We start from the raw sequence: 224,187 nt of genomic DNA, 5'->3' as shown, positions 1-224,187 counted from the left end.
CGAGACGAACCTCTTCGGGGGATGGATGATACTGAAGTCTCGAGACGGTCCTGTGGTAGAGGTCAACTTCCTCAACCATCCTCTCTATGTGTTTCTCACTAGGCTTGAAGCGGTCAAGGCCGAGCTTTCTCCTCACGTAGTCACCCACGAGAACGCTCAGGGCCTGGGCCGTTCCACCAGAGCTTCTTATGGGGCCGGCGTAGTAGAGGGCGAGGTATTCGGAATTGTCGGCCCACGTGTTGCGCTTTATCTTGACGTCGGCTATTCCCTCTATCGGAGCCGAAACTATTCCCTCCGTGAGAATCGCCAAAGCCGTTCTGACGGCCTGCTCCGCGAGCTTCTCCCTACTCCCAAAGTCCCCAAACTTTCCATCTATAATCTCGTCTACTATCTTCAGGGCGGCGATTTCCTTGCCGTGCTCCTTCACGAGCTCCCTAATTCTCTTAGCCACACCCGGTGGGCCCACGAGACTCTCAACGCGGCCCGCCATGTCTGTTGCTTGAGGGACTTCAACGTCGGTGCTCGGATCCTTACCCTGAGCCCTCGCCTTCCTCGCCACCTCATAGGCCTTATCAATCTCGCGCTGGAGCCATTCAAAGTAAGCCTTCATATCCTCCGGCAACTCCATCAACACCACCTGCTGAAGTCAAGAACCTTAACGACCCTTGCGCTTTCCACGTCCACGACGGGAACCTTAGCAGGTGTCGGGACTATGTTCACCATCTTTTGGAACTCAGTCTGCGCCTGCCACGTGGCGGAGTTCACAAGCTGGACACCCCTATAAACAATAGCATCGTAAACATGGACGTGGCCCATATGAACGAGGTCGGGCACCTCCTCTATCACAAGCAGATCCTCCGGGTCAGGGGCTATAGGCACCTTACCGCCAAAGGTCGGCGCGAGATGCCTCATCTTAAGCAGCTCAACCATTGGAAGGGCCGGCTTGTGGTGACTCAGGCCTGGAACGAAGGAGACGACATCCTCTATGCCACGTCCGTGAGCTATCAAAAAATCCCTGCCGTGGAGGTTTATGATGGCCGGGTTGCTTATTATGACGGCGTTCTTCAGCTCGTACAGGGGCTTAGCGTACTCCTTGTAGAACTCCGGCTGAGGGATTGCTGGTCTCGCGGCGTCGTGGTTACCAGGCCCTATAAACATAGTTATGTGCTCAGGCACATTCGCCAAGAGGTTCGCGAGGGCCTCGTACTGGTCGAAGATGTCAGGTATTATTAGGTCGTTGTACTGGCCTGGATATATGCCAACACCATCAACGACGTCTCCAGCTATTATCAGGTATTTTACCCTGCTGACGATTTCCTCCTCTTCCTTGCTCGAGACATAACCGTTGAGCCACTCAAGGAACCTCAAGAAGGCCTTCTCACAGAACTCCCTGCTACCGATGTGAATGTCGCTTATCAGTATAGCATAGACCTTCTCCTCGATCGGAGGCTTCTGCTTCCTGTAGATGGGAACGTCCGGTAGGTAAAAGCGATTGGCGAAGAAGATACCCTTCTTGGAGTAGAAGCCCCTGAAGGCAACCACGGCATCGGGTAGAACCTTGAAGGCATCCCTGTAATCTTCCGAGTCCTTCGGGAGGAAGACCTTGACGGTGCCTGTTGCATCCTCGACCTCGAAGATCAGGCCCCTGTTCGTCTCCTTCTTAGAGTTAACGAGCCCGATTATCGTGACTTCCTCTTCGGCTCGAACGTAGCTTAACTTCCCTATATCCACCACGTCCCTCACGTCGGGGTTCTCTCTCAATATCTTCCGGAGTTTCTTAAGCCTGCTCCTAAAGAGGCTCGCGTAAGCCTCAACTATCACCTCACCCTCCTTTCCGTTGCCGTTCTTCACCTTTGGCGGCCTAAGCTTAACCTTCCTGACGTCAAACTTAACCTCATACTTAGGTTTAATGACCCTACTCCTGAACTCGAAGTCAGGGTTCAGCTCTATCAGGACATCCTCGTATTTTGAGTATTCCCTAGCCTCCTTCTTTATTTCCTCCGGCTCGTAGATCCTCAGAATGTCATAGTCCTCACAGTTTACCCTGTTCTCCTCGGCGTCGGTTCCAGTGGAAACAAAGGACTCCCCCTCAGAAATCTCCCCATTCATGGCTTCTTCATGAACTGAGAGGCCGTTAAATTCCTCTTCTTGAAGGGATTCTCCAGTGGAAATAGATGTCTGGGAGGCGGATGAAGAAGCAGAAATATCCTGCTGAATTTCGGCGGGTTCCATACTAATAACATCGTTTCCGGCTTCTTCGGCTACCCCAACTTTTTCCACAGTCGATTCTGGCTCAGGAGTGCTTTCTTCCTTATCAACCTCTGAGGGACCCACTTCCATTGGAAGGCCCTTCCAAGCTAGGAACTCTCTCGCGATGCCCTCGTCTATTATGAATGTTCCCTTAGACTTAGCGAACTTCACAAGCTCAGCGAGCGTAAAGGACTTACCGTAGTGGCCCACGAGGAGAAAGTAGGCAGGGGGCGTGATTAAGTAGCGGTTCGCCATTAGGGCCCTCACGAACTCGTCCCCCATCACACGAGCCTCCTCTGCTCGCTTTTAAGAGACACAGCCAGAAGGGGCTGGATGGAGTAGTCAAGGCGGAAGACGTTCCTAATCTTGTAGGGGGTTACGTTAAGCCTTATCTCCTTTGTCCTGCCGTAGCGACCCTTGCTGACGACCTTCGCGTTTATTATGCCCAACATATCCAGCTCGTTTATGAGGTCGCTTATGCGCCTTTGGGTGAGCGGTTCGAGATCTATGTACTCGCATAGCTCCCTGTAAACCGAGTAAACCTCACCCGTATTGGCAGGTAGCTCACCATTCTCGTCGAGAAGTACTATGGCATAAAGGAGAACCTTCGATTGGAGTGGAAGGGTCTTTATGACTTCCTCCATGGTGTCCTGCTCTATCTTCTCCTGGGCCTTCCAGACGTGCCTCTCCGTTACCTTGCTTGCCCCTTCCCTCTCTGCTATTTCGCCGGCAACACGGAGCAGATCGAGGGCCCTCCTAGCATCACCGTGCTCCCTCGCGGCGAGGGCGGCACATAGGGGGACAACGCCTTCGCCCAGAACGCCCGGATAGAAAGCCTCCTCGGCTCTTTGCATCAAGATGTCGCGGAGCTGATTGGCATCGTAGGGCGGGAACACAACCTCCTCCTCGCTCAGGCTCGAGAGAACGCGTGGATCGAGATATTCCTTAAACTTCAAGTCGTTGGATATCCCGATGACACTCACCTTAGCCCTCTTGAGCTCTGAGTTTATCCTGGTGAGGCTGTATAGGACCTCGTCGCCACTCTTCTTGATTAATTTATCTATCTCATCCAAGACGATTATTACAAAGCGCTCCTTGGCGTCTATGACCTGCTTAAGCTTCGCGTAGACCTCATCCGTAGGCCAGCCCACGAGCGGGACCTCTATACCGGTCTCGTCCTTGAAGTAGTTTACTATGTTGGCGAGGACACGGTACTGCGTGTCCACAATTTCGCAGTTGATGTAGATAACGTCCACGGGGATGTTGAACTTCCTCGAAATCTTCTTCAATTCCTCGGTCACGAACTTGACGGTTACCGTTTTACCGGTCCCCGTCTTCCCATAGACGAAGATGTTGGAAGGGGTTTCCCCACGGAGGACGGGCACAAGTATCTGGGCAAGGGTCTCAATCTGCTCGTGCCTGTGGGGAAGGTCCTTGGGCGTATAGCTGTGTCTCAGTACCTCCTTATTCTTGAATATCTTCCTTGCCCTAAGCAGTCTCTCGAAGAGCTGGTCAAGGTGGAGCTGCTCACCCTCGTTCATCGTCGTACCTCCACTGGAAATCGTACCCCATAGGTTCACTTCCCAGCATTTCCAGTGGAAACATTGCTCACAGGAGCATAAATTTCGTAGATATTATCACACTTAGTAACGAAGCCTGGCCGATATAATTAACATGTAAGCATTCCTCTTCCACTGGAAGCAGGGGAAGCAGTGGAAAGCAAGGAACCTTTTTCCTCCGAGGTTTTTATGCTTTGTTGAGCAACTCCATGTCAAAGGTTCCACTGGAAATCCCACAGGTTGATGCACATAGATGAGCATTAAGTGTTTGCATTTAGAAAAGCCGGGAAACCTTTCCAGTGGAAGGAAAATGTGCATAAATGTTCATTTAAAGCTGTTCACCAATGGATGTTTTAGAGCATTTGATTAAACATAACAACTTAATAATTTGGCGGAAGTTAAATGGTTTTGAACCCCCCAGAGTTTCATTTCCACTGGAACCGGCCGCCAAACGCCCAAGAGATCTTTATTTTTTGGTGCAAACGCTCCCGTTTTCTATCTGCGAGGGCATATATAAATGTTTCTATGAACAGATTTAAAAAGAAAACGCAGAGAAATTAGACAAGCGTTCATAACATGTCGATAAAAGCTCCCCTTAACTGAAAAATGTTCACGCAACAAATGTAAAGAAAAACTCATAAAATTTTCTATGTTTGTCAAGACGTATTTCCTAGGGGAACCTCTGTATCCCTGTTCCAGTGGAAATGAAACTCTGGGGGGCTTGTCAAATATTTGTAGAAGCGGTAAGAAGATAATCTAAACGAAAGCTGTCTTGAGGATATCAGCACAACCGCAGGTCCTTTCCTCCGGAATCCTCGGAATGGCCCTCTTGAGGAGCCTCTGAACCTTTTCTTCGTTCTCCTTCATGACACGTATGACTTCTTGGGCGTCGACGGGCTTCTCAGCCCAGACGTCGTAGTCCGTGACCGTTGAAACGTTCACGTAGCACATACCAAGCTCCCTAGCGAGGTTGACCTCGGGGATGAGGGTCATCCCTATTATGTCGGCGAACTGGCGGAACATCCTGCTCTCGGCTCTCGTGGAGAAGCGTGGGCCCTCTATGCAAATATAGGTGCCTTTCTCGTGGAGGGGAAGGCTAAGCTCCTTGGCGGCTTCGATGAATATCCTCCTGAGCTCCGGGCAGAAGGGATCGGCCATGCTGACGTGGGCAACGCGCGGCCCATTGTAGAAGGTGTACTCTCTCTTCTTGGTGAAGTCTATGAACTGGTCGGCAATCACTATGTCACCCGGCTTGTACTCTTCCCTAAGGGAGCCGACGGCTGTTATGCCTATTACTCTCTCCACTCCGAGCTCCTTGAGGGCCCATATGTTTGCCCTATAGGGGACTTCGTGGGGTGGGAACTCATGGTGCTTGCCGTGTCTTGGGATGAATGCAACTTCAACTCCCTCTATCTCCCCTATTTCCACTGGAGCTGAGGGTCTGCCGTAGGGAGTGTGCACCTTCACGGTCTCCTTTGGCTCGAAAACTCCATAGACGCCGGAACCTCCGATTATCCCTATCTTAGGCATGGTAATCACCGTGTTAATACCGAAGGCGGGAAATATAAGGGTTGCCTTTCCAGTGGAAATCAAAATTGGGCGAAACCCCTAATAATCTTGCCCCCCATATAATCTTTCGGTGGTAGTATGGTTGAGAAGCCTGTCCAAATAGTCCTCCCCAAGATAGGGAATCCCATCCTAATAGAGGGCTACCCGGGGATAGGCCTTGTAGGCCACATAGCGGCGAACTTCCTCGCGAAGGAGCTTGGAATGGAGATGATAGGCTACATAGAGAGTCCCTTTATACCCCCGATGAGCCTGATACTGGAGGGGAAGCCTAACCCACCCCTACGCTTTTACGGGAAGGACAACTTGATAGTGGCCGTGGCTGATATCTACCTCCCACCGACCCTCGTGAACGAAATTGCGAAGGAGGTCGTGCGCTACCTGAAGGATAGCGGGGCCCAGCGCGTGATATCCTTGGGCGGTATGGGTGTTGGAATGTTCAAGGAGAGGATGGAAGTATGGGGGGTTGGGGGCGGTGAGGAAGAGACCAAAGAGCTGGAAGGCCTCGGCGTTAAGCTTCTCCAGTATGGCTCTATAACCGGGATGAGCGGGAAGCTTCTATGGGAGGCCAGTAGAGCTGGGCTGAAGGCCTACGTCCTGCTCGGTGAGACCTTTGGGGATAGGCCCGACCCAAGGGCCGCAGCCAACGTCATCGAGGTCCTCAAGAAGATGCTCGGTATAGAGGTCTCGACGGAGCCCCTCATTAAGGAGGCTGAGATGATAGAGGAGCAGTTGCGGAGGATGCACGAGGAGATGGAGGCAGCGAGGAAGAAGATGGAGAGGCAGTACGAGAGCATGTACCTGTGAGGTGGGATTATGGAGCTTCCCATCCTAACGGGCATCTCCCGCCGGACCCTTGATGCCCTAATGAGAAACCCCTACAGGACCCTTGAAATTAGGAGCGCCCGCAACTACATCGTTCTTGAAAGCCTGAGGGAAGGAGACCTAGTCTTCCTGACGTATGAGGCCCTCGAGGATGTAACAAGGGGAACCGAGGGGATGATAGCAAGGGTGCTTAAGATAGAGAAGACGCACCAGCGCGTCCTATGGGAGGAAAGCGACGAGAGGGAGGTGAGCGTCTGCAGGGTTCAACTCCGCCTCGTGGGTCTGGGAAAAGTCGTTGAAGTCGAGGAGTCCTTCTCCGGGCTTAGGGTTCGCGTGAGGGAGATGATGCCTCATGAGATGAGCATGGGCTAGAGGAAGTCCAGCGTTTTCTGTCTGCTCTTTCTCTTCTCCTTCCTCTTTGGAGGCTCCATCCTCCTAAACTCCAGTCCCTCTTTCTCCAAGAGTCTCTGGGCTCCGGCGGTTATCGAGGGAGCCACGAGAATCCCCCTAACTATCTTGCCAGGGTTCTCCTCCCTAAGAGCCTCCACGTACCTTTTCAGCTGGCTGACGGCGTGTAGATCCGCCTTCCTTCTCTTCAGCTCTAGGACAACAAGGTTCCCCTCTTTGTCAACGCCAAGCACGTCCACTATTCCGTGTCTCACGGGCTTCTCCCTGAAGAGTGGCTTGAATCCTGGCTCTATGACATCTGGGTTGGAAAATATAAGGGCCGCCATCTCGGCCTCGCTGCCCGAAAGCTTAAGGGCCTCGTAATCTTCGGCGAAGAATGCGGATACCATGTATGTCTCTAGGAGCTCAACTTCCAGAATCTCTCTGGGCTTCCTCCTCACACTGACGATTGTCGGGACATTCCTGAGCTCAAGCCTCACCTTGCTCCCTGGTGGTTGCCAATTCACAGGCTCTCTCTTCTTTTTCTGGTGAATTAAGAAGCTCCCGTCCGGCTTTATCATGATGATCCTGTCCCCTTCCCCTAGCTCGCTCTTGGCCCTTCCCTCGTAATGAACGCGGCACCTCGCAAAGATGATAAGCATTCCCTCGAGCTTCCTGGCGAGGTCAAAAAGCTCAGCGAGCTCCTTTGGTGTTGGCTCCATCCTCACCTCTGCCTTTCTCATGGACTCAGGAACCACCGATACGTTAAAAAGCGTATCCCCTAAAAGGGAAGGGGGTCGATGAATGTTAGATGTCTTACGGGACTTCCTTTGGGAGTACTTTGTGAGGCCCATGTACACGAGAGAAGGCTACAACCCCGTAAACACCCTTGTCTATGCCCTGATTTTTGGCTTCGCCGTCATATACACGTACAGATACATAATAAGGCCTCTGAGAATTAAGGTGGATGAGAGGCTCTTCCTGGCGGTTACGCCAATGGTGGTCTTTGGAGCCACCGTGAGGGCCCTCGTGGATGGGGGTGTTCTGGAGCCCAACCCTTGGATACTCACCCCTGGAATATTCTTCACGGCCTTCTTTCTCATCCTCCCTGCCCTAATTGCCGATGCCAAGCTGGAAACGTATCCAAGGATTACAATCGGGTGGGGCACTCTCCTGGCTCTCTGGGCGAACTACCTCCTTGTAACGAACGCGAGGTGCTGGGAGCCTTACATCCTAACGCTAATCCACACGGCAATCAGCTGGGCCGCCGTCTTTACCCTCTACAGGTTTAGGCCCTTTGAGAAACTCTACTTATACCCCACTCTTGCCCACTACTTCGACATAGCCTCCACCGTCGTAGCGATAGATATTTACGGGTACAGGGAGGTCCACTGGATTGAGAACCACCTCGTGAGGGCTCTCGGCCCCTATGCCTACTATCCTTGGATAACCCTCATCCTCGTGACCGTTTACTACGGCCTCAAATACTTGGTTCCTGATAAAGAGGAGAGGAATTTCTGGTATCTGGCCATATATATTCTTGGCCTTGGACCGGCCATACGCGACCCCGCTCAAATGGTGTTGCAGATAGTCTGTGGATGATGAAACCGGCACTGGCTGATTGGTGATGAACACTCGGTTGTCTGACGCTAAAGTATAAATAGGGGCTCATCGAAGCATCATCAATGCCGGTCTTTTACACTCCCATTAGGGACGTTAAATCCCTATCCCTCCTTGATGAGGTTTCGAGGGTCGCGGGTGAGCTGGAAGAGGGTAGCATGGCTGGCGTGATAACTGCCGATCCTCTCTCTACGGCCCTCCTGAAGTATTCCTCGATGGCAAAAGCCCAGGCTTCCGGCATCCCCGTTTATTATCTCGACGTTATGAATGGCCTCTCCCCATCCCTTCTCGAGCGCTTCGGCGGGGATCCGTCCTCCGTCCTCATGGCCAGGGTGTACTCCTTCCGAGAGCTCCTTGAGGGTGTAGAAATGGTGTCGGATGGCTCCTTTGTCTTCGTTTCCAGCTTTCCGCTCCTCAAGGGGGCCGACAGTGACGGCATGCTTGAGCTGAGGAGGCTCGTTGATTTAAAAGCCCTCTTTCTGGTTCTACTCACCGAGAACACGACCCTGAATGAGCTAGATCTTATGGGAGAAGTCAGGAAAAGCTTTCTCCTACCTGAGATGTTCGAGCAGCTCCTCGTTCTTAGGACGGGCTCCTACAGGGGCCACTACAGGCTGAGGTTCACGGTTCTCAGGACGTATGCTGAGAGGCTTGAGGGTTTAGGGGAGCATGACGTTCCGATAGATTCCACCGTGGCCCTCCTTATGGGGAGAAGCTCCCAAGACCGAGGGAAAGGTGGAGGTAAAGGTAGATGATTGCAAGGATTGTTACGAGAGATAGTGCTAGGTAGTCATTTCTCTGCATCTTTATGTCTCTCAGGAACGTCCTCTTCTTTGATGCACCGAAGCCCCTGCTTTCCATTGCTATGCTGAGCTCGTGGGCAGTCTTTATGGTCAGGGCTATCAGGGGAATTACGATGGCCGCCATCTTCCTCATTCTCTCAAGGAACTTTCCCTTTTCAAGCTCAAGCCCTCTGCTCTTCTGGGCATCCATGATGTTCTGGGTGAGGGCGTAGAGTGTCGGGATGTAGCGGAGGGCCATCGTGGTGGCGAGCCCGAGCTCATAGGGGAGGCCCAGCTTCACGAGGCCGAGTATTAGATCCTTCTGGGTAGTCGTCATAAGAAGACCTAAGGCAAGGAGGGCCATGGAGGCCAGCCTGAAGGTGTAGCCGATGCCAACGAGGACTCCCCTCTTCCACGGGTCTATTATGAAGGGCCATATGGCAAAGGTTAGGAGAAAAAGGGGAAGAAGGGGCTTGAGAACCCTTAGCTGATAGCCGACCTTTATCCCTCCGAGGATGCGGAGCCCTAGAGCGATTGTAAGGAACATCAAGGGAGAAAATACGGGGTGGGTTGTTAGTATGACTATAATTGTTAGGAGAGCAGTTGAGATAACCTTAACCCTCGGATCGAGAGAGTGGAGAGGGGAGTCCTTCTCAACGTACATCGTGTGCATCATGTTATCAGCCTCGCGACGTCATCAACGGTTCTGACGAAGCCAATGCCTGCTTCTTCGGCTATCTTAAGGAGCTCCGGCTTCTCCAGGCCGAGGCTTTCAAGGTCGAGGGAGAAGAATTCGTCGACAGGCCCGTCGAAGGTTACCCTGCCCTCCCTTAAGAGCATCACCCGGTCGGCGAGCTCCAAAACGAGTTCCATGTCGTGGGTAACGAGTATCACGCCATGTCCCTCTTCCACGAGTCCCTTGATGACTTTCACTAGGCCCCTTACAGCCCTCCCATCGAGTCCGGTGGTGGGCTCGTCAAGTACTAGGTACTTTGGCCTCATGGCGAGGATGCATGCTATAGCCAGCCTCTGCTTTTCCCCACCGCTCAGGGAAAAGGGGCTTCTGTCCTCGTAGCCAGACAACCCCACCATTTCGAGTGCCCATTGAACGTTTCTCTCAACTTCATCATCATCGAGCCCAAGGTTCTTTGGTCCAAAGGCTACCTCTCTGTAAACGCTTTCCTCAAAGAACATCGTCTCCGGGTTCTGAAAGACGTAGCCGACGATCCTGCTAAGCTCGGCGACGGTGTGCTCCCTCGTGTCGAGGCCATCCACGATTACCTTCCCCTTCCTCGGCTTCAGAAGGCCGTTTAGGTGCTTCACGAGTGTTGTCTTCCCGCTTCCATTTGGGCCAACTATCGCCATAACTCCTCCATCAAACTTGAAGCTCACGCCCTTTAGGACATCCCTTCCCTCGTAGCCAAACCAGACGTCTTGGACCTCTATCATCACGGTGATGTCCGCACTGGGATTAAAAAGTTTGAGTAAAGAAGGGAAAAGTTTTTATTTGCATAGCTTTTCCCCACAATAGCGGGGCTGATGGCCCAATGGAGACCCCTGTTCTAAAATTGGGGAAGGGGAAGGGGTATGCAAGTGAAAGTTGACCCAGAGGAGATTAGGAGAATCAAGCAGGAGCTCGAGGCCCTGGAGAAGGAGAAGAGAGAGATTGAGATGAAGCTTGAGGAGCTCCAGAAGGAGCTTAACACTTGGGTTCAGAAGAGGGATGAGAAGAACAACGAAGTGAGGCAGCTGAGAGAGAAGGCCAGGGAATACAGGGCGAAGAGGGATGAGATAAACGAGAAGATAAAGGCTCTCAAGAAAAACAGGGAGGAGATAAACGCGAAGCTTGACCTCCTTTACCAGGAGGCCCTGGAGTACAGGACGAAGAGAGATGAGTACAGGCAGCTTAGGAGGCTGAGAATACCAAAGGAGAAGATAGAGGAGAGAATAGAGAAGCTGGAGTGGGAACTTCAGACGAATCCCAACATAACGCCCGAGAGGGAGAAGCAGATAGTTGATCAGATACAGGTGCTGGCGACTGAGCTAGAAATTCTCCAGCAGATTGAGAGATTCAACAACAAGCTTCAGGAGGTCAGGAAGAAGATAGACCAGCTGAAGAAGGCTAGGAGGGCTATAAACCTTGAGATACAGAAGCTGGCTAATCAGAGCCAGCAGTTCCATGAGCAGATGATTAAGACATACCAGAGGGCTGACGAGGTCAAGAAAGAGGCTGACGAGTACCATCAGAAGGTTGTGGAGCTCAGGGAGAAGATAAGGGAGGTAAGGAGGCAGCTTCGCGAGATAGAGAGGAAGATACTTGAGTATGACCAGAGGCACAAGGAGCTCATAGCCTACAAGCTCGTCGCGAGGATGAGGGCCAGGAGAGATGCGAACTTCGAGAAGGCTGTTCAGGCTCTCGAGAAGTTCAAGCGTGGCGAGAAGCTCACACTTGACGAGATACTGCTACTGCAGAGGTATAATTTGGTGTGAAACATGGAAATCATCAAGCACGACGGTCCCGGCAGGTTAGGAGTTATAAGGTTCGAGAAGCGGGCTGTCCAGACTCCCGCTCTCGCCGGCGTCGACTTCACGCTCTCCCCATTCAACTCCTTTTTCTATCCAAAGAATTACTCGGAGTACGACTTCAACCTCGCCCCTTCCATTCCCCTTAGCTACTACACGCCCCGCGAAATTATAGAAAAGGCCCTTCCCCGTCTCGAGTCCATCAATTATTCCGGCTTCAACGCCTTCTACCTTCCCGCCCTCAAGAGAATTGAATACCTCGATCGCCTCCTATCCATCGTCGAGTCCTACGATTTTGAGGCAATCTACCTCGGCAACTCTAAGGTGCTTGTGAGGGATTACAGAATCTTTGTGGAGACCGTGAGGAGGATTAGGGAGAGGTTTCCCAACCTTGTGATAATAGCCGATTTGGAGCCCTTCTTCTATCCACTGGCCGTTTACCTCGGTGTGGATGCTTTCGACACGAGATCTCTCAAGGTTTACACCTTTGAAGGTAAGGGCTTCACACAGTTCTCACCCCTACTATGGGACGAGCCCCAGGATCCCATCGAGTACGCCAAGAACGTTATCCGGCTCGTTCGTATGGCAATAGATGAGGGGAAGCTGAGGTACCTCGTCGAGAACTTCCTGCCGACGCCCGCGAACGCCGGGATCCTTAGGATCGCGGATAGGGAGCATGCCGACTACCTTGAAAGGTACACGCCCGTTCACCTGAACACCGTCCTATTCGTGAGTGATCACTCCATGACAAGGCCTGAGGTCTTCAGGTGGCACGCCCGGGTCAGGGAGAGGTTTGAGCCGCCTGAGAACGTTGAGCTCGTTTTAATACTACCATGCTCGGCAAAGAAGCCCTACTCTCAATCTCGCTCCCACATCCTCTTTAGGAAGGTCATGAGAGAGGTCCTCGGCGACGGCGTCCACAGGGTCCACGAGCTCATAGTGACATCTCCCTATGGCCTCGTCCCAAGGGAGTGGGAGTGGCTCGCCCGCTACGACATCGTGGTCACGGGGCACTGGAGCGAGGAGGAGGTGAAGTGGGCGGCCGAGCTTATTGCCAAAACGCTCGAAAAATACGGGGACGTTCCAATCGTGGCTCATGTGGAGGGGGGTTACAGGAGGGCCGTCGAGCTGGCGGCCGAGCTGAGCGGCAGGGAGATTATATTCACGGAGATTAGGGGTTCCGCGACATCCTCCCGGTCCCTAGAGAGCTTGAAGGAGACCCTCGAAGAGTTTGGTCCCAAGGAAGGAACGAAGGAGGACAGGCGCTACAGGTTCTACGAGAACGTCAGGAAGGTCTTCGACTTCTACTTTGGCCTCGGAGCCGGAAGGGCAGTTCTCCCTGATGGCGCTCAAATAATAGGCTCCAAGATGCTCCGTCTAATCATTGGGAACAAGCAGACGGGTACCTACAAGGATGGCGTCATAAGTGTGACTCCCTTTGGCATGGCTTGCATCTATGGGGCCCTTAAGGCTTACTGGGTGGAGATAGACTTCCAGCTGAGGGGAGACGTCTTCGCGGTAGGCGTCGAGAGGGCGGACGAGCGTATAAGACCGGGTGACTGGGTGGGCGTGGTTCGGGATGGAGAGGTTGTGGCCGTCGGCCGGGCCGTGTTGAGCGGTCCTGAGATGGTGAAGGCCAAGAGAGGGATAGCCGTAAAGGTGAAAAAGAGGGCCTAAAGGGTCGAAACATGAAAGAGGGATTCAATAACCCTTGTTAAAAACTAGGCAGTTATGTGACGAGCTTCTCAAGCTCATCCAGCTCTATTGCCCTCTTTATTTCGAGGGCAATTCTTCTGCCCGTGCTCATGGGCTTTCTCCAGAGGGAGTTGCCATAGGGGTGCCCCATGGCCATGTGAATGTTCGTTCCGCCGCCCGTTCTCGGTGCGACGTCGTAGATGTAGAAGTTTAGGTCCTTGTCTACAGCGGTTTGCAGAGTGAAGGGGCCTATTATGCCCGGTGGGTAGTACTTCTTCGTGGCCTCGACGTACTTCTCAGCCATGTTGAAGACCTTTTCGAGGAGGGACTCGCGGAGGGTCGAAGCGGCGTGACCGCAGACGGTGTATTCGGGCTCAAACTGATGCTCCGGAAGAGTCAGTTGCTGAGCTGCAGGAAGCCTTACGTGGCCGTCTAAACTCGTCTCGAAGCGCCAGTCGATGCCCAAAAGCTCTATCTCTTCGTCGATAGGCGAGTAGAAGAAGTCGAAGTTGAAAACGGGCCCGATTATGTAGCGTTCTATCCTTGCCTTGGCGAGGTCCTCCTCAGTGATGACGCCGAGCCTCTTGAGCTTCTCGGCCTTCTCGCGGAACTCTTTATATGAAGCCGCCGTGAAAAAGCCCCTCTCGAGCCTCTTCTTTGCGTGGGGGAGCTTGACTATAACGAGGCCTACCTCGTCTATCTCCTCAGGCTCGACGGGTTCGGGATATGGAAGGCCGGCCTTATCTAAGAGCCAGTAGTAGCTCTTCTCCTCGCTGCGCTCCTCACTCCTAAGGAGGTTCCGGCTCCCGAAGAGCGGCACGAGGAAGTCTTTCTCAACCCGGTCTATACCGGTGTAAACGACGAAGGAGCGATTAGGAACGAAGATGACGTTCCTCTTCCTGAGCTCCTCCTGGATATCGATTATCTGGGCGAACTTGTCCAGGACTATGACCTCGTCTATGAAGCCCTTCGTGAGACCGTCTCTCGTCCTCCTGAGCTTGAAGTAGTAGGCATAAGTTCTGTGCCTGCCCCTCTGTGCAACCACGAGCGTTGGAAGGCCTTCTTCCTTCGCACCATCGGCTATGTCCAAGGCTGAGTGGCTCCCTATGACACCTATCGTTATCCTCTTAGCATCGTACTTCTCGAGGACGGCTAAAATCTCCTCGCGGCTTATCATCCAGACCACCTCAGCAGGCGAGAGGTTTGAAATCCTTTCCGAGCTCTATCAGAATCCTGACCCTTTTCTCGACGCTTTCCTTTGTCCCAACGTCCCTACGGTAGAAAATTTTGCCCTTCACGTACCCTATCGCGGCCTGTGCTATCCTCTCGGCCTCCTCGAGCGTGTCCGCAATACCGACGACGGCCAGGGCGCGGGAGCCGAGCAAGATGAGATTCTCGTCAACTGAAGCATAGTAGAGCCTTGCTCCCGTCTCGGCTATTGCCTTTTCGTCGAGCTCAATTCTAACACCTTTGACTGGGCTGGTCGGGTAACCCTTTGGGGCAATGTACTTCACGACCGTTGCCTTCCTCTCGAACTCGGCACCCTTAAGGTTCCCGTCCACTATCCCCTCGGCTATCTCGAGAAGGCTGGTCTTCAGCAGGGGTAGAACGTTCATGGCCTCCGGGTCGCCGAAGCGGGCATTGTATTCGATTATCACCGGCCCGTCCCTGCTCAGCATGAACTGGCCGTAGAGAATGCCCTTGTAGGGGGTTCCCTCCTTACGCATGGCCTCAACAGTGGCCTTGAGAGTTTCAAGGGCCCTCTCGTAGTCCTCTCTCGTAACGAAGGGGAGCAGGTGATTTGCACAAGAATAGGAGCCCATTCCACCCGTTATTGGTCCCTCGTCGCCCTCATAGGCGTGGGGATAATCCTGGGCGAGGGGCATTGGAACAACATGCTTCCCGTCCGTGAAAACCTGGAAAGTAAACTCTACTCCATCGGTTCTCTCCTCGATGAGGACCTTCCCATCCTTCCTGATGAGCTCCTCGGCGTAAGCCTTTGCTTCCTCGTTGTCTTTTAACTGATAGCCCACGACTTTGACACCTTTACCTCCGGTTAGGCCGAGGGGCTTAACTACGACGGGCTTCCCGAACTCGTCTATCCAAGCCCTCATCTCACCTATGTCATCAAAGACGCGGAAGAGCTTCCTTCCCGGAATTTTATGTTTCTCCATGAAGGCCCTTGCAAAGGCCTTGTTAGTTTCCAATCGGGCGGCCTCTTTGGTTGGCCCCACGGTAGGGATGCCCGCTTCCTCGAGGGCGTTCACGATGCCTGCCTCAAGTGGTGCCTCAGGACCTATGAAGGCCAGCTCGACACTCAACCTCTCGGCGTACCCCACGACCTTAGGAACGTCTGTTTCCTTGGCGAGGCTGTAGTCCTTTGCAAGCCTTGCGAGGCCGGGGTTCTTGTGCTTTGAGACAACGTAAAGCTCGGCCCCTGCCCTAGCGAGAGCCTCCCCAATGGCATGCTCCCTTCCGCCCCCTCCAACGAGCAGAACCTTCATGAGTTTCACCATTTTCCAGTCAAAATATGGCAGTATTAATGGTTTTCGTTGACATAAAAATGTTCAAACAGGGATGTTGTGGATAAGTTAAAATTTTAAAATATATCTAACCAAAAGCATTTTATACCTCTTCCCTATGATATTATCAATTGGGGGAAGCTTCATGGTTAAATTCGAACAGCTCATTAGGGAGATACCTCATAATGGTGTTCTCTCGATAATCCAAAGAGATCTGGAATCCAATGGAGATCTATACTCGCTTTCATTTCTCAAACATCTTTTAGAGGCTGGGGAAAAGGTATTTGTGCTTCTCTACGAGCCGTTTCACGTGTTTCTTGGGAATGCCAAGATGATGGGCATAGACGTCGAAGGTCATCTTGGGAAAGAACTTGTCATATTCGACGTTTTTGCCAGTGTAAATCATTTGGAAAGGAACATCCCAGGTGTCTACACTCTCTCGGGGTACTTGGATGATGTTGTCTTCGTGACCAAGCTGAAGGAGTTGGGGAGAGAAGTTCTGGAATCTGAGATGCCAGAATCTTTGTGGATATTCACCTACACTACCTCCGGTATGTGCAAGCTCTTTTCGAATCCCCTGCTGACGTACAAAATGATATGGGCGATGAGGGAAGAGCTTCTTACGGGACTTTTGAGGGTGAACACAATAGTGATGTTCTCGCCGATTGAGTGCCCCGATATCGAAGATATGATATACTTTGTCTCGGATGTAATTATAGAAACAATGATCTTAAAGGGGAGAAGAGTCGGGATAATTACCAAGGGACCCTATGAGGGTGAAATCTTTGAGCTCTTTGGAGGTGAGTAAATGATACCGTGGGAAATAGATGGTCTCGATGAAGTTCTTGGTGGGATAAGGAGGTATTCGCTTGTGCTCCTCCACGAGGTGGATCCGAGGTCTCGGGGGAAGGAGCTGATATACCACATAATCAAGAGGAAGCTTGAAGAGGATAATCTCGTGGGGTACTTTAACATATCCTATCCTCTGAATGTCGTGTTCCGGACCATGAGGCGGGTTGGAATTGATGTAGACGGAGCATTAGCAGAGAGGAGACTCGCCATGGTGGACACTTTTGGTAGCTTCTATGGAATAAAGTACAACGTCGAGAGTGTTTGGTATCTTGAGGGTTCTCTTTCCTCAGAGACTTTGGCGGCCAAGTACGCGAGGGTCATAGAGGCTCACAAGAAGGTGTGGGCGGAGAGGGGGATGTTTGAGGGCAGGGAGCTTTTTGGGTTTGCCGTTGATATGACCACATATATAGATCTTTTCAACAGCGAAGAGGAGACCCTCCGCTATCTGGAGGTGTCCGCTGATATTCGGGCTGTCCATAGTGCCTACAGGAAGTATCCGAGGGGGACGAACTTCTGGGTGTGGAGTGGCATGAAAAGTCCTAAGGTCTTCGCCTCCGTTTACAGAAGGGCGGACTACGTCCTCAGGACCAGGAGCTATCTGGCAGAGGATGGTGTGAAGAGGGAGTTGATAGTCCTGAAGACCCCTGAGATGGGGAGCCGCTTGATAAGGTTCGAGTACACCTTCACGAAGGATGGCGTTGAGGCCTGGCGAGTTGATTGACATTTTCGTGTCAGATAATTACCAAAACTTTTTTAATTTCTACATTCTTGCGTCTATCGGTGGTCCAATGAGGGTGCTCGTGGTCATGGGTAGTAAAAGCGATGCTCATATTGCCGAGAAAGTCACGGCCGTTCTGAATGAGTTCGGTGTTCCATACGATGTGGAGATTGCATCGGCCCACAGAAACCCGAAGAAAGTTGAAGAGCTGGCCAAGAAGAATTATGACGTCTTCATAGCCATAGCTGGTCTGAGCGCCGCCCTGCCTGGTGTCATAGCAGCCCACACCACGAAGCCTGTCATAGGAGTTCCGGTCTCGGCTAAGCTCGGTGGCCTTGATGCCCTGCTGAGCATCGCCCAGATGCCTCCTGGTGTACCCGTGGCGGCCGTCGGCATAGACAACGGGAAGAATGCTGCCCTGCTTGCCATCGAAATACTCGCTCTGAAGGACGAGAACCTGAGGAAAAAGCTCGAAGAGTACAGGGAGAGAATGAGAGGCTGAATAGAGTCTGCAATCATTACATGTTTCTTTTACACGTCCAAAAAATAATTTGGAAATTTAAAGTAGGTGCTTCCTCTTCTCGTAATTCTGGTCGTGCCAATCGCTGCTCCTAGTCCTCAGCTCTATCATGTGGGCAACCATCTCGGCCCTCCTCTTGGCCTCCTGGACGTCCTTGTCCCAAGCGAGGACGACGCCAAGCCTCCTTCCGGGATAGGCCTCGGGCTTTCCGAAGAACCTCACGGTGGCGTTCTGGACGCTCAGAGCCTTTGCAAGCCCACGGAAGCGCGGAGAATAGCCGTTAACGTTGGCTTTTATAACGTGCGTTGCCGCGGGCGTGAGCATCGGGAAGAGGCGGTAGCCATCTACCCATTCTCCAGGTATTGGGAGGCCCAGGACGGCTCTGAGGTGGAGGCCGAACTCGGAGAAGCCCGGCGGGTGGGAGGCGAGGGTAACCATGCCAGTGTCGTGGGGCCTTGGCGAAACCTCGTTGGCGTAAACTTTATCCCCTTTCACGAACATCTCTACACCAAATAAACCAAGGCCGCCGAGGACGTCGGTTATGCGCTTGGCTATCTTATAAACTTCCCTTTCCGCTTTCTCGCTTATCTCGACCGGTTGCCAGCTCGCGTGGTAATCGCCGTCAATCTGGTAGTGGCCTACGGGTTTCGGGAAGGTCGTGACGATTTCACCGTTCTCGTCGTAGTGCCTGACCGCCAATTCAGTTATCTCAACGTCGAAGTCTATGTGCTCCTCAACGATTATCTTGTCGGCACTTCCGCGGGCCTTTTTCTTGGCTTCCTCCCAAGCTTTGGGGATGTCCTCTGGTCCCCTAACGAAGTAAGAACCCTTTCCAGAGGAGCTCATTATGGCCTTTGTGTGGCAGGGATAGCCTATCTTCTCGCAGGCCTCATAGAGCTCGTCGAGGGTCGTTGCATAGGCGTACCTCGATGTGGGAACCTTTGCCTCTTTAACGAGGGTCTCCCTAAGCCTTTCGCGGTGCATGGCTATCCAAGTGGCCTTGGCGTTCGGGACGACGAAGTAGCCCTCCTTTTCGAACTCGAACAGTGCGTCGAGGTTTATGGCCTCTATCTCGGGGATTATCGCGTCCGGCTTCTCCCTCTCGACGACGCTCCAGAGAAAGTCAGCTTTACGCATGTTGCCGACGTAGGCCCTATGGGCCACCTGCATCGCTGGGGCGTTGGCATAGCGGTCAACCGCTATAACTTCAACGCCGAGCCTCTGGGCCTCAATCGCTATCTCCTTCCCAAGCTCGCCGCTTCCAAGGAGGAGTATTTTTTGGGCTGAATCTGTGGTAGCAGTTCCGAGCTCATTCCTCAAGCCTATCATGGGGACCCCCCTAAACTTTGACGTTAAAATGTTAAAATTGTCCAGATATTTAAGGTTTTTTAGCCATAAATATGGCAAACATTTTTAAGCAATCCTTCCAACATCCTCCGGTGGTGCTAATGCTCACCTATGCCCAGGCCGGAGTTGATGAAGCCAAGACATCCAGAGCCCTGAAGGCAATTATCGAAGCCGCGACGAGAACCTTTTCCTTCAGAAAAGGAAAGCTCGGCGAGCCCGGGGACATAGGCCACTATGCCGCCCTTCTCGATTTCAGCACCTTTTACCTCGCCATGACGACGGACGGTGTTGGGACGAAGGTGCTCGTCGCTGAGGCCGTCGGCAAGTTCGACACTATAGGCATCGACATGGTAGCCATGAATGTGAACGATTTACTGTGCGTCGGCGCAGAGCCTGTAGCGCTGGTCGATTATCTCGCCGTAAAGGAACCGGATGAGGATGTCTTTGGCCAGATAGCGAAGGGCCTCTATGAGGGGGCAAGGCAGGCTGGGATAGCGATAGTTGGAGGAGAAACGGCCGTTATGCCAGACCTCGTCAACGGCTTCGACCTGGTCGGAATGGGAATCGGCATAGTAGAAAAGGACAAGGTTATCACCGGAGAAAAGATAAGGCCCGGCGACGTCGTCATCGGAATATCCTCCTCTGGAATTCACTCCAATGGTCTTACGCTGGCAAGGAAGCTCTTGATTCCGAAGTATGGCCTCGACTATGAGTATGAAGGAAAGAAGCTCTGGGAACACCTTCTTGAGCCTACGAGGATTTACGTTAAGGCTGTTCTTGAGCTCCTCGAAACGGTCGAGGTCCATGGCCTAGCTCACATAACCGGCGGTGGGTTGCTGAATCTCAGGCGGCTGACGGGCTACGGCTTCAAGCTCAAGATGCCACCAATTGGGGGGATATTCAAACTAATCCACGAGAACGGGGTACCCTTGGGTGAGATGTTCCGTGTCTTCAACATGGGCGTCGGCTTCGTTGTCATAGTTCCCCCGGAGGAGAAGGAGGAGGCCTTGGACATCCTTAACAAGCACTATGAGAGCTTCGAGCTTGGGAGTATTACGAAGGAGCCCGGGATAAGGGTCGTGAACTACGGGATAGTCTTTTAAACGCATCCGTCGAGGAGCCTTCCATGCTCGGCATAATCTTCGACATGGACGGCGTTCTTTACAGGGGGAACACGCCCATCAAGGGCGCGAGGGAGGTAATTGAGTTCCTGAAGGAGACGGGAATCCCCTTTATCTTCCTCACCAACAACTCGACCAGAGACCCCGCCATGTACCGGGAAAAGTTGCTCTCTATGGGCATCGACGTTCCCGAGGAAGTTATAGTCACATCCGGCCTGGCAACGAGGCTCTACATGAAGAGGCATTTTGAACCCGGAAAGATTTTCGTCCTCGGCGGGGAAGGGCTCCACAGGGAAATGGAAAGGCTGGGTTGGGGAATCGTGGGTATCGAGGAGGCAAGAAAAGGTGTCTGGAGACAAGTCCGCTATGTCGTCGTTGGCCTCGATCCTGATTTAACCTACGAGAAGCTCAAGTACGCAACTCTTGCCATACGGAAGGGAGCCACCTTCATAGGAACGAACCCGGACACGACGTATCCGGCTGAGGAAGGCCTCTGCCCCGGAGCTGGCTCGATAATAGCCGCCCTCAGGGCGGCCACTGATAGGGAGCCCTTAATTATCGGGAAGCCCAACGAGCCCGTATACGAGGTTGTAGTGAGCAAGCTCGGAAAGGTTGATGAGATATGGATGGTTGGGGATAGACTCGACACCGACATAGCCTTTGCGAAACGTTTTGGGATGAAGGCTATCATGGTCCTTACAGGCGTGAGTACCATGGAGGATGTTGAAAAAAGCGGAATTGTCCCCGACCTCGTGCTTCCAAGCATTGGAGAACTGCTTGACTATCTGAAGGTGATCCTATGAGGCTTAAAGAACTCATCAGGGAGCTGATAGCCTTGGAACGGGAGCTCTACTCCCTCTACAAGCTGGGGGAGACGTTCGCGACCTATGAGAAACCCTCCTTCATCGAGACCTTCAGGATACTCGCGGAGGAGAGCCTCAGGCACGCGAGGACACTTGAGGACCTCCTTGGGAACGCAGGACCGGGGCCCTACGTTGATGGCACCGCCCTAACGCACCCGAAGAACCGGCCGGAAGACCTCCAAGAGCTCATTGAGGAGGCTCTTCTGACTGAAGAGGGTCTGTATCAGGCCTATTTGAGGCTCTCAAGGGAGCTGGAAGGGGCGTTGGCGGGCATCTTTAGGATGATGGCAGGCGAGGCGCTCAGGCACGGGTACAGGCTGAAGCTCATTTACGAAGCACTTGGATAAAATATCCCGCTTCTCCCTTTATAACCTCCTTCTCCATGCGACGACCAATGAACATTAATTCTTGTCAGGCTGGCAAGGAGGATATGGGTAAGGTATTTGTAGGTCCTCCCATACTATCGAGGTGCTGGACCTATTCCAGCAATCATCTCCTTTTAAAAACACTATGACAGGGGTGTCCATATGGCAGTTGAAAAAGTGATGAAGCGCGATGGCAGGATTGTACCATTCGATGAGAGCCGTATAAGGTGGGCCATACAGAGGGCAATGTGGGAGGTCGGCGTCAGGGACGAGAAGAAGCTCGACGAGGTTGTCAAGGCCGTCGTTAGGAGGGTAAACGAGCTCTACGACGGGAAGATACCCCACATAGAGAACATCCAGGACATAGTCGAGCTGGAGCTAATGAGGGCAGGTCTGTTCAACGTTGCGAAGGCCTACATCCTTTATCGCAAGAAAAAGGCCGAGATTAGGGAGGAGAAGAAGAGGATATTGAATAAGAAGGAGCTCGACGAGATAGACAAGCGCTTCTCCATAAACTCCCTTCGGGTGCTCGCGAGCCGTTATCTTAAGAGGGATGAGGTTGGCAACATAATAGAGAGCCCGAGGGAGCTCTTCGAGCGTGTTGCCGTCCTCACGGTCATCCCCGACCTCCTCTACGACGAGAGGGTCTTCGACAAGAATGGAAACTACCAGCAGGAGCTGAAGAGGGTCGAGTACTACCTCGAGCACTACGAGGAGTTCGACGGTCGGTATTCAATTGGCCGCTTCAAGCTCAACAAGTACCACTTCGAGAGAATGGTGAACCTCTACAGGGAGCTGGCCGAGCAGGGCAAGATGAAGGTCTCCATAGACGAGTTCCTCGCCATGCTCGAGAGGGGCGAGTTCGCTGAGTACGAGAAGGAGGTCGAGGAGTACTTCCGCCTAATGACCAATCAAGTCTTCATGCCCAACACCCCTGCCCTCATAAACTCGGGCAGGCCCCTTGGCATGCTCTCGGCATGCTTCGTCGTTCCAATTGAGGACGACATGGAGAGTATAATGAAGGCGGCGCATGATGTTGCCATGATACAGAAGGCTGGTGGCGGCACTGGAATGAACTTCTCCAAGCTTAGGCCGGAAGGCGATATAGTGGGGACGACCACGGGGGCGGCGAGCGGTCCCGTATCCTTCATGCACCTCATCGATGCCGTCAGCGATGTCATAAAACAGGGTGGCGTGAGAAGAGGTGCCAACATGGGAATCCTCGAGATATGGCACCCCGACATCGAGAAGTTTATTCACGCCAAGGAGAGGAATATAGGCACCAACGTTCTCGCCAACTTCAACATAAGCGTTGGCATTTGGGAGGACTTCTGGGAGGCCCTGAAAGAGGGGAAGAAGTATCCGCTAATCAACCCGAGGACCGGGGAAGTCGTGAGAGAAGTCGACCCCAAGAGCCTCTTCGAGGAGCTCGCCTACATGGCTTGGGCGAAGGCCGACCCGGGAGTTATATTCTTTGATATCATAAACAGGAGAAACGTTCTGGCGGAAGCGAAAGGTGGTCCGATAAGGGCAACCAACCCATGCGGGGAAGAGCCTCTATACGACTACGAATCGTGCAATTTAGCAAGTATAAACCTCGCCAAGTTCGTGAAGTATGACGAGGAAGGAAAGCCCTACTTTGACTGGGATGAATACGCCTATGTAATTCAGAAGGTTGCCAAGTACCTCGACAACTCAATCGACGTCAACAAGTTCCCACTTCCCGAAATCGACTACAACACCAAGCTCACAAGGAGGATAGGCGTGGGAATTATGGGCCTCGCGGATGCCCTCTTTAAGCTTGGCATCCCCTACAACAGCGAAGAAGGATTCAAATTCATGCGCAAGGTCACCGAGTACCTGACCTTCTACGCCTACAAGTACAGCGTTGAGGCGGCTAAAAAGCGCGGAACGTTCCCGCTCTACGAGAAGACGAGATACAAGGATGGAGAGCTTCCGGTAGAGGGGTACTACCATAGGGAGATATGGAACCTGCCCTGGGACGAGCTCGTCGAGGAGATAAAGAAGCATGGTGTGAGAAACGCCATGGTAACTACCTGCCCTCCTACCGGAAGCGTCAGCATGATAGCGGACACGTCAAGCGGAATAGAGCCCGTCTATGCTCTCGTTTACAAGAAGAGCGTGACGGTTGGTGAGTTCTACTACGTTGACCCAGTGTTCGAGGCCGAGCTCAAGAGGAGGGGATTATACAGCGAGGAGCTGCTGAAAAAGATAAGCGACAACTACGGAAGTGTCCAGGGGCTTGAGGAGATCCCGGAGGACATGCAACGCGTCTTCGTAACGGCCATGGACATCCATTGGCTTGACCACATACTGGCCCAGGCTAGCATCCAGATCTGGCTGACCGACTCGGCGAGCAAAACTATAAACATGCCCAATGATGCCACCGTCGAGGACGTTAAGGCGGCATACTTGCTTGCCTACTTCCTCGGATGCAAGGGCGTTACCGTTTACAGGGACGGCTCCCTGAGCGTTCAAGTTTACAGCGTCGAGGGTGAGAAGAAGAGGATGTACAAGGCCAAGCCGAGCGAGTACGCGAGGAAGATACTGATGGAGATCGTGGAGAAGGAGCCCTGGATTAAGAACTTCATAGATGTGGATGCCATACTTAATGGAACCAACGGCAAGAAGACCGAGGTTCCCGCCATCACATTCTCCCTCGGAACCTCCGCAGACAAATCCTCCAAAATTCCAGGGGAAAAGATAGAGGAGCTGCTGGGCGTCGTCTACTGCCCCGTCTGCTACGAAAAAGAAGGAAAGCTCGTGGAGCTCAAGATGGAGAGCGGCTGTGCCACCTGCCCCGTCTGTGGCTGGAGCAAGTGCGTCATAAGTTGAGGAGCCCCTCGAGGGTTCCCTCGTATATTTCTTTGAGCTCCCTTACGTCCTTTCTCACTGCCTCGCTTCCGACCCTTAACTCGAAGATTCTCCCGCCGATCCTGCCCACGACGGCGAAGTCCCTGAAGAGTCCCCTGAGCTTAGGCAAGTTCTCCTCCGGGAACGTCACCACGTAACGCCCATGGCTCTCCGAGAATGCCAGCTCCACGGGGTTAGAAACTTCGGCCTTGATGCCGTCCAAGTGGGCCTCGAGGCCCCCGAACCAGACGGCGAGCTCCGCGAGAGCTACCGCAAGACCTCCTCGGCTGACGTCGTGAACGAAGCTGACGAGCCCCTCCTTAATGGCCTTTAGGATGGCCTCCGCGTTGGTCTTCTCTTCCTCTAGCCTGACCCTTGGCACGATGCCTCCCTCGACCTTGAGGATGCGATAGAGCTCCGAACCTCCCAGCTCCCTCCTTGTCACGCCAACAACTCCAACGAGATGGCCTTTCTCGGGTCCTTTCGGTATGGCCTCCAGCCTTACCTTGCCGAGGCCGGCCACAACGGGGGTAGGCTTTATCGGTTTTCCTGCGATTTCGTTGTAGAAGCTAACGTTCCCACTAACGTACGCCAGATCAAAGGCCTTGGCAGCGTTGGCAAGACCCTTAACAGTCTCGACAAAGCTCCAGTAAACCTCGGGTCTCTCGGGGGAGGCGAAGTTGAGATTGTCAACCAATGCTAAGGGCTTCGCCCCGACGCTCACGAGGTTTCTCACAACTTCGGCAACGAGCCCCATGGCTCCGTGGTAGGGGTTGAGGTAGCTGTGGCTGGGATTCCCGTCGCTCACGAAGGCTAGGCCGTACTCATCGTTTATCTTTAGCACGGCCGCATCGAGGCCCGGCTTTACCACCGTTCTCCCCTGAACCTCGTGGTCGTACTGCTCCCAAACCCAGGCCTTACTAACGACGTTCGGGCTGCTCCAGATGAGGTCAAAGGCATCTTTAAAAGAAATGTCGGGCGTTTCAACGTCCTTCTCGATGCTATACTGCTTCGCCGGCCACTCTATCGTCGGGACGTTCGTCAGCAGGTCTATCGGAAGGTCTGCCACCTTCTCACCGTGCCAATAAACGATGAAGCGGGGCTCCTCGATTACCTCGCCAATCACGGCCCACTCCAGCTCGTACTTCTCGAATATCCTTCCGAGGGTTTCAACGTCCTCGGGCTTAACTGCGAAGAGCATCCTCTCCTGGCTCTCGGAAATCATGACTTCCATGGCGTTCATCGCGGGTTCGCGGAGCGGAACCCTGTCGGCGTAGATTATCGCACCAAAGCCCTTCTTTCCGACCATCTCGGAGGCGGCACATGTCAGACCACCGCCACCCAAGTCCTTCAACGCCTTCACTTTCCCTGTGTAGACCGCCTCAAGCGTGGCCTCGATTAGGAGCTTCTCGGTAAATGGATCGGGAATTTGAACGGCAGAGCGGTCTTCCTCTTCCCCACTGAGCTCCTCGCTCGCGAACGTCACTCCATGTATCCCGTCCCTTCCGGTCCTGTTGCCAACTAGTATGAGCTTGAGGCCTGGCTCATCAACAAAGCTGTGCACCAGATGTTCTGGCCTCGTTATCCCAACGCAGGCGACGTTGACGAGCGTATAACCATCAAGGCTCTCGTCGAACTCCGTTTCTCCCCCAACGGTCGGGACGCCTATTCTGTTGCCGTAGTCGGCTATTCCCTTCACTACGTACTCAAATAGGTAGCGGTTGCGTTCCCTTTCGAGAGGTCCGAACCTTATAGGATCGAGTAGCGCTATTGGCCGAGCGCCCATGCAGAGAACGTCCCTCACTATCCCGCCAACGCCCGTAGCGGCTCCGCCGTAAGGCTCGACCGCGCTTGGATGGTTGTGGCTCTCTATTCCCACGACTATCCATGTCTCGTCATCGAACTTGACTACCCCAGCATCCTCGCCAGGGCCCAAAACCACGTGTTCGTTTTGAGTGGGCAGGAGCTTGAGCCATGGCCTGCTTGACTTGTAGGAGGCATGTTCGCTCCACATAACTTCGAGCATCGCCCACTCAAGTTCGTTTGGCTCCCTGCCGAGTCTTTCACGGATGAACTTTTCCTCGTGGGGGAACATCGTGAACCCTCCATTGGTTGACGAATTAATGTAAAAAAGTTTTGTTCTTAAGGTTTATTTTGACAGAAAAATGGCAAATAAAGAACTATGGGAACTGTTACCTTCCTCGACTGGGGGAGCCATAAGGGTTCGTTGTAGGCCCACTCGATATCCTGAGGTTTGCGGAAGAGCTCTTCAACTTCGAGGCCAGTTTCGATCAGCTCCCTCATCAGGGGGTCTTTGACCTCGGTAGGGTCGCGTGGAAGAAGGATACGCTTAACGTCCTCTTTTCCATTAACGAGTTTTCGGGAGAACCTTCCACAAACTCGACTAATGCCCTATCAGGCTCCCTGTTTCTTTCCAGAGCTCATAGGCCTTCGTTGTTACCACAAAGCCTTCAGGAAAGTTGAAGTACCTCGTCAGGAGAGAAAGGCGGTGCGCTTTGCCACAGATTTCCTCGATTGAGCCTCCTGCAGAGATTGTGCGGACGAACATAAACTCACCTCATATGCGCTTAGATTTTTATCCTCACCAGCCACCTGAGCTTGCCCGCATCTAAGGAAGGCCGAACTTCTATGCGACAGGGTTCTGTTATTCAACAAAAGCAAAATCGCCGAAGGAACTCCAAAAGAGCTTATCGAGAAAGTTCAGACACTCAAAGCGGAGCGGAAAATCATCGCCAAAATTAAAGGAGAAATCAATCTCAGAGATTTTGAGGGGATAGCTCAAAAAATCGAGGTTCAAAGTGATGGGAAGTTTACGTACCTCCAGCTGTACTTCAAAAATGAAGACCTTAAAGACGTGCTTGGCCTTTTATCCCAGTACAACCTTGTTGATATCCAAACATCTCAAGTGACTCTTGAAGAAGCCTTCACATATCTCTGCAGAAAATAAAATAGAAGAAGCTATCTCCTTGCCCACTCCACCATGCTCCTAAAGAGCCTCAGGCCGTCCTCACTTCCCAAAAAGCGGTCGCTCGCCCTTTCCGGATGCGGCATCATCCCAAGGATGTTCCCTTTCTCGTTTGCAACTCCGGCTATGTTTAGCACCGAGCCATTTGGATTAGCTTCCTCTGTCACGTTGCCCTTTTCGTCGCTGTACTGGAAGACTATTCTGACCTTTGATGGGTCGTCCACGTAGTAGTTGCCTTCGGCATGGGCTATGGGCATTCTTATTATCTCTCCGGGCTCGTAGAGAGAAGTGAACGGCGTCTCCACATCGTTAACGCGGAGATGAACCCATTTGCAGAGGAACCTTGGATTTTTGTTGGGCCTCAAGGCTCCGGGCAAAAGGCCTGCCTCCGTTAGGATTTGAAAGCCGTTGCAGATGCCAAGGACGGGTCTGCCGTCCCGGGCGAACTCCTTAACTTCCTCAATTATCTCCTGCCTAGCCGCTATGGCTCCTGCCCTTAGGTAGTCGGCATAGCTGAAGCCTCCGGGTAGGATGACTCCGTCGAAGTCCTTTAGCGATGTCTTGTACCATACCCGCTCCGCTTTTCCTCCGGCCTTTCTTATCGCCCTCTCCGTCTCGAAGTCGCAGTTCGTCCCTGGGAACACGATGACAGCGAACCGCGGCATCATTCAACCCTCTCTATGCTGTATTCCCACGCGTGGATGAGGGGGTTCGCGAGAAGTTTTCTGCACATTTCCTCAACTTCCTTTTCCGGCTCTTCGCTCTCAAGCTCGAACTCGAAACACTTGGGAACCCTGAGGTTTTCCACGGCGTAGCCGAGGTTTCTCAGGGCTTTTCCAATGACCCTCCCTTCAGGATCGTTGAGTCCTTCCTTGAGGCGAACGATGACCCTAACCTTCCACTTCATTGGCCTCACCTTATCATGAAAGTGTAAAAATCTTAGCTTTTTAAGGATTGTTTTAACAGAAATATGTTAAATAAGCTGGAAGTCCGAAGCCGAAAAGCTCTCGGAGAAGATAGTCCCAGTGGCTCGAGGGGCATATAAAAACGTTAAAATCAGGCCTTCCAGCGCGGGTTGTTGATGACTTTGACTTCTCCGTCCTCCTCGATTACTATCTTAGAGAAGCCCTTCTTGGCTATGGTTCCGTAGTCGTGGCCTGCGTCGGCCGGGTATATTGCGAGGAATATGAAGGGCTCCCTCCCAGTATTCACCGTTCTGTGAGCCCAGTAGGGTGGAACGTAAATGATTGTACCGGGCTCCATGGGTATCCAGCGGGCCTCACCCTCAGGGGTCTGGAGGAGCATGCCTCCCCTGCCCTTAAGGGCCACATAGACCTCAGCCCTGTCGGGCTTGGCATGGAAGTGTCCCTTGGTGAAGAAGAACTCCTTGCCGACTTTACCTGGGTAAAGGATGGTGGTCGCAAAGTTAAGGTCGCCCTCCCTCTCCTCCTGCTCGACGGCGTAGACCTCGTAGACCACGGGATTCTCCTTCTCGACGAGCTCCTTCCACGCCTCCTCGTCCACGAAGTATCCCTTCATGTCGCTCAGTCTCCTGACGAGCCTTTTGGAATCTTCTATCACGCCGCTTTCGATGTCTAACTTAAAGCTGGCTGGCTCCTTGTACATCCCCCTCACCTCTCATTCCTTCCTTTCTCCGTCTTTTTCTTCTTTTTGGTCTTCTCTAGCTCTCCTTGCATGTAGCTTGCAAACCCCAAGAGGGAGAGCACGCTTCCGGCTATCATCGTTACGAAGCCTACAACCGAGAGCCAAGAGTAGGGGTATCTCACTCCGACTGCATCCAACCTGTATTTGAGGGAGCCATCTGTTACGAGGGTTGGAGGCTCCGTGATGTTCTTAACTTTCTCCGTCGAGTTGGCGAGCGTTAAGTGCACAAAGTTGTTTGCCCAAGTAACGGTTACGGTTGCCTTCTCCGCCGAGAGGGTTAGGTTGGCTGATGTGAGAACGACAATGGACTTTGGCTCGAGATAGTATGAGCCTGGCTCGAGAACACCACTCTCCGTTGTCTTGACGACCTCTGAGGTCATGGACGCAAAGGCGAGGAGAAGAGAAATGAAAAGAAGCACAAGGCCTGTGGCAATCGTCGGATACCTTAGGGCCTTCCAGAAGCTGACCATTCCACACACCGCTAAATCTTCCCTACAAGGTGGCACTCGACCCAGTGGTTGTGTTCATGTTCCACGAGCTTGGGGTGCTCGACGTCGCAGAGGCCCTTCTTGAAGTAAAGGCACCTCGGGTGGAATCTACAGCCGGGAGGTATGTTAACGGCACTGGGCACCTCACCCTTAATTGGGACTTCCTTGATTATGTCCTTCCTTTCCGGTATAGGCTCCGGAACCGCCGCGAGTAGTGCTCTGGTGTAGGGATGGAGTGGATTGTCTATGACTTCCTTGGCGGGTCCCATCTCCACTATCCTTCCGAGATACATCACTGCAATCCAGTCGGCGAAGTATCTGGCAGTTGAAAGGTCGTGGGTGATGTAGAGGTAAGTAACGCCCATTTTCTCCTTGAGCTCCTTCATAAGCTCGAGGATTTCAGCCCTGATTGAGACATCGAGCATCGAGACGGGCTCATCAGCCACTATGAACGTCGGGTTGAGAATGAGAGCCCTAGCTATGGCTACACGTTGCCTCTGACCACCAGAGAGCATGTGCGGGAATCTGTGGACGTAATCCTCTGGTGGCACGATCTTGACCATCTCGAGGGCTTTGTAAATGAGCTCCTCACGCTCAGCTCTCGTCTCGCCTATGCCGTGGATGAGGAGGGGCTCCTCGAGGACGTCGTATATCCTGAATCTCGGGTTCATGGAGCTGAAGGGGTCCTGGAATATCATCTGAACCTTCCTTCTGTAGGCCTTTATCTCCTCCTTCGTCTTGAGCTCCGTGACGTCTTGGCCCTCGAGGTATATCTTTCCTTCCGTTGGCTCGAGGAGCTTCATGACAAGCTTACCCGTCGTCGTTTTTCCACAGCCGCTCTCACCGACGAGTGCGAAGACCTCTTGCTTGTGAACTTCGAAACTGACACCGTCCACGGCCCTGACGTACTTCTCTGATTCTCCCCTGAGTGAGGCTAGCAGGCCCCTCCTTATGGGGAAGTACTTCTTGAGGTTGACTACCTTCAGTATCGGCTCCGCCATCTTTAACACCTCACAGCAGCCAGCATGCGGCGTGGTGTCCATCACCAATCTCCTTCATCGTTGGCTCCTGCTGCTTGCAAACGTCCATAGCGTAGGGGCACCTGGGGTGGAAGCGGCATCCACTGGGTGGATTGATGAGGTTGGGTGGCTGTCCTGGGATGAACTCGAGCTTCTCGACGTCCTCGTGGAGCCTCGGAATGGCGGCGAGAAGCTTCTGGGTGTAGGGGTGCGCCGGCTCGTAGTATATCTTGTCGCTGGGTCCTATCTCCACGATCTTTCCGGCGTACATTATGGCGACGCGGTCGCTTATCTCTGCAAGGATGCTCAGGTCGTGGGTAATGAATATCATGGAGAGGCCGAGTTTCTTCTTGAGCCTCTTCATGAGGTTGATTATTTGGGCCTGGACGACGACGTCGAGAGCTGTCGTCGGCTCGTCGGCTATGACGATGTCGGGCTCGAGGAGTAGAGCGGTGGCTATTACTACACGCTGCTTCATACCACCGCTCAGCTCGTGGGGATAGCGATAAACTATTTCGGGATCAAGGCCCACTAGCTCGAGGTACTTCATGGCCCTATTAAGAGCCTCTTCCCTTTCCATGCCCTTGTGGTAGATTAGGGGCTCTATCATTTGATAACCAATTGTGTAGACGGGGTTGAGGGCGTTCATTGCACCTTGGAATATCATTGATATCTTCTGCCAGCGTATCTCCTTCCTGAGGACGTCTTCGGGGAGGCCGACTATTTCTCTACCGTCTATCTTTATGCTACCGCTGACTATCTTGCCTGGAGGCTGAGGCATGCCCATGAGTGTGAAGCCTATGGAGGACTTTCCACATCCGCTTTCTCCTGCAAGACCGAGCACTTCACCTTTCTTGAGGTCGAAGCTGACATCGTCTACGGCCTTCACGGGGCCCCTTGAGGTGAAGTAATACATCTTGAGATTCTTAACTTCGAGCACCTTCTTTGCCATCTCACCCACCTCACAGCCTCCTGAGCCTCGGGTTCAGTACCCTATCGAGGGCCGTACCGAGCAGCACGAACGTTAATGCAACCAAAGCTATCGCGAGTCCTGGCGGAATGACCCACCACCAGTATCCGTTTACGGCGGCACCTGCAACCTGAGCATCGTGGAGTATCTGACCCCACGTAACCTGGGTCGGATCGCCGAGACCAAGGAAGCTCAGTGAGGCCTCCGCGAGGACGGCTCCTGGGACGCTGAGGGCCATCTGGGCGAATGCATAGGGCAGTAGCTGTGGCATCATGTGCTTGAATATTATCCTGCCGGTTCCAGCGCCGAGGGCTACTGCGGCCTCAACGTACGTCTGCTCCTTAATTTGGTAAGCCATACTCCTCGCAACTCTCGCTATTCCGACCCATCCGAAGAGCACCAGTAAGAGCACTATCTGCCAAAGGGCTATGTGGCCTCCGAAGTAGGTTCCCAGCAGGATGAGTATCGGGAGGCTCGGGATGGAGGCCATGAACTCCTGGAACCTCATCATTATCTCGTCCGTCCAGCCTCCAAAGTATGCTGCCGTGACGCCATAGAATATTCCGACGAGGACTGTGAGCACGGCCGTTGCAATGCCTATGGTCAGGGACACCCTGGAACCCCAAACTATGCCAGCGAAGAGGTCTCTGCCCTTGTCATCCGTTCCGAGATGGCCATATGTTCTTCCGGTTAGTATGACTTCTGTTCCTGAGAGATCAACGCTGGTCCCCTTGGGGGTCTTTACCTCGATGATTATGTGGTACTCGCCCATGAGTGGTTGAGGTGAATCGAAGATGTCGGGGGTGAGTTGGGCGAAGACTATTCTCAGTGTGTCAAGAGTTGTCATGAGCTGGAACTCCTTATTGGGGTCGAGCTGAATTCCTGTCTCTTGCTTGACCCACTCTATTACATTCTTCCTTACCTCATTATCCCTGGCAATCTGGATGTCGGTGGCACCCTTGATCTTGATTCCTGAGAGCAAGGTCACGGTCTTTCCATCTGGTCTTACGATGTACAAGCTTAGGGAGGGCCTGAGTCTCCTGTTGGTGGAGTTCCCGCTTATATTCCTTATGACGATGTCCTGAGGTGGAATATCATACTTCATATTGTAGGGTATGTCTATCTTTATGATACCGTCCTCCACGCTTGTGTACTTCTGGAGCTCCTCCATTGGTATGATCTCGTGAGGAGCCTCCTTCACACCCGTAAATATCCCTGTCCACGTTGGGGGAACGGTCTTGGGATAATCAATCCATGCGGATTGCCTCCACTTCTCAGGAATGTTAGGTTCCGTGATATAAGGTGCCCCTATAGCAACGAGTATCCAAAATATTAAGAGGGCTATACCGAGCAGCCCAGTCTTCTGTCTCTTAAACTCGAACCAAAAGTTTGAGATGGAGTCCTTTATGTCGACCCACCTCATTTTAACCACCTCACACCCTGGCCGAGGCGCCTACCCTGACTCTTGGGTCGAGGAACCCATAAGATATGTCGGCTATTATTACTCCGGCTAGATATAGGGCAACGTTTATGAACGTCAGTCCCATGACGAGGTTTATTTCGTTGGTTTCGATTGCTATCCAGTAAACTCTGCCCATTCCGGGCCAGTTGAAGACGCTCTCAGTGATTATTGCACCACCTAATGAGGCAAGTAGGGAAAATATCGTCATGGTCACGATTGGCGGGGCCGATGCACGAAGGGCGTGGCCATAAATTACCTTTCTCTCAGGGACGCCCTTGGCCCTTGCCGCCATGATGAAGTCCTCCTGCATGGTTCCGACCATTATGTTCCTGGTGACCCAGGCCCATCCTCCAAAGAGGACGAACACTATTGTAATTATTGGCAAGACTAGCCTCTTTGCGACGTCGAGGACGTGGGCGAGGCCGGTGAGATTCGGATCAGGCATCGAGTTCGCGGGGAACCAGCCAAGCTTGAATGCGAAGATGAGTAACATTATCATTCCGAACCACCACATCGGTATGCTGGTCGTTAGCAATGCCAATATTGAGAGGGCCCTGTCGAAGAAGCTACCAACCTTCTGAGCCGCTTTGACACCGAGTAACAGCCCTATGATTATGACTATTATCTGGGCCGTTGTAAACAGGAGAATCGTTCTTGGAAGGGCCAGGGCTATAATGTTCTTGACGTTCCTCTCGGTTCCGAAGATTGGAATCCTTGTGTTTCCGAAGTCGAGGGTTATCGTCCTCTTGGCATAGTAAAAGACCCTCCACCAGTATGGCTTATCGAGATGGTAGAGCTGCTTGTAGTACTCAATTCTCGCCTGCTTCCAAGCCTCAGGGTCTTCGGGTGCCCTACCTTTTTGGAGCAGGCTTTGATATTCGGCATTTACTTGAGAGATTATCTGGTCAGTCAAGTTCTTCTCAGCGACCTTCACGAAGAGCGCTGCCACCACCAGTGTCACTATTCCAAGAACTATTAGAGCGTTGATAGCTCTTATGAGCAGGTATTTACCCATCCCCATTTTTCATCCTCCCCTGTCGCACATAGGCTTTGAAGCTCAATTTTGAGCATTATCCTTTTCAGGCTTGTAAAACTACTTTAAATATCTTATCCTCGAGAATCGTCGAAACGTTCAGAACAGATTACTATGAAAGACCATCGAAGAAGGAAAATTTTCAAAAACTTGGAAGAAAAGGGAGGAGGTCAACGCCTCCTCCTGAGGAGTAGCGGTATTATGGCAAGCCCGATTAGGGCCGCCGGTCCGCAGATCCCTCCGCCGGTCTCGGTCTCGGTAGCTGTCTGGGTGGCAGTTTCGGTGACGGTCTCTGTAACAGTCTGGGTCTGTGTTTCAGTCTTCGTCGGGGTCTCGGTGGCGGTTTGTGTCTCAGTCTTGGTTGGAGTCTCGGTTGTTGGGGCCTCAGCAAGGTAAGCGCCCTTCAGGACGATGGAGTTTCCGAGGCCGACTGCTGGGTCCATGATCCTGAACTTAATCTTCTTGTTGACGGGGAAGAACTCCCAGGTCTCGGCAGTGAAGACCCTGAAGCTCTCGTAGATTCCGAGGGCAGCTCCTATCTTGTTGAGGTCCCAGTACTTCTCGGTAGAGTCAACCTTGACGCCGTTGTAATCGCTCGTGTAGATGAGAGTTCCAATGTCGTCGGCAGTCCAGTTGAGTATCTCCTGGAGCTTCTCGGGTGTGGTGTAGTACTCAAGCTCAAGCAGGTCAATTGCTGTTTGGATGTCGCCGTCGCCGAGGAACTTGAGAACTTCCTCGACCGTTGCTCTGTAAGTGTTCTCGGGCGTGAACTTCCAGCCAACGAAGCCGGGTCCGAACCAGGCTGTGGTGTAGTACTGGAGTATCCTGCTTATCGAGTACGGGTTGCTACCACTAGCAACCCAACCCTCGGTGTAGTAGCCCCACTCGTAATTAGCCGGATCGGAGAGGTAGACCATCTGGCTGGCCGTCCTTCTGTCAACTATCTTGACCTCTACCTCGAAGCCGGCTTTCTTGAGAATTTCGGCAATGTAGTAAGCCTCGTCCTTCCTCTCGTCCTCCTGCCTGCCGATACCGACTATCTTGACAGGCTCACCCTCGAAGTACCACTTGCCATTCTCCTTTTTAAGGGTGTAACCCATGGCCTTAAGGTCGGCGGCGGCCTTTTGCATGGCCTCATCTATGAGCTGGAGGGCGTACTCTTCATCGCCTTGGGCATCGATTCCGAAGGCGTCCATAACGACTTGGAGCTTCTTGAGGGCGATCTCATCACCGCTGGTCCAGGGGATGTACATCGGACCACCGGAACCCTGGAGGATGTTCTGGACAATGTAGTTCCTGTTGATGAGGTACTCTAGGGCAAACCTGATTTCCCTGATGGCGAACGGGTTGAAGTACTTCTTGTCACCGACGGTTATAAGGTACGGGTTGTCCTTATCATGGACCGGGTTCCAGACCATGTCCCAGAAGCCACCGATGTTCTTGTACATGTCTATCTTGGCCTTGTCCTCCTCGCTGAGCCCGGCGAACTTGAAGGCCGGGAACGAGTACAGCGAGAGGTCATACTCACCGCTGGCGACGCCGAGAATTATGGTCTGCTCGTTCTGGATACCGTAAAGCTCGATGACATCGAAGTCGGGACCGAACTTGTACTCGTCCTCAGCGAACTCTGGGAGGACCCACTTGTCGAACTTAACGTACCTGAGGTAGAGGTTCTCGGGCTTGTAAACGTCGATGATGTAGGGACCGTTGGAGATGTACATGTGGTTGTGCTCCTTAATGAAGTTGATTATGTCGTCATACTCCTTTATCTCGTCCTGCTCGTCGTATATGTAAGGCTTGAGGTAGTCTGGTATGGGCTTCTCCTTCTTGAGCTTCTCGAGCTCCTCTAGAACCCTCTGGGCGTGGGCAGGGGTAAGCATATCAATCTGCTGAACCTCTTCGGTGGCCTCGCTGTAGGAGTAGGCCGGATCGTGGGCGACGACCTCGGCTATCGCGTAAGTGAGCTGCCAGGGATAGCTGGTGTAGGGTGTGAAGTACCACCACTGGTTGGGCTTGTAGGCCGCGAAGGTGTAGGTGTGGTAAAGCTCGACCTCGAAGTAGTTGTCGTCCTCGCTAACGACCCTTATACCGAGAAGCTTAGAGTAGTAGTCACCGCTCCAGTCGGCCTCGGTGGCATCGTAGTACGGGTCGTCCGGGCCATCCTGGGTAATCCACTCGAAGGCCCAGGCGTAGGCGAACATGACATCGGCGACGCTAAGCTTGTGGCCATCGTGGAAGTATATCTTCTGGCACTTGAACCTGACGTAGGTCGGGGCGATCTCGCCGGCGTGCGCTGCCACCCAAGTGTCAGTGGTGGAGTTGAATATCACGGCGTCCTCTGGAACGGGAACGTTCTCCTTGGCCTCAACTATAGTACACCTGTAGGGGTGCGGAACACCGTCGATGCCCCAAACACTGGCACCCTCATCGGTGGCTATACCAGCAGCCCTGACGGAGTAAACGTCGGTGAATCCAGAGGAGCTGGGGTTCCAGACACCCATGAAGAGCGAACCAGTGGCGGAATACATTGCTATCTTGAGGGTCTTCTGCTCCTCTGCCGCCACCGGTTTGGCTATTGGAGTCGCCAGTATGCTAAATGCCATAAATATTGCCAGCACAACGGCCAGACTCCTCTTCATCTCCTAACCACCTGCCGTGTATTTAGTTCAGACAGCGGTGTCGGCCCATAGGGGCCGCGGCATGGATTTATACATAAGAGGCCCTATTTAAGGATTACGAAGGCCCTTTAAATCCCCTGAACTTCTGGCTGGATCCGTGGGTTTTTTATCGTAACTAAGGATAACTAAGGTTTCTATTAGCCATGAGAGCTATTGGAACCTCAGTTTGAATTGGATGATAGCAAAAATTGCTCATATGGGCACTAAAGGATGCGGGAGGTTTGTAGAAACGCAGAAAAAACTTAAGAATCGGGGTTTAGTGTTGGGCATAACAACGATTGCGGCAAACCTTTATATCTTCGTTAGGTTCAAGGAAGGCGGGAGCCAAGATGTTTGACTTAGTCTTCGTTGGCAAGTTTCCTTACAACGGACAAGTTGTGGAAGGCAGCGTTGCAATAGAGGAAGGAAAGATAGTGAGGTTCTCAAAGGGCGAGCTCAAGGGAGAAAAAATCCTACGGCTTGGACGCGGTCAGGTTCTTCTGCCGGGCATGATAGATGTTCATGTCCACCTGAGGGACTTTGAAGAGAGTCATAAGGAGACTGTCAAGAGCGGGACCATGGCGGCAATCCATGGCGGGATAACGACGGTCTTTGACATGCCAAATACGAGGCCGCCTGTGATGGATGAGAGAACGTTTCGGCTCCGGGGGAGGATCTTCAGGAGGAGCTACGCCGACTACGCCCTCGGTTTTCTCCTAGCTGGCAACTGCGAAGAGGCTAAGGCGGTAAAGGCCGATTTTTACAAGGCCTTTATGGGAGCCTCCACGGGTGGAATCTTTTCGGAAGACTTCGAGGCAGATTATTCCTGCGCTCCCGGCCCCCTCCACGTCCATGCTGAGGAAGCATCCCTGATAATTCGGTTTCCTGAGAGGCCTCCAATAGTCGAGGTGGTTGCCATAAGGAAGGCCCTCGATGCGGCGGAAAGGATCAAGAAGAGGCTCCACATCTGCCACGTATCCACCGCGGAGGGCCTGAAAGAGATCCTCAAAAGGGGATTCTCGTGGGTGAGCTTCGAGGTAACCCCCCATCACCTTTTCCTCACGAGGAGGGATTACGAGAGGAATCCTTTCCTCAAGGTTTATCCTCCGCTGAGGGATGAGAAAGATAGGCGCTTCCTCTGGGAGCACATAAAGGACGTTCCAGTCATCGCGAGTGACCATGCCCCTCACACTCCTGAGGACAAAGAGGGAGGGGCCGCGGGGCTCCCGGGCCTTGAGACTGAGCTTGCCTTGCTCCTCGACGCTGTAAACAGGGGGTTGCTGACCCTCTGGGACGTCGTGGAGAAAACTGCCCTTAACCCGGCAAGGCTCTTCTGCCTGAAAACCAAGGGCTTCTCAGAGGGCAAGGACGCTGACATAATAGTCGTGGATTTGAAGAGGGAGTGGGTCGTAAGGGCTGATGACTTCTACACCAAAGCTGGCTGGAGTCCCTACGAGGGTTGGAGGCTAAAGGGAAAGGTTATAATGACGTTTCTCAGGGGAGAACTTGTTATGGAGGAGGACGAGATAATTGGGAGGCCGAGGGGTGAGAGGGTTGCTAAGGAGAATGGTGCTTAGGGAGGTCTTCGAGGTAGCGGATAACGTCAAGGCCTTTCGCTTCGAGGAGAGGCTCGACTTCGTCCCGGGGCAGTTCATAATGCTCTGGCTACCCGGCGTTGGGGAGAAGCCCTTCAGCCTGGCGGATGATGATTTGATAGTCGTCAAGAGGGTCGGCCCATTCACGTCGAGGCTCTTTAAGCTCGAGGAAGGAGATTACGTCTGGATAAGGGGCCCTTATGGGCACGGCTTTGAACCCCTTGGCAATAGGGTAGCTCTCGTCGCTGGCGGCATTGGGATACCACCCCTCTACGCCCTTGCTAAGCACTACCGCGATAAGTTCGGTCAAATAACCCTCATCTACGGGGCAAGGACAAGGGAGGAACTTGCACTGCTCGACGTCGAAGAGTTCGTGGACGAACTTGTTGTTACGACGGACGATGGGAGCGCTGGGAGAAAGGGCTTTCCCACGGATGTTCTGGGGGAGAGGAAGGATGAGTTCGATTACATCTATGCTTGTGGGCCCGAGGTCATGCTTGCCAAGGTCCTTGAGATAATGGAGTACAGGAACGTTCAGGTATCGTCGGAGCGATATATGAAGTGCGGCATAGGGGTCTGCGGGAGCTGTGCCCTCGGTCCCTATCTCGTCTGCAGGGACGGGCCCGTTTTCAGAGGTGAGCACTTGATCGGGACGGAGCTCGGTCGCTTCACGAGGGGTCCAGACGGGAGGATTAGACTACTCGGGTAACAAGGGGAGAGCCTCCCAGAGTTGGGCTGGGCAACTTTTTAACCCCAAAACTAACCCTCTCATGGGTGAGTTCATGATGCGGTATTCATGGGAGGAGTTCGCGAGGATGATGGGTGTAGAGCCCCAGGTCTTGGAGAATAAGGAGGCGAGGCTACTCAAGAAGTTCGTCGATGATTTGACGTATCCCTCTCACTGCAAGTTCTGTCAGGGTCTTGATTTAAGCAATCTGAATCCCGTTCACCACCCGAGCTATGAGTTAACGCCCGCCTGCAATCATGACTGCATATTCTGCTACTCCAACGTGGCCGTCAAGCTCGGAAATGCCCCCAGGCCTGGCTATTACGGTTGGGACAACCCGAAGGCGATAACGGTTTCACAGTACGGTGAGCCTCTGCTCTCGCCAAGGATAGTTGAGGTAAACAAGCTTTTGAGGGAGCGCTTCCCTGACGCAAGGCTCGACCTCCAGACGAACGGCTCCCTCCTTACCGAGAAGCTGTGGCGGAAGCTCGACTTTGACATAGTCATGATAAGCCTCGACGCGGCCAGCAGGGAGAAACACCTGGCAATAACGAGGGCAGACACCTTTGACAGGGTTGTGAACGCCCTGAAGATAGTTGGCAGTGATAAATCGGTCCGCTCCGTTGTGAGAACAATTTTCATGCCGGGCATAAATGACGAGGATATTCCGAAAATAGCGGAATTGGCCGCTTCCCTTGGCGTGGATGAGATGATGCTCCAGCCCCTCACCATCCACGAGCTCAACGTCGAGCGGCTCAGGAAGGCTGGCCTTGACTTTGATAGGGCCGAGAGCATAAAGGAGCTCCTGAAGGCGGCCATGGAGGCGAAGAAGTACATAGACGTGAGGATAAGCGGTTGTCTTCTGGCCCAGCTCAAGCGCATGGATGCATTGACGCTCTTCGGCGTCAGGAGGGTAGCGAGGGAAGTCGCCCCGCTAGTGAAGAGGGAGAGGATGGAGCTGAAATAGTCATAATGATTGGGAGGAGCTTCTTTTGGGCCCTTTGATGTCATCAATTCCAATCCTCAGGAACTCCTTAACTACCTCAACGTCAACGAGGGTGTTTATGCATCCGGCCCGGAGGAGCGGAACGGCCTGGATAGGTATTTTGAGATGGGAGAGCTTTTCTCCTGCCTCGGCGAGCTCGGGCCAGCAAGCTATTCCGAGGGCGGCTTTTATTTCGCCCTTCGGGACCTTGTTCTTCAGTATCTTTTTGACTAAACTCCCACCGGGCACTATGTAGAACTGTGTGTAGCCAAGACTCTCTCCGTACTCGATTATCTCGCCGATAGGACAGCTGCCGCACTTCTTACACTTCCATCCGTACTCTGTGAACTCCGCTTTGCAGTTCCTGACGTTTCTAAGGCACTGGGGGATGAATACCGCTCTCTTTTCTGGGGGAACCTTTGCGAAGTCCTCTCGAAAGGCCTTATTCTTGAGCTCAACGTATATCTGATCAGCCAGCTCCTCGTTTTCACTTATAAGGGAAAGAGCGGCCCTAATAGCGTTCCTGGTGCTTAGATCTGTCCCTAGGGAAAGCAACTTAGCAATCGTGTTCTCTATCTTCATGCTTCAACGGAAGTTTGCCTGGTATAAAACACTTCTCGGAGAGGATGATTTTTAAACCCTCACGGTATCCCTTCCTCATGCTCACTTGCTCCCTCTGCATCAACGACGAGAGGGTCGCGAGGATAGATATCGTGGACGGGAAGCCGCTCTGCAGGGAGTGTCAGGTTTTCCTTAAGCATCCCGTTGACAGGGAAAAAGTTAGGGCAGAGCTGGAGGAGCTCATGAAGGACGTGGACAGGGCGATAGTGGCTTACTCAGGGGGTAAGGATAGCACAGTTGCCCTTTACCTAGCCAGAGAAGTTTATGACGTCGATGTCGAGGCCGTTATAGTGGATCATGGCTTTATGGCCTTAGAAGCTATAGAGAACGCCCGCCGTGTCGCCGAGCACCTTGGTGTCCCCTTCACACTGATAAGAAGGGATTACTCGGACATATTCCGCGATGCTCTCCTCAAGGGTAACTCGCCCTGCAGACGTTGCTCCCGGAGGACCATGGAGACCCTAAGGAAATACGCCATCAGAAAGGGTTATCGTTACATAATAACGGGCCACGAGCTCCCTTTTGGCCATCACCCATACAGGCTCATGAGCGGTGGCGTTGTCCAGGTGCGGTTACTGGCCATGATGATGGAGGAGGAGAGGCTTAGAATCCTCGAGAGGCTCCCCTTCAAGCTTCCCGAACTGCCGGGCTACACGACAAACTGCCTCATACTTGGGCCGGCCCTTGAGCGCTACTGGGAAAAGCACGGCCACTCCTTTGAACACGGACGTATAGCGGCCCTCGTTCGCCATGGGCTCATAAGCAGGGAGAGAGCCCTTGAAAAAGTTAAGAGGCCAGAGGTTCCAGAATGGCAGAAAAAGATAGTTTATGAGCGTTTAGGCCTCGAGGAGCTCCCTTAGCTTTTCCTTGGCTACCTCAAGAACGTCTTCTGGGTCAGCCTCTACCCTGCCTTTGGCGAGGTTGTCAGTTCCCCCTCCCTTTCCACCCAGCTCATCTATAACCCTCTGAAGGAGCTCCTTCATCGAAACGGGGACCTCCTCGTTCCTTACGAAGAGCACGTACTTCTCACTGGCCAGAAGGAGCACGGTTCCCGGGTTCTTGCTCACGAAGTCCACGGCGAAGGCTTGGGCGTTCTTCATGTCCCACTTTTCGACGAGGGTCACGATGTTGTAGTGTCCAACCTCTTGAGCTCTTCCCAGCAGGGCCTCTCCTTTCCATCTCCACAGCTCGTGCCTCAGTTCGTCTATCCTATCTTCCAGTCCCTTCATGGTTTCCCGAAGCTCTTTGACGCGCTCTCTCAGGGGTGGATTCTTATTGGGCATACCCTCGAGGCTTTCCCAGTAGTCCCTGAGAAGCTCGTTGAGCTTCCTTATAGCCCTGCCGCCGCAGACGAACTCGATGCGCCAGAGGTTCTTCCCCTTCTTGTAAAACCGAAGCACCTTTATCAGCCCTACCTCTCTCGTGCTCCTCACGTGGGTACCGCCGCAAGGAGTTACGTCAACGTCCCCTATACGGACTATCCTTATCTTGCCTTTGACCTTCGTCACGTGCTTCCTGAGGATAGCCACGATATCGTCTGGGAGGTACTTGTACTCCTCGATGGTGACTGGGATGTCCTTGATAATGAGTCTGCTGGCCTCGAGCTCGGCCTTCTCAATCATCTCCCAGTTCAGGGGGCCGTTCACCTCTATCTTATTGTGGCTCTCGAATATCTGGAAGCCCGTTGTGTCGAGGTCGTAGAGCTTTTTTAGAACCGCCGACAAGATGTGCTGGCCTGTGTGTTGCCTCATGTTCTCGTATCTCCACTCCCAGTCGAGTCGCATCCTCACGATATCGCCCTCTTTCGGCTTCCTTCCCTCGAGCCTTCCGACGTGCCAAATGTCTTCTCCCTCTTCGATGGTATTCTCAACGGTTAACCTGAAGCCGTCACCCTCGATAATACCCCTATCGCCGGGTTGGCCGCCTCCTTCAGGATAGAATATCGTTTTGTCGAGCCTAACCCAGGTCTTCCCAGTCTTCTCCCTCACGCCTAGAACCCTTGCCTCGGTCTCCCGAAGGTATGGGTCCTCGTAGTAGAGCCTCTTGGTCATAGAGTTTCACCTCTCATCTGCTTGCGAGAATACTCGCTTACCATGAAGCGGAGAAGAGATGCGAGCTCCCTATTATATTTGTCTTGCATATCCGAGAACTTCCGAAGGGCGAGTGCTATGCCCTTCATCCTTTTAATGTTGTTCACGATCTCCTCCTGCTCCTTTGAGATGCTGCTAAGAATGTTACTTATCTCAACTATAACCCCTATATCCCTGCTGAGCATCTCCGTCCCCTCTTTAATCCTGTCTATGACATCCAGGGCATCCCTAAGGGTTTCTAACTGCCCCATGACTTTTGCATTGAACTCCTTTATCTCCTTGGCTAGGTTCATCGTCTGGACGGCCATTCTCCTAATCTCGTCGGCAACGACGGCGAAGCCTCTGCCAGACTCTCCAGCTCTTGCAGCTTCTATTGAGGCGTTGAGGGCAACGAGGTTTGTCTGCTTAGCCACACCTGCTATTGAATCGCTTATTCTTGATATGTATTCGAGGTTCTCTACGAGAGTATTGAACTCGCGGGCGAAGAGCTCGAACCTCTGAAAGAAGGGAAGGAACTCTCTCTGAAAACGCTCGAGCTCTTTCATGACTTGGGATAACTTAGCGATATTCTCGATTATCACTGCGTTGTTTTCACTGAACTTGCCACTGATTTCCTCCGCGAGTTCGTCGATTATTTTGCTGGCCTCCCTACTGGAGGTCTTTATTCTTAGGGACTGGGCCAGTGCGTTCGATGCCTTTTCGATGCTTCTCACATCCATCCCTTTCACCTCAGAGCAGATCTACTCCAACCTTCAGATTTTCAAGGAAGTCGAAGAACCTGGGTATGTACTTCCTGGGAATTATGGCTCCGTGCTGGGGTAGTATCGCCTCTATGTCAAGGTGCCTGACCTTGCTGAGCCAAGCCTTTATGGCCTTGTTACTTGCCATAAGCCTCTCATGAATAGGCCGCATGGCCTGTATGTGTCTCTCCATGTTTTCGACGACGAGATAAGACTCCTCTGGAAACGCTATTCCTATGTCCCCCGAGAACAAGAACTTACTCCTGCGGTCATATATTGTGAAATGACCGGGGCTGTGGAGGAAGTGGGCGGGTATGAACTCGAGCGTCGTTGCACCGAACTTCATGCTCTCCCCGTCGTCGGATAACTCATGGACTATTCCCCTTATGTTCTCAAAACCAAAGTGCGGGAGAAAGCGCGTCCAGAGCCAGTGGATTATTATCTTGGCGTTGCTGACTTCCCTCCAGAGAGGGATGCTTCCGGCGACGTCAGGATCCTGGTGGCACATATAAACGTACTCGATATCTTGAGGATCAACGTACTTGGAGGCATTGGCGAGAACCTTGGAGAAGATTTTGTATCCTCCCGGATCTATGATAATGCCCTTCCCATTACTCACAATTAAGTAGGTGTTGACGTCGACGTCTTCGCCTCCTTCTTGGGTCCCAAGGTAAACAACCATGTGCTCATCGTCCTTATACAGAACATGGTCCTTTCTCGGATCGAGATCGGGCCCTATAAAGTACTCACCCAATCTCACCACCAAAAAAATTTAGGAAACGGGGATATTTAAGCAATGTGCCTACATAAAAACCTACACAATCATTCGGATCTCGCCTCTATGAGGGCCTTAACTCTCTTCAGCCTGAAGAAGTTCTCCCTCTCCATCTCATCGAGGTGCTGCTCGATGAATTTTATGGTGTTCTTCATCCTTGGGATGATTATGTACTCAAGGGCGTTGACCCTGCGCTTCGTCTTTTCTATCTCCTTCCCGAGTCTCTTGAGGGCCTCCTCAACCTCGGCCAGTTTTATAGCCAGCTCTAAGACCTCTTCGAACTTTTCGGCGGCTGCGTCCACGCTCGCGGTGCTTGCCACGAGGGGATAACCCCTCTCGCTCGGCTTTCTCCGGAGCTTGGGGACCTCTATCAGGGGAACTCTAACACCCATGACGTTCCTCGTCTTTACCTCTATCTCCTCGTTCTTCTTGACCCCCAAGGCTATCTCTCGGAGCCTGAGCGTGCCCACTTCTAATTGGGCCTTTCTGAGAACCTCGAAGGCTGCAGCCATCTTCTGGTTTAGCTCTCTCCTCAGGGCCAGGGCCTCGTCGTAGACTGTGAAGAACTCCATTATGAGGGCATCCTGCTTCTCCTTGAGGAGCTTGTGGCCCCTCTCAGCTAACTTAACGCGTCTCTTGAGCTTGAGAAGCTCCATGCGGGTCGGCTTGACCTTTAGCATCTCCGGCATGCCGCTCACCTAAGAAAAAAATCATTGAGAGGAGCGCTTGCGGTACTTGGGGTGATACTTGAGTATCTGCTCCCTCTTGACCCTCTTGAGTTCGCTCTCCGGGAGTATCGCGAGGAGCTCCCAGCCGAGGTCGAGGGTCTCCTCTATGCTCCTATCCTCGTCATAGCTCTGAGCGATGAATTCGCGCTCAAATCTGTCGGCGAACTCTAAGTACTTCTTGTCTGTCTCGCTCAAAGCTTCCTCACCCACAACTGCCACGAGGTCCCTCAGCGAGCGTCCCTCAGCGTAAGCTGCATAGAGCTGCTGGGCGAGCTGCGGATGGTCGTCTCTCGTCCTACCCTTGCCGATACCGTCCTTCATCAGACGGCTGAGGCTCGGAAGGACATCGATGGGTGGATAGATTCCCTTCCTGTGGAGCTCCCTGCTGAGGACTATCTGGCCCTCGGTGATGTATCCAGTCAGATCGGGGATTGGGTGAGTTATGTCGTCATCGGGCATCGTGAGGATAGGCATCTGGGTTATGCTTCCCTTCTTGCCCCTGACCCTTCCGGCGCGCTCGTATATGGTGGCGAGGTCAGTGTACATGTAGCCCGGATAGCCTCTCCTTCCAGGAACCTCTTCCCTCGCCGCGGAAATCTCTCTTAAAGCTTCACAGTAGTTGGTCATGTCGGTAAGGATCACGAGCACGTGCATATCGTAGTCGAATGCCAAGTATTCAGCTACCGTCAAGGCTATGCGGGGAGTAATGATGCGCTCGATTGCCGGATCGTCGGCGAGGTTGAGGAAGAGCACGGCCCTCTCTATTGCTCCTGTCTCCTCGAAGCTCTTCTTGAAGAAGTTGGCCTCCTCATAGGTTATTCCCATGGCCGCGAAGACGACGGCAAAGCTCTCCTCCTCACCGAGGACCTTCGCCTGCCTGGCTATTTGCGCTGCCAGCTTGTTGTGCGGTAAACCTGAACCGCTGAAGATGGGCAGCTTCTGGCCCCTAACCAAGGTGTTCATTCCGTCTATGGCAGAAATGCCAGTCTGGATGAAATCCCTTGGGTAGGCCCTCGCGACCGGGTTGAGGGGGGCACCGTGGACATCGCGCCTGTCCTCAGGAATTATCTCGGGGCCGCCGTCTATGGGCTTGCCGATGCCGTTGAATATCCTTCCAAGCATGTCCATGCTCACGGGGACTTTGAGAGTCTCACCTGTAAAGCGGACACGGGTTGTCTTTATGTCTAGGTCTCTTGTTCCTTCAAAGACCTGGACTATCGCGAGGTTCTCCCTTGCATCGAGCACCTGCCCCTTCCTTTTCTCCCCGGTCTCGGTCTCGACCTCAACGACCTCTCCATAAGCCACTCCCTTAACTCCCTCAACTATCATCAGAGGTCCGTAGATCTTGCTTATCGTGGAGTACTCCTTACCAGCCATCGCCATCACCCATACCTGCTGAAGAGCTCTTCAAACTGCTCGTTTGTCTTATCAATGAGGGCGGCTATCTTCTCCACGTTGGGCTCGAACTTCATTCTGCCTATCTCTTCTCTCACGGGAAGCTTTGCGATTTCCTCGATAGGAATGCCCCTGTCTATGGCCTGCATGGTCTTCTCGTAGAAGTTGAGGAGAACCCTCATCATGGTAACCTGCTTCTTGGGTGGGCAGTAAGTATCAACTTCATCGAATGCATCCTGCTGGAGGTAGTCCTCACGGAGCATCCTGGCGACAAGGAGTATCGCCCTCTCCCTCTCCGGAAGTGCATCTGGCCCAACTATCCTGACTATCTCCTGAAGCTCTGCCTCCTTCTGGAGAAGGGCCATGGCCCAATCCCTCATCGATTTCCACTCGGGATCGACGTTCTGGTGCCACCAGTCTTTTATCGAGTCAACGTACAGGGAGTAGCTCGTGAGCCAGTTGATTGCGGGGAAGTGCCTCCTTCTCGCTAAATCGGCATCGAGGGCCCAGAAGACCTTCACAACTCTCAGCGTGTTCTGGACGACGGGCTCGCTGAAATCACCACCGGGTGGAGAGACGGCACCTATAACGGAGACGCTTCCGACACGGTAGTCACTTCCGAGCGTTACAACTCTGCCCGCCCTTTCATAGAACTCGGCTATCTTGCTGGCCAGATAAGCTGGATAACCTTCCTCACCGGGCATCTCTTCGAGACGGCCGGAGATCTCCCTCAGAGCCTCCGCCCACCTGCTCGTTGAATCTGCCATGAGAGCGACATCGTAGCCCATGTCCCTGAAGTATTCCGCTATGGTTATTCCCGTGTAAATCGAAGCCTCCCTTGCCGCTACCGGCATGTTGGATGTGTTCGCTATGAGAACCGTTCTCTCCATGAGCGGCTTCCCTGTCTTCGGGTCCTTGAGTTTCGGGAATTCCTCGAGAACATCTGTCATCTCGTTTCCGCGCTCACCGCAGCCTATGTAAACCACAACCTGAGCGTCGCTCCACTTAGCTAACTGGTGCTGTGTGACGGTCTTTCCTGAACCGAAGGGACCGGGAATTGCCGCTGTTCCGCCCTTGGCCTGGGGGAAGAAAGTGTCAATGACCCTCTGGCCCGTTATTAGGGGCACTTCGGGCGGTAGCTTCTCTTTGTAGGGCCTCTTCACACGGACGGGCCACCTCTGGTACATCTTGAGCTCCTTGATCTCGCCGCTCGGCGTCTTGACCTTCGCTATGACCTCCTCGACCGTGTACTCACCCTCCTCGGCTATCTCGATTATCTCGCCCTCGATTCCTGGGGGAACCATTATCTTGTGAACTATGAGGCTCGTCTCGGGAACCTCACCGATGATGTCGCCACCGACAACTTTATCGCCGACCTTGACCTTAGGCGTAAAGTGCCACTTTTTATCCCTTGGAAGGGCGGGGGCCGTGAGGCCCCTTCCTATGAAGTCGCCGCTGAGCTCCCTGAGGGCCTCAAGAGGTCTTTGTATTCCGTCGTATATCGAGGTTAGCAGGCCGGGGCCGAGCTCAACGCTAAGCGAGGTTCCAGTGCCTTCGACGGGCTCCCCTGGTCTGATACCAGCCGTTTCCTCGTATACCTGTATGACGGCCTTGTCCCCCTCGAGCCTGATGATTTCCCCTATAAGGCCCAGCTCACCGACCTTAACGACCTCGTACATCTTAGCCCCCTTCATATCATCGGCAACCACGAGGGGGCCAGTAACTCTAATTATCCTACCCTTGGCTGGCACGGGATTCACCTCCTTATCTCAACCCCAATTGCCCTCCTAACGATTTCCTTAAGGACTTCCTCGCCCCTTACGGGGCCAAACTTATCAGGAATCTGAAGGATTATCGGGAATTTGACGTCGGGAACGCCAACCTTTTCGGCCAGCCTCTCCGTTATCAGGATAATGCCAACGTCCTCCCTCTCTATAAGCTCCTTGAGCTTGTTCCTCGCCCTCTCTATCGAGAGGGGGGCCTCATCAAAGGCGTAAACCTCGTGAGCACCCGCTAGCCTGAAGCCTAGGGCAGTATCTTGGTCACCGATAACCACGATCTTCATGCCACCTCACCTACGAGCTCCCTAATCTTCTCCGGAGGTACGCCGTCCTCTATGAGCTTTGCGATGGCTTTGAGCTTCCTGACCTCCGCTTCTCTCTCCAGCAGATATGCAAGGGCAACGGCCACGCTGAGGGGGTAGAATTGGCTTAGCTCCCTCATCCTCCTCTTGATGAACCTTAATAGTGCCTTCTCGACGGCGCCTATGTCTCCCTTCTCGATGGCCTCCCTGGTTTCCTTAACGACTTCTGAGTACCTCGTTTCCTCCAGCTCTCCGAGGGCCATGGCGGCGTCCTCAGTATTCGCTAGGGCTTCAAGCGTCTTTTCCCCCAGGTATCCCCCTGGAATTAGGTTTCTCCTTATATATTCAGCCGACAGACTGGCGGTTTTCGCCCTTAGTATTGTTGAGATGTTCTTAGCATCTATCGTCAGACGCACGAACTCCTCTAAAATTAACTTCTCCTCACCCTTCCTTGAGAGGGCGTATTTAAGGAGACGACCGTAGTAGATGCGGTAGAGCTCCGTCTCGAACTCCTGGAGGTCTATCTCTTTTAGGAGGAGCCTGCGAAGAGGCTCCTCATAGTCGGTTCCCTCCAGTATTACGAGCATCTCCTCCATGGTCTTGGCCTCTGCCATAGCTCTGACCTTGTCCAAGAGAAGACCAGCGGGCACCACGTAGTCGATGGCGGGCTCCCCTACCATTTTAGCCTTCACAACGTTGGCCACGTTCCTGATGTCCCACTCCTGGAAGAGCAATTCGAAGAATCCCTTGACCCTCTTAGGCATTATCTTTATGAATAGGGCTTGGAGGTCGGCGAGGTTAAGCTCAAGGGCCCTTTCAATATCCTCTGCACCTTTCTCCTCCAGACCGCTGAGCCTCTCTCTGTAGTCCGTGTCCTCAAGGTTAACGACGAAGTTCGAGAGCGTCCTGCTCTCGGCGAGCTCGCTTATCCTTTGGTCGCTGAGGAGTCGGGCCTCCATAGCCCTTATCCTTGCATTGGGGTAGGAGTAGGGGGTGTACTTCCAGATCATCTGGCCCGTCTTGTAGGCCACCCAGGTGAAGACAACCGCGATGGTGGTGTTAAGGAGCGTAGTTATCGTCGAGGCGTCCATCCGTATCACCCGAAGAGTATCCTGGCTATGGTGGCCCTGAGCTCCCCTATCATCCTCTCCATCCTGGCCTCGAACGTGTTGTCAACCCTGACGCTTCCATCCTGGTTCTCGACGACGACGCCTCCTATGGTCTCTATCTTCTCTCCTAGTTCCAAGCTTACCTCCCTGCCAAGGCTTTCCCTGAGGAAGGCCTTAATCTCATCTATGTTTTCGGCTATGAGTTTGAGGGTCTCCTCGTTCGAGCTGACCCGCACCTTCTCCTCTCCAAGCTCCTCTATAGAGGCCTTCAGGAGGCCCTTTATCGTCTCAAGGTACTCGGCTTTGGGGAGGTTAGCCAGCCTGTCTCTTATAGCATTCAGAGCCTCCTCTATGAGCTCCTCCTGGAGGGCGAGCCTTTTCCTCCTGACTTCAAGCTTCGCGTTGGCTATTACCCTCTGCTTCTCCATCTCCCCCTGTGTCTGGGCCTTCCTCAGTATCCACTCGGCCCTGTCTTCGGCCCTCTTCCTGGCCTCTTCTCTGATCTTCGCGGCCTCTTTCTCTGCTTCTTCGAGCACATACTTAATTTTCTGCTCGGCCTCCCTGTTTATCTCGTTGATTATCAGCTTGGCCCCGTTCATCGTCCTTCCTCCTAAAGAAAAGATTGGTGGGTCAGCGGATGCTCATTATCAGGACTATGGCTCCGACGAGACCGAAGATGGCCATCGTCTCGGCCATGGCCGCAAAGATTATGTTCTGGGTAAAGGTCTTGGGGTTCTTGCTGACGGCTCCGATACCGGCACTGGCTATAATCCCCTGCGGGATGGCCGAGAGGCCCGTTAAACCTACGGTGAGGCCAGCACCAAAGAGGATGGCGCTCTTGATGATGTTCTCGGTGGTTGCCTCGGCGAACTTAAAGCCACCCCCTATGATCCCGGCGGTCAGGGCTATGAGGAACAGGGTGATGAGTCCGTAGATGCTCTGGGTCATTGGCAGACCCTCAAGTATCAGCGCGTTCCTGAAGTTCTTCTCGTCTTCGGCAACGGCGCCTGCTGCAGCAGCACCCGCTATTCCGACTCCAAAGGAGGAAGCGGCTCCAGCTATTCCAGCACCAAGGGCCATTCCGAGGGCCACATAAACTATCGGCTCCATATTACCACCTCCGTTAGCTTTCCAGCTCCAACTCCGAGACTTCTCTCCTCGAGGCGAAGGGCTCGAACCTCTTCCCTTCGCCCGAGTAGAAGGTTCCGAAAAACTCAACGTAGTGTAGGCGAAGAGCGTGAACGAAGGCTCCCAGGGCGTTTATCGCCGTCGAGAATATGTGGCCTCCCACGAACACTATAAGCCCCAGGAGAATGCCAAGGGGCACAGGTCCAATCTTGAAGGGCCATATCATGCCTACCATAATGTTGACGACCAAGGCTATGCCCGCGGTGGCGAGGGCAAGGGCCATGAGCCTTGCGTAACTGAGCCAGTTACCGATGAAGCCGAAGAAGTCGGAGATTAGCAGGAGCGCCGCCAGGCCGCCATTGCTCACAATCTCGCCGACGACGAAGAGTATTATGCCCAACCCAAAGATGGCCTTGATAATGACCTCTGGCACCGGCGTCTTCAGGGAGAGGGCGTAGAGGACGATGGCCACTATGATGAGCATCCAAGGCAGCTGCTCGAGTATCGCGCCTTTCTTGTCCCCGTTCCTGAGCTTGACGAGGAAGCCGAGGGTATAACCTGTGAAGAGGTGGGCTAGACCTATCGCTAGGGCTATTATGAGTACTGTAAGGGCCTCGCTCATTGTGTCGAGAAGTTTGGGGACGTTAATGCCCGCCATCTCGAGGGCGTTTCCGAAGTAACTGCCAAAGGCCATGCCGAGGACCATGGTGAAGATGGAGCTCCAGAGCATTATCTTCGAGAACTTCCAGACGCCGTCCCTGAGCTTGGAATGACCTTTTATGAGCAGGGCTGAGATTATAGCTATTATGAGGCCATACATGAAGTCCGTGAGCATGAAGCCGAAGAAGAGGGAATAGGTGAAGGCGAGTATCGGGGTGGGATCGAGTTCGTTGTATTTTGGCACGCCGTACATTTCCGTGAGCATCTCGAAGGGCTTAAAGATATCGGGATTCTTGAGCTTTATCGGAACGTCGTCTAACTCTTCTTGACTTGGCTCCCTGACGTTTACGTAGGCCTTGCCCTCCGTAATCTTCTTTATGCCCTCCAGCAGCTCATCAACATCCCTCTTGGGGACCCATCCGACGAGTGCGAACGTCATATCAGTTCTCGCTAGGTGGTCGAGGAAGTTGCCCTTATCCCTCTCGTTGTCCATGAGCTCCTTGTAGAAGACTAGGTCGTCAAAGTACTTCTCGGCGAGCTTCCGGGCTTCCTTTTTTGCTTCCTCGAGCTCCCTCTCTTTCTCCTTTAACTTCTCTTTGAGCTTCCTTATCAGCTCTCTCGGCTTCCCAGTGCCCTCTGGAATCTCAAGCCTCTCGAAGGAGTGCTTAGCCAGTATAGGTATGGCCTTATCCGCATCCTTCTTGAGGAATGCTATGATGAGGAGGACACTAGGTCCAAGGGATCTTTCAACGTGAACGAACCGGCCTTCCAGAGCCTTCTTGAGATCTTCAATTAGTGAAGGGTACCTTTCCGCCTCCACGAGACCGACTTCTATCTCCAGCATTCTTCTGGGCCTCAGGTACTCGACATCTATGTCAAGGGCTGAAAGTGTCTCAAGGGTCGCGATATCCTCCTTTATGGCCGCTATCTCGTTGTTTATGGCACTTATCCTTCCTTCAATGCCCTTTATCTCGAGCTCAACCTTCGAGAGAAAAGCCTCCACGTCTTTCACGAGGGCCTCTATCCCCCTATAGCGGTATTTCCTTCTACGCTTTTCGGGAGGGAAGAAGAACTCCTTGAGGCCTCCCTTCTTCCCGGGCAGGTGGGTTCTGAGGGTATCTACGAGCCTTGATAGGCCTATGCTGTAGGAGGTGGCCTTCCGGTAGAATTCGTTGGGAGCGTCCCTCTGGACACCCTCAACCTTGACCTCCCTGAGCTCCACGACGCCCTTCTCATGAAGGTAAGTTAGGAGGGCATCCTTGTATCGGTTGAGGCTTATGAGCTCTATCTTGACCATCTCTTCGGGCCTGAACATTTCAGACCCCTCTGATGAGCTTTACGCCCTCTTCGACGGCCTTCTCAAGGTTCTCAGTGGCCCTTATCTTGAGCTCCTCCAACTCTCTCTCCCCTTCCTCCTTAATCTTCCGTGCTTCCTCCTCCCCTTCTCTCCTCTTGGCCTCGATGATTTCGGAAGCCTTCTTCTCGGCCTCCTTGAGTATCTCCTCCTCTATCTTCTTAGCTTCCCCTCTCGCCTCCCTGACGATGGCCTTTGCTCTCTCCTTAGCTTCCTCAATCCTCCTCTCAGCTTCCTTCTCCGCCTCGACTATGGCCTTGATGACATCTTCCATCATGACCATCCCCTTTTATGAGGATGAAATGGGACGTCGGGGTCTAACAACGAGGGTTTATAACCTTTTGCTCATTCCTCCTCTCCTTTCTTTGCCTCGAACACCCTCTTCACTTCTTGGAGGGCGCTGTTCTTGGCGAACACGACAACCGTTCCCCTATTTGGAATCCTTGTATCACCAGAAGGTATCGTCAGGGAATCCTTCTCGTCATAAACGGCTACTATAAGAGAATCCTTGGGAAGTCCAAGTTCCTTAATGGGCTTCCCAGCGACGGCACACTCTTCTGTTATCTGAAACTGAACTATCTCGGCCCCTTCCTTCGGGAAAAGGACCCTGTCAAAGCCAGGGGTCACGATGGTTCTGAATATATATTTGGCCGCTGTCTCTTCTGGGCTAATGACTATGTCGAAGTACCTCTTCAGGTCCTCGACCTCCTCGAAGACTTTTTTGTTTCTCGGGTCGCTTATGCGAAGTATCGTGGTTATCTTGGGATTGATATGCTTGGCGAGGATGCAGGCGAGAATGTTAGCGTCGTCCCTGCCTGTGAGAGCGGCAAAAACGTCCGCCTGCTTAACATTAGCTTCCTCCAGCGTCTTCTGGTCCGTGGCGTCTCCCTCTATCACGAGCCCCGCAATAACTGCCGAAATTTCTCTCGCCCTCTCTTTGTTTGCCTCGATTATCGTGACGTCGTGCCCGCCGTTCTCCAGCATTCTGGCAACTAGCGTTCCGACCCTACCTGCTCCCATGATTATGACGAACATTCCTTCACCTCCTCTCTCCTATGAGAACTTTAGCCATCTCGCCGTAGGCCGGCCTCGTTATTAGAATACCTATGAGGACGCCGAGTATCGTCGTGAAGGCGAAGCCTCTGAGTCCTCCAACGAAGAACTTGAAGAGGAAGCTCATTGCCACAATGGTGGTCGTTGCCGAGGCTAAGATTATGAAGAAGGCCCTTCCCATCCTCTTCAGGACACCACTCCTCTTCACTATCCTCTTTCTCTCCTCTCCACCGAGGAGCTCGTCCGTTATGACTATCTGTTGGTCGACACCCGTTCCTATGGCCGCTATTATTCCCGCTATGCTGGGGAGGTCGAGATTCCAACGGATTAGGGCGGCGACTCCCAGGATTATTAGAACTTCGCTAAAGCTGGTGAACATAACGGGGAGGGCTATCCTAAGCCTGCGGTAGTGGAGGTAAACTATCAGGCCGACAACGAGAAGGGCCGCAACGCCTGCCACTAGGACTTGCCTCTTAAAGCCCTCACCGAGCCTTGGCGATACGTAGTCAATTCTCTCAATTGAAAGTTTCACCGGGAGGGAACCGCTCCTGAGGACGACGGCAACTATCTGGGCGTCGTTCCTGGCTTTAACGTCCGTCTGGCTCCCTCCTATTGATATCATGACCTCGGTGCTTGGTTGTCCAGTCGCGAGGCCGGCCGATACCCTATAGGGGCCGTAGAGCCTGAGAACGCTCCTTATGAAATCGGCGGTGTCTTGGTTGGAGGAGGGAGTTCTGAGCTCTACATTGACGCCAAGCTCCTTGAGCTGGTTGTATAGCTCTCTATCTACGCCCATCAAGATGACCTTTCTCTTACCCTTAGCGAGCTCCGCTATATTTTCGGCGCTCTGGTTCTCGTAAACAACGATGTCTATGTTGAAGGCCTTCTTTATTCTCTCCGGGAGCGTCATGTCTCCGGCCATCGTGAAAGTATCCGAGGTCATGACGTTGTAAATGTCCTTGGAGACCACGATGGTGGAGTTTACTGGCGGATCGAGGAACATATCCACCGGGTACCCGGCCTTCCCCTTGGCAAGCTCGGCGAACTTCTCGGCAGCCTCACGGGAAAGTCGGAAGGGGACGACCCACGCCCCTTCTCGGGGATCGTAGTTTACACTTCCCACGCTAAGGATGTCCTTACCGGTCGCGAACACGACCCCCTCGAACTCCGCATAGAAGACACCCTGCCTTTCTATCGTCTCGAGAAGCTGGTTAGCTTCCTCTTCCGTCACGTTGGCGACCTTCACTAGGACGAACTGATTCCCCCACGGTTCTATAGTTATGTCCTTAACACCGAGGGCATTCAGTCTCTGCTCGAGGGCTATCCTTACCTGCTCCATGGTGTCGGGGTCAACAGGTTGCTCAAGCCTGACGGTGATCGATATACCGCCGCTTATATCAAGGCCGAAGGTCAGCCCTCTCGCGGCGAGGGAAGCTATGGAACCTATAAGCACGATTATGAGGAGCAGGATCCTGGGATTCAGAAAGAAGCGCTTCCATTTCATTTTCTACCCCCCTTCTTGGCAATATACCACCTCAAAACGCCGGCGTTCAGTATCCACGTGTTCATAAAGTCGGCGAGCAGGCCGAATATAAGGACGGAGGCTATGTCGTCTATAACCTGTGCGGTAGAGAAGAGCCAGAGAGATATGAGCGCGCCAAGCGTGGTTGTGCTCATCGTGAACCCGGTTTTCAGGGAGGAGTAGTAGGCATCCTCTATGGTGTCTTCCTTCCTCTTTAATAGACGGGTCGTGAGGAGGATGTTGCTATCAACGGAGTAGCCTATGAGCATGAGGAGGGCAGCTATCGTTGCCTGGCTGAGCTCTATGCCGAATATGTCCATGAGAGCTATTGCGATAACCATGTCAGAGAGGGCCGAGAAGACGACTGTCAGGGAAGGCACGGGCACGCGGAAGAAGAGGAACACAACGACCGCCATTGCGATGAAGGCGTAGGTTATGGCCTTTATTCCCTGTTCCTTAACCATCTGACCGAAGGTTGGTCCTATAACCACGGTCTGCGGCTCGACGGTAGGAAAGAGCTCCTTTAGAACTGCCCTCACGGCATCGACGTCAGCGCCTGCTGGGATGTAAACCCTTATTCCCGTTTCACCCGTTATCCCCGTGAATCTCTCAACTTTCACGTCAATGCCCGTCTTATCTTTGAGGGTATTGGCAAGCTCATCGGGGTTTGCGTTCACTCCCTGGAGTGTTATGACGGAACCTCCTTTCAGCTCGATGCCCTCTTTCACTATGCTTCCGGTGATCGCGTAGTTCGCGGCCAACACAAGAAGGGCAAGAGCGAAGACGATGAGAGGGTAGAGAATCATCTTCTTCAGTTCCATTTTAACGAGCTTCCTCAGTTTCCCTTTTATCATCCCGTCCACCTCTGCTCCCCAAATGGGGAAACCATGTTAAATGATTTTTGGTTGAAAAAATTCGTCAGAACGCTAAAAATTCGGTGGCAAAACTTAAAAATCACGTTGTCCCCGAACCACCGGGGTCCTATGATAGCGCTCGGAATAGAGGGCACTGCCCATACTTTGGGCCTTGGTATAGTGACTGAAGAAAAGGTTCTTGCAAACGTATTCGATACATTAACAACTGAAAGGGGTGGCATTCATCCGAAGGAGGCCGCCGAGCATCACGCGAGGCTAATGAAATCTCTTCTGAGGAAAGCTCTCGAAGAAGCTGGCGTCACGATGGAAGACATCGATGTGATAGCCTTCTCCCAGGGACCAGGCCTAGGGCCCGCCCTGCGGGTGGTGGCAACTGCCGCAAGGGCCTTGGCCATAAGATATAACAAGCCGATAGTCGGCGTGAACCATTGCATAGCTCACGTCGAGATAACGAAGATGTTCGGCGTTAAGGATCCGGTTGGCCTATACGTAAGCGGTGGGAACACTCAAGTTCTTGCCCTGGAGGGAGGTCGCTACCGCGTTTTTGGCGAGACGCTCGACATAGGCATCGGCAACGCTCTTGACGTCTTCGCAAGAGAGCTTGGCCTGGGATTTCCGGGAGGGCCGAAGATAGAGAAGCTGGCCCGGAAAGGCGAGCGCTACATAGAGCTTCCCTACGCCGTCAAGGGCATGGATTTGAGCTTCTCCGGTCTGCTGACTGAGGCCATAAGGAAGTTCAAGAGCGGGAAGTATAGGGTTGAGGATCTGGCATACTCCTTCCAGGAGACGGCCTTCGCCGCTCTCGTCGAGGTCACGGAGAGGGCAGTGGCCCACACGGAGAAGGAGGAGGTAGTTCTTGTTGGCGGCGTTGCCGCAAACAACCGCCTAAGAGAGATGCTCCAGATAATGGCCGAGGATCGCGGCGTGGACTTCTTCGTCCCACCCTACGACCTCTGCAGGGACAACGGGGCTATGATAGCTTACACGGGGCTTAGGATGTTTAAGGCTGGAGTTATGTTCAGGCTGGAGGACACGGTCGTCAAGCAGAAGTTCAGGACGGACGAGGTCGAGGTTGTATGGTGAGCGTGGTGGCTTTGGTGTATAGGCTGGTTCTCTTTTTGGCTTTCCTTTCGATGGCCGTTTTCACGTTTTTCAGATATAGAAGAGCACCGGGTGAGTTCAAGAAGCTTTTCCTAGCCGGCTTGGCGATGTTCGTGATTGGGGCCATCGTTCGGGCAATCGATATAGCGGTTCTTTTTATTTCGGTTCCCCATTACACCACAATCCACATTGTGGGCCATGTAGTCTTCACGGTGGGTATAGTTTTGACGTTCGTTAAGTTCCTGCTCAGGATGGAGGGATTCTTCTATCCCGTGGGACCAGAGCGAGAGTTTTCTAAGGCAGCCTATCTCGGGAAAACACCTCAGGATGCTTTAAGGCTCTTCAATGATTCCACCAAAATCCTCGCAATAACACGCTCTCCTGACCTCTACGAGGGTCTTGATGGCGTCAAAATCGTGTGGGTAACGGGGGCTGGAGAGAAGGGCATTCCTCCCACGGCCCTTCACGTCCTCGGCGACCTCGCGATTAGGTTTGCCACGGAGAACGAGAACGCCGCCGTTATTGTTGACTGCGTAGAGTATCTTATCCTCTACAACGGCTTCAATGCCGTCTTCAAGTTCCTCGTTAATCTCAAGGACAACCTTCTTCTCCGCGGGGCGAAGCTCGTGATAGTGGTGAATCCCGAGACGCTAGGCAAGAGGGAGCTGGCACTTCTTAGGAAGGAGTTTGAGGATATCAATGGGGGGCTCCCTGCCTGAGCGTTAGGACTCCTCCTATCAGCGTCGGTATCCAGAAGGAGATCAGCCTGTCGAGAATTGTGGCAGAGACGGCAATGCTCTTCTCAATTCCCAAGGCTAAAAATAGTGCCGAGAGGACTGCCTCGTTAACTCCAAGCCCGCCCGGTATCACGCTCATCATGGCTATCGCCATGGCGGCCATCTGAACGAGGAGGACGTAGGCGAGAGGAACCTCATACCCTATGCTGAGGAACACGAAGTATGTCCTTAGGACGGAGGCACTCCAAAGCGTGAAAGACCAGAGGAGGCTGATAATGAGTCCTCCTTTATCCTTCCCTAGCTCCCGAAGGGTTCTCTTGAACTCCGAGATGGCCCTCCTAAGCTTCCCCTCTATCACGTCATCAGCCTCGGAAAGCTTCGCCGGAGATATTCTCTTCACGAGCCTTGCGATGAACATTAGGAGCCTGACGGCGGCCCCCTCATGGACGGAAAAGGCAAGTGTCAGGCTGAGGGCAATGATTATGAGGACTATTGACACTATCAGCACCGTAAGAAGGAGCCCGATTCTTAGCTTGAGAGCGTAGTTAAAGGCTAAAAACATGAAGACGACGACAGGTATAACGTCGAGGACCCTGTCGGCCATCACGGTCGCGAAGACTTGGGGGTAGCTCCCGTTCGACCTCTTCGAGATGAAGTATGCCTTCGCGGGTTCTCCTCCCGTCCTTGCACCTGGCGTCAGATTATTCACGAAGATGCCTATCATGACGCCCTCTAGAACCCTTAGGAAGTCAACGTGAACGCCGGCTCTCCTTAAGAACGTCCTCCATCTCACGGCCCAAGCCAGAAGAGCTATCGCCTGCATTCCTGCGGCCAGAAGGAAGTAGGAGGGCTGGGCACCTTTGAGGATATCCATGGTCTCCCCTATTCCCGCCCACCAGAGGAGGCCCAGGAGAATTGCCAGGCCAAGGATTAGGGTCACTTTCCTCTTCATTCCCTCACCTTCCTGAGCTTGGCTATGAAGAAGCCCTGCGTCCTGTGCCTGTTGGGATAGAAGCGCTGGACCTTATCGAGGCCTATCCCTGGGGCCCCTATGAATATCGACTGCTCCTCGAGCTTTAGGCCTTTCTTGAGCATGAACTTTACGTTGCCCTCGTTCTCCTCATAGCTGAGGGTGCATGTAGAGTAAACTAGAACACCGCCCTTCCTGAGGCTCTTTATGGCCGCCCAGATGAAGGCTCGCTGGTAGCGGGCGGTGGCCTCTATATCCTTTGGGGTCCGCGTCTCCCAGAGCTTTGGCCTAACGCCCAAGGCTGTGCACGGCGCGTCGAGGAGTATTTTATCGGCCTTCTCCCCAAGCTCCGGAAGGTTCCTGGCATCCATGTGGATTAGTCTAACATTCTTCACGCCGAGCCTCTTCAGGTTATCCTTCATCTTCTTCAGCCTGTTCTCCGATTTGTCTATCGCTATTATCTCGCCCCTGTTCTGGAGTAGCTGGGCTATGTGGCTCGTCTTACCACCGGGAGCGGCCGCCATGTCAATGATTAAGTCCTCCTCGCTCGGCTCAAGGATCCTCGCAGTTATCATGGAGGGGAGGCTTTGGGGGTAAAAATACCCTTTCTCGAAGCTCTCCAGCTCGCTGAGGCTTGGAAGCTTGAACTTTGGAAGGGTTACCTCCACCGCGAGGCCCCTCGTCGCCATAACCATCTCCCTGTAATCCATCCTCGCTATTCCAATACCAACGAGAAGGCCTCTCGGATCCCTTATCTGAACCTCGTCTCCTTCTTTTATTCCTTTATCTGCCTTTAAAACGCCAGGAGCGTAGAGCATGGCTCCCTGATAGACGCTCTCCGCCGCGTATTTATTCACTACCACCGTCGGGAGCTCCGGATCATAGTCATCGGGGAAGTTGGGACCCTCCCTCTCGAAGTATAGGCCCTCTGGCAGGTAGGGGCTCCTCTTTGGGCTTAGCCCTTCCCTCTTTAGCTCCTCCATGAGCTTTTCCCTGCTAATCTTGAGGGTGTTCACCCGGATGTAGTAGTGTTCGACAGGTTCTCTTAGAGCTCTCATGATCTCGTCTGCTTCGGCTCCGAAAAGCCCACGATAGTATCGCTGTAACTCCTCCGGGAAGGCCTCGAGGTACATGCCATCACCCGAGCAGGTCGTGCCTCTTTGCGAGTTCTATGAACTTTTTCAGTTCTTCCTTAAGCTCTCTCTCGTCGAGGCTTACATCGACCTCGAAGTTGAAGACTTCTTCGTTGGTCCTCATCATGTCCTCGAAAACCTCTTCTGGATCCTTCGGTCTCTCGTGGTTATAGAAGTCCTCTAGGAAGTTCTCGGCCCCGTAGATGAAGGCCCTCCTGAAGGATCTCACGAAGTCCCGGACGAACTCCTTGGAAATGGCCTCTCTCTCGAAGGCGAAGACGAAGTAGAATCCCTGGATGGTTGCCCCGACCTCTCCATAGGGCTTCAGGGCGAAGGCCGGATGGGGGTACTTCATCTCCCTCCATTCACCGTCTATATAGATGTAGGCGTTGAACACCTCTTCCACATCCTCCACCGTAAACCCGGTCAGCTCTTCCTTTAGTTCTTCTCTGAGCCTGAAGATTCCCTCCCACATCCTATTAAGGAGTTTGTGAACCTCCCTTAGGTTTGTCCCCATCCTCGCCCCCCTTGGCCCCTGAGGATTAAGGCCTTAAAGGGCTTTGGGGCACTAGGTTTTTAAGCTGGGTTCACTCATCCTACCCCCGGTGAGGTGATTGGCAACTGTCATCATGATACTCGGACTAATCATCGGCTTCTGGGCGATTGTATACCTCCTCTACGCTCTCGGGGGTCGGGAGTGGGAGAGCATCGAGGTTGCCCCATTTCAGCTCATCTGGAGGACGAGGCGCTTCTTGGACTTTATAGATAGAGTGGGAACATCCCACGCTCGCTTCTGGAAGGCTTATGGGACTCTGGGCGTTGTCGTCGGCTTCGTGGGCATGATATACGTCTTCTACACCCTGCTGACGCTGGCCATAAAGATCCTGAGGCCCAAGGCTGAGGCAATGCCTGGTGTCGTTCCCGTAATCCCGGGCGTCACGATTCCCTTGTGGTATGGCCTCATAGCGCTGGCCGTTGTGATGGTTGTCCACGAGCTAAGCCATGGCTTTGTGGCGAGGGCTGAAGGACTACGGCTTAAGTCGGTCGGTTTCATTCTGCTCTTCGTGATTCCGGGAGCCTTCGTTGAACCTGATGAGGAGGCCCTTAACAAGGCTCCCCTCGGGAGCAAGCTTCGCGTTTACGCAGCCGGTTCGATGGCAAATATCCTTGTCGCCTTCCTCGCGGCTTTGCTTATGAACGCCGTGGCCCTCGCCTTCATCCCCACTGGCGTCGAGGTCCAGGGAGTTGTGGCGTCTTCACCGGCCGACGGCGTCCTTCAAAAGGGGGACGTCATCGTGGCGATAAACGGTCACTCGATGGAACGAATAGAGGAGTTCTTCGAGTTCATGAACTCGACGAGGCCCGGTCAAACCCTCGAGCTGACGGTTCTAAGGAATGGGGAGCGGCTCGATTTGCGGATAACCTTGGGGGAGCACCCCGAGAAGCCTGGAAAAGGGTATATAGGGATATACCCTGCCCAGCATGTGCGGTCGAAGATAGGGTTCGACAGTATTCTCATAGCTCTGTTCTCGGCTTTCTACTGGATATACCTCCTTAACTTTGGCATAGGCCTAATGAACCTCTTCCCAATTATCCCGCTCGACGGCGGTAGGATGGTTGATGATATCCTTAAGGCCCTCCTGCCGCGCACCGTAGCGAGACTCCTCAGGTATTCGATAATGGCCGTTGGCGTGCTTCTGCTTGCCATAAATCTTATTCCCGCACTGAGGGGGTTGCTGGGATGATTCAGGTGGCGATAGCGGGTTCGAGTGATGAGAAACTCCTTCCAGAGGCCGAGAGAAAGGCGAGAGCCTTTGCAAGGGCCCTGCCAACAGATGTCGTTCTGTTGACGGGTGGCAGAGGAGGGATAATGAAGGTTGTGAGCGAGGAGTTCTCGAAGAGAGGAGGCACAGTTGTCGGGATACTCCCCTTCAGGGATAAAGGGAATGAGTTCAACGCCATTCGGGTGAGGACGGGAATGGATCCTGTTGAGAGGAGCGCCGTTCTCGTGAACTCGGCAGATGTCCTTGTGGTGTTGGGTGGTGGCGTTGGTACGATGATAGAGGCTCTTATGGCCTACAACCTTGGCGTTCCTGTCGTAGTTCTCACGGGGACAGGGTACAGGAGCGACCTCTTGGCGAGGCTTGCGTCTGACGGTTACTTCGACCACAAGAGGAATGTGAGGGTTTACGTGACCGATGACCCGGAAGAGGCCGTTGAGCTGGCCTTGAGAATGGCCCATATGAAAACTGGCTAGAAGTCGGGGGTGGTGGGATGAAGCTCGTATCCTTCGACGTCTGGAATACACTTCTCGACCTCAATGCAATGTTGGAAGAGTTCTCCTTCGAGCTAGCTAAGGTAGCAGGTAAATGCGTCGTTGATGTCGTTGAGGCCGTTATGGAGGCTAGAAATAGGATAAAAGTCCTGAGGGCTCGGGAAGGGGGCAATCCAAAGAGGACATTGGAGGAGAGCCAGGAGATTCTCGCGGAGCTCCTCGGGGTAGACGTCGAGCTAGTAAAAAGGGCCGCGGCTAGGGCCGTGCTGAGCGTTGAAAGTATCGTCCTGTCGGGTGCTAGGGAGGCGCTGGAGGGCGTCAAGGGGAGAGGCCTCAAGGTTGTCGTGCTCGGGAACGTCATGTTCTGGCCTGGCTCCTACACGCGCCTCTTGTTGGAGCGCTTCGGCCTGATGGAGTTCATAGATAGGACTTTCTTTGCGGACGAGGTTTCTGCTTACAAGCCGATGGTTGAGATGTTCGAGAAGCCGCTGAAGGCATTTAACGTGAAACCTAGGGAGGCCATCCATATAGGGGACACGTATGCCGAGGACTTTGAAGGAGCTTTGAAGGCGGGCATGTGGGCCGTCTGGATAAATCCAGAGGCCAAAAAGGTAAGGAGGATTCACGAGAGGGGTTTTGAAGTATCGAGTGTGGAAGGCATTCTGGAAGTGCTGGAGATAATTTCAAAGTGATGCTTTCCTTTTCAGCCAAGCATCTAAGCCTGCCTGCCTCGTCTTCTGGTAGCGCAAATCCTCCTTTCGGTACCCAAATGCCTCGAGAATTCTCAGGACAGCTGGGAGAACCTGGTTCTCTATGTAGTATTCTGCATCGTACTTGTGCCTGCTTGGATCAAACTCCTCCGCGGGGATTGCCCTCCTACTTATTGGTCCATCCCCCCTCAGGACGAGGTAACCTATGACCATGCCGGGCCTTACCTTTATGCCTCTGGCTGCGAGTCTCTTTGCCACGGCAACGTGCGGGCCCACTGCCTTGTAATCTTTCAGGTCGCGGGTTATCTGCTCGTAGATAACCAGCTTTTCCGGGGGAACTTCGTACTTGCTAAGCTTTTCTGTAACCTCTTTAACGATTTTCACGGCCTTTTCTAGGTTACCTTCCTTCAGTATTGCCTCAAGAACCCTCGCTTGAGTTTCTTTCGCTATCTCGCTCCAATCCCTCCTAACTATTTCCAAACCCCTCGTTATTATTTTTCCTTCTTCATCTATCAGGGCGTACTTCTTCTTCGTAACAAAGAATCCCCTCTTGTAGAAGCCCTCGTATTCGAGCTCCAATAGGCCTGGGAGCCTGGCGTTTATGTACTTCACAAATTCTAAGGCTCTCTCCTTTATCTTGTCCCATTCCCTGCTTCCCGGTATTGTGGCGTAGAGCCCGTCGGTGTCTATGTAGAGGACTTTAAAGCCCCTCTTCTCAAGCTCTCTACTAACCAGCTCGATGTACTCTCTCCCCCATGCGGTAACGCTCTCGGCGCACTCCTTGCAGTACCACCTGGCCTTCGCATAACCATAATAGCCATAATAGCTGTTGTGGGCGTAGAGGAGCCCAAAGCCGGCCAGGAAGTTCTCATCACCTTCAACACTCAGGTCGTAGACGTAGCCATCATAGCGTTCCCTTTTAACATCAACAACTCTGTCAAGAACTATGTCCCCATCAAGAAGCCACTCTATTCTCTTGGCCCTCTCTTCGTCAAGCTTCCCGCTCTCAACCAGCTCCCTGAACTTTTCATGGCTCATATTTTTCTGGAAGACCTTTCCGAAGGTTTCTTTGAGTATTTCCTTGGGGATAACGTGAGAATAGTAGGCGTTCTTTTTCTTCCGATATTCTACAAACGGCAGTTCCTCGTTCACGTAGACCCTGTAAACCCCACTATCGTGGCGGATCTTTATGGCGGAGACGCCAAGCGAGTTGAGGAGCAGGACGAGGCCATTTACCAAAAGCTCGCTCTTAGTGGAGAGCCGAACCCTCTTGCCCAAGTGAACGTCGCCGTCGCCGATAAAGTAGCCCTCAAGGAAGGCCCAGCGTACGTTTTTGGGGGAGGTGAAAATAACATCCGGGACTCTTTTGTTCTCGGCCAAAACACCGCAGAGTCCCTTGAATATTACGTAAGCCATCTTCCTCGGAATCTCAACGTAGTTCTTTCCACGCCTCGTCCTTCCAAAGAATTTCGATGCCAGCCTTTCTATGTCATCGAGAACGCTCCCGTCTTCGTTGTAAAGCTTAACCGAGTAGCTCCATCCGTTCTTCTTGTTTCTCTGCTTTCTGGCATAACCCTCGCTCACGTAATAGCCGAGGAGCTTCGCAAAGTCCCTGTTAACATCTATGAACGGTCTCATCCTGAACCCGTTTCTGGTTCCAATCAGCCACTCCTTAAGCTCCTCCTCGGGCATCGTGTGGATAACGTCGCGGATGGCGTTGAAATCAACTATGTATTCCCTCCTGTTGCCGTTGTAGCGAACCGTTTGGACGAGCTTTTCATACAGTTTCTTGTAACTTTCGAGTCCCTCTTCATCAATGACCTCGTAGCCGATTTTCCTAAGCTTCACGTAGCCAAGCCTTTCAAGGTGCTCCAGGTAGCGTCTGGCTGTCCTTAGCCTTTTTTCTTCCCCAAAAATCCAGCGGAGGGTTCTCAGCATTCCCTTGAAGAAGTTCTTTCTGCCTTTCACAGGAATCGTCATGACGATGTCCTTTGTTTCCTCTTCCGGAAGTTCAAGGAGCAGTTCAACTATGTTTAGCCGTTCTTTCCTTTCGGGGAGGTTTACTCTCTTCGGCACCGCCAGAAGATCCCCGGGTTTAACTTCTCCACCGGTTATCTCCACGAGTTCACCGTTCCTGTACGCGAAAAGGCTGTGACCTCCTGTTACCCGTATCCTCCTCCCTGAGCTGAGTACTACTTCGTAAACGTCCCCGGAATAGCTGTGCCTAATCACCGCCTTTACGGGCATCGTGCGTGCTTTCTTTGACACTCTGTCAAAGGATAAGGCTTTGATTCCCTCAACTTCAAGAACTTCTGTGTCGCCGTTCCTATTCACCAACTCCGAATTGGTCTCCATTAGTGAATCAACAAATTCCCCTATGCGAACCAGTTTGAGTTTACCGTTTTCGAGTATGGGGATAAATTCATCTGGAAGCAGGCTGTTGGCGAGTATCTTGATGGCCCGCTGCCTGTAATCGAGGAGCTTCCTCTCTATTGGGTCTATCGTGGCTTTCATCTTGCGCTTAATCTTCTGCCTTTCATCCAGCAGTTGTCCAAGGAGGCTGGGTATGAAACCAGGGAAGTCCTTACAGAAGCGGTGCCCAACCTTAGGGGCAACATCGTAGCTATTGCATCCCTCCTTGTTCAGTGTGTCCGGAGATATGTTGTGGGTTATTATGATGGATGGATATAGACTCCTAAAATCCAGGTAAATTATCCCCTCCCACAACCCCTTTTCTGGCTCCTTCACATAGCCACCTTCGTAGCTCTCCCTCAGCCTCCTCTCGTATTCCCTCTCATCCGGCCTGTTTGGTGCCAGCTCGTTCCTTTCATACGCTTTTCTCAGGAGGAACCACTCGACGAGGTTGCCTGTCGAGGAGCGGGAGACATCCCAGACAGGCTGACCTACGAGCCTTGCCAGCTGGGCCTCCATAGGGAAGAACTCCCTCCCGAGCTCGTAGGTTACCTTGGCATCTTCCATGGAGTATTTGGCGACCCTTTCTAAGCCTTTACAGTTTTCCCATGCCCTCGCTATCTCATTGGGATAGACTTTCTCCTTAGGCCTTCCAAAGACCGCCTCGTAAACGGCCTCGAGTGTGTAAGTTGGTAGATTTATCGTTCTCCTGATGACGGGATATATGTCGAAGTGTATCCTCCCCTTCACCTCAACGGCGAACCCGTCTCCCATCCTCTGCATCTTGGGCTCGCTACCGTCCCTGCCGATTGGAAGCTTCATCCCGAGCTTTTCTGCTCTCTTCAGGAGGTAGGGAAAGTCAAAGTTATCGCCATTGTACGTTATAATGACGTCGGGGTCCTTTTCCCTTATCACGCGGAGGAACCTCTTTATCATCTCCCTCTCGCTCGAGACGACCTCGACGTAGGGAAGGTCAACCCCCTTCCAAGTTATCACCTTGGCACCTTTCTCGTCCGCGTAACTGATCATTATTATCGGGCCGCTCCCGAACTCGTCCCCCTCGTGATAGAGTGTCTCGATGTCGAAGGCCAAAAGCTTCAGCTCTTCGTTTCCTTCCATCGGTATGAGCCCTTTGTCGATGAGGTAGCGCTTGGCGAAAGGTATGTCGTACTCAAAGATGTCGATAACGGCAGGATGCTCCCTTATCTTCTCCCTTATCGCCGGAACGTCCTGAGGATGCTCGAAGTAAAGCTTCCAGACCTCGATGGGGCGGCCGAGGAACTTCTTCCTTACCTTCTCGGCTTCCACGACCCTCACGACTTTTCCGTGCCTCTCCGCCGTGATTTTTTTGATATCCTCTATGGCGGAGTCGTCCCTCAGAAGGGCGTAGATGTAGGGCCTAAAAGAGCGGTCGTATTCTACCTTGAACTCGCCGTTTTCCTTCTTGAAAATCCTCACAACGGGTTTTCCGTTTTCGGTTATGTAGTCAGCGTCAAGTATCATGGGGACTCCCCCTTTACCTAATGCCCCTTCCTAAATTAACCTTTGCCCGCTCCCAACCTTTATATATCCGGCCATTGGAAAAAGGCGGGGAGGTGTTGAATTGATAGAGATAACTTTCCTCGGTGGTGGGGGAGGCAGGTTCGTTACGATAACGCAAGCGAGGGCGACGGGAGGTTTCTTCATCAGGACCAGCAAGAACATATACGTGGATCCCGGGCCCGGGGCTCTCGTGAGGGCTTGGCGCTATAAGATAGATCCCAGAAAAATAGACGTGCTGTTCATATCCCACAGGCACACGGACCACTGCAACGACGCTGAGGTTATGGTTGAGGGCATGACAATGGGGGTGACGAAGAAGAGGGGTGTCCTGATAGGGTCGAGGAGCGTAGTCTACGGGGACGAGGACCATACACCTGCCGTGAGCAAATACCATCTTGACGCTCTCGAAGAGGTTCACGCCCCCAACCCCGGCGATAGGTTTCGTATCGGCGAGGATGAGATGATAATAACGCCCTCCATCCATAGTGATCCAACGACGATCGGCTTTCGCCTGAAGACCCGGTTCGGTGACGTATCCTACATCCCGGATACCCAGTACTTCGACGAGCTCAAGAAGTGGCACTCGGGCGCTAGGGTTCTTATAGCTGCCGTCACGAGGCCGAGGGACATGAGGATTCCATACCACCTCTGCACCGAGGATATAGTTTACATGCTCAAGGACATGAAGGAGAAGCCCGAGATCCTACTCATGACCCACGCTGGCATGAAGATGCATTTCGCTAACCCCTACAAGGAGGCAAAATTCATAGAGACAGTTACTGGCGTGAAGACCTACGTTGCTAAGGAGGGCTTCCGGGTAACCATAGGAAAGGAGATAACCGTAAGGACGCTCAGGCCTGCCCGCTTCGTTTAAGCCCTTAGAACGTCCATTATGAGAACTTTGGCCATATCCTCCGTAAGGGCTCCCGCCCTTAGCTCCCTCAAAATCCTCTGGATGCCGAATCTCTTCAGTATTGGGGCTCTCTTCGTGGCCGATCTCCAGAGTGGGCATCCGAAGCCGAGTGCGTACTTCCGCCCGAGGATCTTTATTGCCTCAGCCTTCGTGAGGGTCAAGAACGCTGGGAGGTTCAGAACGATAATGGAGCCTTTTTCGTAGATGGAGGCACTCCCGAAGCTCAACAGGTCTCCGCTGGCCACTATCTTTATGCCGTTATCCAGCGCGTAACTCTCGACGGCTTTCATGACCATTGAATGGCACCTTCCGCATATGGGGGCCCTCTTCTCTATAAGCCTCTTCATCTCCTCCATGTAGCCCGGAACATCAACAAGAATTGCTCCTTCCATCGTTGCCTTCAAAACTACCGGCTCCCTGAGCTGAGGAAGCCTTGCCATAACGGGGATTACCTCAAAACCAGCCCACCTCAGTATTTTTAGAGTAGCGGTACTGTCGCTTCCACCGGAGTAGGCTACAACGATCTTTTCGCCCACTTTATCTATCTCGAATTCCCTGCCTTCAAGCCTAAAGACAACGAGATCCCTAAGCCTCTGATAGGCTCTCTCTCCTATGGTCTTTCTAACCCTTTCCAGAGCTCTGAGGCTCGCTTTGAGTCTGAACCTCCTGACAAAGTCATCTTTTGGAATTGGTCTTAGCATGTTAGTGCCTCTGTTCTGTGCGTTAAATACTTTCTCTGGCCAAACCATTATTAACTCCTAGGTTCAAACTAGTTAGGGTGGAAGCATGGTTAGTTCGCACTTTAAGGAAATCCTCATGAGACTTGGTCTCCCTGAAGATAGGATAGAGGTCCTTGAGGCTAAGGGGGGAATAACTGAGGAGGAGTTCGATGGCATAAGGTACCTCCGCTTTAAAGATTCTGCGCGGGGCCTTAGGCGGGGGACGGTGGTATTCGACGAGGCCAACGTCATCCTCGGGTTCCCACATATCAAGAGGGTAGTAAGCCTAAGGGCTGGCGTGATGAGGATATTCAAGAGAACGCCCTTTTATGTGGAGGAGAAGGTGGATGGTTATAACGTTCGTGTCGCCTTAGTTAGCGATAGAGTTCTTGCGATAACGAGGGGCGGCTTTGTCTGCCCCTTCACGACGGAGAGGATATTGGACTTCGTGCCAGAGGAGTTTTTCAAAGATTATCCACACCTCGTCCTCGTCGGTGAGATGGCTGGGCCCGAGAGCCCCTACCTCGTCGAGGGGCCGCCCTACGTTGAGGAGGATATCAGATTCTTCCTTTTTGACATCCAGGAGAAGGGAACAGGCAAAAGCTTGCCAGTCCAGGAGCGGCTAAAGCTTGCGGAGGAGTACGGCATCCCTCACGTCAAGGTTTTTGGCCTCTACACGGTCGATAGGATAGAGGATCTCTACGACCTCATCGAGAGGCTGAGTAGGGAAGGAAGGGAAGGGGTTGTGATGAAGAGCCCCGACATGAAGAGGGTCGTCAAGTACGTAACGCCCTTTGCCAATGTGAATGACGTGAAGATAGGAGCGAAGGTCTTCTTCGAGCTTCCCCCCGGCTATTTCATGAGCAGAATAATGAGGCTCGCCTTCTACGTGGCCGAGAGGAGGATTAAAGGGGAGAGGTTTGAGGAACTAGCGAGGAATTTGGGAAAGGCCCTTCTCGAACCTTTCGTAGAGTCGATATGGGACGTTGAGCAGGGCGATGAGATAGCCGAGGTTTTCAGGATCAGGGTTAAGAGGATAGAGACTGCTTATAAGATGGTCACCCACTTCGAAAGGCTCGGCCTGAACATAAAGATAGAGGACATAGAAGAAGTTGGGGGAATGTGGAGGATCACCTTCAAGAGGGCCTATGACGAGGCCACGAGAGAGATAAGGGAGTTGATAGGCGGGAGGGCCTTTGTCGACTGAGGTGGGGAAGATGAATCCCCGAGATGTCGCCCTAACTCTCGTTAGAGAAGCAATAAGGGCCGCTGATCCTTACCTAGCCGTAAAGAGGGCTTTGCGTATCGAGGATGGGAAGATAATCGTCCAGGGAAAGGTTTTCGGGGTTAGGGGCAGGATTTACGTTCTCGCCTTCGGAAAGGCGGCCTGCGAGATGGCGAGGGCTGTGGAGGATGTCCTTGGTGAGGGAATAGCGAGTGGCATTGCCGTAACAAAATATGGGTACGGGCGGCCTCTGCGGAGGATCAAGGTCATCGAGGCGGGGCATCCGATACCGGACGAGAACTCCATTCGGGGAGCCGAGGAGGGCTTGAGGCTAGTTGAGCGCGTTGGGTCAAAGGACATCCTCTTGGTGTTGATATCCGGAGGTGGCTCAGCTCTCTTCGAGCTCCCTGAGGACGGCATAACGCTTGAAGACATCAAGAAAACGAACGACCTTCTCCTCAAGAGCGGGGCGAGGATACACGAGATAAATACCGTCAGGAAGCACATATCGAAGGTAAAGGGAGGCAAGCTTGCAAAGCGGGTTAAAGGAACCCTGGTGGCCCTGATAATTTCTGACGTTGTTGGGGACGACCTCGAGGCCATAGCCTCTGGCCCCACGGTGAAGGATCCAACAACCTTCGAAGACGCTCACAGGGTCCTAAGGCTCTACGGCCTCTGGGCCAAGGTGCCCGAGAGCGTGAAGGCACACATAGAGAGGGGGCTGAGGGGAGAGGCCGAGGAGACCCTGAAGGAAGACCTTCCAAATGTCCATAACTTCCTCATAGCAAGCAACTCAATTGCCTGCGAGGCCGTCGCGGCTAAAGCCAGGGAGCTGGGCTTCAACCCTTACATTCTCACAACGACGATGGAGGGAGAGGCCAAGGACGCGGGCCTTATTTTGGGGGCCATAGTCCAGAGGGCCTATTGGGAGGAAGACCCCTTCAGAAAGCCCGCCGTCCTGATAGCGGGTGGCGAGACAACTGTCACGATAACTGGAGATGCTGGAATGGGTGGCCCCAACCAGGAGCTCGCCTTGAGCATAGCCCGGAAAATCGCGGGGCTGAAGGGCGTTGTAGTCGTTGCCTTCGACACCGACGGGACGGATGGCCCAACGGACGCGGCTGGTGGCATTGTGGACTGGGAGACGCTCAAGCGGCTGGAGGCGGTAGGCCTTCGGATTGAGGAAGTTCTAGCGAAACACAACGCATACAGAGCCCTTAAGGTCGTTGGAGCCCTGCTCTTCACGGGGCCCACGGGAACGAACGTGAACTCGATGGTCATAGCTGTCATCTGGAGAATTGGAAAAAGTTCACATTGATACAAGGCCGTACTTTAGAAGCTTGTTAACTATCTTTCTGCCTTCGGACGTCAGGTCGACGACCTTCCTTATCATGATGATTTTTAGCAACCCTTTGTCTATCATGCGGTCATAGATCTCTTCTATCTCCTTCTCGCTGACGCCCAAGAACTGGTGCAGTTCGAGAGGATTAATGCCAGAGTACAGGGCCACAAGTATCTGCTTCTCTGTATCGTCGAGGGCTTCAAGCTCCTTTAGCTCCCTCTCTATAACTTCCTGGAATTCAGCCTTTAGTGTTGGAAACTCATCGGAAATTTTCATAATGAACTCCAGGTAGTTTGGCACATAGGTTAGCAGGTACCTTAGCACGAAGAGTTGTGTCTGCTTGTCAGGAATGTAGAGGTAAGACGTTACGCTCTGATCGATGTAGAAGTGTCTTATCTTCCATGCCCTAACTTTCTTGCCGTTCATTTCAACCTCCTCTATCTCTATGTCCTCTATGTCTGAGAATATTGACACGGGCTTTTTTTCTTCTGTGATTACAATTATGCTCCTTTCCTTGCGCTGGGTGCGGGCGGATTTGACGGTCACAACCCTCAACCATCCCTGCTGCCACGTGGACTCCATATTTATAGCACCACCCACTATTCTCGCCACCTGAACCATTGCGGGCTTTCCATTTATGAGGGTCTCAAAAACCTTATGGGTGAATTCCTTGAACTTCTTTTCGTCGTAAATAAGTAGATTTTCCTCTATCGTTAAGATTAGCAAAACTTCACCACGGGTCGGGAAATAAAATTTCATACCAAAGTGGTCTTTCTCTGGGTTAAGCTTCATGTCATCGGGGATTTGAACGGCTATGTCTGTAAGCGCTGAGAAGGGAAAGGTATCCTCTCCAACGACCTCACCCATCTTAATATATTTTAGAACGAGCCTATCGCTTTCAAGTTGAGCTATCGCATCCCTCCAGCTGGCCTTACTCAGGGTCCTCCACGAGGTCTGTATCGCGGCTTTCACCCTGACCTCTGCTATAGGCATCGCTGTTCCCCCTTGAAAACCCTTTAGAGGGCTTCAAGTTCTTGAATTCTCTTTTCAAGGTTCTCGACTTTCTTCCTGAGCTTCTCAACTTCTTGACTGAGTTTAATCTCAAGAGGCGTTACGGCTGGGTTCTCACCCCTACTCTTTATAAGCTCATCGAGTATCGAAAGAGCGCTGTTTATGCTGGACGTCATCCTTATGAGAGCCTCATCGGGGGAGAGTCTAATAGGTTCCTTATCCTTGCTCCTGAGCTCTATGGGCAGCTTTGTCCTTGCAACGTAAGCTATGGCCTGGTTGAGCTTCTCCTTATCACTCTGGGAGGGGAAGCGGGCGAGCCATAGCCTCTTAAATTCATCGAGCTCTCCAAGTATCTTCATGAGGAAGGCATTGTACTCTTCCTCCGTTATAAACCCTAAAGCATACCCTCTGGCTACATCGAGGAGCATTAGTAGCCTCTCTTTCTTCCTCTTGGCCTCGTCGAGGACGTTCTGTACCTTCTCATCGATTACCTGCCTGAGCTTCTTTATGATTTCCTCCTCATTGATTCCTCCGAGCTCCTTTTTCTGGTTTATCTCTCCTTTTGTGGAGCCTTTAGGCTCCTCTCTCCTCTTAATGGGCTGAGGTTCCGGTGCCTTCGTCGCCATGAAGGTTTCTAGCTCCCTTACGTACCTTCCCATAGCGTTTGATGCTATCCACGCTGAAATAATTGCCCCAGCTATTACCGCAACCACGACCACCAGCATTGTAATTATGTCCATTCTTCTCACCTCCGTAAAAAGAAGTTAAGGGGTCACACACGGAACCTGCTAATGATATTCCGGAGATTCTCCACCAAGCTCTTGAGGTCGTTGGTAGCCCTCTGGAGCTCTTCTATGGCGGCGGTCTGCTCCTCCATGGCCGAGCTGACCTCTTCGGCACTCGCCGTCGTCTGCTCCGCGGAGGCGGCCAGATTCTCAAGGGCCTTAAGAGCGTTCTCGACTTCCTCTTGCGTCTTGACTATCTGGGACTTAACTTCACCCATCCTCATGCTTGTCTCCTGAAGGAGCTCTGCTATATTGCCAAGATAGCTGATTGTGTCCCTGAGTGTCTCTGAAGACTCTCCAATGACGCTAACGCCGGTTTTCGTGGCATTAACGGCCTGTCTGATCTCATCTGTTATCTTGTCTATGATGCTCTTTATGTTGTCTGCAGCTTGTTTGCTCTCCTCGGCGAGCTTCCTAATCTCCTGCGCAACCACCGCGAAGCCCCTGCCGGCCTCACCAGCTCTGGCGGCCTCTATGGCGGCGTTTAATGCCAAAAGATTTGTCTGCTCGGCTATGTTTGTGATTACGTTTGTAATTTCCTCTATGTTCCTGCTCATCTCGGCGACCTTGCTAACGGTTTCCTCAATCCTGGCCATCATATTCTGAATATCGGCTATCCTCTTGAGGGCCTCATCACCCTTCTGGCTGCCTTCGTTGGCTATGCTAACAACTTCATTGACAGCCCCCTCGAACTCGTCCATGGCACGGACACTCTCCTCGCTGACCTGGGCCACCATCCTCATGCCCTCGGTTATCTCGTTGATGGTTTCCTGCTGCCTCTGGGCCTCGGTGCTGACTTGCTGGATTGCCTCGTTCACCTGGTTGATAGCCTCCGTGACGTCCTTGGATATCTGGGCGAGAACTGTGGCTTTCTTGTCGAGTTCGTTCGTCATATCAATAAGAGACCCTATGGTCTCCTTGAGCTTCCGGGTTACCGACTTTAGGTCATCTATTATATCCTTAAGCTCTCCCTTTGCCTCGACGTTTAGGCCGTTGGTGAGGTCCCCTTGGGCAAGGCGTTCGAGCTTCTGGCTTATGGCATTCAAGGTACCGACAACGTCCTTAGACACGGCCTCGAAAGCCTTTATAAGGGCTCCAATCTCGTCGTTTTCAAGGTACCTTATCCTCCTAACGTATTCGGTGACCTCCCTTAGCCTGCCTTCAGCAAGGGCCTGTGCAGCCTTCTTGAGATTCTCAAGCGGGGCGAGGAGTGAGTTCGTCAGCCTGTACATCACGACCATAACGGCACCGGCGACTATAACTGATATAAGGAGGCCCTGATACACCATCTTGGCAGTCTCGCTCCTAACGGCTTCTTTTGCAGTGACGAGAGGTTCGGCAACATCATCTACTGGCACGATAGCTAGGACTATCCAGCCAGTCGTTTCCATTCTTTTGTATCCTCCAATTTCCTTTGCTCCCTCGAACGTGTAGACTACATAACCCTTGTCCTTGTCTTTCTTGAGCTCGGCCGCAAGGTCCTTGAGCTCTGGAACCTCGAAGATGTTCAATTTATTCACGAGCTCCTCCTTTGGGTGTATTAAAACGAGACCGTCCTGGTTTATCACGACAAGATAGCCGGTCTTACCAAGCTCAATTTGCTCGATATCCTGTATGAGCGTTGAAACGAACACGTCAATACCAATGACGCCCTTGAACTCACCGTTCACGTAAACAGGCTCTGAATAAGTTATTACCCACTTGCCCGTAGAAGCGTCCTGATAAGGCTCGGTATACACCGGCCCATTCTTCTCCTTCGCCGCTATGTACCAGGGTCTAACCCTCGGGTCGTAGCCCTCGGGCAAGGGCTCGTCTGGATATATAAACATATTGCCTTCCTCATCGCCGAAGTATATGAAGGCCACGTTCTCGTCCAGTGCCTTGATTTTCGCGAACCTCTCTAGAAGGAACGCCTTCATTTTTTCCTTGTCCAAGTCAAGGCCTCGTTCATAGGCTTCTTGAACGGCGTCCAGGGCCGTCTTTCCATAGTTTGCTATATGCTTAAAGTAGTTGTCGAGCATTTTCGCCCCAAGTTCCGCAGCGCTCATAGCCATATATCCCCCCACCTCTATGGCTGGAGCTTCCAAGCGCTCCTGCAGAAGGCCCTGCATCTTTTTTAGAGAGTAGAGTGTGGTCCCTGCTAATGTTGCCGTTGAAATTACGACCGCCAGCAATATCATCAACACGACCTTCCGTCTGAACTCCATAGGCCTCCCCCCTAATACACGACTTCGGTAACTCGTCCGCCTGAAACCTTTCTCATTTTAACCTTCCCAGTAGCTAAATCAAGATATATTGTTCTACCACCTTTTCCTCCCGTGTCCTCTGCCACCAGGCGTATTCCCAGTTTTTTTAGCTCCCTTTTTGCAACCTCCACGTTCCTCATGCCTATTTGTAGTTCTCGACTCTTGATGTTCTCGAACATGTGAGCTCCCCCGAAAAGCTTCGCTTCAAGCCGACTCTTGGATGCTCCAAGTTTCAGCACGTCCCTAAGTAGGAGCTGGAGTCCCGTGTCAACGTACTTCGCTGGGTTTCCCCTGCCCCCATATCTAGCGGCCTCTGGGAGGAGTGCATGGAGCAATCCACCAACTTTCGTAACCCTATCATACAAAGTTATGCCCACACAGCTCCCTAATCCATAGGTGCTAATTATCCCCTCTCGCTTTCCCACGGCGTAGTCTCCAATGCCAACCTTGATTTCCTTAGCCATATAGCTCGCCTCACTCAGTAACCTGGCTCTCGAGGCGTTTGACTATCTTTGTGAAGGATTCAGGCGTTGGAACGATGTAGAAGTAACTTTCTACACCAACATCCTCTTTGCGAAATCTTGACTTGAATATTATGACGCTTTCCACATTTCTGAGACTAGGCTTGCTGAGCTCCTTCTCTATATCATAGAGAGACTCGGCTGGCTTTGGTGGGCTCAAGGATACCTGTTCGCCTATGAGATTAGCTAGGATGTCCGTGTAAACCGATATCAGGATGTTGCCAACCTCCATGATTGCCGATTTGGCCATTTCGTCGAGTTCCTGCACTGAGCCTGGCTCCATGCCCAGGAGGACCGCTGAGAGGTTAAGGGCACTGGTCTTTGGGAACTGTAGTATTGTCAGGCCTGAGAGCCCCTCGGTTATGTCGAACATCACCGTAAAGCTGTTGGAGACGCCTTTTTTGGCAAGCATCTTGAGGAACTCGACCCTCGGTACTATCTCGACTTCAGGGGCTTCCATGTCTATTGGTCCACCTATCATTTGAGAGAGAGCTGTTAGAGCGTGGGAGACCGCTATATTGGACGCTTCCTTGAATATGTCTTTGTACCATTCTGACTTCTTCATGCCAATCCCCCCAATAATTTTTCAAGTATTTTCCTCATGTCATCTGGTTTTGGAAATATTATGAAATGTTCCTCGAACTCAACGCCACTTATCGTTATTTCAGTCTCAAGGACTATCGTATAGTCGCAGTATTGGCCAATATCAGCAAGGGCAAAATCGAGGATAGCGGGAAGGAAGTCAATGGCAATATTCGGGGGGCTCTGTTCTATGGTTATGCCCAGAAACTCGCTCAGAGCATTGGCAAAGGCCGATATCAAAATGTTTGCAACCTCCATAAAGGATGACTTTACCATGTCATCAATTTCTTGCGTTGTCCCTGGTGGATTGCCCATAAGGACATCGAACATCCTGAGGACATCATCAAAATCGGCTATGAAGAAAGCATGACCGCTGAAGTCTTTTCCCAGCTCGATGTAAACTGTCACCTTGACATCTTCCCCAATGACCTCTGGTACGTGCTTTATCTCGACTATCTTGAGATTTGGAACGGTGATATTGACTTCCTTGCCCGTCATCTGACTCAAAGCGGTGGCGGCATGGGAGGCTCCTATGTTAAAGGTCTCGAGGAGGGCACTCTTTGCGAACTCATCTAGGTTTTTGATGTAGTCTTCATAGTTTTCAGCCATGGTATCCACCTCCAAGGAGGCCTCCAATGTCAATTATCAGAACGACACTTCCGTCTCCAAGTATAGTGGCTCCTGCGAATCCCCTGATGTTGGAGAGGAACTTGCCGAGGCTCTTGATGACTATGTCCCTCTTGTGGAGCAATTCGTCAACGCCTATGGCAACTTTCTGGGCTCCATAATCCACTATTATGGCTGGGAAGCTCTTGGCCTTTGGTATAGGTAGGCCGAAGAGCTCATGGAGCATAATGACAGGTATTATCTCGCCCCTGAGTACTATGACCTCCTTTCCGCCTATCGTCTTCAGTATCTTAGGGTCGATCTCAATGGTCTCAAGGATGTTGTTGATAGGTATAGCGTAGATTTCGTTGGCGACCCTGATGAGAAGAGCCTGGATGATTGCCATGCTTATGGGGAGCTTGAGAATGAATGTCGTGCCCTTCCCTACCTCAGTGTACACGGATATAGAACCGTTCATTGACTTGACGACGTCCTTAACGACGTCCATTCCAACGCCTCTTCCCGAAACGTCCGTAATCTTCTCAGCCGTGCTGAAGCCGGGTAGGAATATTAAGTTGATTGCCTCCTCATCGCTCAGGCTGGCGGCCTCCTCGGGGGTTATTAGGCCCCTCTCTATGGCCTTCCTCTTAACCTTCTCGGGATCTATACCCCTACCATCATCTCTCACAATTATCTCGACGTGGTTTCTCTCCCTTCTAGCTATCAACTCAACTCTTCCGGCTCTCGGCTTGCCGAGCCTCTCCCTCTCCTCAGGTGGCTCTATTCCATGGTCTATGGCGTTCCTCAGGAGGTGGACGAGAGCGTCTCCAAGCTTCTCCAGAATGGTCCTATCAACTTCTATCTCACCACCTTCCATAACGAACTCGACTTCCTTACCCATCTTCCTCGCGAGCTCGCGGACCATTCTCGGGAACTTGTTGAAGACCTCGGCGATAGGCGTGAGGCGCATCTCCATAATTTCGTCTTGGAGCTCTGTGAGAAGCCTTGATAGAGTTGAGAGCGTCTCGATAAGTTCCCTATCTCCAAGGCGCTCAGCTATTTGCTCGAGACGGCCTTTGTTTATTACAAGCTCTCCTACGAGGTTCATCAGCTTATCGAGGTGGGATACATCTATCTTTATCATCCTGGAGACCTTTACCTTAGGAGTCTCTATTGGGGAGGGCTTTTTCGGGGGTTCTGGAGCTTTAAGCTTCTCTTCTTTTTTCTCTTTCGATTTCTTTTCAGTAATTTCCTCTGGGGTTATAAGTATGTTCACAATATCTGGGTGCTTGCTTATGACGCTTTTTATCTCCTCTTCACCCTTGTCAGTTCTAAGGACAACCTCAAAATAAGTGTCATCTATGAGTTTGCCCTCCTCTATTTCCTGAATGCTCGGCTTTGTCTCGACAATCTCACCTATTTCTCTGAGATCCTGAAGTACAAGGAAACCTCTAGGTCCCTTAAGTGGTGCATCCTTTTGGAATTGGACTTTTATCCGGTAATATCTTTGGAGGGTCCCTTCGAGCTTTTCCTCTTCAGAGATGCGCTCCTCAATGATTTCAACTTTTTCGACCTCGGGATGCCGCCTAACTAACTTTTCAATTTCCTCCTTGCTGGCCTCCGTGACTACCTTGAACTCCACAACATCTTGGTTTGCGTTACCATCCTCTATGATTTTTCTATCCGGGTTCGTCCACACGACTTCTCCTATTTCCTCAAGGTCCGAAAGGATGAGAAATGCTCTTACACCCCTCAGCTGAGCGTCCTTGCCGAAGTAGACCTTTATGTGAAACGTCTTTCCGCCTTCTACAGCTGGAGCAGTGGCTTTTTCCTTGGTTTCCTCTTTCTCTTCTTTCTTTTCCTCGACTGCTGGTTTTTCCTCCTTCTTGGATTTGCCCTCGCCCATAAGCTCGTCTGCCCTGGCGAAGAGTTCTGAGACGTCAATGTCTCCTTCGCTCTGAGTCTCTTCTATGTTATCCACCATAGCCTCTATGGCGTCGAGGAACTCCAAGACGAGGTCAACGACCTCAGGTGTCGGCTCGACGAGGCCGTTTCTTATGGCGTCAAATAGGTTCTCCATCTTATGGGCGGTCTCGCTAAGCTTCATGAAGCCCATCGTGGCCGCGGTGCCCTTGAGGGTGTGGGCATCCCTGAATATCTGGTTTATTACCTCCATTTTCTCTTCTTCACTACCTCCCTCCTTCACGAGCTTCTCCAAGGTAAGTATTGCGTTGCTGAGGCTGTCTATTCTCTCTCTCGCATCCGCAAGGAATTCATCGAGATATTGAGAAAGGTCTTCCACCGCCTCCACCCCCTCGCCACACCTTCTCGACTGCCGTGACCACGGTCTCTGGGATTTTATCTAGAGGAACAATATAGTCAACCATACCGGTCTCTATCGCGGCCTTGGGCATCCCGAAGATTATAGAGGTTTCTTTGTCCTGTGCTATCGTTATCCCACCTTTCTTCTTGATGGCAACTATTCCCTGGGCTCCGTCGCGCCCCATACCCGTCATCACTACCCCCACGGTCTTCCTACCAAAAACATTGGCCGCGGATATCATCATAGGATCTGCCGCTGGTCTGACGCCGTGTATCTTAGGCTTCTTATTGAGAGTTATAACAGGCTTACCATTCCTCAGGGTCACTTCCATGTGGTAATCGCCGGGGGCCACATAGGCCTTTCCTTCCTCCACAACGTCCCCCTCTTCGGCCTCCTTGACATCTATTTTGGAGACATTATCGAGCCTCTTGGCGAAGGAGCGGGTGAAGCCGGGCGGCATGTGCTGGACGAGAAGGATACCAGCCTTTAGATTCTCGGGGAACTTGGGGAATATCTTGAGAAGTGATTGGGGGCCACCAGTTGAAGCCGCTATGGCTACTGCGACCCTAGCTGGAACTGAGGGTTTCATTCTCTTGGCCTTCTGGACGCGAAGAAGCCTAACTCGCTTTAGCTCAAGAAACCTCCTTGGAACGCGGGCGGCCTCCTTTATCTTGGCGATTATTTCATCTTTCATTTCTTTCATGTTTATTGAGATTGAGGAGGAGGGCTTGGGAATGAAGTCTATGGCCCCATATTCAAGGGCCTTAATCGTGGCCTCAGCTCCCTCCTGTGTTAGGGCGCTTATCATTATGACGGGGGTTGGATATTTGTTCATGATGACCCTCAAGGCATCGAGGCCGTTCATTCTGGGCATTTCTACGTCAAGTGTTATGACGTCTGGTCGGTGTTGTCTAACCATTTCTATAGCCTCTATGCCATCTCGGGCCTCGCAGCAGACCTCCAGCTCAGGATCGGAGTTTATTATATCTCGAAGGATTTTTCTCATGAAGGCTGAATCATCAACCACGAGGACCCTAATTTTCCGCTGCCCTAGGGGCATTAGGGCCACCACCGAATAAAATTTTAATTTAAGAGGAGAGAACCCTGTTGACTTCCTCAATGACTTTGGGTGCCTGGAAAGGCTTGACTATATAGCCTTTGGCGCCGCTTTTTAGAGCCTCCATAACTTTGGCCTCTTGTCCGACTGCAGTTATCATGATTATCTTGGCGTTTGGGTCTATTTTCATGATCTCCTTGACAGCCGTTATGCCGTCCATCTCTGGCATGACTATGTCCATCGTCACAAGGTCTGGCTTAAGTTGTTTGTATTTTTCAACTGCTTCCTTTCCATTGCTGGCTTCTCCAACCACCTGGTGGCCGGCCTGGGTCAGTATCTTCTTTAGGAGCATTCTCATAAAAGCTGCATCATCAACCACCAATATTCTTGCCATACCCCTTCACCTCCAGGTTCTTTTTATATATCCTTGCGACAAGGTCATAAAGTTTGAATAGATGAGCGGACTTGCCCAGTATCGTTTCGGTTTTGCCCAAGATTAGGTAGCCATGGTCTTCGAGAGATTCATAGAGCTTCATAAATATCTCCTCCTGGGCTTCTCGGTTCATGTATATCAGCACATTGCGAATAAATATCACATCGAAACCAACTGGATATTTGGAGCTGAGGAGGTTAAACCAGCGGAAGTTTACGAGTTTTCGAATCTCAGGTTTGATTCTATATCTCTCATTGACTTTGACGAAGTACTTGGGAATCATGTGCTTGGGAACCTGCTTTTCGACGGCGTCCTCAGGATATTCTCCCCTCATGGCAACATGCAGGGCTTCTCTATCTATGTCCGTAGCCAATATTGAAACCCTGAAACCATCAAGGTTAGGGCCTAGGACTTCGTAAAAACTCATTGCAATGGAATAAGGTTCTTGACCGGTTGAGCAAGCGGCGCTCCACACCTTTATGCTGCTTTGATGATGCTTCCTTTTAAAATCCACTAATTCGGGAATTACTTTCTTTTGAAATGTTTTCCATACTATGGGATCCCTGAAGAACTCCGTTACGTTTATGGCAATCGTGAGTAGCAATTCTTCAAACTCCTCTTTGCTTTTCTTCAATAGCTGGTAGTATTCCACGTAGCTAGCTATGCCGAGCTTTCTCATTCTGGCCCTTATTCTTCTACGTAAGTAGGAATCCTTATATGCGTCCATCTTGGCACCTAAACGTTTGAATATTTCGGCCTTGATGAGCTGGAAAGCTTTTTCCTCCTCCATTGGACCTCCCTCTTTAGTTAGGTCTTTGGTTAGGGTATATCTAATAATTTAATCCGAACTCTTGTCCATTATACAATAATTGCTAATCTTCAATAAAAATATTTTGTATGTAGCTGATTGTGTAGGTGCCTTTGTAGGTTTTTACATCTTAAAATGAGCACATGCGTTTTATGTAGAGGGGTATTTTGGCTAACGAAAACTTTTTAATCCTGAATGAGTTTAACATAATAACACGAAAATTAAATTAAACTTTGTCCAATCACGCACCCGATTATCTTGGCAAGAATCTGGGGGAGGGGTCAACGTTGAAGAAAAACGTGTGGACAATTGCATCCCCCATACTTGCAGCTTTTCTAGCTCAATATTCTCTTCTGCTAGGTGTCGCTTGTGGAGTGGCAATTCTAATTCCTCTCTTAAGAAAAGGAGAGACTAAAAGGGCTAGTCTATACAACATAGTCATGAAATATATTCGCGAGCTCGTCGAGGGGAAAAGTCCCGAGGTTCCAGTTGATTTGCCACTCATAGATAGAGGAATTCTCGAAAGACTTTCAAGGATGATAGAAAGAGTTGGAAAAGATACTAAAACGCCTGTACCTGCGTCCTCTGGGATTAGGAATAGTGTTGAAGAAGTTAGAGCTCATTTGGAGGAAGGTAAAAAACTTGTAGAGAGTATTGAGGCGGATTTCGAAAGTATTAACATTGAGGAACTTAAAAACGCCGACAACCTCATTAATCTCTTAGAGAGGGAGAAGAGCAAGGTCGCTGAACTCAATGATTACATTCAGACTCTTTCTGCAGGTATAGAAGAAATGAATGTTCAGGCACAACAATTGGCTGAATTTGCTCTAGAATCTGCCTCAGTGGCAGAAAAGGGACGGGAGATCTCGGACAATGCTGCTTTAAAAGTGTCCAGAATTAGCGAGGTCAGTAAGGGCATGGAAGATGCCATTAATATCTTGGCAGAATATTCAAAAAGGATTGATGAAATAGTCGATGTTATCACTACAATAGCGGGTCAGACTAACCTTCTTGCTTTGAATGCCGCTATAGAGGCTGCTAGGGCAGGAGAAGCTGGTAAAGGATTTGCAGTTGTAGCTGAAAACATAAGAGAACTTGCAGATCGCTCGAGGGCGTCCGCAGAGCAAATTGGGAATCTTATTAGGGATATGCAGGAAAACATAAATAAAGTTATAGATTCCATACGGGAGAACACTAATGCTACCCAAGAGGTCAGGGAGGCAATACAGGAACTCATAGCAGCGTTTGACGATATAGCAAGGAGAGCAAATGAAACAGCTACAATGGTTAAGGAGCTTTCAGAGGGTATAGAAGATCAGGCCAACTCCGTTCAAATGCTCGTGGAAAATATTGACTCAATTTCCCAAAATATGTCAGAAACTATAGAGTTTGCCATGGATCTTGTTGAGAAGGTCCGTGGGGCTATATCTCTTGCCGAGACCATTAGGGATAAAATCTCCCGGACTGAGGTAATACTAAACCGGGTGCTCGAATATCTTGGTAAAGTTTCGTGAGGTGATGGTGTATGACAGAGGTTCAGGTTGTCGCCTTTAGGTTGGGAAATGAGGAATTCTGCCTTGAAATATCCAAAGTCAGGGAAATAAAGGACATGATGCCAATAACAAGGGTGCCAAATGCTCCGGACTTTGTCGAGGGTGTCATAAACCTTAGAGGTCAGATAACAACCGTTGTAAATCTGAAGAAGCTGCTGGGGTATTATGATGAGGGTGATCTTGAGAACAAGAAAATAATAATTGCCGAAGTTAATGGAGAAATAGTGGGAGTTATCGTGGATGCCGTTTCGGACGTATTAACCCTCACGGAGGACCAGATAGAACAGCCCCCCAAGACGTTGGCTTCCAAGGTGGACATGAGGTTTATTAAAGGCATAGCAAAAATAAACAACGGCGAGAGGCTTCTTATAATGCTTGATCTCGACAAGCTGCTTGGAGAGAGCATTTGATGCTAATCTTTTTTAATTCCTTACGTCACATTTAAATATATTCGAGCTGAATTTCAGAGAGATGTCCCTCGAGGTAATTTCAATAATCTTGGCCATCGTTGTTGGTGTTGTCTTGGCCTACTATGTCCATACAATCGTTAACAAAGTTACTGGAAGATATTTCGAATTAAGAGACTTAGTTGAGGAATATAGGAAGGATGTTGGGAAGGTTAGAGAATGGGTTCAGGAGGAGCTCAGAAAGTTTGAGAAAAGGCTGAGTAAGGAGGAAAGAAAAGAGAAAGACGCCCTTGAGGATGTGTTCTCATGGAAACTTAAGGGGCTTCAGGACAAATTGTCATCCCTTGACAAGGAACTTAAGGAACTAAGGGGTAAATTACTTGGGCTTGAAAACGTCGTCCCAAAGATAAGTGAGCTTGATAAGAGGATTAACGAACTTAATTCGGTCTTTGAAGATGTTAAAAAGGAAGTCAAGGAAGAGCTAAAGCAGGAAGTACTATCTGAGCTTGAAGAGGAAATTGAAAAGCTCGAGACCGTGATAGAGAGGCGGAAGGATGAAGAACTTCGGGAGTTCCTGGATCTCCTGACGATTGCGATAGACCTGCCTCCCGAGAAGATTCGGGATGGCCTCTACCAAGCAAAGAGGGGGCTCCTCTCCCTTAGGGATATTGGGAAGGTCTATGTGCTGACCGGAAAAGGCCGGGAAGAGTTTGAAAAGCTGAGGGAAAACCTTGTGTCCCTGCTCAAAGACCTCAGAAAGCTCGCCGTTATAGCGGCGCCCAAAGAGGAGATATACTCTTCTTTGACCTCTGTAATAGTTGGTGTCAAGAGATTAAAGCTTCCAATGGAGGAGGGTGGGAAGGAACTCGGACCTGAAAAGAGCTTCATCAAGATTCACCGCACCCTTTACGAGCTGGTGGGAATTCTTGACCGCGTAGGAGAAGCTATAGAACAGCCGGTGCCTGTGACGCCCATAGAGAAGGAGTTCTACGAGAAGCTGAGGCTTCAGTTTGAGGAACTAAAGAGACTTGAGAAGCAGGTGCAGGAGCTCATTGCAAGCGTGGGCGTCAAGGTCGAGGAAGAGGAGGAGAAGGACAGAGATCTGAAGGAGATAGAGTCTATCCTGAGGGACCTCGGGGTTTAGGGATCATGCCTCATTTGATAGTGCTTCTGGTCATGTCTGATGGTGGTAACCTGCCCGATGAACCACCGCAATTCACGGCTGGGAGGAGTCAGCTGCCTTCAGCATCGGGTTAGATTTAAAAAGAATTGTTCTTGAAACTGGGCTGGGGAAAGGCCTTGCTGACGGAGGTGCTTATGTTCATTGTGGGCCTTCTCTTGCTCATCAAGGGAAGTGACATCTTCGTTGAGGCTGCCACGAGAGTTGCGAAGAACTTCGGCGTCAGCGAGTTCGTGATAGCCCTTGTCCTAGCCAGCATCGCTACGACGCTTCCTGAGGTTACGGTCTCGGCTGTGTCATCGTATCAAGGAAACACCGATGTGGCCCTTGGAAACGCCATAGGAAGTGCCCTCGCCAACATCGCTCTTATATTGGCTATATCTGCCCTTATAATGCCTCTTAAGGTGGATAAAATAGCTGGAGAAAACTCACTGATAATGCTCATAGTTACTCTCTACGTCTGGTTCCTCATGCGGGATGGTGTAATAAGCCGGTTCGATGGGCTTTCCTTAGTTCTCATGTACGCTGCCTTCCTGTACTACCTCTACAGAAAGCATGTAAGGCTGGAGGATGTTAGTGCGGGGAGAAGCGGCGATTTTAAAAAGGATGTTCTCGTGCTCTTACTTTCTGGCGTTATGGTAATCGCCGGAGCGAAGCTCGTCGTTAAGGGTGCGGTCACGATTGCAATTGCCTTGGGCGTTCCCGAGGTCGTCATAGGAGTGACACTCGTGTCCATTGGAACGTCCCTTCCAGAATTCGCCAACTCCCTTATGGCGACCCTGAAGAAGGTGCCAAACGTAAGCGTCGGAAACATTGTGGGGGCAAATATCCTTGACATGCTCATGGTTATTGGTGTTGCCTCTATCATAAGGCCGTTACCTGTTCATGAGAGTATATTCTCTGTGGTTATGCCTTTTACGCTCGTCGTTATGGCTCTCTTGACATTCTCTCTCTTCAAGAATCACCAGGTTAGCAGGAAGACTGCCGTTGTCCTCCTCGCGATATATGTCTACTTCCTCTGGCTTTGGATCGAGGGAAAGGTGTATATACCCGGGGGATAAAGAAGGTAGGGATGAAGCTTGTTCCCAGCGTGGCCTATCTAAGGATTCAGAGGCAGGCTTACATAGGCTATTCCATGGCACTCGCCGGATGGCTGGGTGAAGCTCTATTAGAAAAAGGATTTCCCAAGCCCCGCTTCGTAAGGAGAGCTCTTGCTAAGCTAGGTTTCTCCTTTTCTGGAGAGAATTCCGATGACTCCACAGTAACGCTCTTCTACACGAAGGGGAGCGTTGCCCTAACTGCCAGCTGGAACGTTGAGAGGGAGGCTCTCTTCCTCCAGCTGTTTCCCCTTAGGTCTCGCCTATCGAGGGGCGTGACCGTGAGGGTAGAGCACATTGAGTTTTACGAACAGGATGTCGTGAGCATAGAGCCCGCCCAGAAGCTCCCCCCGGGCATCAGGAGCATCGGGATAAACCCCTTAATCTTGGAAGAAGGCGTTCCGGTGAGTCTCCCCTACTGGGGAATGCTCCATGAGGATTGGGAAGAGGATTTAAAGATACTCGTGATGCTGGATGGTGTTTTTGAGAGGCTGAGAGGGGAAGAGTATAAGTGTCCAGTGTGTTTTGCGCCCCTTAGGAGCGCCGGAGACTACCTTGTCTGCGACAGGTGTGGCTTCGTGTATACATCGGAGACATCCTTCGAGACGACGCTGGAAGTTATCCCTTTGGAGGAGTCCGTTTTTTCACTCTGAGCTTCACGCCGTCAACGTCGACAACGATGACCTCATCCCCGACGCTTAGAGGATCGTCGCTGAGAGCTATCCACTTATCTCCCTCAAGCTCTACTAGGTAGTGGTCTTCTGCAACCTTAACGACCAGCCCAACTTTTCCCCTGAGCTCGAAGGTATACTTCTTTTTCCCTATATCCAAGGTTTCCCTCTTAATGAGCCTCGCGAAGGCGAGGTAACCCACGACGGCAGCAATCAATGAGACAACGAAGGCGGTATAGAAATGCACGTTGAAGATCATGAGAAGGCCCAATACGGCGAAGGCTATTCCTATGGGGGTTATGAATGCCGAGATTACCATGTCGAGAACGATTATCAGGAGGCCCAAAATTAGAAGAAGGTATGGAAGACCATCCATGTTCTCACCCTTCAGGCTTTACTCCATTAGGTCTTTAAGCTTTTGTAAGTCCTCATTGCTTGAACTTTTGTCCCCTTCGGTTGTCTTTTCCCCCTTCAGAGGCTCGGTGTTCTTGACCTTCTGGAGGATTCTTAGCAGGCCTATTAAAGCCTCGGTGTCATAGGGCACTATGAGGTTACCGTATTTGGCCAACTCGGGCAGCTTCTCGATGTACTGAAGCGTGAGGTACTTCTCGTCCGCTTCTTTCAGGGCTTCGAGGACCTTCCTTATGGCTTTGGCCTGACCCTCGGCGATGAGTATCTGCCTCTGCTTTTCACCCTCGGCCCTAAGGATAGCCGCCTGCCTTTCACCCTCCGCCTCCTTGATGGCAGCTTCCTTCTTACCCTCCGCGAGAAGTATCATTGCCCTCTTTTCTCTTTCAGCCGTCATCTGCTTGGCCATGGCTTCCTGTATATCCTTCGGCGGGTCTATGCGCTGTATCTCAACGCGGGTAATCTTGACGCCCCAGCGGTCTGTTATCTTGTCGAGCTCTTCTCTCAAGCGGGCATTGATTATGTCCCTGCCGCTGAGCGTTTCATCAAGCTCCATCTCGCCGATTATGGCCCTCAGGTTAGTTTGGGCCAGCTTGACTATCGCTATCAGAAAGTCGCTGACGTTGTAAACGGCCTTGATTGGGTCGATTACTTGGTAGTAGACGACGGCATCAACGGTAACAACGACGTTGTCCTTACAGATAACCTCCTGGGGTGGAACATCGACAACGTGCTCGCGCATGTCCACTACCTTGACGCGTTCCATGAAAGGGATGATAAAATGGATGCCTGGCTCGAGAATCCTGTTGAACTTTCCTAACCTCTCGACGAGGCCTTTCTGGTATGGCCGAATTACCTTAACACTCAGGAGGAGCATCAACAGGAGAAACAGTCCCAAGATTACAAGGGCAAGACCTCCACCGCCGAGCATAGCTTCACCTCGCCCCGATTCTGACGAGCTTGTATTTAAGATTTTCTATAGACTATGGTGTTCGGGAATATTGACAAATGGTAATTTATTCGTGGCCTTAAACCTTTTTAAACCCTTTTCTAGCATTATCTCTTGGATGTAGCCCCGTGGTGTAGCGGCCAAGCATGCGGGACTTTGGATCCCGCGACCCGGGTTCGAATCCCGGCGGGGCTACCATAGAGCCCTGCAATTTCTCTAAACACTGCTCCCATAGCCCTACCGAACAATTCCATGAAGAACTCAAGCCCATTGGCTGGAAACTTCTCTTCTGGCGCTTCTTCATAATGGGTCGCGAGACCATTTTTGTGTCCCGTGACCCATCTCTCAGGTTCTAAGTTCGAACCATTTTTTCGTCTTTGCATGGCCGCCACCACGGAAAGTTTTCAGCCTGTTAATGTGTTCTTTGATATTAATAAGTCTTTTTCATGCCCTGATTAAAAAGGATCTAAGAGTTGTAGATGATTCGATTTTCAAGGGGATCACATGACCTGAAGTCTTTTGTTACCACTCCTTAATGAAGATTGCAAATCTCTCTGATTCAACCAATTCAAGCAATTCTTTCCTGAGAGATTCTACAAACTCAAAGAACTTATCCTTGTCAAATTCTTCAACAATGAGGACAGCGTCTTTTTCAACTTCTGGCTTGAGCACATTCAAGTAATCTTCTCGCTTGAGCTCTTCAAGGGTCTTCAAGAGGTTCTCACGTGCATTGTTGCTCATGCTGAGGTAATTCTTCACCTTCATTATTATTTGCTTCTCATATTTTTTTAATTTTCAGCCCCTTAACCTGATGGAGCTTGTAAAGGTCATACAAATCACGCAGTTTGAATTCCCTCCTTGTTAGAATAGCCCTCACTTTCTCAATCAAAATTTCCTTATCCTGATATGCTGAAACCCTAATGGGATAATAATTCCCGAGAAACTCAATGTATTTCTCATAATCATCAACTCCCAATTCCACCTTTTTCCATGATAGAAGAGTGTGAGCTTTTGCTGTTTTGGGTTTAAATGCAAACTTTTCAGCATAGTTGAACTCCAGTTTTATCTTCTCTCCTGCGGGAGAATAGGCAATTATTTCTCTAAACCAGCCGGGCCCTATCAAAAAGCTAAAGTAGCGGTGATTGTTAAAGTCACTGTGATCTCTGTAATAAAACTCCAATCCCAAGTCTCTTGCAATGCAATTCAGTGTTTCGGCAATTTTTCCCGTCTCTTCACTTAGGAATTTCTTGAGTTTACTCCTTGACATCTCTTGGAGTTCTTCACTGTTTCTGTAGGCAAAATCTAAATCCCTGCTAAAGCGGTAATAGCCCAGATGGCACTTAACCAAGCATGTCCCACCTTTGAAAACATAGTTCTCTCTAAAATAAGGGTCTTTTTCAAGCTCTTTGAGGATGGTGTGAATGATGTAGTCCCACTCAACCAACTCTACGTTTTTAATACCAACCTTCTTGGAAACAAAATTGGCAAATCCCTTCCTCTCGCTCTCCCTAATTTTGAAGAGAAGTTCGTTATTCAACATCACCAACCACCTTTGCAATGGACTCTGGATATTTCTCCAAATACTTCTTCAACTTCTTCCAGTCTGCACTATCTTTGTATTCTCTCCAGATTCTTAAAGCCAGTTCTTTTGAAATTGTCCCATAGTTTCCAAAGTAGAGGAAATCTAAAAGTATTTTTTCTAAATCAGAAATTTTCATATCGCCTTTTTCCACTATTCCAAAGTCAAATAGCTTTCTTTTGGTTTTGATTATTCTGACCGGAGTTCCATTTACGCGGATGATTTTTGTCCTTGCAATCTTGTCGTTGATTATGAAAATTGTAGTGTAGTGCTCGTGAGTTAATCCATTTAGAACCAATGCTGTGAAGAGGCCAAAGTACCAGTTTTTCGTTACTTTGTTCATTCCCAATGAAAGGAGTTTGTAAATTGTGGGAGAGCTCTTAAAAGAGAACTCAACTGGCGTTTTAACATAATAGAGCCCCCTTAGAATTCTTATGATGTAGCCATACTGAATGAGGTAGTTTACAAGGTAATCTACATCATCTACTTTCAAATAAGTGGAAAGCTTTTCCAGATCTTCTTTTGTAATGACTTTGCCCCCAAATTCAGCCAGGAGTATTTGAGTAATTGGTCTCATGATATTTATTTTGAATAACAACCAATAAAAAGTTAGTGGTTGTTATTCAAATTCTGTGGAAGTGAACCCCCTATCACGGGTGATGGAGCATCACTTGACAGGATTTTTTACAGATGAAGAAATACAAACGTCATGTAAGATTAATACACAAGAAATTATCTGTTAGCGATTATCTTTTTCTTGATTTTTTGTAGCTTTTGAGTTTTCTCTGCCAATTTCCTCTTTGGCCTCTCTCAAGAAGTTTTGAGGAGAATCAGGGATGATATTGAATAGCTCGGATAAGATAAGGATGGTTTTCTTTTCTTCCATTTTTGTCTTTTGGTATTCTCTTTCTAAAGGCAGGAAATATCCCGTAGTCAATGTTTAGACTTAGTTCACCAACCTTTAGCTTTCCCTCATCTGAATATGTCTCTCTCCAAGAAGTCAAGGAATTCCCCTGCTTCATCTCCAGTAAGTTCTTCTCTTTGAATCTCATCTTCTGTCACTGTTTCAATTTCGATTTCGGACTTTAACGGAATGTAAAGAAGATAGACCTGGGAGTCCGCAGGGGTTCACCCCTACCTTTTCTTCTTATTTGAGACCGTCTTTGCTTTAGCAAGTCTCTGCTTTACCAGCTCCACGACAACTTTGTAAACCTCCAGTTGCTCTTCCTCAGTTAAGCCAAGAACCTCAAAGATGACTTTATCCAAGCTAACGTCGTCTGGATTGATGTTGCTTAAGTCACGGTTAGGCTTTGGAAGACCGAGCTCTTCGAAGATAGATTTGATTTCATAATCTTTTAGTTTTTCAAATATTTGCTGTAGCTGTTTTGTGAATACAACCAAAGCTTTAAACCTGTCCTAGACCCATGACCTAGGTCACTTGGCTTCGAGATTTGAAATTCGTCTTTTCTCTATTATGGTCGCCATCTCATGGTGTTGTATCCCAAAATTATTTCGCTAGACTTATTAGTCATAAAAGCATGAAGTTAGATTCAGAGAAGGTTAAGCTGATAATAATACTGTACAGGACAACAAAATTCAGCACTAAAACAATCAGCAAACTACTGAAAATCTCCAGAAGAAGAGTCCAGCGAATAATCAAACACTATAAGGAAACTGGAAAACCCCCAGAACTGAAAAAACCCGGCAGAAAACCAAAACCAATCCCAGAAGACATCAAAATACTAATCCTGAAAGCCCACCAGAAATCAAAATATCAGGGCCCAGTGCACTTAGAAAAATGGATTGAAGAACAATACGGGGTACACGTCCCGCACAACACGATTTACAAAGTTCTAAAGGAGGCAGGCCTCGTGGCTGAGAGAAAACGCAGGAAAAAACCTCGGAGGTTCGAGGCAGAATACTCTAACCAGCTCTGGCAGATGGACTGGAAGGTTTTAAATTGGAGAGGCGAGCGGAAATACCTTCTAACAATCATGGATGATGCTTCCAGAATGGTTTTGGCTTATGGTTTGTTTGATGAGATGACTGGGGAGAATACTGTTAAGTTGTTGGCGGAGGCTATTGCTGAGTTTGGTTTGCCGGAGGCTGTTTTGACGGATAATGGTGCTCAGTTTGTTGCTCGGAAGGGTGGGCGGAGTAAGTTTCAGAGGTTTTTGGCTGCTTTAGGGGTCAGGCATATTAGAGCTTCTGTGCGGCATCCTCAGACTTTGGGGAAGGTTGAGAGGTTTCACAGGACTGTTGAGGAGAAGGCTGTGTTGTTTGATGATTTTGGGGAGTTTATCTGGTGGTATAACTGGAGTAAGCCGCATAGGGGATTGAATTATGGTTTTCCTAGTAGGGTTTATCTGGAGAAGGTTCCTGTTGGTTTGAAGCTGTGGTGGTTGTTTCGGGGGGTGGGTGCTGAATGATGCCTGCGAAAAAATTTCAGGATACAACATTTTGAGAGTTTCCTAAAAAAGGTTTAAACATTAAGGACTCTCAAATACCGGAAATTTTAAAGCCTGAAAACTAGGCTCGGATGTGACGACTTAGATATTGAGCAAAGGTTTATCAATCAGAATAAATAACCTTAGTTCTGGTGTAAGCTTATGGTGCGAATTATTCCCTCACATGAAATTCTGGATACAATTGTTGGGCATGTAAAGCAGGCAGAAAACGAAATTTTGATAAGCTCAGCATGGATTACTCCCCAAGGAATTCAGGCAGTTCTGAACAGTGCAAAAGAAGGGATTAAGCTGAAAGTCCTTCTGAGAGTAAACGAGCCAAGGGATTTGCAGATTACAGAAAGTGAAGTTTTTAAGCTGTTAAAATCTTACAAAGGCAAACTTGACATCTCAATGGCTTTCCACAGCAACCTGCATGCCAAATTCATAGTCATTGATGAAAAATACGCCATTGTAGGCTCGGCAAATATAACACATAGCGGGCTCTCTCCCAGCGAGGGTAACGTTGAAACTGCCGTGCTCGTCGAAGAGAGGGAAGAAGTTCAGAAGCTCAGGGAGTACTTTTACAAAATTTGGAACGCTGAAGTTGCCCACGGCAGAATTTTCATCCCCGATGATGACATAGTGGGATTTATTTCAAACCCGAGCCGTTCAGACTCAATTGAGATTCTCCTGATTGATGACCCAAAAGTCTTCGAAGGGAGCTTTCTTGTCTTCCACAGTGAAGGCAGAAAATACCTAGCGAGGGTTAACAAAATCCTAGGCTGGAATATGGGGTTCTTCCTCAATCCCTTTACGCAGGAAAAAGGAAGCATTCTATTTCCCTCACCAAACGAGTTCAAGTTCATCTTCGATGGTCAAAAAGTTAAAGAATGGCAGATGGCAGCTTTAATCGCATATCTAAATCAGAAGGATAGCAATGTGTGCATCGCAACGGCAAAAATCCTCGGATATCTCGATGGAAAAAATCTGAAGCCGTCTTTGATGCCACCTAAAGTTGGCATTCCGGTGAGAAAGGCAAAGAGAGAAGATTTGCACGGGCTGCTACTGAAGGGTGAAAAGAACATTTATATCGGCGTCTTTGCTAGCAGCGATATCGAAGCTTACATCAATCTGGATGAGATCAGGTCAAAGCACCTGGCAATTTTGGGAACCACCGGCTCTGGAAAAAGCTACTTCGCAAAGAAGTTCATTACAAGGGCAAGTGAACACCTAAACAGCATCTACGTCTTAGACCCCCACGGGGAGTATGCAAAAGATTTCATGAATTTCGGCTTCGAGGATTTCGAAGAAGTCGTCATCCCAAACACCGTGCTCTTCTTCAGCCCGGATAAGGTTGAGGACTTTCTTAAGGACTACGGATTCATAATAAACAAGAGAACCAATGAGGGTAGAGCACTTGCTGCGGCCATATCAAAATGGACAAAAAGTGCAGGCTTGGGTGGGGTCAGCAAGGGACTTTTTAATGCAATTGGGAACATTGGAATCGAGGACTTCCTCAGGGAAGAGTTTGGGGATGATGCTCTTAACAATCAGGGAGAGGTTCTTGAAAAGATTAACTCAGCAATCAACAATTCTACGAAGAAGGTTGTGGTCTTCAACCTGCGGAACATTGACAGTCCAGAGGTCAGAACTGAAATCGCCGGCTATATCCTCAGGAAGCTCTTTATCAAGGCAAAGAACTCGGGAGACTTCAACAGCCTCGTTGTTCTTGAGGAGGCTCACAATTTTGCCCCGGAAAGAGGATACGGCGAGGCTTCAGCAGGTAAGAGCAATCTCGCAAAGGTTTATGCCCAAAAAATTGCATCAGAGGGGAGAAAATTTGGACTTGGCTTGGTGGTCATCAGCCAGAGGCCAGCTCAGGTTTCCAAGTACGTGTTATCCCAGATGAACACTCAAGTGTTGTTCAGGATCGTGAATAAGAGTGATCTTGATGCAATTACAAGCTCAATAGAATCTGCATCAAGAGACATAATTGAAAAGCTCTCAGACCTAAAAACAGGCTACGCCTTCATAACAGGCGTCAGCATTCCGGTTTCTGCAATTGTGGAAGTTAAGTGAGCGTCTTCTATTTTTGTTCTGTTTATTATTTGTTCCAAATTGAATAACAGGTACAATGGAGTTTATGATGTATCAACATTAAACTCAGTTCTGAGTTGATATCTGAGTTTAATACAGAAAAATATTTAAACTTTAAACAACTCAGTAAATATGGGAGATATGTGATGACAATCCCAAAGAACATAACCCGGGATCATGTGTTAGAAGCGATTGAGGAAATTGATAGAAATGGCATCCCAAAGAATAGGAAGTCCAGGGTCTGGTTTTTGGTTTACAACGGAAACAGATATCCAGTAAAGTATGTGGTAGAGCTCGCCAACAAATACGCTAACGGGGAACTTCTACCTTCCTCAGAGTTCACAAGCCACGAAGCAGCGAGATATTTGGAAAAACTTGGGCTTGTGGTAGAATACAGAGAGAAACACATCTCTGATGGAAAAAACCATAAGTATTCCCCACTTGGAGAATATTTATCAAAAATCGCTAAAGACACTGTAGTTCTGAGGTTTAGAGACATAGAATACATCATTGGGAAAGAACTCCCACCTGCGGCAAGGACATACAAGGCTTGGTGGGCTAACGACAAAAAGCATCCTCAAGCAGTGCATGGATGGTTAAAAGCAGGATGGAGGGTTAAACATGTTGATCTTAGAGATGAAATAGTATGGTTTGAAAAAATCCAGAAAAATAAGAGATTTCCTCCGGACGAATTTGACGAAAAAATGTACAGCGTCTTCGAGAAGTTTGCTACACTCATAGAGGAAAGGCTGAAAGCCATAGTTGAAGGACGCTCTGAGCTTGAGGAAATTTACCAAGAAAGCGAGGATACAATTAGATACATGATGTTCCATGTATTGACGACTGTTGGAGGAATAAATCCTCTCGATGTTTATCTTGAATATCCCCATCCAGAAGTTCCCAACAGGAAGTATGCAAAGCTCGACACGTTTGTAGCTGCTAAAGAGAACAGACCAGCCTTAGCATTCGAGATGAAATTCCAAAAAAAGATTGGTAATAATGCCATGCCCAAACCGGACAATGCTGGAGCTGTGTTCGCCGACATCCTCAAACTTGCCCTCTTTAGAAAAGAGCAGGGCAATATCAAGAGATACCTGGTCTACGTTGCTGATGAACACATGGTTAGCTATCTCATCAATCCTGCTCGTGGATACGAACCATTCATCAGCTTAAAGGAAAACACTGGATTCAAAGTTACCCGAGAGTACTTGATTAGAAAGCCCGTAACCTTCGTTAGGCAATTAAAGAGAATAATCAAAAAAGAAGACTTTCCAGAGCCTACAGTAATCTGCAGATTTAGAAGAGACCTAAAACTAGGAAACAAAGAGATGGCAATTAGGATTTACGAAGTAGTGCCGTGAGGTGTAAAATATGTGTGAGCTTTTTGGCGTTAACGCGAACAAAAAGGTAGATGTCAACTTTACATGGCAGGGCTTTGTAAGGAAAGGCAAGCTTAATCCGCACGGCTGGGGCGTTGGATGGTATCTAACAGCTGCCAACGGAAAAAGGGCCGCTTCACTGGTAAAGCAACCTATTCCAGCCTACAAAAGCAGAATTGCCCCAAAGCTTAACATAAAGAGCCAAGTCATCATAAGCCACGTTAGATACGCCACAAGTGAAATCAACTATCTGAACACTCATCCCTTCGTGAGGAGAATTTGGAGCGTTAGGCAGTACGATGAGTGGATTTTCGCCCACAATGGAGTGCTTGACGGTGTTGATAGACTGCCTAAGCGTTTCAAGCCCTTAGGAACAACTGATTCAGAAGCAGCATTCTGCTACATAATGGAGAACTTGGAGGGAATAGGAACAATAAGAGAACTCTTCACCAAACTCTACCAGCTTTTGAACGAGCTCAGCGATTATGGAACGTTAAACGTTCTGATAAGCAACGGGAGATACCTCTTTGCATATCACCATCACCCACGGAATAAGATGTGGTTGCTGAAGCGCCATCCGCCGCACAAATCTCATGCAAGGCTCTTTGACGAGGACTTTGAAGTTTCAATTGGAGATGTAAAAGCCGAGGATGAGTATGCATACCTTGTGGCAACAAAAAAGCTCACAGACGAAAACTGGGAAAAGCTTGAGAAAAAGAAGCTTTACATCTTCAGGGACGGTGCTTTACTGCTTAAGATTGGTAGGAAAATCGAGCCAATGCTCGACAGCGAAGCCATAGAAGTCCTCAGAGCAGTTTTGAACGGAGAGAGCGTTGAGGTCAACGAGACAGTCAAGCGACTTGTGGACTTAAGACTCCTGAAAATAACCGAGAATGGAGTTGCAATAAACAATCACAGAGAAGCAATAGTCAAACTGATTGTGAGGGAGGAAAGATGATAATAGCAGTTTACGGCACCTTGAGGAAAGGCAAACCGTTGCACGACTATTTAAGGGAGAGTAAATTCCTTGGTGAGGACTGGATTGAGGGTTACGACCTTTACGTTGACGTCCTTCCTTACGCCGTTAAGGGTGAAGGGAGACTGAAGGTTGAAGTCTATGAAGTTGATGAAGAAACATTCGAGAGGATTAACCGCATGGAAGTGAATGCTGGCTACAAGCCAGTTGAAGTGGATACAAAGTTTGGCAGGGCGATTCTTTGGGAATGGGCACATGAGCCGAGTGGGAAGAAGATGGAAAGCGGGGATTTTGATGATGTCGAATTTGAAGGGTGGTGAATGTGCTCCGCTCAAGACTTGAGGGCGGTCTCTGGGGAGTCCTTGTTGGAGATGCTTTCGGCTTAACCTTCCAGTTCACCAGCAGGCTTGCGATGGAATTGAATTATCCAAAACCCAAGGAAATTCCAATGCTTGATGGCTTGTGGAGCGATGACTCCTCTTTAACTCTGGCAACTGCCCAAGCACTGACAGAAGGCTACAGCATTGAGAGGATTGCAGAGAACTTTCTCCGCTGGTATTATGACGGCGAATTCACACCGAGAGGTTATACATTTGACCAAGGAAACACAACATCGAGAGCAATAGAGCGCATTGCCAATGGGGTTCCGCCGCTTGAGGCTGGCGGCAGGGGAGAGTGGGATAACGGCAACGGCTCGCTGATGAGAATCCTGCCAGCAACGTATTATGCTTACTTCAAGCTCAACTCTTTGGAGGAAAGGCTTAAGCTTATTGTTTCCATGATTACTCATGCTCATCCCAGAGCACTCATCGGCTGTAGCATTTACTCCTTGACCGTGTGGAACATTCTTGATGGAATGGACAAGCTTGAAGCTTATCATAAAGCAATAGAGACAGCGGAAAAGTACTACTCAAGGGAATCATTTGCCAAGGAGCTCGCTCACTATGAGAGAATCTTGAGCGGGAGAATTCACGAAGTAGAGCAGAGTGAGATCAGGGGAAGTGGTTATGTCGTCCATACTCTTGAGGCAAGCCTCTGGGCTTTCCTGAGGAACGAGAGCTTTGCCGATGCAATAAAGGAAGTGGTTTCCCTTGGGGAGGATGCTGACACTACTGGGGCTGTTACTGGCGGCTTGGCTGGGACGTATTATGGAATTGACGCTATTCCAGGGGAGTGGCTTGAGAGGATCGAAGCGAGAGATTACGCTGGAGGGATAATCAACGCCTTCATTGACAGCCTTCTTGGGCGGCAGAAATGATCATGGAGCTAATCAAGATAATAGGTGGCTTTTTGCTTTGGGTTGTGCTCTTGCTTTTCCTTTTACTACTTGGGAGATCCTTTTGGTATGCCCTGTTGGAAATAGCGGCTGAAGTTTGTAACTTATCACAAAGGAATAAAAAGAAATGAGGGGGGTTTGGCATGAAAAGCCCGCTGTTGAGGCTTTATGAGGAGAGGAAGGATATTATTGAAGATCTTCTCAGAAAACTCAGGATATCTGAAGAATGTGAAGACGGAGGTAGCTTTGCCTCCGTGAGAAGACTTCCCATGCTCACCACGGTTATTTATTACCTTCAAAATTGTGCGGGATATGAGGAAGGAGTGTCTCTGGAGGAAATAAAGGCGTTCCTTTACTGCATGTTCCTTGCTGAAAGTGATGAGTATGAGAAAGTCGTTAAAGCAATAACTTGGTGTCCCATTGAGCAGACTCTGAACGAACTCACCGGATGGAAAATTGAAAAGACCGGAGAGGGGAAATACATAGCAAAATCCGAGCAGATTATTGGAAAAGATGGAAAGCCTCCCTACTGGGATGTCTTGGAGCTACCATGCAAACTGGCGGAAAAAATCTGCAATGACATACTCAATCCACCGGATGAGTGGGTAAGGGAACTGTTATCTCTTTCTTCTGACTTTCTTTCCAAAAGTTTAGATATGGATGCATATCTTAGAAGGCTTAAGTTTGACCTCCTTTCTCAAAGAGAAACCGATAAACAAAAAGAGTTGAATTGCAAAAAGAACAGACATCCCAAAGATGTTAGAAAGCTCGTGAGACCAGAAGGCATAACAGTTCAAGAATTTTTTGGGGACGGGTTTTCGGAAGAATCTCTGGAAGACCTTGAGAAAGCGTACGAGGAAGCTTGGGAAAGAGAAAAGCTCCTTTATGTTGATGGCTACATAAAGCTACTCGTCAGCATTGCTGAGTATTATCTAGAGAAGTCGAAAAAGAAAGATAAGAAAACTAAAAGGAAGAGTAAGGAAAACAAGCGGGACGAACTCGTAAGGCTTTTGGAAGAGATCTTTATCATTGCCGAAGGTGGTTATGAGAAGATTGCGGCAGAGTACTACATTAAGGCTGCTAGCATTGCAACTGGAGTCTCGTTGATTTATCATCCTCAGCAAGATTGTCCCGAGGAGGCTGAAAGATACTTAAGGTTAGCTGTTGAGCTTGAGGAAAAAGCCATAGGGCTTGGCGTTGTACCAGAATACCATGCAATAACGCTGAATAACCTGGGAACCCATTATTATGAAACTCACCGCCCTGAGAAAGCTCTAATGGTGCTTAAGAGGGCGTTAGAGTATGCGAAGACTCCAGATGAAAAGGGACTCGTCCTGCACAATCTGGCTTTGACTTATGCTGAATTGGGGATGAAGAAAGAAGCAGTTGACTGCATGGTGAAGTCAATCTGTATTCACTATTCAACGCAACATGATTTTGGCGATGCTTCTTTTTATGATGACGACATTAATAGAATAATTGAGATGACTGGAGATCCTAATACGGACATTTATGCTTTGAAGATTGCACTTGACGTGGTTAGTGGGAATTTAACCACCGAGGAGGCTAAGAAACTGCTTGGGCAGATTGACCGTGATGAGTGGCCGCTAACCGATACTCTACTCTCAATACTAAACGGAGAAGAGTGCATACTGTCCAGTGAGATAGTAGAGTGTGTAAAGCTCCTGCAAGACGTTGCAAAAATAGTTGGAAATGAAAATGCTCTAAAATTGCGGAAGTCCTATCCAAAAGAAGCTAAGGAAGATTTGAGAAAGTTAAAAGAATACGTTAAAATAAAGTGCGGAGATGTCCCACATCTAACTGGGAAAAGAATTGAGACCTGTGATTTCGAATCCTACATTAAAGCCAACTATGGGAGTGAAGAGTGTTACTATTTAATCCAAAGCGCTAAGGCACTTGCATTTTCATGGTTTACAAAGAGGAGGAACTGGAGATGGAGGATCAAGGGCATTGTTTGGATTAACGAAAAGCCGCACATACTGCTTGGGAAAGTTAAAAAGCAAAAGCTCTGGTATGCCCTCTACAACATAGACATGCCTGAGCCAAAAATCTTCAATTTGCCAGTATCAGCTGACTTCACTGGAGATTTATGGGGGCTGTGGGCGGAAAGGTTGAATGAAGTTCTCGCAGAATATGGAAGAGAACACGATGCTAAAATTGAGGAGATTGAGATATTGGAGGGGGTAGGATGAAGCTATTTGAGAAGGAGTTTTGGGATGAGAGGAGAAAACATAGGGAGAATATTATGGAGTATTTGAATGCATTCATAGAAAACCCAACCAAAGAGAACCTCAAAAGTCTGATAGGTGAGATATGGGCCCTTAGGTTTACGTACAGGAACTTTGACTGGTACATTGAGGACAGAGTTCTCAAATACGTGACGCTGGAAGAGCTCGCCAAGGACTTCAAGATGCTGGTGGATGAGTCTCTCCCAATTGGAGAGAGGCTGAAAAAGAAGATTCCCGGGTTTGGGGCTGGAGCCATCTCGGAGATACTCTTTGCCCGGAATCCCAACAAATACCCAGTTTACAATCGAAAGTTCTTGGAAGGGGCTCAAAAACTTGGCTACCGTGTCGAGCATGTGAAGCAGATAATAAGACTAAGCAAGGGCACGCTTGAGGACCTTGTTACAATCAATGAAAGAATTGCTTCCGACTTTTCAGAATTGTGGAGGGATATTGAGGGTAAATTAGGCATCAAGATTCCAAAGTTCGACTTTACGGATGGATTGCTGTGGAATGTGGCCACCGGAGAAGTAACTCCTAGAGAATTAGTCAAGTGGAGGAAAAGCAGTTCTGAGATAAATGCCGAGTTTGCCAATGAAATATCCAAGGCACTGATTATGGGGCTGAGAATGGTGGAAAACTTAATAGCTCAAGGAGAGGACGAGGGAAAAGCAATTGAAAAGGCTTCAGCTTATGTCGCTGGCATGCTAATGGCGTTCGGAATTAGGGAGAACGGGGATACAATTGTTGAGCTGTTGGAGAGACTTAGCAAACTCGCTGAGAAAAGCGCCAAAGTGATTAAAAGCATCTAAGGTGGCTCCAATGGATGCTGAGGAGTATTTTAGAGTTTTCCAGAAGATTTTTGACAAACTGAGGGAAGAGAGTAAGGACAATAAAAAGTTTGAGGAGTACCTAGAGGAGTTTAATGAATATGCCGGAAGATACAAGAGGATGACTGATGAAGAGATGTATTCTACTCTTGTTCAAATTGTCTTCTTTGCTGGAATGAATGCCAAGACTGTGGGGGGAGAAAATGCCAACGATACTGAAGTATCTTGGGGACTTTAGGACGGTGGCAAGGTATGGGGAAGATGATGTAAGGAGAATGCTAAGTGACAGAAACATGATTAGACATAGGAGAAAGATAGAAGCGTGCATTCACAATGCAAGAGAGTTTGAGAGGATAATTCAGAAATATGGATCATTTGCCAATTACTTGGATTCATTTGGCGTTAGCTTCGATGACTATGAGGGTGTTAAGAAGAAGATAAGACCCGCACTCATTAAGAGATTCAAGGGAATTGGGAAGGTAACAGTTTATCACTACTTGACGGATTTGGGATTTGAAGTAATGAAGCCCGATAGAACAATCTTAAGGCTCTTCTACCGCTTGGGATGGCTTAAATCCCCAGAACCAACAGACGAGAACATAGATAAAACCATCAGAATTTGCAGAGAAATTGCTGAGAAGCTTAACATGTGGATAAGAGTTGTTGACATAATGCTGGTGGCATTTTGTCAGGAAAACGGGAATAGAGACCTCGGTATCGAGAGGGGAATATGCACAAAGACACCAAAGTGTGATCAATGCAGGCTGGGAGAATATTGTGAGTATTATCAAAAGATACAAAGTACAAAGGAGGAGTTAATGAATGGATCTCCGTGAGTTTTTAGAGAAAGTTGGAGATAAATTTCTAGAAAGAGCCAAAGAGAAACATCTAAGTATTTCAAAGACCCAAGTAAAAGAGATAAGAGAAGGAAAGAGGGACATCTACAGAAAATTATATCTGCCCCCAGATCTTTCAAAGACTGTGAAAGGTTACATTCATTTTGAATGGCTCATTCCAAAAAGAAAAGTTGAGAAAATCCTTGTTCAAGTTGCACTTCATTTGGAATATCCTAAAAATAGAAATCAGAATCTTTTTGAATTCTTAAGACAACGTGTAGACTTTAAAAAGCTGGCACAGGATGCGAAAGGAAGTCTTAAAACAACCCAAAGAACTTGGAAATGGATCACGATTTTTCGAGAATATGACGAATTAAATGAAGATGCCATTGAATGGGCCGTTGATACAATGGTGCTTCTCTATGAAACGCTTTTGCCATACCTAAAAGAGTTCTTGGAGGCGGAGATGATGCCAATTGTTGATAAAACGGCGCTTAAAGAAGTGTTAAGAGAATTAAAAGCCAGATACGAAAGTGAGTGGTTAAACAACAGAAAGAAACTACTCGAGATTTTGGAAGACATAAAAACGATACTTCTGAAAGAAAGAGACGTAACGCCTGATGAAGCCGAGAAAATAAAAAATAGGATCATGAACTTACCTCCAGAACTCAAGCTGTTTGATACCAGTGCCACAGCCGACTACTCTGATTTTCTTAATCACAGGTTATTTAAAAAGCTAATAAAAACAGCTGCTGATGTCAATGAGAACAATTTCGAAGAAAAAATTGATGAAATTGCCAAAATTCTCAGAGAAATAAAGGACGACGATACGCTTGGAGGTTTTGGCATTTCAAAAGCCACCAGTTGGATGAGTATTGTAAATTGGAAATTCTTCATGCCAACATGGCATAAACAGAGAGAAGACTCACCATTCAATGCTCCATTTTCCGAGAGCTTGAGGAAGAGGATTAAACTAAGGCGATTTTGGGGAGGACACTGGGATATTGAAGGATTTGTAGAGTTCCTTAAAGCTACAAATGAAGTTAGAAAAGAACTTGGGATTGAAGATATGATTGAGATAGCCTATTATCTAAGCAAATACCAAAACAGAAAAACTGGAGAAAGTTCTCTCCCAGAGAATATCAAACAACTAATGGATAGATTGCTAGAAAGAAAGGGCCAAATCATCCTCTACGGTCCGCCAGGAACCGGAAAAACGTGGATGGCAAAGGAATATGTCAAGGACAAAACGGATGAAGATAAACCCAAAAATAGGTGGGACTTTGTAACCTTTCATCAGTCTTACAGCTATGAGGAGTTCGTTGAGGGCTTTAGGCCAGTCAGCCAAGGGGAGAATATTGCCTATGTGGTTGAAGATGGAATTTTCAAGAAGATGGCTCTTAGGGCTATTGTTGAGGCTCTCAAAAAGCACAAAGAATCATTTGAAGACTTTTGCCGATGAACTTGACAAACTTTCCAATTACCTAAAACAAGACGCTGTAAGAGATTACAGAAGATACCATGAGCTCAAGAAAAAGTTATGGAAAAAACTCCTATCGCTGTCCAAAGAAGACAGAAAAAACATCTTCAAGGATGCTCCCAAGTTCTACCTTATCATTGACAAAATTAACCGTGGTAATATCAGTAAAATCTTTGGCGAGCTGATAACTCTCCTCGAAAATGACAAACGCATAGGAGAAGAACACGAAATAATTGTAACTCTCCCATATTCAGGAGAACCCTTTGCAGTCCCGCCGAACCTCTACATCATAGGAACAATGAATACTGCAGACAGAAGCATTGCGCTGCTTGACGTTGCACTGAGGAGGAGATTTGCGTTTCTTGAGATTGAACCCAGACCAGAAAAACTAAAAGATAAGAGCATTGAGGGAATAAACCTGAAAGAGCTACTTGAAAAGCTGAATCTCAAAATCGAGGCAATCAAGGACAGAGACCACAGGATAGGCCACAGCTACTTCTTGAAGGTGGAAAAGTTGGAAGACTTGCACTTTGTATGGTACTACGAGATAATACCCCTCCTAATGGAGTACTTCTACAACGACTGGGAAGCTTTAGCCTGGATTTTAGGAGACGGATTCATTGAAAACAAGCTTGAAAAAGAAAACAAGAAACTAAAATTCGAAGCGCCAAAAATAGAGATAGGAAAGCATGTTGAACCAAACACTCCCTATGGAATCAAATTCTATGACATAGACAAAGAAAAAGAGGACTTCAAAGAGGCCCTAAAGTGGATAATCGAGTCTGTCAAAGAATAACGAAGTGAGAATCAGCAAGCGGGACAAGGTTAATCTGGGGGAGTTCTATGCCTTCTCTCAAAATTTTGACACTTTATGAGCACAAGGAGATGAGATACAGCGAAATAACTAATAATCTGGGAATACCCGAGGATAAACTAAAAGAAAGTCTTCGCAAGCTCAACAGAACTTTTGCCCGAAATCTACCCAAATCAAGCTCCAACGACAGTCCAGAAGAAAAAGACTTAGACGAAAATAGGGGGTTCTTAATACTCTACAGCAATAGCGTAAAGGCAAGGCACTATGTTGGTTTTGCCAGAGCTGGGAACTTTGTTGTCCAAGTTCTCCCCAAAGTCTTCGAACCTTCTGAAAATGAAGAGAAGAATGCCGATACTAATGATGCTCTCTTGGCATTCCTCCGCATGCTTAATGTTGCTTACGGTTTAAAAATAAGGGAAGTCGAACTCGCCCAGCTTAGAGAGAAGAGAACTCCAGAAAGCCTCCTTGAGATATTTATCTATCTTTTTGCCAGCACTCTATGGAGTGAGGTTCAGAGAGGATATCACAAGGAGTACATTGAAATCCAAAATGAAGAAAGATTTCTTAAAGGCAAACTTTTGATGAGTAAAGAACTGAGAAAGCTTCCCCACCAGAGGCACACCTTCAGCCTTGAGATGCATGAGTTTAGCGAAGACAACCTGCTCAACCAGATTTTCTATGCGGCAGTTCGAACTTCACTTGCTCGAACTACGTGGAGAGTCAACAAGAAGCTACTCGGCGAGCTGATGATGATTTTTGATGAAGTCAGCTTTAAGGAAATAACTAAGACAGACTTAGAAAGAGTTCACTTCACCCGTTTGAATGAGCGCTTCAAGAGAGCGTTTACTCTTGCTAAAATCGTGCTTTCCACACTTGGTGGCATTCAAGGAGAAGAGGCATCTGGATTCTTCATTGACATGAATGACCTTTTTGAGCGATTCATGCTGTGGGTGCTGAAGAGAAGTCTCTGGGAGTATGAGGTTGAATATCAGAAGGAATTAAAACTTCTCAAGAATGGGAACATATTATCAAGAAAACAGTACCCCGACTTCATTATTAATAGGAACGGCACTCCTGTAGCAGTATTAGATGCCAAATACAAATCCTTGGGGACTAGCGAAGGCAAGCTTCAAGTTAGTCCAGATTCGCTGAGGCAGGTTTACGTTTATGCTAAGATTCTTGAGGAAAAATATGGGGTTAGTGGTATTCCTGTCGTGCTCATATTCCCAAAGAGCAATGCATACAACTCAAGCATTAAGACAGAGGACAATGAAGCCACAGTTGGTGGTGCTACGTTTTTTGATGGCAGGAGGCTCTTAGTTTTAGTGTATGACATGGAAACTCTCAAAGAGGGGCTTAAAATTGACGAGAAATTTAGGAAATCACTTTGTAACCTTTTGGGTCCACGAAGTAACTTGGATGCAAGCGAGAAATAACATCTCAAATTGGAGACAGTTCGAGAGGTCTTTCAAGCAACTTGAAAAGGAGCTTTCTGAGGGCTCCATTTAGAGCAATTTGTAACATCAGAGTTTAAAGACAATACACGTATTTTGACCACAATAATTTTCCTTAAAAACATGAAATTTTATTCATGTGTAAAAAAGAAGGCACGAGAGTGCTTTTTTATTTCTAATCCCAATCCAAAAAACAGCATAAAACTGCGGAATTGATTAATTAAGGTTGTGTTGCTCTTAGCTAAATCAGTTCTCAAAGTAGAAGGGAATATTTTTTCGAATAATGCTGGAAAATGGTGTGTTGGTTATGTGCTGATATTTAGTGTGGCGCTAAAAACCTTTTGTATGTGTGGTTTAAAAATAAAAATCAGAGGCATAGAGCATCACGTTATTTCAATTATTGTTACGTCATCTAATAAATTAAGAGCTTTGAAAAGCTCAAACTTGAATTCTTCTACACCTTGCTCGAAAGATCTTAGGTCAGTTTTATGCTCAGTGTGTGTTTTGATCGCGTGAAGAACTGCAAGTTTTTCTTTGATAAGTGCTGTTTCTGCAGCTTTTTCGATAAGCTGTTTAAGCTCCTCTCTCACTTTTCTATCCTGTAATATCATGTCCCTAATCTCAGCATAAGCTGAGAGCTTGCCGAAATAGTAAGCTGTTTCCACTTCAAATCTCCTCTTTTCATAACCTCTTGAGGAACCCGCCTTTTTTATGAAGTCCAATGCTTTCTTTTTACTTTCTTGACTTTTCAACTCAATGTATGCTAGAAGTCCTTCCATAAGAACCCCCTCCAAGAAAAATGAAGGCATAAATAGGCACTGTTTGAAAGTTGATGTAGTGCGTATTAAATTTGTTGATTTAATGAGATTTCAGCTAAATTTATTCTCCTTTTGGATATTTTGTCAGATCAGAGGGATGTCTGGATGACGACGTCGTTTGAGTATTTCCTCGTCTTTGAATTCGATACTGTTTCGCAACGGCTTAGGGTTAAGGGCTGCACGCGAGAAGAGTTAAGAGATATTGTGAAGAGGAGAAAGTTAAAGAGAGTCGATGATGAATTCGCTGGAGTAATAATTCAGTTCTTTGAAATGCTACTGATTGAGAGAAAATTCAGAGATAAGGCGCATTTGTTATTTTTAACTAGTGAGCATAGAAGGGATTGGATAGAAGTCTACTCCACAGATGTTAGACAGCTTGTTGCAGTCAAGCTCTTTTCAAGTGCTGATCTTCTCTGATTTTCTTTAATTTTTTCACTGAATCGTTGCATTTAATCTTTACTTTTTCTATTCCATCATTGGAAGTGGTTGTTTATTTGTGAGTGTGTTTGTCATTTGTGATTGAATTATTGTGTTGACTGTTCTCGATGTAGCTACGTTTTAATGAGAAATTCTCCATACCAAACCCTTGTTTTAAAGTTTCAAGATAAGTTAACCCAGTAAAAGCTGAAATCATCCTTAAGCTCTTTGTTTATTGAATAGACCTTTCGTCAGAGTTTCGGTTGAATGAGGATATTTTAGACATTGTTTTTCATTTTAAAGGAAGAATCACCATTTGGCACGAGTTTGGTAATAAATGCTTGGAGAATTAGGAATTTAGAGCTTTTGGCACTTTTGGTCCACATAATAAAAATAAATAATAAATAAACAATTCTGAAATTCTAAATATTTGTTACTTATTATTATGTTTACTTAAACAATATTTAGGATTTTTATTTTTTGTTTGTATTTATTTATTAGTTAGTTATTAATTGGGGAGAGAAGCGTGCCAAGGCTTGCCAAAGCGTACCAAACAGTGTCGAGATTTTCTTTTGCCAAAAATAGTAATGACAACAGGATAAATTGACAATAGAGTTTTGAATGGCGTTGGTTTTAATCAACACGTGAAAAGCTAAATTTAATTTCTTTTTGTGCTACGTCGCAGTGGTGGTGTGAGATGTGGCATCAGCTGGACTCAAGTCTAAAATTTTAGAGTATCTTGCCCAAGTAGACGTTGCCACTAGGAATGAAATTATGAAAGCTACCAATAAGAGTGGTAAGAGGCTAACAATGGCACTTGAAGAATTAGTTAAAGAAGGAGCTGTAGAGTTAGTTTCTGAAAATCCCCGGACATACAGGATAGTGCGTGCTAATGTTGTTACAGTTGATTTAAATGACATCAAAAGTTATTATGATTTAAAGTTTGAGATATTCAAGAAGTTGAGAAGTTTTGGCTGGCGGATTTCAACGCATGAAATCGTGGCAATTGCACTAATGTATGCAAGATTTACAAAATTTCGGATTTTGATTTTTGGTAGTCAGGGAGTTGGAAAAACATCTTTGATTCATGCAATCTTTGGCAAGATTGGTGAGCCTATTGTAGTTCAAGATTTGCATTTAAAAAATCTCTATGAAGTTGTGAGGAGTGTTAAAGAGAAGACTAAGGTTATTGAACAGCAATATCGTCATAATTGGGGAAGGGAAACGTTGGAGAGGTTTGATAATTACAAAATCGTTCCAATCTCGCGAATTGCTCCTTCGGATTTACTGTTCAGGTTTGTTCCAATTAGGATAACACAGCCACGAAGACCGGGAAAAGGGTTGTTCAAACCTGTGAGGTTTGAGTTTACAAATGTTCCTATCATAAGGGATATTCCGGATGATGTGTTTTTGAGGCTTGAGGAAGCGTTAAAACACGTTAGGTACTTTACAATTGACCCTACTTGGGTTGGGGAGAAAGTTGTGAAGTTAAAAATGGATGAGGTAGTTAATTACACGGATAACGTGAGTGCTGAATTTTATCGCATTAACGCTAGGTATGACGCCAAAATGGAAAATGACTTTGAACTTGTCAATTGGAAAGTCCTACATGAATATGATTCATTGTATTTGGACATGGCATCAAATCTTCAGCTCCTGCTTAATGCCCTTGAAGTATTGAAATTTAATTATTCATGGCTCAGGGATGAAGAAAAAGCCGTGGAACAAACAATCGACTTCTTAAAAGATGTATTTAACACGTTCACAATAATGAAAGAAGCATAGGCTTAAGTTTTCCTTTAATTCTTTGTTTGATTTTTGGATCTCTGCTTCATGATTCATCACGGAGTTCTGGAATTGATACTCAATTTTTGGAATAAAAACTAAAAAGAGGAGAGGAAAAGTTTATCTTAGGAATCGTAGATTACCGAAGACTTTATCATAGATTTCTTGTATTTCTTCAATTGTGTGATGCGAGTAATGCAGTGCATTGATATCATATCTAATTGAATGACCCAACTGGGCTATCTGATGTAGTCCTCTAGCAACTCCTGAACCTCGTACGTGAAAAAGACGACCCTTGACTGTCTGGTTTTGGTCTGGTGCGTGTTAAGGCGAATCCGCCTGTTTTCAATGTCAATCTCCTTCAGGGGAATCCTTTCGAGTTCGCTGACTCTCATTCCACTCACTGCCATTAGGAGCATTGCTGTGATAAACTGATCTCTTTTCCAGTCCTCAAAACGGTTGCTAATGTGGAGGGAATCAACGAGCTGAATGAGGCTCTTGATGTCATCCACGGTGACGATGGTCAGGTCCACGTTAAGCTCTGTTGGTGCCTTGAGTGATTCTGCCAAGTCTATCCCTGCGATTCTGAAGAGCTTTTTGAGGTATGTGATATTTTTGCGGTAAAAGGAGGGGGAGTATGACTGTCGTATCAGGGTTAGGTATTCTTTCAGGTCTTTCATTGTGAAAATGTATCTTCCGTTGTTCTCTTTCGTGGCTTCCTTCAGGAACATTGTGATAATGTACTCAACGCTCCGTTTGTGGGAGTGGGTGACCCCCTTTGCTTCGAACTCTAGGAAGAGCCTGTTGATGTCTTCCTCTGTGATGACATAGTACTGGTTTGGATTCTGAACCTGAAGAAGGCTTCTGTAGTAGTCTTGTTTACCACTACTGTGGAAAACATGTCCTATGGCTGGAAATGCCTGTTGGGGCATTTTCATGGCTTCTTCTGAAATAAGCCCTGTAAGACCTTCATTTGGCGAATAAAGGCTTTTCCGACGGGCTTTGGATCCCGCGACTCGGGTTCGAATCCCGGCGGGGCTACCAAACCTTTTTTCTCATTTTCTCAGCAATGGAAAGGGCTTTCCCTTCCTCTATCTCCCTCTTCAGCCTCCTTGCTTCTTCCTCGACCTCCCTCATCTTGAACACTCTCGCTATCCTTTCCACGGCCTCCAGCTTCCTTATGAGGCCATCGAGCCACGTGAATACGTCGCCCGGGTAAGTTATCAGGCCGTAGACCTTTCTGAAGTGCTCCGCTATTTCCGTGGGTCCTTTACCGTTCCTCCTCAGGTCGATTATTAAGTTGCTCACGCGCTCCATCGCATGCTCCGTGCAGTCCTCTTCCTCGCAGATAAAGAACTCTTGATAGATCGTGAAGAGCCTTTCGGCCGCATTCGGACTGAGCTCCGGAATCACTCTATCCAGCTCCTCAAGGATGGAAGCAAAGCTGCTTGAGAAGATGTTCGAGCTTATCCTACCCCTAACGGCCGACTCTATCTCCCTCTGGAGCGTTCCGCTCAGATACAGATTCTCGAATGGGAGGAGTTTGACTGCAATCCAGCGGACAGGTTTCTTTCCAAGGCTGTCCCTTATGAAGGCCGCCTCTCTGGGTAAGAGGAAGCTCATACTAACAACCCTTCCGTAGGGCGTTACCTCGACAATGTTGCCCTTCAGCTTCACGAACCCGAACTCCTCCAGCTTTTCAAGCACTTTCGCGGCGCTCTGATTGGCACCGAGACACATCCCCTGAACTTCCTCGATTACATCTAGCCTGCTGAAAACGCAGGAATGTGCCAGGACGTTGTCTTGCTCCAGCTCGTCGCTCCAATCGACCTCCACGGGCTCCACACTGGAGGTAAGGAGCTTGAATGCCACCTCGTCTTCGGTTCTCTCCATTTGAGCTGAATACTTCCTCCCCGGCTCGATAATTAGATAGACCTTGCCCTTCTCGTGGTAGAGGGGTCTTCCCGCTCGTCCAAGCATCTGATGGAATTCTCTAACCGTTAACCACTTGTTGCCCATTGCGAGGCTCTCGAAGATAACTTGGCTCGCGGGAAAGTCGACGCCTGCTCCAAGGGCGGCCGTGGTAACAACTACGTCCAGCATCTGGGCCTGGAACTCCATCTCAGTAATCTTCCTTTGCTTGTAGGGTAGGCCGGAGTGGTAGGGCTTTGCCTTGAGGCCCCTTCCCGTAAGGTAAGCGGCCAGTTCGTGGCATCTTCTCCTCGAAAAGGTGAAGACTATCGTCTGCCCCTTGAAACCTTTCTCGCTCCTCCTCATGGCCTCTGCCCTGCAGAGGTTGGCTATGTGTCTCCACTTCTCCCCCTCGTTGCGCGCAATGATAACGTGCCTCTCCAAGGTTACCGGCCTTTCATCGTAAAGAACGAGCTTCATCCCGAGCCTCTTTGCAAGCTCGCCGGGGTTCCCCACGGTGGCACTCAGTCCTATGAACTGGGCCTTCGGATACAGCCTTCTAAGTCTCGCTATAAGGCCATCCAAGCGAGGTCCCCTTTCCTCGTCGTCGAGGGTGTGTATCTCGTCTATGACTACCGTTCCGACGTTTCCCAACTTTCGGCCAGCTCTCAGTAGGTAGTCTATGCCCTCGTAGGTTCCCACGATTATTTCGGCGTCTATTCCAGTATCCACGACGACGGGCTCTTCCCTGACCTTTAGACGGCTCATACCAACCCTTATGGCCACGCGGAGGCCCAGCTTTGAGTATCTCCGCTTAAAGTCCTCGTATTTCTGATTGGCTAGGGCGACGAGGGGGACGAGGAAGAGCATCTTCTTGCCCTGCATGGCCTTGGGGATACCGGCAAGCTCTCCGATGAGTGTTTTACCGCTCGCTGTGGCGGAAACTACTAAAAGGTTCTCCCCCCCGAGGAGCCCGTTCTTGACTGCTAATACTTGAACTGGCAGGAGTTCTCTGACTCCTTCCGTCCTGAGAACATCTTTGAACTCCTTGGGGATGGGCAGCTCGTCTACCATCATCTTCCTGACCTCTATGTGCTTGGCCTCAAGCTCATCCCACTTGGTAATCTCTGGATGCTTCGCTGGGTCGAAGCGGGGGTCGAAGGCGTAGAGGACCTTATCTAGGTCCCTGAAGCGCTCCAGAAGCTTCTTAGCCTGATTGAACATCGCGATACTGTTGAACCTGAAGCGGAGCTCCTTCTTAAGCTCCTCCTCAGCACAGCGCTCGCAGATGTACTCTCCCCTGTATTTTATCCGGTTGCCCTCCGTGAGGACGGTTATCCTACCCTCAATGAGGCAGAGACGGCAGAGCTCGGCCTTCTCGACACGCTTGTTCTGGAGCCTTCTCTTGAAGTAGTCCTCCCACTCATCGGCGTTCACAAGGACTATCCTAGCCTGCCTGAGGGCCTTCTCGATTTCCTTCGGGTTCCTGTACTGGCTTCCTTCAAGAACCTTGAAGAGCCTGCCGTCCCTCATGATCAGGCGATAAATTTGGTCAGCCTTCAAATTCTTCATCTGGGAGAGCTTGTCAGGCTCCCTTTCAATTACAAAAGCTTCCAGCTCCCCCTTTTTCCTTCCAGGCCTTATAACGAACAGCATAGAATCACCTCACGGGCACTCCGGCCTCCTTGAAACTTTCCAGGACGACGGAGACTCTAATCCTCCTTGCGAGGTTCTTCAGGTGTTTCAAGTTCAGCTCCCTCAGGAAGGAGTTAAGGGCCTCAACATCCTTGAAGGTGGCCCGTATGAGAATGTGGAATTCGCCCGTCTTTTTATAAACGTCAAGTACATTCTCCATCTTTACAAGTCCACGTATCCTTTCCTCAAGATCTTGAGCTTCGGGGTTCACGAGCTCCACCTCTATTAGCGCCGTGAGGAATTCTCCGAGGAATGCCGAATCTATCACGGCGGAGTACCCCTTTATGGCGCCGAGCTTCTCAAGCTTTTCCACCCTGTTCTTCACGGCGGCTGGCGTTAGGTTAACTTTTTTCCCCAAGTCGGTTAGGGTTATCCTCCCATTCTTCCTTAGCTCCCTCAAGATGATCTCGTCAACTTCATCTATACCGGGCATCCTTTTTCCCGCTTCCCTAATATATCCTGGTATTTAGAACGTTTGCGATAAGCCAATAAAGGTTTGCCGAGGATATGAGAGTGGTGATGACTATGTACATCGGGCACGTGAACGATGTTGAGGAGAAGGATGTGCAGGTGGCGAAGGAAACGACCATAAGGTGGCTCATAACGCCCAAGCTTGGGGCCAAGAACTTCGTCATGAGGTACTTTGTGATTAAGAGGAGGGGTGAGATACCCCTTCATCAGCACGATTGGGAGCACGAGATATTCATAGTGAAGGGGGAGGGCTACCTAACGAAGGACGGGAAGAACTGGTTCAAGGTGGTTCCGGGCAGCTTCATCTATATCCCACCGAACGAGCCCCACGGCTACAAGAATGAGGACTCCGAAACATTTGAGTTCATATGCCTCATCCCAGCCAAGAAAGAAGCCGTTCCCGAAGATGAGTGGGCCGAGTAGAAAACTTTATTACTTACTTTTCCCTTATTCTTCTGAACTTTGAACTTCATAGGTGGGAAAGTATGAGGGGGGAGCTGGGGAATACTTATGAGAAGTTCGAGGCCCTGCTACGTTCGATAGGTCTCAAGAAGAACGAGATTAGGATATACCGGCTCCTCCTTGAAAAGGGCAGGGCCATGAGGATAAGAGAAATCCAAAAGGAGCTCGGTATCAGCGAGAGGTCCGTCAGGGAGCATGTCCTCAACCTCTACAGGAAGGGGCTTCTTAAGAGGGAGCTAATTCAGATGGGGTGGCTCGGCTACGCCTACACCGCAGTCTCCCCTGGCGAAATCCTCCAGAAGATAAAGGAAAGTCTAATGAAGAGGATAGAGGAACTGGAAAAGGAGTTTAAGAAGGGTTAAATCTCCCTTACGAAGCCCACTTCCTCGAGTATTCTCAGGGCCCTTTCGAGCTTCTCCCGATCAACTTTCCCGTACTCCTCCTCGAGCGCCCTGAAGGCTTTCTCCTTCGGTAGCATCTCCCCCAGCATGAGAAGCTCGTGGAGGTGAACCGTAAAGGTTCTGTCCTCGAATAACTCCTCGAGCACCTTTCCCTTTTTCTCGTCGATTTCCTTTACCCTCCGGGCGCTGATAATTCCCTTCTCCCTCCATTCGAGCCATGGCTCCGGCTCGAATGTATTGCCGATCTCGAGGCCGAGGAGCCTCGAGTCCCTCGCTAAACCATTCATAACGAGTCTCCCTGCCTCTTCAAGCTTCCTCTCCATGGATATCTCGCCAAGCACCTTCATAGCGTAGCCTCTTGCGAAGCGCTCGAGCTCCCCCTTCCCCGCCCTCGCCACTGCTAAGGCTGTCGCTAAGGCTGCCCTCCCGATTACGGTCATGACTTCGAGGCTCAGCTTCTCGGGGCTGTCCGCGGAAGAGTGATAGAAGCGGTCCGGCCACGTTATTGGCATCGTTCCCGGGACGCCGAAGAAGTTGAAAACGTCGTGGTCGCTCCCCATCTCGTAAGGGTATGCCTTGAGGCGAAAGCGAGGCAGAGGATTACCTGAGAAGCTCTTCCCTTCAACGTTGACCTTGGCGAGGAAGTGCTCGAGAATGCCTGAAACGAGCGAGAACCTTGAGAGCGGGTTCCTCACGAGCATTACCGTCGAGCCGGCCCTGTCGTCGCTTCCAGCGACCATGTCGAGGTTGATGTTGGCGTATATCTCCTCCAGCTCGGCCCTTGAGATGAAGGCCTGCGTTCCGTGATACTCGGGGACCCAGAGGAACGCGAAGCCGACTCTGCTCTTCACGTTCTTGAGGAGCCTCGCGATTTCTATGAGCATGGCGCTCCCGGAAGCGTTGTCGTTGGCACCCGGCTTAGGATGACAGATATGGGCTGAGAACAGCAAGTACGGGGGCTCACCGATCCTCGCATAGACGATTGGCAGGGTGGCTTTATCCCTAACCTCCGTCTCGACCCTGACCTTTACCTGAACGCCGCCCTTTTTTGCCTTGGTTATTAAGTCCTCGGCGACCTTTTCGGGCACGGCAACGGCCGGTATCTTGGCCCACTTAAGGTCTTCCCGTGTCAGGAATAGGCCCACGTATGGGAACGCCTCACCCGTTCCCTTTCTGTAAGCTATAAACGCCTTTGCGCCGGCCTCATTGGCCCTCTTGTAGGCCTCCCTCCATTTCTCGCCGACGAGGACTACCTTCCCTTCGGCCTTTTCCCAGTCCTCCTCCCTGAGTATTGGCAGTAGCTCTCCCTCAGCCTCGCCGGGCGGAGAATGGGCCATCACCAGGAGGGGACTGTCTTTAGTGGTAAGCTTCTTCTCCCCATACTCGACATAACCCTCAATCAACTCCCAGGCTATGGGGGAGCGGAGCGTTAGGTGGAGCCTTTTACCATCGTACCCGTCCCTTATGAGCTCCGCCTCGATACCTTCCTCCTCGAGCCTTGAGAGGACGTATTCGGCGGCTTTAACGATGTCCTCCGAGCCCTGTATCCTGTGGAACCTGGATATTGCCACTATGTCCTCGAAGACCCTCTCTGACCTGAAGGCTTCGGCCTCCCTGAGGAACGCATCCATAGGGCTCACCGATTAGAGATGAACCTCAGCGCTTAAATGGTTACCCCCATGTTACATGTCTGTTCACCACGAACCTCACGAGGAAAGACAAGATAATGCCCACGAGGTTCGCCAGAAGGTAATGGATTCCCAAGAACAGCAGGACCCAGTAAACGACGAACTGGACGAGCGCTCCGCTCAGGGCCGCGAGGTGGAATTTTGCAAGCCTACCTATGAGGGGGCCCCTCCGGAGGTCTCTGAAAGTCCAGAGGTCATTCCATGTGAAGTTGTTGAGGATTGCGAGCTCTGTGGCTGGAACAACGGCTATGGATTTTGGGAGGCCTAGTTGAACGAAGAGCCAGAGAAAGCCCTCGTTTACAAGAATACCTGAGGCCCCCACGAGGGAAAACTTGACGAGCCTGTCGATTTCCCCCTCCCACCTCATAAGCCTGTAAACGTGACGGAGGTAATTTAACATCGTTTTTCCCCTCAGCTTGCTCTTTCCCGCTCTTCTAAGGCCGAAGGAAAATGGTATTTCGGCGACCTTGGAGTAGTGCCCCTTGACGAGGAGCTCCATCAGGATTTTGAAGCCGACAGGGTTCAACTCAACACCTTCAATTACTTCCCGTCTGAGGGCGAAGAAGCCACTGACCGGATCCTTAATCCCCCTTATCTTCGGGAGGGCAACCCTGCCTATCATTATGGCCCCCTTCGATATAAGCCGCCTGTAGAGGGGCCAGCTCTCGACCTTACCCCCCTTCACGTACCGGCTGGCTATGGCGATGTCCGCCCCTCTTTCGATGGCCTCAACGAGGAGGGGGATTACTTCGGGGGGGTGCTGGAGGTCGGCGTCCATCACCACGAGGATTTCGCCGCGCGCCTCCTTAAAGCCCCTTATAACGGCCGAAGAGAGGCCCCTCTCGCGGGTTCTCCTCACGACCCTGACGGGATATATGAGGGAGAGCTCTTCGGCCAGCTCCCAAGTTCGATCGGGGGAGTCGTCATCGACGACTATTATCTCATACTCCCTGTCCGCCAGAGCTTTATCTATGCGAGAGAAGAGCTCTTCTAGGTTGTCGCGCTCGTTGTAGGTAGGCACGATGATTGAAATCATGAGGGGGCCTCCAAAAATGGAAAGGTTAGGATCAATGCTTCCTCACGACGAAGAGGGCGTGATCCTTCTCGTAGGGTTCGAGGTTTAGCCTCTCAACGACCTCGAAGTACTCACCAAGCTCCCTTTCGACCTCCCTGAAGACTTCCTCGGGCTCCTTGGTGACGTCTATGCTCCTGCTCTTCACGGCTATCATGCCGTAGCCTCCCCTCTTTAGAAAGGCCTCGGCGTTGTCGATAAGTATCTTGGCCTGCGTGGGCTGTGCCACGTCCTCGAAGATGACGTCTACCTTCGTTACAAGAGCCCTATATTCCTCAGGCTTCGTGGCGTCGCCAAGGATTGGGATTATGTTCCTCCGCTCCTCGACTATGGGCACAAGCTCCCTAAGAACCCTCGGTGAGAACTCGATTCCAAATATCTTACCTTCCCAGCCCACTATATCGCTGACGTGTGAAGCTGTAGTTCCACTCGCTATGCCCAGATAGAGAACGCTCCTGCCGGGCCTTATCGGGAAGTTTCTCAGACCGTTCATTATCGCGGCCCCGAGCTTGGAGCGGTGTGGGTTCCATATCCTGTACTCCTCGCCCTCCCACTTGATTATTCTCTCTCCGTAAACCCTCTGGCCGGGGACGAGGTTCTTCGTGGCTATCTTCTCGCTTCCATCATCATCGATGACCGTGTAGACCCCGGAAAACTTGTGCTTCTTAATTTCCACCATGTCTTTCACCTCCTACCCCTCTTCTCCTTGCCCTTCTTTTTCTTCTTTTCCTTCTTCTTTTTCTTCTTGAACCTCCTTGGCTCGGCTTTCCTCTTGGGCGGCCTTGGATACTTCTCCTTAATCTCCCTAATCCTGGCCTCAAGCTCCTTCTTGAGCTCCTCGGCTATGTATTCGCCGGAGAAATAGTCGACTCTGGCGGCGATTGCGAGCTTTCCTGCCAAAGCTCTGGCAATCTTACCCCTCTGCCACCAAGGCGAGCGGTTTATCGCTGGGTACTGGTAGATGACACCGTGCTTTGGCGGCTTCGCTCCTGTCCTCAGGTGTCTGAAGAGGGCTTTTTCTGCTCCAAGCACCTGGATGGTGGAGGACGGCATCATGGCGAGCTCCTTCAGCCCTCCGGCGAGGCTTATTAGCCTAGCTGCAAGCTTTGCACCGACGAGGGCCTTGAGGTTCGGCGCTACATCGTCCATCGCCCTGTCTATGTAATCCTCTATCTCCTTCCTGAGCTTGTAAAGCCTGTCTATCTCCTCGGCGAAGTGCTGGATAACTCTTATATCCGTCTCGTCCATCCAGGCACCCATCGTTTTCTCCTTAGCTTCAAGTATCTTCCTAATCTTATCCTCGCTCAGACCGAGCTCCTCAAGCTTCTCCTCGCTAACGTTGTCCCTGTGCCCAACGGCCTTAACGAAGGCCACATACTGTGGGTGCCTTGGAAGTATTTCATCGAGCTCCGGGAAGTGGAGGCTGTACCACTCCCTGAGCCTCGACACGAGCAGGTTTATGACCTTGTCAAGGTCGTCCAGAGCCTCTATGGCTTGGATTACCATCTTGTCCCTTGCGCCGCTTTGCTCCTGTATCCTGAGCCTTGTCAGAGCCACGCCAACTCTGTAGTAGGTGTCAAACCAGTCCTCACCGAGGAACTCCTCAGGGTTCGAGCGGAGCCTTTCGCCCGCGAGGTTTGGGAACTCACTGCTCGCGTTGTAGCCGAGCTCCTTCGCTTTCCTGCTGAGCTCTGAATGCTCAAAGATAAACTCGTCGTAGCCCTTCTTCCTTAGCTCCTGAAGGAGGGCTTTCAGGTCCTCGGTTAGCTCCCCGGTTAGAAGCTTGTCAAGGACCTTCTCCGGGCTCTCTGTGAAGAATCTCTTGGCGATGAGCTTGCCGTCCTCGTCGAAGGCGTAGATGCCTCGAACGTTCTCGGCTATAAACGCTTTCATAACGACCACCTGCTTCCTTATCGAAGAGATGGTATAAAAGCGTTGACCTCATCGTAGAAAAGTTTAGCGGCGGCGGGCGCGCCCAAGGGTGGGAACCCTCCACCGCCCCCCTCCACCGGGGCCTCCCTCATCCCCGCACCCCCGCGAGCGTGCACCGTGGCCCCTACCGCTGCTCCCTTCCGGGCCTGGCGGGGTTCAGGGCCCAAAGGGGGTTAGCGTGGCCCTTCAGCCACGCCTCCCCCACCGGGCACCCCGCGGGACGAGGACTCATCGTTTGGCCCCGGCTTCCGAGGGCGGCTTCGGGAACCGCCCCTCGGGCTTCGGCCCCGGCATATCGGCGGTTTCCGGTTACAGGGGACGCCGAACCCCCCGGCCTAGCCCGCCGCCAAAAGGTTCCTTAGTGGTCCCGATATATAAAGGTTTGGTCCGTCGCTGTTTTTCCAATTTTTGACCGAAAATTTTATAAGAATAGTCTTCCCCAATACCTCCCGCGTAAAATCAGATAAAACTGTCGCCGCTGTGGCTAAAATCAGTGGGGCCCTTGGCCCCGTTTGACATGACTGTGATAAAGGGCTTTTCTGCGTTGTGAGCCCAATTGCATAGTCTACTGAATCTTGCAGGAAAAACAGGGGTGCGGGCCACGAAGCTTATAACCTCATGTCTTCCAAATTTTCTGGGCTATGATGACTGAATCCAATGCTGACCCTCCGGGGATGATTGCCCCCAGAGTGGCTGAGCTAAATATTCAGGACTTCGATGGTGTTGTGGGCCAGGTCTATTATCAATAGCTTGTTAATGAGTGGCTCGCCATGGCCCGTTATTAGCTTGACGACCTCGGCGGCCTGTATGCTTCCAACGACGCCCGCGGTGGCTCCTAGAATTGGGAAGGTTCTTTTCCCCGAAACCCTCGGAAATATTTCCCTTAGCCTCCTTGTTTTCCCCGGGATTATCGTCGTCACCTGACCGTAGAGTCCTTCAACGGCCCCGTGAACCAAGGGAATGCCCTTCCTGTGGACGAAGTCGTCGAGAAGGTATCTCGTTTCGAAGTTGTCGAGGCAATCCACGACGATGTCAACATCCTTGAGAACCTCGTCGATGTTTTCTCCAGTCAAGCGGCCTACGAAGGTGTCTACCTTAACATCAGAATTAAACCGCTCCAGCTTCCACTTAGCCGAGAGTGCCTTTGGCCTTTTCCCCACATCCTCCTCCCAGTGGAGTATCTGCCTGTTGAGGTTGCTGAGCTCGGGCATCTGCTCGTCCACGAGGAGTAGCCTTCCCACGCCGGCCGCGGTCAAATAGTAAGCGACGGGACTTCCTAGCCCCCCCACGCCTACAACGGCAACCTTGGCCTTCTTCAGTCTCTCCTGACCTTCGACGCCGAATATCCTTATCTGCCTGTCGTACCTTTCAAGTTCACTCTCGCTCAGCATTTTCGATCTCCTCTATTGCTCTCTTAATATCATCGTAGGCTTCTTCGAGGGACTCGGGGATTACCTTTGTGTCCGCAATGACTGGCATGAAGTTTGTATCCCCGTTCCACCTCGGGACGATGTGCAGGTGGATGTGGCCGTCTATGCCCGCTCCTGCAACCCTGCCTATATTAAATCCAAGGTTGAAGCCGTCTGGTCTCATGACCTTCTTTATGGCCTTTATCATGAGCTGGGCCAGCTTCATGATCTCTAGCAGTTCTTCATCCGTCAGCTCCTCGAGGTTCCCCACGTGCCTATAGGGGGCCACCATGACGTGGCCTGGGTTGTAAGGGTAGTTGTTCATTATGACAAAGGCGTGCTTCCCCCTATACAGAATTAACCGCTCCCTGTCCCTGTTCTCCTTTGGAAAGTCGCAGAATATGCACCCTTCGTGCTTTGGGGCCCTGATGTATTCAATTCGCCACGGCGCCCACAGTATCTTCATCCGCCCACCCCAATGGAGGCTCGCAAGGATCTTAAAAAAGCTTGGTCCCGCAAACCTTTTAAATGCTCCCCTCAACCGGGAGGTGGAGGGACGGCTGGCCTGGGCTGGCCGTCACCAGGAGGTGGTTGCATGGCGAGGATGCACGCGAGGAAGAGGGGTAGGAGTGGTTCCAAGAGACCCCCAAGGACGGCCCCGCCCATATGGCTCGAGTATACCGTCGAGGAAATTGAGAACCTCGTCGTCAAGCTCAGGAAAGAGGGCTACAGCACGGCGATGATAGGGACGATACTCAGGGACCAGTACGGCATCCCGAGCGTCAAGCTCTTCAAGGACCCGGACAACCCCAACAGGAACCTTACCATAACGAGGATCCTCGAGAAGCACGGCCTCGCCCCCGAAATACCCGAGGATCTCATGTTCCTCATCAAGAGGGCCGTCAACCTGAGGAAGCACTTGGAGCAGCACCCCAAGGATTTACACTCTATGCGCGGTCTCCAGCTCATCGAGAGCAAGATAAGGAGGCTCGTCAAGTACTACCGCAGGAAGGGCAAGCTTCCGAAGGACTGGCGCTACGACCCGGAGCAGGCCAAGCTCCTCGTTCGCTGATTCTCTCCTTCTTATTAAGGTGGTAGGATGGACAAGAATGCCTTTTTGGAGAGGGCCCGGGAGGGTGCCGAGCTAATAAAGATGCATGTGGAGCTAGAACACACCATCAGGATTATCTCCCACCGCGATGCCGATGGGATAACCGCGGGGGCTATCCTCGCGAAGGCCGTCGCGAGGGAGGGCGGCAAGTTCCACCTCAGCATAATCAAACAGGTAAGTGAGGAGCTCATAAGGGAGCTGAGGGAGGAAGACTACAGGATATACGTCTTCAGCGACCTTGGGAGCGGTTCCCTGAACCTCATAAGAGAGCATCTCGGGGACAGGACAGTGATCATAGCGGACCATCACCCCCCTGAGGACGGGGAACTGCCCGATGGACACGTCCTCGTAAACCCTGTCCCCTTCGGGGCCAACAGTGTCCGCGATCTAAGCGGTTCGGGTGTCGCCTACTTTATAGCGAGAGAAATAAACCGGAAAAACAGAGATCTCAGCTACTTGGCTCTTGTGGGGGCTGTTGGAGACATGCAGGAGAACGACGGCGTGTTTCATGGCATGAACCTCGATATAATCGAGGACGGGAAGGCTCTTAGTATAGTCGAAGTGAGGAAGGAATTGAGGCTTTTTGGGAGAGAAAGCCGGCCTCTCTATCAGATGCTAGCCTACGCTACGAATCCGGAGCTCCCGGAGATAACGGGCGACGAGAGAAAAGCCATAGAGTGGCTCAGGAGCAAGGGCTTTGATCCCGACGTAAAGTACTGGCAACTGCGCGAGGAGGAGAAGAAGAGGCTCCACGACCTCCTTGTCATTCACTTACTCAAGCATGGGGCCACGAAGGAGGACGTTGACAGGCTGATAGGCGATGTCGTTCTGATAACAATATATCCCGAAGGAGACCCAAGGCATGAGGCCCGTGAATTTGCAACACTCCTGAACGCGACTGGCAGGCTCAACGCCGGGACGCTCGGCGTCGCCGTCTGCTTCGGGGATGAGAACGCCTTCAAGAGGGCCCTCAAGCTCGTTGAGGACTACAAGAGGGAGCAGATAGAGGCTAGGAAGTACCTGATACAGAACTGGGAGTCCCTCCTCTGGGAAGGCGAGCACGTCTATGTCCTCTACGCTGGCAAGGCCATAAAGGATACTCTCGTCGGGATAGCCGCCAGCATGGCCATAAACGCTGGTCTCGCCGACCCGGAGAAGCCGGTAATAGTTTTAGCGGACAGCGAGGAGAATGAAGAACTCATGAAGGGCTCAGCCAGGACGACGGAGAGGGCCTTAGCGAAGGGATATCACTTAGGGGAAGCCCTTAGGAAGGCCGCTGAGATCCTTGGTGGGGAAGGGGGAGGCCACGCCATAGCGGCGGGTATAAGGTTTCCCAAGGATAAGCTTGAGGAGTTTCAAGAGCTCATAGACAGGCTACTTGGAGAGCAGGTGGGGGCTCATGGAGATAAGGGCCGAGGTTGAGTTGGTCTGGGAGTACGGCGATGCTGAAAGGGCGAGGGCGATAGCGAGGGCCATCGATGTTGATAACGCATCCCTTCCGGAGGGATTAAGGAAAAATTTAAATTTGAAGACGCGTTCCGAAGGGGGGAGGGTAATAACAAAGGTTAAATACCGCGGGGAGATTGAGACCCTCATAGCGGCTTTAGACGATTTGGTGTTCGCGATCAAGGTTGCGGAGGAGGTGTTGTAATGGCGAAGCCTAGGAGGAAGGCTGGTGCCACGAGAGATAAGTGGAAGCTCAAGCAGTGGTACATAATCTACGCCCCTGACTTCTTCGGGGGGCAAGAGATAGGGCTCACGCCAGCCGACGATCCCGAGAAGGTCATAGGTAGGGTCGTCGAGGTGACCCTTAAGGATCTCACGGGAGACTTCACCAAGGGCCACGTCAAGCTGTACTTCCAGGTCTACGACGTCAAGGGCCAGAACGCCTACACCAAGTTCAAGGGCCACAAGCTCGCTAGGAGCTACATAAGGAGCCTCGTTAGGAGGAGGACCACGAGGATAGACGGCATATTCAACATCACAACTAAAGACGGCTACAAGCTCCGTGTTATGGGTATGGCAATAGCCATGCGCCGCATCCAGACCAGCCAGGAGAGGGCCATCAGGAAGATAATGCAGGAAATTATCTACAGAAAGGCTGAGGAGCTTAACTTCAAGGACTTCATCCTCGAGGCCGTGACTGGCAAGATGGCCGAGGAGATAGCCAGGGAAGCTAAGAAGATATACCCGCTCAAGAGGGCCGAGATAAGGAAAATAAAGGTCTTGGCAGAGCCCGAAGCCGCTTGAGCCCTCTTTTTAAATTAATTCAAACTTCACGACGTCGCTGACGAATGTCACGTCTATTCTTTCTGCTTCCTTTAGCTCATTCATTATCTCCTCAACGCGCTCTTCTGCGCCCTTCAGCTCTTTGGGGACGAGCACGTGGATTATGAGGCTGTGGGCTCCTATCCCCTTCTCGATGATTTTAACCTCTTCCCTAGCCTGGAGCCTCTCGATTATGGTATTAATGTCTGTGCCGGGCCGGAGGGACACGGCTAGGATGACGTAGGCATAGCCGAGCTTCTCAAAGTTGGGAATCACGGTAAACTTCTTTATGACGCCGAGCCTTTTGAGCTTCTCCATCCTTCTCGCGACCCTTTGCCGGGTCGTGCTGAGGAGCTCCGCAAGCTCCTTATATGTGAGGCGGGAGTTCTGGGAGAGAACCTTAACGAGTTGGAGGTCCATCTTATCAAGCTTCCTCATCTAACCACCCTTCTTCCTAAAAGAATTGAGCTTATAAAAATCTTTCGAAAGATATCCAACATCACGGGCTAAAGCTAAGGTTGGAGATCTCTTGTTGAATATTTTCTGATGCTTTCCATCAGGGCGTCCTCTAGGTCTATCCCATAGTAGTTGGCTATGCATGCGAGGGCGAAGAGAACGTCACCAACCTCTTCCCTCAGTTTTTCCTCGCTTGGCTCTCCCTTAACACCCTCCATGGCGAGTATCTCGTCAGCTAGCTCACCTACCTCCTCCATCAGGGCTGCCAGCATCTGGGAAGGCGTCCAGTAGCCGCCCATCTTCTTCACGAGAGCATCAACGTCCCTCTGGAGCTCCATGTCCGAACTCCTCCGCGAGCATTTCAATGAACTCCTTTAACCTTTCTTCGTTCGTCCTGTAGAACCTCAGCTTGCCTTCCCTCCTCTCATGGAGTAGATCGAGCTCCTTCAGTATCCTTATGTGGTGGCTAACGAGGGTTTGGTCGACACCAAGGGCTTCAGAGATAAGACACACGCACATCCACCTGTCCCTTAGTATTTTAAGAATTCCATAGCGGATTGGATTCGCCATAATTTTGAGGAACCTCTGGAGCTCACCCCTTGGCTCTAGCTCCAGTTCCTCGTCGAGATCGAAGATCTGGCACTTCTCGAGGCATCCCATTACGGTCTTTCTCTGCCTTTCGTTAAGTCTCTCGATGAGTTCCCTGAGCTTCACCTCCGCTCACCGATGACCACCTTGTGCAGAAACCCCTAATAAACTTTTCATCTGAAAGCCTATAAAGGGGGCCCTTCTAAGTACTGAGGGGATTCGCGATGAGGGTTGTGGACCACATAGAGTTCACGGCAAGGCACGGCCCTTGGCTCGTGGGTGAGAGGCTCGAGGAAATGGAAGAAGAGAAAATCGCCAAGTTTCTGGCGAGGATTTCAAACACGGTAAACAATAAACTTCCCGATTACCTCACGGTTGTCATTGACGTCGAGGGTGTAAGGGCTCTTTTGGGAGAGGGGGAGCTCTGGGAGGTACTCAAGCACTTGCGTTCCCCTGGCACCTCTAGGAAGCTAAACGCTCTCATAAGGGAGGAGGACAAGAAGCTCAGGAAGATCCTAGGGGATGTCGCCAAGGCACTCCTCGTCCGCCTCTCCCTTGCGAACCTCGCTCCCGTGGATTATCCCGTGGAGCCGATATCCGAGGTAAGGGTGAAGCTCCCCTACGAGGAGGAGCACGTGAACTTCACGGCGAAGCATGACCGGTGGATAGTCGTCAAGAGGCTGATGATAGATGAGAAGACCTCTCAGCTCGATGTCGCACGGCTCCTCGCAAGCATAAACGAAACCGCCGTCTCGAAAATTCCCGTTTATGCCCGCATAGACGTGAAGGGCATAAAGAACTATTTCTCCACGTTCAAGAAGGTTAGGAAGGAGGAAGATATAAAAGCCTTGGCCGAGAGCCTAGAGGCGTTTCCGGCTGAGGAGTTCGCCCCGAAGGAGTTTAAGGGGTTCGCCGCAAGGCACGCTTTGGGCGTTGCCCTCTCCAAGCTTGGTCTGCCCCTTGACGTCCCGGCGAAGGTCCTTGAAAAGTATCTGGAGAAGTCGGGATGATGAAGCCGAGGACACCTGAGCGGTGATGACTCTTCGCTTCGCTGACCGGGGGTGAATCCTGTGGAAATCCTTTCCACCCTCGTCTTCTTCGCTTACGCACCTGCCCTCGCCCTTCTCTGGTATTTCTACCACGAGGATCGCCTAGAACCGGAGCCCAAAAGGTACGTTATAGGAACGTTCTTGCTTGGAGGCACCATATCCGTTCTTGTCGCCCTTGTCTTGGAAAGCATCCTCGTTCCGCGCTGGTTCTCCCTTCCAACTGTCCTTCCGGCCACGGTTCTCTACATGGCCCTCGTAGCAGGCTTCGTCGAGGAGCCGGCGAAGGCCCTCGCTATAAGGTGGCCCTATCGGGCCGGACAGATGGACGGGATAATGGACGGCGTCGTCTACGGCGTTGCCGCTGGACTCGGCTTTGCCGCAACCGAGAATCTCCTCTACGGGCTCGGTTATGGTCCCGGGACGACTATTGGCAGGGCCTTCTTAACGCCCATAGCCCATGCCACGTGGAGCGCCCTTGTGGGCGTTGGGTACGGCCTTAAGGCCGAAGGGAAAATCAGATCAACTCTTCCCTACTATACCCTCGCCATATTCCTCCACTTCCTCTGGGACTACTACGCCTTCCTGAGCCTTGCGGTACCTGCCTACTATATCCTCGTTATATTCCTCCTCCTCGTTAACTTTGCACTCATCAGGTACCTCGTGATCCTTGGCCAAAGGGAGGACTTGGAGAAGGCTTGGTGGTACTGGTTCGTGGGGGGCAGGTGGTATGACTGAGCTCAAGGCGCTCGTGGAGGAGGCCCTCTTCGACGTAAGGCCCTACGTGGAGTACTACAACAGGCTCAGGGAGCTCGTTCTCGGTTTGCTAAGTGAGGTGAATGGTGTTGAAGCCCTAATCGCAAGGCTCGAGGAGGAGGCCAGCAGAGTAAAGGAGCCCTTCAGAACCGATATCAGAATACTAACGATGAAGTTGAGAGGCCTCGGCCAAGGCTGATGTCATCACCGGTCGGCCGGTTGATCCGTCGTCATCGGCCAAAGGTTAATTAACCCCTTTCCTCAAATCTTTTTTTGGGCCGATGATGGCAACAGGGTAGCTGCCGAGCAGATGAGGAAGCCGTTCCAGACTGAGGCTCTTAAAGTTTTTAAGTCAAAATTCCTCATATTCACTGAGGGTGGTATACGTGGAGCCTTATCAAAGCATCGGGATCAGGAGAAGGCTAAGGCGCTTCTTCCGCAGGGATGGAAGGGCCCTGATATTTGCCATGGACCACGGTTTCGAGCACGGGCCAACTGATTTCGAGCCGGTCTGGGAGCACGTGAACCCAAGGGTGATCATCAGGAAGGTTGTGCGCGCTGGAGTGGACGGCGTCATGATGCTCCCCGGCATAGCCAGGATCGCCGGCGATGCCGTTAAGCCTACCGCTGGGCTCATGATAAAGCTCACGAGCAAGACCAACCTGAGGCCAAAGGAGGAGCAGCTCCTCCAGAGCCAGCTTGCCTTAGTCGAGGACGCCATTAAGCTCGGCGCTGACGCGATAGCGGCCACCGTTTACTGGGGTTCCCCACAGGAAGATGTCATGATGCGTCAGTTTGCCGAGATAGCAAGCTACGCTCACGACCTCGGCTTTCCAGTGGTTCAGTTCGCTTACCCAAGGGGCCCCTACATCAACGAGAAGTATGGGAAGAAAGAGGACTATCGCGTCGTCATGTATGGGGCCAGAGCCGCCGCCGAAAGTGGTGCTGACATGATAAAGACCTACTGGACGGGCTCTAAGGAAACGTTCGCCAAGGTAGTCGATGCTGCTGCGGGTGTTCCCGTTCTTCTGAGTGGCGGAGCCAAGGCTGAGAATCCCCTGGACTTCCTCAAGGTAGTCTGGGAGGTTATCGAGGCCGGAGGAGCTGGAGCCGTCGTCGGCAGGAACATTTTCCAGAGGAAGAACCCGGAGCCCATGATAAGGGCCCTCATAAGGGTCATTCACCGCAACGAGGACCCAGAGGAGGCCGCGAAGGCCGAGGGGCTCCTTTGATGAATCTTTATAAATCCTTTTTCGGGATCAGCTTTGGTGGTGCCATGGAGCCCCTCTACACGTTTAGAACATTCGACATGGAGCTCCCCCTCGTGAATCCCGAAGAGGCGGACTACATAATCCTTGGCCTTCCCTTCGACGGAACGACGAGCTATAAACCGGGGGCGAGGTTTGGCCCTCTTCTCATAAGGCAGGCGACTCTGAACCTTGAGAGCTACGTTCTCGACTACGATGTTGATGTCGCTCAACTTCGAATTGCCGACGTTGGTGACCTGGTTGTGATGGCTGGTGATGTAGAGGGAACCCTTGAGAGGGCTGCAAGGACGGTGGAGGAGCTAAGGGAGATAAACGGGAGTGCACTCCCAATCTTCTTAGGCGGGGAGCACTCCATGACCTACGCCCCCGTTAGGGTTCTCAGGCCCCGAAGCTACGTTGTCTTCGATGCCCATCTCGACCTCAGGAACGAATACGAGGGGAGCCTTTTCAACCACGCCTGCGTGGCTAGGAGGATAAGGGAGCTCGGCGTCGAGGTCGCCATCTTCGGCGTCAGGAGCGGGACGAAGGAGGAGATCGAGTTCGCGAGGGAGAATAACGTTGAGTGGGTGCATGCGAGGGATTACAGTTTCGACGCCTTCGTTGACCTGGTGTTATCCTTGCCGGAGCCGATATATGTTTCAGTTGACATAGACGTTTTCGACGCTCCCTTGGTTCCCGAGACGGGGACGCCAGAGGCCGGTGGTCTTCGCTTCTGGGATGTCGTGGAGGCTCTCGAATGGCTCACGGAGAGGAAGAGTATCGTTGGTTTTGATATAATGGAGGTAGCGGGGACCGAGATAGGCAACGTGACTGCCTTAACGGCCGCTAAGTTGCTTTTCTACTTTCTGGCAATGACCGCGAGGTGAAAGCCCTTGCTTTTCCTCGCCACCTGCCCGCCGGGGAGGGAGGGCGACGCGGCCCTCGAGCTGGAATGGGCCCTGAACGCCAAGGTCAGGAGAATGAGGTGGAGGGGAGTTCTGATGGGGGAGACGTCCCTTCCGCGGGAGGAGGCCATTGAGAGGATTAAGGGCTTCGAGACCTTCGCCCTCCAAAGCTTTATTCCAATAGACAAGTTTGTAAGCTTTGACGAGCTTGAGGATAGGATTAGGGAGATAAAACTGCCCCCAGGGAAGAGCTTTGCCGTTAGGGTTAAGGTGAGGGGGGCAAAAATTGGGGAGAAGTTTCTCGAGAGGAGGCTCGGAGGCATAATTAAGGCGGCAAATGGCAATCCTGTAAACCTTGAGAGACCGGATATAATTGTTATGATAAACGTCCTGGAGAAAAGAGTCGGGATATCGGTTTTAAGACCCGAGGAAATTATTAGGAAGGAAGCTAGGGATTAAAGCTCAAGGCATGCTTTTCTGTAAATGGGATCAGCTATGACGTATAGGTTCCCCTTTTTTGATACAAGGTAAAGCTTCTTCAGCACGGAAAGAAAGTTGTGAAGGCCGGACTTCGAGGCACCAAGCTTTAAAAGCTCACTCCATTTTGCTCCAAAGGCCATTGCTCTTAAGGCTTTCCTTGCCCATTCCGGCCTGCTCCTTAGCAAGTTCTCAAGTTCTCCCCTCGCTACCTTAACTCCTTCCCCTATGGCATCTTCGAGGGCCTCTCTGTGCCTCATTCCGGTGCACCTCCTTAGTCCGTAGAAGCTCAGCCATCCCGGCAGAGTTCCAAGTTCTTCAACAACTTCCGAAATTTCCTTTGTCGTGTATTCCACCCTACACTCGCTTAGTCCACTTTCAATGAAGTTTATTGCTGTTTGAATATCCCACGGACCTATTTCGACCTTTATTGGGCTCCTCCCATACAGTGGATTTTTTGGATCTGGGTTCAGTAGTGAATCCATCAATCCAATTGCGGAGCCGGTAAATATGAACTCTACATCCCTCTTTGTGTTCCTGACTATAGAGAGAACGTTTAAGAACTTGTTAACTCCCTGCTTCACGTCTTGGATTTCATCAAATATAACAACACTCTTTTTTAATCCCAAGAGAATTTCCTCAAGGAGTAAGGAGGGCTTTTCAATTTCCCTCTCGACTTCTATGGGACCAAGTTTAATTCGCTTAATCCCCATCAGCTTGGAACCCCCAAGTGCGTTGAGTATTCGAACGGTTGCATCCCTTAGGCTCTCGGCCCCTTTAAAGTTCACGTATACAACTTTTTTGCCAGTTATGTTGGCTGAAACAATAGCTAAGCTTGTTTTCCCTGCCATTCTTGGCCCTAAAATTGCTACCCAAGCATTGTTCTTGAGAGCCTTGGTTATTGCTTCGAGCTCCTCCTCCCTATCGTACAGCTCCTCCCTCCTGTGGCAGGGTCCTTGGAGGAACAATGGGTTCACCCGGTGAACTGGTTCACCCCGTGAACTTATAACTTTGGCGGTACAAGATATATCGTTTTATCCTCTCCTATGCCATCCATTAGCCCGCGGTGTCTCCTCACGCAGCTCTCGCATCTTCCGCAGTGTATTGGCTTTCCGTCCTCTGTGAAGCCTTGCGGCATGTAGCAGGAGTTTGAGTACTCGTATTTCGCGTTTAGCTCCTTTAGGAGCTTCGCTATGCCCCTCTTGTCGAGGTTTATGAGGGGAGCCACGACCCTTACGGGGTTCATGGTCGCGTATTTGAGGGCCTCGTTCACTCGAGCCACGAACTCGGGTGTGTTGTCCGAGAAAGTCTGCCCTTCCTCGGCGTTGAAGCCTACGATTATATCCCCGCCACCCAGAGCGTCGAGAAAGGATGCCGCCACGCTTATCAGCACTAGGTTCCTCGCCGGCACCCAGACGCTTTTTGCGGTCTCTCTCGCCCTTTCGATGTCCTCCAGCTCCTTCACCGTGACCTTCGGCGTCTCGCCCCCCACAAGGCTCGTTCCCTTGAGCTTCGAGAATTCCTCGAGGAAGTCGAGCCTTACTATTTTCAGCGGAACGTTAAGTTCCTTGGAGAAGAACTCAGCTACTCTGTTCGTTGCTTTCTCCTCGTTGCTCCCGTAGTTGGCGGTGAGCATTATAACTTCCTCGTAATGCCTCTTCGCCCAGTAGAGGCAGGCTGTGGAATCAAGGCCGCCACTGAAGAGCACGACCGCTCTCTTCATCTTCTCACCCCTCTACAATAAGAGAGGAGAACTTTTAACCTTCTCGGCTCGAAACCTTTATATCTGTCAAATCACGAGCACTGGTGGTGGTGTCATGAATATCCGCCGCTTCATCCCGCTAATCTTGACCGTGGCTCTCCTCGGGGTGCTTCTAAATTCCCTCGCGGTTCACTACAGGGGTGGCGAGATATATGAGGCCGCGAACGAAGCAATGAACCTCCTCGTGAAGGGCTTCAATGTCACGATAGAATTCACGACGCCAGACGAGAGAATCCTCCGGGGGGAGCTCTTTGCCGTCAGGGGTTCCACGATAGTCGTCATAATAAATGGCACCGATTATACCCTCGGGGGACCAGAGGCCACGAAGGAGGACTTCAGGGCGAAGGAGATAAGGGTAATTGCCAGGGGAAAGGTATACGTTTACGAGGTTCCACCCACGGAGGGCGAGGCGGAGGAGGCCTTCTCCCGTTATCTAACGGAGGCCTACTCTGAGAGGTTTTCGGGTCTCATCTACATCGAAGGTAACGTAACATCGATCGAGCTCGGCCGCCTCAAGTATATGGCCGACTACAAGAGCTACGGCTCCCTGACGATTCTCCAGCTTGGGGAAGGTGGGGCGGTGATATCCACCAACATGGTTCCCATACGCTTCCTGATGAAGGGTCTCGCCGGTCACAGGGTCTACTTTTACGGAATTCTTTACGTGAACTCCGAGGAGAGAACGCTCCCCCTTAAGCTTATTGAGGTGAGGACGAGGTGAGGCTCCATCACCTGATTCCAATAATCCTTATGATTTTCGTGGCCTTGGGTATGGCCCGACCCAAGACGATTCTCGTGGTTACAATCTTCTCTCTCTCCATGATCTATGGCTTCCACGTCGGCGGGAGGATAAGATGGAGTGAGAGGCCCCTCCCGGTCAGAGAGGATTACATAGTGAGCGCCTTCTGGCTTTCTCTTTTAATAGTTCTTCTCCAGCTTCTAATGCTCCGTCAGGTCCCTCTCCTGGATCCCTCAATCAGGACTCAGCTGAATCCAAGGCTTACGGCCCTCACGTACTTTCTTGGAATGCCTTTGAGCGTGTACCTGTTCCTCAGGGGTAGAAGGTATGCCCTTCTATATCCCTTCGTCGTTTCCCTCTACGCTTATCGGACGCCGGTCTTGGTTTCCCTGATTGCCCTTGGAGCGGCCTATTACGAGGAGAAGGGCCTGGATAGGAGGACGTTGCTCGTGGGTGTCCTGGCAGCCCTCTTATTCCTCCTCCTGAACTCCTTCCGGAACATTGGGCTTGGCGACCTCCTAACGAGAGTAGTGGCCACGACGTCCGTTCTCGACGTCATAGTTTGGCGTTGTTCTCCCTTCGGCTTCTACCACGGTGTCCTGCAGTGGGCCGGTGTGAGGTCATACTTCCTCGGGGGGTATTCCCCCAGGATGCTCATATCAAAGTACCTTCTCATCAGGGACGTCACGACAACGGCGACCCTTATCGGTGGCATCTACCTTGACTTTGGGCTTCTCGGTGCTCTCGAGCTCTTCCTCCTCGGTTTCTACTACGAGGTTTTGGGTAGGGCCAAGGATTATTTCACGAGGGCCATCTACTACTCCACCCTCGCCTACGGCATAGTTGGTGTCGAGACGGGGATACTCGATCTACCCGTTTACGCCCTGTTCCTCCTTGGCTCCTGCCTAATACTCAGGGGTCTTATAACCGTGGACGTGAAGGTGAAGCGCCTTGGATAGGGCCTACATCCTCTGGGCGGTGATGGTAGCATACATCAGTCTCGCCATCATCTCTAAGCTCCACTTTGACCAGCTACCTCCACCTAAGCCCTGTCCTCTCCTCTACGCCCTTGCCTTCACGTTCTCCATGTTCCTGGGTTACCATTTCGCCGGAAGAAAGGTTCCCGCCTGGGTTTTTGTAATACCAGTTCTCGGAATTGCCTTGCTCGTGGGGCCCCTTGGCTTTCTCCCTGCGGTATCCTTTCTGGGTGCCGTTGTCTGGCTTAAAAAGAACCCTGAATGGTTTACAGGGAGGACCGAGTTAATGTGGAAGATCCTGGTGGTTTCGGCTCTTCTCCTACCCCTTCCTGTAGCTCTTATGGGAGCCATTCCCCTCCTCGATCCAGCTACTAGGTACTCGCTCTTGAAGCTTCCATACTTAGCCTCCGCGTATCTTTTGGTCTTTGCCCTCTCCTACAAGCCCGACTCCAGGATTCTAATTCTCGGTCTCCTCATCGCCCTCGTCTCAACCTTCAGAAGCTCCGCCCTTCTACTTCTCGCGGCCTATGTGTTGAGGAAGGGGAAGGTTGAGGGCAGGGTTCTTGGGGTGGCCCTCTTTCTTTTGCTCATCATATTCCTCGTGAGGCACGTAATAAACGTTATGACCTACGGCATCTGGCGATTTTCTCTGTTCGAGGAGCTCCTCTACAGGATTGGCTTTACTTACTCCGTCTACGAGCGACTCTTCGAACTAGGGATGCCCATCGGTAGGCTTGAGCTCCTCCCTTCTATCAACCCAAGACTGCTCGTCGGCAGCTTTTTTGGGAAAGCGAGGGAGTACACGTACACGATATTTGGCCAGCCCGTCTACGACTTCGGCATTTTCGGCCTTCTGGAGAGCTTTTTCCTTGGCTTTGCCCTTGGAAGGGCCGTGAAGAATCCTGTTACTGGCGTCTCATCCCTCTCAATTCTCCTCGTCTCTGTGGAGAGCGGCCTCGACGCCTTTAAGGTTCCCGCCATATTCGCTCTCGCAATCTTGTCCGAGGTGAGTCGAGAATGTGGAGGGAGAAGCTGATACCGGCCTTCCTATTCCTCGTAACATTCACGGCCGGTCTGCTGACGTTCCCGCCCTGGAAGACCCTCACTTACGACGAGGCCCTCTACATAGACATCGCCCGGAGTATAGCCGAGGGAAGGGGCTTCACATACCAGGGCGTTTACATGATGTACCGCCCTCCCCTTTACCCCTACACCCTCTCCCTTATACTCTATTTCCTTCCCTACGGCCACCACCTGGCTGTGGCTAGGCTAGTTTCACTGCTTTTCCACTCCCTGACGGCAGTCCTCGTTTATTTCCTGGCCAGTGCCTTACTTGGGGATAAGTGGAAAGCCGTCACCGCCTCCCTCTTCTACATCTTTAATCCGCTCGCCTTCACGATGGCCACTAGAGCCCTCGTCCACGCAGAGTTCACATTCTTCTACACCCTTTCCCTCTACATGCTCTTCACGGCCGGCGATTGGAGGAGAACCGTTCTGGCGTTCTTCTTCGCTGCTCTAGCTGTCCTGACAAGATACACGGGCCTGACGATCGTGGGCGTAATCTTCACTTACCTATACCTCACGGAGCACTGGACTTGGGTTAGGAGAAGGGAAATTTGGCTTGGTCTCGCGGTTTTCCTCCTCACGCTTTTCCCCTGGCTCTATCTTGGCCACCTCCACTACGGCGGCTTCTTGAGACCCTTCGAGGTTGCCTCAAGAGTTGTCACAATGGATAAGCCAATTTCAGCCTCGGACTTCCTAAGAATGCTTATCAAAGACATCGGCTTCGTTCTGCCACTTCTCTCGGCAGTGGGATTCGTGACACTGAAAAAGGATAGGATTGGATGGTTCTTAATCTCTTGGCTTACCGTTGGACTTTTTGGTATACTTACGGTGATCCACAAGGAGACCCGCTTTGTGACTTTTCTTTCTCCGGCTTTCGCCGTCCTAACATCCCTTGGCGTTGCCTTTCTCATCGATGTTGCAAGGAGGTTCGTGGGCATCCCGAGGAAGTTCCTAGTCTTTCTGCTCCTCTCGGGTATTCTCTTGGTTCCGGTGGTTTACTCTGCCCTTAGCCTGAAGGACGAGTGGGACTCAGCTTGGTTGCCCGAGAATGAGGTCCTGTCATGCGCCGTGGCCTACAAGGCCGAAAAGATACTTGTGTCTCCCCGCCTATACACCCTCGCCGGCTACTACTTCCCGGACGCTGATGTGAAGATGCTGCTTTCTCCTGATGACGTTCAAGGGGCAGAATACGATTTAATAATTGCGAAGGGAATCCCTGTACCTGAGGGGTACTCAAGGGCTCCCTGTCCGGGGCCATACATGGTCTTCCTCAAGAGATCAATGAGCACATCAAGGCCCTAGGTCGGTTGTGAACATTGGAGGACTAAGCTATTCACGTTAATTTTAAATAAGGTCCTTCCATACCACTCCCGGTTATTTTCAGTTGGAGGTGGGAACGATGGCGTACAGGTTCATAAAGTGGTTTGAGGAGCTAAGCAAGAAAGATGTGCCTCTTGTTGGTGGAAAGGGTGCGAACCTTGGCGAAATGACTAGGGCCGGAATTCCGGTTCCGCCCGGCTTCTGTGTCACCGCTGAGGCCTACAAGTACTTCGTGGAGAACACTCTCGTTGAGGACGGGAGAACGCTTCAGGAGTGGATTATGGACGTAATCAGCAAGACAAACGTCGATGACTCAAAGCAGCTCCAGGAGAACACCGCCAAGATAAGGGAGAAGATAATCTCCATGCCTATGCCCGAGGAGATAGCCGAGGAGATAAGGAGGGCCTACAAGGAGCTCAGTCAGAGGTTCGGACAGGAGGAGGTTTACGTCGCCGTTCGCTCTTCTGCCACTGCTGAGGACCTTCCGGAAGCGAGTTTCGCAGGTCAGCAGGAGACCTACCTTGACGTCCTCGGTGCCGACGATGTTATAGACAAGGTTAAGAGGTGCTGGGCCAGCCTCTGGACAGCTAGAGCCACCTTCTACAGGGCCAAGCAGGGCTTCGACCACAGCAAGGTCTACCTCAGCGCCGTCGTCCAGAAGATGGTCAACAGCGAGAAGAGCGGTGTCATGTTCACCGCCAACCCGGTTACCAACGACAGGAACGAGATAATGATAAACGCCAGCTGGGGCCTTGGTGAGGCAGTCGTCAGCGGTGCCGTCACCCCCGACGAGTACATCGTCGAGAAGGGCACCTGGAAGATTAAGGAGAAGGTCATAGCCAAGAAGGAGGTCATGGTAGTTAGGAACCCGGAGACTGGTAAGGGAACGGTTATGGTCAAGGTCGCCGAGCACCTTGGTCCTGAGTGGGTCGAGAAGCAAGTCCTCACCGACGAGCAGATAATTGAAGTTGCTAAGATGGGCCAGAAAATTGAGGAGCACTACGGCTGGCCTCAGGACATCGAGTGGGCCTACGACAAGGACGACGGCAAGCTCTACATCGTCCAGAGCAGGCCGATAACCACCCTTAAGGAGGAAGCCAAGGCCTCCGAGGAGGCTGAGGTCGAGGAGGCTGAGGTCATCCTTAAGGGCCTTGGAGCATCCCCGGGTATCGGCGCCGGCAGGGTTGTGGTTATCTTCGATGCCAGCGAGATCGACAAGGTCAAGGAGGGCGACATTCTCGTCACCACCATGACCAACCCGGACATGGTTCCAGCGATGAAGAGGGCTGCGGCGATAATCACCGACGAAGGTGGAAGGACCAGCCACGCCGCCATAGTTAGTAGGGAGCTCGGCATTCCGTGTGTCGTCGGTACCAAGGTCGCCACCAAGGTCCTCAAGACTGGTGATTACGTCACCGTTGACGGTGCCAGGGGTCTCGTCTACAAGGGCATAGTCAAGAGCCTCGTCAAGAAGAAGGAAGAGGAGAAGGCTGCCGGCGGTCAGGTCGTCGTCAGCGCTCCGATAATAACCGGAACTCAGGTCAAGGTCAACGTTTCCATGCCTGAAGTGGCAGAGAGGGCTGCAGCAACCGGTGCTGATGGTGTCGGCCTGCTTCGTGCTGAGCACATGATACTCAGCATTGGACAGCACCCGGTCAAGTTCATCAAGGAGGGCAAGGAGGAAGAACTCGTGGAGAAGCTCGCCGAGGGCATCGAGAAGGTTGCGGCAGCATTCTATCCGAGGCCGGTCTGGTACAGGACCCTTGACGCTCCGACCAACGAGTTCAAGGAGATGCCTGGCGGAGAGGACGAGCCCGACGAGAGGAACCCGATGCTAGGATGGAGGGGCATAAGGAGAGGTCTTGACCAGCCCGAGCTCCTCAGGGCTGAGTTCAAGGCCATAAAGAAGGTCGTCGAGAAGGGCTACAATAACATCGGCGTCATGCTTCCGCTCGTCAGCCACCCCGAGCAGATAAGGGAGGCCAAGAGGATAGCCAGGGAGGTCGGCCTTGAGCCGCACAAAGACGTCGCTTGGGGCGTCATGATAGAGGTTCCCGCGGCGGCAATAATCATTGAGGATCTTATCAAGGAGGGCATCGATTTCATCAGCTTCGGAACCAACGACCTTACCCAGTACACCCTCGCCATCGATAGGGACAACGAGCGCGTCGCCAAGCTCTACGACGAGACCCACCCAGCTGTGCTTAAGCTCATCAGGCATGTCATCAAGGTCTGCAAGAGGTACGGTGTCGAGACCAGCATCTGCGGTCAGGCTGGAAGCGACCCGAAGATGGCCAGGATACTCGTCAGGCTAGGTATCGACAGCATCAGCGCCAACCCGGATGCAGTGCAGCTCATCAGGCAGGTCGTCGCACAGGAAGAGAGGAAGCTCATGCTCGAGGCAGCAAGGAGGCAGCTCTACTTTGAGGAGGAAGAAGAGGAGGAGCTCCTCTGATCTCCTTTAAAATTTTGATTTTACGTGGTGGCAAACGTTTCTCTGAAAATCCTCTCTATTTCCCCCTTTGCACTTTCAGTGGGGCCGTTTACAATAACTTTCCCATTAGAGATCATTATAATCCAGTCTGCAAGGGGAACTAAAGGTTCCCACATGTGGCTCACGATTATGAAGTTCACACCAACTTCTTTGAACTCCCTAATCACCTTGATGACCCCTTTAACGTTTTTAAAATCTAAGCCCGAAAATGGTTCGTCTAATATTACCAACTTTGGATTTCCAATGAAGGCTTGAGATATCGCCAAGAGCTTTCTCATTCCTGAGGAGTACTTGTCGATTCTAAGATCTAGGAAATCGATGCCAAAGATATCTGCAACCCTATCAACGTCTTCGTCTCCGCTTCCTTTCTCCCTGGAAAATAATGAAAGCCATTCCCTACCAGTCACAAAGCTGGGAAATGCTGGCGGATCGTGCGAGAATCCAATTACTCTCTTTATCCTCTTGCTTTTCCATGGATCCTCCCCAAAAACCCTTATCTTTCCCTTGGTAGGTCTGTATATTCCAACTATAAGCTTCAAGAATTAAGCTTCAAGAATGTTGATTTCCCTCCACCGTTCGGACCGACTATTAGGGTTATACCTTCGTCAATCTTAACCGAGACGTTGTCTAAGGCACATATGGGGCCAAACTTTTTGGTTAGGTTCTCCGCGACTATCATGTTCTCTTCCCCCACAGCAAGAGACCAAACAATACTAAGCCTGATAATATACCTACAGCATACATTCCCCTTTGAACAGCATGAGAAGGAGCGTTTTTTCTAAGCCTCACAACGCAGGTTGTGCCCATTTGTGGATTTTCGGAATAAAGTATATAATCTCCCTCATGGGGAAACTGAAATCGAAGGGCAAGTTTTCCAGAGAACTCCTCATAGAAGACAGCTTTCCTGCTAAATCTATCCATCATTACTACGTCTCCTTCTCCCACGCACTTGATCTCAGCGAGAGAAGACGTTGGCACGAATATGCTTATGAAATATACCTCATCTCCTAATCTTGAAGTTAGTGGGGAAGGTTGCGTTCCCTCTATTTTGTCGGAGTACCTTGCATAGCCCAGCTCCATGATTCCAGGAAGAAGAAGGAAGAATACTGCTAAGACCTTTAAAAATCTCACCTGACATCCTTCCATTCAGAAATTCCCATTGAGAGTATTATCAATGCTAGTGGAACTATCACACCCCAGGTTATCATTTTAAAGTTTAGTGCTTCTTTAAAATTACCTATAATGAAGAGGAGGGGCGGAACTTCTGAGATGGAAATAAAGAACGGAAGGAAAAACAAGGATAAAGATATTATTATTGTTATCAGTATGTTTGGGCTTATCAAAGAAACTAGAGACACAAGGGACGTTAAATACAAGATCATATATAGGCTCAACAGAATCCTGTACACCACCATCTTAGAAAAGAGGATATCCGGGATATATTCGATCAGTGAGAGGCTTGCTATTATAGATACTGAAAAGAATGGAATGAAAGTTAAAGTTAGGGAATAAAGGAGCAACACCAGATACTTTATCCCGAATATCTCCCACTTCTTATATGGGAGGGAGTATATCGAATTAGCGTAACCCACATCTCTGTCCATCCTAAATATGACCGATCCGAGAAGCGAGATGAATAAACCCGATATTATCCAGAAGCTTCCGTTGCTCAACAGTCCGGAGATTACTCTAATTATGTGGGCCCCCAGGATAGAGGGAAAAGATGTTAGGGACTGGGAGTGTAGGATCGTGTAGCTTGCCGTTAGGTGAAGATAAGCCGAGTGAAGTATGAAAGTATTGAGGATCATTCCAGCCAGCAATATCATTAGGCGGGTTGGTTCATTGAGCTCCCATTCTTTTAATGTCATATTTTGTTCCTCCTAATGAGCCAACCTGTTATGAGAATCAGCAGGAGAACTAAGTAAATGTAGGCAAGTTTTGATCTATCTTCAGCGAAAGCTACAGGCTTTATCTCTCCCAAGTTTGCATTCGTGTCCAATAGAACCAGCCCTCCTCCAACTTGGACATCCTTCCGTTTCCACTCCTCTTTGCTGATCTCATGCCCCTTTATATCAAAACCAAATAAAGTTGGAAACCCAGCGGCTTTAGCATCTGGGAAGTGAGGTGCGAAGAAACTCAGCAACAAACCCGAAGACCCATCGTACATCATGACGTCCTTTTCCACTATCTTTCCGGTGGGCTTCTCTATAACTCCAATCGTTGTCCTTACAGTGACGATGGGAGGCTTGAACGTTTTATAGTACGTTATTAATGAAGAGTTTGACGTTGTAATTCTCTCTATCTTTATTTCTCTACCCTTGCTGTCAAGGCATAAAGCTAATAGTGAATGTTACCGTAGAATTTCCAAATGCTCCTATTTCGAAAAGTTTTCCAGAATAGTTGTAGAGTAAAATCAATGTAGCGTCACCAAATCCGGGTGAAGTGGCATTTACAGGTTTTGTTTGATATGTGACGTATTTCATGTAGACTCCGGGCTCGATCCAATATGGTGCTCCAAGCGAGAGGCCTGCAGAACATTGCAAAATTAAAATTAAGAAAGGTAATAGCTTTCTCATATTCCTCCACTCCTAATAATCATTATCCGACAACAGCTCTAGCCTTCCATCACCTGCCCACTCCGTTTCCGTAAGATATGGTTTCCGCCCAGTCAAAACCGGAATTTTACATACAGTTATGAATACGGATTCTAAGGCGCCTGGCACATCACCCCCGTTATGGATCGAATCCATGAGCTGAAGGAATGGATAGCAAGGTGGGCCTATGAATTTACCACTAACATTATGCGTATATCCTGGCCCATACCTGATCTGGGGTTATATACAGGGCATCCTGATCTGTATCCATTTCCCAGAAGTAGCACTGAGAAATTGTCTCGTCCTTGGTGGGTTCTACTACTTCAATATTATTGGATGCTAATGCACTGTTGTTAAAGATTACCTGCACAACTAAAAATAATGATATTACGGATATCATTTCCTTTTTCACTTCATCTCACTTAGTAATTATTAGAACAATAAAATCTTATAAGTTTTACTGTATTTAGTGCGGGTTTTTTATAAAAGAGTATGATATTAAAAGAGAAAGAGATTAAAGGCATCCTGGATATAAAGGCTCCATAGACCGGTGGATGAAATGATAGTGGCAATAATAGACGGCTACACAGATGAGCCAGCCGGTCTTGGCGTTCCTCCTTACCTCGGCATCTATCTGAGATACGCCTACGGGGCCGTAAAGAAGGCGCAGAAGGACGCGAGCATCTTCTACCTGACGATAGACGACCTTAGGGCAACCTTCGAGGGAGAAGACGGCATAAGGACGAAGAACAAGACACCAAACTTCCCGAAAGTCCGTGATATCCTTGATAAGGCAGACCTGATAGTCTACATCGGCGGCCTACACACGCCCGGCAAATACCTCTCCGCGGTTCCGGGGAGCGTTGAGGAGGTTTCCCGCTTCCTGAGGCCCTACAAGGCCGTCAAGGTTCTGGGCGGCCCCGCCTTCATGGGATCCGCCAGGATGGGCGGCGTGAAGATAACGTCAAGGGAGCTGAGACTCGCCGAGGAAGTCTTTGACCACGTCGTCTATGGCGACCTCGAGGCTTTCCTCTTCGATCTACTGAGCGGTAAAGAGCTAGATCCCTTCCGCTTCAGAACGTATGAAGAGCTTCGCGACTACGCCCTCTTAGGGGCCGAGGTCGTGAGGCAGTTCCCCGGATATCCGGCCTTTGTGATAGCCGAAATAGAGGCGCAGAGAGGTTGTCCAAAGGCCATGGGAATTGGGGGCTGTTCGTTCTGCACGGAACCAGTTCGCTATCCCGTCGTTGAGAACAGGCCTCCTGAGGATGTCGCCGCTGAGGTAGGAACTCTCTACGCCCTCGGAGTAAGGCACTTCCGCGTCGGAAGGCAGAGTTGTATTTTCTCATATGGGGCGAGGCCGAACGGCAGGGTTCCGATACCAAATCCCGAGGCCGTGGAGAGGCTCTTTCGGGCCATTCGGCAAAAAGCTCCCCATGTGAAGACGCTCCACGTTGACAATGCTAACCCGGCGGTCATAGCCAACTACCCGGAGGAAAGCAGGAGGATAGCGAAGACCCTGATTGAATACGGCACGCCTGGCAACGTTGTGGCCTTTGGCCTTGAGAGCGCCGACCCGAAGGTTGCCAAGCTCAACAACCTGAACGCGACCCCCGAGGAGACCTATGAGGCTGTGAAGCTCCTTAATGAAGTTGGTGCCAGGAGGGGTCCTAATGGCATGCCCTGGTTGTTGCCTGGCATAAATATAATCTTCGGCTTGCCCGGTGAGACGAAGAGGAGCTATGAACTGACCTTCCAGTTCCTTAAGAGGCTACTCGATGATGGCCTACTCGTGAGAAGGATAAACATAAGGCAGGTAGTCGTCTTCCCGGGAACTCCTATCTGGCATATGCGTGACAAGGTGAAGACGGAGAAGCACAGGCACCTGATAAAGCATTACCGCTACAAGATAAGGCACGAGATAGACCTGCCCATGCTGAAGCGCATAGTTCCTGTCGGGACGATTCTGAGGGATGTCAGGATGGAGGTTCACGAGAACGGGCTCACCCTTGGCAGGCAGTTCGGTAGCTACCCCCTCATCGTCGGGGTCCCCAAGCCTCTCAAGCTGGACCGCTACTACGACGTTATGATAGTTGACCACGGGCTTAGGAGCGTTACGGGGATTCCCGTGCCCATCAACGTCAACAGGGAGCCTTCCAGGGTTTTGGAGTGGCTGCCCGGTATAGGGAGGAAGAGAGCCGCCAAGATAATAGCCAAGAGACCCTTCAGGAGCGAGGAAGAGTTTCTCAGGCTCGTGCCAGAGGAGCTTCGGGAGGTTTACAAAGGCAGGGTGAGCATTGATTAACATAGAAGCGTCAATTTCGTCTTGGGTACCCGCTGACTTTTTAAAGGTTCTAACCAACGTAGCCCAAGGGGGTGTTGGCATGGACAAGGTCTATCTGACCTGGTGGCAGGTTGATAGGGCTATATTCGCCCTTGCCGAGAAGCTCCGGGAATATAGGCCGGACGTCATAGTGGGGGTTGCGAGAGGCGGCCTGATACCAGCCGTGAGGCTCAGCCACATCCTCAACGACGTGCCCCTTAAGGTCATCGACGTGAAGTTCTATAAGGGCATAGACGAGAGGGCCGAGAAGCCCGTCATAACAATCCCGATTCATGGTGATCTGAAGGGGAAGAAGGTCGTGATAGTTGACGATGTGAGCGACACCGGAAAGACCCTTGAAGTTGTCATCGATGAGGTCAAAAAGCTGGGGGCCAAGGATGTAAAGGTCGCCTGCTTGGCCATGAAGCCTTGGACGAGCGTCGTTCCAGACTATTACGTTTTTAGAACTGATAAATGGATAGTCTTCCCCTGGGAGGAGTTCCCGGTCGTGGTGAGGGAGTGAGGTTTTCTTCTTCTACACTTATCGTATCCCCTGTTGCATCGTCATGCAACTCCATTACCCGACCTTCTTTTGGCTCGTTCTAAGAGGAAAATCACAGTTAGAATAAATTAATACTCGAAAAAAAGGAAGAAATCTTACTTATAATAAACGGAAAAACTTATAAGGAGAAGTTGCACAGTGTTGAGTGCAGACAACTTAAGGAGGTGAACCACGTGAAGTGGAAGCCGCTGTTCGCAGTCCTGCTGGGACTGCTTGTCGTATGGACAACATTCAAACTGGATGCAACGGACATTGTTTACAGCAAACCTTCGATCCAGACATTACTTACGTTCCAAAATAGATATAACGGTACAAGCACATGTACAAATTTTGATCCGGATATTGCCCTCTATGAGATAAATATGACAGTTCAAAAAATCACGTTAGATATTAACCAAAAAGAAAATCTATTACGTAGACTCTCCAAGGAAGTAAGAACTACAAGGGATTTCCAACTATTGAAGGAGATAGTTGAGCTTCATAGGGAGATCGAAGTGTTAAAAAGCAAAAGGGCATTTTATCAAAGAAAAGGACAGAGCATACGATTATATAAGCAATATCTAAACGGTGAGTATATGGGACTAACAAGTGAGGAGTTGAAGGGATACAAAGACAAGATACCCAACCCCGAAGACGTAAAAACTCCCAAAGACGTCGTAACAAAGCTTTCTATTATGGGTGAGATGACTTTTGATAAAATAGTACTAATTGATAATGAGATAAATGAGATACTCGAAAACACCACCAATTCAAAAAATGCTACGGAAGAGGTTGTCAATAGAATCTTTTTACTGATAAACAATCAGTCAATATTGTGGAACCAACTCAGGGAATATGCAGCATTAAGAGATGATTTACAAACTAAATCTTTGCTATCAAATAGCAACAGCTTAGCTATTAGCGGCGCGGGTAATCATAATTGTCAGTTAAAGAGCAATGGAAAGATAAATTGCAGAGAAATCCAGAGAGGTTATTATGAGGATTTTGAATGTTGTCTGAGCTTTTATAGGATCCTATCCCCACTTAAAAGCTACCAAACTTACACCTTTGTTGGCCTCACACCAGTTGCCGTGTGGGTTGGAATGTACAGTTCAGAGTTCCCAAATGTGGACTATCACATTGGAGACTGGTGCACCTACACATTTCCCCCAGATAACAGAGAATCGACAATCAGGGATATCTATTGGGAGACCGCTCGAGAGATAGGCAGAAACTGGGGACTCAACGTAAAATCTATCCAGATAAAGTTCTTCTACTCAGCAAGGGTATACCGCCAAGAAACAAGGAAATATGAAGAAACAAACTTAATCTTCCAGTATGATTGCTATTTCAGCGGAGAGAGCGTTAGATGCCTACCCTCCCCAGCGTACAGAAAATCCCTATTCGCAGACCCTCAGAGCCCACCATATAGATACACTACTAAGATAGTCACTAATCCTTACTGGCTGGTATGCAAGTCTGGAGGAAATTGCAATGGATACGGTTGCCAATACGCAAAGTGGGCAAACGCACACTGTGGAGGATGCTTCGCGCCAGATAAATCCGCCAGCCAATATTTTGCAAAGTCCTGAGGGGTGAGATAAAGTGAAAAGATGGATTTCATTTTTTATTCTCTCCCTATTGTTATCCCCTGTGTATTTAAAAGACACACTCTCCCAGAACTGGGAGTTCAGTGATGCAGTTATCTCGAACGATGGGCTCTATGCCTTGACCAACGAGAGTGCCATAATAAAACTGGACAACCACGGCAATAAAGTGTGGGAAGCTAAAATCCCAGCGGATATTACACTTAAACACCTTATCCCTACAAAGGATGGCGTTCTTCTCGCAGGTGAGATTCTGGTCAGGCTCGATGGGAATGGAAATCTGTTGTGGGCAAAGAACGTCAGTACAGACGTTGTGACTGTTTTACCCGATGGAGAAGTTGCCTTCGCAAATAAAAACATTCTCGGGCTCTTAAGCCAGGATGGAAATCCCCTCTGGGCCCGCAGGTTAGTTTTGAAAACCAATGAAACCTCTCCTGGGAGGGGAATAGATCTAACAGCCGTTGTCCCACTCCACAACGCCATCTTATTAATCGGAATTGCAACCATTCCAAACGATCCCAAGTCCCACCTTCTTATCGGGGCAGTCTCGTTAAACGGGACTCTCCTCTGGGCAAAAGTTTTTGATACAGGCTACTACGACCGCCCGGACGTTGGGGCGAGCTTTGAAAAAAGCGGCCTTGTGGCTGGTGTTTACGGTGGCGGGAGCGATGCACCGTGGATCTCTGAGTACTTTGTCCTAAAGGTCTCCCCGGACGGTGAAGTTGAGTGGTTTAACTCCTACTACTGCCCCCACAAGGAAGAGTGGGATGACTTCTGGAGCATGAAGGTTCTCGGAATGGCTTGCAATGGCACCTGTGCCGTTGGAACAACGACCGGAACTTTCATAATTAACGCCAGTGGGGACATTGAGCGGTACTCCAACGTTACCGGAAAGTCCCTAAGAATCTCAAATGACTCCATACTCGTGCTCTCCAATGGGACTTTAATCATGGTTAATCCTCGCAATGGAAGTGAGGGGAAATGTTACACGGCGAAAGTCGAGTTTAGGGAAATGCCGATCAATTTGACTATTGCGAAGGCAGAACTCAAAGTTTCCGATGTTATGGTCGAGCCAGTCATCAAGAGGTATGCAGCTGATGATAACACCGAACCAGGTATGGAGGGCAAAAGGGGAGATGACAGACTCAACGTTGCTCTCCCTGCAGTAATACTCGCCGGGATTGCGTTGGTCATAGGGATCCTCCTAAGGAACTCCAGATGATAGGTAAATTCGTTCTTTATGCCAGAATTGCATTTCCATGCAACTCCCTTACTCGGACTTCTTTTGGCTCGTTCTAAGAGGAAAATCACAGTTAGAATAAACTTATACTCGAAAAAAAGGAAGAAATCTTACTTAAAGTAAACGGAAAAACTTATAAGGCAAAGTTGCACATTATTGAGTGCAGACAACTTAAGGAGGTGAACCATTTGAAGTGGAAGCCATTGTTCGCAGTCCTGCTGGGACTGCTGATGGTTGGAGTGACCGCAGGAAGCGCGGCAGCGATGTCAAGTTCCGCCCACGCAAAGGTAGTAGTTATGAAAGAGTTCCCGACTAGACTCTTAGTGAATACTCCTACAAGACAGGTCTTTATTTTTGGAGACATACTTATTGACTACAAAACCAATGGCAATGAAGCAACGATACTAATCAAGAACACAAGTATAGATAAAAATAGTAGATGTTATTTATATGACCTCCACCAAGATTGATAACTCATACATATTGACAGTCAGAGATTCCTCAGGAGCCAATTACTCCATAAGGACTCCCATAAACATGATAGCCCCTGGATTGAGAACACAACAGTTGATATCAAAGCCATTAATAAATAAAGAGCCTTCCATTACCATAGCTTATAATACACAGCAACACTACTGGTGGGATGGAGTATACTTTGTCAAAGGCTACATGATACGATACCCACATCCAGATTACGAGTACTATGGGATAGAACCATGGGACACTGTTTCAATCAAAGGCAATAAGCTTACACACCTGCACTTCTCCAATGCAAAATCAGCATTCATCCTTCAGGTTGGGCCTACTGCATTAGGAGCCGCCATAGGTGCTTACTTCGCCAATGTGCCGGGAGCTATTGTTGGAGCTATAGTGGGCTTGGCAGGGGGATAGCATTCGGACACTACCTTTTAGATGAATATGGTTGCTTGTGGGTATGGTTCGCTTGGAAATGGGAATATCACTGGCGCTGGGTACCCCCGGGATATGTGTACGAACCCGTTCTAAAATACCTCAGAATAGCCAGCTACACACTTAAAAATGATTATCATTTACCGAATCCTTGAGGTGAAAAGCATGAAGCGCTGGACTTTCGTGCTTCCATTCATTTACTTCCTCTTCCTTTTTGCACTGGCATTCATGGACTTTCCACAACAAATCAACCGCCAATGGATGTGGGTTCAAATTGGTGGACTAATTTTCATGATCGTGCTTGGGGGATACCTCGATGGGAGCATTCCAAAGGGGGAAGTGACAGCAATCGGGGCATTCACGCTCTTGTGGCTTGCCTTAGCCTTCATCATTAACATCAGGTGGGAGTATTTCACGCTCCTCGGCCTCATCATAGAGCTGGCTTTGGTGGTTCTCATCGAAAAATCCTTTTGACGTCATGAAGAAACGTTGAGTCGAAACTCCTTTAACTCCCACATCTAATTTTTCTCGGTGGTGGTATGAGGGCCTTCATAGCCATAGACGTGGCTGACAACGTCAGGTCCGCCATAGTCAGAGCCCAGGAGTTCATTGGCACAAAGGATGCCAAGATAAAGTTCGTCGAGCCCGAGAACCTCCACATAACACTCAAGTTCCTCGGAGAAATAACGGAGGAGCAGGCTGAGGAGATAAAGGCCATTCTCAGTAGGATAGCGGCCAAGTTCAAGAAGCATGAGGTCAGGGTGAGGGGGATTGGAGTCTTTCCGAACCCTAACTACGTTCGCGTAATCTGGGCGGGTGTGGAGAACGATGAGCAGATTAGAGCTATGGCGAGGGAGATAGATGAGGCCTTAGCCAAGCTCGGCTTCAAGAGGGACAAGGAATTCGTGGCCCACGTGACGATAGGTAGGGTGAAGTTCGTCAAGGACAAGCTTGGCCTCGCCGAGAAGCTCAGGGCCCTGGCTAATGAGGACTTCGGGACCTTCAGGGTGGAGGCGATAGAGCTGAAGAAGAGCACCCTCACGCCGAAGGGTCCCATATATGAAACACTCGCGAGGTTCGAGCTGGCTGAGTAATCTCAGGGCAGGAAACATGCCTCGAGTATTTGGTCGGGAATCCTAATAGAACACATTCCTACCTTTCCTGATCTTTTCGAGAAAGGAGGAATCACCGAGTGCTTTCAGAAGCCTTGCTAAGACGCACCCCAGAAAGAAGTTAACTTCATGGGGCAGAAGTTATATGATTGCTTTCGAAACATCTTTAAGCTCTTTGGAAGACGAGAGCCCATGGATGTTCATGAAGTCATCGAAAGGGTTCTCGCGAGGGTTAAGCCAGGAGAAGGGGAAAGGAAGTTAGTCGATTCCATAACGCGCGAACTTATCAAGATCGCTGAGGAGGAGATTGAGGAGTTTGGCTTGGACGTGAGGCCCGTCCTCGTTGGCTCCATTGCGAAGGATACCTACCTGTCTGGGGACCATGACGTTGATCTCTTCCTGGCCTTTCCCATCGATGTCCCTCTCAAAGAAGTCAGGGAAGAGGGTTTCCGGCTCGCAAGGATGATAGGTGAGAGGCTGGAAGGGTATGAAATCGGCTACGCGGAACACCCTTACGTCAGGGCCCGATACAGGGGCTTCCACGTTGACATCGTTCCCTGTTACGATGTGAAGGACTGGAGGGAGGTTAGAACGGCAGTTGACAGGTCAATCCTTCATACACGGTGGGTCATCGAGAACCTTGGGGGAAGGAATGACGAGGTGCGGCTCCTCAAGAGGTTCTTCAAAGGGTTAAGGGCATACGGGAGCGAGGCCTACGTCAGGGGATTCTCTGGTTACCTGGCCGAGATCCTGGTTATTCATTACGGCTCCTTCTTGGACGTCTTGGAAAAAGCTGATCTGATGCTGAAGCAGAAAATAATAGATCCCGCCCGCTGGCTTAGGAGGGAGCCTGAGATTGCGATGAAAACGGTTGGGAGGGAGATTAAGGAGGATAATCCTCTTATTGTGCTTGATCCGGTTGATCCGAGAAGGAACGTGGCTGCAAATTTGAGCTGGGAGAGATTCGCGCTCTTTTACTTCGGTGCCATGAGGTTCCTCAAGAGTCCCTCTGAAGAATTCTTCTTCCCCAGGACGGCAGTAGGCGATTACAGGGCTGAGCTCAGAAGGAAGGGGACACACCTCGTGACGCTTCTCTTTGATCCTCCGGGGCTCGTGGATGACGTTCTCCTTCCCCAAATTGAGAAGAGCGCCCGTGGTATCGCCCGGGCCCTTGAGCTTGAAGGATTCACGGTCCTTGGCTTCGACTACGGGGGGGACTACATATTCATCGAAGTCGGTGAGCTCAGCAGACCGGCCGTTAGAGTGAAGAGAGGGCCCCACTTTTTCACGGAGATGGGCCGTCGCTTCTACGAGAAGAATGAAAGGACGTGGGTGGAGGGAAAAGACCTGATTGCCGAGAAACCCCAAGAGCCATATATTGTGGACGTGATAGAGGAAATACTGGAGAGGGGGAACGTCGCTCTGGGCAAGAACGTTCGGGAGGCCATAAGGAGGGCAGACATCCTCGTAGACTTCGTTCCACGCCGCCTTGAGGAATCCGCATACCTGTTCCTCTCAAGGGAACAGTTCAGAGTCTAACCCATAACGTTTATTAAGAAGCGCGAAGATTTCCTATGGGGGGAAGATGTTGAACAGCATCATGGAAGTAATGCTGTCATTTTACCCTGGTGAAACGGTCCTCGTGGAGTATACCTCGGATTCATCCCCTGAACTGCTGTTCTATATACTCCTGAAGTCGGGCAAGGAGGTTCTAGTTGACGACATAGCCGACACCTTCCCAGAGTTCTACGAAAGACTTGTGGCCATGGGCGTTGATCCCGAGGACATCCGGGGAGTCAAAACAATCAAGATCGGAGGTGTCAGGGAATATGGCGACGTTCTTGGCAGGGTGGACCTAGACAAGTACGCTCTAGACTTCAGGTATTACTCTTACGTGTTCTCCAAGATTAAAGGGGATTTCTTCCTGAACCCTGTTCTCGGCATGCACAAATTGCTTAGTCTCACCACCAAAGAGGAGGCAATGAGAATCGTAAAGAACATAACATCCTTCGTTGGGAACAGGAGGAGGATAGCTTACTACTTCATAAACGTAGATTCCTTAGAGGCCAATCAGCAGGAAATAGTGGCTCTTCTCAGGGAGGTGTCAACTTCGATCGTTAGGTGGGCGAGGAGAAAGAACCTCACCCTTGAGGTTGTAAAGTCCGCCAACGTGGGATTAGAGGGTATATCCATAGAGATCACTCCTCTGGAGATTCTGGGAGCTCCAAGGCGAGCTTCTCAACCGTGAAGCTTTCCCTCTCGAAGTCTGCAATCACGTAGTAGAGGGTTCCGTTTTCCGCGGGGTCGAGGGGAAGGAAGGTGTACAGCTCGGCTGTGGAGGATACGAGGGCGAAGAGGTCGGCGCCGTAGAACTCCAGGACTCTCATGTAGTTCTTCTCGCTTTCTTCCTCCCAGTGCTCCTCTCTCATGTAGGCCGTCCCGAAGACCTTTACATCCCCCTCTGGCGTCACGAAGACACCCCCCGTGTTCAGGGAAGTTATGACGGTGGGCTTGAGGAGAGCCATCCTCTCGAGGATGGAGTCCTTTTCAGTGTCCCTGAGGAAGAGAGAGAGGTAGAGGCCGGCGACGAATGAGTCTGAGACATCTTTGAATTCCTCCTTCGGAAGCCTAAGTCCTTCGAGGATTAGGTCCTTTCTCAGGTCGCCGTTGTGCATGAAGAAGAGCTGGTAGCCGTGAGGGCTTGGGTAAGAAAAGGGCTGAACGTTGAACAGCTTCTTGTTCCCCTGACTTGCGGCTCTCGCGTGGAGAAGGAGGACAGAAAAACCTTTCAGGGAGTCTTTCAGCTTGTAAGCTTTGTCATCCTCAAATATAGGCTTCGTCGAGCGGTAGTGCGTGAGACTCTCCTTCGTAAGTAGAACGTATCCCCATCCGTCCTTATGCTGGTTTCCCTTCCCTCTCGCGGCCTTGTATGGGTCGTTTTCGGCCGCCTTTATTGTTGCTTCGACGAGGGGCCTCATCCTGAACCCCTCGCCGACGGCAATGAGGATCCTACACACGAGATACCACCAAGCTTTTTATCTCCCCACCCGTTAAAAGGGTTGGGGCTGCAGGCATGCTGGAGCTCCTCAAGGATGTCGTGATGCGAATCGAGGGACACTTGGATCTGTACCTTCGAAACGAAGAGGCCGTTAAGCAGCACCTCATACTCCCTGTTCTTAGGGCCCTCGGTTGGAACGTGGAGGATCCTGGAGAAGTGCGACCTGAGGAAAGGACATCGGAAGGCAGGGCGGACTATGCTCTCATCAAGGGGGGCAGGGTCGTAGCCTTTTTGGAGGCGAAGAACCTCAGCGTGAACGTCCTTAAGGAGGACGTCCTCCTTCAGCTCGGAAAATACTGCTTTAACATGGGCGTCAGATACGGTATCGCGAGCAACGGGGCCGTCTGGATTGCCTTCAAGTCCTTTGAAGAGGGGAGGAGCTTAAAGGATAGAATACTCTTCGTCGTCGATCTGAGAGAGGAACCTCTTGAGAGGGCTACCTTGAGGCTTTCGCTCCTGTCCAAGGGCAGGATAGAAAGACTTGAAGAGCTCTCAAGGGCTCTTAGGGCCATTGAGGAAGGGACGATGCAGCTTAAGGGGGCCGGCATTGAGGATGAGAAAATAGTCGACTACTTGCTCTCTTTGTCCCTCAGTGGAAGAGCGGTTCCCGTTGACTTATTGACGGGCAGCGAGAGGCCGAAGGGTGTTTACGTGTTCGAGGGTACGTGGAAGTTCATCCCTCTCGAGGAGAGGAGCGTGAAAGGAGTGCTTCTGGCAGTCCTCAGGTTTCTCGCCTCATCGGTTTCTGAGGGCAAGGAGAAGAGAGCCCTCCAGAAGGCGTATGAAGAGCTTAGGGTTAGACCTCTTGACGTGGAAAAGGTGCGCTTCCTTCTTAGGGGTATCGAAGAGGAGAAGGGAATAAGGATAAGGGTGCTTCTATGATCACTTCCACGGCAGATCCCCCTTGAGCTTCCACATTCCGAGGAGTTTTCTGCTCCCCCAGGTGGCCTGTATTTCGAAGACGACGATCATGTCCTCATAGACGTCTATTAGGTTGAAGCTGTTTCCGAAGGGGTTCCTGTGGAGCTCCCAGCTTACGCTTCCCGCGTTGATGATGGGTGTTCTCTCAACCCTCACGGCGTGGGCATTTCCACCATGTCCCGTAAGGACGAGCTCTGTCTCATCATCCGTCACTATCTTCAGGACGTTGCCTGCATCTTCCAGGAAGCCCAGCTCCCTGCTCCTTGGTATGGGAACTATGTTATGGTGCATAACGACGACCCTAAACTTCTCCGAAAAATCCTGAAGGAAATTCTTGAGTATTTTCTGCCCAATCCTTCCAACGACTCCTATCGGGGTCTCGTACTGGGCGCTGAGAATTGGTATGAAGACGAAGTCTCCGACTTCCACGGGCTCTGGCTCCCCGAAGTGTTCCCTGAAGAGGTCGTAGCCAAGGTATGTTATGTCGTTGTGGCCGGGGACGAAGAGCTTTTCCGCATGAACTTTCTCGTAGAATTCAACCGCCATGTCATAGTAGCGTTCTATTCCCTTCTCAACGATGTCCCCACAGTGGATGACGATGTCGGGCCTGTACTTCTCGTTTATAGCCCTTATCGCGTTCTCTAGGATTTTCCTCCTGAAGTATACCCTGTCGGAGACATTGCTCTCGGCGATCTGAACCATCCTGAGTAGCCTCCTACCTTTCGGCACGAATATCTTGGGCTTAATCGGCTTGTACTCCCTTCTGACCTCCTCGCCCGTGACCCTCCTTATGACGACTTTCACGCGCCCGTCTCCGTTGATTTTTATTATGTTGTAGCTGTTCACGTCCCCTTTCCTCGTCTTTCGGCAGGATGTGCAGCCTGCATTGGCTATAACGAGGTCTTCGATTCTGTAGACGTTGGGGACGTGCTTATGGCCGCAAAGATACAGGTTCACGTCGTGGCTGAGGAGGAGGTCGAGAACATCGCCGGCGTTGAAGAGGACGTTTCTCTCCCTACCCGTGTCCGGAAGGGGGACGAGGTGGTGGTGTGCGGCCGCTATCTTTATCCTCTTGTGGCTGTACTCCTCGAGCTTTGCTTTGAGCCATCTGAATTTATAGCCACCAATCCTCCCGTCGCTGAGGTCAGGTATCGTGGAATCCACCCAAATTACGACTCCATACTCCCACTCGTAAACCCCGAAGAGCGGCCCGATGTATCTCTCGAATAGCTCATAGCCCACGTTCCTCGCGTCGTGATTGCCCGGTACGACGACCAAGGGCTTTTCTATCTTCTTTAGGAGGTAGCTTGCGTGCTCGTATTCTTCGCGCAGGCCGTTATTTGTTACATCGCCCGTGTGAATGACAAGGTCGAATGGTCTCGTGTTTATCTCGTTGACTATGAGGTCGTAGGCGTAGGCCTTGAAGGCGCTCTCGTTCGTGATATGGGTGTCGCTTATATGGGCTATCAGCATGAGTCATCACTCCGTTGATATCGCCGTTTCCAGCTTTCTCCTGCTGGCCTCAAGGAGGTCGCTCAGTGTAAATATGCCGACTATCTTGCCCTCCTCCTCCACGAGGATGTGCTTTATCCTGTACTGGGCCATGACCTTGAGGACCTCGCCGAGAGGTGTGCTTGAGTTCACCGTTATGAGGTCTTTCGTCATTATCTCACTAACGGGCGTGTCGTAGGGCAGGCCCGGGACGATGACCCTCCTTATGACGTCGCTCTTTGTGAAGAAGCCGACCACGTTTCCATCATCGTCAACGACGACGAGGGAGCCCACATCGAACTCCATCATTATCTTGGATGCCTCTTGAACGCTGGTCGTCGGTTTCACACCTATCAGCTTCTTGGTCATGTAAACCTTTACGGGAGCGCGCATGTCCATATTCTCACCACAGTGTATAGGGTGGAAAGGTATATTTACCTTGACCTCTTGAATTAGTGGGGGGATTTGCATGACGAGGAAGCTCTACTACGAGGATGCTTACCTTAAGGAGGCGGAGGCGAGGGTTCTTGAGGTTAAAGATAGGGCCCTCCTCCTTGACCAAACGATATTCTACCCCACAGGCGGTGGCCAGCCTCATGACAGAGGGACGATAAACGGTGTTGAAGTCCTCGACGTCTACAAGGACGGCGAAGATGTCTGGCACGTGGTTGCGGAGCCGGAGAAGTTTAAGGTTGGAGATGAGGTCGAGCTAAAGCTCGACTGGGATTACCGTTACAGGCTCATGAGGATACACACGGCAATGCACCTGCTTGAGCACGTCCTTAACGAAATTCTTGGGGAGGGCAACTGGGAGCTTGTTGGGAGCGGTATGAGCGCTGAAAAGGGTCGCTACGACGTAGCCTATCCCGAGAACCTGAACAAATTCAAGGAGCAAATAATCGAGCTCTTCAACCGCTACGTGGACGAGGGAGGCGAGGTCAAGATATGGTGGGAAGGGGAAACGCGATACACGCAGATAAGGGACTTCGAGGTAATTCCATGCGGCGGGACCCACGTGAGGGACATTAAAGAAGTGGGGCACATAAAGAAGCTCAAGCGATCCAGCATAGGGAGGGGCAAGCAGAGGCTCGAGATTTGGCTTGAGGATTGAGCACTTCTCACCTTCCGCTGCTATTTTACTTTCTATTCAGAATTTCCTCCAGGATACTGGCTAAAATCTCGTCTACCCAGTCCATCATGGCTCTGACAAAGGCCCACATAAGCCACAGCATAGCCAGCCACACGAGGAGGCCCATGAGCACGTCTATCATACTATCAGGTTCCACTTGGGGGCAGGAACCGGAAGCCTGGCAGCCCAGAGAGAATCAAAGCTCTTCCAACAATCCTGTCTCGCTGTCGTACTCCAGCTCGACTCCAAAGACCCCAAAGACATCGTAAAGGTCATCGCTGTGGTGCAAGTGCTCTTTCAAAGTCCATATCGGCACGTTGACGGTGTGTTCAATCACGTAAACTGCCGCTTTAAGGCGCTCCTCGTGGCTCATCTCCTCCCACCTGCTCGCGTAGTCTATGGCCTCATCAAGGAATGGCCTCGGAACGGCGGGCAGGGTTATGAAAGCGTCCCTCGTCGAGAGGTACTTTTCAGCCAGGGACCAGCGGGTAACGTCCCTCAGCTTCACCAGCGGCGGCCTGCCGTTGATAGCTCTCTCATACCGACCCCATATCTCTTCGTAAAACCTGTCGTTGATTCTTAACAAATCCAGCTCGCTCCCGATTTGCTCAAGCTCCCCCAGGAGGTTTAGGCTCGCGTTGAAAGCTGCCCTGTCGTAGGGGAGGTACGCCCTCTTTCCTTCAGGCTCGAAGATGTAAACCCTGCCCTTTTTCAGGCCCCTCCGGTTCACCCTGCCGAAGCGCTGGACAAGTGCATCGATCGGCGCGGCCTCCGTGTACATCACATCGTAGTCTATGTCGAGGGAAACCTCCACCACCTGAGTCGCCACTAGGATGCCTTTCTCGATTTTCTCCACCAGTCTCATCTTTTTCCTCTTGTCCTCGTTGATGAAGCGGGAGTGGAAAAGGTAAACGTCTTTTCTCCTTCTCCTCAGCTCCCCGTAGATTCTCACAGCGCGCGAGACCGTATTTGCAACGACCAGAACCCTTCCATTCTCACGTGCTATCTCGTCTATCGCGTTCATCAGAGGTTCGTTTCTTACCCTGACTTCAACCCTCTTCCTCAGTCTGTATCTGCTCTCGACGCTTTTCGGGGAGATAAGAGGCTTCAATCCTCTCTTTTCAAGCTCTTCCGCGAGGAGGTTCGGCAGGGTCGCGGACATGACGGTTACCCTCGTGTTGAGGTGCTTTATCGCGTGCTCAATGGCGTTGAGTATGAGGGATAGGGTGTAGGGCGTGTATGCGTGGATTTCGTCTATTATCCAGTGGGCGTTTCTCAGTGCAAACTCCCTGACCGGAAAGCGCGGGTAGTTGAGGAACGCCAGAAGAACCTGGTCAACCGTTGAGATGAATATTGGCTTCATCGCGTATCTGTGGATTAACTTCTTGTCGAGCTCTCCCCTGTGGTAGAGGCTCAGGAAAAGCATGCTGTGGGAGAACGAAACTTTGTCCCTTCCAAACATCGCCTCGAAGCGCGTTCTCATGGCCTCGGTCGTGGTTATCGTGGGGAGGGAATAGACCACCTTTGAAACGCTGTCTGGCGTTGCTAAGAGGCTTGTCTCGGTTTTCCCGTCACCGGTGGGCAGCCTGAAGTAGCCGCCGCCCTTTCCGATGACCGCCCTCTGGTAGGGCCTCAGCTCGTGGCCCCTTCTCCTTAGGTATTCAATAACCCTCTGGTGAACGCTGTGTCCGGAATCCAGATGGTACGACTCCGCCCCGAGGCCCGCACTGTCCAGCCAGTCGGCGAGCCTTAGAACGCCGTTGAAGAGGGTGTACAGGTTTCTGAGCTCAACAGGGTCAAGCCCATGGTCGTAGATTAAATCCTCGTAAAAAATTGCCTCCCGAAGGTTCCTAACGGTCTCTGCTGGGCTGGATATAACTTTCCCGTCCACCATTAGCTTTTCGTTTTCCTCTATCTCCCTCTGGTAGAGCCCCTCGTGAAGGTCGCTGTGGTGGGTGAGTATCGAGAGCAGCGCAATCGTCCTGTAGGGCTCGTCGCAGTCGAGGAAGAGAGACGCAACCTCAATGCCAAGGTACGCGTGGGGAGGTGCCCTCTTTCTCTTCCCTTCCAGCTTGGCCTGGAACCTGTCGTCGAGCTTGCCAACGTCGTGGAGGAAGGCGTGCCTGAGAATGCAATCATCGAGGGATTTGTCGTGGGGTATCCTCTTCAGAAGCTTCTCCGCTTCTCTTCGGACGCCGAGGGAGTGCTCGTATAAGCTCTTCCCAGGTTTGGCCATCCTCGTTTTCATTAGCGCAATCAGCTCCTCCCAGTCCATTGCCTACACCCAGCAGAAGTCCCTGTACGCACAGCGCCGGCAGTAGGGCTTTTTCTCTGCCGGAGGTGGTCTTTCAAGGGATATAATCCTTTCGATGTCTTTCAGGGCGTCTTCGAGTACCGTGATGTCCTCCTCAGTTAGGGTTATTTTCTCGCGCCGGCCCTCGCGGGGGTATGAAATCACCCCATCAGCTTCCACCCCAGCTTTGCGGAGGATGTAGAGGTAGTACTTCAGCTGCCATCTGGCCGGCTCCTCAAGCTTGGAGCTCTTTTTGATTTCAATCACCAACAGTTTGCCGCGCCTCCTCACAGCATCGAGCCTGATGTCGCCGAGAAATATTTCCTTCCAGTCCCGCTCGTGGCTCTCCCTGTGGATCAGCCGCCCTATAAGCATGTCCTCGTTCTCAAAGTCGAAGTTAATCCCCCTTGAGAAGAACCAGAGTTCCCTTTTGCAGGTGAAGTAGTACTGAACCATAACGCCGGTTGTCCTCAAATTATCTCCCCCGCAGGGTTCTTGTCGGTCCCGATTACGTGGAGGGTGAAGTTCCCAGTTGGGAGTTCATAGATTAGGACCGAGTCTCCGTCGCCAATTAGCCCCTCCAGCGTCCGCTTTATCTCGTAGAGCTGGGCCCTGCTCACTTCCCCCTCAAAGACGCTGTTCTGGCGCCAGTGGAGGTGAGTCCTGAGAAAGCGGTGAACCTTCGCGACGCGCTTTACGTCAACGTCGTAAACTACAATGATGTACATCACCACCACGCCCGTAGGGGCCTGTAGGTGGAGTCCCCGAGGATGTGCCTGACGAGGGAGTATCCTTCGAGCCTCATCAGGTATCGAACTGAAACGTTCCTCCTGAACCTCGGGTGGAGGACCTTCCGGGTAAGCTCGGAGTTAAGCTCGGAAATGAATACCCTAAGCCCTTCATCGTTCAGCATGACGCCAACGTCCCTGTCAAAGTGCTCTTTTCGAATCCGTTTTTTGTTAACGAGCCTTAAAATGACCCTGAAAACGGTTATCGGCTTGAAGATATCGGCTAAATCGAGGGCTAGGGAGTAGCGCCTCTCAAGGGGTTCGTGGAGGAAGCTTATTGCCGGGTGGAGATAGGTCTTCCTTATCTCTGATAGAGCGACCGTGTAGAGAACAGAGTTGCCGAGGCTTATGAGCGCGTTAATCTCGTCCTTCGGCGGTCTTCTCGTTCGCTCGTTGAACTCGAAGTGCTTGAGCAGGGAGGCGAATATGCCGTAGAACTCCTTCCAGAGCCCGCTCTCAGTGCCCATGAGCTCCGCCGGGCTTTCACCCTCGACCTGAACTTCCCTGATGTGGCTGTAATCGGCCTCGTAGGACTTAAGAAGGGCCACCATCGAGGCCCTTATCCCCTCAAGGAACTGCCTCGCTATGTAGAGCCTCTTTTCAGGGTCGAGGTGGTGCTCTGCCTGTTTTATGACCACCGTCCCGCTTATTTGGCCTTCAACCGGTATGTATGAGCCCCTGTAGTAGCCGTACTTGTTGTAGAAATGCACGGGAACGTTCTTCTCGGAGAGGATCTTTATGGCCCCGCTCGTCAGGGAGACTGGCTTAAAACAGTGTATCTCACTGGTGGAGTTGATGGGTATTGCCCTCTTCAGGTTCTCGTTCTCGAAGAACAGCGTGTTGCCCCTCCTCTCAAGGACCCCCATCTGGGTGATGTAGTAAGCCTTCTTCACACGCTCAACCCTCCGAGAGTATGGTGAGGAAAGACGATTACGTTCTACGGAAACTGATGGTTCAACATCGGCAACGTTGACGGGAACAGGAGCCCCTTTCCACACGATTCCGTTCTACGGAAACGGGTCGGTGGAATGAGGCAAGGAAGATCGTCAGTTTCTTCACCTTTCCACACGATTCCGTTCTACGGAAACAACCTTTCTTTCCATCGACCCAATTTCGACGCTAAAGCTTTCCACACGATTCCGTTCTACGGAAACACGCCCATCTGAGGCCTCACGCGCCTCACGCAGTGCTTTAGCTTTCCACACGATTCCGTTCTACGGAAACTTCTGCTCTAATCCACGCGCAGTGGGATGAGAAAACCCTTTCCACACGATTCCGTTCTACGGAAACCGGTCATAACACTGTCGATTTTCATCGTGAGCATGTCTTTCCACACGATTCCGTTCTACGGAAACAAGACCGTGTGGGGGGCTGCAATCCGCTCTGGTAGAGCCTCGATGTAGACCTTTCCACACGATTCCGTTCTACGGAAACGGGGCGCAATTTTCGATACAGCGCCTCCACGCCCCTTGCTTTCCACACGATTCCGTTCTACGGAAACAGTTGTATTTAGTTCGTATAGAGAATTCAGGAAGAATTTCTTTCCACACGATTCCGTTCTACGGAAACAAAGAACTTTGAGATTGAAGTAGTGTTAGGGGGAGTGGTAACTTTCCACACGATTCCGTTCTACGGAAACACGTCCAAGCTTGTGTTTGTGACGTTCACGTTGATCGACGACTTTCCACACGATTCCGTTCTACGGAAACAGGATGATAGGGGGAGAAAAGTCATTGAAAAAGTGATACTTTCCACACGATTCCGTTCTACGGAAACACTTCACAGCAATCACCTCCCTTCATCCAAAATACCTACTTTCTTTCCACACGATTCCGTTCTACGGAAACCCTTGGCGTGTTCCCTTTGTTCTTCAGGTAATGGTATCTCGGAGCTGGTATTTAAAGTTTTTTCTCGGAACCGGTAGCACTGCACTTCATTTATAAAGATGGCCCTAAAATTTTAGGGCGTTTAGATAGCTGATGTCGTTCTTATCTACCCAATCAATTCTTGAAGGGCAAAAATAAGCTGTCGAAACCAGTTGCATTGGATTTATGAAGTCATAATGCCGTGTTTCTGGGTTTGATTGATTTTCGTCTATTCTTAGGGGTTTAATCTCCTCCATGCTGTCTCTTTTTCCACATCAGAGTGCGCTCATTTCTTATTTACTTCTGGTTAGGTAGCGAGACCAACCCGAAATTCGAATCTTGGCTGAAACGCTAAACTGGCTGAAGAGCATAAAATTTCTTAAAAAGCCCGAAATAGTACTCCAACGGGAAAACTGGGGGAGACCAAAAATCAAAAGCAGAAATTAAAATACAAAAACGGGTTCTCCATCGAATAGTAGCACGTCCACCTCGTTAGCCAGTTCCACGTAGCCCCCTGCGAACGCTACCACCCGCCTGTAAACTGCCCTCCTTCCCTTTCCGCGGTAAGTAAAGTTAACCGGCATCCTGTACTCCCTCGGCGTCAGGTTGTTTTTCCTGAGGACCATGAACCTCGCGCCCCTGGCGTACTCATCCCCCGGAATAAGGCTTCTCAGCGTTGATTCTTTGCCCTCCTCGGCACTGACGATCCTGGCGTACTCCCTCTTTGCTGGGTAGAACAGGCTCTCGCTGTCTCCCATGTATGGGGTGAAGACCGGATCAAGGAGTGCCTCGTATGCCCGTTCTATTATATTCTCGTCCCCGGCGAAGAAGAGCCTGTAGTGTGGCTTGTGGTAGAGCACCTTGGTTATTGGGTATAGCGGTGAGCCGGGGTTTTTGAATATTGCCGCCGTCTCCTCGACCCTCGCCCCGGGGTCTTCGATGATGACGCCGTAGCGGAGTTCTCCGAGCAGCTTTTTGAAGCCTTCCTCGGATAGCCCCATGGCCCCAGCGAGAAGTCCTATGGCGGTCGTCCTCGGCGGGAACGGATAGCTGTCGAGGAGAAGGGAGTTGTATGGTATCCTGAAGTGAGCCTGGAGGGGTCTGGCCTCGATGACGAGGCCCAGCAACTCACTCACCGAGTTTAAGTTCTTTAAGCCTTTTTCTGAGCTCCTTCATGCTTAGGACTTCGACGTTCTCCATGTCCTTAAAAGCCTCCCTTAGCTCTTCGACGTTGGCGAACCTGCTCTCGAAGAGGCCTATGTAGAGCTTTTCGATATTGTCCTTGAAGGTCTCGACGGTCTCTTTCAGCCTATCAATGTCGAGAATCAGCTTCCCATCAACGTAGCCCGGCTTAACCGAAAGGGCGTCCCCTATAACGGGTATCTTGCGCCTCAGCAGGGCCACCACCATGACCTCCGGGTAAACCTTGGTGAAGAAGTTGCTGAGCTTTGCACCGCCGTGGTAGTTCATTATGGCCTCAAGGATTGCCCTCAGCCTCCTCTCTCGCTCCTCCTTCGGTAGGACGTAGAATGTAACTTCCCTCCCGGTGACGTCCTTTTCCTTTATGGCCTCAAGGCCGTCGAGCTTTGGAACTTCAAGGCCCTCCTTGAAGACGCCGAGCCTGTCAAGCTCGATGAAGAAATTGCCCCTCATGACGTTGGTGGTTATCTCGGTCTCGTAGATGTTGTGGTTGTCTCCAGATGGATCGTAGCGGACTCCAAAGTCCCTGTCCTCCTGATACGGGAAGAGGGATATCATGCCGTTCGTCCTTACAACGGCCGTCCTCCTAAGGGTGGCGTTCTTTCCGTCGACTTTCTTGGCTATCATGTAGCCGAATAGGTCGTCATCTATGTATTTATGGGGCTCACCGAGCGATACGATGACCTTCTGGCCCCTTTCACTCTTAGGAACGACCTGGCTCAGCTCCCAGCCGAGCTCCTTCAGGAGCTGCCTCAGGTGGTACTTGACGCTTTGGCCAGAGACCCTGACGTATTCCCTCCCGTCAACCGGGTCGCGTACCTTTTTGAGGACGGCTATAACCCCCTCCGTCCCGTTCGAGTTCAGGTTTGCACCCTCGACCTTGGTGAGGGTAACCACCTCGATGGCCCTCATTCGGACACCCCCTTCTCTTTTTCGTAGAGCGCGTTCAGCATGCCGTTCAGGAGAACGGCCTTAACGACCTTCCACTCTCTCTTGTTCTCGTAAATTGGCCTCAGGTCGAGGCTTATCTCAAGCTTTGCCTGCAGCTCGACCAGCTTGTTCAGGAACTCCTCAAAGCCCCTCGCCCGGAAGAGCTCCCACTGGTAGCGCTCAAGGTTCGTCCCCTTCATGGCCTTCCCAAGGGCATAGCCAAGGCCGTTTATCCCCTTGAAGGTCTCAACGTCCATAACATCACCCCCGAATACCTCCAAAAAGCTGAGCGCCCAGGCGTGGTAGTAAAACGGTAAAGGAAGTTTCGCCTTTACACGCTCCATAAATATGCGGTTCAAAAGAACGAAATCGAATCTCCCGCCGAGAAGTTTCCCTATGAACTCCTCCCTTTCAAGGAAGTTCTTCGAGCGATCTTTTTTGTTCCTCGGGATTTCCAGGTTCTCGTAGAAAAGGTAAACCGCCGAGTCCCTCTGCCCAAGGTGCCTCCTGCCCCACCGGGTTTCTTTTCCATGTTCTTGAACTCTCTTCAGAAAGTCCATGAGCCTTTCGAGCGTTGTCCCCTCTATGATTCTCTCCCTGTAGAACTGGCCCGACCCGTAAATTAGGTACGCCCTGACAGTTCTTCCAGACTCTAGGGCATCCCGGAACATTCCCCTGTTCCTCAGGTGCTTCACGAACTCGTGGAGAACCGCGAAGAAGGCCTCGTTCGGATGGTACCTGCTCAGGGTAAGGTTGACCCGGAGGGAGTAGCTCTTCTTCCCGTTCTTTTCTTTCACCTCCACCGAGAATCTCTCGAGCCAGAAGCTCCTCTTGAAGGTGTTCTTGAACCTCCTGAGCTCCCGCTCCGGCCCGTCGAAGAAGAACTTCAGGGTCCCATCTTTCATCGGGACGACGTATAGGTAGGCCATTGCGGAGTACAGCTTAAAGGCGTGCTCCATACAGAAGGTCAGCCTGTTGCCCTCGTTGACTATCGAGTCAACTTTCCTCTCAAAGGGGAATATGAATGCCTTGTTGAGGACGACCCTGGTTTCCTTCCCGCAGATGGAGCAGGTTCCCTTTTTGTCAGGTATCAAGGAGGGCAAAAGCTCCCTGGTCTTTCCGGACAGTTCGAAGCCGAACTTTCTCAGGATCGCTATTGCCTCCCCTTCTGAGCCCACGCCCACCCCGCACGCCATCTCATCTACCGGCCAGAGGTAGGTCTTCCGTATCGTCTCCTCGGTTATCTCATCAACGCCCTCCTCCTTCAAGAAGAGTTCCCCATTCCTGAGATAGGCGTCGAGCACCTTAACCACCCAGAGAACTGCTGACTATCTCTCTTATTCTCGGCAGGATTTCGTTAGAATACCTCAAAAACGTGTGTTCCTTGGCGGTCTTTTTGATGTCTTTCTTATCCCATTCTTTCATGCACACCTCTACGGAATTGGCTTCAAGTCCTGCATGAGCCAATACATTGCGCGGTTTAATCTGGACGTTTGCCTCAGAGAATCCGAGGAAGTCCTTCAAGGACATCCACCCTGGAAATGTTCCCGCCGTGGCATATTTTATGGCCATGTCCTCAATTTTGCCCAGCTCAACGTTTACCCTCTCTAATGTACTCCCCCAGAACAGCTTCTTTGAGATGGTGTAAAGTTTGGCTATGGAACAGGGGACATCTATTTTTGCGCTTTTCGTGACCTTCACCTCAAAGAGTAGCTTCATTAGCACACCGAAACCTGCATCATATGATAGCTTCCTGGTAACCGAGTTCCCGTCTATCTCTATCCATGACTCCCAGGTTTCGAGGAGCTCCCCTATTATTCCCTCAATCTCAGACTCATCGGGGAATGTCTCAGCGAAAAGGAGGGGCATTCCGAAGAACAGGGATCCAATCCATGCGTCCAGACTTTTTTTGGATGCTTTAATCTGCTTCAGCGAGTTAAGGCTGGTTTTGAGCTTCACAAATTCCTTCCAGGACATGCTGTAAGGTTTTAGATAATGCTTATCCCCTGGCAACGGTTCAGATAGGGGCTCTGGAGAGATGTGTGTCTTCTCAATAACGTTTATCGTCAGCTCCCTTGTAATCCCTGGAACGTATGGATCAGAATTGTAGGCTGTAAACTTCACCTCATTAGTTATTGCCGCAATTCCGAGCAGGTCTTTAAGCACCCTGTAAGTGAGAAGCGTTATGTAATTCAGCCCGTGCGTCGAGTCAAAGTGAACCTCAAGGTTCTCGTTTGGGGGGACTATCTGGGCGAGGCTGTGGAGGAGGTAGTAGTAGGCGTCCATAGCATTTCCCCTGAATGTTCCATGGACAAATTGGCCTATTCCCGGCGCTATTATTAGGTCCACCTCCCTTCCTGCCTCAATCCTGTCAAGGAAGTCCATTACCCTGCTCCTCACGTCCTCCCGGAGAGCTTCAAGGGATGAGAAATCCTTCCCGAGGGTGTCTGAGAGAATTATAACCGTCCAGTCCGGTTTTATGGCCTTCTGCAGGATCGGAAGCGTTGAGGGGCCGACCGATGTTTCCTCCCCGAAGCGGTACTTGGTTTCTTTCCACCTCTCAAAGTCACCCCAGGAAACCACGAGCAGTTTCATTGGAGCACCACCCATCCCATAGGCAGTCCATCAGCGAGACGTCTCGTCTTGGGGAAATAGCTTGAAAGCTTCCCGCTCTGCGGGTTCCTGCCGAGGCCGAGTTTTCTCCTAACGCCCTCCCATTTCCCCTCTTTCCTCAACAGAATGCCCACCGTTGTTGCCAGCCAGCCACTGCCCCATCCCAGCCTTAGGAGGTGGCCGTCATGGCTTTTGAGCGAGGAGTAAAAGGACTTGACATTTGTTTCATATTTTCCGAACCTGCTGAGCTCCGTAAGCTCGGTTTTAATGACCTCATCGTAGAACTCATTCACGGCTTTCCAGAGGAAGTCCTCGAAGACCTCCCACGGCTTTCCGTAGTTCTCAAGGCACTCCCACAGGAGGCCGTTGAAATGCCCGGAGTTCAGCCTCAGAACCTTGGCCTCAATTTTCATCTCTATTTCGGTGGCGGTTCCCGGCTCAAGGGCCTCCACCCAGATTGGTATTGGCTGGGGATTTCCGATGACGTCAACGCGGTAAACCGCGAGGTGCCTCCTTCCTACTGGCTGACTGTCCCGAACGATGAGCGCCCTAAGGGGGTCCCTCTTTGGCTCATACCTCACGCCGGAGCGCCTGTCCGGTTCCATGCCGAAGACTATGGCCTCAAGGAGGTCGTCGGCGCGCTTCCTATCAAAGTTGTACCTCTTCCCCCTCTGTTTTGCGGCCTCTTCTTTTTGTAGCTCATTTAAGAGATACTCGACGTAGAACTCAACCACGTGATTGCTCCATCCTATTTTTTCCGCGAGCTTTCTATCAAATCTGGAAACAAGGTTCATCGCGGTTGCCGAGTCTCCACACTCCTTCAGAACCTTGTAGAGCACCGCAGTCCTCAGGGCGCCCTTAACGCTCGAACCCGGGACGTAAGGCCTTTCGTTCAGCTTTATGAACTCCCTTATCTGCATGCTCTCCTTTCCGGGGGTTCCGTGAGTTCTAAGGGTGTAGCGGGCGTAGTCCTTTGGGTTTAGGTTTAGTTCATCTATGTAGCCCTTCCAGACGTAACGGTCGCCCGGCGGATTCTTAAGTAAGTGCAGGATTTCTTCGAGGCTAATGCCAAGGTTCTGGAGGTCGTCGATGAGTTTATCTATATCGAGGACGTAAACTCTATCCTGCTCGGGATATATGTCAACCGGCGTGAGCTGGTTACCGTTGCCTATGTGCAGGGGAGATAGAACCCTGAGCATCATTTCAGACCCTCCATGTCGGGGAGAAGTGTGGGGACGGGAAATGTCAGACCGTAGATGTGAACCCTAAATGACAAACCAAGGTCAAGCTCTTCGAACCTGCCGGGGTCGTTTTTAACTACCGAGCCCTCCTCGATGAACGTCATCTTTGGCTTTCTCCTTTCAAAGCTCCAGCCGCCTTTTCTAAAAATCCTCCAGAGAACCGGTTTTTTTGTTGGCAGGGCGTTGGAAAGCGTAACTTCGTACTCACTGTCAGGAGCGTCTATTTTAAGCTTGGAAAACTCTGGCTCAAAGAGGCCGAAGCCCCAGGTTGACTTCCCGCCGATGCCGGTATCCCCCAAAAGCCGTACCGCCGGCTCTATGTAGTCCCTGAAAACATCGTCCGGCCCGGAGTAGAGGAAGTAGAGCCCTGCACCCTCTCTGAACCTTACCTCGTCCCAGAAGTAGAGGGCGGAATCGTTCGTCACCCTGTCGAGAACCACTCTCGGGATGCTCACCTTTTCGTAGACGTTCATCTCAGGGGCCTCAAATGGTTCCAGGCGAAGGGCCCTTTCGAAGTTTCTCACGTCTAAATATTTGGCTCGTCTTATCCTCTTGGCCTCCCCGTATTCTTTTCCAAAGTCCACCAGTTCAACGCTGAGGGGCTTTGGGAGGTAGAATGTATCGTTGAAATAGGGAAAGGCCGAGCTTATCCTTGCCCCCCCTTTGAAGGCATCAACGAGCTTCTCGACGGCCTTGTTGTCATAGAGCACGGCCACCGCGCTGGCAATCGCTCCGAACAGCGTGTCTGCCTTTGGAATCTCAGTCAACGGCCCCTTTGGTCTCAGCAGGATTGCCCTGAACTCCATCACCGGGCCCCCAGCTTGCTCTCCACCTCCGAGAAGAGGCCGTCGAACTCACCCAGTATCTCTCCGGGGGATTTGTTCTCTGCTTTTATAGAGATTACGTGGTTTTTGTCGCCGGTTTTGTAGTATTCGGCACTCCTGAACTCAAACCCTTCAAAGATGAACCTCACCTTTCCGTAGCCCCTTGAGCCAGAACCGCCGAGGTAGCTGTCCTCAAGGAGCGCCATCGCGGTGAGGAGGTTCTTAACGTCGTCCTTCCACTGATTAAGGTCTTCGACGTTGTAGATTATTTCAAACTCGAACTCGGCTCCAGCGACGACGCGCTCATTTGTCCTCGGGTTGGCTTGTGAGGTAACACGGTCTATTCCAACCTCAATCTTGGCTTCCGTTAAAGGTTCACCTGCCCTCCATTTATCCTGCCATTCTTTAGTCAGGAACGCATCCCTGACTATGACCCTCGACGGGAAGTTGCTATCGTTTCCGCTCGCTCCGAAGAGCCTGCAGACTGGACAGTTAAGGGCGGTGTTGTAGTCCGGGCAGACGTGTATCCATCCCCTGTTAATCCTCTTGTTGAAGAACTTTCCGCAGTTTTCTTGGTTTTGGGGCCTACAGCTTCCGGGGGAGTAATTCGAAAGGGAAGGGTACTTTGCCTTCAGGTTATTGAGCTGGGAATTTACAAGCACCTCAAAGAGCGCCCTGAGGCGACCTTTGAGGGAAGAGCCCGGAATGTAAGGCAGTCCCGTGTGGGGATCCTTTATGACCGGGTTGTCTATTCCTCCAATCTCAGAAATTTCTCGTTGGGCTCCTATGTGGAGGCCAGTCACCGCCCTAATCTTACCCCGGAGGACGAGCTTTCCATAAAACCGTCTGTCCATCACTCTCTACCCCCGAAAAACCTGTGATATGCAACAACGGCCTGAAGGAAGTCATAAAACTTCTCAAACCCCTCCCTAGTCGGGTTCTCCATGAGAACCTCGAGCATTGGGTCCAGAACACTGTGGAACGCCTCAAGAGGATCCTTAGATCGTCCGGTCGCCTTTCCAACGGTGTAGGCAAGGAGATAGCGCATTTTAACGATGTCGTTCTTTATGTCCAAGTCCCCCCTCTTTACCTTCAGTTCGGTGGTTCTCGCCATCTCAAGGGTCTTCCTGACCTGGTTGGTCTTCAATCCCTGGGCAACGAGGTAGGCCGCAACCGTCACGGCATTTGCGAGCCTTTTGTCCGGGCTCCATTGTATAAAGTTCTTTGCGTCGTTGACAACCCCAGTGAAATACGGCTGTATATCGTTTCTATCAAGTTGCTTGGCTTCGAGAGCTTTTTTTATTCCTATAACATCGGGAGCTCCACCAAAGAGTGAAGACGCATCAACTCGGGAAAAGCTTCCGCTTCCCCGGTAGTTCCTGCTCTGTTCCCTATATCCATAATTTCTCCCGTAACCCACATCCTTCACCTCCTAACCGCCATGAGTATAACCTTCAGAACGCCATCAACCCAGTAAACTGGCTGGGGCTCACCTTTTTCAACGGCCTCAGCGCTTATCCCGACGAGCTTGGGGAAATAATCCGAAATGTCGTGCCTGCCAAGTAGATAAGCGATGAGATACGCCCAGCGGACGTCGTTTGGGTTCCTCACGTAGAGATCCCTGAGCTGGAGAAGGGTCATCAGCAGGCCTTTCTTTGAGTCGAATGGCTTTTTCAGCCTTCCGTTTCCGGCGTAAATCCTTTTGGCGTACTCCTTCCATAGCTCCATGTACTGCTCCCAGCCATAGGAGAGCCTGTGCCTTTTGTCAGGACGGTTTCTGTCGATCACGAAGACCCTGTTTCTCCCCTCCTCCTTCGCCACTTCAAGCCTCTCGCTGACGGTTTCGGCCATGCGATATATCGGGGTCTTGGGGTTGAAGTAGCCGAGTCCAACGGAAAGGGTAAGGCCATCGCCGGTGTACGCCATGAATGTCTCCCTGATCCTGAAGGCAAGCTCAAAGACCTGATCCCATGCCCCGACGATGAAGAAGTCGTCCCCGCCGGCGTAAACAACGACGATGTCAGGTTTTTCCGGCCAGTCCCTGAGGGAAGGCAACCTGCTGATGTCGATGGCATAGCCGGTCTTTCCTTCGATTATCAGCTTCAGGTATCCCTTGAAGAAGTAGTCCACGAAGCGTGAGGCCGTCGCGAGCTTTGAGGGGCTGTCCATCTTCCCAAAGAACTCCCCGAGCTTATCAACGTCGCCCTTTAAAACACCGAGCCTTTTTGTTCCTATTGAGGCTTTAGCCAGCTCCTCAAAAGTAGCAACGCCGATCTTTCCGGGCTTGTAGTAGTCCGCCACGAAGTAAGGGACGAATATTATGTCATCGGGCAGTTCTTCCGGCGGTTTCAGGGTGTTCTTGAGAAGGAGGAACTCCCCCCTCGCGGTGCCACCGTAGTAGGGTATGAAGTGCCTGAAGGGGCCGTGGGTGATCGCCTCTTCCTCGCGGGCGACCCTATCAAGAACGAAGCCCCTGATTTTTGGCAGTTTTTCGCCAAGCTCCGCAAGCTCCTTGCACGTTCTACAGACTTTAACTTCGGGGTCTTCGCTTAGTTTGAACCGCTCCAGCTCTTCAGGGGAAACTTCTCTTCTGCAGACGGCACACTCTTCAAGTTTTCCGGATTTTCTGGCCTCAAAGACTTCGTCCAATTCTCCAAAGCGCCTCAGCTTTCTGAGCGTGAGCTTTTTCTTCAGCCTTTTTCTGGCCTCCGCAAAGAGGTTTTCCCCCTTTTTCCTGCCGAGTTCCTCTCCTGTTATAGGCTCCCACTCAATGGCTAGGTACAGCCTGCCCTCAAACTCCTCCCAGAGCCATTCGGCGACACTTTTTCTGATTTTCTCGAGCTCTTCAACAGCCTCAGGCGTGTTCTGGGCTATGATAAGGAAGTGGCCGCCGGCGTTGAAGATGACGTTGGCCCTCGTGAGGCCGAGTCTTGAGAGTATTTCAAGGACGACATCCCAGCCTATTAGTTCAAGGTAAGCGCTCCTCGCGCGGAGGTACTTGAGGGTGCCCTTACCTGTTACGCCGTATATGAAGTCTTGTATGCCCGAGAAGTCCCCCTCAATGAGGAGGAAGCGCTTCTCCCTTCTGCACACCCCAGCCTTCACGTCCTCTGCTCCGCACCCGGCCCTGAACATGGCCAGCGCTATGGCCGAGGTCATCCTCATGTGGTCGTAGAGGGAAATAACGTTCCCCTCGCTCGTAACGGAGCTGACAAAGGTCAGGTGCCTTTCCAGAACTGGGAGGAGCATGTCCACCTTTAGAGGGGTCCGGGAAAGCTCGGCCCATAACTTCTTTACGAGATCGGAGTATGTACTGCCCTTTATGGAAGGAACATCTCTGGGGACTGGAAGCTCGTTTCCAAAGTCCAGTTCCTTCCATAAATATGCTTTTTCCCTGTTGAATACCGAGTATAGGGGCCTCGATGGTTGTGGCGTCCCTTCTTCCCTCTCCGCTGAAGAGAGGTTATCCGCTTCGTATACTATCCACAGGGCGTTGAGTATGTCCTCTACACCGAGGCCAAATCGCCGGGGATTCAGCTTCTCTATTCTGGCCCTTATGGTGGCCTCGTTCATCTTGTCCCTGTGATGGAATTCCGAGAAGAGTGACAGGAGCTCGAATTCTTTCCTTCCGGTGTTCTTTGCCAGATCTCTGAGAAACTCCGCCCCCTGCTTGGAGTGGTCTCCTGAATACATATTTGCCCTCTGCACGGGCTTTCCAATGTCGTGGAGCAGACCACCCAATGTTACAAGGTCATCGAGCCTCAATAAATCACCTCCTGATGGGATTAATGAACCCAAAACCAAGGCTGTTCTTCTCCCCCAGGCCGGCATCCATTATGAACCTGTAAAACTTCCGTTCTTCTGCCTTTATTCTCTCTTTTTCAAGAAGCTCCCAGTTGGAACCTATAACGACAAAGGATGTCCCATTCTTGACCACCTTTACATAGACATCCAACTTACCGTTTCGCCTGACTTTTGGTATTAGCCTGTCGAAGATTGGCCCTTCAAATACAAATGGTTCGCCATAGAAGGCCTCATACTTTTTTATGGCGTTCTCCTTTAATCTCCATAAGAAAAAGCCCAAGTCTCGGTGGTAATGTAGCTTAAAGTACTCTCCTCTATCCTTGTCCTTGTAAAGGACTATGGGGGAGCCGGTTTGAAACCTGTTTCTAAGCTTGAGAGAGAACTTCTTGACATCCAGAACCTCGAACTCGTACTGGCCAATGTGTATCCAATCTCTGGCCCTGATGCTCTCGTGGAGAGTGTTGATGAATTCCTTGTCTGGTGAGGATATCAGTAGAGAGAGCCTCCCCTTTGAATCCACGAAGAAGTCTGAAAACGTGAAAAATTTGAATTTTGGCTCGTCATGCCTCTTTTCATAGGGGGAACCCTTTAGCATGTTGTATATGAACCCTTGAACGGCATGTTTATTAACCTGTTTGACTCTCCCGTTTTTACTCAGTAGGGAGAGTTTCAACCTCATCTATATCACCAATCTGGCTTTATTAATTTACTAAGAAAGAAATAAAAGCTTTACTGTCGAATTCGGGATGAGTAAAAACTTTAGCTAATTATCTAATAGGGCAAGAGGGCCTGTATGAACCTTAAATCAATCCATATAACCTTAGCATCACTGTTCGCAGCATTAACTGCGGTCGGTGCTCAAGTTCTCTGTTCTTCTCTTCGGACTCCTCCTCGCTCAAGCTAGGCTTCCTTGCGATTTCCCTCTACGTTTTCATGGGTGCCTTGGGGCTCCCCGTTTTCGCGAACTTCTCGGGTGGCATCTCCCATGTCCTCGGGCCAACGGGCGGCTACATCCTAGCCTTTCCAGTCGCGGCCCTTATAGCAGGTATCTTCTATGAGAAAAGCCTACCATGGAGGTTTCTTGGGACCATCATCGGGCTCGCCGTCATATACCTTCTCGGCTGGCTGAGGCTGGGCCTCTTTTTCGGAGATTTCGGAAAGGCCTTTGCCGTCGGCGTGGTTCCATTCATCCTCCTTGACATCGTAAAAGCTGCCGTCGCGGTCGCCATTGCCCAAGCTATTAGAAGACGTGCAGGGCACTCGCTTTAAAACTAACCTACACCTCCCCCCTTCCTTCAAGCCAGGTTCTATAAGGGAGGAGCGGGTTATCAGGCTCTTCCATTCCAACAATCCTCGCTTGGAAGACGTTCCTCATAGGGCTCCTCAGGGGTTCCCGGGCCAGAACTATTTCTTCGGAGCGCCGAGCTCCTTCCTTCACTGCTTCATCTTCCCGGCAACCCTTTGTTGCTCGCTTGCCCAAATCACTAACCCTTCTGACGGCCATGACGCTTCCGCTGGCCTCGTTAAATGCTTTCGATGATCAGCATTAAGTCTCGGAAAGGTTATAATACCCAGCGGTGATTATTTTGGGGGATTGGCATGAGGCTCGTGCTCATAGACGGGGAGCACTATCCTGACGTCATCCGCTGGGCCCTCGAGAAAGTGGGGGCTTGCTGTGCCGTCTTCGTTGGTGGTATGGAAAAGATAGGGGGCATAGAGGATATTGAGAGGGTCTTGGGTATTCCTGTTTATCACGATAGGGATTATCTGCGGGCCATAGAAAGGGCGGTCAGGGAGAACGGCGTGACCGAGGTGATAGACCTTAGCGACGACCCCGTCCTAACACCCGAGGATAGATTCAGAATAGCCTCGCTTCTTCTCCGGATGGGCGTTGTTTATAAGGGGGCTGACTTCGAGTTCAGGCCCAAGGAATGGAAGAGGCTTGACATTCCCTCCCTAGCTGTAATAGGAACAGGTAAGAGGGTTGGGAAGACGGCCGTGAGCGGTTTTATCGCGAGGACACTGAAGGAGCTCTATAGGGTAGTCGTTGTCACTATGGGGCGCGGTGGCCCCGAAAAGCCAGAACTTATAAGGGGGGACGAGATGAAAATAACACCCGAGTTCTTGCTTGAAGTGGCTGAAAAAGGGAGGCATGCGGCCTCTGATCACTTCGAGGACGCTCTTATGGCCGGCGTCCCGACCGTTGGATGCAGGAGGTGCGGTGGAGGACTGGCCGGCTTCTCCTTCCTTGACATCGTTGAGGAGGGAATAAGAGTAGCTAAAACCCTAAATCCCCAGCTTATAATCCTTGAGGGATCGGGGGGGACGTTTCCAAACGTCATGGCCGACGCTTTTATCGTCGTCGTGAGCGCCCTTCAGGGCGTCGAGAGTGTGAAGAGCTACTTTGGTCCCTTCAGAATAAGTCTTGCTGACCTTGTCGTTATCACGATAGCCGATGCTGTTCCCAAGGAGAAGTTGGAGGAGCTCAAGGGGGTCATTGGTCGTATAAACCCGCAAGCGGACGTTCATCTTACCCGCTTCACTCCCAGACTCATCGGCAAAGTGGAGGGGAGGGCGGTCGTCATCACAACGTCTCCAAGGGCCGCGGAGAGAGTCGCCAAAGAGTTGGGGGAGCGAGGAATAGAGATCGTCGGATGGAGCGGAAGCCTCGCCAACAGGGCCCAGCTGAGGAAGGAGATGATGGATTTCCCACAGTATGAGACCGTAATAGTTGAGCTTAAGGCGGCGGCCGTTGACGTCGTCGTAAGGGAGGTCTTGAGGGCTGGAAAGAAGGTTGTGTTCCTTGATAACGAACCTGTGAACATGGACGGCAAGGATCTTGCTGGGGCTGTAAGGGAGCTTGCACGGAGGGTTGTGGGATGATCAGAGTAGTTGACGAAAGGGGCAAGATCTCGCTACCCTTCTCACGTGGCATCCTAACGAGATCAATAACCTCCGCTGGCGTCGACGTTGATATAGCCTACTCCATAGCCATTGAGGTCCAGAGGGAGCTTGAGGGTAAAGGAAAAACAATCGTCACGAAGGACGAGATTAGGGAGCTTACTTATAGGAAGCTCCTTGAGAAAGGGTTCAAGAGGGAGGCAAGGCGCTACCTCTTCTGGAGGAAGTTTAGGAAGATGAAGATACCGATAATAATCCTTCTCGGGGGGCCTACGGGCGTCGGCAAATCGACGATAGCTACAGAGCTTGCCTTCCGCCTCGGTATAAGGAGCGTTATAGGAACAGACTCCATAAGGGAGGTCCTTAGAAAGGTCATAACTCCTGAGCTCCTTCCGGCGATTCACACATCCACATTTTTGGCGTGGAGAGAAGTTAAAATGGTTCCGGAGGGAATTTCTCCGGTAATATATGGCTTCGAAGCCCAAGTAAGCGCCGTTTCCGTAGGAATAAATGCCATCATCGAGAGGGCCAGGAATGAAGGGCTTAACGCAATAATAGAGGGAATCCACGTCGTGCCAGGTTTCGTGAACATGGAGCACGACATGACCTTCACCTACATGATAGTGGCAGGGAGCAGGGAGGAGCTTGAGGCGAGGTTCTACGAGAGGACCCGCTACAGTCGGAGGTCAGCTGAATACTACGTCTCCCACCTTGACGAGATAATGGAAATACAGGATTACTTAATCAGGAAGGCCAGGGAGCATAACATCCCTGTCGTGGAGAACGTGGAGCTGGAGAGAACTATAGGGATCATAATGGCCGACCTAATGGAGAGAATAACGGAAACGCTGAAAAAGAGGGGAGAGAGTTATCTCCTCGACCTGTAGAGCAGAACGGGAATTAAAGCTAGGCCTACGAAAAACACAGGCCCACAGATGCCTCCTTCCGTCTCCTCAGTCTTCGTCTCTGTCGGCAGCTTGAACTTGATGTATTCCTTGGTTAGATTCTCCATCATCTTCTCGATGTCCTCCCTTGGGGTTCCATAGCGGACATGGAGGCTGAGGGATATGAGGATCTTGTTCCCTTCTTTGTCGACCGTCATCTTGACGAAGTTTCCCTTGAGCTCCCTGCTGATGGGCTTCGGAACCTCAAGAATTTCCGCGCCCTCTGGTAAGTTTATCTCGATGGTTACCGTCTGATTTATCTCATTTCCTACCCTAACGAAGGCAGAACTCTCTAAGCCGAAGGTGGGATCAACCTCAAAGACATACTCTCCGTTCTTCTCCTTGACGAAGCCTTTTGTTATGTAGTTCTCCTCTATGACGAGAGGACCCTCAGAATCGAGGCCTAATATCCGAGCCCGTGCCTCATAGACGGTTACTCCCTGCTTTATCAAAGCATCTGTTCCCGTTTTTACTATGGAATCCGTTACGTTGGCGACACCTCTCATCAGTATTTGTAGCTTCATTGAGTTCACATATTCCTGCGGGGCTATGTAGCTGGTCTTTATCGTGACGTTCTCCCTTCCATCGGGGAGAACGTCTATTCTGACGTGTCTGCTGAGGGTGTAGGTGAGATACTTCTCAACGCCTCTCTCAGAGGTGCGGTACCTTACGAAATAGCCGGTATAGTTCCCGAAGAGCCTTTCTAGACCCTCCCCCGTGAGTCCCTCCTTCACGAAAATCTCGGAGGTTACAATAACCGTATTGCCATCAACCCTACCTTCCACCGAAAAGGTGCTCCCATTGAACTTGGCCGAATACTCCTGGGGATATTCGAGCACTTGGGCATCCTTTGGAAGCTCTATAATGAAGGTGACCCGGCATTTGTGGGTGTAAGGGATCTTGATGTCGCCCGTTAGCGCCCCATATCCCCTTGTGGGGTCCACCATTAGCTCCCAGTAGTCACTATAAGAGAAGTATCTGGCAAAGTCTTCAGCGAACCCGTTCACGATGACCGTCATGTTCTTGGGGGTGAAGCTGGTGACGTTTACTGTGACGTTCTTCAAATGGATTCCCAGCTGGTAGAACCACCGCATTATTGCGGCCTTTTGGGTCTCTCCATAAAGCTTCATGGCCCGCTCGATGCTTCCGTTGGCCTTGCCGAGGATCTCATCATATGTCTTAGCTATCTGCTCTTCAGAGCCGAACCAGAAAGTTATTACTGTCAAGTTGGCTGAGCCATCTGCTCCAACCTTAGCCTTCACTATGTACTCGTCCTCGTAGAAACCCCCCGCGGCAACAAGGGGCCGGAGTAGCAGGAGCACAAACAGTAGGGTTGCTACTTTTCTCATGCGGTTTACCTCCCCGCTTCCATAGGACCACCTGATATTTAACACTACCGCTGGGCGAACCTTATGGATAGATCACCGTAGACGACCTTGACAACCTCTCCCGAGGGCTTTCTCACTATCAGCCGCCCAAACTCATCAATGTCCTCGGCTATACCCTCGATATCCTCCCCGACTACGATGACTGGAACGCCCAGTATCATACGAGATTTTGCCTTTTCCACGATGGAGGCGGGCCTCTCCTTAAGAAGGGAGTATGCCTCGTCGAGCCTCGCGATAAGGGTCCTGAAGACATCGACGAGCGGGACGTTACTTCCCAGAACATCCTTCATAGATATCGCCCCTTCTGGAACGGGATTGTTGACGTTGAGGCCTATTCCGAGTACCACAGTTCCTGCCTTTCCCTCCGCAAGTATCCCGGCGATTTTCCTACCCTCCACGAGGACGTCATTTGGCCACTTGACTTTTCCGGGTATTCCGAACTTCTCGAGGGTCTCAACCACCGCCACCGCTCCCATGAAGACGACCTTTGGCAAGTCCTCCAAAACAAGTGGGGGCCTCAATATGACGCTCATCCATACCCCTCCCTCGGGAGATTCCCACCGCCTTCCAATTCTCCCACGTCCTCTGGTCTGTCTGTCGGCCACGATAACAGTTCCTTCATCCTCGTGGAGCGCGAGGAGCTTTGCTAGGTCATTCGTGGATTCGACCTCTCTCAGGTAGATAACCTTTCTCCCCACGATGGACGTCTGGAGGCTTAGCATAATTTTCACCCTTCTTATCTCCACCGCAAGGTTTATAAATTCCTTCACGCCCCATTAACTTCGAGTGGGGCGGTAGCTCAGCCTGGGAGAGCACCGGACTGAAGATCCGGGTGTCGGGGGTTCAAATCCCCCCCGCCCCACCACGTTTTGTGCGGTGGTAGTCTAGCCTGGTCTAGGACGCCGGCCTTCCGAGCCGGCGACCCGGGTTCAAATCCCGGCCACCGCACCACAATCTGTTTTTGAAGCCTTGAAAGAGCATCTTCTTGAGAAACAATTGCTGCGAGAATCATATTAACCACCTGCGACAAGTTGTAACCTCTTTTGCGAACTTCCCCGACCAAACCCCTATACAAGTAAAGATGATACCGTTTCTTCTGCCAGTAATCGGCTGAATCTCGGTTGAGAGCCTTGTTATTATTTTGTGCCTGTTGTCCCAAAATGACCCACCATTGGAAATATGGCCGGTGAAGTTTATATGACTGTTCATGAGGATTACCTCAGAATTGCTCTCCATTTTTCTATCATTGCGCCGAGCTTGAGAGCGAATTCATCACTTAAGATGTAAGAACCGTCTTTGCCCCTCTTGAGCATGCCGAGACTTATCATCTTCCTTAATGTCCTGTAATACCTCATGCGTTCTGAGCTGTCTTTGATTATTTCTTTATATTCATCAGGATATATACGCTCATTCTTTTTGATGTAATCTACAATGCGCCTTGCCATGTCGCCGTTCTCTCCAAATACAAGATCAAGGATGTTTGTTTCATAAACTTCAACCATATCCCTCGGAATTCTCACAACAACATATGGAGGGTATTTCAATCTGCGAGGCATATTCACATCACCCCGATACTCATTCCCGCAGTATTGATTTTTGATTTGTAGGGCCCTGCAGGAACATGCAAATTTATGCTCAAACTTGTGTGAATATTTTGGTGCTCATGCCGAATACCCTTGTTTGTATGAGGAAGATGTTGAGAGAAAAATGATAATAACATTAGGGTGTTATTATTCATGGTTCTTTTCCCTCCAAGAAGTTAACATTGGGATCACCTCAATAGGATTGATAGGTCAGTTTTCAGGTCTTCGAGGGTCTTCGAGACTATGGTATCATCGAGGTTTATGATGGCGTATGTGTCTTTTGCTGAGCCATTATGCCTCTCTTCCAGCCGAGCCTCCACCCTGAGGACGTTGAACATGACGAAGTACTTCCCAACCTGGACGAAGTAGTAGATGGGAATCTCCATCCTCTTGGCCAAGGCTCTAAGCCTTATGAACTGCTTGCCATTAACTTCAAGCTCCTTGTTCAGCCAGGCTTCCTCGGCCGTGAACCAACTCTTGAACTTCAACTCAAAAGCCGCCAGCGGCTCATCAGACTCCTTATCAAAAATTATCGAGTCCAGGTCATAGAGGGCAAACCTGTCCGGGAACAACTGTTCGATGAGACTACTGAAGAGGTACTTGTTCTCGGCACTTTTGACCTCCCTCTTCATGTAATCAAAGAAGGGCTTGTAAATGGAGGGCCCATAGCGGGCCGCCTGACGAACCATCGAAGCACGAGAAGCCATCAAGCCCGCACCTCCTCGCAGAAATAATGCCAATTTATCTTGTAGTAGATCCAGACCTCGTCCACCCGAACCTTCCTGTTGAGGTCCTCCTCCGAGTACTTCCCCTCCCTGAACCCACTCCTCGTGAACCTCTTAACCCTCCCATCCCTCAATGCAACCGAGACAACCCAAGTACTCTTATACTTGAACAGATCCTTGATAGTTGTAATATCACCAGGCCTAGGCCTCCTCCTCGGCATTAAATCACCCCCTCAAAATCCCAAACTTCCTCAACAACCCCTTTACTGTTAGTAATGCCCCCAAGTAGCCATCCCAATAGAAATACTCCTCCATATCCTGTTTTATGAGAAAATACTCCCTTTTCCTTCTAGCTTCTAGTATCTCCCTTTCAAGCTCCCTTCTCAAAACTTCCAATTCCCTTGCCTCAGCCTCCCTAGCCTTCCTAACCTCCGACGCCACAAACTCCCAAAACTCCCTACTAACCTCCGAACTCATACAACCACCCCTACTTTTGTTGTCCGAAAGGAGTCCACGTCAGGAGCGAGCCTCCTAACGCGCCAAGCAAGAATACCAACATCCAACTTCTTCTCAACAACAAGCCCAAGCTCTTCAGAAACGAGATACTTCCCCTCATCCCTGAACCAACGCCTAAGGAAAACCTCAGCCTTCTTCTTGAGGGTTTCACCCATTTCAGACCAGCCAAGCATCCTAAAGAAATCGATGAGCTTGAGCTCACTATGAACATCAAGAATCCTCCAAGCCTCCTCCCTAAGATCAAGAGCCTCACGCTCGCGCTTAGAAATGCCACCATACTTAGCTAACTCATCCTGAAGCCTCTGAACAAGTTTCTGAAGTTCCTCAATTCTCTTCTTCAGCTCCTCATTTTCTCTCCTGAGGTTCTCTAATTCTATAGCCTTGACAACTTCACCCTTATAGGCGCGCCAAAGCATCGTGAAAACTTTACCATAACTAAGCTTCCCCCTGAACTCATCTATCTCCTCTTTTATTTCAGCTTCAATGGTCACTGAAAATGTGCGTGGGTTCTTGTATTCTGGCTTTCTTGCCATAGGTCCTCACCGAGATTCCCTTTTGACCAAATCATCCACTTTTTCCAAGAGCCAAGCGAGAAAATCACCGCGAGTCAGTCCGAGCTCCTTTCTCATATGTTCGAACTTTTCAGCTACCTCAGGTGCAACTGAAATCGTTAGTAGTGCAGGCCCATACTCATACTTTCTTGGCCTTGGCATTTTAACCACCTAACAATATGTTCGTCATAACGATTTTGTTGTTATTTATTTAAAAACTTTTCGTGCATAAAAATATACATCCAGCTTTGGCTAATGTATCTAGAACAGCCAACCTATGATGCTGAGCAATAATACTAAAATACTATTATTTATTGCCGGATAAATTGTTAGTTAAACAATTTATCCAAGCAATTAGAGAGTAGTATTCTGTATATTCTCGGCCACAAGCTGATGTGTATTTATAAATGCAAATCCTGTGAAAAAATTCTGAACATTACACTGCGACAGAGTAATGTTCATGATTTTCTGTTAGAAAACTGGTTTATAAATAAAGCACTGCCATAGAGTAAGTATCAGGAAAATAGACTGCTTTAATCGCTTGGATAAATTGTTTAACTAACAATTTATCCGGCAATAAATAACATATTATATGCACCTTTAGCAACCATAGCAAGAAGTCTTTTTTCGTCTTCATCCGAGATGATTCTATAGTCGTTGGCTCTTAATGCTCTCATAATTTTGAGTCCTCTCTCACCTACAACATCTTCAATCCTAATAAAGCCGATTAGGAGGACCTCCACAAAGTCTCCATCTGATATATCCAATTCCTTCCTAAGTCCAAGGGGAATTGTCAATACTCCCCTAACCGTGAGCTGAGCTATGAACCATCCTCTCCCTTTGATTTGTCCGTTTTCTATTTTTCTGATGATTAGTTCAACGATGTCATGCTGATCTATTCCGAAATAATCTCTTTCGTTCTTTGGTATGGCTATTCTACCATTCCTATACACTTGTGCATGGAATTTCGCTAGTGGTTCGATGATTTGCTGGTTTTCTGGCATGCTGTTGCCTCCTTTGTAATTAATGCGTTTTAAGTATATTGGGGTTTCGGTTAAAAATGTGTTGTTGTGGGGGATAATGTTAATAAAGTTTGGAGTAAAGGAATTTTTGCATTATAGAAAAAAGTGGAGGTTGTCTGTATGGCTCGGACGTCTACATTTCTTATTGTTTTGTTGTTGGTTTCGTTGGTTGCTAATGCGGCGCTTTTAGGTGCTTTCATGGGCATGAACTGACCTCCTCCCCGTCAATGGCGAGGGGTTAACTCGTTGGAACCCTCGCCCTTTAGGGCGGGGAGGAGGTCAGATTAATACACTCTTAGCAGCCATGATTAAGGTGTATTTTAAGGATGTTTATGGTGATGCTAGGAAAGTGTTTGAAGGATCACCTGAAGAAATGCTTTCATGGCTTGAGAAAGATACAAGTCGTTGAAGTTGTCGTGAGTAGTAAGCTTCATTAAGTTTTTTGCATTATTTTATAGTGAGGGATGGGTATGAGTGCTAAAAGTCGTGAGGATGAGGTCGTTGCTGCTATTATCGGTGGGGGAATCTTGGGTGCTATCATTGCTGGTGCGCCGGGAGCACTTATTGGGGCAATTCTTGGAGCGTTAATTGCATCTTCTGATGAGGGTAAGAAGAAAACACGGAGTAGGTCTAGGTGATTTTTGTGAAGTTGGATTTTGTTACATTTTCAGCGTTGTTAACGGTTGTTCTAATATTCTATCACAAACAAAGAAATAAGGTCGGATTAAAAGATATTCATTTGAGGACGTTCATAATGTATTTTATTAATGCGAATGCTTTTGTTGCTAGTTTGATACTGCTTATATATGGTGCCTTTGGTTGGCCTGCAAATGCGCTTGAAGTATTAGGTAGATGGCCTCTTTTCTTTGCCGGTGGTGCCTTGTTTAAGGTAACTTATGATGCAATTCGTTCTGAGCTTGAAAATATTCAAAATGAACAATAAATTAAGGCAGGTCGTTGATGATGCAGAGTTTCTTTATCTCAACTGCAACGTCTTCGAGGAGTTTGCGTCCGTACTCGGTTCCCATGAGCTCCCATGCTTCGCCCAATTTCTTTTGAATCTCCTTCAAAATCTCCTGATTTAGCTCTTTCTTTTTCTTTAATCCCCATGTGCTATTTTTCTTCTCTTTCTTACTCTCTCCAATTTCCTCAACTTCTCTGAACTCTTGGCTTGCAATCTGCTTCAAGAGCTCCTCTGGATTGCTGCTCTGATCCATGAGTTCCACCTTCTCACTCTCCTATTATGCTTTTCAGCTCACGCTTGACTGGATTCTCATCAAACTCCATCTCCGTTCCTCCAAATCTTTCCTCAGTCTTTTTACCTTGCTGCTCTTTTTCTTTCCAGTACACTTTGACTCTTGGGTTAATCTGGAGTGCTAATTCAACTTCTTTCTTGCTCAACCTCAGTAGTTCAAAGTATTTTTCTTTGTACTTATCACGCTCGGCTTTTACTGCTTCGTAGGCTTCCCAACCTGCTGTAATTGCTGGATGGACGACCATAGGGATGGCTTCTTGGATTCCTGTTCCTCTGTATTCTGTAACAGATTGACAGTAAACGGTGATTGCTTCGTTGTTGAATTGCACTATTTTTTTGTGGGCTTTCAAAATTTTGTGTGGTGGTTGTTTGCCGAAGATTCTTGCTAAGCTCCACCAAATGTGGTCTAACCAGCTTGGTTGTCTTTCTTGGTAGTAAATCCAGTATTCGTCATAGTTTATCATATAGCTTTCTGGATAACCGAGGATTATGCTGCCTTCTTCCGGCGTTACGGCGATTAGGAGTTTTTGATAAGTTGGCTTGATTTGGCTCATTCTTTGTGCTAAGATTCTTTGCTGTCTTATTCTTTCTTCAACTCTTTTCTCAATCTCTTCTTCGAGGTCGAATTCTTTAAGGCTCATGAAGTAGCTTGCGGCTTCTTCATCGCTCATTACAATTCCTCCAGCTTCTCGCTTTGTTTTCTTCTTTTTCCTAAATCTGTCAAATATTCCCATCTCCACCACCTCAAAAGCTTTGATTTGGGCGAAAATACATTTTAACCGTAAATTCTCTATCAAAAGAGAACCAGCCTCTTCCTTTCTTCTTTCTGCGTTTTACAAACTCTTCAAAGCTGTCGTGTTCGATTGGAATGTTTAGTTTGTCTCCGTCCATGATAGCGACTCTTAGAATGTCAAGGTCTTTTGGGCTTGCGAGGGCTCCGATGACTGCTATGTGTGTCGCTCCCATTATTAGTGACATTGGGAGTTTGTAGAGGTATTGCGTGCCTGCAACAACGTTGACGCTTAGGCTTCTTCCTTTTCTGTATAGTTCTTCCATTGCCAGCCATGCAAGGTTGTGTCTGGATGCTTCGCCAGCTGTTCCGATTAAGTCCTGTATTTCGTCGAAGAAGATCCAGATGTCGACTCTCCTCTTGCCTGCTATTACCTTAAGCTTTTTCCAGAGTAGATAAACTATCAACCTCTGCTCTTCTAAGTCTAAATCTGAGTTATCTGAGAAATCGATGACGTTGATTTTATCAGTTGTGAGGTATTCGGTGAATGGCTTGTGTTCCTGTCCGGTTTTTGTTAAGTTGCCTTTGAGGTAGAGTGGATCGGCTTTTATTTCTTCTAAGATTGATTGTAGGCTTTCGAGTGTGCTTTCTCTTACTGGTTCTTGGGTTTTGGCGAGGTGCAGGATTCTGTCTGGATCATGGATTTTGTAAACTTTCCAGTATTTTCTGAGTATTCTTCCATAGGCTGTGCCTTTTGGGATGTCGAATTTCTTTGCGAGCATTTCAAAGCTGATGTCTTTGAGGTGGATTTTTCCTTCTACAACTTCCGTTTTCGGCCCATTGTCGAGCTTTATTGCGTAGATGTTTCTTGTTGGTCTGAAGACTATTCTCCGCACTGGATAACTTCTTGGTTTTAGCCCGTGCCAGGTGAATATGTTGACAGGATAAGGTTTTATTGAGACGAGTGTGTCCATGAGGATGTAGTTGGGCAATCCCATTGCAAAGTCGCCTGGAAAGCCGAGCATGTGTTTGAGTTGTGGGTGTTGTTCTTGTAGTTTGAAGTATTGGGCGAGGAATTGGTGCCGTCTCTCTGCTTCTTCTTTGCCGAGTTCTTCGATTCTTTTCCTCCAAAACTGTTTTAGTCTCTGATATTTTGAGTAATCATATTTTCTTTCGAAGATGATTATCATGACGTCTTTTCCTTGATTGTGGTAGTATTCCCATAGTGCTTCGGCAAGGGCTTTCATTGTTGAGGTTTTGCCGTAGCCTGTTCTGCCGAGCATGAAGATGTGGTTTGCTTCTCCAACTTTCAGAGGGATGTAAAGCTTCTCTTTCTTGTTTGTGTTCATGAGCCTGCCAAGATATGGTCCACTGCTCGGATCGAAATAAGGAATATCAACGGCTTGAGTTGTGGGTTGTTTTATTGATACTGCCATTTAACTCAATCCTCCTTTTTCTTTCCAGATTTTCTTTATTTTAAACAAAAAACTATACCTCTCCGTAAAAGATTAACTCAGCTTCCTTTATTTTCCTTTATCACCTCTCAGCTTCCTTTTACAATTGGGGGTCATAATGGGTACTCCCAACTCTTTTTCCCACGGTACAGCAAGAAGCCAGCAAGCCCTACAATTAGTCCTGCAAAAATGAGTGTTTTGATGATGATGGAACCGATCAAGCGCTCTTTCTTTGCTTTCTCGATGTAGCTTTTCTCTGATTTTTGCGCCTGCTCTTCAAGAAGCTTTGTGATCAGAGTTCTGTACTCATTATTCTGCTGCTCTAAGAATTGTGCTTTGGCTTTTAACTGGTTAATGAGGTTTGTCTGGTTTGCTATTTGGGCTTTCAGCTCTCTGTTCTCTTTCGTCAAGTTGTTTATTCGGGCTTGAAGCTTTGAAACATCTTGGGCTTTTGCTTCCTTAAGCTGCTTTTCTAAATCAGAAACCCTCCTCTTCAGCTGCTTGTTCTCGTTCTCTAAGTTTTCAACCTGCTTTTTTAGTTGTTCATTCTCTTGCTTCAGCTTTGCATTCTCTTCTTTGAGCCTGCTAATTTCTGCAGAGTAATCTTTGACTGCATTGAAGCTTATTGTGAATGGTTCATCACTTGAGATGCTCAGAATGGCGTAATCATTGAATTCACTAACGCTGATTTCAAGCCCTTCAAAAGTTTTAGAGCTTCCGGCGTAAATCAGCCCTAATAACTGTCCATCTTTGTAAATTACTGCTGCCGTCCTGTTGTCAGCTTTATTTTTGTCAATCTGGATTGTTAGGTCATTAACATAAATTTGATCGCCAACATTCAGCTTTCCAGTCCAGGAGTATGTTGCAGACGCCAATGTTCCTAATAATATTATAATGAATATTGGGGAGAGAAAGCGCTTCATGTCACGGTCACCTCTAAGGGCTCTGTGGATTCAAGCTTGATGTGGGCGACGTAGTAACTCGTTCCTGTAAAGACTCCGTAACCGTAGAAGTGAATGCTGTCGAGGGTAATGTTTGCCGGCTCATAGTAAAGCTCAGTCTTGTTTGTTTCTAAGTTAATGATCCAGAAGGCAAATTTTGACTTGGAAACATCGTAATCAGGCTTGATAAGCCATTTTCCGTTGACTGTGACTGTTTTGCCGACTAAAACGTCATCCTCCCAAGTGTACAGTTTTGTTTCGTTTGTGGTGTTTGAAATCGTGAGGTTGCTAACCTCTTCAGTTAAGTTTTCAAGTTTGCTCAGGTTGATTATTATCAAGGAGCCTTCTTTTCTGATACATCCAGATGAAGCTACAACTAATCCGATGAGAAGCAATAACACAAAAATTCGCCTTATTTTTACCACCTCCTAATTAGTGTTAGAATGCCGGCAAGAACCATGTAAACGAGTGCTGAAAAGCCTCCCACTACCATTGCAACCATTAAGTCAAGGAAATCGCCAACAAAGCCAATCACCATAAATCTTGCAAGCAGCCAGTACGCTATTGTCACGATTATGAATATCTTGAATGCATTCTTCAAAATCCTCATTTTCTCACCTCAATCCAGCAATCCCTTAATCTTCACCAAACCCTGCTTTCTTTCGACATAGGCCAAGCCTGCAAAGAATTTTGAGGAGCCTTTCTTGATGTAGAGCTCAAAAACCCAATACAGCTTGCCATTTTCTTCTTTCTCGCTCATGCTTTTGATTTCGGGCTCGATTCTCATGTCATACTTCTTGAGCTTGAGATTGTATTCTGCAAGGTAGTTGTTCAGGATGTTCAGGGCTTCCTCTGCCGTGATCGGGTAGTCCTCAACATAGTTTCCTTCAAAGCGTACAATGTGCCCGTCAGCAAACTTCATTGTATTGTTCACAACGATGAAGCCTTCGGTAGGATAGCCAAGCTCGTATAAGCGTTTTTGAAGCTCGTTCTCGGCGAATGTCGAATAGCCGTAATAGAGCAAAAAAACTATGCTGACTATCGCGAAGAGGCGGAGAATCACTTTGGAAAATGAAGGAGAGGGGCGGTGGGCGTACATTTCAGCCCACCTCAGCCGCTCACAGTCTTAGTCTCGTTCGCGTAGAGCTGTATTGTGCCGTTTGCCGGCACTCTGGCCATGTTGCCGCTGATGTCGTAGACCTCGGCATAGACGTCGAGGTATGGGTAGATGGTGTCGGTGGTGTTGCTGTCGACGGTGAGCGTGTAGGTGTACGGGCTGACGGTGAGGGTGACGTTGCTGAAGGTCACGTTTGTCAGGTTGCCGTCTGCAGTGATTGCATAGAATAGGATCACTTTGTCTATGGCATCGTTGTCGCTGGCGTTGATGAGGATTGTTGCATTACCTGTCGTTGCATTATACTCGATTGTTAGCGTTGCAGTCGGAGCAACGGTATCGGTGACGGTTACACTCTCATAGCCGGTTGATGGGTATCTGAAGACCTTTGTGGTGCCGTCTTCAACGTATTGAATCTCAATGTAGTAATAGAGGACATCTCCAAACTTTGTATCAACTGTGTACTCGTACGTGCCGTTCACGTCGGTTAAGGAGACTGCAGTGTAGCTTGCATTTGCAGGATCGGCAACGTTAAGGGCGTAGTAGAGCTTGACGCTTGTGATGTTGAATTTGTCAGCATTTGCTATGCTGAAGCTGATTTTTACATCCCCAACATCGAGGACTGTTGCAACAAGGTTTGAAATTCCGAGGGTGTAGGTTTCTGTTGCTGTTGTTTCGTTGCTGTTGAGGCTGTTGTTTAGGTCTACGAATCCACCGACGCTGAAGCCGCTGTATGCCCAATATGCTATAACTCCAAACAAGACTATCAAACCAAACGTTACCAACTGCCTTTCCTTCTTTCTCATCCAACAACACCTCCGAGTTTGTCAGCAAGGGTTGAGATTTTATCCAGGAGAGCGGAAATGTCAAGCTTATCTAAAAACGAAAGGGTGTTCAACACGGCATTTGCAATATTTTCTGGAAGGTAACCAGCTTTTGCGAGATAGTATGCGCCAATAATTGCGATTATCAGAAATAATGCTGTTTTAAGCAGGTCTTTGAGTATCATTAGTGCGAGGATTCCAAACACTGCAAGCACGAGTATTCCCGTTGCATCCATTATCTCCTCCCCCCTCTCAGTGCTAATGCACCCAAAATGGCGGCAACTGAAAAGCTCACAACGCCTTTCACGAGTTCATAGATTGTTGCAGATGGATCGCTGGTCATTGCGAGCATTGCTATGCTGCCGATTGTGAGGAATGCTGCTGCATCCCAAACTCCCCAATCATCCAAATCTGCAATCCTGTAAACTGAAAGCCCGATGAGGGCTGAAGGGATGAATAAAGCCCAAAATCCGCTTAAGCCTAAAAGCTGACCTACTGAAGTTACTGTATCCTGCCAATAGAAAATGCAAAGGAGGTAAGCGATGAGAGACACTGCAACTCTGCCGAGCATTGCTGATCACCTCACGAAAGCAGTAGCATGGTTAGTTTTGCAATGGGTAGGCTGAACGCTACGCCAAGGTATTGTCCACTTGTTGCAATTGTTGCGGCGAGCCAGAGGAAGAATATCAGTTCGTCATCGCCGGTTTCTGGTGCTACAATGTATAGTGCGTAGGTTGCTGCAGCTAAGAGCACGCCCGTGTTGTAGGCTCCAACTGTCATTGTGATTGTGCCTGTCATGAAGTAAAGCACTGCCACGAAACCTATTCCTGCGATTATGAGGCTCATTAAAACCTTATTCAGCCCGAATTTTGATCCATAAGCAAAGCCGAGGAATTCGTAGTCCATCTTGTCAGAAAGCTTGTCAAGAATCTCAATGGCTATGATGACGTAGATTGGAGTTTTAGCAATAGCTTCAACATACTGACTTACTGTAATGTTCTGTCCGGTAGCCCATCTAAGGAGGAAACCTCCTAATCCGGCAACTAATACAAGCTTAATGAGGTAGTTTACATTATTCAGCTTCTTTGGAGCGTTCATTAGCCAATCACCCCTGGCAGAATTGTTATGAATTTTCCAGCAGTTACAAAAGTCTCAGCCAACCAGAGCCAGAGGAGCCATTCACTTGTGCCAGTGTTTGGCAGTAACGTTATCAAAGCCACAACTCCAGCCACGAGTACTGAAGCTGCCGATGCTGTTGCAATGTTTCCAGTAATGAGCCATAGGAATGCGAAGAAGAACACTCCCGTTGCTAGTATAGCGTAGATTAAGCCGAGCATGCGGTTGTTTGGTTTCTTTATTATTTTGTCATATAGTTTTCCACTATCAAGGCCATAGTCGAAGAACATTGCGAGTATTATAGCAGTCACTGGAATGCTGGCGAATGCCTCATTGAACTCTTGTGCTGTTACATTGTGCTTGCCGGCATACCATGCTATTAGAGCCATTATGCCCGTCACTACCAGCCGAAAACTCCATTTTGAAAAGGTTGGGCCGGCTTTCACCGGCCCATCTTTCTTATCACCCATCTTACCACCTCATAAGCTAATTCCAAACATTGGGCCAATCCACCAAACAAACACAATTCCAGCGACTATGAGGGCGCCTACTCCACCAAACAGTTGCTTGGAGATGTATATTGCGGCTATTGAAGCGAGTATCTTGAGTAAGAATGGTAGTACTTGCTTTATGTCGCTCCAATCTGTTGGGAATGAGAGCCATGAGAAGCCTTTTATTTCCTTGACGTTTTGCTCTATCTTAGAAGCATCTTCAACAAGAGATTGCGCTTGCCCTTCTTGTCCATAATAAGCGAGCTCTGCAGCCCTAACATAATAATCTCCAATTACTTCCTCTTCTTTCACAATCTCAGCATACTTAAGAACATCTTGGGAGTTGTCAGTGTTCTTGAGCTTCTCGGCATATTTTATAGCTTCTTTGTAGTGATAAATTGCCTTAGAAGCGTATTCAACAACTAAATCTTTGTTCTCAGCTTCACCTTTTTCTTTCCAAGACTGTGCAACCTCTATCTTGCTTTGTAGTGAGCTAATCAAGCTGTCTGCGATAGCCTTGAGTCTTTGAGCTTCTTCCAATGTTATTGAATTATCTCCAACAAGATTTCCAATCTCTTCGATGTATTGATCCATTGTAACTTTTCTTGTTGGATCAACTGGTGCAATTGCTGGCTCCATGAGTATCCAAACTGGAATTTGGGCCCCATCGTCTCTCTGAATCCATGCCTTAACAACGATAAATGCTCTATATGAGATTGTGCTATCGTCAGCATGGTATGTTACTGAACCTTGCAGAAGTTTTCCAGCTGATAAATCTCCCAAATGAGCAACCCCTTCAAGTGGAAGAGCTGCCGCAAGTTCCCAATGACCGTCTTTCGTAATTCTGTAAACTACGATTCTTGCCTCGTCAGTTATTGCCGGATTAAGCCCTCCAAAGTAGCCAGGATTACCTTGGATGTATACTTTGTATGGTGCGGTTGCGCTTAGTATGTGGAGAGGTGAGCTCCAAAGTCTTGCAACCAAATTTGAAGAAGCTCCTGCTGCCTTCATTTGGAATGCTGTAAATTCACTTGCCTCTGGAGAGTCTTGGTAGTAAATCGGCAAGCTTCCAGCAAATCCCGAAATTACATAAGTTCCTCCTCCAATGTGTCTGTAAGCGCTCAGACTTGTAAATACAGCATGGATAGGCTCATTGTGGTCAAAGATCCAATTTCCACTTCCATCTTGGTAGTATATTTTCCTGTATCCTGAAACTTCCGCAACAATCTCAAATTTTTCTGGTGTTGCGTTAAATATGTCCTTGACTAATTTCTCATCTGCAAGACCATTAAGCACGTCGTTTATGTACCCTACATAGGGATCAGGCCCTTTGAGAATAGTTGGAAAGCTCCACACAAAGCTCGTTGGTGGATCTAAGCACTCTTCATCCTCTCCAAAAGTCCACGTTCTCGTCCAATAGATGTTTCCATTTTCATCCTTTGCGTAAATTTTTACACTTGTTAAGCATATGGGATCCTTAACTTCTGAATTCCCTCTTGGCCTTAGTTCGAGCTCTATTGGGAAGGCACTAAAGCCGTAGATTTTTTCGGGCCCTTTAAGCACTATGTCTGCAAATTCTCCGCTGTCTCCACTGGCTTGGAAGTCATAATTAATTATACTACTCTGGAGCTTTGAGATGAGGATTTGCAAATCCTGCAATGCAGCCATATCAGCCTCTCTTGTTAAATTGCTGACGAGGGAATTCTTGATGTAATAGTCACTTGTGAAGTTGGCTAATGTTACGTTCTTTCCTGTATCGAGAAGTCCAGAGAAGTCTGTTTCACTTGTGCTTAGCCCAAGCCATTGACCAAGCTTTGTGTTTGCTATTTTCTCCTTAATTTTCTGCTCTAAGTATGACCCTCCTATGAATCCAATTACTCCGCCTGCTAATGCTCCAATTGCTGCTCCCACGGGCCCTCCAACCATTGCACCTATTGAGGCACCCACCTTCGCTCCAGCTAAGGCTCCACCAACACCACCGAGAAGGTTATTCTTCAGGGTATCAAAGAAATTCACAACTGCTTCCCAATTCGGCTTAGGCCATTCCCAAGCTGCAACCGGTTCAGCGTAAATGCTGATGAGGAGCATGAGCATGATTGCAATTCCCGCAACTTTCCTCTTCCTCTTCTCGTCTTTCACAATATCTTCATCTTCTTTCGGCCTGAAAAGTGAAAAGAAGAGCCCCATCCGCTCACCTCCTCCTCAGCACAAACACCAGTAGCAAGCCTAGGAGGACGTAAGCCCACGTGGAGGTGCTAGAGCCGCCACCGAAGAGCGTGAGTCCTCCAGAATCACTTATTATGACGGCAACCTTATCGCTGAAGACTACAGCATCCCCTTGGAGAACTTGGACGTTCAATTCATACGCATCATAGGTAAGCTCGGAAGGCACTGCAAATGCAATGCTGACGTCTTTCTCAGTAAGCGGAGCAACTGAAATGCTCTGGTTAATATCCTTCGGCAGGAAGCCACCGCTGACGACAATCGTGTAGTACTGCACGCTGGAGCTCGGGTTCTTGAAGTGGAGCGTGATGACTCCCTCGCCGCCCTCAGAGACGGTAAGGGTCTTGGTAACGAGGGTGATGGCAGGATTCACCTGGACGGAATAGACTGCTGTCTGGCCATTGAACTGGAGTTCGAGCGTGTAGGAGCCCTCGCTCGGGACGTTGATGCTGAAAGTGTGCGCCTCGTACGGGCTGAAAGCGTAGCTGTCAGACCAGACTTCATTCCCGCTTGAATCTTTGAGTACAGCCGTGATTAGGTAGCTCTGCCCACTGCTCTCACTGATTCTCAGCTCGTTCGTGCCCACCTGCCACTCGTTTGGCATCTGGACGCTGAACGGGAGCGGCTCGACGGTGTAGGTTACCTGTTTCGTCGTCGTGTAGGTCTGGCTCATTATCGCGTCGTTGCTCGTGAGCGTAATTGTGAACCCGTGAGTGCCGACCGCGCCGGCCTTGAACTTGATGCTGACCTGGACAGGTGAGGTGATGTCGCCGAGGTAGTACTTCCCGCCCTCGGGAGAGATGAGAGAGCCGTCTTTTCTGACTTCTATGATGTCAGAGAGGCCCGAAATCGAGAGATAAGTGTTGTAGGTCGCGGAAGTGTCGATGGGGAAGAGGGTGAAGGTGAGCGTGTAAATCGTGTTCTCATAGACTTGAATATCGCTTGGGAAGTTCAGGAACTTGAACGCTGTTGAAGAAGGATACATTTCAACGCTAACGCTCATATCGCTCTGAACGTCAATTGTCAAAGTAGTGCTCCAATATCCGCTTTTCTCAAAAGTCAAAGTATGAGTGCCCTTCGTTAGTTCAAGCGTCCCGCCGTCGTCAATTGTGCCGAGGACATTAGAGCCTTCTTTCACCGTTACCCCGCTCAGGGGCTGGCCAGTTAGAGCGTCCTTAACGCTGAAAGTAACAAGAAATGCAGGCGGAGACACGCTAAAAGCCCCTTCGAAGTCCGGCCCCGTATCTCCATCAATCGCATTACTCCACGAAGTCTTAGAATAAGAACCGTCAAAAATAACATACAAATACGCCCACCTGCTTATCCCATACATTATCGAAGCTCCTACTTTCGCCTCGTGGGCACCTTCCAGAACACCAGTTTTCAACACATAGGCATTATTATTATATTTTACACCATCAAACACTGCATAAGACGCCGCATTTTCCCCATTATTCTGTGTTGCTAATAGAATAGTCGTCGTTCCAGTTGAATTAAAGCCCAACGTCTTAAAAATCACTCCATCGTGCCCGCTGATACCATACATATAAATTACATTCCATGTTTTTGTTAGCTCGGGATTATCTGACGATAATACACCGTTCTGGTATATCCCTAAGTCATTAACAACTCCCGCATTGTAAAGGTCAGCTATGACTTGAGACGCATACTCTTCAAAAAGCGGCTTATATGTCGTTACTGAACCACCAAGGTTCGGAGACGCTGGCATGAATATTCTGAGAATGTCCTCTTTCGTATTAGCTGAAAACTCAAGCACTAAAGCAGAGCTGCTAACCTCCGCAACGACTGTTATCTGTCGTGCAAATGCCGAACAGTTAACCAACGACGTTACGTCTTTAGTGTAAAATCCAGTATTATTATCAAACGTCCACGTGCTATCCAAAGCGTTTACATTGAAAGAATGTTCAATAGTGTAATAAATAACATAAGTCCCCCCAGCCTTTACCGTGCCCGTCCCTACTGTTAGAGTGCCAAAAAGCAACAATAAACTAAATAAAACGCTTAACGCCCTTCTCATCTCCCTTACCCTCCCACACTGTAGTCAATTCCAATTCCACCAATCAAGCTCAAGAGGAGTGCAAGATTCTGAACGTTGTTCTTCAGAGCGTCAAAGAGCGCAGAAAAGCTTCCAGCCTGCTGTGCTAATGAGATCAAGAACGTGCACAGCAAGATGTCGTAAATTAGCACTCGCCAGCCCGCCGAAAGTGGTCTTATGTAAACAACGTTTTTGTTCCCCTTGTTTGTCAAGAGCCAGTGCATTGTGATTCCAGCCAAAGCCCCAAAGAATGCTGCCTCCTTTGTTATCATCCCCCATGCAGTTTTTGCAAAAAAGCCAGCTATCAGAACAAAAATCAGCAGTTGAATTGCTGAGTTTGTGTTCATGCAACCGCCACCTGCCTTGCCCTCCTCAAATCCTCAAGAACCTGCTTCAATTCTCTTTCAACCCGAATCTTTTCCTCAAGAATCCTGTGATACTCCTGCTCAAGCCTTGCCTTCCTCTTCCGCAACTTCCTAAGCCTCTTTTCGAGCTTTTCCACAGAATTCATACTATCGCCCCCGGGACCCAAGACAACCTAAAACAGAGAGTATGCATCTGATATTTAAGAATATTAGAAAAGGGCTGAGGAATGCTTAGATAGAGATTAAATAAAAAATGCAGAATTTATCCGATGATTTTCTTGTAGAGCTCTCTAATTGCCATCCTAACCACCGCCGACTGGTTGTTCACTCCAGTCTCCTTTGCAAGCCTCTTAATCATCCTTAGTGTTTCCTTATCGATGCTAACAGACCAAACAAAAGCACCAGAACCATTTAGCTTTTCCCGGGCCATCCTCCACTCACCTCCTTAAAGTCTTTTCATATTTATTCATCCACTTTCTCCTCTCCAACCACCAGCTAAGCTCGAAATAAAACAAAGAACCCATCACGAGCGCAAGAACAAAACCAAAAAACACGAAGACAATCCTAAGCAAAAACTCCATTGCTAACCCTCCAACACCTTCTTCAACTCATCAACCACCCGAGAATAAGCCTCGTCTGCCTCTAATTCCAAATCCAGATAGTGTTTCTCCAGAATCGCTCTTGGTACTCTACTTTGGATGTAATTTATTACGTGATCCTTTATACCTTGCATTGAGAGAAACGTTGCATGCCATTTTCTTATTGTCGAAGCATTCACTCTTCCATATTCCAAGCGTTTCCTAATTGTTGCCTCCTTAATTTTGACTGGCTTAATTTCATTGACAAGCTCGGCAGGCATATAAATGTAAAGAGATGCCTTTGTCCCGTGCCTTTCCATAAGAGCATATTTTGCAATATTGGGATAGTTTGGCAAGATGTAGAGTCTCCTCTCATCAAACTGAGTTAGCATCTTGTGAACAGTTCTCAGCCTTGCTCCACTGAACACGAGAATTTTGAAGAAAAGCCGAGTAACTTCATCAGAATGTCTCTTGTGATACTCCCAAGCCTCCAATAGCTCCTCAGTTGATATCCTAACTTCACTTTCCTTTGTCGGCTTAATCGGTATTGATTCCTTCAGTTCTTCGGCAAAAACTGGATCAATTATTTTCTGCTTCTTCAAGAACTGCACAAACTTTCTGAGTGCCTTACATAGATGACGCTTATAATTCTCCTTGGTAAGGGCACTCTCAAGTTCCTCGACTGAATGTGGGCTATACTTGTCAAAGAACTTTTTCAGAGCTCTGGTATATTCTGCAGCCGTTTCTTCAGAAAGTTTTCCAGCCTTTACTTGTCCAGAGAGCCACTCCAAAAACTGCTCTTCAAGAGAGACCCACAATCCAGCGAAATCCCCCGCCTTCCGAGCCGGCGACCCGGGTTCAAATCCCGGCCACCGCACCAAAATTAATTATTCCTCCTCTATCAGCTCTCCCTCTTCCCCCTTCTCGTTTGAGAGCTCTCTCAGGCGGTCTATTCCAGAACCGACCGCTATTAAAATGTCTCCCTCTCTGATAACTTCATCCCTGGAGGGGTTATATATGTACTTCCCGTCTCGCTTTATCGCTATGAGCCTAACACCAACCTTTGTTGGAAGCTTGAGTTGCTTGAGACTCTTTCCAATGAGAATCGACCCCTTGTTGACTTTCACGCGCCCTATCTCTTCCTCGACGTCGTGCATTATTTTCCTGATTATCGGATGGGGTTCGACATTCCTGAGAACGATGTCTGCTATCTCGTAGGCGGAGTCGCCTATCTGCTCATTTATGGTGGCCATTTCTATGATGCTCAGCAGGCTCTCGGGATCATCAACGTTTTTGGCGGCCTTTAGGGCAAGCTTCTTAACTCTCAGCGTGAGCTCGTCCATTTTTTCCTCCAGCAGGTAGACTTCATCGGCTATGTCATCGCTGTTGTACATGACGGAGGAGAAGGCGAGGTCAACCATCAGGGACGAGATATTCTTCATCTCTATAAGGCACTCCCTTATCTCCTCAAGTTTTTTCATTTCCGACCACCCTTATGACGCCCCTCGCTATCTCCCGGAGGTGCTCCACGGAGGTGTGGGTTCCCTTCCCTATGAGGACGTCGTTCGCCCTTATCCTGAAATCCTTATCGGGCCCGAATATCCACCTTCTGCCTCTTTTGACGGCTATTATCCAGACTCCTGTGTTCGTTGCCAGTTTAAGCTCTCCTAGCGTTCTTCCGACGAGCACGGAGTCGGGGCTCACGACGATCTTACCTATAATCTCCTCGCTCTCCATTATGGCCTCCTTTATGACGGGGTGGAGTTCAAGGCCTTCCAAGACCATCTTCGCAAGATCGCCTGCCGCATTCGAGATGTCCTCTATGGCGTTCGCCATCTGGAGTATCGCAGTCACCTGTTCGGCCTCTCTAACGTTCCTTGCCGCGAGGACGGCGTGGGTCGTGAGGTGATAGTTGAGGAGATCCATCCTCTCCTCGAGGTCAAGAACCTCTTCAGCTATCTCCTTATCGCCGAATAGAATAGAGGCGTATGCGAGGTCAACCATAAGCTCCGCGATGTTCTTCATCTCGATGAAGATTTCCCTGACGCTTTTTGGCTGATATTCGAATTCCTCGTGTTCCTCCATTTCCCCGCCCCCACCCGTTCTACCTCACCCTTAGTTTCTTTTAAGGTTTTCTTCACGGGATTAAACCATCGAGCGGGCCACTAGAATGATGAAGAGGGTTGAAAAGACATCGGCAAGGGTCGTTATCGCAGGAACGGTTGCGTTGTCGGGGTCTAGGCCGAGGCGTTCGAACCAGAGTGCCATGAAGTATGCCATCCACATTACTCCAAAGACGAGGAGGGGATAAAATATAAGGAATTTACTTACGAGTCCGACGGTCTCTTTTAGGGCGCTCCTGACAACACCGATTGCGATCACGTTGGCGAGGAGTCCGATGAGCCCTGCTAGGAGTGTGTATACACTTATCTCCAGGAGAACATCTCGGTTGAAGAGCCCCTCTATCTCCCCTAAGTGTAGCCTAGTGGACGTTTTCGCTCCGATGATAGAGCCGAAGTTTCCTGTGGCTGCCAGGATTGGGATATACATCACGCTGAAAATTACAGTGGCGCCAATTACATCGCTGTAGGACTGGAGGAGGCTTCCGGTGATGCTTGAAACTAGCGCGAGTATGGCAACGACACCCATGACTTCAAAGAACGTTCTTATGTCATCCCTACCTATCCGAGAGTGCCTCCACAGGAGAAGCACAAGGGCAAGCCCCGCTAGGAACAACCCTCCAAAAAATCCCGTGGAGCGCTCGTAAAGGATCATGAACGCGACAAGGAGCGGGACAGTCACGAGGTCTCCAATGGTCGTGACGAGTGGCGCGGCGACCGCGTCCGGGTCGGCCCCCTTCCTGAAAGGAATCAGGGTGGCGAGCGCCGTTGAATAGCCTATGATTAAGCTGGCGAATATTGTGGAGGCGGAAACTATGAGGAACACGGCCACGGCGACGTTTGCGTTCCCCACCTTTAAAACGCCGACGAGCCAGAGGATGGTAACTGGGAGTAGCGAGAGTAGCAGGGATATGAGGATGTTTTTGGTCACGTTTTCGTCCCTCAGCGTTGGCGTCATCTCGCCGAGGTGGAGCATTGTCGCGAACCTTGAGGCGAGAGCCCCAAAGATGTTGCCCCTCAGACCCATGAGCCCGGGAAGGATCACGAGGATTATCGGATATTCGAGCCTAATCTTCTCATAGAATTTGCCTAGGAATGCGCCGGCAAAGAAGTCGAGGAAGAGGCAGAGTAGCAGCGCGGGCAGCGATACCACTACGGCTTCCCTTAGCACTTCTTTCACTTCCCTTGTGGCCCCAGCACCGCATACTGCCATCGCCCTCACCTCGCATTTCTGTCACCTCCTTGTCGTCCCTGTCGTTTCTGCAAACTAGGGGGGCCGGATAGGGATATAAAAAAGTTTCGGTAGCTCGATGATAGATAAGGAGCGTTGAAAAACCTTGGAAGAAGAAAAGGAAAGAAGCCTAGGCCTTTTCAAGCTGGAAAGGACTTACATAGTCGCCGAACTTCTCCCTAGTCTTGAGGAGCCTATTCTTCTCCGCCTCAAGTTGTTCGAAGAGCTCCTCCGGAACGTTGCCAACGTCCTTATAAATCTTCTCTATGCGGTCTATCTTCGCCAAGAGCTCGGGAATCCTAAGCTTGAACTGCTTCTCGTAGTCTTCCTTGGGGTAGTCCTTTTTGAGAACCTCTCTGAAAAGCCTAACCAAGTCCTCGTACTTCGGTATGTAGCCTATTGGCGTTTCAATTGCATCTACGTCGCCGTGAACTCTCAGCTCCATCCACTTAAGCCACACTGCCTTGTCGAGCTTCTCGTTCAACCATTGGCCGTTCTCGCGGAGGAAGTAGTTCACGGCAAATATCTTGGGCCTCTTCTTTAGCTTCCGGCCGAACTCGAGGTAGTTCCTGAGGTAGTCTCCTATGTGGACGCTCAGGAAGTCGAGGATGGACATCGGGTTGAAAGCGCGAACACCTTCCTTGCCGAGCGTTGCCGCTGTGGTTTCGCTCTCAAGGGCGGCGCCCATCGTTATGACGCCGTGCTCCCAGTCGAAGGCTTCCCTGACGGGCGGCCATGTGTCCGGGTCGCGGCCGCCGAATATCATACCCCCGACTTCCACGCCGCACGGACTCTCTAAGGCCTCTCTGTCGAGGTTCGGGAAGGCCTCCAGCCGGACGGTAAAGCGGGCGTTCTTGTGGCTTGGCGGAATCTCCCTGCCCTCGGCGTCCTTCTTACCCCTCCACCACTTGCCGCTGTGGTTCTCGCCCTCCTCCGGAATTGGAATGCCCATGCCGTTCCAGTAAGGCTTTCCGTCCTTGATGAGGACGTTGGAGAAAATTATCTCGACCGGCGAGTGCAGAACCTGCCAGATTATTGGGTCATCCTTCTCGTTTATGCCCTCTATTATCCCGAAGACGCCTATCTCCACGTTGACGGCCCTGGCAACGCCGTCGAGGTTCTTTATGAAGACGAGGTCATCACCCACTATGTTCTCCCAGGGAAGCATTGCAGTTGATGTCTTGCCGCACATGCTGGGGTAGGCACCGGTGAAGTATGTCTTCCTGCCGCTGGGCCCGTTGATTCTCATTAAAAACATATGCTCGCTGAGCCATCCTTCCCTAACTGCCCTTTGGATGGTCAGGCGGAAGGCGAGCTTCTTGAGGCCTATCGTATTGCCCCCGTACTGAGTGTTGGCCGAATAGACGGCCTCGTCCACGAGGTCGATGTATATCCTTCTCTTGTCGAGATTCTTGCTCGTCTTTCTATCATCGAGCTCGCCGGCAGAGTGAACGAACTTAAGGAAGTTGGCCGTAGGACCTAGCCTTCTGAACTCCTCATATCCCTTTCTATAAAGCAGGAACTCGGAGTGAGCAACGTAGGCTGAGTCCGTTAGCTGGACGGCCGGAATCGTGAAGACGGAGTTCTTGGGCCCAAGGACGAAGAAGCATATGAAAAGTTCCTTGCCCCTCATTATGCCGCGCATTATCTCCCTAATCTCCCTGAGGCCCTCCTCCCTGTCCATCGTGTTAAGGAATGGGAGCTTAACGCCCTTCGGAACGAGCAGCTTCGTATTTGCCTTATCCCTCGCCTGGTCGTAGTAGTTGTCGTAGTGGACGGTGTGTCCGGGAGTTTCGAGCATGCGTTCTTCGCCATTGTATAGGGCCTTCCACTTGACGTAGAACTCGTCCTCGGGGCTGTCCGTGCAGACGAACACTTTGCTCGGCTCCAGCCAGGCTATCCAATCGGCGAGAAACCTGTGGAGCTCGGGATTGTTTATGGCTTTAACTTTCTCGAACTGCTCCCTATCGAGCTTTTTCTCGAGGAACTCAAGGGGGTTTGACTCCATAGCAACCACCGGCCCACATCTTTGACGAACCCTCTTCGACGGACGGGTTATTAACCTTTGGCATTTGATTACCCACAAGTGTTCCAAAAGGTTTAAATTTGATGATCACAAGCTTCCGTCAGGTGGGTGTAATGCTGACGAAGGAGGATGTTCTCAGGGCAATTGGAGAGCTTGTCGGGGAGGATGCCTTGGAAAGCGTGGAAGTTGAGGATGGGACCGTGAGGATAAGGTTCAAGGAGAAGGTTGACGATGCGACGCTCCTCAAGATTTACACCCGGATAAAGGAGCTGGAGGGCGTCAGGCAGGTCGAGATAGGGTTTGCCAGGGAGGAGAAGGTGGACGAGAACGTGGAGCTCACGAGGGAGATGATCCTTGAGAAGCTCAAGGAGGTTATAGACCCCGAGATAGGTCTGGACGTCGTGAACCTTGGCCTGATATATGAGCTGGATATAAGGCCCGACAGAACCATTTACGTGAAGATGACGATGACAACCCCTGGCTGCCCGCTCACCGTGTGGATTCTCAGGGCCGTTGAGGAGAAGATCCTGGAGATACCGGGCGTTAGGGACGCGGAGATAGAGTTAACTTTCGACCCGCCATGGACGCCTGACCGGATGAGCGAGGAGGCCAAGAAGAGACTCGGGATTTATTGACTTCTTATTTTCGTCATCTTCTCATCATATTCTGTTCTTACCTCCGTAGCACCCCATCGGAGGCACTTCCCACACGATTGCGTTCTACGGAAACGAAAATAGTTGAACTAGTTGCTTTAAGGTATTCGGCTTTCCACACGATTACGTTCTACGGAAACAGAGATACTAGAGAACCCAGAGAGATACTTTGTCTTCGTCTTTCCACACGATTACGTTCTACGGAAACTCAACGGGCGGGGGTGACCCGGGCCCAGGACGCCCTCATCCTTTCCACACGATTACGTTCTACGGAAACTATCAAAGACGAAGTTCGTGCAGAAGATTTTCAACTCGAACTTTCCACACGATTACGTTCTACGGAAACATGAAGATTTTAGAAATCATTGCAATGAGATACTCCGTCTTTCCACACGATTACGTTCTACGGAAACCTCTTCCAGGCGGTGTCTATGGTGGCGTCGGCGAGCCCTTTCCACTTTCCACACGACTACGTTCTACGGAAACTTTTACCTTTTTAACGTGGATTTCTATTCTTCCGAATTCTTTCCACACGACTACGTTCTACGGAAACAGGAGGAATTCGTTGGGGAATATCCAGATGGGTATAGTGCTTTCCACACGACTACGTTCTACGGAAACGTATTTAGAAGCACGCTAGAGAGGCTGGTGCGAGAAGGCTTTCCACACGACTACGTTCTACGGAAACGCCCGAACATTGTTCAAAAAAGCAGGAGGGTTAGAGAAGCTTTCCACACGACTACGTTCTACGGAAACTGGACTTTTGATGAGAACGGCAAGCCTGAACAAGTGCCTCTTTCCACACGACTACGTTCTACGGAAACCCCAATTGACTTGACTGGCGATAACACTCTATCAATCTTTCCACACGACTACGTTCTACGGAAACAAGAGCTTTACCAGCAGTTAGAACAAGTGAAATCCACTTTCCACACGACTACGTTCTACGGAAACCTCTCATCCTTCCACACCTCCGCACCATTCTCATTATACTACTTTCCACACGACTACGTTCTACGGAAACGGGAGCGACAGCGATACGAACACACTCATTGATGACATTCTTTCCACACGACTACGTTCTACGGAAACACGCGGAGCTCGTTTTTGAGGAAGCGGAGCGCTGGGGCACTTTCCACACGACTACGTTCTACGGAAACCTCCAGAGGAGCAAAAATTCAGCAGAAGCAAAAGAACTTTCCACACGACTACGTTCTACGGAAACAAAAGCAACCTTGTTTTTGTTTTAAGAACAAAACCTTTCCACACGACTACGTTCTACGGAAACCAAGGGTGTGAAGGCAGCTGGTACTGCTAAGTGGCAGTCCTTTCCACACGACTACGTTCTACGGAAACCCTCGGGCCAAATCTCAGCTCAGTCTCAGCTCAGCCGGCCAAATCTCTTTCCACACGACTACGTTCTACGGAAACGCAGTAGAATTCTACGCGTACCCAGAGGAGGGGTACGCTTTCCACACGACTACGTTCTACGGAAACACGTGGAAATAAACGGCGTGAACATCGCAAACATATTATCTTTCCACACGACTACGTTCTACGGAAACTGCAATAGTAAAAAGACGAAAGGGGTTCACAAAAATCTTCTTTCCACACGACTACGTTCTACGGAAACGTTGGCTGAATATTTTCGGTGATTTGCGTGGTTGACTGACTTTCCACACGACTACGTTCTACGGAAACCCTGGGTTTATTTTTCTTGTTCTTCAAATAGTAGCTTTTCGGATTGTGTATTTAAGGTTTTTCCTCGGAATTGGTGGCACTGCACTTCGCTTATAAATCTGGCCCGAAAATGAAAAAGCTCGCATGAACCTGAATTTCATTAATAATCCTATTAGAGTGCCAAATTTTGGATTTTTGGAAATCGAAAACCAATTGGTCAAAAATAAGCCCGAGCCCGCAATCAAAACCAAAAACAAAGGCTTAATTAACCGCGCGAACCCCTCGAACTCCAGTACCTGCTCCTCACACTCCCCAAGCGAGCACGAGCTCCTCCCACTTCCAAACGAACACACCTGACAAGAGATTACTACTGAAATGGTAAACCGAAAGAGGAAACAACTTTGGGCAGTTCTTTTCTGTGATGACCCATTGAAAGTGAGTCAATGGCAAAAATAAGGAAGAACGTGGGAGAGACTTGAAAATCGAAGCAAATCTGTCAGTTACCTGCTGGGCGGTAACACGGGGTCCGGTCGCCCCTTTGGTTTCTCGATTCCACTACGAAAAGTTTATATTCGCAGGAGCTCATGTAAACCCGGTGATGTGCCATGGCGTGGAAGGTTAAGGTTGATCAGGACGCCTGCATTGGTGATGCCATCTGTGCCAGCCTCTGCCCGGACGTCTTCGAGATGAACGACGAGGGTAAGGCTCAGGTAAAGGTTGAGGTTATCGAGGACGAGAGCCTTTACAACTGCGCTAAGGAGGCTGCTGAGGCCTGTCCCGTCAGTGCTATTACGATTGAGGAGGCTTGAGCTCTTTTCTTCATTCTATTTCAAGCCCAAACTTCTCGGCCTGTTCCAGCACGTAGGCCCTTATCTCTCTTGCCTTCGGGAGCTCTCCTACTATCTCCCCCTTCTCTATGAGTGGCCTTAGAAGTGGCTCCACCTTTGCGCCGCACACGGGACAGCGTTCGAACTTCTTATCGGCTGGAACCTTATGATAGTGGCCGTTCTCGCACCTATAGACCTGCTTTCTCCCGCTCAGCTTTCCCCTCTTCGTGATTGGCTTACCTTCAACCTCGACTATGTCTAAGGAGAAGTCAATCGGCTTCGCGGATGCTATGGCCCCACCAACGCCAAAGGCGTCCGCAACGTCGGCTATCTCCCTTATTTTCTCCTCGTCGAGGCCCCCACTGACAAAGATTTTCACATGCCTGTAACCCCTGAGGTCGAGTTCCCAGCGAACCTCCTCGATTATCCTTCTGAAGTTCCCCCTCCTGGAGCTCGGCGTGTCCAGTCTCACTGCGTTCAGCCTTTCGCCAAGGGCCTCAGCCGCCATGATAGCTTCAGTCTTCTCGTCGTAGAAGGTATCCACGAGAGCCACCCTCGGAACCTCGGGCTCGATGACCTCGTCGAAGAATTTCCAGGCCTTAACTTGGTCACCCACCGTTATTATGAGGGCATGGGGCATTGTTCCAACGGGCTTTTCTCCAAGCATCTCCGCTCCGAGGACGCCAGAAACACCGTCGCAACCTCCAATGAAAGCGGCCCTATCTATCATAGGCGCAATGGCGGGATGCATGTGCCTTATGCCGAAGGAATAGACGGGCTTGAAGTTCGCCGCTATCTTAATCCTCAGGGCGGCGGTGGCTATGCCGCTCGCTTGACTCAACATTCCGAGAAGAGCCGTCTCGTATATCCCGAAGTCCTCGTAGTAGCCCTCTATCTGGAGAACGGGCTCGTAGGGATGGAATATCGTCCCCTCAGGCATGGCGTAGACGTTAACTGGCAGGCCTTCCAAGAGCTTAGCGACCTCCTCGATTCCCGCCAAAACTCCCCACTTCCAGCCCTTTGGAAGACTTGTTGTCGTGACCTCGGCGAAAACTTTCTTGTGTATTCCTTTTTCTTCGAGTATCTTCTTTGTCCTTATGAAGTATACATCTGTTGTTTTGCCCTTTTTAATTTCTTCTTCAGAGGCAATATAAAAGCTTCTCACTTTCCTCACCAACTGTGAAGTTAGCTGGCAGGATTTAAAGGGTTATCAGTTGGAAACATTTATATTAAAGTTGGGGTTCAAGTTAGGAATATGATGGACTTGGAACCTCTCTCCCAGCTTATCTCCCTTAAGGGAAAGAAGGCATTATTAACTGGGGCCGCATCTGGTATAGGGAAGGCAACGGCAATAAGGTTTGCTGAAGCCGGTGCTGATCTGGAGCTGGTCGACATAAACGAAAAGGGGCTTGAGGAAACGAAAAGGCTTGCGGAAACCTTTGGAGTTAAAGTTAACACTTATGTTGTTGATTTAGCAAAGAAGGGTGAGATAGATGACCTATGGAATAATCTTAAGGACGATCCACCGGACATATTGGTAAACAATGCTGGAGTTTATTGGTTCAGGAAATTCACCGAGGTTGATGAAGCCTTATACAGGAGGGTTTTGGAGATAAATCTTAACTCCGTGTTTTGGATGTGCCAACACTTCATAAAACTTAGAAAGGAAAGAGGTGGGGTTATAATAAACGTTAGCTCCATAGAAGCTTTTTTACCCTTTGCTCCAGGACTAGTTCACTATGACGTTGCAAAGCTGGGAGTAGTGGCATTAACGAGGGCAATAGCCAGAGAGTATGGAAGGAAGATTAGGGCGAACGTTGTAGTTCCTGGAGGAATAGAGACTGAAGGTGTTAAGAAGCTAAAGAGAGAAGCTGTCATGAAGCTCGACATGGAGAAGATATCAATATCATTTAACTTTAGGGCTCGGCTTCCTATGGGCAGGTTTGGAAATCCTGATGAGGTTGCTCGGGTAATCCTCTTCCTTGCAAGCGATTTGTCAAGCTACGTTAACGGTGCAATAATTCCCGTTGACGGTGGCTTCCTTTCGACTTAGCTTAGGGATATAACTCCTTCCCCAAAACTTTCATTATCGTAGATTATGGATACTCTTATCCCCCTACTAATATTTTCTGCATATACATCAGCTTTGAAGCTCCCAACTTGAATGGAGCCTAGTTTTGTCTTATTGCTTATGTCTCCGGCTTTAATTCTGAAGGTAAATGTTGTTTCATCGGTGTAGCCTTTTATAGTTAGGTTCCCAATGTAGGACTTGCCATTCCATAAAATTTTTACTTCATGACGCTTCTCACCCGAGATTATGTAATTCCTTTCCTTTTCAATCTTAGTTCCATCGATGTACACGCTTATATTTTCTGGAATCTCAGAAAACTTGAGGAGATACCTTCCTATTTTAATACTAGCTTTCTTGCTTACTCCTGACTCAAGATTCACCATAACGTTCACCCTGTTTATTCTTAAGTTAAAGAATGTGCTACTCACCATAGGTTCTATCTTTATGGGAACCAGAATGTTCATCTCAATCTCGCTTGTATTCACAACTACCCAAACTTTATCTAGCCTGGTCGTTGTTAGTTTTTCCGGGCCTTGAGTGTAACTTTTAGTTTCTCCACCATTTAGACAACCGAGAGCTAGACTAGCTCCAGCAATGATAATTACCAAAAATACCATAGCCTTAAAATTTTTCATATCATTTCACCATAGTCACATGTTTATTATTCCTAATAAACATTTCCAAGATAAATTCTTTAAACGGTCCTTTCTGAGTTGAGCTGAGAGGTGCGAGAATGGGAGAGTTTGAAAGCGCATTGAGAGAGATAGTCAACGCCCTGCTTCAGGGTAAGGTGAGGGATAGGGAGGAGCTCAACAGGTTAAAGGTTGAGGTTTCACGCAGGTATCATCTTCCAAGGTTGCCTAAGAACTCGGAAATATGGAGAGCCCTTCCAGATAACGTTAGGGAGAAGTTTAGGGAGTTACTTAAGAAAAAGCCAACGAGAACGATAAGCGGGGTTGCTGTAGTTGCCATGATGACAAAGCCGTTCCCCTGCCCCCATGGAAGGTGCATTTATTGTCCAGGGGGACCTAGCGTTGGTTCCCCCCAAAGTTATACTGGGAAGGAACCTTCCGCCTTAAGAGCCTCACAGTACGGGTATCATCCGTACATCATAATGATGGCTCGGCTAAAGCAACTCTATGACATAGGTCATCCCGTGGATAAGGTGGAGGTAATAATTCAGGGAGGCACATTCCTGGCCGTCGACTTGGATTACCAGGAGTGGTTCATAAAGGAGGCGTTCAAGGCCATGAACGACTTTCCTTACTTCCGGGACATCGAGAACCTTGAGGAGAAGCTGGTGAGGCTGATAATCGAAGGGGATGCCTCCGTTCTTGAGGAAGATCCGGCTTTCAGGAGGGCCTGGGGGAGGACGCATAGAAGGCGGTACTATTACCTTGAGGACGAGCAGAGGAAGAACGAGAGGGCCAAAGTCAGGATGGTGGGTTTAACAATCGAAACTCGACCAGACTGGGCCTTTGAGAAGCAGATCGACAGGATGTTGGCCCTTGGTACTACAAGGGTGGAGCTGGGTGTTCAGACGGTCTTTAACTTCATCTACGAGCGGGTTAGAAGGGGGCACACAGTCGAGGACGTCGTGAGGGCCACGCAGCTGCTTAAGGACGCGGGCCTCAAGGTGAATTACCATATAATGCCGGGCCTTCCGGGGAGCAACTTCGAGCGCGATCTGAGGGCCTTCCGCATGATCTTTGAGGATGAGAGATTCAGGCCCGACATGCTGAAGATATATCCGACCCTCGTCACGGCAGATGCCCCCCTCTACGCTTGGTATAAGGCGGGCAAGTACAGACCCTACACGACCGAAGAAGCCGTAGAGCTCCTCGTGGAGGTTTACAAAATCCTGCCCAAGTGGGTTCGTGTTATGAGAATCCAGAGGGATATCCCCTCTAACCTAATAGTCGCGGGCGTCAAGCACTCAAACCTTGGCCAGCTCGTCTTCAACGAGCTTATCAAGAGGGGCATAAGGCCGAGGGAAATAAGGTTCAGGGAAGTTGGCCATCAGATGCAGAAGTTTGGTATTCAGCCTGATCCCGATCACATAGAGCTCCTCCGCGAAGACTACGAGGCAAGCGAGGGCCAGGAAATCTTCCTCAGCTTTGAGGACACGAAGAACGACATTCTCATAGGCTTTCTACGTCTTAGAATACCGAGCGAGAAGGCCCACCGTAGAGAGATTAACTGCTGCCCCTCGGCCATAGTAAGAGAGCTCCACATTTACGGCCCGCTCGTTCCGATAGGGGAGAAGCCGAAGTACGAGTGGCAGCATCGTGGCTATGGTCGGGAGCTCTTGGCCGAGGCGGAGAGGACAGCGAGGGAGGAGTTCGACGTCAAGAAGATGCTCGTCATAAGTGGCGTGGGCGTCAGGGAATATTACAGGAAGTTCGGCTACCGGAAGGACGGGCCTTATGTCAGCAAGAGGCTCGACAGAGGGTATGCAAACTTTGGAAAAAGCGAGGAGTTCGACGCTCATTTAAACACGTGAGGTGATAGTGTGCGCTTCAAACCTCGTCCCTTCAAAAAGCCCATTCGCTTCAAGTGCCTCTTCTGCCTCGACTGCTGCAGGGGGAGGCACGTCTACTTGACGCTGGCCGATATAGGGAGGATATCGAAGGCCGGCCACGACTTGCAAGACTTCGTCACGCTTTCGGTAGAGGGCGGGAAGGTTAGGTTCGTTCTTTCGGTGAGGGAATGGGATTTAGGCTGCATCTTTCATAATCCTGAAACGGGGAGGTGCACCATCCATCCAGTCAGGCCTCTCATATGCCGTATCTACCCATTTATGGTCTCAAGGAAGCCCATCGGGGTCGAGGGAGAGGAGCCGGTAGAGCTTGGGGATGCAAAGCTGTGGCTTTACTACGACGCCAATTGTCCTGGCGTAAATGCGGAGGGGGCAGGGCTCGTGATAACGCCGGAGGAAGTTGCAGAGTTGGGCCTGAGGTTCGAGAAGGAGTTTAAGAAGACTGACCTTGACGGCTTCATCGAGCTTCTCAAGGCCCTTGATTAGCACAAACGTTAAATTGCGTGCGGACATAGCTGTGTTTGGTGATCCCATGGAGCTGGATGAGGCGATAACTAAGAGGACGTCCGTGAGGTTTTATGAGGACAGGGAAGTCGATGATGAAATTCTTGAAGAGCTGATAAGGGCGGCCATAAGAGCTCCGACCGCGAGCGGCTTGGAAAACTGGCTATTTGTGGCCTACAAGAGCAGGGATGTCAGGGAAAAGGTTTACGAACTCATAAAGCAGGGCCACATTGAGTACTTCAGGAAAAGGGGTCTTCCAGAAGAGAAGATGCAGAAGCTTCAGAAGAGGTTTGAGGAGGGCATGTATAGGGCTCCTCTGTATCTCGGTGTCTTCGTGAACAAGAACGTCAAGGCCCTTCAGGATGAGAGGTATAGTCACCTCGAATTATACTGGGCCCTCGAGAGCGCGGCAATGGCCATCGAGAACCTTATGCTGAAGGCTGTCGAGCTTGGACTGGGAACCTGCTACATAGGGGTTGCTTGCTTCGAGCACATTGAGGAGGAACTCAGGAAAATGGCTGGCCTCGGAGATGAATACTGCCTAGTAGGCCTCATAAGCCTCGGATATCCTAAGGGAGATGTGAAGCCCAGGGGGAGGAAGAAGGACGTCAGAGAGGTTCTGAAAATCGTCTGAGGGCTACCACCTCTCTACCAGGTAGGGCTTCTCCCTCAAGAATACCCTAGCCCTTTCCCTGACAAGTTTTTCAGCTTCCATCGTGCTCATCTCCATTGTCCTGATGACGAAGTCCGCCGTTTTGGCAAAGTATAGCGGTATCAGGGGCTCGGCGTTCTTCAGCAGGCCCCTCTTATAGGCCACCGCCCCGTCGTAGAGGACTCTTGCCCATAACTCGTCCGGGAACTCAAAGGTTTCCAGGGCCTTCTTGACGCATTCAAAGGTCTCCTTGGCCAGGACTTCCCTGAGCGTCTCCTCCTCCTTGGCGAAGAGCTCCCTGGCCCTTTCCTTGAGGAGGTCGAGGGAGACCTTCACAGGTTCCGGCTCGCCCTCAACGGGTTCTCCCCACGTCTCCACAGGCCTTATCTCTTTTACTGGCCTCCAGATATCCTCGTAGCGCCTCATGAGCATGAACAACGTCCCAACAACTTGGTTGAACATGGGGCCGAGGGATGCGGCCGGATCCTTGGGGTTGTGTATCTTCATGCCAAGGCTTACCTGAACGAGCTTGAGTTTCCTTGCTATCGCCGTCGTCGTTAGAAATATGTCGACGCCGAACCTCGCGACGTCCGTTTTCCAGAGGGCCTCGTCTTCAAGGTAAACGTCGATGGCCCTCGCACTCACGCCGAAGTCTCCACCTATGGGTTGCCTCACGTCCAAGCCATAAAGGGAAGCGGTCATTGGGTAAGCTATGTTGTTGGTTATCGTTCCGTCCCATTTATGCCTTATGTAGAGGGGCGCCACGAAGTCGTAGCCCTCCTCAACGGGCTTGGCAAACCTGTAAATCCACTCGGGTGTTATGCTCCTAAGATCGCTGTCGACGAAGACAACCGCATCTGCATCCCTGGCCCTGGCGAACTCCATTATCTCCTTCATCGCGCTACCCTTCCCTGGGATAGGCCATTTATAGACGAAGCTGTAAACTTCGATACCCTCAGGCACCTCTGTCCTCATGACAACATCTCTCGTTCCGTCCGCGCTCCCCCCGTCGGCGTTCACTATTATTCCGCCACCAAAGTACTTCTTCAGGCCCTCTGCGGCCTGCTTCACGACGAACCCTATCGTGTCAGCGTTGTTATAGCTCGGGATACCAACCACGACCTTCATTTTCCATCCCCCAGTCTATGGTTCGCGTTAGGTTTTTTAAGGTTTAGTAACTAAAATATCAACAGGGGTGGGGCCGGTGGTGGAGAGGCTCAAGGTCGGCGTCGTGGGATGCGGCAACATATTCAACCTGGCCCATAAGCCGGCCCTGAAGGCGATCAGGAGCATTAAGGTAGTGGCGGTCATGGACGTAAGTGAGGAAGCCGCCAGGAAAGCGGCTAAGGATCTCAACGCTAAAGCTTACACGAATCTCGACGAGTTCTTGAGTCTTGACCTCGACGTTGTTGAAGTGCTAACCCCCACATACACGCATGCCGAGATAGCGATAGAGGCACTCAAAGCTGGAAAGCACGTAATAGTGGAGAAGCCGATTGCCCTGACGACGGAAGAAGCCAAGGAAATGATAAAGACGGCGGAAAAAGAGGGCTTGAAGCTCTTCGTTGGCCACGTGAGGAGATTCGACAAGCGGTGGATTCAGATAAAGGAGGTTATCAAGAGCAGGAACATCCTGCCGATGCAGATAAGGAAGACGGAGGTTCAGCACCTGCCGTTCCCGGCCGATTACTGGTATTGGGATGAAAGCAAAAGTGGAGGCGTAGCCCTTGATCTCGGCGTTCACGTGACAGACTTCCTAAGATGGTTCTTCGAGGGCGAGCCCGTAGAGGTGTTTGCCATTGGCAAAGCCATAAGGGGGGAGGCAAGGGTTAACGGCACGTATGATCACGTCGTCATGTTCATAAAGTTCGAGGGCGGTAGAACAGGCATAGCCGAGGTTAGCTGGAGCTATCCCTATCCGGCCAAGTATGGCGTCTTCTACCACCACCTGGACATAATAGGCAAGAACGGCCGTATCCGCTACACGCCGCTCGACACGCCCGTCGTTGGAGTTGTCAAGAGCACTTTTGAGATGCCGCGCTTCTCTCCGATGCTGTCCACGTTCCCCGAAGCCTTTGAGGCCGAGCTTAGGCACTTCTTCGAGTGCATCCTCCATGACCGCGAGCCAGTGGTCACGGCGCAGGATGCTCTCATAGCCCTCTACATAGCCGAGAAGGCTAAGGAGAGCATGAGGAAGGGAGAGCCCGTTGAGTTGGAGGTGGGAGCATGGTGAAGTTCGGCATTATAAGCTATGCACACCCACATGCTCTTCGCTATGCGGCCACGATTAAGGCGAGCAGGAGAGCTAAGCTGGTTGCGATATCGGGGGATGGGGCCAACGCCAACGTAGCGAGGATGGAGGCGAGGAAGTACGGGGCGAGGTTCTACAAGAACTATGAAGATCTCCTGAGGGACGAGGATGTCGAGGCCGTTTACATAGCGATCGAGACTTACAGACACAAGGAGGTTGCCATAAGGGCCGCAGAGGAGGGCAAGCATATACTCCTCGAGAAGCCCATAGCCTTAACCCTCGAGGACGGGCGCGAGATAGTGAAAGCGGCCGAGAAGGCAGGTGTCAAGCTCATGGTGCCCTTCAACCCCCGCTTCACGGTGCCGCTCAGGAAGGCCAAGGAGATGGTGGACACGGGAGAGATAGGCGAGCTGGAGTACATTTACACAATTTCCGAGTACGTTAGGCCCCCGATGTTCTTGGAAGGTATCGACACGAGCTGGTTCATCGACGAGAGGAAGTCGGGCGGAGGCGGCTTCATGGATACTGCCCCTCATGGCATAGACTCCCTCTTCTGGCTGACTAACAGCGAGCCCGTGAAGGTCTTCGCGGACATAGGAGCCAAGATATGGGGGTTCCCGGTGGACGACATAGGAACTGCCCTGATAGAGTTTAAGAACGGTGTTGTGGCCCTCCTGACGGCGGGCTGGGCTAATCCGAAAGGCTACCCCTACGGCCTCGAGATAAAGTACTACATTGTGGGTAGCGAGGGCTTCTTGGACGTGAGGACGGCCTATCCCGACTTCACAGTCTATCAGGACAAAACCGAGAAGATATACTGGGAGAGGCCCGACGTGAGCGGCATAGTTGAGTCCTTCGTTGATGCCATAATCCGCGACGAGAAGCCCCCCATAACGGGAGAGGACGCTCTGAAGAACTTGGCCGTCGTTCTCGCTGCTTATGAGTCCTCTAGAACTGGAAGGGCCGTCAAGGTTGAGCTTTGATATTCCAAAATTTTTTTGAAAAGAAGCGGCTTAGATTATCTTGGAGACGAGGTCCCAGATTGCCTTTTCAGGGTCTTTCGCCTTGGTAACACCGCTGGCCAGAAGAACTCCAACGGTTCCCAGCTCCAGAGCCCTCTTGACGTCCTCACCTGTGGTTATTCCAGCCCCGCAGAGCACCTTGACTTTAGGGTTCACCCTCTTCACGAGCTCGACCGTATCGGTGATAACTTCCGGCTTGGCCTTGCTGACCGGAATGCCGGTGCCTATAAGCTCAGGCGGTTCAACTGCCACGTAGTCCGGATCGAGCGCTGCAACAGCCGCTGAAACGGCCGGGTTGTTGGAGCAGACAATCGTTATTAGGCCAACTTCCTCTGCCCTCCTTATAGCCGCCTCGAGGTCCGCCAAAATCATCCTGTTCTCCGAGTGGTTGAGGAGCGTTCCCGCAGCCCCGGCCTCTTTGACAGCCTCTGGGAGGACGTGGCCAGTGTGGCTGCCGGGCTTAATCGGATCTATGTGCTGGGCAAAGACTGGAATTTCGACGCTCTCCGCTATCATCCTGAGGTCGGCCAGTTGCGGGGCTACCACGATTGTTATCCCAGTCTCCTTGTGGACCCTCTCGGCGGCCTTGGCTATCTCAAGGGCCCTCTTTCCAGTGGCCTCGATATAAGTCTTAAAGTTAATCACGATAATCGGCTCCTTTAGGCTCATGGACACCACCTAGGGTGTTTATACTCTGTTCTTTAAAGCGGTTTCTATAATTTTCATCACCTCCCACAGGTCAGTGGCTATGTAATCGGCCCCAAGACTATCTCTCAGGGCTATGCTCAAGTCCGCCTCCTTGAACATGGGGACATCATTGTGCCAGTCTCCGACTGCCACGGTTAGCTCGGGCCTCAGCTTTTCCTTCAAGGCCATCATTATCCTCCCCTTTTCGTGGAAGTTTACCCTTATGATTACCTCTCCCGTTATCCTGCCCTTCTCATCGAAGACCAGCTCGTTGGCAAAGATGTAATCCGCCCCAAGCATCTCCCCTATGCGGCGGGCGAGGCACATGAGACCCCCGCTAATTATTGCAGTTTTAAACCCGCTCTCCCTCAGGAACTCGAAGAGCTCCCTCGCTCCCGGCTTCGGCTCAACGTTCTTGAAGAGCTCAATGATTTCTTCTTTCGTATGGCCCCTCCATAGAGAGGCATCAAGCCTAGCCCACTCCTCGTAGCTAATCTTTCCAGAGAAGAAAAGCTCCATGTTTCGCTTAGCCTTTTCGCATGTTCCGAACTTCTCGTGCAAGGCCTCCCAGCTTGTTATATCCACAAGGGTGCCCTCGAGGTCGAAGGCCGCGAGCCTCACTCCTCCCACCCGTGTTCCCCTATCAGAGGCACGAATGCAACTCCTCCGTGGCTCTTGACTTCAACGCTCCCGTCCTCCCTCTTCACAACCTCGAGGAGGTCCTGCCAGAGGTGGTATGGACCTACGGGGATTATGAGCTTTCCACCAGGCTTCAGCTGTTCCACGAGGGGCTTAGGGATTTCCGGTGCCCCCGCCGTAACGATTATTCTGTCATATGGGGCCCTCGGTGGAAACCCCTTGCTTCCGTCCCCGAGTATCACGTGGACGTTTTTCACGCCCGCTCTCTCGAGGTTCTTGCGGGCGAATTCCACGAGCTCTGGAATCCTCTCGATGGTGTAGACATGTGTATCCACGATGGCCGCTATCAGGGCCGCGTTCCACCCGCTCCCGGTCCCGATTTCGAGCACCTTTAGTTTTGGCCTGAGGTCTGCCAGCTCCAGCATTATGGCGACCATGTGGGGAGCGCTTATCGTTTGGCCTGCAGGAATAGGAAGGGGCTCGTCCACGTGGGCCCACTTCCTGTACTTCTCGGGCACGAAGAGATAGCGGGGGTACTTGAGGAAGGCTCTCCTAACGACCTCGCTCCTTATTATCCCTTGTCTCACGAGACTCTCGACGGTCCTTTCCCACTTCTTTCTTAACTCCTCCATCTCCACCTACCACCCTCCCTTACTTCGCGTACTGAGCGTAGTGGCCAAGCGCCCTGAGGAGCTCGTCGAAGCCCTCCATCGTGACCAGCGAAAGGAGTATCGGCTCTTGTTCAAGCCTTTTTCTCACGATGAGTCTGAGCTCCTCAGCCTTCTCCCTTGGCACGAGGTCTATCTTGTTTATCACGACGATTATGGGCTTCTCGTACCGGAACTTCAGCAGGTAGTGGAGCTTCTCCATTCCCCTGTGAAGACCCTTTGTGGCGTCTATCATGTGGATTACGATATCCGCCCCTTGGATTTCTTCCAGGAGGGCTTTGAACTTCTCCTCGCTGAGCACTTTCCCTCTCAGCTCCATCTCGGGATCAAATAGGCCCGCCGTGTCTATTAGGAGGAGCTCATCGACGCCACCAATCGGATTTTTCATTGTCTTAGGTATCTTCACCTTTCCAAAGGCCCTCTTTATGATTCCCTTCGTCGTCCCGGGAACCTCTGAGACCTCCGAAATCTTCTCACCCAGGAGGGCGTTCATGAGCGTTGACTTGCCCACGTTCTCGGCCCCAATAATCGCAACCTTTATCATCCTCTCACCCGATATTGGTGTTAGGTCTTTGGATATAAAGGGATTGGGCCGGTGGAGTCCATGAAGAGGGTCAAGCTTGGTCATCATTATTATTATATCGTCACATCTGAGGACCTAAGGGCGGGCGGCTTCAGGGGAAAGAACGTGGTTCTTGAAGGGGAGGTCGAGGACAAGCCCATCGTGGAGTTCCTCCCGATGGAGCTTCCCAGCTACAGGACGACCTTTAGGCTTGGGGGTTTTAGGGTAGAGTTTTCAGGCACTCCCTTCATCAGGATGGGTGAGAGGGTGAAAGTTTACGGTCGCTTCGTCGGGGACGCTATAATTGCGAAAGCCATAGAGACGGAAGGGGCCATATACGTGACGGAGGAGTGAGCATGCTGGACTTGATAATAGAGGTGGGAAGGCTGAAGACGTTGCCAAGAACAGGATGGCTTCTTAGAGGAGTTTCAAACCCGGAGAGCATAGCGGAGCACTCGTTCAGGGTGACCTTTGTAACAATGTTGCTCGCGGACGAGCTGAAGAGGAGGGGTATCCCCGTGGACGTCGAGAGGGCCCTTAAGATAGCCATAATCCATGATGTCGCCGAGGCCAGACTGACGGACATCCCCCTGACGGCTCAGGCCTACTTCGATAAGGATGTTGCCGAGAGGAGGGCCTTCCGTGAAATGTTGCCTGACTATTTGGAGCTCTTCGAGGACTACGCCGAAGGCAGGACGCTCGAGGGTAGGCTTGTAAAGTTCGCCGACAAACTGGAAATGCTCGTCCAGACTTACGAATACGAGCGGGCTGGCCACCGGAACCTGAATGAGTTCTGGAGGGCCCTCGACCACCTGAGAAGAAGCGAATTTTATAGGTACTTCAGGGATTTGGTTGAGGAACTTGCGAGGAGGAGGAAGGTGTGAAGGAGCTCCTTGCATTCCCCCTGACGGTTCTTATAACCCCCTACATCGCCCACCTGATGGGGAAAGCGGGGATAGTTGGTAGGGACATCCACAAGCCCGGGAAACCTGAGGTTCCCGAGATGGGCGGTTTGGCCATGCTCCTATCCGTTGGTATCGCCGGGCTCATTGCGGGAGTTGAAGAGCTTTCCCTGATAATCTATCTACTCTTTGGACTCATCGGCGTTCTTGACGACCTTACAGCCCTCAGACAGTCACACAAAGTGGCCCTCTCCCTCTTTGCCTCTCTGCCTCTCCTCCTCCGACCCCCCAGCGAGGTCCTGCACTTCCCTGGCCTGGAGGTTCAGCTCGGCCCCTTGATGGGTCTCGTCGCGGTACTCTACGTCACGGCCTCTGCCAACTTAGTAAACATGCTGGCGGGCTTCAACGGGCTTGAGGCGGGCACCTCGGCAATAATGTTCGCGGCCCTGGCCTTGATAACTGGCGGAGCTGCCCGCTCTCTTGCTCTTCTTGGTCTTTCAACATCTCTTGGCTTCCTGCTCTGGAACCGCTACCCTGCAAGGGTGTTCCCTGGAGATACAGGCACTCTCTCCCTCGGAGCCCTCTTTGGGCTGGTCGCCGTCCTCGGTGGTGCTGAGTTTTGGGGGGCAGTCCTCCTTATACCTCACGCCCTTGACTTCCTCCTTAAGCTGAGGGTTAAATTTTCTGGAAAGAAGATGGGTGGGGCGAGAATCAGGCCGGATGGCACTCTGGAGGCTCCTCCATACTTATCTTTCCTTGGCTTCTTAATGAGAACCTTTAGGCTCACGGAGCCCCGACTGGTGGCCCTCGTGTGGCTTATAGAAGGACTCATAGCAATCATAGTCATTCTATTAGCTTGACCATGCCAAAGCCAAATCGAGTCTTCTCTCCAAAGCCGTTGTCGTAGGCGAACTCAGCAATTTCTCGAGAGCCTATATAGCGGAAGACCATGAGAGATCCCCTGACATAGGAGCCGCCTACCATGAGTCTCGTAGGTTTGAACCTTATGGTCTCGATTTTGAAGTCCTTGTCCTCGGGCATATGACCATTTATTTCCGTGTAGCGAAGGAGCATGGTTTTTCGGAGCTTGTCTATAAAGAGCTCATCGTGGGGATAAAGGTCCCAGTGTTTGAGCCTGCCCTCATCGAACTTGACCGTCCTCACAACTATGGGGCTGAGTGTCGAGAATGTGTTCTCCTTCCCTATCTTGGGCATCTTCAGAACCCGAACCTTGCTGACGAGGAAAGTAATGTTTCCTACATGAATCTCGGGACTCTTCTCGACGGCTTCAGCAATGGCCCTTATGATGTCTTCGTTCGAAGATGATATATATAGGGAAACATCGTCGGAAAGTATCTCGATACCCCTATCCGGGATCACCCTCCTATTTCGCACGATGATGCGAGAAAACGTCCACAAGTCTCTGGAGGAGCTCATAAGCTCGGCAACGTCCGGTTCTATCGTCCTAACCTTTTCCACAAGCTGAAAATAAACCTCGTAATTATAATTAAAGGGTAGCACTGCCTGCTCCTTTAGCGGCAGTAGCTTTATCTCTATTCGCATACAGTCCCCTCCTGATTTGTAACTTTTATGTAAAATTCCGAAGTTAAAGAATAAAAATGTTTCGAAATCAGTCAATGAAGGAGAAAGGAATTGGTATGGCGGACGCGATGAATATAACGGTAACAATAATTGCTAGGATCTTCCTTCCTAGCGTCAGAGGGGAAACCTCGTCGAGAGCACCAGGGTTTCCGACCCTTCCCATGAAGAGGATGAGTAGGCCCCAGAGAAGCCATCCCGGCCAGAAGTAACTGAGGAAGAGCGTGCCGATGGCTATGGCATATGTTAGTCCCCTGTGGGCCTTTTCGGGAAGGAAAGCCCTAGCTATGTGGCCTCCGTCGAGCTGAGCTGCCGGAATTAAGTTCAGGAAAGTTACAAATATCCCCACCCATCCGGCTATGGCAACGGGGTGAAGTATCAAGCCATACCCCTGAGGTACATCGAGAGTAGCTTTCATCAGGAGCATGAAGAGGATGCTGTTTCCGAAGATAATCGTTCCCTTTTCAGACGTTATTGCCTCGACGGGAACTTGGAGGGAGAGCTTCAAACCTATCAGGGTTACTGGGATGGCCACGAGGAGCCCGGCTATCGGCCCGCTGGCCCCGAGGTCAACTGCCGCGTTCCGCGTCGGGATTGGGGATTTAACCCTTATCACTGCACCCAGCGTTCCTATGAAGGATGGGAAGGGAATGAAGTAGGGAAACGTGGATTTGACACCGTGGAGGGCAGAAGCTATCTTATGCCCCATTTCGTGCGTTCCAAGAATGGCCATTATGCTGATGGAGAAGGCAAGGGCATTTAGGTAGACGTTTTCGATTCCTGGAAGCCCGAACTCACGGAGAGCTGCAACATAGTTTAAGGATAGTGCATAGCCGGCGAAGAACGTGCTAGCTAGGGTGAGGAGGAATAGGAGCACCCCGATGATGGGATTTTCCTTGCCACCAATTTCTTGGGCCGGGAAAACATATAGGACGACCTTACCATCCCTTTTCTTGAGAGCGGCCCAGTAACCGAGCCCTTCGAGTTCTCGCAGAACCTTCTCGAAGTTATCCTCCTTTATCGCAAGCACCTCAAAGGCGTAAACATTGTTCTGGCTCTCCAGTAACCCGCCGAGCTCATAGAATTCCCCGAGCTTTGTCTCAAGCGTCTCGGCAGGGCCTTCTTCTACCTCCACCTCGAAGCCGACTAGTATCATGTCGCCGCCGCATTTGGGGCATGCTCCTGGAAGCATGGGGTCGCTTCTTTCCAGAACTTCCCTGTGCCCACAGTTGATGCACTCGTAGATGCCCTTAGTCAACTACCTCCACCTCTCCAGATTCACCATCTACGCGAAGCCTCATCCCGCTCCTGAGCTTCGACACGTCTATTCCGGCCACCAGCGGGATGCCGGCTATTATGGCACCGACGGTCACTATAGTTTCAGCCTCCTCGACTATTATAGCTTTTGGTGCTTTCCCGTTCTTGGCCAGGGCGTAGAGAACGTAAGAACCTACAGTCGAACCTTTTCCTCTGGGAAAAACGAGAATCTTCCCTGCCACGCTCTCGCCCCTTATGTCGCTCTCAACATCTGTGATTATTCCAGTTTCCGGATCAACGCCCCCGAGGAATGAGAGGGGCTTCCTTGAGACTAGGGCAGTTCCTTCAGCCTTTCCCTTAACTATTCCCTTACCCCTTAGCTTCATCTACGGCGCCTCCATCATTAGCTTTTCCATATCATCGAGCCGGACCTTGAGGCCGAAGGAGCTGAAGTAGAAGGCAGCCTTACCGCTGTTGGTGGCTATGCCGGAATACCAGTCCCGAATAGGGGATACAACAAGGCAGACATCCGTTAGCAATCTGCCATTGTAGCGCTCTATCACCTCGGTGTAGCCGAGGGCGTCCGCGAGAGCCTTCACGGCTCTACTAGTAGTTATGAAGAGGGGGATTCTGAGGGGCTTTCCCCGCATTTTGAGCAACTCCGCTACCTCCTTAATCTCCATAAGTGATGCATGTGGACAGCCAATGAGTATTGCGTCTATCTCTCTCCACTCGGTGTCGAACCTCTCCCTGATATCCTCAAGCTCTTCCCTTCCTACCTGGATTCTCTCGACCTTATCCCTTATGGCTGTTTTCCATTCCGGTGTCTCGCCTTCGACGTGATAGAGGGCTATGGAGCCAGTGGCGGCCATGCTCGCCCCCAATTCTTTTAGCTGGTCCAATCGCTCGGGCTTTAGATTTCTGAAGTAGGGAACGTCACTTTCCAGCGTTTTCCCAAGATGATAGCCGAGAAGGGAGTAGTCTAGGAAGCTTTTCAGCTCCGTTTCGACCTCGACGACGACGGTTGCCTTCCTGTTTTCGTTGATGTGAAGACCATAGTTCGGTGTCTTGCCAACTATCGCGGCTGCGAGGCTCGATGGCCCGCCCTCCCTGTTAGTTCTCGCACCTATGATGGAGTTCGCAAAGCTAACAGCAGAGCTCTCGCTCCAGGCGAGGTGGTCGCCGAACTTCGGGAGGTTGGCCCCGTAGTAGGGGGTACACGTCGCGGTTACATCAACTCCCATTCGCCGGTAAAGCTTGATGATTTCAGCTTGTCTATCCATGAACTCTTCATCGCCGATTCCCGCCGGATTGAGGGTCGTGTAAACGCTGACTTTTGCCCCTGCCTCGACAAAATCCCTAAGGAACTCGATTCCGGCCTCGCCGATGTTCTTATAACTCACGCCAGCAATTTGGGCGCTCTTTATAGGTATCAACCTGTCGGCCCCGTAAACATCCCCCAGGGCCACAAGTATTTCCATCGCCTTCTGAACGGCGTAGCCGTACTCGCCGGCGAGCGCGAGTTCCTCTTCTTTTGTCAGATACATGGGATCACCGAGGATTTTAGGGTGGGGGAGTTTAAAAGCTATCCCGGTCTCAACAACCACTCCCCCTAAAGGGCGAGGCTTGCAAAAGAGAAAAATCGGTAGATGGCCTCAGAGGAATGATTCTTGAGCAGAGCGTAAGATTTATAAACCGAAGCGGTGAAGTATTTACTGGGCCAGGCAGCGGGGTGGGGCAGCTAGGAGTGCCCGCCGGGCTCATAACCCGGAGGTCGGAGGTTCAAATCCTCCCCCCGCTACCATACTTTTATAAGGACCTTTGTAAGCAGGTAATTTCTTAGCCCTTTGTGTTTTCTTCGAATTGTGAAGCCCATTCAGGAAGAATATAACTAAACCCTCGGGTCTAAGCTCGTTTAAACACCTCGGCGAATCTCTTCAAACCCTTGGATATTTGGGAATGACTGAGCCCCTTTCCCTCAGCTTAATGAATTCTTCCCTTGAGATCTTGAGAAAATGCTACCTCTCCAGGGGATAGTTGGGTGCCTCGTTCGTTATTATTATATCGTGTGGGTGACTTTCCCTCAGTCCGGCGCCCGTTATTATAACAAACTCGCCCTTCTCCTTGAGCTCCTTTATGTTCCTCGCACCAACGTAACCCATCCCTGCCTTTAATCCTCCAATGAGCTGGTAGAGGACTTCGCTCACGGTTCCCCTGTATGGAACCACGCCCTCAACTCCTTCGGGCACGAACTTCCTCGTCTTCATGTGACTGCCCTGATAGTACCTCTCTGCGCTACCCTTCATCATCGCTCCGAGCGAACCCATCCCGCGGTACTGCTTGTACTTCCGGCCGTTTATTATGACCTCCTTGCCGGGAGCCTCCTTCGTGCCTGCGAGCAGGTTGCCGAGCATTACCGCATCCGCTCCCGCCGCTATGGCCTTCACTATGTCGCCGGAATACTTTATTCCTCCGTCAGCTATAACGTACAGCCCGTATTCCTGGGCCCTATCTGCCACGAGGGCTATGGCGGTTATCTGGGGCACGCCTACCCCAGCCACGACCCTTGTCGTGCATATGCTTCCTGGCCCGATTCCAACCTTCACTGCATCGGCGAAGGTGAGATCATCCACGGCCTTCGGGTTCGCTATGTTGCCCACTATTAGGTCTGCCCCTATCTTTTGTCTGATTTCCTTCATGGCCCTTATCGCCCTCAGGTTGTGAGCGTGGGCCGTGTCGACTACGATGATATCCGCACCGGCCCTGTCCAGCTCCACAGCCCTTCTTATGTCAAAGGGGCCGACGGCGGCCGCGACGAGGAGCTCCCCATTCTCGTTCCTGACGGCGTTCTTGTACTTCTTCCTCGCTACGAGGTCGCTCATCGTTATGAGACCGACGAGCTTGCCCTCCCTATCGACCACGGGCAGTCTGTCTATCCTGTTCTCCACCATTATCCGGAGTGCCTCCTCGACCTCGACGCTCTCCGGCACCGTTATGACGTCCCGGGTCATCAGCTCTTTAACGAGCTTCCCATCTCTCGACGCGATGTCCTTCTTGCTGACTATACCCACGACCATGCCATCGTCGTCAACGACGGGCAGTCCATCTATGTCATTCTTCTCCATTAGAAAAAGGGCATATTCAACGGTCTCCTCGGGCTTAATCGTTATTATGTCCTCGATTATGAAGCGCTCGGCCCTTTTGACCTTTTTCACCTGCTCAACTTGCTCCTCGATGCTCATGTTCCTGTGGATGACGCCGAGACCTCCTTCCCTTGCCATAGCGACGGCCATCTCCCACTCCGTCACGGTGTCCATAGCGGCGCTTAGAATTGGTATGTTGAGCCGCACGTTAGGAGTTATCTGGGTAGAAACGTCCACATCCTTTGGCTCAACCTCCGTGGCCTGGGGCACCAGAAGGACATCGTCAAAAGTATACCCCCTTATCGCCTTTTCAAGCTTCTCGGCGAACTTTCCCATGCCTTAGCCCTCCGTTCCCTTTTTCACTACCTCTCCGGCTCGTATAAAAAGGTTGTCCCTAATGCCGGAAAGATTTAAATATTCATCTCTACCCAATATTGAGTAAGAGGTGGCAGAAATGATACACATATTGGAAGCCTACTTTAAGAATTTCCCGGCCAGGAGGAAGGTTGTGGAGTTCTTATGGGAGGCAGGCCTATCCGTAAAGAATGGAAAAGTTTATGTGAGAGACGTTGAGGTCCCAATAAGTGGAATAGCTAAAGCAACGGGTGTGAACAGGAAGATAGTTTATCATACCATAGAGTACATCGAGTCGAAGCCTGCTCTCAAGATACTCTTCGAGAACATAAGCCCAACCTCGACTCTTATCTCAGTCGCCCCCCTAATGGGTTGGGAGGTTCTTGAGCTGACTATTCAGAAGGGCTCCTATGAGAGGGCCATAGCAAAGCTATTCTCCCTTCTCGCGGAGCACGGCATAAGGGTCGTTGAGATATCCGGCAGGAATCCCTACGAGAGTGATAGCAAAGTTTATGTCGTTATAGATGGAATCCTTCCTTTCGACATCTTTACGGCTCTTAGGGCAGAGACCACCCTCGAGAAGATAGTCATCCACACACCGGAGAAAAATAGGGAGAAGATGATATGTCCCAAGTGTGAGGTCAAATACTGCCCCAGAAAGCTACCTCTCGCAGTCACCCAACAACCTTGAACCCCTTCTCCCCCTTGGGTTCCTCCCATTCTATCTCCACCCGCGTGACCCTGGCGAGGGGTGGCCCTTGGTGGGCCCAGCCTATGAGGGCCTCGACTCTCTCTTCCTCTCCTTCTAGTACCGCCTCGACGCTGCCGTCCGGCAGGTTTCTGACCCATCCGTTGACGCCAAGCTTCTTCGCCTCTCTCTGCATGCTCCATCTGAATCCGACGCCCTGGACTCTCCCGTAAATCCTTAGATGAGCCCTTACTATTCCCATGGCCTTCCCCACTCTTTCTTTATCTCGCTGGAATTTAATCCTTTCCTCATTCAGTTGTGAGGTTAATTCATATTCCAAGACACAGAAAAATTTTTATACTACTATATCTCATTTTGCCCGTATCGACTGGAGGTGATAGCATGCTCTGGAGCTTCAGGCTCGAGCTCAAGCAGAGTCTAAGAACAAAGAAGTTCTGGATAATAGTCCTTATCATGATGGTTCTGTATTTGCCGGTGCTCTATGGAATAAAGGCTTCTGGAGAGTTCTTTGGTAAAGGTTACACGGAGGAGTACTTGGTAAGCAGTCTTATTAATGCTGTTAAGGGCATGGTAGGCTTTTTTGTTTCTATACTCGCACTACTCCTTGGTGCAACTGCAATAAACTCCGAAGTCGAGAAGGGGACAATAAGAATTGCCATAAGCAAGCCCATAACTCGGGCCGGCTACATTCTCGGCAAGATTTTAGCTAACACGGTGATCTTGGCACTTGCAATATTGCTCTCATCCCTCGTAGCGGTTTTTGGGATAAAGTACCTTGGCATTGACTTAACGACATCCCTCCTTAGAGACACAATTTTAATGAACCTGGTGCTCCTCCTTGCAATGATCCAGCTACTTGCTCTAGGTTACCTGCTTTCGACTATGATAAAGTCCTCCTCCGGGGCTATGGGGGCGGCTCTTGTCTTGTTCTTTTTACTGGCTCTCATCTCACCGGCCCTCGTTGAATATAAGGCTTATATAGATGCAGAGAAGGTCGTGGAGAAGAAGCTTGGGCCTATTGAGGTGCCCCAGCTTAACGGTAACATAACGGAAGAGGAGTGGACAGCCTACGAAGAGAAGATGAAGTTACTTGAAGCCGAACGTCAGAGACTCTCGAGGGAGTACAAGACGGAGTTCCTTTTCTTCAACCCTAATGCCCAGCTCAACATAATTTTTGGCAACCTTTCAAAGCTTGAACACGTTGTGGTTAGGAACGTCACGTATTATAAGGCTACTGAGCTCGGCACCCCAGACTACTCGAGCGGCCCCGTGAAGGTAGAAGTTAACGTCACAAAGGGGGAAGGGTACTGCAGCGGCGGTTCTACGTCCGCTGGGAGAGAGTTCACCGAACAAACCTTCACGGGTTCTGAGTATTACGTGGCCGTGATAAAAGAGGAATGCACAATCACATACTCTTATCAGGGTGTTGCATACTCAGTCTCGAGGAACATTCTCAATTTGGGAATACTTGCGGCGATGACCTTTGTGTATCTCGGCCTAGCAGTCTTCAGGTTTGGGAAGATTGACCTGAGGTGATATCAATGGCGATCCTAAAGATTGAGGGGTTAGTCAAGAGGTATGGGAGCGTTAAAGCTCTAGACGGCCTGAACTTAGAGCTCAGGGAAGGCAAGATCTACGGATTCCTTGGACCCAATGGAGCTGGGAAGACCACAACGATATTAAGCGTTCTGGGCCTGATACGTCCACAAGAAGGCATGATTGAACTGTTTAGTACCGAGGTTTTTAGCAGAGGTAAGTTCAGGGAGAGGTCTCTTATTGAAGCCAAGAAGAGAATTGGTTACATGCCCGAGCATGCGACTCTTTGGGAATTCCTAACACCGTTCCAGACTCTTGAGTTGATTGGCGAGGCCTTTGGGCTCCCAAAGGCCGAGAGGGAGAAAAGGATTGAAGAACTCTTGAAGCTTGTGGACCTCTGGAATGTGAGGAACAAAAAGGTCGGCAAGTTCTCAAAGGGCATGAGGCAGAGGCTTCTTCTTGCTCAAGCCTTGATAAACGATCCAGACCTTCTGATCCTTGATGAGCCAATGACAGGCCTTGATCCGGCGGGAATCGCCGAGTTCAAGGAGATAATAAGGGAGCAGAGGAAAGCCGGCAAGACGGTGTTCTTTTCCTCGCACATACTGGCCCACGTGGAGGAGATTTGCGACACGGTCGGCGTCATAGTAAAGGGCAGGCTGATTCGGGAAGATGCCCTTAACAACATAAAGAGGGAGTTCCTGAGGGAGGCCGGATACATCATAATGTTAGAAACGAACAAGCCCGTCAGCTTCGAGAGCGTCGAATGGAAGGTTGAAGAGGTCGGACCGAACAGGTACAGGATTATTGCACCCGAAGACGTCAGGGAGGCAGTTCATGACCTTGTGGTATCACAGGGTGCCAAGATTCTGATGATGCAGGTAAGGGAGCCTAGCCTGGAGGAGATATTCCTTAAGATGGTGAGGCCTACCTAAGCCTCCTGAGTTCCACTTTCCTGTTCTCTATGAGAGCGTAATAACCCCGGAAGAGGGGGCCGGGATTTACTGCCACGGTTTCCCCGATGACGTCCACTCCTCTTCCCTCGTGGATGTGGCCACAGACTACGAGGGGTGGCCTTCTTTCTTCTATGAACTTCCTGAGGGCTTGACTTCCAACGTGAAGGCCTGAGACCGTTCTGTCGAGGGAGGTGCCGTGAGGAGGTGCGTGCGTTAAGATGATGTCCCCTGCCCTGTAGTTCTTCTCCAAGCCCCTCTTTATTTCCTCTTCCGTAAACTCCCAGACCGTCGAGAAGGGCGTTATGTTTGAGCCGCCAAACCCTACAACTCCTTTTCCATTGATCTCAATCCTTCTATTGTGGACGCTTATTCCCAGCTCTTCAAGGGCTTCGGAAACGTCCCTCCCATCGCAGTTACCCATCACGGCGAGAACAGGCCTTCCAAGGTCTAAGAGCGGCTCCAGGATTTTCTTGGCCTCCACACCGTTCCCGAAGTGTGTTACGTCACCTGCGATTAGGATCATCTCGAAGTCAAGGCCACTCAACTCGTCGGCAAGCTTCTTGACCATGCTGGCGTTACCGTGGATGTCCGTGACGGCGACAATCATGACCCCCACCCGGAACTCCTCTGTTGTCGGTGTTTTAGAGGATTTTGTTTAAAAAGTGAAAGTTCTTTCATAAATATTGGTGGGAACATGGACTGGCGCAGCGAGCTCAAGGTAAATGGCTTCCTCCAGTTCGGTGACTTCATCATAGAGTTGGTCTACGTGGATTGCCCCTGCGATACCATTCCTCCCATCCTCGCCGTTTACGACGCCAAGACGGGGGAGTGGTACAGGGTTGATGAGACACCACCTACCATAAACAACTACACGGAGGCTTGGACATGGGCCGTGGATGTTCTGGAGAGGTTCATTGAAGGTGAACAGCCCAAGCTGGTGGGTCTTGATGGCCCCGCCCCGGAGGACGTCATCGAGAGGTTCTTGAAGGCCCTGCGGAACTTACCAAAAGGATGATCGTTTTCGCAAATTAATGGCGAACTTTTTAACTGAAATCTGCCAAAAACTTTATAAACCGCGATGAACTTCACTTTGGCAAGGGAAATATGGTTCTGGACGATAAGTTTGATGTCGTGATAATAGGAGCTGGTCCCGCCGGTCTCTTCGCGGCCTATGAGCTCGTCGAGAGGAGCAACTTGAAGGTTCTCATAATTGATGAAGGCGGTGATGTCGAGCAGAGGATCTGCCCAATGTACGAGCTCGGCTACTGCGTCGGCTGTAAGCCCTGCCACATAATGAGCGGTGTCGGTGGTGCTGGCGGCTTAAGCGACGGGACGATAAACCTCCGCCCCGACATCGGCGGTGACCTGACGGAGCTGACGAATGACGAGAATTATTCTTGGCAGCTCGTCTGGGAGGTTGACCAGATACTCCTCAAGCACGGGGCCCCAAGGAAGCTCTATAAGGGTAATCCCGACCAGATACGCTACTGGGAGCGCAGGGCCGCTCAAGCAGGCGTGAAGTTCATCCCTATAATCCAGAGGCACATAGGGAGCGACCACACCCCAGAGGTTATAAAGAGCATCAAGGAGCACTTGGAGTCCAAGGGCGTCAAGTTCTTCCTCTGGACGAGGGCCCTGGAGTTCAACAGGGGATGGGTGAAGGTTAGAAGGGGAAAGGATATCTTCACGATAGAAACCCGCTACATAATCGTGGCCCCGGGTAGGGGAGGTGCGGACTGGTTCCATGACGTCGCCAGGAAGATAGGCCTTAGGGCGAGACATGGGCCGATAGATGTGGGTGTGAGGGTGGAGGTTCCGGCCATAGTCA

The 224,187-nt window shown here is 50.4% G+C and carries 240 protein-coding genes, 4 tRNA genes, 2 other RNA genes and 2 CRISPR repeat arrays (2 of these 248 only partly in view); of the genes, 99 read left to right on the top strand and 147 right to left on the bottom strand.

Translation table 11 applies throughout. The annotated features are described in order from the left end of the window. The 4 genes from PYCH_RS07925 to PYCH_RS07910 form a co-directional block, all read right to left on the bottom strand. Positions 1-628 carry the beginning of a DNA polymerase II large subunit gene (locus tag PYCH_RS07925; RefSeq protein WP_013906341.1) on the bottom strand. 3,149 nt of this gene lie to the left of the window's left edge, so only the first 628 of its 3,777 coding nucleotides appear in the window; the start codon lies at positions 626-628; the stop codon falls past the left edge of the window. Continuing rightward, on the bottom strand, positions 628-2,532 hold the full coding sequence (locus PYCH_RS07920; protein WP_013906340.1) for a DNA-directed DNA polymerase II small subunit: 1,905 nt from the start codon (positions 2,530-2,532) through the stop codon (positions 628-630). The genes PYCH_RS07925 and PYCH_RS07920 overlap by 1 nt, the downstream gene beginning before the upstream one ends. After that, on the bottom strand, positions 2,532-3,791 hold the full coding sequence (locus PYCH_RS07915) for an ORC1-type DNA replication protein (protein WP_013906339.1): 1,260 nt from the start codon (positions 3,789-3,791) through the stop codon (positions 2,532-2,534). Before PYCH_RS07915 ends, PYCH_RS07920 begins: the two co-directional genes overlap by 1 nt. A 774-nt stretch (positions 3,792-4,565) precedes the next feature. After that, positions 4,566-5,339, bottom strand: a complete 774-nt coding sequence (locus PYCH_RS07910; protein ID WP_048058278.1) for an S-methyl-5'-thioadenosine phosphorylase — start codon at positions 5,337-5,339, stop codon at positions 4,566-4,568. Between the two features lie 117 nt (positions 5,340-5,456). Here PYCH_RS07910 and PYCH_RS07905 point away from each other — a divergent pair, with 117 nt between their 5' ends. After that, positions 5,457-6,182 carry a proteasome assembly chaperone family protein gene (locus PYCH_RS07905; protein WP_013906337.1) on the top strand — a complete coding sequence of 242 codons (726 nt, stop codon included), beginning with the start codon at positions 5,457-5,459 and terminating at the stop codon, positions 6,180-6,182. A 9-nt stretch (positions 6,183-6,191) separates the two neighbouring features. Beyond that, a complete protein-coding gene (locus PYCH_RS07900) occupies positions 6,192-6,572 on the top strand; it encodes a DUF473 domain-containing protein (protein ID WP_013906336.1) in 381 nt (126 codons plus the stop codon). Here PYCH_RS07900 and nucS read toward each other — a convergent pair. Then, positions 6,569-7,330 carry an endonuclease NucS gene (gene nucS, locus PYCH_RS07895; RefSeq protein WP_013906335.1) on the bottom strand — a complete coding sequence of 254 codons (762 nt, stop codon included), beginning with the start codon at positions 7,328-7,330 and terminating at the stop codon, positions 6,569-6,571. The two genes, PYCH_RS07900 and nucS, sit on opposite strands and share 4 nt — an antisense overlap. Positions 7,331-7,391: 61 nt before the next feature. Between nucS and PYCH_RS07890 the strand changes: the two genes are divergently transcribed. From PYCH_RS07890 to PYCH_RS07885, 3 genes are all read left to right on the top strand, one after another. After that, positions 7,392-8,189, top strand: a complete 798-nt coding sequence (locus PYCH_RS07890) for a DUF63 family protein (protein ID WP_013906334.1) — start codon at positions 7,392-7,394, stop codon at positions 8,187-8,189. Next, an RNA gene (locus PYCH_RS09675) (C/D box small nucleolar RNA) lies at positions 8,182-8,237 on the top strand. Before PYCH_RS07890 ends, PYCH_RS09675 begins: the two co-directional genes overlap by 8 nt. A 35-nt stretch (positions 8,238-8,272) precedes the next feature. Then, positions 8,273-8,962 carry a hypothetical protein gene (locus tag PYCH_RS07885; RefSeq protein WP_048058277.1) on the top strand — a complete coding sequence of 230 codons (690 nt, stop codon included), beginning with the start codon at positions 8,273-8,275 and terminating at the stop codon, positions 8,960-8,962. Here the strand turns inward: PYCH_RS07885 and PYCH_RS07880 are convergent. Both PYCH_RS07880 and PYCH_RS07875 read right to left on the bottom strand, forming a co-directional pair. Beyond that, entirely contained in the window at positions 8,910-9,665 is a 756-nt protein-coding gene (locus PYCH_RS07880) for an energy-coupling factor transporter transmembrane component T family protein (protein ID WP_048058276.1), read from the bottom strand. The two genes, PYCH_RS07885 and PYCH_RS07880, sit on opposite strands and share 53 nt — an antisense overlap. After that, positions 9,662-10,438, bottom strand: coding sequence for an energy-coupling factor ABC transporter ATP-binding protein (locus PYCH_RS07875; protein ID WP_013906332.1), 777 nt, complete (start codon positions 10,436-10,438; stop codon positions 9,662-9,664). The genes PYCH_RS07880 and PYCH_RS07875 overlap by 4 nt, the downstream gene beginning before the upstream one ends. A gap of 138 nt (positions 10,439-10,576) precedes the next feature. On the opposite strand from PYCH_RS07875, the gene PYCH_RS07870 reads away from it, so the two are divergent. Both PYCH_RS07870 and arcS read left to right on the top strand, forming a co-directional pair. After that, the gene (locus tag PYCH_RS07870) at positions 10,577-11,479 is read left to right on the top strand and encodes a coiled-coil protein (RefSeq protein WP_048058275.1); all 903 of its coding nucleotides are present in this window, start codon (positions 10,577-10,579) and stop codon (positions 11,477-11,479) included. A 3-nt stretch (positions 11,480-11,482) separates the two neighbouring features. Further along, the gene (gene arcS, locus PYCH_RS07865) at positions 11,483-13,189 is read left to right on the top strand and encodes an archaeosine synthase subunit alpha (protein ID WP_013906330.1); all 1,707 of its coding nucleotides are present in this window, start codon (positions 11,483-11,485) and stop codon (positions 13,187-13,189) included. A gap of 52 nt (positions 13,190-13,241) precedes the next feature. Here arcS and PYCH_RS07860 read toward each other — a convergent pair whose 3' ends face one another. Both PYCH_RS07860 and purD read right to left on the bottom strand, forming a co-directional pair. After that, the gene (locus tag PYCH_RS07860) at positions 13,242-14,384 is read right to left on the bottom strand and encodes a formate--phosphoribosylaminoimidazolecarboxamide ligase family protein (protein WP_013906329.1); all 1,143 of its coding nucleotides are present in this window, start codon (positions 14,382-14,384) and stop codon (positions 13,242-13,244) included. Between the two features lie 10 nt (positions 14,385-14,394). Beyond that, on the bottom strand, positions 14,395-15,711 hold the full coding sequence (gene purD, locus PYCH_RS07855; protein ID WP_013906328.1) for a phosphoribosylamine--glycine ligase: 1,317 nt from the start codon (positions 15,709-15,711) through the stop codon (positions 14,395-14,397). 163 nt (positions 15,712-15,874) lie between these two features. Between purD and PYCH_RS07850 the strand changes: the two genes are divergently transcribed. The 3 genes from PYCH_RS07850 (at position 15,875) to purE (ending at position 17,801) form a co-directional block, all read left to right on the top strand. Further along, on the top strand, positions 15,875-16,537 hold the full coding sequence (locus tag PYCH_RS07850) for a hypothetical protein (protein WP_013906327.1): 663 nt from the start codon (positions 15,875-15,877) through the stop codon (positions 16,535-16,537). Further along, positions 16,538-17,302 (top strand): hypothetical protein, encoded by a 765-nt coding sequence (locus PYCH_RS07845; protein WP_013906326.1) that lies wholly within the window; start codon positions 16,538-16,540, stop codon positions 17,300-17,302. Positions 17,303-17,369: 67 nt separating this feature from the next. Then, positions 17,370-17,801, top strand: a complete 432-nt coding sequence (purE, locus tag PYCH_RS07840; RefSeq protein WP_013906325.1) for a 5-(carboxyamino)imidazole ribonucleotide mutase — start codon at positions 17,370-17,372, stop codon at positions 17,799-17,801. A gap of 57 nt (positions 17,802-17,858) precedes the next feature. On the opposite strand, the gene purT is transcribed toward purE, so the two are convergent. After that, positions 17,859-19,148 carry a phosphoribosylglycinamide formyltransferase 2 gene (purT, locus tag PYCH_RS07835; RefSeq protein ID WP_013906324.1) on the bottom strand — a complete coding sequence of 430 codons (1,290 nt, stop codon included), beginning with the start codon at positions 19,146-19,148 and terminating at the stop codon, positions 17,859-17,861. Positions 19,149-19,267: 119 nt separating this feature from the next. Here purT and purM point away from each other — a divergent pair, with 119 nt between their 5' ends. The 4 genes from purM (at position 19,268) to PYCH_RS07815 (ending at position 24,371) form a co-directional block, all read left to right on the top strand. Beyond that, the gene (gene purM, locus PYCH_RS07830) at positions 19,268-20,269 is read left to right on the top strand and encodes a phosphoribosylformylglycinamidine cyclo-ligase (protein WP_013906323.1); all 1,002 of its coding nucleotides are present in this window, start codon (positions 19,268-19,270) and stop codon (positions 20,267-20,269) included. A 23-nt stretch (positions 20,270-20,292) separates the two neighbouring features. Continuing rightward, positions 20,293-21,090, top strand: a complete 798-nt coding sequence (locus PYCH_RS07825; protein ID WP_013906322.1) for an HAD-IIA family hydrolase — start codon at positions 20,293-20,295, stop codon at positions 21,088-21,090. Then, positions 21,087-21,497: a ferritin family protein gene (locus PYCH_RS07820; protein WP_013906321.1), complete on the top strand. Its 411-nt coding sequence runs from the start codon at positions 21,087-21,089 to the stop codon at positions 21,495-21,497. The genes PYCH_RS07825 and PYCH_RS07820 overlap by 4 nt, the downstream gene beginning before the upstream one ends. A 180-nt stretch (positions 21,498-21,677) precedes the next feature. Next, positions 21,678-24,371, top strand: coding sequence for an adenosylcobalamin-dependent ribonucleoside-diphosphate reductase (locus PYCH_RS07815; RefSeq protein WP_013906320.1), 2,694 nt, complete (start codon positions 21,678-21,680; stop codon positions 24,369-24,371). On the opposite strand, the gene purL is transcribed toward PYCH_RS07815, so the two are convergent. The 12 genes from purL to PYCH_RS07765 form a co-directional block, all read right to left on the bottom strand. Continuing rightward, on the bottom strand, positions 24,361-26,484 hold the full coding sequence (gene purL, locus PYCH_RS07810; RefSeq protein WP_013906319.1) for a phosphoribosylformylglycinamidine synthase subunit PurL: 2,124 nt from the start codon (positions 26,482-26,484) through the stop codon (positions 24,361-24,363). The two genes, PYCH_RS07815 and purL, sit on opposite strands and share 11 nt — an antisense overlap. Before the next feature lie 47 nt (positions 26,485-26,531). Beyond that, positions 26,532-26,693, bottom strand: coding sequence for a PEP/pyruvate-binding domain-containing protein (locus PYCH_RS10200; protein ID WP_013906318.1), 162 nt, complete (start codon positions 26,691-26,693; stop codon positions 26,532-26,534). A gap of 100 nt (positions 26,694-26,793) precedes the next feature. Then, positions 26,794-26,958 (bottom strand): phosphoenolpyruvate synthetase-like protein, encoded by a 165-nt coding sequence (locus PYCH_RS09980; RefSeq protein WP_013906317.1) that lies wholly within the window; start codon positions 26,956-26,958, stop codon positions 26,794-26,796. A 410-nt stretch (positions 26,959-27,368) separates the two neighbouring features. Further along, positions 27,369-28,040, bottom strand: a complete 672-nt coding sequence (gene purQ / locus PYCH_RS07805) for a phosphoribosylformylglycinamidine synthase I (protein WP_048058406.1) — start codon at positions 28,038-28,040, stop codon at positions 27,369-27,371. Then, positions 28,040-28,282: a phosphoribosylformylglycinamidine synthase subunit PurS gene (gene purS, locus PYCH_RS07800; RefSeq protein ID WP_013906315.1), complete on the bottom strand. Its 243-nt coding sequence runs from the start codon at positions 28,280-28,282 to the stop codon at positions 28,040-28,042. The genes purQ and purS overlap by 1 nt, the downstream gene beginning before the upstream one ends. A gap of 149 nt (positions 28,283-28,431) precedes the next feature. Beyond that, a complete protein-coding gene (gene pgiA, locus PYCH_RS07795) occupies positions 28,432-29,001 on the bottom strand; it encodes a glucose-6-phosphate isomerase (protein ID WP_013906314.1) in 570 nt (189 codons plus the stop codon). A gap of 5 nt (positions 29,002-29,006) precedes the next feature. Beyond that, positions 29,007-29,510, bottom strand: a complete 504-nt coding sequence (locus tag PYCH_RS07790; protein ID WP_013906313.1) for a hypothetical protein — start codon at positions 29,508-29,510, stop codon at positions 29,007-29,009. 11 nt (positions 29,511-29,521) lie between these two features. Next, positions 29,522-30,529: an ABC transporter ATP-binding protein gene (locus tag PYCH_RS07785; protein WP_013906312.1), complete on the bottom strand. Its 1,008-nt coding sequence runs from the start codon at positions 30,527-30,529 to the stop codon at positions 29,522-29,524. A 10-nt stretch (positions 30,530-30,539) separates the two neighbouring features. After that, positions 30,540-31,499, bottom strand: coding sequence for an ABC transporter ATP-binding protein (locus PYCH_RS07780; protein ID WP_013906311.1), 960 nt, complete (start codon positions 31,497-31,499; stop codon positions 30,540-30,542). A gap of 10 nt (positions 31,500-31,509) precedes the next feature. Further along, positions 31,510-32,940 carry an ABC transporter permease gene (locus PYCH_RS07775; protein ID WP_013906310.1) on the bottom strand — a complete coding sequence of 477 codons (1,431 nt, stop codon included), beginning with the start codon at positions 32,938-32,940 and terminating at the stop codon, positions 31,510-31,512. 10 nt (positions 32,941-32,950) lie between these two features. Further along, positions 32,951-34,000: an ABC transporter permease gene (locus PYCH_RS07770; RefSeq protein WP_013906309.1), complete on the bottom strand. Its 1,050-nt coding sequence runs from the start codon at positions 33,998-34,000 to the stop codon at positions 32,951-32,953. Between the two features lie 182 nt (positions 34,001-34,182). Further along, positions 34,183-36,651 (bottom strand): ABC transporter substrate-binding protein, encoded by a 2,469-nt coding sequence (locus PYCH_RS07765; protein ID WP_013906308.1) that lies wholly within the window; start codon positions 36,649-36,651, stop codon positions 34,183-34,185. A gap of 368 nt (positions 36,652-37,019) precedes the next feature. Between PYCH_RS07765 and PYCH_RS07760 the strand changes: the two genes are divergently transcribed. The 3 genes from PYCH_RS07760 to PYCH_RS07750 all read left to right on the top strand — a co-directional run bounded on the left by PYCH_RS07760 (position 37,020) and on the right by PYCH_RS07750 (position 39,958). Next, positions 37,020-38,246 (top strand): dihydroorotase, encoded by a 1,227-nt coding sequence (locus PYCH_RS07760; protein ID WP_013906306.1) that lies wholly within the window; start codon positions 37,020-37,022, stop codon positions 38,244-38,246. Then, on the top strand, positions 38,224-38,973 hold the full coding sequence (locus tag PYCH_RS07755; protein WP_048058274.1) for a dihydroorotate dehydrogenase electron transfer subunit: 750 nt from the start codon (positions 38,224-38,226) through the stop codon (positions 38,971-38,973). The genes PYCH_RS07760 and PYCH_RS07755 overlap by 23 nt, the downstream gene beginning before the upstream one ends. 73 nt (positions 38,974-39,046) lie before the next feature. Next, positions 39,047-39,958, top strand: a complete 912-nt coding sequence (locus tag PYCH_RS07750) for a radical SAM protein (protein ID WP_013906304.1) — start codon at positions 39,047-39,049, stop codon at positions 39,956-39,958. On the opposite strand, the gene PYCH_RS07745 is transcribed toward PYCH_RS07750, so the two are convergent. Then, complete coding sequence (locus PYCH_RS07745) at positions 39,959-40,558, bottom strand: DUF116 domain-containing protein (protein ID WP_013906303.1); 600 nt, start codon at positions 40,556-40,558, stop codon at positions 39,959-39,961. Positions 40,559-40,635: 77 nt separating this feature from the next. Here PYCH_RS07745 and PYCH_RS07740 point away from each other — a divergent pair, with 77 nt between their 5' ends. Then, positions 40,636-41,457 (top strand): DUF7411 family protein, encoded by an 822-nt coding sequence (locus PYCH_RS07740; protein WP_048058273.1) that lies wholly within the window; start codon positions 40,636-40,638, stop codon positions 41,455-41,457. Here PYCH_RS07740 and PYCH_RS07735 read toward each other — a convergent pair. The 15 genes from PYCH_RS07735 to PYCH_RS07665 form a co-directional block, all read right to left on the bottom strand. Beyond that, positions 41,434-42,648 carry an alanyl-tRNA editing protein gene (locus tag PYCH_RS07735; protein ID WP_013906301.1) on the bottom strand — a complete coding sequence of 405 codons (1,215 nt, stop codon included), beginning with the start codon at positions 42,646-42,648 and terminating at the stop codon, positions 41,434-41,436. The two genes, PYCH_RS07740 and PYCH_RS07735, sit on opposite strands and share 24 nt — an antisense overlap. Then, a complete protein-coding gene (locus PYCH_RS07730; protein ID WP_013906300.1) occupies positions 42,645-43,406 on the bottom strand; it encodes a methyl-accepting chemotaxis protein in 762 nt (253 codons plus the stop codon). The genes PYCH_RS07735 and PYCH_RS07730 overlap by 4 nt, the downstream gene beginning before the upstream one ends. Before the next feature lie 10 nt (positions 43,407-43,416). Then, positions 43,417-44,181, bottom strand: a complete 765-nt coding sequence (locus tag PYCH_RS07725; protein WP_013906299.1) for an oxygen-binding di-iron domain-containing protein — start codon at positions 44,179-44,181, stop codon at positions 43,417-43,419. A gap of 68 nt (positions 44,182-44,249) precedes the next feature. Beyond that, positions 44,250-44,891 carry a V-type ATP synthase subunit D gene (locus tag PYCH_RS07720; protein WP_013906298.1) on the bottom strand — a complete coding sequence of 214 codons (642 nt, stop codon included), beginning with the start codon at positions 44,889-44,891 and terminating at the stop codon, positions 44,250-44,252. Between the two features lie 21 nt (positions 44,892-44,912). Then, positions 44,913-46,313 (bottom strand): ATP synthase subunit B, encoded by a 1,401-nt coding sequence (locus PYCH_RS07715; RefSeq protein ID WP_193383884.1) that lies wholly within the window; start codon positions 46,311-46,313, stop codon positions 44,913-44,915. After that, the gene (locus PYCH_RS07710; RefSeq protein WP_048058405.1) at positions 46,313-48,019 is read right to left on the bottom strand and encodes an ATP synthase subunit A; all 1,707 of its coding nucleotides are present in this window, start codon (positions 48,017-48,019) and stop codon (positions 46,313-46,315) included. The genes PYCH_RS07715 and PYCH_RS07710 overlap by 1 nt, the downstream gene beginning before the upstream one ends. A gap of 62 nt (positions 48,020-48,081) precedes the next feature. After that, positions 48,082-48,390: a V-type ATP synthase subunit F gene (locus PYCH_RS07705; protein WP_013906295.1), complete on the bottom strand. Its 309-nt coding sequence runs from the start codon at positions 48,388-48,390 to the stop codon at positions 48,082-48,084. Beyond that, entirely contained in the window at positions 48,387-49,499 is a 1,113-nt protein-coding gene (locus PYCH_RS07700; RefSeq protein ID WP_013906294.1) for a V-type ATP synthase subunit C, read from the bottom strand. The genes PYCH_RS07705 and PYCH_RS07700 overlap by 4 nt, the downstream gene beginning before the upstream one ends. 5 nt (positions 49,500-49,504) lie before the next feature. Beyond that, entirely contained in the window at positions 49,505-50,116 is a 612-nt protein-coding gene (locus PYCH_RS07695) for a V-type ATP synthase subunit E (RefSeq protein WP_013906293.1), read from the bottom strand. Between the two features lie 31 nt (positions 50,117-50,147). Next, complete coding sequence (locus PYCH_RS07690; protein WP_013906292.1) at positions 50,148-50,627, bottom strand: V-type ATP synthase subunit K; 480 nt, start codon at positions 50,625-50,627, stop codon at positions 50,148-50,150. Positions 50,628-50,640: 13 nt separating this feature from the next. Continuing rightward, positions 50,641-52,620 carry a V-type ATP synthase subunit I gene (locus PYCH_RS07685; RefSeq protein WP_013906291.1) on the bottom strand — a complete coding sequence of 660 codons (1,980 nt, stop codon included), beginning with the start codon at positions 52,618-52,620 and terminating at the stop codon, positions 50,641-50,643. 1 nt (position 52,621) lies between these two features. Then, positions 52,622-52,933, bottom strand: a complete 312-nt coding sequence (locus tag PYCH_RS07680; RefSeq protein WP_013906290.1) for a V-type ATP synthase subunit H — start codon at positions 52,931-52,933, stop codon at positions 52,622-52,624. 71 nt (positions 52,934-53,004) lie between these two features. Next, positions 53,005-53,694: a potassium channel family protein gene (locus tag PYCH_RS07675; RefSeq protein WP_013906289.1), complete on the bottom strand. Its 690-nt coding sequence runs from the start codon at positions 53,692-53,694 to the stop codon at positions 53,005-53,007. A 4-nt stretch (positions 53,695-53,698) separates the two neighbouring features. Continuing rightward, complete coding sequence (locus PYCH_RS07670) at positions 53,699-55,216, bottom strand: preprotein translocase subunit SecD (protein WP_013906288.1); 1,518 nt, start codon at positions 55,214-55,216, stop codon at positions 53,699-53,701. Continuing rightward, the gene (locus PYCH_RS07665; RefSeq protein WP_013906287.1) at positions 55,213-56,088 is read right to left on the bottom strand and encodes a protein translocase subunit SecF; all 876 of its coding nucleotides are present in this window, start codon (positions 56,086-56,088) and stop codon (positions 55,213-55,215) included. The genes PYCH_RS07670 and PYCH_RS07665 overlap by 4 nt, the downstream gene beginning before the upstream one ends. Positions 56,089-56,217: 129 nt before the next feature. Between PYCH_RS07665 and PYCH_RS07660 the strand changes: the two genes are divergently transcribed. After that, positions 56,218-57,192, top strand: coding sequence for a bifunctional N(6)-L-threonylcarbamoyladenine synthase/serine/threonine protein kinase (locus tag PYCH_RS07660; RefSeq protein ID WP_013906286.1), 975 nt, complete (start codon positions 56,218-56,220; stop codon positions 57,190-57,192). A gap of 14 nt (positions 57,193-57,206) precedes the next feature. Beyond that, entirely contained in the window at positions 57,207-57,929 is a 723-nt protein-coding gene (locus PYCH_RS07655) for a DUF835 domain-containing protein (protein WP_013906285.1), read from the top strand. On the opposite strand, the gene PYCH_RS07650 is transcribed toward PYCH_RS07655, so the two are convergent. From PYCH_RS07650 to PYCH_RS07640, 3 genes are read right to left on the bottom strand one after another with little or no spacing between them, the layout of a single operon-like run. After that, positions 57,907-58,899 carry a flippase-like domain-containing protein gene (locus PYCH_RS07650; protein ID WP_013906284.1) on the bottom strand — a complete coding sequence of 331 codons (993 nt, stop codon included), beginning with the start codon at positions 58,897-58,899 and terminating at the stop codon, positions 57,907-57,909. The two genes, PYCH_RS07655 and PYCH_RS07650, sit on opposite strands and share 23 nt — an antisense overlap. Then, complete coding sequence (locus PYCH_RS07645; RefSeq protein ID WP_013906283.1) at positions 58,896-60,050, bottom strand: RsmB/NOP family class I SAM-dependent RNA methyltransferase; 1,155 nt, start codon at positions 60,048-60,050, stop codon at positions 58,896-58,898. Before PYCH_RS07645 ends, PYCH_RS07650 begins: the two co-directional genes overlap by 4 nt. 4 nt (positions 60,051-60,054) lie before the next feature. Next, positions 60,055-60,567 carry a DUF3201 domain-containing protein gene (locus PYCH_RS07640; protein ID WP_013906282.1) on the bottom strand — a complete coding sequence of 171 codons (513 nt, stop codon included), beginning with the start codon at positions 60,565-60,567 and terminating at the stop codon, positions 60,055-60,057. 112 nt (positions 60,568-60,679) lie between these two features. Between PYCH_RS07640 and PYCH_RS07635 the strand changes: the two genes are divergently transcribed. From PYCH_RS07635 to PYCH_RS07625, 3 genes are read left to right on the top strand one after another with little or no spacing between them, the layout of a single operon-like run. After that, positions 60,680-61,795 carry a site-2 protease family protein gene (locus PYCH_RS07635; protein WP_013906281.1) on the top strand — a complete coding sequence of 372 codons (1,116 nt, stop codon included), beginning with the start codon at positions 60,680-60,682 and terminating at the stop codon, positions 61,793-61,795. After that, complete coding sequence (locus tag PYCH_RS07630; RefSeq protein ID WP_013906280.1) at positions 61,792-62,307, top strand: TIGR00725 family protein; 516 nt, start codon at positions 61,792-61,794, stop codon at positions 62,305-62,307. The genes PYCH_RS07635 and PYCH_RS07630 overlap by 4 nt, the downstream gene beginning before the upstream one ends. Positions 62,308-62,324: 17 nt before the next feature. Beyond that, the gene (locus PYCH_RS07625) at positions 62,325-63,017 is read left to right on the top strand and encodes an HAD family hydrolase (RefSeq protein WP_013906279.1); all 693 of its coding nucleotides are present in this window, start codon (positions 62,325-62,327) and stop codon (positions 63,015-63,017) included. Here the strand turns inward: PYCH_RS07625 and PYCH_RS07620 are convergent. Continuing rightward, complete coding sequence (locus PYCH_RS07620; RefSeq protein ID WP_013906278.1) at positions 63,009-66,950, bottom strand: DNA polymerase domain-containing protein; 3,942 nt, start codon at positions 66,948-66,950, stop codon at positions 63,009-63,011. The genes PYCH_RS07625 and PYCH_RS07620 overlap by 9 nt on opposite strands. Positions 66,951-67,050: 100 nt before the next feature. Between PYCH_RS07620 and PYCH_RS07615 the strand changes: the two genes are divergently transcribed. Beyond that, positions 67,051-67,863, top strand: coding sequence for an MBL fold metallo-hydrolase (locus tag PYCH_RS07615; protein ID WP_013906277.1), 813 nt, complete (start codon positions 67,051-67,053; stop codon positions 67,861-67,863). On the opposite strand, the gene PYCH_RS07610 is transcribed toward PYCH_RS07615, so the two are convergent. Then, entirely contained in the window at positions 67,860-68,603 is a 744-nt protein-coding gene (locus tag PYCH_RS07610; protein ID WP_048058403.1) for an ATPase, read from the bottom strand. The two genes, PYCH_RS07615 and PYCH_RS07610, sit on opposite strands and share 4 nt — an antisense overlap. Positions 68,604-68,688: 85 nt before the next feature. Here PYCH_RS07610 and PYCH_RS07605 point away from each other — a divergent pair, with 85 nt between their 5' ends. Both PYCH_RS07605 and PYCH_RS07600 read left to right on the top strand, forming a co-directional pair. Beyond that, positions 68,689-69,828: an RNA ligase gene (locus PYCH_RS07605; RefSeq protein WP_013906275.1), complete on the top strand. Its 1,140-nt coding sequence runs from the start codon at positions 68,689-68,691 to the stop codon at positions 69,826-69,828. Between the two features lie 10 nt (positions 69,829-69,838). Further along, complete coding sequence (locus tag PYCH_RS07600; protein WP_013906274.1) at positions 69,839-71,164, top strand: glycerate kinase type-2 family protein; 1,326 nt, start codon at positions 69,839-69,841, stop codon at positions 71,162-71,164. Here PYCH_RS07600 and PYCH_RS07595 read toward each other — a convergent pair. The 10 genes from PYCH_RS07595 to PYCH_RS07550 are packed head-to-tail and all read right to left on the bottom strand — an operon-like array spanning position 71,156 to position 81,542. Beyond that, entirely contained in the window at positions 71,156-72,181 is a 1,026-nt protein-coding gene (locus PYCH_RS07595) for a CheF family chemotaxis protein (RefSeq protein ID WP_013906273.1), read from the bottom strand. The two genes, PYCH_RS07600 and PYCH_RS07595, sit on opposite strands and share 9 nt — an antisense overlap. Before the next feature lie 23 nt (positions 72,182-72,204). Further along, positions 72,205-72,939, bottom strand: a complete 735-nt coding sequence (locus PYCH_RS07590; protein ID WP_013906272.1) for a hypothetical protein — start codon at positions 72,937-72,939, stop codon at positions 72,205-72,207. 32 nt (positions 72,940-72,971) lie between these two features. Continuing rightward, complete coding sequence (locus PYCH_RS07585) at positions 72,972-75,191, bottom strand: methyl-accepting chemotaxis protein (RefSeq protein ID WP_013906271.1); 2,220 nt, start codon at positions 75,189-75,191, stop codon at positions 72,972-72,974. Between the two features lie 11 nt (positions 75,192-75,202). Next, positions 75,203-75,694, bottom strand: coding sequence for a chemotaxis protein CheD (locus PYCH_RS07580; protein WP_013906270.1), 492 nt, complete (start codon positions 75,692-75,694; stop codon positions 75,203-75,205). A 10-nt stretch (positions 75,695-75,704) separates the two neighbouring features. Continuing rightward, entirely contained in the window at positions 75,705-76,316 is a 612-nt protein-coding gene (locus PYCH_RS07575; protein WP_013906269.1) for a chemotaxis protein CheC, read from the bottom strand. Further along, positions 76,313-76,942, bottom strand: coding sequence for a chemotaxis protein CheC (locus PYCH_RS07570; protein ID WP_013906268.1), 630 nt, complete (start codon positions 76,940-76,942; stop codon positions 76,313-76,315). Before PYCH_RS07570 ends, PYCH_RS07575 begins: the two co-directional genes overlap by 4 nt. Then, entirely contained in the window at positions 76,935-79,241 is a 2,307-nt protein-coding gene (locus tag PYCH_RS07565) for a chemotaxis protein CheA (protein ID WP_013906267.1), read from the bottom strand. Before PYCH_RS07565 ends, PYCH_RS07570 begins: the two co-directional genes overlap by 8 nt. Next, entirely contained in the window at positions 79,213-80,322 is a 1,110-nt protein-coding gene (locus PYCH_RS07560) for a protein-glutamate methylesterase/protein-glutamine glutaminase (protein WP_013906266.1), read from the bottom strand. The genes PYCH_RS07565 and PYCH_RS07560 overlap by 29 nt, the downstream gene beginning before the upstream one ends. Before the next feature lie 28 nt (positions 80,323-80,350). Further along, positions 80,351-80,713 carry a response regulator gene (locus tag PYCH_RS07555; protein ID WP_013906265.1) on the bottom strand — a complete coding sequence of 121 codons (363 nt, stop codon included), beginning with the start codon at positions 80,711-80,713 and terminating at the stop codon, positions 80,351-80,353. Beyond that, positions 80,691-81,542, bottom strand: coding sequence for a CheR family methyltransferase (locus tag PYCH_RS07550; protein ID WP_013906264.1), 852 nt, complete (start codon positions 81,540-81,542; stop codon positions 80,691-80,693). Before PYCH_RS07550 ends, PYCH_RS07555 begins: the two co-directional genes overlap by 23 nt. A 305-nt stretch (positions 81,543-81,847) precedes the next feature. Here PYCH_RS07550 and PYCH_RS07545 point away from each other — a divergent pair, with 305 nt between their 5' ends. The 5 genes from PYCH_RS07545 to PYCH_RS07525 all read left to right on the top strand — a co-directional run bounded on the left by PYCH_RS07545 (position 81,848) and on the right by PYCH_RS07525 (position 86,450). Then, positions 81,848-83,074 (top strand): methyl-accepting chemotaxis protein, encoded by a 1,227-nt coding sequence (locus PYCH_RS07545; RefSeq protein ID WP_013906263.1) that lies wholly within the window; start codon positions 81,848-81,850, stop codon positions 83,072-83,074. Between the two features lie 11 nt (positions 83,075-83,085). Beyond that, a complete protein-coding gene (locus PYCH_RS07540) occupies positions 83,086-83,523 on the top strand; it encodes a chemotaxis protein CheW (protein WP_013906262.1) in 438 nt (145 codons plus the stop codon). Between the two features lie 61 nt (positions 83,524-83,584). Then, positions 83,585-84,664: a hypothetical protein gene (locus PYCH_RS07535; protein WP_013906261.1), complete on the top strand. Its 1,080-nt coding sequence runs from the start codon at positions 83,585-83,587 to the stop codon at positions 84,662-84,664. 173 nt (positions 84,665-84,837) lie between these two features. After that, positions 84,838-85,761 carry a sodium:calcium antiporter gene (locus PYCH_RS07530; protein ID WP_013906260.1) on the top strand — a complete coding sequence of 308 codons (924 nt, stop codon included), beginning with the start codon at positions 84,838-84,840 and terminating at the stop codon, positions 85,759-85,761. 11 nt (positions 85,762-85,772) lie between these two features. Continuing rightward, the gene (locus tag PYCH_RS07525; protein WP_013906259.1) at positions 85,773-86,450 is read left to right on the top strand and encodes a hypothetical protein; all 678 of its coding nucleotides are present in this window, start codon (positions 85,773-85,775) and stop codon (positions 86,448-86,450) included. On the opposite strand, the gene PYCH_RS07520 is transcribed toward PYCH_RS07525, so the two are convergent. Both PYCH_RS07520 and PYCH_RS07515 read right to left on the bottom strand, forming a co-directional pair. After that, positions 86,416-86,844 (bottom strand): NfeD family protein, encoded by a 429-nt coding sequence (locus PYCH_RS07520; RefSeq protein ID WP_013906258.1) that lies wholly within the window; start codon positions 86,842-86,844, stop codon positions 86,416-86,418. The two genes, PYCH_RS07525 and PYCH_RS07520, sit on opposite strands and share 35 nt — an antisense overlap. An 18-nt stretch (positions 86,845-86,862) precedes the next feature. Further along, a complete protein-coding gene (locus PYCH_RS07515; RefSeq protein WP_013906257.1) occupies positions 86,863-87,807 on the bottom strand; it encodes an SPFH domain-containing protein in 945 nt (314 codons plus the stop codon). A gap of 140 nt (positions 87,808-87,947) precedes the next feature. Here PYCH_RS07515 and PYCH_RS07510 point away from each other — a divergent pair. Next, positions 87,948-88,023, top strand: a tRNA-Gln gene (locus tag PYCH_RS07510). Positions 88,024-88,347: 324 nt separating this feature from the next. On the opposite strand, the gene PYCH_RS10195 is transcribed toward PYCH_RS07510, so the two are convergent. The 5 genes from PYCH_RS10195 to PYCH_RS07490 all read right to left on the bottom strand — a co-directional run bounded on the left by PYCH_RS10195 (position 88,348) and on the right by PYCH_RS07490 (position 90,805). Further along, positions 88,348-88,590, bottom strand: a complete 243-nt coding sequence (locus tag PYCH_RS10195) for a hypothetical protein (protein WP_013906256.1) — start codon at positions 88,588-88,590, stop codon at positions 88,348-88,350. Between the two features lie 13 nt (positions 88,591-88,603). After that, positions 88,604-89,365 (bottom strand): nucleotidyl transferase AbiEii/AbiGii toxin family protein, encoded by a 762-nt coding sequence (locus PYCH_RS07505; protein ID WP_013906255.1) that lies wholly within the window; start codon positions 89,363-89,365, stop codon positions 88,604-88,606. Then, positions 89,355-89,981, bottom strand: a complete 627-nt coding sequence (locus PYCH_RS07500; RefSeq protein ID WP_013906254.1) for a type IV toxin-antitoxin system AbiEi family antitoxin domain-containing protein — start codon at positions 89,979-89,981, stop codon at positions 89,355-89,357. The genes PYCH_RS07505 and PYCH_RS07500 overlap by 11 nt, the downstream gene beginning before the upstream one ends. 253 nt (positions 89,982-90,234) lie before the next feature. After that, a complete protein-coding gene (locus tag PYCH_RS09860; RefSeq protein ID WP_148236219.1) occupies positions 90,235-90,456 on the bottom strand; it encodes a hypothetical protein in 222 nt (73 codons plus the stop codon). An 82-nt stretch (positions 90,457-90,538) separates the two neighbouring features. Further along, positions 90,539-90,805, bottom strand: a complete 267-nt coding sequence (locus tag PYCH_RS07490; RefSeq protein WP_013906252.1) for a hypothetical protein — start codon at positions 90,803-90,805, stop codon at positions 90,539-90,541. A gap of 137 nt (positions 90,806-90,942) precedes the next feature. Between PYCH_RS07490 and PYCH_RS07485 the strand changes: the two genes are divergently transcribed. The 13 genes from PYCH_RS07485 (at position 90,943) to PYCH_RS07425 (ending at position 105,221) form a co-directional block, all read left to right on the top strand. Next, entirely contained in the window at positions 90,943-91,833 is an 891-nt protein-coding gene (locus PYCH_RS07485; protein ID WP_013906251.1) for an IS481 family transposase, read from the top strand. Positions 91,834-92,013: 180 nt separating this feature from the next. After that, positions 92,014-93,930, top strand: a complete 1,917-nt coding sequence (locus PYCH_RS07480) for a helicase HerA domain-containing protein (protein ID WP_013906250.1) — start codon at positions 92,014-92,016, stop codon at positions 93,928-93,930. 164 nt (positions 93,931-94,094) lie between these two features. Next, positions 94,095-95,309, top strand: a complete 1,215-nt coding sequence (locus tag PYCH_RS07475; RefSeq protein ID WP_013906249.1) for a DUF7662 domain-containing protein — start codon at positions 94,095-94,097, stop codon at positions 95,307-95,309. Between the two features lie 10 nt (positions 95,310-95,319). After that, positions 95,320-96,285 carry a class II glutamine amidotransferase gene (locus PYCH_RS07470; protein ID WP_013906248.1) on the top strand — a complete coding sequence of 322 codons (966 nt, stop codon included), beginning with the start codon at positions 95,320-95,322 and terminating at the stop codon, positions 96,283-96,285. After that, positions 96,282-96,623 (top strand): gamma-glutamylcyclotransferase family protein, encoded by a 342-nt coding sequence (locus tag PYCH_RS07465; protein WP_013906247.1) that lies wholly within the window; start codon positions 96,282-96,284, stop codon positions 96,621-96,623. Before PYCH_RS07470 ends, PYCH_RS07465 begins: the two co-directional genes overlap by 4 nt. 2 nt (positions 96,624-96,625) lie before the next feature. Beyond that, positions 96,626-97,561, top strand: a complete 936-nt coding sequence (locus tag PYCH_RS07460) for an ADP-ribosylglycohydrolase family protein (RefSeq protein ID WP_013906246.1) — start codon at positions 96,626-96,628, stop codon at positions 97,559-97,561. Between the two features lie 161 nt (positions 97,562-97,722). Further along, the gene (locus PYCH_RS07455) at positions 97,723-99,792 is read left to right on the top strand and encodes a tetratricopeptide repeat protein (protein ID WP_013906244.1); all 2,070 of its coding nucleotides are present in this window, start codon (positions 97,723-97,725) and stop codon (positions 99,790-99,792) included. Beyond that, the gene (locus PYCH_RS07450) at positions 99,789-100,637 is read left to right on the top strand and encodes a hypothetical protein (RefSeq protein ID WP_013906243.1); all 849 of its coding nucleotides are present in this window, start codon (positions 99,789-99,791) and stop codon (positions 100,635-100,637) included. Before PYCH_RS07455 ends, PYCH_RS07450 begins: the two co-directional genes overlap by 4 nt. A 10-nt stretch (positions 100,638-100,647) precedes the next feature. Beyond that, positions 100,648-100,893, top strand: coding sequence for a hypothetical protein (locus tag PYCH_RS07445; protein ID WP_013906242.1), 246 nt, complete (start codon positions 100,648-100,650; stop codon positions 100,891-100,893). After that, positions 100,859-101,491, top strand: a complete 633-nt coding sequence (locus PYCH_RS09510) for a DNA-3-methyladenine glycosylase I (RefSeq protein ID WP_013906241.1) — start codon at positions 100,859-100,861, stop codon at positions 101,489-101,491. Before PYCH_RS07445 ends, PYCH_RS09510 begins: the two co-directional genes overlap by 35 nt. Next, positions 101,478-102,953, top strand: a complete 1,476-nt coding sequence (locus tag PYCH_RS10190) for an AAA family ATPase (RefSeq protein ID WP_048058271.1) — start codon at positions 101,478-101,480, stop codon at positions 102,951-102,953. Before PYCH_RS09510 ends, PYCH_RS10190 begins: the two co-directional genes overlap by 14 nt. Beyond that, complete coding sequence (locus PYCH_RS10045; RefSeq protein WP_237698658.1) at positions 102,904-103,767, top strand: AAA family ATPase; 864 nt, start codon at positions 102,904-102,906, stop codon at positions 103,765-103,767. The genes PYCH_RS10190 and PYCH_RS10045 overlap by 50 nt, the downstream gene beginning before the upstream one ends. 89 nt (positions 103,768-103,856) lie before the next feature. Next, entirely contained in the window at positions 103,857-105,221 is a 1,365-nt protein-coding gene (locus tag PYCH_RS07425) for an McrC family protein (RefSeq protein WP_158306792.1), read from the top strand. Between the two features lie 401 nt (positions 105,222-105,622). On the opposite strand, the gene PYCH_RS07420 is transcribed toward PYCH_RS07425, so the two are convergent. Further along, positions 105,623-106,018: a hypothetical protein gene (locus tag PYCH_RS07420; protein ID WP_013906239.1), complete on the bottom strand. Its 396-nt coding sequence runs from the start codon at positions 106,016-106,018 to the stop codon at positions 105,623-105,625. Between the two features lie 144 nt (positions 106,019-106,162). On the opposite strand from PYCH_RS07420, the gene PYCH_RS07415 reads away from it, so the two are divergent. Together PYCH_RS07415 and PYCH_RS07410 are read left to right on the top strand one after the other, a co-directional pair. Beyond that, positions 106,163-106,474: a hypothetical protein gene (locus PYCH_RS07415; RefSeq protein ID WP_013906238.1), complete on the top strand. Its 312-nt coding sequence runs from the start codon at positions 106,163-106,165 to the stop codon at positions 106,472-106,474. Between the two features lie 699 nt (positions 106,475-107,173). Next, positions 107,174-108,259: a hypothetical protein gene (locus PYCH_RS07410; RefSeq protein ID WP_013906236.1), complete on the top strand. Its 1,086-nt coding sequence runs from the start codon at positions 107,174-107,176 to the stop codon at positions 108,257-108,259. Positions 108,260-108,498: 239 nt separating this feature from the next. Here the strand turns inward: PYCH_RS07410 and PYCH_RS07405 are convergent, their stop codons facing one another. The 3 genes from PYCH_RS07405 to PYCH_RS07395 form a co-directional block, all read right to left on the bottom strand. Beyond that, on the bottom strand, positions 108,499-109,197 hold the full coding sequence (locus tag PYCH_RS07405) for a tyrosine-type recombinase/integrase (RefSeq protein WP_048058270.1): 699 nt from the start codon (positions 109,195-109,197) through the stop codon (positions 108,499-108,501). A gap of 100 nt (positions 109,198-109,297) precedes the next feature. Then, the gene (locus PYCH_RS07400) at positions 109,298-111,826 is read right to left on the bottom strand and encodes a DUF5814 domain-containing protein (protein ID WP_013906234.1); all 2,529 of its coding nucleotides are present in this window, start codon (positions 111,824-111,826) and stop codon (positions 109,298-109,300) included. A 4-nt stretch (positions 111,827-111,830) separates the two neighbouring features. After that, positions 111,831-112,298 (bottom strand): Lrp/AsnC family transcriptional regulator, encoded by a 468-nt coding sequence (locus tag PYCH_RS07395; protein ID WP_013906233.1) that lies wholly within the window; start codon positions 112,296-112,298, stop codon positions 111,831-111,833. A gap of 92 nt (positions 112,299-112,390) precedes the next feature. Here PYCH_RS07395 and PYCH_RS07390 point away from each other — a divergent pair, with 92 nt between their 5' ends. Both PYCH_RS07390 and PYCH_RS07385 read left to right on the top strand, forming a co-directional pair. Further along, a complete protein-coding gene (locus tag PYCH_RS07390; RefSeq protein WP_013906232.1) occupies positions 112,391-112,759 on the top strand; it encodes a cupin domain-containing protein in 369 nt (122 codons plus the stop codon). A 62-nt stretch (positions 112,760-112,821) separates the two neighbouring features. Then, positions 112,822-113,160, top strand: coding sequence for a transcriptional regulator (locus tag PYCH_RS07385; protein WP_013906231.1), 339 nt, complete (start codon positions 112,822-112,824; stop codon positions 113,158-113,160). Here the strand turns inward: PYCH_RS07385 and PYCH_RS07380 are convergent. From PYCH_RS07380 to PYCH_RS07350, 7 genes are all read right to left on the bottom strand, one after another. Beyond that, positions 113,157-114,830: a DUF4910 domain-containing protein gene (locus PYCH_RS07380; protein WP_013906230.1), complete on the bottom strand. Its 1,674-nt coding sequence runs from the start codon at positions 114,828-114,830 to the stop codon at positions 113,157-113,159. The two genes, PYCH_RS07385 and PYCH_RS07380, sit on opposite strands and share 4 nt — an antisense overlap. Before the next feature lie 40 nt (positions 114,831-114,870). Further along, on the bottom strand, positions 114,871-115,923 hold the full coding sequence (locus PYCH_RS07375; protein WP_013906229.1) for a glycosyltransferase: 1,053 nt from the start codon (positions 115,921-115,923) through the stop codon (positions 114,871-114,873). 31 nt (positions 115,924-115,954) lie between these two features. Continuing rightward, positions 115,955-116,635: a fibrillarin-like rRNA/tRNA 2'-O-methyltransferase gene (locus tag PYCH_RS07370; RefSeq protein WP_048058400.1), complete on the bottom strand. Its 681-nt coding sequence runs from the start codon at positions 116,633-116,635 to the stop codon at positions 115,955-115,957. 8 nt (positions 116,636-116,643) lie between these two features. After that, positions 116,644-117,852 (bottom strand): NOP5/NOP56-like protein, encoded by a 1,209-nt coding sequence (locus tag PYCH_RS07365; protein WP_013906227.1) that lies wholly within the window; start codon positions 117,850-117,852, stop codon positions 116,644-116,646. Between the two features lie 70 nt (positions 117,853-117,922). Beyond that, an RNA gene (ffs, locus tag PYCH_RS09665) (signal recognition particle sRNA) lies at positions 117,923-118,237 on the bottom strand. Positions 118,238-118,589: 352 nt separating this feature from the next. Continuing rightward, the gene (locus tag PYCH_RS07355) at positions 118,590-119,282 is read right to left on the bottom strand and encodes a ThiF family adenylyltransferase (RefSeq protein ID WP_013906225.1); all 693 of its coding nucleotides are present in this window, start codon (positions 119,280-119,282) and stop codon (positions 118,590-118,592) included. After that, complete coding sequence (locus PYCH_RS07350; RefSeq protein ID WP_013906224.1) at positions 119,266-119,766, bottom strand: HIT family protein; 501 nt, start codon at positions 119,764-119,766, stop codon at positions 119,266-119,268. The genes PYCH_RS07355 and PYCH_RS07350 overlap by 17 nt, the downstream gene beginning before the upstream one ends. 129 nt (positions 119,767-119,895) lie before the next feature. Between PYCH_RS07350 and PYCH_RS07345 the strand changes: the two genes are divergently transcribed. From PYCH_RS07345 to PYCH_RS07330, 4 genes are read left to right on the top strand one after another with little or no spacing between them, the layout of a single operon-like run. After that, complete coding sequence (locus PYCH_RS07345) at positions 119,896-120,372, top strand: 30S ribosomal protein S15 (RefSeq protein WP_013906223.1); 477 nt, start codon at positions 119,896-119,898, stop codon at positions 120,370-120,372. 27 nt (positions 120,373-120,399) lie between these two features. Then, a complete protein-coding gene (locus PYCH_RS07340; RefSeq protein ID WP_013906222.1) occupies positions 120,400-121,833 on the top strand; it encodes a single-stranded-DNA-specific exonuclease RecJ in 1,434 nt (477 codons plus the stop codon). After that, positions 121,811-122,062 carry a KEOPS complex subunit Pcc1 gene (locus tag PYCH_RS07335; protein WP_013906221.1) on the top strand — a complete coding sequence of 84 codons (252 nt, stop codon included), beginning with the start codon at positions 121,811-121,813 and terminating at the stop codon, positions 122,060-122,062. The genes PYCH_RS07340 and PYCH_RS07335 overlap by 23 nt, the downstream gene beginning before the upstream one ends. Continuing rightward, positions 122,062-122,661: a 30S ribosomal protein S3ae gene (locus PYCH_RS07330; protein WP_013906220.1), complete on the top strand. Its 600-nt coding sequence runs from the start codon at positions 122,062-122,064 to the stop codon at positions 122,659-122,661. Before PYCH_RS07335 ends, PYCH_RS07330 begins: the two co-directional genes overlap by 1 nt. A 9-nt stretch (positions 122,662-122,670) precedes the next feature. Here the strand turns inward: PYCH_RS07330 and PYCH_RS07325 are convergent, their stop codons facing one another. The 3 genes from PYCH_RS07325 to PYCH_RS07315 all read right to left on the bottom strand — a co-directional run bounded on the left by PYCH_RS07325 (position 122,671) and on the right by PYCH_RS07315 (position 123,849). After that, on the bottom strand, positions 122,671-123,117 hold the full coding sequence (locus PYCH_RS07325) for an Lrp/AsnC family transcriptional regulator (RefSeq protein WP_013906219.1): 447 nt from the start codon (positions 123,115-123,117) through the stop codon (positions 122,671-122,673). 74 nt (positions 123,118-123,191) lie between these two features. Continuing rightward, positions 123,192-123,473 (bottom strand): nucleotide pyrophosphohydrolase, encoded by a 282-nt coding sequence (locus tag PYCH_RS07320; protein WP_013906218.1) that lies wholly within the window; start codon positions 123,471-123,473, stop codon positions 123,192-123,194. Then, entirely contained in the window at positions 123,451-123,849 is a 399-nt protein-coding gene (locus PYCH_RS07315; RefSeq protein WP_013906217.1) for an ArsR/SmtB family transcription factor, read from the bottom strand. The genes PYCH_RS07320 and PYCH_RS07315 overlap by 23 nt, the downstream gene beginning before the upstream one ends. 98 nt (positions 123,850-123,947) lie before the next feature. Between PYCH_RS07315 and PYCH_RS07310 the strand changes: the two genes are divergently transcribed. From PYCH_RS07310 to PYCH_RS07285, 6 genes are all read left to right on the top strand, one after another. Next, positions 123,948-124,733: a DUF2666 family protein gene (locus tag PYCH_RS07310; RefSeq protein WP_013906216.1), complete on the top strand. Its 786-nt coding sequence runs from the start codon at positions 123,948-123,950 to the stop codon at positions 124,731-124,733. Positions 124,734-124,793: 60 nt separating this feature from the next. Continuing rightward, positions 124,794-125,507 (top strand): PrsW family intramembrane metalloprotease, encoded by a 714-nt coding sequence (locus PYCH_RS07305; RefSeq protein ID WP_013906215.1) that lies wholly within the window; start codon positions 124,794-124,796, stop codon positions 125,505-125,507. Further along, complete coding sequence (locus tag PYCH_RS07300; RefSeq protein ID WP_013906214.1) at positions 125,500-125,724, top strand: hypothetical protein; 225 nt, start codon at positions 125,500-125,502, stop codon at positions 125,722-125,724. Before PYCH_RS07305 ends, PYCH_RS07300 begins: the two co-directional genes overlap by 8 nt. Before the next feature lie 187 nt (positions 125,725-125,911). Next, the gene (fba, locus tag PYCH_RS07295) at positions 125,912-126,757 is read left to right on the top strand and encodes a class I fructose-bisphosphate aldolase (protein ID WP_013906213.1); all 846 of its coding nucleotides are present in this window, start codon (positions 125,912-125,914) and stop codon (positions 126,755-126,757) included. Between the two features lie 44 nt (positions 126,758-126,801). Then, complete coding sequence (gene speB / locus PYCH_RS07290) at positions 126,802-127,659, top strand: agmatinase (protein WP_048058268.1); 858 nt, start codon at positions 126,802-126,804, stop codon at positions 127,657-127,659. A gap of 6 nt (positions 127,660-127,665) precedes the next feature. Continuing rightward, the gene (locus PYCH_RS07285; RefSeq protein WP_013906211.1) at positions 127,666-128,136 is read left to right on the top strand and encodes a THUMP domain-containing protein; all 471 of its coding nucleotides are present in this window, start codon (positions 127,666-127,668) and stop codon (positions 128,134-128,136) included. Here the strand turns inward: PYCH_RS07285 and PYCH_RS07280 are convergent. Both PYCH_RS07280 and queC read right to left on the bottom strand, forming a co-directional pair. Then, complete coding sequence (locus PYCH_RS07280; protein WP_048058267.1) at positions 128,133-129,131, bottom strand: AAA family ATPase; 999 nt, start codon at positions 129,129-129,131, stop codon at positions 128,133-128,135. The two genes, PYCH_RS07285 and PYCH_RS07280, sit on opposite strands and share 4 nt — an antisense overlap. A 26-nt stretch (positions 129,132-129,157) precedes the next feature. Next, positions 129,158-129,877, bottom strand: a complete 720-nt coding sequence (queC, locus tag PYCH_RS07275; RefSeq protein WP_013906209.1) for a 7-cyano-7-deazaguanine synthase QueC — start codon at positions 129,875-129,877, stop codon at positions 129,158-129,160. Positions 129,878-129,971: 94 nt separating this feature from the next. Here queC and PYCH_RS07270 point away from each other — a divergent pair, with 94 nt between their 5' ends. The 5 genes from PYCH_RS07270 (at position 129,972) to ppsA (ending at position 136,472) form a co-directional block, all read left to right on the top strand. Further along, positions 129,972-130,637, top strand: a complete 666-nt coding sequence (locus PYCH_RS07270) for a hypothetical protein (protein ID WP_013906208.1) — start codon at positions 129,972-129,974, stop codon at positions 130,635-130,637. Next, on the top strand, positions 130,634-131,614 hold the full coding sequence (locus PYCH_RS07265; protein WP_013906207.1) for a hypothetical protein: 981 nt from the start codon (positions 130,634-130,636) through the stop codon (positions 131,612-131,614). Before PYCH_RS07270 ends, PYCH_RS07265 begins: the two co-directional genes overlap by 4 nt. After that, positions 131,607-132,668, top strand: a complete 1,062-nt coding sequence (locus tag PYCH_RS07260; protein WP_013906206.1) for a hypothetical protein — start codon at positions 131,607-131,609, stop codon at positions 132,666-132,668. Before PYCH_RS07265 ends, PYCH_RS07260 begins: the two co-directional genes overlap by 8 nt. Then, the gene (locus PYCH_RS07255) at positions 132,650-133,999 is read left to right on the top strand and encodes an ArnT family glycosyltransferase (RefSeq protein ID WP_013906205.1); all 1,350 of its coding nucleotides are present in this window, start codon (positions 132,650-132,652) and stop codon (positions 133,997-133,999) included. The genes PYCH_RS07260 and PYCH_RS07255 overlap by 19 nt, the downstream gene beginning before the upstream one ends. A 97-nt stretch (positions 134,000-134,096) precedes the next feature. Further along, positions 134,097-136,472, top strand: coding sequence for a phosphoenolpyruvate synthase (gene ppsA / locus PYCH_RS07250; RefSeq protein ID WP_013906204.1), 2,376 nt, complete (start codon positions 134,097-134,099; stop codon positions 136,470-136,472). Positions 136,473-136,492: 20 nt separating this feature from the next. Here ppsA and PYCH_RS07245 read toward each other — a convergent pair whose 3' ends face one another. The 7 genes from PYCH_RS07245 to PYCH_RS07225 form a co-directional block, all read right to left on the bottom strand. Then, a complete protein-coding gene (locus tag PYCH_RS07245; protein WP_237698657.1) occupies positions 136,493-137,050 on the bottom strand; it encodes an ATP-binding cassette domain-containing protein in 558 nt (185 codons plus the stop codon). Further along, positions 137,047-137,190, bottom strand: coding sequence for an AAA family ATPase (locus PYCH_RS10185; protein WP_237698656.1), 144 nt, complete (start codon positions 137,188-137,190; stop codon positions 137,047-137,049). The genes PYCH_RS07245 and PYCH_RS10185 overlap by 4 nt, the downstream gene beginning before the upstream one ends. Continuing rightward, entirely contained in the window at positions 137,187-137,657 is a 471-nt protein-coding gene (locus tag PYCH_RS07240) for a hypothetical protein (protein ID WP_148236217.1), read from the bottom strand. The genes PYCH_RS10185 and PYCH_RS07240 overlap by 4 nt, the downstream gene beginning before the upstream one ends. Beyond that, the gene (locus tag PYCH_RS07235; protein ID WP_013906202.1) at positions 137,639-138,379 is read right to left on the bottom strand and encodes a hypothetical protein; all 741 of its coding nucleotides are present in this window, start codon (positions 138,377-138,379) and stop codon (positions 137,639-137,641) included. The genes PYCH_RS07240 and PYCH_RS07235 overlap by 19 nt, the downstream gene beginning before the upstream one ends. Further along, positions 138,376-138,696 (bottom strand): hypothetical protein, encoded by a 321-nt coding sequence (locus PYCH_RS07230; protein ID WP_013906201.1) that lies wholly within the window; start codon positions 138,694-138,696, stop codon positions 138,376-138,378. Before PYCH_RS07230 ends, PYCH_RS07235 begins: the two co-directional genes overlap by 4 nt. Before the next feature lie 139 nt (positions 138,697-138,835). Beyond that, a complete protein-coding gene (locus PYCH_RS09845) occupies positions 138,836-139,087 on the bottom strand; it encodes a hypothetical protein (protein WP_148236216.1) in 252 nt (83 codons plus the stop codon). 223 nt (positions 139,088-139,310) lie between these two features. Next, positions 139,311-139,517 (bottom strand): hypothetical protein, encoded by a 207-nt coding sequence (locus PYCH_RS07225; RefSeq protein WP_048058266.1) that lies wholly within the window; start codon positions 139,515-139,517, stop codon positions 139,311-139,313. 147 nt (positions 139,518-139,664) lie between these two features. Between PYCH_RS07225 and PYCH_RS07220 the strand changes: the two genes are divergently transcribed. From PYCH_RS07220 to PYCH_RS07175, 10 genes are all read left to right on the top strand, one after another. Then, complete coding sequence (locus tag PYCH_RS07220) at positions 139,665-141,410, top strand: radical SAM protein (RefSeq protein ID WP_013906200.1); 1,746 nt, start codon at positions 139,665-139,667, stop codon at positions 141,408-141,410. Positions 141,411-141,489: 79 nt separating this feature from the next. After that, the gene (locus PYCH_RS07215; RefSeq protein WP_013906199.1) at positions 141,490-141,951 is read left to right on the top strand and encodes a phosphoribosyltransferase; all 462 of its coding nucleotides are present in this window, start codon (positions 141,490-141,492) and stop codon (positions 141,949-141,951) included. Between the two features lie 212 nt (positions 141,952-142,163). Next, positions 142,164-143,561, top strand: a complete 1,398-nt coding sequence (locus PYCH_RS07210) for a coiled-coil domain-containing protein (RefSeq protein ID WP_013906198.1) — start codon at positions 142,164-142,166, stop codon at positions 143,559-143,561. Positions 143,562-143,574: 13 nt separating this feature from the next. Continuing rightward, positions 143,575-144,798 carry a PQQ-binding-like beta-propeller repeat protein gene (locus tag PYCH_RS07205; protein WP_013906197.1) on the top strand — a complete coding sequence of 408 codons (1,224 nt, stop codon included), beginning with the start codon at positions 143,575-143,577 and terminating at the stop codon, positions 144,796-144,798. Between the two features lie 206 nt (positions 144,799-145,004). Continuing rightward, the gene (locus PYCH_RS07200) at positions 145,005-145,286 is read left to right on the top strand and encodes a hypothetical protein (protein ID WP_048058265.1); all 282 of its coding nucleotides are present in this window, start codon (positions 145,005-145,007) and stop codon (positions 145,284-145,286) included. A gap of 13 nt (positions 145,287-145,299) precedes the next feature. Further along, a complete protein-coding gene (locus tag PYCH_RS09840; RefSeq protein WP_148236214.1) occupies positions 145,300-145,707 on the top strand; it encodes a hypothetical protein in 408 nt (135 codons plus the stop codon). 183 nt (positions 145,708-145,890) lie between these two features. Continuing rightward, positions 145,891-146,199, top strand: a complete 309-nt coding sequence (locus PYCH_RS07190; RefSeq protein ID WP_013906195.1) for a hypothetical protein — start codon at positions 145,891-145,893, stop codon at positions 146,197-146,199. Positions 146,200-146,264: 65 nt separating this feature from the next. Continuing rightward, entirely contained in the window at positions 146,265-146,819 is a 555-nt protein-coding gene (gene thpR / locus PYCH_RS07185; protein WP_013906194.1) for an RNA 2',3'-cyclic phosphodiesterase, read from the top strand. A 210-nt stretch (positions 146,820-147,029) separates the two neighbouring features. Beyond that, positions 147,030-148,376 (top strand): CCA tRNA nucleotidyltransferase, encoded by a 1,347-nt coding sequence (gene cca / locus PYCH_RS07180; protein WP_013906193.1) that lies wholly within the window; start codon positions 147,030-147,032, stop codon positions 148,374-148,376. A gap of 49 nt (positions 148,377-148,425) precedes the next feature. After that, a complete protein-coding gene (locus PYCH_RS07175) occupies positions 148,426-149,085 on the top strand; it encodes a DUF257 family protein (protein ID WP_158306791.1) in 660 nt (219 codons plus the stop codon). Here PYCH_RS07175 and PYCH_RS07170 read toward each other — a convergent pair. Continuing rightward, on the bottom strand, positions 149,036-149,854 hold the full coding sequence (locus PYCH_RS07170; protein ID WP_013906191.1) for a class II glutamine amidotransferase: 819 nt from the start codon (positions 149,852-149,854) through the stop codon (positions 149,036-149,038). The two genes, PYCH_RS07175 and PYCH_RS07170, sit on opposite strands and share 50 nt — an antisense overlap. Positions 149,855-149,910: 56 nt before the next feature. On the opposite strand from PYCH_RS07170, the gene PYCH_RS07165 reads away from it, so the two are divergent. Then, on the top strand, positions 149,911-150,777 hold the full coding sequence (locus tag PYCH_RS07165; RefSeq protein WP_013906190.1) for a type I restriction enzyme HsdR N-terminal domain-containing protein: 867 nt from the start codon (positions 149,911-149,913) through the stop codon (positions 150,775-150,777). Here the strand turns inward: PYCH_RS07165 and PYCH_RS07160 are convergent, their stop codons facing one another. Together PYCH_RS07160 and PYCH_RS07155 are read right to left on the bottom strand one after the other, a co-directional pair. Further along, positions 150,778-152,289 carry a metallophosphoesterase family protein gene (locus PYCH_RS07160; protein WP_013906189.1) on the bottom strand — a complete coding sequence of 504 codons (1,512 nt, stop codon included), beginning with the start codon at positions 152,287-152,289 and terminating at the stop codon, positions 150,778-150,780. Between the two features lie 6 nt (positions 152,290-152,295). Next, complete coding sequence (locus PYCH_RS07155; RefSeq protein ID WP_013906188.1) at positions 152,296-152,706, bottom strand: CBS domain-containing protein; 411 nt, start codon at positions 152,704-152,706, stop codon at positions 152,296-152,298. 70 nt (positions 152,707-152,776) lie between these two features. Between PYCH_RS07155 and PYCH_RS07150 the strand changes: the two genes are divergently transcribed. Next, entirely contained in the window at positions 152,777-153,418 is a 642-nt protein-coding gene (locus tag PYCH_RS07150) for an alanyl-tRNA editing protein (protein ID WP_013906187.1), read from the top strand. Positions 153,419-153,443: 25 nt separating this feature from the next. On the opposite strand, the gene PYCH_RS10275 is transcribed toward PYCH_RS07150, so the two are convergent. The 15 genes from PYCH_RS10275 to cas6 (PYCH_RS07080) all read right to left on the bottom strand — a co-directional run bounded on the left by PYCH_RS10275 (position 153,444) and on the right by cas6 (PYCH_RS07080) (position 169,673). Beyond that, positions 153,444-153,578 (bottom strand): hypothetical protein, encoded by a 135-nt coding sequence (locus PYCH_RS10275; protein WP_013906186.1) that lies wholly within the window; start codon positions 153,576-153,578, stop codon positions 153,444-153,446. A gap of 54 nt (positions 153,579-153,632) precedes the next feature. Beyond that, on the bottom strand, positions 153,633-155,711 hold the full coding sequence (locus PYCH_RS07145; protein WP_013906185.1) for a CRISPR-associated helicase/endonuclease Cas3: 2,079 nt from the start codon (positions 155,709-155,711) through the stop codon (positions 153,633-153,635). A 3-nt stretch (positions 155,712-155,714) separates the two neighbouring features. Further along, positions 155,715-156,203: a CRISPR-associated protein Cas4 gene (cas4, locus tag PYCH_RS07140; protein WP_013906184.1), complete on the bottom strand. Its 489-nt coding sequence runs from the start codon at positions 156,201-156,203 to the stop codon at positions 155,715-155,717. Continuing rightward, entirely contained in the window at positions 156,200-156,457 is a 258-nt protein-coding gene (gene cas2, locus PYCH_RS07135) for a CRISPR-associated endonuclease Cas2 (protein WP_013906183.1), read from the bottom strand. The genes cas4 and cas2 overlap by 4 nt, the downstream gene beginning before the upstream one ends. Further along, entirely contained in the window at positions 156,457-157,410 is a 954-nt protein-coding gene (gene cas1b, locus PYCH_RS07130; protein ID WP_013906182.1) for a type I-B CRISPR-associated endonuclease Cas1b, read from the bottom strand. The genes cas2 and cas1b overlap by 1 nt, the downstream gene beginning before the upstream one ends. 95 nt (positions 157,411-157,505) lie before the next feature. Then, positions 157,506-158,364: direct repeats of the CRISPR family, unit length 29 nt; unit sequence CTTTCCACACGATTCCGTTCTACGGAAAC. A gap of 461 nt (positions 158,365-158,825) precedes the next feature. After that, positions 158,826-159,509: a CRISPR-associated protein Cas5 gene (gene cas5, locus PYCH_RS07125; protein WP_013906178.1), complete on the bottom strand. Its 684-nt coding sequence runs from the start codon at positions 159,507-159,509 to the stop codon at positions 158,826-158,828. A gap of 1 nt (position 159,510) precedes the next feature. Continuing rightward, complete coding sequence (cas7i, locus tag PYCH_RS07120) at positions 159,511-160,494, bottom strand: type I-B CRISPR-associated protein Cas7/Cst2/DevR (RefSeq protein ID WP_013906177.1); 984 nt, start codon at positions 160,492-160,494, stop codon at positions 159,511-159,513. Next, positions 160,491-161,816 carry a hypothetical protein gene (locus tag PYCH_RS07115; RefSeq protein WP_013906176.1) on the bottom strand — a complete coding sequence of 442 codons (1,326 nt, stop codon included), beginning with the start codon at positions 161,814-161,816 and terminating at the stop codon, positions 160,491-160,493. The genes cas7i and PYCH_RS07115 overlap by 4 nt, the downstream gene beginning before the upstream one ends. A 1-nt stretch (position 161,817) precedes the next feature. After that, positions 161,818-163,107, bottom strand: coding sequence for a CRISPR-associated CARF protein Csx1 (gene csx1, locus PYCH_RS07110; protein ID WP_013906175.1), 1,290 nt, complete (start codon positions 163,105-163,107; stop codon positions 161,818-161,820). Next, positions 163,104-164,327 carry a type III-A CRISPR-associated RAMP protein Csm5 gene (csm5, locus tag PYCH_RS07105; protein WP_013906174.1) on the bottom strand — a complete coding sequence of 408 codons (1,224 nt, stop codon included), beginning with the start codon at positions 164,325-164,327 and terminating at the stop codon, positions 163,104-163,106. The genes csx1 and csm5 overlap by 4 nt, the downstream gene beginning before the upstream one ends. After that, on the bottom strand, positions 164,324-165,172 hold the full coding sequence (gene csm4, locus PYCH_RS07100; protein WP_048058264.1) for a type III-A CRISPR-associated RAMP protein Csm4: 849 nt from the start codon (positions 165,170-165,172) through the stop codon (positions 164,324-164,326). Before csm4 ends, csm5 begins: the two co-directional genes overlap by 4 nt. Then, positions 165,172-166,044: a type III-A CRISPR-associated RAMP protein Csm3 gene (gene csm3, locus PYCH_RS07095; RefSeq protein WP_013906172.1), complete on the bottom strand. Its 873-nt coding sequence runs from the start codon at positions 166,042-166,044 to the stop codon at positions 165,172-165,174. The genes csm4 and csm3 overlap by 1 nt, the downstream gene beginning before the upstream one ends. Beyond that, on the bottom strand, positions 166,044-166,610 hold the full coding sequence (csm2, locus tag PYCH_RS07090) for a type III-A CRISPR-associated protein Csm2 (protein ID WP_013906171.1): 567 nt from the start codon (positions 166,608-166,610) through the stop codon (positions 166,044-166,046). Before csm2 ends, csm3 begins: the two co-directional genes overlap by 1 nt. Positions 166,611-166,615: 5 nt before the next feature. Beyond that, positions 166,616-168,955 (bottom strand): type III-A CRISPR-associated protein Cas10/Csm1, encoded by a 2,340-nt coding sequence (gene cas10 / locus PYCH_RS07085; RefSeq protein ID WP_013906170.1) that lies wholly within the window; start codon positions 168,953-168,955, stop codon positions 166,616-166,618. 4 nt (positions 168,956-168,959) lie between these two features. Further along, positions 168,960-169,673 carry a CRISPR-associated endoribonuclease Cas6 gene (gene cas6 / locus PYCH_RS07080; RefSeq protein WP_013906169.1) on the bottom strand — a complete coding sequence of 238 codons (714 nt, stop codon included), beginning with the start codon at positions 169,671-169,673 and terminating at the stop codon, positions 168,960-168,962. Between the two features lie 263 nt (positions 169,674-169,936). On the opposite strand from cas6 (PYCH_RS07080), the gene PYCH_RS07075 reads away from it, so the two are divergent. Then, positions 169,937-170,263, top strand: coding sequence for a biotin transporter BioY (locus PYCH_RS07075; RefSeq protein ID WP_237698654.1), 327 nt, complete (start codon positions 169,937-169,939; stop codon positions 170,261-170,263). Positions 170,264-170,270: 7 nt separating this feature from the next. Here PYCH_RS07075 and PYCH_RS07070 read toward each other — a convergent pair whose 3' ends face one another. Further along, positions 170,271-170,498, bottom strand: a complete 228-nt coding sequence (locus PYCH_RS07070; protein ID WP_013906167.1) for a hypothetical protein — start codon at positions 170,496-170,498, stop codon at positions 170,271-170,273. A gap of 95 nt (positions 170,499-170,593) precedes the next feature. Between PYCH_RS07070 and PYCH_RS07065 the strand changes: the two genes are divergently transcribed. Further along, entirely contained in the window at positions 170,594-171,877 is a 1,284-nt protein-coding gene (locus PYCH_RS07065; RefSeq protein WP_013906166.1) for a 2,3-phosphoglycerate synthetase, read from the top strand. After that, positions 171,874-172,782 carry a 2-phosphoglycerate kinase gene (locus tag PYCH_RS07060; RefSeq protein WP_013906165.1) on the top strand — a complete coding sequence of 303 codons (909 nt, stop codon included), beginning with the start codon at positions 171,874-171,876 and terminating at the stop codon, positions 172,780-172,782. The genes PYCH_RS07065 and PYCH_RS07060 overlap by 4 nt, the downstream gene beginning before the upstream one ends. Here the strand turns inward: PYCH_RS07060 and PYCH_RS07055 are convergent. Together PYCH_RS07055 and PYCH_RS07050 are read right to left on the bottom strand one after the other, a co-directional pair. Next, complete coding sequence (locus PYCH_RS07055) at positions 172,764-174,188, bottom strand: CGP-CTERM sorting domain-containing protein (RefSeq protein ID WP_013906164.1); 1,425 nt, start codon at positions 174,186-174,188, stop codon at positions 172,764-172,766. The two genes, PYCH_RS07060 and PYCH_RS07055, sit on opposite strands and share 19 nt — an antisense overlap. 44 nt (positions 174,189-174,232) lie before the next feature. Beyond that, positions 174,233-174,949, bottom strand: a complete 717-nt coding sequence (locus PYCH_RS07050) for a biotin--[acetyl-CoA-carboxylase] ligase (RefSeq protein WP_048058393.1) — start codon at positions 174,947-174,949, stop codon at positions 174,233-174,235. A gap of 66 nt (positions 174,950-175,015) precedes the next feature. Between PYCH_RS07050 and PYCH_RS07045 the strand changes: the two genes are divergently transcribed. After that, positions 175,016-175,092 (top strand) — tRNA-Phe (locus PYCH_RS07045). An 8-nt stretch (positions 175,093-175,100) separates the two neighbouring features. Continuing rightward, a tRNA-Gly gene (locus PYCH_RS07040) sits at positions 175,101-175,178 on the top strand. A 263-nt stretch (positions 175,179-175,441) separates the two neighbouring features. Here PYCH_RS07040 and PYCH_RS07035 read toward each other — a convergent pair. The 7 genes from PYCH_RS07035 to PYCH_RS07010 form a co-directional block, all read right to left on the bottom strand. Next, positions 175,442-175,783, bottom strand: a complete 342-nt coding sequence (locus tag PYCH_RS07035) for a hypothetical protein (RefSeq protein WP_013906162.1) — start codon at positions 175,781-175,783, stop codon at positions 175,442-175,444. Positions 175,784-175,998: 215 nt separating this feature from the next. Continuing rightward, positions 175,999-176,517, bottom strand: a complete 519-nt coding sequence (locus tag PYCH_RS07030; protein ID WP_013906161.1) for a hypothetical protein — start codon at positions 176,515-176,517, stop codon at positions 175,999-176,001. Continuing rightward, positions 176,517-176,756: a hypothetical protein gene (locus PYCH_RS07025; protein WP_013906160.1), complete on the bottom strand. Its 240-nt coding sequence runs from the start codon at positions 176,754-176,756 to the stop codon at positions 176,517-176,519. The genes PYCH_RS07030 and PYCH_RS07025 overlap by 1 nt, the downstream gene beginning before the upstream one ends. A 4-nt stretch (positions 176,757-176,760) precedes the next feature. Next, on the bottom strand, positions 176,761-177,012 hold the full coding sequence (locus PYCH_RS07020; protein ID WP_013906159.1) for a hypothetical protein: 252 nt from the start codon (positions 177,010-177,012) through the stop codon (positions 176,761-176,763). Beyond that, entirely contained in the window at positions 177,009-177,584 is a 576-nt protein-coding gene (locus tag PYCH_RS07015; protein WP_013906158.1) for a hypothetical protein, read from the bottom strand. Before PYCH_RS07015 ends, PYCH_RS07020 begins: the two co-directional genes overlap by 4 nt. 6 nt (positions 177,585-177,590) lie before the next feature. Continuing rightward, entirely contained in the window at positions 177,591-177,764 is a 174-nt protein-coding gene (locus PYCH_RS10035; protein ID WP_013906157.1) for a hypothetical protein, read from the bottom strand. Positions 177,765-178,168: 404 nt separating this feature from the next. Then, positions 178,169-178,606, bottom strand: a complete 438-nt coding sequence (locus PYCH_RS07010) for an AbrB/MazE/SpoVT family DNA-binding domain-containing protein (RefSeq protein WP_013906156.1) — start codon at positions 178,604-178,606, stop codon at positions 178,169-178,171. 652 nt (positions 178,607-179,258) lie between these two features. Between PYCH_RS07010 and PYCH_RS07005 the strand changes: the two genes are divergently transcribed. After that, on the top strand, positions 179,259-179,567 hold the full coding sequence (locus PYCH_RS07005) for a hypothetical protein (protein ID WP_148236212.1): 309 nt from the start codon (positions 179,259-179,261) through the stop codon (positions 179,565-179,567). A 1-nt stretch (position 179,568) separates the two neighbouring features. Here the strand turns inward: PYCH_RS07005 and PYCH_RS07000 are convergent, their stop codons facing one another. The 22 genes from PYCH_RS07000 to PYCH_RS06905 all read right to left on the bottom strand — a co-directional run bounded on the left by PYCH_RS07000 (position 179,569) and on the right by PYCH_RS06905 (position 197,130). Further along, the gene (locus tag PYCH_RS07000) at positions 179,569-179,841 is read right to left on the bottom strand and encodes a hypothetical protein (RefSeq protein WP_013906155.1); all 273 of its coding nucleotides are present in this window, start codon (positions 179,839-179,841) and stop codon (positions 179,569-179,571) included. 13 nt (positions 179,842-179,854) lie between these two features. Further along, positions 179,855-180,613: a hypothetical protein gene (locus tag PYCH_RS06995; RefSeq protein ID WP_013906154.1), complete on the bottom strand. Its 759-nt coding sequence runs from the start codon at positions 180,611-180,613 to the stop codon at positions 179,855-179,857. A gap of 10 nt (positions 180,614-180,623) precedes the next feature. Beyond that, positions 180,624-182,045: a helicase HerA domain-containing protein gene (locus PYCH_RS06990; protein WP_013906153.1), complete on the bottom strand. Its 1,422-nt coding sequence runs from the start codon at positions 182,043-182,045 to the stop codon at positions 180,624-180,626. Between the two features lie 131 nt (positions 182,046-182,176). Further along, positions 182,177-182,986, bottom strand: coding sequence for a hypothetical protein (locus tag PYCH_RS06985; RefSeq protein WP_013906152.1), 810 nt, complete (start codon positions 182,984-182,986; stop codon positions 182,177-182,179). After that, positions 182,983-183,429, bottom strand: coding sequence for a hypothetical protein (locus tag PYCH_RS06980; protein WP_148236210.1), 447 nt, complete (start codon positions 183,427-183,429; stop codon positions 182,983-182,985). Before PYCH_RS06980 ends, PYCH_RS06985 begins: the two co-directional genes overlap by 4 nt. Further along, entirely contained in the window at positions 183,423-183,614 is a 192-nt protein-coding gene (locus PYCH_RS06975; protein WP_013906150.1) for a hypothetical protein, read from the bottom strand. Before PYCH_RS06975 ends, PYCH_RS06980 begins: the two co-directional genes overlap by 7 nt. Before the next feature lie 9 nt (positions 183,615-183,623). After that, positions 183,624-184,103, bottom strand: a complete 480-nt coding sequence (locus PYCH_RS06970; RefSeq protein WP_013906149.1) for a hypothetical protein — start codon at positions 184,101-184,103, stop codon at positions 183,624-183,626. Positions 184,104-184,114: 11 nt separating this feature from the next. Next, on the bottom strand, positions 184,115-184,924 hold the full coding sequence (locus PYCH_RS06965) for a hypothetical protein (RefSeq protein WP_013906148.1): 810 nt from the start codon (positions 184,922-184,924) through the stop codon (positions 184,115-184,117). After that, entirely contained in the window at positions 184,921-185,178 is a 258-nt protein-coding gene (locus PYCH_RS06960; protein WP_013906147.1) for a hypothetical protein, read from the bottom strand. The genes PYCH_RS06965 and PYCH_RS06960 overlap by 4 nt, the downstream gene beginning before the upstream one ends. Further along, on the bottom strand, positions 185,178-185,513 hold the full coding sequence (locus tag PYCH_RS06955; RefSeq protein WP_013906146.1) for a hypothetical protein: 336 nt from the start codon (positions 185,511-185,513) through the stop codon (positions 185,178-185,180). Before PYCH_RS06955 ends, PYCH_RS06960 begins: the two co-directional genes overlap by 1 nt. A gap of 11 nt (positions 185,514-185,524) precedes the next feature. Continuing rightward, positions 185,525-186,040 carry a hypothetical protein gene (locus PYCH_RS06950; protein WP_013906145.1) on the bottom strand — a complete coding sequence of 172 codons (516 nt, stop codon included), beginning with the start codon at positions 186,038-186,040 and terminating at the stop codon, positions 185,525-185,527. Continuing rightward, complete coding sequence (locus PYCH_RS06945) at positions 186,040-186,528, bottom strand: hypothetical protein (protein WP_013906144.1); 489 nt, start codon at positions 186,526-186,528, stop codon at positions 186,040-186,042. The genes PYCH_RS06950 and PYCH_RS06945 overlap by 1 nt, the downstream gene beginning before the upstream one ends. A 9-nt stretch (positions 186,529-186,537) precedes the next feature. Next, a complete protein-coding gene (locus PYCH_RS06940) occupies positions 186,538-188,736 on the bottom strand; it encodes a glycine zipper domain-containing protein (RefSeq protein WP_013906143.1) in 2,199 nt (732 codons plus the stop codon). Between the two features lie 4 nt (positions 188,737-188,740). Then, complete coding sequence (locus PYCH_RS06935; protein ID WP_237698653.1) at positions 188,741-189,985, bottom strand: hypothetical protein; 1,245 nt, start codon at positions 189,983-189,985, stop codon at positions 188,741-188,743. 830 nt (positions 189,986-190,815) lie between these two features. Next, complete coding sequence (locus tag PYCH_RS06930) at positions 190,816-191,175, bottom strand: hypothetical protein (RefSeq protein WP_013906141.1); 360 nt, start codon at positions 191,173-191,175, stop codon at positions 190,816-190,818. Then, positions 191,172-191,339 carry a hypothetical protein gene (locus PYCH_RS09975; RefSeq protein ID WP_013906140.1) on the bottom strand — a complete coding sequence of 56 codons (168 nt, stop codon included), beginning with the start codon at positions 191,337-191,339 and terminating at the stop codon, positions 191,172-191,174. Before PYCH_RS09975 ends, PYCH_RS06930 begins: the two co-directional genes overlap by 4 nt. Positions 191,340-191,455: 116 nt before the next feature. Beyond that, complete coding sequence (locus tag PYCH_RS09655) at positions 191,456-191,623, bottom strand: ribbon-helix-helix domain-containing protein (RefSeq protein ID WP_013906139.1); 168 nt, start codon at positions 191,621-191,623, stop codon at positions 191,456-191,458. Between the two features lie 153 nt (positions 191,624-191,776). After that, complete coding sequence (locus PYCH_RS06925) at positions 191,777-192,649, bottom strand: integrase (protein ID WP_048058262.1); 873 nt, start codon at positions 192,647-192,649, stop codon at positions 191,777-191,779. A 9-nt stretch (positions 192,650-192,658) separates the two neighbouring features. Beyond that, positions 192,659-193,252 carry a potassium channel family protein gene (locus PYCH_RS06920; protein WP_013906136.1) on the bottom strand — a complete coding sequence of 198 codons (594 nt, stop codon included), beginning with the start codon at positions 193,250-193,252 and terminating at the stop codon, positions 192,659-192,661. Continuing rightward, on the bottom strand, positions 193,239-193,856 hold the full coding sequence (locus PYCH_RS06915; RefSeq protein WP_013906135.1) for a potassium channel family protein: 618 nt from the start codon (positions 193,854-193,856) through the stop codon (positions 193,239-193,241). Before PYCH_RS06915 ends, PYCH_RS06920 begins: the two co-directional genes overlap by 14 nt. Positions 193,857-193,916: 60 nt before the next feature. Then, positions 193,917-195,104 carry a magnesium transporter gene (locus tag PYCH_RS06910; RefSeq protein WP_013906134.1) on the bottom strand — a complete coding sequence of 396 codons (1,188 nt, stop codon included), beginning with the start codon at positions 195,102-195,104 and terminating at the stop codon, positions 193,917-193,919. Positions 195,105-195,252: 148 nt separating this feature from the next. Then, the gene (locus PYCH_RS06905) at positions 195,253-197,130 is read right to left on the bottom strand and encodes a phosphoenolpyruvate carboxykinase (GTP) (protein WP_048058261.1); all 1,878 of its coding nucleotides are present in this window, start codon (positions 197,128-197,130) and stop codon (positions 195,253-195,255) included. 131 nt (positions 197,131-197,261) lie between these two features. On the opposite strand from PYCH_RS06905, the gene PYCH_RS06900 reads away from it, so the two are divergent. Continuing rightward, entirely contained in the window at positions 197,262-197,783 is a 522-nt protein-coding gene (locus PYCH_RS06900) for a metal-sulfur cluster assembly factor (protein WP_013906132.1), read from the top strand. 65 nt (positions 197,784-197,848) lie between these two features. Beyond that, positions 197,849-199,502: direct repeats of the CRISPR family, unit length 29 nt; unit sequence CTTTCCACACGATTACGTTCTACGGAAAC. A gap of 584 nt (positions 199,503-200,086) precedes the next feature. Then, complete coding sequence (locus PYCH_RS06895; protein ID WP_013906129.1) at positions 200,087-200,290, top strand: ferredoxin; 204 nt, start codon at positions 200,087-200,089, stop codon at positions 200,288-200,290. 10 nt (positions 200,291-200,300) lie between these two features. Here the strand turns inward: PYCH_RS06895 and PYCH_RS06890 are convergent, their stop codons facing one another. After that, complete coding sequence (locus PYCH_RS06890; protein WP_013906128.1) at positions 200,301-201,473, bottom strand: nicotinate phosphoribosyltransferase; 1,173 nt, start codon at positions 201,471-201,473, stop codon at positions 200,301-200,303. Positions 201,474-201,563: 90 nt separating this feature from the next. Here PYCH_RS06890 and PYCH_RS06885 point away from each other — a divergent pair, with 90 nt between their 5' ends. Continuing rightward, positions 201,564-202,361 (top strand): SDR family NAD(P)-dependent oxidoreductase, encoded by a 798-nt coding sequence (locus PYCH_RS06885; protein ID WP_013906127.1) that lies wholly within the window; start codon positions 201,564-201,566, stop codon positions 202,359-202,361. Here PYCH_RS06885 and PYCH_RS06880 read toward each other — a convergent pair. Beyond that, a complete protein-coding gene (locus tag PYCH_RS06880) occupies positions 202,358-202,996 on the bottom strand; it encodes a hypothetical protein (protein ID WP_148236209.1) in 639 nt (212 codons plus the stop codon). The genes PYCH_RS06885 and PYCH_RS06880 overlap by 4 nt on opposite strands. 116 nt (positions 202,997-203,112) lie before the next feature. Here PYCH_RS06880 and PYCH_RS06875 point away from each other — a divergent pair, with 116 nt between their 5' ends. The 3 genes from PYCH_RS06875 to PYCH_RS06865 are packed head-to-tail and all read left to right on the top strand — an operon-like array spanning position 203,113 to position 206,056. Next, positions 203,113-204,882, top strand: coding sequence for a tRNA uridine(34) 5-carboxymethylaminomethyl modification radical SAM/GNAT enzyme Elp3 (locus PYCH_RS06875; RefSeq protein WP_013906125.1), 1,770 nt, complete (start codon positions 203,113-203,115; stop codon positions 204,880-204,882). Positions 204,883-204,891: 9 nt separating this feature from the next. Further along, positions 204,892-205,404, top strand: coding sequence for a YkgJ family cysteine cluster protein (locus PYCH_RS06870; protein ID WP_013906124.1), 513 nt, complete (start codon positions 204,892-204,894; stop codon positions 205,402-205,404). 46 nt (positions 205,405-205,450) lie between these two features. Then, on the top strand, positions 205,451-206,056 hold the full coding sequence (locus PYCH_RS06865; RefSeq protein ID WP_013906123.1) for a nitroreductase family protein: 606 nt from the start codon (positions 205,451-205,453) through the stop codon (positions 206,054-206,056). 3 nt (positions 206,057-206,059) lie between these two features. On the opposite strand, the gene PYCH_RS06860 is transcribed toward PYCH_RS06865, so the two are convergent. Then, positions 206,060-207,202 carry a glycosyltransferase gene (locus PYCH_RS06860; protein WP_013906122.1) on the bottom strand — a complete coding sequence of 381 codons (1,143 nt, stop codon included), beginning with the start codon at positions 207,200-207,202 and terminating at the stop codon, positions 206,060-206,062. Between the two features lie 76 nt (positions 207,203-207,278). On the opposite strand from PYCH_RS06860, the gene PYCH_RS06855 reads away from it, so the two are divergent. Together PYCH_RS06855 and PYCH_RS06850 are read left to right on the top strand one after the other, a co-directional pair. Next, the gene (locus PYCH_RS06855) at positions 207,279-208,307 is read left to right on the top strand and encodes a Gfo/Idh/MocA family protein (protein ID WP_013906121.1); all 1,029 of its coding nucleotides are present in this window, start codon (positions 207,279-207,281) and stop codon (positions 208,305-208,307) included. Next, positions 208,301-209,308: a Gfo/Idh/MocA family protein gene (locus tag PYCH_RS06850; RefSeq protein ID WP_013906120.1), complete on the top strand. Its 1,008-nt coding sequence runs from the start codon at positions 208,301-208,303 to the stop codon at positions 209,306-209,308. Before PYCH_RS06855 ends, PYCH_RS06850 begins: the two co-directional genes overlap by 7 nt. 30 nt (positions 209,309-209,338) lie before the next feature. Here PYCH_RS06850 and tpiA read toward each other — a convergent pair whose 3' ends face one another. From tpiA to PYCH_RS06830, 4 genes are read right to left on the bottom strand one after another with little or no spacing between them, the layout of a single operon-like run. Continuing rightward, complete coding sequence (gene tpiA / locus PYCH_RS06845; protein WP_013906119.1) at positions 209,339-210,016, bottom strand: triose-phosphate isomerase; 678 nt, start codon at positions 210,014-210,016, stop codon at positions 209,339-209,341. Positions 210,017-210,034: 18 nt separating this feature from the next. Continuing rightward, complete coding sequence (locus PYCH_RS06840) at positions 210,035-210,655, bottom strand: HAD-IB family phosphatase (RefSeq protein ID WP_013906118.1); 621 nt, start codon at positions 210,653-210,655, stop codon at positions 210,035-210,037. Further along, complete coding sequence (locus PYCH_RS06835) at positions 210,652-211,305, bottom strand: protein-L-isoaspartate(D-aspartate) O-methyltransferase (protein ID WP_048058260.1); 654 nt, start codon at positions 211,303-211,305, stop codon at positions 210,652-210,654. Before PYCH_RS06835 ends, PYCH_RS06840 begins: the two co-directional genes overlap by 4 nt. A 19-nt stretch (positions 211,306-211,324) precedes the next feature. After that, the gene (locus tag PYCH_RS06830) at positions 211,325-211,885 is read right to left on the bottom strand and encodes an Era-like GTP-binding protein (protein ID WP_013906116.1); all 561 of its coding nucleotides are present in this window, start codon (positions 211,883-211,885) and stop codon (positions 211,325-211,327) included. Between the two features lie 60 nt (positions 211,886-211,945). Between PYCH_RS06830 and PYCH_RS06825 the strand changes: the two genes are divergently transcribed. From PYCH_RS06825 to PYCH_RS06815, 3 genes are read left to right on the top strand one after another with little or no spacing between them, the layout of a single operon-like run. Beyond that, positions 211,946-212,257 (top strand): hypothetical protein, encoded by a 312-nt coding sequence (locus PYCH_RS06825; protein WP_013906115.1) that lies wholly within the window; start codon positions 211,946-211,948, stop codon positions 212,255-212,257. Between the two features lie 2 nt (positions 212,258-212,259). Continuing rightward, a complete protein-coding gene (locus PYCH_RS06820; protein WP_013906114.1) occupies positions 212,260-212,787 on the top strand; it encodes an HD domain-containing protein in 528 nt (175 codons plus the stop codon). Beyond that, positions 212,784-213,665 carry an MraY family glycosyltransferase gene (locus tag PYCH_RS06815; RefSeq protein ID WP_013906113.1) on the top strand — a complete coding sequence of 294 codons (882 nt, stop codon included), beginning with the start codon at positions 212,784-212,786 and terminating at the stop codon, positions 213,663-213,665. Before PYCH_RS06820 ends, PYCH_RS06815 begins: the two co-directional genes overlap by 4 nt. On the opposite strand, the gene cas6 (PYCH_RS06810) is transcribed toward PYCH_RS06815, so the two are convergent. From cas6 (PYCH_RS06810) to PYCH_RS06795, 4 genes are all read right to left on the bottom strand, one after another. After that, positions 213,649-214,368, bottom strand: a complete 720-nt coding sequence (cas6, locus tag PYCH_RS06810; protein ID WP_013906112.1) for a CRISPR-associated endoribonuclease Cas6 — start codon at positions 214,366-214,368, stop codon at positions 213,649-213,651. The two genes, PYCH_RS06815 and cas6 (PYCH_RS06810), sit on opposite strands and share 17 nt — an antisense overlap. A gap of 67 nt (positions 214,369-214,435) precedes the next feature. Continuing rightward, on the bottom strand, positions 214,436-215,662 hold the full coding sequence (locus PYCH_RS06805; protein ID WP_013906111.1) for a site-2 protease family protein: 1,227 nt from the start codon (positions 215,660-215,662) through the stop codon (positions 214,436-214,438). Continuing rightward, complete coding sequence (locus PYCH_RS06800) at positions 215,655-216,047, bottom strand: DUF126 domain-containing protein (protein ID WP_013906110.1); 393 nt, start codon at positions 216,045-216,047, stop codon at positions 215,655-215,657. The genes PYCH_RS06805 and PYCH_RS06800 overlap by 8 nt, the downstream gene beginning before the upstream one ends. Further along, on the bottom strand, positions 216,048-217,208 hold the full coding sequence (locus PYCH_RS06795) for an aconitase X catalytic domain-containing protein (RefSeq protein ID WP_048058259.1): 1,161 nt from the start codon (positions 217,206-217,208) through the stop codon (positions 216,048-216,050). Positions 217,209-217,387: 179 nt separating this feature from the next. On the opposite strand from PYCH_RS06795, the gene PYCH_RS06790 reads away from it, so the two are divergent. Then, a tRNA-Met gene (locus tag PYCH_RS06790) sits at positions 217,388-217,465 on the top strand. A gap of 214 nt (positions 217,466-217,679) precedes the next feature. On the opposite strand, the gene guaB is transcribed toward PYCH_RS06790, so the two are convergent. Next, a complete protein-coding gene (gene guaB / locus PYCH_RS06785; protein WP_013906108.1) occupies positions 217,680-219,140 on the bottom strand; it encodes an IMP dehydrogenase in 1,461 nt (486 codons plus the stop codon). A gap of 118 nt (positions 219,141-219,258) precedes the next feature. Between guaB and PYCH_RS06780 the strand changes: the two genes are divergently transcribed. Next, positions 219,259-219,849: a hypothetical protein gene (locus PYCH_RS06780; protein ID WP_013906107.1), complete on the top strand. Its 591-nt coding sequence runs from the start codon at positions 219,259-219,261 to the stop codon at positions 219,847-219,849. Here PYCH_RS06780 and PYCH_RS06775 read toward each other — a convergent pair. After that, positions 219,833-220,108 carry an acylphosphatase gene (locus PYCH_RS06775; protein ID WP_048058258.1) on the bottom strand — a complete coding sequence of 92 codons (276 nt, stop codon included), beginning with the start codon at positions 220,106-220,108 and terminating at the stop codon, positions 219,833-219,835. The two genes, PYCH_RS06780 and PYCH_RS06775, sit on opposite strands and share 17 nt — an antisense overlap. Positions 220,109-220,248: 140 nt before the next feature. On the opposite strand from PYCH_RS06775, the gene PYCH_RS06770 reads away from it, so the two are divergent. Together PYCH_RS06770 and PYCH_RS06765 are read left to right on the top strand one after the other, a co-directional pair. Continuing rightward, the gene (locus PYCH_RS06770; protein WP_013906105.1) at positions 220,249-221,403 is read left to right on the top strand and encodes an ABC transporter permease; all 1,155 of its coding nucleotides are present in this window, start codon (positions 220,249-220,251) and stop codon (positions 221,401-221,403) included. A 5-nt stretch (positions 221,404-221,408) separates the two neighbouring features. Next, positions 221,409-222,338, top strand: a complete 930-nt coding sequence (locus PYCH_RS06765) for an ABC transporter ATP-binding protein (protein ID WP_013906104.1) — start codon at positions 221,409-221,411, stop codon at positions 222,336-222,338. On the opposite strand, the gene PYCH_RS06760 is transcribed toward PYCH_RS06765, so the two are convergent. Then, entirely contained in the window at positions 222,331-222,966 is a 636-nt protein-coding gene (locus tag PYCH_RS06760; protein ID WP_048058257.1) for a metallophosphoesterase, read from the bottom strand. The genes PYCH_RS06765 and PYCH_RS06760 overlap by 8 nt on opposite strands. Positions 222,967-223,053: 87 nt before the next feature. Here PYCH_RS06760 and PYCH_RS06755 point away from each other — a divergent pair, with 87 nt between their 5' ends. Beyond that, positions 223,054-223,374 (top strand): hypothetical protein, encoded by a 321-nt coding sequence (locus tag PYCH_RS06755; RefSeq protein ID WP_013906102.1) that lies wholly within the window; start codon positions 223,054-223,056, stop codon positions 223,372-223,374. An 89-nt stretch (positions 223,375-223,463) separates the two neighbouring features. Further along, positions 223,464-224,187, top strand: the 5' portion of a protein-coding gene (locus PYCH_RS06750; protein ID WP_013906101.1) for an NAD(P)/FAD-dependent oxidoreductase. The gene runs 731 nt beyond the window's last position; 724 of the gene's 1,455 nt are visible here — the first part of the coding sequence; the start codon lies at positions 223,464-223,466; its stop codon lies off the right edge, out of view.

The organism is Pyrococcus yayanosii CH1 (assembly GCF_000215995.1).
Taxonomy (GTDB): domain Archaea; phylum Methanobacteriota_B; class Thermococci; order Thermococcales; family Thermococcaceae; genus Pyrococcus; species Pyrococcus yayanosii.
The sequence above is the reverse complement of the archived record's forward strand: the minus strand, read 5'-3'. Positions and strand labels throughout refer to the sequence as shown.

Bases quoted from the DNA above. Each gene is read 5' to 3' on its own strand.
- PYCH_RS07920 (WP_013906340.1), bottom strand. From the start codon at position 2,532: ATGGGGGACGAGTTCGTGAGGGCCCTAATGGCGAACCGCTACTTAATC.
- PYCH_RS07915 (WP_013906339.1), bottom strand. From the start codon at position 3,791: ATGAACGAGGGTGAGCAGCTCCACCTTGACCAGCTCTTCGAGAGACTG.
- PYCH_RS07910 (WP_048058278.1), bottom strand. From the start codon at position 5,339: ATGCCTAAGATAGGGATAATCGGAGGTTCCGGCGTCTATGGAGTTTTC.
- PYCH_RS07905 (WP_013906337.1), top strand. From the start codon at position 5,457: ATGGTTGAGAAGCCTGTCCAAATAGTCCTCCCCAAGATAGGGAATCCC.
- PYCH_RS07900 (WP_013906336.1), top strand. From the start codon at position 6,192: ATGGAGCTTCCCATCCTAACGGGCATCTCCCGCCGGACCCTTGATGCC.
- nucS (WP_013906335.1), bottom strand. From the start codon at position 7,330: ATGAGAAAGGCAGAGGTGAGGATGGAGCCAACACCAAAGGAGCTCGCT.
- PYCH_RS07890 (WP_013906334.1), top strand. From the start codon at position 7,392: ATGTTAGATGTCTTACGGGACTTCCTTTGGGAGTACTTTGTGAGGCCC.
- PYCH_RS07885 (WP_048058277.1), top strand. From the start codon at position 8,273: ATGCCGGTCTTTTACACTCCCATTAGGGACGTTAAATCCCTATCCCTC.
- PYCH_RS07880 (WP_048058276.1), bottom strand. From the start codon at position 9,665: ATGATGCACACGATGTACGTTGAGAAGGACTCCCCTCTCCACTCTCTC.
- PYCH_RS07875 (WP_013906332.1), bottom strand. From the start codon at position 10,438: ATGATAGAGGTCCAAGACGTCTGGTTTGGCTACGAGGGAAGGGATGTC.
- PYCH_RS07870 (WP_048058275.1), top strand. From the start codon at position 10,577: ATGCAAGTGAAAGTTGACCCAGAGGAGATTAGGAGAATCAAGCAGGAG.
- arcS (WP_013906330.1), top strand. From the start codon at position 11,483: ATGGAAATCATCAAGCACGACGGTCCCGGCAGGTTAGGAGTTATAAGG.
- PYCH_RS07860 (WP_013906329.1), bottom strand. From the start codon at position 14,384: ATGATAAGCCGCGAGGAGATTTTAGCCGTCCTCGAGAAGTACGATGCT.
- purD (WP_013906328.1), bottom strand. From the start codon at position 15,711: ATGAAGGTTCTGCTCGTTGGAGGGGGCGGAAGGGAGCATGCCATTGGG.
- PYCH_RS07850 (WP_013906327.1), top strand. From the start codon at position 15,875: ATGGTTAAATTCGAACAGCTCATTAGGGAGATACCTCATAATGGTGTT.
- PYCH_RS07845 (WP_013906326.1), top strand. From the start codon at position 16,538: ATGATACCGTGGGAAATAGATGGTCTCGATGAAGTTCTTGGTGGGATA.
- purE (WP_013906325.1), top strand. From the start codon at position 17,370: ATGAGGGTGCTCGTGGTCATGGGTAGTAAAAGCGATGCTCATATTGCC.
- purT (WP_013906324.1), bottom strand. From the start codon at position 19,148: ATGATAGGCTTGAGGAATGAGCTCGGAACTGCTACCACAGATTCAGCC.
- purM (WP_013906323.1), top strand. From the start codon at position 19,268: ATGCTCACCTATGCCCAGGCCGGAGTTGATGAAGCCAAGACATCCAGA.
- PYCH_RS07825 (WP_013906322.1), top strand. From the start codon at position 20,293: ATGCTCGGCATAATCTTCGACATGGACGGCGTTCTTTACAGGGGGAAC.
- PYCH_RS07820 (WP_013906321.1), top strand. From the start codon at position 21,087: ATGAGGCTTAAAGAACTCATCAGGGAGCTGATAGCCTTGGAACGGGAG.
- PYCH_RS07815 (WP_013906320.1), top strand. From the start codon at position 21,678: ATGGCAGTTGAAAAAGTGATGAAGCGCGATGGCAGGATTGTACCATTC.
- purL (WP_013906319.1), bottom strand. From the start codon at position 26,484: ATGTTCCCCCACGAGGAAAAGTTCATCCGTGAAAGACTCGGCAGGGAG.
- PYCH_RS10200 (WP_013906318.1), bottom strand. From the start codon at position 26,693: ATGAGGGAGCTGATCGAAACTGGCCTCGAAGTTGAAGAGCTCTTCCGC.
- PYCH_RS09980 (WP_013906317.1), bottom strand. From the start codon at position 26,958: ATGTTCGTCCGCACAATCTCTGCAGGAGGCTCAATCGAGGAAATCTGT.
- purQ (WP_048058406.1), bottom strand. From the start codon at position 28,040: ATGCCGCGGTTCGCTGTCATCGTGTTCCCAGGGACGAACTGCGACTTC.
- purS (WP_013906315.1), bottom strand. From the start codon at position 28,282: ATGAAGTGGAAGGTTAGGGTCATCGTTCGCCTCAAGGAAGGACTCAAC.
- pgiA (WP_013906314.1), bottom strand. From the start codon at position 29,001: ATGTACAAGGAGCCAGCCAGCTTTAAGTTAGACATCGAAAGCGGCGTG.
- PYCH_RS07790 (WP_013906313.1), bottom strand. From the start codon at position 29,510: ATGGTCAGCTTCTGGAAGGCCCTAAGGTATCCGACGATTGCCACAGGC.
- PYCH_RS07785 (WP_013906312.1), bottom strand. From the start codon at position 30,529: ATGGCGGAGCCGATACTGAAGGTAGTCAACCTCAAGAAGTACTTCCCC.
- PYCH_RS07780 (WP_013906311.1), bottom strand. From the start codon at position 31,499: ATGGCAAAGAAGGTGCTCGAAGTTAAGAATCTCAAGATGTATTACTTC.
- PYCH_RS07775 (WP_013906310.1), bottom strand. From the start codon at position 32,940: ATGAGGTGGGTCGACATAAAGGACTCCATCTCAAACTTTTGGTTCGAG.
- PYCH_RS07770 (WP_013906309.1), bottom strand. From the start codon at position 34,000: ATGGGGATGGGTAAATACCTGCTCATAAGAGCTATCAACGCTCTAATA.
- PYCH_RS07765 (WP_013906308.1), bottom strand. From the start codon at position 36,651: ATGAAGAGGAGTCTGGCCGTTGTGCTGGCAATATTTATGGCATTTAGC.
- PYCH_RS07760 (WP_013906306.1), top strand. From the start codon at position 37,020: ATGTTTGACTTAGTCTTCGTTGGCAAGTTTCCTTACAACGGACAAGTT.
- PYCH_RS07750 (WP_013906304.1), top strand. From the start codon at position 39,047: ATGATGCGGTATTCATGGGAGGAGTTCGCGAGGATGATGGGTGTAGAG.
- PYCH_RS07745 (WP_013906303.1), bottom strand. From the start codon at position 40,558: ATGAAGATAGAGAACACGATTGCTAAGTTGCTTTCCCTAGGGACAGAT.
- PYCH_RS07740 (WP_048058273.1), top strand. From the start codon at position 40,636: ATGCTCACTTGCTCCCTCTGCATCAACGACGAGAGGGTCGCGAGGATA.
- PYCH_RS07735 (WP_013906301.1), bottom strand. From the start codon at position 42,648: ATGACCAAGAGGCTCTACTACGAGGACCCATACCTTCGGGAGACCGAG.
- PYCH_RS07730 (WP_013906300.1), bottom strand. From the start codon at position 43,406: ATGGATGTGAGAAGCATCGAAAAGGCATCGAACGCACTGGCCCAGTCC.
- PYCH_RS07720 (WP_013906298.1), bottom strand. From the start codon at position 44,891: ATGCCGGAGATGCTAAAGGTCAAGCCGACCCGCATGGAGCTTCTCAAG.
- PYCH_RS07715 (WP_193383884.1), bottom strand. From the start codon at position 46,313: ATGGCGATGGCTGGTAAGGAGTACTCCACGATAAGCAAGATCTACGGA.
- PYCH_RS07710 (WP_048058405.1), bottom strand. From the start codon at position 48,019: ATGAAGGGGGCTAAGATGTACGAGGTCGTTAAGGTCGGTGAGCTGGGC.
- PYCH_RS07705 (WP_013906295.1), bottom strand. From the start codon at position 48,390: ATGAAGATCGTGGTTATCGGTGACCAAGATACTGCCCTAGGCTTCAGG.
- PYCH_RS07700 (WP_013906294.1), bottom strand. From the start codon at position 49,499: ATGGACGCCTCGACGATAACTACGCTCCTTAACACCACCATCGCGGTT.
- PYCH_RS07695 (WP_013906293.1), bottom strand. From the start codon at position 50,116: ATGAACGGGGCCAAGCTGATAATCAACGAGATAAACAGGGAGGCCGAG.
- PYCH_RS07690 (WP_013906292.1), bottom strand. From the start codon at position 50,627: ATGGAGCCGATAGTTTATGTGGCCCTCGGAATGGCCCTTGGTGCTGGA.
- PYCH_RS07685 (WP_013906291.1), bottom strand. From the start codon at position 52,620: ATGTTCAGGCCCGAAGAGATGGTCAAGATAGAGCTCATAAGCCTCAAC.
- PYCH_RS07680 (WP_013906290.1), bottom strand. From the start codon at position 52,933: ATGGAAGATGTCATCAAGGCCATAGTCGAGGCGGAGAAGGAAGCTGAG.
- PYCH_RS07675 (WP_013906289.1), bottom strand. From the start codon at position 53,694: ATGTTCGTCATAATCATGGGAGCAGGTAGGGTCGGAACGCTAGTTGCC.
- PYCH_RS07670 (WP_013906288.1), bottom strand. From the start codon at position 55,216: ATGAAATGGAAGCGCTTCTTTCTGAATCCCAGGATCCTGCTCCTCATA.
- PYCH_RS07665 (WP_013906287.1), bottom strand. From the start codon at position 56,088: ATGATAAAAGGGAAACTGAGGAAGCTCGTTAAAATGGAACTGAAGAAG.
- PYCH_RS07660 (WP_013906286.1), top strand. From the start codon at position 56,218: ATGATAGCGCTCGGAATAGAGGGCACTGCCCATACTTTGGGCCTTGGT.
- PYCH_RS07650 (WP_013906284.1), bottom strand. From the start codon at position 58,899: ATGAAGAGGAAAGTGACCCTAATCCTTGGCCTGGCAATTCTCCTGGGC.
- PYCH_RS07645 (WP_013906283.1), bottom strand. From the start codon at position 60,050: ATGTACCTCGAGGCCTTCCCGGAGGAGTTACAGCGATACTATCGTGGG.
- PYCH_RS07640 (WP_013906282.1), bottom strand. From the start codon at position 60,567: ATGGGGACAAACCTAAGGGAGGTTCACAAACTCCTTAATAGGATGTGG.
- PYCH_RS07635 (WP_013906281.1), top strand. From the start codon at position 60,680: ATGATACTCGGACTAATCATCGGCTTCTGGGCGATTGTATACCTCCTC.
- PYCH_RS07630 (WP_013906280.1), top strand. From the start codon at position 61,792: ATGATTCAGGTGGCGATAGCGGGTTCGAGTGATGAGAAACTCCTTCCA.
- PYCH_RS07625 (WP_013906279.1), top strand. From the start codon at position 62,325: ATGAAGCTCGTATCCTTCGACGTCTGGAATACACTTCTCGACCTCAAT.
- PYCH_RS07620 (WP_013906278.1), bottom strand. From the start codon at position 66,950: ATGATACTTGACGCTGACTACATAACCGAAAACGGAAAACCCGTTGTG.
- PYCH_RS07610 (WP_048058403.1), bottom strand. From the start codon at position 68,603: ATGCTAAGACCAATTCCAAAAGATGACTTTGTCAGGAGGTTCAGACTC.
- PYCH_RS07605 (WP_013906275.1), top strand. From the start codon at position 68,689: ATGGTTAGTTCGCACTTTAAGGAAATCCTCATGAGACTTGGTCTCCCT.
- PYCH_RS07600 (WP_013906274.1), top strand. From the start codon at position 69,839: ATGAATCCCCGAGATGTCGCCCTAACTCTCGTTAGAGAAGCAATAAGG.
- PYCH_RS07595 (WP_013906273.1), bottom strand. From the start codon at position 72,181: ATGCCTATAGCAGAGGTCAGGGTGAAAGCCGCGATACAGACCTCGTGG.
- PYCH_RS07590 (WP_013906272.1), bottom strand. From the start codon at position 72,939: ATGGACATAATTACAATGCTGGTGGTCGTGGTTGCGGTAATAGCTGGG.
- PYCH_RS07585 (WP_013906271.1), bottom strand. From the start codon at position 75,191: ATGGAGTTCAGACGGAAGGTCGTGTTGATGATATTGCTGGCGGTCGTA.
- PYCH_RS07580 (WP_013906270.1), bottom strand. From the start codon at position 75,694: ATGGCTAAGGAAATCAAGGTTGGCATTGGAGACTACGCCGTGGGAAAG.
- PYCH_RS07575 (WP_013906269.1), bottom strand. From the start codon at position 76,316: ATGAAGAAGTCAGAATGGTACAAAGACATATTCAAGGAAGCGTCCAAT.
- PYCH_RS07570 (WP_013906268.1), bottom strand. From the start codon at position 76,942: ATGGCTGAAAACTATGAAGACTACATCAAAAACCTAGATGAGTTCGCA.
- PYCH_RS07560 (WP_013906266.1), bottom strand. From the start codon at position 80,322: ATGCCCCTAGGGCAGCGGAAAATTAGGGTCCTCGTGGTTGATGATTCA.
- PYCH_RS07555 (WP_013906265.1), bottom strand. From the start codon at position 80,713: ATGGCAAGAATATTGGTGGTTGATGATGCAGCTTTTATGAGAATGCTC.
- PYCH_RS07550 (WP_013906264.1), bottom strand. From the start codon at position 81,542: ATGGAGGAGGAAAAAGCTTTCCAGCTCATCAAGGCCGAAATATTCAAA.
- PYCH_RS07540 (WP_013906262.1), top strand. From the start codon at position 83,086: ATGACAGAGGTTCAGGTTGTCGCCTTTAGGTTGGGAAATGAGGAATTC.
- PYCH_RS07535 (WP_013906261.1), top strand. From the start codon at position 83,585: ATGTCCCTCGAGGTAATTTCAATAATCTTGGCCATCGTTGTTGGTGTT.
- PYCH_RS07530 (WP_013906260.1), top strand. From the start codon at position 84,838: ATGTTCATTGTGGGCCTTCTCTTGCTCATCAAGGGAAGTGACATCTTC.
- PYCH_RS07525 (WP_013906259.1), top strand. From the start codon at position 85,773: ATGAAGCTTGTTCCCAGCGTGGCCTATCTAAGGATTCAGAGGCAGGCT.
- PYCH_RS07520 (WP_013906258.1), bottom strand. From the start codon at position 86,844: ATGGATGGTCTTCCATACCTTCTTCTAATTTTGGGCCTCCTGATAATC.
- PYCH_RS07515 (WP_013906257.1), bottom strand. From the start codon at position 87,807: ATGCTCGGCGGTGGAGGTCTTGCCCTTGTAATCTTGGGACTGTTTCTC.
- PYCH_RS10195 (WP_013906256.1), bottom strand. From the start codon at position 88,590: ATGAAGGTGAAGAATTACCTCAGCATGAGCAACAATGCACGTGAGAAC.
- PYCH_RS07505 (WP_013906255.1), bottom strand. From the start codon at position 89,365: ATGTTGAATAACGAACTTCTCTTCAAAATTAGGGAGAGCGAGAGGAAG.
- PYCH_RS07500 (WP_013906254.1), bottom strand. From the start codon at position 89,981: ATGAGACCAATTACTCAAATACTCCTGGCTGAATTTGGGGGCAAAGTC.
- PYCH_RS09860 (WP_148236219.1), bottom strand. From the start codon at position 90,456: ATGAGATTCAAAGAGAAGAACTTACTGGAGATGAAGCAGGGGAATTCC.
- PYCH_RS07485 (WP_013906251.1), top strand. From the start codon at position 90,943: ATGAAGTTAGATTCAGAGAAGGTTAAGCTGATAATAATACTGTACAGG.
- PYCH_RS07480 (WP_013906250.1), top strand. From the start codon at position 92,014: ATGGTGCGAATTATTCCCTCACATGAAATTCTGGATACAATTGTTGGG.
- PYCH_RS07475 (WP_013906249.1), top strand. From the start codon at position 94,095: ATGACAATCCCAAAGAACATAACCCGGGATCATGTGTTAGAAGCGATT.
- PYCH_RS07470 (WP_013906248.1), top strand. From the start codon at position 95,320: ATGTGTGAGCTTTTTGGCGTTAACGCGAACAAAAAGGTAGATGTCAAC.
- PYCH_RS07465 (WP_013906247.1), top strand. From the start codon at position 96,282: ATGATAATAGCAGTTTACGGCACCTTGAGGAAAGGCAAACCGTTGCAC.
- PYCH_RS07455 (WP_013906244.1), top strand. From the start codon at position 97,723: ATGAAAAGCCCGCTGTTGAGGCTTTATGAGGAGAGGAAGGATATTATT.
- PYCH_RS07450 (WP_013906243.1), top strand. From the start codon at position 99,789: ATGAAGCTATTTGAGAAGGAGTTTTGGGATGAGAGGAGAAAACATAGG.
- PYCH_RS07445 (WP_013906242.1), top strand. From the start codon at position 100,648: ATGGATGCTGAGGAGTATTTTAGAGTTTTCCAGAAGATTTTTGACAAA.
- PYCH_RS09510 (WP_013906241.1), top strand. From the start codon at position 100,859: ATGCCAACGATACTGAAGTATCTTGGGGACTTTAGGACGGTGGCAAGG.
- PYCH_RS10190 (WP_048058271.1), top strand. From the start codon at position 101,478: ATGGATCTCCGTGAGTTTTTAGAGAAAGTTGGAGATAAATTTCTAGAA.
- PYCH_RS07425 (WP_158306792.1), top strand. From the start codon at position 103,857: ATGAGATACAGCGAAATAACTAATAATCTGGGAATACCCGAGGATAAA.
- PYCH_RS07420 (WP_013906239.1), bottom strand. From the start codon at position 106,018: ATGGAAGGACTTCTAGCATACATTGAGTTGAAAAGTCAAGAAAGTAAA.
- PYCH_RS07415 (WP_013906238.1), top strand. From the start codon at position 106,163: ATGACGACGTCGTTTGAGTATTTCCTCGTCTTTGAATTCGATACTGTT.
- PYCH_RS07405 (WP_048058270.1), bottom strand. From the start codon at position 109,197: ATGAAAATGCCCCAACAGGCATTTCCAGCCATAGGACATGTTTTCCAC.
- PYCH_RS07400 (WP_013906234.1), bottom strand. From the start codon at position 111,826: ATGCTGTTCGTTATAAGGCCTGGAAGGAAAAAGGGGGAGCTGGAAGCT.
- PYCH_RS07395 (WP_013906233.1), bottom strand. From the start codon at position 112,298: ATGCCCGGTATAGATGAAGTTGACGAGATCATCTTGAGGGAGCTAAGG.
- PYCH_RS07390 (WP_013906232.1), top strand. From the start codon at position 112,391: ATGTACATCGGGCACGTGAACGATGTTGAGGAGAAGGATGTGCAGGTG.
- PYCH_RS07385 (WP_013906231.1), top strand. From the start codon at position 112,822: ATGAGGGGGGAGCTGGGGAATACTTATGAGAAGTTCGAGGCCCTGCTA.
- PYCH_RS07380 (WP_013906230.1), bottom strand. From the start codon at position 114,830: ATGGATGCGTTCCTCAGGGAGGCCGAAGCCTTCAGGTCAGAGAGGGTC.
- PYCH_RS07375 (WP_013906229.1), bottom strand. From the start codon at position 115,923: ATGATTTCAATCATCGTGCCTACCTACAACGAGCGCGACAACCTAGAA.
- PYCH_RS07365 (WP_013906227.1), bottom strand. From the start codon at position 117,852: ATGAAAGCGTTTATAGCCGAGAACGTTCGAGGCATCTACGCCTTCGAC.
- PYCH_RS07355 (WP_013906225.1), bottom strand. From the start codon at position 119,282: ATGCTGAGCGAGAGTGAACTTGAAAGGTACGACAGGCAGATAAGGATA.
- PYCH_RS07350 (WP_013906224.1), bottom strand. From the start codon at position 119,766: ATGAAGATACTGTGGGCGCCGTGGCGAATTGAATACATCAGGGCCCCA.
- PYCH_RS07345 (WP_013906223.1), top strand. From the start codon at position 119,896: ATGGCGAGGATGCACGCGAGGAAGAGGGGTAGGAGTGGTTCCAAGAGA.
- PYCH_RS07340 (WP_013906222.1), top strand. From the start codon at position 120,400: ATGGACAAGAATGCCTTTTTGGAGAGGGCCCGGGAGGGTGCCGAGCTA.
- PYCH_RS07335 (WP_013906221.1), top strand. From the start codon at position 121,811: ATGGAGATAAGGGCCGAGGTTGAGTTGGTCTGGGAGTACGGCGATGCT.
- PYCH_RS07330 (WP_013906220.1), top strand. From the start codon at position 122,062: ATGGCGAAGCCTAGGAGGAAGGCTGGTGCCACGAGAGATAAGTGGAAG.
- PYCH_RS07325 (WP_013906219.1), bottom strand. From the start codon at position 123,117: ATGAGGAAGCTTGATAAGATGGACCTCCAACTCGTTAAGGTTCTCTCC.
- PYCH_RS07320 (WP_013906218.1), bottom strand. From the start codon at position 123,473: ATGGAGCTCCAGAGGGACGTTGATGCTCTCGTGAAGAAGATGGGCGGC.
- PYCH_RS07310 (WP_013906216.1), top strand. From the start codon at position 123,948: ATGAGGGTTGTGGACCACATAGAGTTCACGGCAAGGCACGGCCCTTGG.
- PYCH_RS07300 (WP_013906214.1), top strand. From the start codon at position 125,500: ATGACTGAGCTCAAGGCGCTCGTGGAGGAGGCCCTCTTCGACGTAAGG.
- speB (WP_048058268.1), top strand. From the start codon at position 126,802: ATGGAGCCCCTCTACACGTTTAGAACATTCGACATGGAGCTCCCCCTC.
- queC (WP_013906209.1), bottom strand. From the start codon at position 129,877: ATGAAGAGAGCGGTCGTGCTCTTCAGTGGCGGCCTTGATTCCACAGCC.
- PYCH_RS07270 (WP_013906208.1), top strand. From the start codon at position 129,972: ATGAATATCCGCCGCTTCATCCCGCTAATCTTGACCGTGGCTCTCCTC.
- PYCH_RS07255 (WP_013906205.1), top strand. From the start codon at position 132,650: ATGTGGAGGGAGAAGCTGATACCGGCCTTCCTATTCCTCGTAACATTC.
- ppsA (WP_013906204.1), top strand. From the start codon at position 134,097: ATGGCGTACAGGTTCATAAAGTGGTTTGAGGAGCTAAGCAAGAAAGAT.
- PYCH_RS10185 (WP_237698656.1), bottom strand. From the start codon at position 137,190: ATGATAGTCGCGGAGAACCTAACCAAAAAGTTTGGCCCCATATGTGCC.
- PYCH_RS07240 (WP_148236217.1), bottom strand. From the start codon at position 137,657: ATGGAAGGATGTCAGGTGAGATTTTTAAAGGTCTTAGCAGTATTCTTC.
- PYCH_RS07235 (WP_013906202.1), bottom strand. From the start codon at position 138,379: ATGACATTAAAAGAATGGGAGCTCAATGAACCAACCCGCCTAATGATA.
- PYCH_RS09845 (WP_148236216.1), bottom strand. From the start codon at position 139,087: ATGAGAAAGCTATTACCTTTCTTAATTTTAATTTTGCAATGTTCTGCA.
- PYCH_RS07220 (WP_013906200.1), top strand. From the start codon at position 139,665: ATGATAGTGGCAATAATAGACGGCTACACAGATGAGCCAGCCGGTCTT.
- PYCH_RS07215 (WP_013906199.1), top strand. From the start codon at position 141,490: ATGGACAAGGTCTATCTGACCTGGTGGCAGGTTGATAGGGCTATATTC.
- PYCH_RS07190 (WP_013906195.1), top strand. From the start codon at position 145,891: ATGAAGCGCTGGACTTTCGTGCTTCCATTCATTTACTTCCTCTTCCTT.
- thpR (WP_013906194.1), top strand. From the start codon at position 146,265: ATGAGGGCCTTCATAGCCATAGACGTGGCTGACAACGTCAGGTCCGCC.
- cca (WP_013906193.1), top strand. From the start codon at position 147,030: ATGGATGTTCATGAAGTCATCGAAAGGGTTCTCGCGAGGGTTAAGCCA.
- PYCH_RS07165 (WP_013906190.1), top strand. From the start codon at position 149,911: ATGCTGGAGCTCCTCAAGGATGTCGTGATGCGAATCGAGGGACACTTG.
- PYCH_RS07160 (WP_013906189.1), bottom strand. From the start codon at position 152,289: ATGCTGATAGCCCATATAAGCGACACCCATATCACGAACGAGAGCGCC.
- PYCH_RS07155 (WP_013906188.1), bottom strand. From the start codon at position 152,706: ATGGACATGCGCGCTCCCGTAAAGGTTTACATGACCAAGAAGCTGATA.
- PYCH_RS07150 (WP_013906187.1), top strand. From the start codon at position 152,777: ATGACGAGGAAGCTCTACTACGAGGATGCTTACCTTAAGGAGGCGGAG.
- PYCH_RS10275 (WP_013906186.1), bottom strand. From the start codon at position 153,578: ATGATAGACGTGCTCATGGGCCTCCTCGTGTGGCTGGCTATGCTGTGG.
- PYCH_RS07145 (WP_013906185.1), bottom strand. From the start codon at position 155,711: ATGGACTGGGAGGAGCTGATTGCGCTAATGAAAACGAGGATGGCCAAA.
- cas2 (WP_013906183.1), bottom strand. From the start codon at position 156,457: ATGTACATCATTGTAGTTTACGACGTTGACGTAAAGCGCGTCGCGAAG.
- cas7i (WP_013906177.1), bottom strand. From the start codon at position 160,494: ATGAGGGCCATCGAGGTGGTTACCCTCACCAAGGTCGAGGGTGCAAAC.
- csx1 (WP_013906175.1), bottom strand. From the start codon at position 163,107: ATGAAACTGCTCGTGGTTTCCTGGGGTGACTTTGAGAGGTGGAAAGAA.
- csm5 (WP_013906174.1), bottom strand. From the start codon at position 164,327: ATGATGCTCAGGGTTCTATCTCCCCTGCACATAGGCAACGGTAACCAG.
- csm4 (WP_048058264.1), bottom strand. From the start codon at position 165,172: ATGGAGTTCAGGGCAATCCTGCTGAGACCAAAGGGGCCGTTGACTGAG.
- csm3 (WP_013906172.1), bottom strand. From the start codon at position 166,044: ATGGACAGACGGTTTTATGGAAAGCTCGTCCTCCGGGGTAAGATTAGG.
- cas6 (WP_013906169.1), bottom strand. From the start codon at position 169,673: ATGAGGTTGAAACTCTCCCTACTGAGTAAAAACGGGAGAGTCAAACAG.
- PYCH_RS07070 (WP_013906167.1), bottom strand. From the start codon at position 170,498: ATGGCCGTCAGAAGGGTTAGTGATTTGGGCAAGCGAGCAACAAAGGGT.
- PYCH_RS07065 (WP_013906166.1), top strand. From the start codon at position 170,594: ATGAGGCTCGTGCTCATAGACGGGGAGCACTATCCTGACGTCATCCGC.
- PYCH_RS07060 (WP_013906165.1), top strand. From the start codon at position 171,874: ATGATCAGAGTAGTTGACGAAAGGGGCAAGATCTCGCTACCCTTCTCA.
- PYCH_RS07055 (WP_013906164.1), bottom strand. From the start codon at position 174,188: ATGAGAAAAGTAGCAACCCTACTGTTTGTGCTCCTGCTACTCCGGCCC.
- PYCH_RS07050 (WP_048058393.1), bottom strand. From the start codon at position 174,949: ATGCTAAGCCTCCAGACGTCCATCGTGGGGAGAAAGGTTATCTACCTG.
- PYCH_RS07035 (WP_013906162.1), bottom strand. From the start codon at position 175,783: ATGCCTCGCAGATTGAAATACCCTCCATATGTTGTTGTGAGAATTCCG.
- PYCH_RS07030 (WP_013906161.1), bottom strand. From the start codon at position 176,517: ATGGCTTCTCGTGCTTCGATGGTTCGTCAGGCGGCCCGCTATGGGCCC.
- PYCH_RS07025 (WP_013906160.1), bottom strand. From the start codon at position 176,756: ATGCCGAGGAGGAGGCCTAGGCCTGGTGATATTACAACTATCAAGGAT.
- PYCH_RS07020 (WP_013906159.1), bottom strand. From the start codon at position 177,012: ATGAGTTCGGAGGTTAGTAGGGAGTTTTGGGAGTTTGTGGCGTCGGAG.
- PYCH_RS07015 (WP_013906158.1), bottom strand. From the start codon at position 177,584: ATGGCAAGAAAGCCAGAATACAAGAACCCACGCACATTTTCAGTGACC.
- PYCH_RS10035 (WP_013906157.1), bottom strand. From the start codon at position 177,764: ATGCCAAGGCCAAGAAAGTATGAGTATGGGCCTGCACTACTAACGATT.
- PYCH_RS07010 (WP_013906156.1), bottom strand. From the start codon at position 178,606: ATGCCAGAAAACCAGCAAATCATCGAACCACTAGCGAAATTCCATGCA.
- PYCH_RS07000 (WP_013906155.1), bottom strand. From the start codon at position 179,841: ATGGATCAGAGCAGCAATCCAGAGGAGCTCTTGAAGCAGATTGCAAGC.
- PYCH_RS06995 (WP_013906154.1), bottom strand. From the start codon at position 180,613: ATGGGAATATTTGACAGATTTAGGAAAAAGAAGAAAACAAAGCGAGAA.
- PYCH_RS06990 (WP_013906153.1), bottom strand. From the start codon at position 182,045: ATGGCAGTATCAATAAAACAACCCACAACTCAAGCCGTTGATATTCCT.
- PYCH_RS06985 (WP_013906152.1), bottom strand. From the start codon at position 182,986: ATGAAGCGCTTTCTCTCCCCAATATTCATTATAATATTATTAGGAACA.
- PYCH_RS06975 (WP_013906150.1), bottom strand. From the start codon at position 183,614: ATGAGGATTTTGAAGAATGCATTCAAGATATTCATAATCGTGACAATA.
- PYCH_RS06970 (WP_013906149.1), bottom strand. From the start codon at position 184,103: ATGTACGCCCACCGCCCCTCTCCTTCATTTTCCAAAGTGATTCTCCGC.
- PYCH_RS06965 (WP_013906148.1), bottom strand. From the start codon at position 184,924: ATGAGAAAGAAGGAAAGGCAGTTGGTAACGTTTGGTTTGATAGTCTTG.
- PYCH_RS06960 (WP_013906147.1), bottom strand. From the start codon at position 185,178: ATGGATGCAACGGGAATACTCGTGCTTGCAGTGTTTGGAATCCTCGCA.
- PYCH_RS06955 (WP_013906146.1), bottom strand. From the start codon at position 185,513: ATGCTCGGCAGAGTTGCAGTGTCTCTCATCGCTTACCTCCTTTGCATT.
- PYCH_RS06950 (WP_013906145.1), bottom strand. From the start codon at position 186,040: ATGAACGCTCCAAAGAAGCTGAATAATGTAAACTACCTCATTAAGCTT.
- PYCH_RS06945 (WP_013906144.1), bottom strand. From the start codon at position 186,528: ATGGGTGATAAGAAAGATGGGCCGGTGAAAGCCGGCCCAACCTTTTCA.
- PYCH_RS06940 (WP_013906143.1), bottom strand. From the start codon at position 188,736: ATGGGGCTCTTCTTTTCACTTTTCAGGCCGAAAGAAGATGAAGATATT.
- PYCH_RS06930 (WP_013906141.1), bottom strand. From the start codon at position 191,175: ATGAACACAAACTCAGCAATTCAACTGCTGATTTTTGTTCTGATAGCT.
- PYCH_RS09975 (WP_013906140.1), bottom strand. From the start codon at position 191,339: ATGAATTCTGTGGAAAAGCTCGAAAAGAGGCTTAGGAAGTTGCGGAAG.
- PYCH_RS09655 (WP_013906139.1), bottom strand. From the start codon at position 191,623: ATGGCCCGGGAAAAGCTAAATGGTTCTGGTGCTTTTGTTTGGTCTGTT.
- PYCH_RS06920 (WP_013906136.1), bottom strand. From the start codon at position 193,252: ATGAAAAAACTTGAGGAGATAAGGGAGTGCCTTATAGAGATGAAGAAT.
- PYCH_RS06915 (WP_013906135.1), bottom strand. From the start codon at position 193,856: ATGGAGGAACACGAGGAATTCGAATATCAGCCAAAAAGCGTCAGGGAA.
- PYCH_RS06910 (WP_013906134.1), bottom strand. From the start codon at position 195,104: ATGGCAGTATGCGGTGCTGGGGCCACAAGGGAAGTGAAAGAAGTGCTA.
- PYCH_RS06905 (WP_048058261.1), bottom strand. From the start codon at position 197,130: ATGGAGTCAAACCCCCTTGAGTTCCTCGAGAAAAAGCTCGATAGGGAG.
- PYCH_RS06900 (WP_013906132.1), top strand. From the start codon at position 197,262: ATGCTGACGAAGGAGGATGTTCTCAGGGCAATTGGAGAGCTTGTCGGG.
- PYCH_RS06895 (WP_013906129.1), top strand. From the start codon at position 200,087: ATGGCGTGGAAGGTTAAGGTTGATCAGGACGCCTGCATTGGTGATGCC.
- PYCH_RS06885 (WP_013906127.1), top strand. From the start codon at position 201,564: ATGATGGACTTGGAACCTCTCTCCCAGCTTATCTCCCTTAAGGGAAAG.
- PYCH_RS06880 (WP_148236209.1), bottom strand. From the start codon at position 202,996: ATGGTATTTTTGGTAATTATCATTGCTGGAGCTAGTCTAGCTCTCGGT.
- PYCH_RS06875 (WP_013906125.1), top strand. From the start codon at position 203,113: ATGGGAGAGTTTGAAAGCGCATTGAGAGAGATAGTCAACGCCCTGCTT.
- PYCH_RS06865 (WP_013906123.1), top strand. From the start codon at position 205,451: ATGGAGCTGGATGAGGCGATAACTAAGAGGACGTCCGTGAGGTTTTAT.
- PYCH_RS06860 (WP_013906122.1), bottom strand. From the start codon at position 207,202: ATGAAGGTCGTGGTTGGTATCCCGAGCTATAACAACGCTGACACGATA.
- PYCH_RS06850 (WP_013906120.1), top strand. From the start codon at position 208,301: ATGGTGAAGTTCGGCATTATAAGCTATGCACACCCACATGCTCTTCGC.
- tpiA (WP_013906119.1), bottom strand. From the start codon at position 210,016: ATGAGCCTAAAGGAGCCGATTATCGTGATTAACTTTAAGACTTATATC.
- PYCH_RS06835 (WP_048058260.1), bottom strand. From the start codon at position 211,305: ATGGAGGAGTTAAGAAAGAAGTGGGAAAGGACCGTCGAGAGTCTCGTG.
- PYCH_RS06830 (WP_013906116.1), bottom strand. From the start codon at position 211,885: ATGATAAAGGTTGCGATTATTGGGGCCGAGAACGTGGGCAAGTCAACG.
- PYCH_RS06825 (WP_013906115.1), top strand. From the start codon at position 211,946: ATGAAGAGGGTCAAGCTTGGTCATCATTATTATTATATCGTCACATCT.
- PYCH_RS06820 (WP_013906114.1), top strand. From the start codon at position 212,260: ATGCTGGACTTGATAATAGAGGTGGGAAGGCTGAAGACGTTGCCAAGA.
- cas6 (WP_013906112.1), bottom strand. From the start codon at position 214,368: ATGCGAATAGAGATAAAGCTACTGCCGCTAAAGGAGCAGGCAGTGCTA.
- PYCH_RS06800 (WP_013906110.1), bottom strand. From the start codon at position 216,047: ATGAAGCTAAGGGGTAAGGGAATAGTTAAGGGAAAGGCTGAAGGAACT.
- PYCH_RS06795 (WP_048058259.1), bottom strand. From the start codon at position 217,208: ATGTATCTGACAAAAGAAGAGGAACTCGCGCTCGCCGGCGAGTACGGC.
- guaB (WP_013906108.1), bottom strand. From the start codon at position 219,140: ATGGGAAAGTTCGCCGAGAAGCTTGAAAAGGCGATAAGGGGGTATACT.
- PYCH_RS06780 (WP_013906107.1), top strand. From the start codon at position 219,259: ATGATACACATATTGGAAGCCTACTTTAAGAATTTCCCGGCCAGGAGG.
- PYCH_RS06775 (WP_048058258.1), bottom strand. From the start codon at position 220,108: ATGGGAATAGTAAGGGCTCATCTAAGGATTTACGGGAGAGTCCAGGGC.
- PYCH_RS06770 (WP_013906105.1), top strand. From the start codon at position 220,249: ATGCTCTGGAGCTTCAGGCTCGAGCTCAAGCAGAGTCTAAGAACAAAG.
- PYCH_RS06765 (WP_013906104.1), top strand. From the start codon at position 221,409: ATGGCGATCCTAAAGATTGAGGGGTTAGTCAAGAGGTATGGGAGCGTT.
- PYCH_RS06760 (WP_048058257.1), bottom strand. From the start codon at position 222,966: ATGATTGTCGCCGTCACGGACATCCACGGTAACGCCAGCATGGTCAAG.
- PYCH_RS06755 (WP_013906102.1), top strand. From the start codon at position 223,054: ATGGACTGGCGCAGCGAGCTCAAGGTAAATGGCTTCCTCCAGTTCGGT.